Source organism: Pseudogulbenkiania sp. FW507-F1, from assembly GCF_058781125.1.
Genome location: NZ_JBYSWM010000001.1, coordinates 1 through 223958 on the forward strand (window position 1 = coordinate 1; position 223958 = coordinate 223958).

Consider the following 223958-nt stretch of genomic DNA (forward strand, 5'->3'; position numbering starts at 1 on the left):
TATTCTGTTTGTTAAAGAGCGGTGCTGACTGCGTCGTTTCCGTCGCTGCGTCAGCTGAGGAGGCGAACTATACGCCCCGACCCCCGCCCCGTCAACGCCTTTTTGCAGAAAAATCACGAAAAATCGGCACGAAGGCCACAAGCCATTGATGCACAAGCAAAACCCATACAAAAACAAAAAGGGTTGGCCGAAGCCAACCCTGCTTTTCTACATCAGTGGACCGCTCATGCACGGTGCTGCAGTCGATAACAGACGTGGATTTTCTTATTGCGGAAGTCTTCCGGTACCGACTGGGCGCTGATATCGCGCACGTCGTAACTCTCGGCCAGCCGTGGATCGAGTGCGAACGAGCGCAGGTTGTTGGAGAAGTACAGCGTACCCCCCGGCGCGAGCAGCGCCATGGCATCGTCGATCAGCCGCACGTGGTCGCGCTGGACGTCGAGGATGTCGAGCATCTTCTTGGAGTTGGAGAAGGTCGGCGGGTCCATGACGATAAGGTCGAACTGTTTGCGCTGGTAGATGGCGTCGTCGAGGTACTGGAACACGTCGGCACGCACGAGCTGGTGACGGTTGAGATCCAGGCCGTTGAGTTCGAAGTTGCGGCGTGACCAGTCCTGGTAGGTATTGGACAGGTCGACCGTTTCCGAACTGATCGCACCGCCGGCACCGGCGTAGACGGTGAAGCTGCCGGTGTAGGCGAACAGGTTGAGGAAACGCTTACCGGCGGCTTCTTCGCGCACACGCTTGCGGGTGTTGCGATGGTCGATGAACAGGCCGGTGTCGAGATAGGCCTCGAGATTGACGATGAAACGTTGGCCGAACTCTTCGATTATGAAGTCGTCGCCCAACTCGCCGAGCTTTTCGTACTGGCTTTCACCCTTTTGACGACGACGGGTCTTGAGCGCGATGTGCTCACGCGCCACGCCGGTGACCTGCCGGATGGCGTCCAGGCAGGCGTCGAGCCAGACTTCGCGCTCGCTGTCGTCCATTTCCCAGCCGGTATCGTATTCCTGCACGTGGACACGCAGGCCGTAGATGTCCACCGCCAGCGGGAACTGCGGCACGTCGCGGTCATAAGCGCGCCAGGCTTCGATACCCTGGCGGCGAGCCCATTTGGCGTAATGCTTGAAATTCTTGCCGAGTCGATTGGCGAACGGTGTCACATCCACCATGGCGCTATCCTTCTTCTGACCGGCTTGAGCCGGAGTCCATCAAAAAAGCAAAACGCGCCAGTTTCGGACTCTGACGCGCGGGGTGTTTCGGCCAGGCGGATGGCCGAGCGGGAGATATTATGACTCGTTATGGCTTGTGGTGCATTTCCACCAGCTTGAGACAGACCGGTTCCGGCAGGTATTGGCGGATGACCAGTTCCCAGCCTTGCGGCCCGACCAGTCCCTTGACCATGGTGGAGGAGACTTCGGCGTATTCACGCGGCGGCAGCAGGAAGATGGTGGTGATGTCCGGGTGCAGGTCGGTATTGATGTAGCGCATGGTGCGCTCGTACTCGTAGTCGCTGGCGGTACGGATGCCGCGGATGATGTAGTTCGCGCCGACCGACTGAGCGTAATTGACCAGAAACTGGTTCTCGAAGACTTCGACGCGCAGATTGGGAAATTCCTGCGTGACGGCCAGCAGCATCTCGAGGCGTTCTTCGACACTGAAGCTGCAGTGCTTGTCCGGATTGACGCCAATGGCGACGATCACTTCGTCAAACAGCTCGACGGCCTTGCGAATGATCCACAGATGTCCATTGGTGACCGGGTCGAAACTCCCGGCGTACACGGCTCGCTTCAATTTGCGCTTTCCTGTTTTAATCGTCTGCACCATGGTCGAATCTATCCTGCAAAACGGGCAAGGTAAAGTTATTTTTGCTGCATAGCAAAAAACCCCGCCTCAAGCGGGGTTTCAGGCCGGGCGCTGGTTTCAGTCTATCAAACGTTGATTTCCTCCGCGCGATGACACGCCACCAGATGACCTTCCACCGGGCGCAATGGCGGCACCTCGCTGCGGCAGCGTTCGACGGCGTGCGGACAGCGCTTGTGGAAGGCGCAGCCGGTCGGCGGATTGAGCGGGCTCGGCAGCTCGCCGACGATCTTGATCTTGGCGTGCCGATCTTCCGGGCGGATCGACGGCGTGGCCGACAACAGCGCCTGGGTGTACGGGTGCAGCGGCCGCGAGTAGATCTGCTCCTTGCTGCCGCTTTCCACCGCGCGCCCGAGGTACATCACCATCACGTCGTCGGCGACGTGCTCGACCACGGCGAGGTTGTGCGAGACGAACACGTAGGCAGTCTTGAACTCGTCCTGCAGGTCCATGAACAGGTTAAGCACCTGCGCCTGGATCGACACGTCGAGCGCCGAGGTCGGCTCGTCGGCGATGACGATCCTGGGGTTGAGCATCATCGCGCGGGCGATGGCGATACGCTGGCGCTGGCCGCCGGAGAACATGTGCGGGTAGCGGTAATAGTGCTCCGGGCGCAGGCCGACCTTGGCCATCATGGCGCGCACCTTGGCCTGGCGCTCGGCCGCCGACAACGCGGTATTGATCAGCAACGGTTCGGCCAACTGGTCGCCGATTTTCTGGCGCGGGTTGAGCGAGGCGTACGGGTTCTGGAACACCATCTGCACCCGGGTGCGCATGGTTTTCAGGGTGGCACGGTCGGCCTTGGCGGCATCGACGCCGTCAAGCAGCAGCGAACCGGAGGTCGGCGGCTCGATCAGGGTCAGCTGGCGCGCCAGCGTGGACTTGCCGCAGCCGGACTCGCCCACTACGGCCAGCGTCTTGCCCGCCTGGAGAGAGAACGAGACGCCGTTGAGCGCCTTGACGGTGGCGGCGGGTTTGAGGAAGCCCTGCGACACGTCGTAATAGCGGGTCAGCTCCCGCGCTTCGAGAACGGTAGTCATCGGGACTCCTTGTCATACAGCGGAAAATGGCAACGCACGGCGCCCTGAGGCATCGAGGTCAACGCCGGCCGCTCGACGCGGCAACGCTCCTGCACGTACGGGCAGCGCGGCGACAGCAGACAGCCCGACGGCCGGTCGTACTGGCCCGGCACGATGCCCGGCAGCGTGGAGAGGCGGTGCGCGCCCTTGCTGTGTTCCGGGATCGACTTCAGCAGCGCTTCGGTATACGGATGGGAGGGGTGACGGAAAATGTTCGGCACCTGGCCCATTTCCGCCACCTGGCCGGCGTACATCACTGCCAGACGCTGCGCCACCTCGGCCACCACGGCCAGGTCGTGGGTGATGAGGATCAGCGCCATGTTCTGGCTTTGCTGCAGGCTGACCAGCAGCTCCATGATCTGCGCCTGGATGGTGACGTCGAGCGCGGTGGTCGGTTCGTCGGCGATCAGCAGCTTGGGATTGCAGGCGATGGCCATGGCGATGGCCACGCGCTGGCTCATGCCACCGGAGAGCTGGTGCGGATAGGCGGAAAGGCGGCTCGCCGCCGCCGGGATTTCCACCATTTCCATCAGTTCCAGGGCACGCGCCTTGAGCGCCGCCCCGCGCAGCCCCTGGTGCAGCTTGAGCACCTCCATGATCTGGTAGCCGACGGTGAAGCTCGGGTTGAGCGCCGTCATCGGGTCCTGGAAGATCATCGAGATGTCCTTGCCGACGATCTTGCGCCGTGCGCGCGCGCTGATGGTGAGCAGGTTCTTGCCGTCGAACTGCAGCTGGTCGGCGACGATGCGGCCCTGTCCTTCCAGGAGGCCCATCATCGCCATCATCGTCACCGACTTGCCCGAACCGGATTCGCCGACGATGCCCACGATCTCGCCCTGATCGACGGTGAGATCCAGCCCTTCCACGGCGCGGAAGGGGTTCTTGTCCGAACCGAACTCGACCGAGAGGTTCTTGATTTGCAACAGACTCATGTATTTCCCCTTACGCGGCGCGCTTCAGTTTCGGATCGAGCGCATCGCGCAGGCCGTCGCCCATCAGGTTGATGGCCAGGACCGACAGCAGGATGGTGAGGCCCGGCAGGGTCACCACCCACCAGGCGCGTTCGATGTAGTCGCGCGCCGAGGCCAGCATGGTGCCCCACTCCGGGGTCGGCGGCTGCACGCCGAGACCGAGGAAGCCCAGCGCGGCGGCTTCGAGAATGGCCGAGGAGAAGCTCATGGTGGCGTGCACGATCAGTGGCGCCATGCAGTTGGGCAACACGCAGACGAACATCAGCCGGACCAGGCCGGCACCAGCCACACGCGAGGCGGTGACGTAGTCGCGGTTGAGTTCGGTCATCGCCGAGGCGCGGGTGAGGCGGACATAGGCCGGCAGCGCCACGATGGCGATGGCGATCATGGTGTTGATCAGGCCCGGGCCGAGGATGGCGACAATGGCCACCGCCAGCAGCAGGGCCGGCAGCGCCATCATGATGTCCATCAGGCGCATGATCAGGCTGCCCAGCACCTTGGGGAAGAAGGCGGCGATCAGGCCGAGGATCACCCCGGGTACCATCGCCATCACCACCGAAGTCAGGCCGATCAGCAGCGACAGGCGCGCGCCGTGGATCAGCCGCGACAGCAAGTCGCGCCCCAGTTCGTCGGTGCCGAACAGGAAGCGGCTGGACCCGCCATCCATCCAGGCCGGCGGCGCGAGGATGGCGTCGCGGTACTGTTCGATCGGGTTGTACGGCGCGAGCCAGGGTGCCAAGAGCGCGCTGAGCGTGATCGCGAGCATGAACACCAGCCCAGCCACGGCGCCCTTGTTATGGGAGAAGCCCTGCCAGAATTCTTTCAATGGCGAGGGGTACGACAGCGCCACATCGTCGGCGGCGGTCGCAACGGGAGAAGCTTGTACGTTGGCCATGACGGCTCCTGTGCGGTTACTTGGCATGACGGATGCGCGGGTTGGCGATGCCGTAGAGGATGTCCACGATGAAGTTCACCAGGATCACCAGCGTGGCGACCATGAGGATGCCGTTTTGCACCACCGGGTAGTCACGCCGGCTGATGGCGTCGATCAACCACTTGCCGATGCCGGGCCAGGAGAAGATGGTTTCGGTCAGGACCGCGCCGCCCATCAGCGTCCCCACCTGCAGCCCCATCACCGTCAGCACCGGGATCATGGCGTTGCGCAGGGTATGGATGAAGATCACCCGCGCCGGCGACAACCCCTTGGCGCGTGCGGTGCGGACATAGTCCTCGCGCAGCACTTCCAGCATCGAGGAGCGGGTCATGCGCGCGATCACCGCGAGCGGGATGGTGCCCAGCACGATGGCGGGCAGGATCAGGTGCTTCAGCGCATCCTTGAAGGCGCCGGCGTTGAGCGAAGGGTCGGCGGCTTCGGCCAACCAGGCGTCGATCAGCATGAAGCCGGTGCGCGGCGCGATGTCGAAAGCCAGGTCGAGCCGGCCCGACACCGGCGTCCAGCCGAGCTTGACCGAGAAGAACATGATGAGGATCAGGCCCCACCAGAAGATCGGCATCGAGAAACCGGTCAGGGCAAGCCCCATGACGCCGTGATCGAAGATCGAGCCGCGCTTGATGGCGGCGATCACGCCGGCCAAGAGGCCGAACACGGCGGCGAACAGCATGGCCATCACGGCCAGTTCCAGCGTGGCCGGAAACAGCGTGGTGAACTCCTTCCACACGCTGTCCTTGGTCACCAGCGACTCGCCCAGGTGGCCGGTCGCCAGGTTATGCAGGTAATCGACGTATTGCAGGTAGATCGGCTTGTCGAGGCCCAGGCGATGCATGGCGTCGGCATGCATCTGCGGGTCGAGGGTACGCTCGCCCACCATGACTTCCACCGGATCACCGGGGATCAGGCGGATCAGGCCGAAGGTAATCAGCGTGATGCCGAAAAACGTCGGCAGCAGCAGACCCAGGCGCCTCAGAATGAATGAAAACATAGTGAAACATCTCCCACGCTCAGTGCACGCAGCGATAAGGCGCACTGTTGGTCGACCCCGGGTAAGGGATCATGCCAAGCGAAAGATGGAGGAAGAACCGCGGGAGAAGAGAGAAGGAGGCGCCGGACGATAACGTTGCAACTGAACCACCCACCCACATCAGCTACTCGTTACCGTCACGGCAAGAGAACGATAACATCGCGCTGGCGCGAGGGTATTGATATAGGTCAAGAAGCGACGAAGATGCATCCGGCCGCGGTCATTTTCCCGGCCCCAGTCGGCCTTTCCACCATCCGCTCAACGGCTCCGATCTGCTGCGGGTCATGCCCTTTGCATGGTCGGAACCGTTGTAATGGATCGGGGGCCGCAGCCCCCGAAAATCAGCCATCAGACAGGCGCAGTGCCGTCCTTACTTGACGCTGACGCCGTAGAAGGAATTCAGGCCGAACGGGCTGACCTTGAAGCCTTCCACTTCCTTGCGCATCGGCTGGTTCACCGTGGAGTGCGCGATGGTGGTGAGCGGCACCTGCTGCTTCACGATTTCCTGCGCCTTCATGTAGAGCTTGGTGCGCTCGCCGACGTTGGCGGTGGTCTTGCCCTTCTGGATCAGGTCTTCGAACGGCTTGTAGCACCACTTGGAGAAGTTGTTGCCGTTCATCGCTTCACAGCCGAACAGCACGCCCAGCCAGTTGTCCGGATCGCCGTTGTCGCCGGTCCAGCCGATCAGCATGGAATCGTGCTCGCCGGCCTTGGCGCGCTTGAGGTACTCGCCCCACTCGTAGGACTGGATCTTGGCCTTGACGCCGATCTTGGCCCAGTCGGACTGGATCATTTCGGCCATCACCTTGGCGTTCGGGTTATACGGGCGCTGCACCGGCATGGCCCACAGGCTGAGTTCGAAGCCGTTCGGGAAGCCGGCCTTCTTCAGCAGCTCCTTGGCCTTTTCCGGGCTGTACGGCGCGTCCTTCAGCGACTTGTTGTACGACCACTGGGTCGGCGGCATCGGGTTGGTGGCCGATTGGCCGGCGCCCTGGTACACGGCGTCGATGATGGCTTTCTTGTTGATCGCCATGTCCAGCGCCTGGCGCACTTCGAGCTTCTCCAGCGGCTTGTGCTTGACGTTGTAGGCGACGTAGCCGAGGTTGAAGCCGGACTGCGACATCACCTTGAGTTTCGGGTCGGCCTTCATCGCCGGCACGTCGGCCGGGCGCGGGAAGGTGGTGACCTGGCATTCGCCGGCTTTCAGCTTCTGGAAGCGCACCGACGGATCGGTGGTGATGGCGAACACCAGGTTGTCGAGCTTCACCTCACCCTTGTTCCAGTATTCCTTGTTGCCGACGAAGCGGATCTGGGCGTCTTTCTGGTAGCGCTTGAAGATGAACGGGCCGGTGCCGACCGGCTGCTGGTTGATCAGCTGCGGCTTGCCTTCCTTCAACAGCTTGTCGGCGTATTCGGCCGACTGGATCGAGGCGAAGCTCATCGCCAGATCCTGCACGAAGGCGGCGTCGATCTTCTTGAGGGTGAACTTGACGGTGTACGGGTCGATCTTCTCGACGTGGGCGATGTTCGCATCCATGCCCATGTCGGTGAAGTACGGGAATTCGGTCGGGTAGGCCTTGCGGAACGGGTGGTTCTTGTCGAGCATGCGCTGGAAGGTGAACAGCACGTCGTCGGCGTTGAATTCGCGGCTCGGCTTGAAGTAGTCGGTGGTGTGGAACTTGACGCCCTTGCGCAGATGGAAGGTGTAGTTCAGGCCATCCGGCGAGACCTCCCACTTTTCGGCCAGGCCGGGAATCACCTTGGTACCGCCGCGTTCGAATTGCACCAGGCGGTTGAACACGGTTTCTGCCGAGGCGTCGAAATCGGTGCCGGTGGTGTACTGGCCCGGATCGAAGCCGGCCGGGCTCCCTTCGGAACAGTAGATCAAGGTACCGGCGGCCTGCGCCATGGACGCGCCGGCGAGCAGGCCAGCGGTGAGCAGCAAATGCTTGGCAATTTTCATAGTTTCCCTATTCCCTGCTTGTATTTAAGGTTTCAGCTTTTACAGTCCGCCAGCGCCCGGATAGGGTGCAGGCGGTATCGTCACTACAATCACGCCCTGCCCTTTCTCCCCCCTGATGTCGCCCGGAACGGGTCCGAAGGGAGATCGTGCGGCCAACACTCGGCGGTTATCAGGCTCCGAGACGACTTCTGCTGGTGCGCGCCGAGTATTCCACACTTCAACTATCACATCCATTCGCAAACAATGATAGCCAATGCGGTTTTGTTATAATGTCGCCTGTGCCAGCCATTCAAGAAAGCTTTCCCCATGATCCGTTTCCGCCAAGTCGAGGCCTTCCGTTGTCTGATGGTGACCGGCACCAGCGTCGGTGCCGCGCGTCGCATGCACATCACCCAGCCGGGGATCAGCCGGCTGATCGCCGATCTCGAGGCGGACCTGGGCTTTCGCCTCTTCAACCGCACCAAGGGGCGGCTCGAACCGACCATGGCGGCGGTGCGCTTCTACCGCGCCGTGGAAGAAAACTTCCTCGGCTTGGAACGCCTCAGGCAGGCGGCCGATACCATTCGGCAGGAGGCTTCCGAAGGCCTGACCATAGCGTGTCTGCCGGTACTGTCCACCGCCCTGCTGCCGCCGATCCTGCGCGAATTCTTCAAGAGAAAACCGGGCATGCCGGTGAAGGTCGACTCCGCCAATAGCCCGGAAATCCTGGTGCGGCTGCAGGATCTCAAGGTCGACATTGCAGTGTGCCAAGCCTTTCCCCCCATTGCCGGCATCGAGATGGAGCCGCTGCTGGAGGGCAACGTGCTGTGCGCCATGCCGGCCACGCACCCGCTGGCCAGGAAGGAGGTGATCGTGCCGGAGGACCTGCACGAGCAGGATGTCATCGGCTGGCTGCCGGACGGCCTACTGTCGCGCGGCATGGAGGAGGCCTATCTGCCCGACCCGGCCATCCGCCCGCGCTACACCATCCGCACCTATACCTCGCACACCCGCTATGCCATGGTGGCCAACGGCTTCGGCGTCTCCATCGTCGAGCCCTTCGCCGCCCCGCTGTGGGAACCGCACGGCGTGGTGGTACGGCCGTTCCAGACCGAGATTCGCCACCAGTACGTGCTGGCCTACCCGAGCACCGGCATCCGCTCCGACATCGCCCACGATTTCCGCGAGGCCGCGCTGGCCGTGGCGCGCGAACACGACTTCGGCCACGTCACACGCAAGGATTAGGCACAGCCCACCTGAGGCCTGGCGGCGGGTGGCCTGAGCCGGCATGGCTCAGGCTTGCTTCAGTACCACGCTGCCGACCGAGTAACCCGCCCCGAACGAGCAGATCACGCCCATATCATTAGTTCGTAGCCGATCTTTATGCAAATGGAAAGCGATGATCGAGCCAGCCGAGCTGGTATTGCCGTAGCGGTCCAGGATCACCGGCGCCTCGTCGGGACCGGCCTCGCGGCCGAGCACGCGCCGCGCGATCAGCTGGTTCATCGCCAGATTGGCCTGGTGCAGCCAGAAGCAGCGCACGTCGTCGGGCCGGATCGCCAGTTGCCCCAGATGGGCGACGATGTGTTCGCCCACCATCGGGCAGACTTCCTTGAACACCTTGCGCCCCTGCTGCACGAACAGTTTGTCCGGCCGGCCGATGCCGCTTTCGTCGCAACGGTTGAGAAAGCCGAAGTTGTTGCGGATGTTGTTGGAAAAGGCGGTAGCCAGGCGCGTCCCCAGCACTTCGTAGACGTTGGCCGAAGCCGCCAGGTCGGCACGCTCCAGCAGCACCGCGGTGCAGGCATCGCCGAAGATGAAGTGGCTGTCGCGGTCGCGGAAGTTGAGGTGGGCCGAGCAGATTTCCGGGTTCACCATCAGCACCGCGCGCGCCTGCCCGCACTGGATGGCATTGACCGCGCTGTGGATGCCGAACGTCGCCGAGGAGCAGGCCACGTTCATGTCGAAGGCGTAGCCCTGGATGCCGAGCGCCCGCTGCACCTCGATCGCCAGCGCCGGGTAGGGCCGCGGCAGGTTGGAGCAGGCGGCGATCACCAGGTCCACGTCTTCGGCCAACCTTCCGGCCTGGGCCAGCGCCTCGCGTGCGGCGGCGAGCGCCATCTCGGCCTGCAGCGACAGGGTCTCGTCGTCCCGCTCGGGCAGGCGCGGCGCCATGCGCGCCGGGTCGAGCACCCCCGCCGCGTCCATCAGGAAGCGCTGGCGGATGCCCGAGGCCTTCTCGATGAACTCGGCGCTCGACGCCGCCAGCGGTTCGACCTCGCCGGCGGCAATGGCCTCGGCCTGCTCGGCGTTGAAATGGGCGGCGTACTGGTTGAAGGCCGCGACCAGCTGTTCGTTACCGACCGCATGGGGCGGGGTAAACAGGCCCGTGCCGCTGATGACCACCTTGTGCATTGCTCACTCCCAGCCGGCGGCAGTGGCCGGCGCATCAAAATCAAACAAATGTTCGACTGATGATACACCAAGCGGCCACGGGTCATTAAGAAACACATGCCAGCCACGCTAAAACCAAGTAAAATAGTCAAGTTATAGCCGGTGTCGACGAAACGGCTTCTGCCGGTGCCTCAATGCAGATGAGCAAACTTGGCCGACCAGTAGTTGACTAAATTACTCGGAAATTAGGTATAATCCGGATAACCATTCCCAACGGAAACTGAGATCATGCGTTTGACCACCAAGGGACGCTTCGCCGTCACCGCCATGCTGGATCTGGCCTTGCGCCATGGCAACGGCCCCGTCACGCTGGCGGGGATCAGCGAACGGCAGAGCATCTCGCTTTCCTATCTGGAACAGCTGTTCGGCAAGCTGCGCCGCGCCGAACTGGTGGAAAGCGTGCGCGGTCCGGGCGGTGGCTACACCCTGGCCAAGAGCGCCGAACAGATTTCGGTGGCGGACATCATCACCGCCGTGGACGAGCCGGTGGACGCCACCCAGTGCGGCGGTCGCGAGAACTGTCACGACAACCATCGCTGCATGACCCACGACTTGTGGACCAACCTCAACGCCACCATTTTCGATTACCTGTCCAAGGTGACGCTGTTCAGCCTGGTAGCCGAGCAGCACGCCAAGGATGTCAACGTCATGCAGGACAAGCGCGAAGCCACGCCACAGCGGGCTCGCGTCACGCCGACCGGCGCCATGTGAACCGGACGCCTTTTGTGGAGATATTAAGAATGAGTCAGCTCAAGCTTCCGATCTACCTCGACTATTCCGCCACTACGCCGGTCGACCCGCGCGTGGCGGAACAGATGGTGGTCTACCTGACCGAGAAATTCGGCAACCCGGCGTCGCGCAGCCACAGCTTCGGCTGGGAAGCGGAAGCCGCGGTGGAACAAGCCCGTGCTGACGTGGCCGCGCTGGTGAACTGCGACCCCAAGGAAATCATCTGGACCTCCGGCGCCACCGAGTCCGACAACCTGGCGATCAAGGGCGCCGCCCAGTTCTACAAGAGCAAGGGTAAGCACATCATCACCGTCAAGACCGAACACAAGGCCGTGCTCGACACCTGTCGCGAACTGGAACGCCAGGGCTTCGAGGTGACCTACCTCGGCGTCAAGGACAACGGCCTGATCGACCTCGACGACTTCAAGGCGGCGCTGCGCCCGGACACCATTCTGGTATCCGTGATGTACGTCAATAACGAGGTCGGCGTAATCCAGGATATTCCACAGATCGGCGAGATCTGCCGTGAGAAAGGCATCGTGTTCCATGTCGACGCCGCCCAGGCAACCGGCAAGGTCGATATCGACCTGAGCCAGCTCAAGGTCGACCTGATGAGCTTCTCCGCCCACAAGACCTATGGCCCGAAAGGCATCGGCGCGCTGTACGTGCGCCGCAAGCCGCGCGTGCGCCTGGAAGCGCAGATGCACGGCGGCGGCCACGAGCGCGGTTTCCGCTCCGGCACGCTGGCGCCGCACCAGATCGTCGGCATGGGCCAGGCCTTCCGCATCGCCCGTGAAGAGATGGCGACCGAGAACGAGCGCATCCGCATGCTGCGCGACCGCCTGTGGAACGGCATCAAGGATATGGAAGAGGTCTACATCAACGGCGACATCGACGCCCGCGTGCCGCACAACCTCAACGTCAGCTTCAACTTCGTTGAAGGCGAATCGCTGATCATGGCGGTGAGGGACCTGGCGGTATCGTCCGGCTCGGCCTGCACCTCGGCCAGCCTGGAGCCGTCCTACGTGCTGCGCGCACTGGGCCGCAACGACGAACTGGCGCACAGCTCGATCCGCTTCACCATCGGCCGCTTCACCACCGAGGAAGAGATCGACTACACCATCAAGCTGATGCGCGAGAAGATCGGCAAGCTGCGCGAACTGTCCCCGCTGTGGGAAATGTTCAAGGACGGCGTCGACCTCAACAGCATCGAGTGGGCAGCCCACTAAGAACCCGTTCACGATCTGTCGCGAGCGGCCCTCAGCGGGGTGAAGAGCAGCGCAGAAACCGGAATGTACTGGAGTACATGTGGATTTCGAGCAGCACATGAGCCCCGATCAGGGATGCGCAGCAAGATCGTGAGCAGGTTCTAAACCAGATTACCGGCGGGAGGCAGTCCCTCCCGCACGCAAGGAGAACTACACCATGGCATACAGTGAACAGGTCCTGGACCATTACGAGAACCCGCGCAACGTCGGCTCCTTCGACAAGGGCGACGACAGCGTCGGCACCGGCATGGTCGGCGCCCCGGCCTGTGGCGACGTGATGAAGCTGCAGATCAAGGTCAACGAGAACGGCGTGATCGAAGACGCCAAGTTCAAGACCTACGGCTGCGGCTCGGCGATCGCCTCGTCCTCGCTGGTGACCGAGTGGGTCAAGGGCAAGACGCTGGACGAAGCCATGTCGATCAAGAACACCGAGATCGCCGAAGAGCTGGCGCTGCCCCCGGTGAAAATCCACTGCTCCATCCTGGCCGAAGACGCCATCAAGGCAGCAGTGAGCGACTACAAACAGAAACACGGCAAGTAAGCGGATGGCAGGCTCCGCCTGCCCTCTGCCCCATCGGCAGGAACGACTATGGCAATCACTCTTTCCGAACGTGCGGCCGACCATGTCCGCAACTTCATCGCCAAGCGCGGCAAGGGTCTGGGCATCCGCCTCGGCGTGAAAACATCGGGCTGCTCGGGCATGGCCTACAAGCTGGAGTTCGTCGACGTCGCCAGCGACGAGGACGTGACCTTCCAGAGCCATGGCGTGACGGTGTTTACCGACGCCAAGAGCCTGGCCTACCTCGACGGCACCGAACTCGACTACGCCAAGGAGGGCCTCAACGAGGGCTTCCAGTTCAACAACCCGAACGTCAAGAACGAGTGCGGTTGCGGCGAGAGCTTCAACGTCTGAGTCACCTTGAGAGCCATGCTGCCGGAACCGACCTTCGTGGTCGGTTTTGTCTGAAAAGCAGGGCGCTGTTTGCGAGATGCCATGAACTTCGACTTCAAGCAGGACCATTTCAGCCTGTTCGGGCTGCCGCGCCGCTTCGCGCTGGACGCGGGCCAGCTCGATAGCGCCTGGCGCACCGTGGCAGCGCAGGTCCATCCCGACCGTTACGCCAGCGCCGGCGACGCCGAGAAGCGCGCCGCCCTGATGATGGCGACCCACGCCAACGAAGCCTACCGCACCCTGAAATCGCCGCTGGCGCGCGCCCGCTACCTGCTGCAACTGGCCGGCGTCGACACCCAGGAAGACACCAATACCAGCATGCCGGCCGATTTCCTGATGGCGCAGATGGAATGGCGCGAGGCGATCGGCGAGGCCAAGGACGAGCACGACGTGGCGGCGCTGGAGAAGCTGGCGCGGGAACTGCAACGCGACGCCGCCGCCCTGCAGCAGCAGCTCGGCGTGGTTCTGGACGACACCGGCGATCTGGACGTCGCCGCCGTCCTGGTTAGAAAATTGCGCTTTCTGGAAAAACTCGAACAGGAAATCGGCGACGCCATCGAAACCCTGCTGTTCTGACCCCACAGGTTGGCCGAAGCCGCCTCTACAACACGATTGACCACCATGGCCCTCTTGCAAATTGCCGAACCCGGCCTCTCCGCCGCACCCCATCAACACCGCCTCGCCGTCGGCATCGACCTCGGCACCACCAACTCGCTGGTGGCCACCGTGCGCAGCGGCGCGGCCGGCGTGCTGCCGGATGAGCACGGCCGCAGCCTGCTGCCCTCGGTGGTGCGCTATCTCGACGGCGGCGACGTGGCGGTGGGCTTTGCCGCGCAGGCCGAGCAGAGCCGCGACCCGCACAACACCATCGTGTCGGTGAAACGCTTCATGGGACGCGGCCTGGCCGACATCAGCGAAGCCGCCGCCCAGCCCTACCGCTTCGTCGACGCGCCCGGCATGGTGCAGCTGATCACCCGCGCCGGCCCGAAGAGCCCGGTGGAGATCTCCGCCGACATCCTGCGCGCGCTCAAGCAACGCGCCGAAGATTCGCTCGGCGGCGAACTGGTGGGCGCGGTGATCACCGTACCGGCCTACTTCGACGACGCCCAGCGCCAAGCCACCAAGGACGCCGCCCGCCTGGCCGGACTCAACGTGCTGCGCCTGTTGAACGAACCGACCGCCGCCGCCATCGCCTACGGTCTCGACAACAGCTCCGAGGGCGTCTACGTGGTGTACGACCTCGGCGGCGGCACCTTCGACGTTTCCATCCTCAAGCTCACCCAGGGAGTGTTCGAAGTGCTCTCCACCAGCGGCGACTCGGCCCTCGGCGGCGACGACTTCGACCATCGCGTGTACTGCTGGACGCTGGCGCAGGCCGGCCTGTCCGGCCTCAATGCGCACGACTCGCGCCTGTTGCTGACCTGCGCGCGCGAAGCCAAGGAAGCGCTCACCGAGCACGCCAGCACCCGGCTGACCGCGCTGTTGTCCGACGGCCAGGCCATCGACCTGACGCTCGACCAGGACACCTTCCGCGACATCACCAAGACCCTGGTCGACAAGACCCTGCTGCCGGTGCGCAAGGCGCTGCGCGACGCCCGCATCGGCGTCGACGACGTCAAGGGCGTGGTAATGGTGGGCGGCGCCACGCGCATGCCGCACATCCAGAAGGCGGTGGGCGACCTGTTCGGCCAGACCCCGCTGACAAACCTCGACCCGGACAAGGTGGTGGCGCTGGGCGCCGCGATGCAGGCCAACGTGCTGGCCGGCAACAAGCAGGACGACGACTGGCTGCTGCTCGACGTGATCCCGCTGTCGCTCGGCATTGAGACCATGGGCGGGCTCACCGAGAAGATCATCCCGCGCAACAGCACGCTGCCGATCGCGCGCGCCCAGGAATTCACCACCTTCAAGGACGGCCAGACCGCGATGTCGATCCACGTGCTGCAGGGCGAGCGCGAACTGGTGAGCGACTGCCGTTCGCTGGCGCAGTTCGTGCTGCGCGGCATTCCGCCGATGGTGGCGGGGGCGGCGCGCATCCGCATCACCTTCCAGGTGGACGCCGACGGCCTGTTGGCGGTGTCGGCACGCGAACTGACCTCGGGGGTGGAAGCCCACATCGAGGTCAAGCCGTCCTACGGCCTGTCCGACGAGGACATCACGCGCATGCTGACCGACTCGCTGGCGCACGTGCAGGACGACATCGAGGCGCGCAAACTGCGCGAAGCCATCGTCGACGCCGAAAGCCTGGCCGACGCCACCCGCGCCGCCATCGCCGCCGACGGCGACCTGCTCAGCGCCGACGAGCTGGCCGGCATCGAAGCCGGCATCGGCGCGGTGGCCGACGCCATCGCCGGCAACCGCACCGTGGCGATCAACGAAGCCGCCCACCAGCTCAACCGTCTCACCGAAACCTTTGCCGCCCGCCGCATGGACCGCAACGTGCAGCGCGCGCTCAAGGGTCACAACATCGCCGAATTGTAAGGATCACCCATGCCAAGAATCATCGTGCTGCCCCACGTCGACCTGTGCCCGGAAGGCGCCGTGATCGAGGATGCCGAGAGCGGCAAGAGCATCTGCGACGTGCTGCTCGAAAACCACATCGAAATCGAGCACGCCTGCGAAATGTCCTGTGCCTGCACCACCTGCCACGTGGTGGTGCGCGAGGGCATGGGGTCGCTGAACGAGGCCGACGAGCTGGAAGAAGACATGCTGGACAAGGCGTGGGGGCTGGAAGCCAACTCGCGCCTGTCCTGCCAGGCCATCGTCAGCGACGAGGACCTGGTGGTGGAGATTCCGCGCTATACCATCAACCTCGCCCGCGAGAACCACTGAACGCTTGTGAATAAATCTGCTGCGCCTCCCTGATCGGGACTCATGCCCACTGAGGGCCGCGCGCGACGATTTCTTTTACAAGCTCTGAGGAGAGCCGAACCATGAAATGGACCGACATCCACGACATCGCCATCGAACTGGCCGACGCCCACCCGGAAGTCGACCCGACCGCGATCCGTTTCACCGACCTGCACAACTGGGTGGTCGAGCTGCCGGAGTTTGACGATGACCATCAGCGCGGCGGCGAGAAGGTGCTGGAAGCGATCCAGCAAGCCTGGATCGACGAAGTGGCCTGATAGCTTGTGAATACATCCGCTGCGCTCCCCGATCCCAGTCCTGTCATGCTCGCCGTACCGCTTGTACGGCGGCGCTTCTCGCACTGGCCTCATGGCGCGGCGATGACCGCAGGGAATCCCTGTGGGACGATTTCGTTCACCAGCCCTGAACTTTCCCCAAACGCCCTGCCTTGCCGCGGGGCGTTTTTGTTTCCACAATGAGGAGTGCACCTGTCATGAAAGAGACTCCCATGTTCACCCTGGTCATTGGCAACAAAAACTCCTCCTCCTGGTCGCTACGCCCCTGGCTGGTGCTGAAGATGCTGGACGAGCCGTTCAATGAACAGCTGATTCCCTTGTTTCAGCCCGATACCAAGAGCCGCATCCTGGCCGCCAACCCGGCCGGCAAGGTGCCGGTGCTGCTGGACGGCCAGTTGCGGGTGTGGGATTCGCTGGCGATCTGCGAATACCTGGCCGAATGCTTTCCGGCGGCCCGGCTGTGGCCGGAGAACCTGGCCGAGCGCGCCCTGGCCCGCTCGGTCGCGGCCGAGATGCACTCCGGCTTCGCCGCGCTGCGCCAGCACCTGCCGATGGACATCGTCTCGCGCCACAGCGGTTTCGCCGTGCCCGAGGAGGCGGCGGCCGACATTCGCCGTATCGTCGAGATGTGGGAGGAGCTGCTGCACCGTCACCAGGACAACGGGCCGTTCCTGTTCGGCCATTTCACCATCGCCGACGCCATGTACGCGCCGGTGGTGACGCGCTTCGTCAGCTACGACGTGGAGCTGCCGTCGCGCTCCCAAGCCTACGCCGACCACATCCTGGAGCTGCCGGCGATGCAGCAATGGTACGACGATGCCGAAGCGGAAGTGGGAACGCCGCTCGCCTGACGCCGCCCCTGCTCCGTCCGCCGGGACCTCGCCAGCGGCGGCACCCGGCCGTGACCGGACGCCTCGCAGGCTCTAGAATGGCGCGTATTTGCCTGACGGGACGCGCGCCATGAGCCCAGCCCCACTTCCCCCTTTCATCATCGGTATTGCCGGCGGCAGCGGCAGCGGCAAGAGCACCGTGACGCGCCGCCTGGTCGAGGCCATCGGTCGCGAGCACGTGGCCCTGCTGGTGCAAGACAACTACTACCGCGACCAGCCGAAGCTCTCGGCAGAGCAGCGCGCCCAGACCAACTACGACCATCCCGACGCGTTCGACTGGGCGCTGCTACGCGCGCATCTCGCCGCGCTGGGCCAAGGCCGTCCGGTCGCCATGCCGCACTACGACTTCGCCAGCCATCGCCGCGCCGAGCGCAGCCAGGCTGTCGCCGCGGCGCCGGTGATCGTGCTGGAGGGCATCCTGGCCTTGCACGACGCCGTACTGCGCGAGTGCATGGCGCTCAAGCTGTTCGTCGATACCGAGGACGACATCCGTTTCATCCGCCGCCTGGAACGCGACATCGCCGAGCGCGGTCGAACCCTGCAGCAGGTCATCGCGCAGTACCTGGCCACGGTGCGGCCGATGCATCGGCAGTTCGTCGAGCCGACCCGGCGCTTTGCCGACGTCATCCTGCCGCACGGCGCCAACGACCCGGCGCTCGAACTGATCGCCGCGCGCGTCGCCACCGTGCGACGATGAGCCACCGTGCCTCCCGGATCATGGAGAAACCGATGCCCCGTTTCCTGTTGCTTGCGCTGACGGTCCTGCTCGCCGGTTGCGCTACGCTCAACGAGCAGGAGTGCCGCAGCAAGCCCGCCAGCCAGCTCGGGCTGGAGGACGGTCGCCAGGGCTACGGACTGTGGCGGCTGGACAAGCACGTCGAGGCCTGCGCCCGCTTCGGCCTCGGCATCGACCGCCAGGCCTACCTGGCGGCACGCGAGCAAGGCTTGCGCGAGTACTGCACGCCGGACAACGGCGAGCGCGTCGGCCGCCGCGGCGAGCGCTACGAGAACGTCTGCCCGGCGGAGCTGGAAGCCGCTTTCCTCAAACGCTACTACCCGGCCTATCTGGAGTACCGCCTGGATTACCGCGACGATTTCTGGCCGGGCTTCCCCTGGCACCGCCATCCGCGCTGGTGAGACCCGCGCATCGGCCTGGCGCCATGCCCGTGACGCGCCGCCCCCGACTCACGTGCCATCCGGTGTACAGGGCTGGATCGCGCGCGGCGGGATCGGCACCGACAACACGATCGAGGTGCGCGTCTCGCCGAAGTGGTTGATGCGACCGATGAAGGCCTCGAGGTGGCGGGTGTCGCGCGTCACCACCTTGATGATGTAGGAGTCGCTGCCGGTGACGTGGCAGCATTCCAGCACCTCCGGTGCGGCGCGCAGCGTGTCGAGCAGGCGGTTCTTGTAGGGTTGGGCGCAGTTGATGCCGATCAGCGCGGAGAGTCCGTAACCGACCTGCTGCGGCGCCACGTCGGCGTGGTAGCCGGTGATCACGCCGGCCTCTTCCAGGCGCTTGACGCGTTCGGTGACCGCCGGCACCGACAGCGCGACGCGGCGCGCCAGCTCGGTCAGGGTGAGTCGGGCATCCTGCTGCAGGGCCTCTAGGATGGCCCAGTTTTTCCGGTCCAGTTCCATGACGATTTTCTCCCCCTTTTCATTTTAGCCTTATTTTTTCAGGCAGCCATTGCTAACTTCCTGTGTTTCGCCATGTTAGCGCGGCGCTGCCGCGGGCACACTGGGGCGTATCAGAAACTCGGGAGGAGACATCCATGGAGAGCAGTTGGGGCTTGGCCGCCAAGGCGGTGCTGATGGGGCTGGCGATTGCCGCACCGGTGGGGCCGATCGGCCTGCTGTGCATCCAGCGCACCTTGCAGCACGGTCGGCTGGCGGGCTTCGTCAGCGGGCTGGGCGCGGCCTGCGCCGACGGGCTGTACGGTGCGCTGGGCGCCTTCGGCCTCGCTGTGCTGTCGGCTTATCTGAACGGTCTGCAGCAGTGGCTGAGCCTGCCCGGCGCGGTGTTCCTGGGCTGGCTCGGCTGGCGCACCTTGCAAAGCGGAGCGGCTGCCACCAGCGCCGCCGCGCTGCCGGGAGGGCGGCTGCCACGGCTGTTCCTCTCCACCTTCGCGCTGACGCTAGCCAACCCGATGACCATCGTCGCCTTCAGCGGGGTGTTCGCGGCGCTGGCGGCAAGCCGCAGCGCGCTGTCGGCGACAGACGCCTGGAGCATGATCGCCGGGGTCTTTACCGGCTCGGCACTGTGGTGGGGGCTACTGGCCCTGGTCACGGGGCGGCTCGGAGAGCGGCTCGGCACGCCGCAGCGGCGCTTGATCAGCCGGCTGGCCGGGGTCTTGCTGCTCGGCATGGCGGCGTGGCAGCTGCTGCGCTGGCTGGGCGGGTTGCGCTGAACTGTATGCCTGACAGCGGGCGCCACTGTGCCTTGCCAAGTGGAGGCCGCGTCCCCACTCTGTAGGGTTCATCACCCGCATTCAGGAGAGATCATGCAGGAAGCCTTCTACCGCGATCCATACCAGACCCGGCTGGAGACCCGGGTGCGCCGCCACGACGAACATGGCGTGGTGCTGGAAGAGACACTGTGCTACCCGCTGGGCGGCGGCCAGCCGGGCGACTGCGCCACGCTGAGCACGGCGGACGGGAAGGTGCTGACGGTGCTGGACACACGCCGCGACAAGGCCACGCGCGACATCGTGCACCTGGTGGCGGTCGATGCCCCAAGGTTGGCCGAAGGCACCCAAGTGACGCTGGAGCTGGACTGGGCACGGCGCCACCGCCACATGCGCGTGCATACCTGCCTGCATCTGCTGTCGGTGGTGATCAAGGCCGGCGTCACCGGCGGCAACCTGACCACCGAGTCGGGCCGGCTCGACTTCGACCTGCCGGAAGGGATGGTGCTGGATCGCGACGAAATCGAACGCGAACTGAACCGACTGATCGCCGAGGACCGCGCGGTGAAGGTCGTGATGACCTCGGGCGAGGCGCTCAAGGCGCAGCCGGAGCTGATCAAGACCATGTCGGTCACGCCCCCGCTGGAACTGCCGGAGATCCGCCTGATCGAGGTCGATGGCGTCGACCTGCAACCGTGTGGCGGCACCCACGTGGCCCGCACCGGCGAGATCGGCCCGGTCGTGATCAAGAAGATCGAGAGCAAGGGGGCACGCAACAAGCGTGTGGTGGTGGCGCTGGCGGAGTGAAGCACCCAGCCCGCCGCGAGGGCGGCCAGACGGCGCCCTCCCGGCTCAGGCCTGCCGCTGTTGAGCCCCGCCGCCCTGCCGGGCACTCACGGCATCCAGCAAGGCGTCGAGCTCGGCCAGCCCCTCCTCCCACTGGTGATGGCCGGACGCCACGTTGATGTGGCCGCCATGGCGCAGCCACACTAGCGGCGCCTGCCACAGGCTGGCGAGGCGTGCTGAGCGCAACGGCAGGCAGAACGGATCGCTGTCGCTGGCGACGATGCGCGCGGCAAACGGCAGCGCCGCTTCGGGCAACGGCGCAAAGGGTAGCAGTGCCGGCGGGGCGCTGGCGCGTTCGACGTCCGCCGGGGCCACCAGCAACGCGCCGGCCAGCTTGTGCGGGTGGCGCAGGGCGTAGTGGGCCACGGTGACGCAGCCCAGGCTGTGCGCGATCACCACCACCGGGCGGCGGCTCGCCTCGACGGCGCGGTCGAGCCCCTCCAGCCAGTCCTCCAGCCGCGGCGTGTTCCACTCCTCATTGTCGACGCGGCGCGCGCCGAGGCTGTGCTGCCAGTGGCTTTGCCAGTGCTCGGGAGCGGAGTTGTTCCAGCCGGGCTGGATGATGAAGTCGAAGTCGGCGTAGTCGTGGCGCATGGTGCGGCCCCGGGGAGGAAAGGCGATGAGGCGACTATATCGCAGTCACTATATTTCTAAAAATAATGATTTTTTGTTTTTTAATAATAAATAGGTATTAAAATTTTCGACCACCCTCCTTCTCGTCGCCACATGGGCTGGAAGCTGTTCGCCGGCTACCAGTTCAACCGGTATTTCGCGGTGGAAGGCGGTTATCTGGACCTCGGCCGCTTCGATGCCCACACCACGGTGACGGCGGTTGATGGCACCCCCATTACTCCGACCTCGGTCAGCGCCAGCGTGAAGGTGAAGGATGGGCTGTTCATCGACGCGGTCGGCATCCTGCCGATCACCGAACAGTTCTCGGCATTCGGCAAGCTCGGCGTCTACAGCCTGAAGACCGAAATCTCGGCCTCGGCAGGAGGTCGTTCGGCCAGCGACAGCGCGCGTAACAGCGATCTGACCTACGGCCTCGGGGTAAACTACGCCTTCACCAAGGAATTGGCGTTACGCGCGGAGTGGGAGCGCTTCCACAAGGTTGGCGACTCCGACAAGACCGGCCAATCCGATGTTGACCTGCTGTCGCTCGGGCTGACCTACCGCTTCTATTGAGCCCCCTCGGGCGTAAAAAGGCCGGGCTTAGCCCGGCCTTTTTACGCCCATGCCCTGCGTTACGACACCCGCTCCACCTTCCCGCCGCGCTTGCCGCCCATAAGCCGCCGCACCCGCTCGCGCAGGCCGTCGAGGTAGGTGTACACCACCGGCAGCACCAGCAGCGTCAGTAGCGTCGAGGTCACCATGCCACCGATGATGGCGTGCGCCATCGGCGCGCGCGACTCCGAGCCCTCGCCCGCGCCCAGCGCCAGGGGCAGCATGCCGCAGATCATCGCCAGGCTGGTCATCATGATCGGGCGCAGCCGCACCCGTCCGGCCTCGACGATGGCGTCCTCACGCGTCATGCCCTCGCGCCGCGACTGGTTGATGAAGTCGACCAGCAGAATGCCGTTCTTGGCGGCGAGCCCCATCAGCATGACGATGCCGATCACCGAGAACATGTTGAGCGTGGAGCCGAAGGCGAGCAGCCCCAGGAACACGCCGACGAAGGCCAGCGGCAGCGCCACCATGATCGACAGCGGCAGCGAGAAGCTGCGGAACTGCGCCACCAGGATCATGTAGATGAAGATCACCCCCATCGCCAGCGCCTGCACCGCAAAGCCCAGCGATTCCTGCATGTCCTGGCGCTCGCCCTGCTGCGCCAGCGTCACCCCCGGCGGCAGCTTGAGCGACGCCGTGAGCTTGCCGATGTCGGCGAACACCGAGCCGGTGTCGCGGCCGGAGACGTTGGCGGTCAGCGTCACCTCACGCAGCAGGTCGACGCGGTCGATCTGGCGCGGGCTCTCGGCGTTGCGGGTGGCGGAGACGGTGGAAAGCGGCACCATCGGCTTGTGGCCCTGGGCATCGGCGGGACCGGCCACGGTCAGCACGTCGAGCAGGCCCTCGCGGCGCTGCTCCTTGGGCACCTGCAGGCGCACGTCGTAATTCTCGCCGTCCGGCGCCTCCCAGGTGGTGACGACGTTGCCGGCCAAGAGCGTGGACAGGCTCTCGCCGACGGCGGCGAGGTCGATGCCGAGGCTGGCGGCGGCGTCGCGCCGTACTTCGACGTTGAGCGCCGGGTCGGCCTCGCTCAGGCTGGACTCGATGTCACTGACGCCGGGAATGGCGACGAGCCGGCGTTGCAGGTCGGCAGCGGCCTGCTCGAGCTGGGCGAGGTCGCTGCCGCGCAGGCCGATGTTGACCGGCTTGCCGCCACCGCCCTTCTTGCCCAGTTCCTCGATCGACAGGATCTGTACCCCGGCGAGCCGGCCGCTCTCGCGCCGCGCCGCGTCCATCAGCGCGAACAGGTCGCGCTGACGCTGCTTCTTGCTGCCGACGTTGACGATGAGCCGCCCCTCGTTCTTGCTGGCCCCGAAGCGGCCGCCGCCGACGGTGATGTTGACCGACCTCACCTCGGGCAGGCGGCGCAGCGTACGCTCCAGTTCGCGCGCCTTGCCCTCGGTGTAGGCCAGCGAGGAGCCGGGGGCGGTCTTGAAGCTCAGCGCGAACTCGCCCTTGTCCTCGCGCGGCAGGAACTCGCCGCCGATCACCGGCACCAGCGCGAAGCTGCCGACGGTGAGCGCCAGCGCCGCCGCCAGCACCGTCTTGCGGTGGCCCAGCGCCCAGCGGATCACCCCCACATAGCCTTCGGCCAACCTGTCGAGCGAGTTCTCGAAACCGTCGAGCAGGCGTCCGAGCGGGCCCTTGTGGCGGTCGCCGTGGTGGTGCGGGTCGTGCCAGAGCGAGGACAGCATCGGGTCGAGGGTGAAGCTGACCAGCATCGAGATCAGCACCGCCACGGTGACGGTGAGGCCGAATTCGTGGAAGAACTTGCCGATGATGCCGCCCATGAAGCCGACCGGCAGGAACACCGCCACCACGGTCAGCGTGGTGGCGAGTACCGCCAGGCCGATCTCCTCGGTGCCCTGCAGCGCCGCCTGGAAATGGCCCTTGCCCATGTTGGCGTGGCGCACGATGTTCTCGCGCACCACGATGGCGTCGTCGATCAACAGCCCGATCGACAGCGACAGCGCCATCAGCGTCATCAGGTTGAGGGTGAAGCCCAGCGCCTGCACCGCGAACAGCGTGCCGATCAGCGACACCGGCAGGGTCAGCCCGGTGATCACCGTGCTGCGCCAGCTGCCGAGGAACAGGAACACGATCAACACCGTCAGCGCCGCCCCCTCGATCAGCGTGGCGCGCACGTCGGCCAGCGAATTCTTCACGTCCTGCGACTTGTCGTAGGTGTAGGTGACCACCGTCCCCGGCGGCATCTGGCCGCGCTCGGCGGCGATGACCCGCTTCACGCCGTCCGCCACCTCGACCACGTTGGCGCCGCGCGCGGCGCGGATTTCCAGCCCGACCGCGGGCTTGCCGTCGATCAGCGACACGCTGGAGGGTTCGGCCTCGGCATCGCTGACCTCGGCCACGTCGGCGAGCCGCACCGGGTTGCCGTTCTTCCAGGCCAGCGGTAGCGCGGCGAAGTCGGCCGGCGACTTGAGCTTGCCGGCCACCCGCACCGACAGCTCGCGGCTGCTGGTGCCGACGTCGCCGGCCGGGTAGTCCTGGTTGGCCTGGCGCAGCACCGCCGCCACCTCGGGCAGCGACAGCCCGGCTGCCTCGAGCCGGTAGGGGTCGAGGTCGATGCGCAGTTCGCGCTTGGCGCCGCCCACCAGCTTGGCCTCGCCGACGCCGGACACGGTCTGCAGCCGCTTCTTCAGCACGTTGTCGACCCAGGTGGTCAGGGTGCGCGGGCTGACCTCGGGCGAGCTCAGCGTGATCGACAGCAGGGGCTGGTCGTTGGGGTTGAACTGCGACACCGTCGGCGTGGAGATTTCGCGCCGGAAACGCCCCTGCACCGAGCCCACACGGTCACGCACGTCCTGCACCGCGACGTTGGGATCGGTGGAGAGCTCGAACTCGACCACGATGGTGGAGCTGCCTTCGAAGGAATAGGAGCGGATGTGCTTGATGCCGCTGATGGTGTTGATCGCCTCTTCCAGCGGCCGGCTCACCTCGCTCTCCACCACCTCCGGCGAGGCGCCGCTGTAGGTGGTGCTGACCACCGCCACCGGAAAGCGGATGTCGGGAAACTCCTCCACCGGCAGACGCCAGGCGGCGAACAGTCCCAGTACCAGCAGTGCCAGCATCAGCACCGTGGCGAAGTAGGGGTTGCGGATACTGACGCGGGTCAACCACATGGCGGCGTCCTCAGCGTGCGCCGGCGAGCGTCACCGCATCGCCCGGATTGACGCCCAGCAGGTTGGCGGCCAACAGCGTCTCGCCCGGCTTGACGCCGGTGACGGCGACGCGCCCGGCGCCCTCGGCCAGCAAGCGCACGCTGACCGGGCGCTTGACGATGCGACCGTGCTCCAGCAGCAGCACCCAGGGCTTGCCGCCCAGGTCGTGCAGCGCCGCCAGCGGCAGGCTGACGGCGTCCGCGACCTCGTTGAGCACGATGCCGCCCTTGGCGAACTGGCCGGCGCTGAGCCGGCCGTCGCGGTTGGCCACGCGCAGGTAGACGGTGAAGCTGCGCGTACCGCCCGCCGCGACCGGGTTGAGCCGCACCAATTCGGCGTCGAATTCTTCGGCCAACCCTTCGACGCTGAAACGGGCATGCTGGCCGACGTGCAGCTTGCCGACCAGCCGCGCCGGCACGCTGGCCGCCAGTTCCAGCACCGACAGGTCGGCGATGCGGAACAGCGGCGTATTGCGCTGCGCCAGCTCCCCCGGGTTGATGGCGCGCTGGTACACCACGCCGTCGATCGGTGCGCTGAGGCGGGTATCGCCCAGCGATTTGCGCGCGCGCGCCAGCTGCGCCTCCTGGGCTTTCAGCTCGCCGACGCGCACCTGGAAATCGCTCTCCACTTCCTCGAACGCCAGGCGCGAGATGAAGCCCCGGTCGTACAGCTCGCGCTGCTTGTCGCGCTTGACGCGCGCCAAGCCCAGCCGTGCCCGGCTGTTGGCGAGTTGCGCCTCCTGCTCGGCCACGCTCTGCGCCAGGGTCTCGTTGTCGAGCCGCGCCAGCAACTGGCCGCGCCGCACCCGTTCGCCCTCGCGCACCGCCACCTCGCGCACCACCGCCTCCACCTCGGCGGCGACGGTGCTGCTGTCGAGCGCGTTGAGGGTGCCGGTGAAGGCCAGGGAGTCGGCCAGCGGTGCCACCTTGGCGACCAGCACGTCGCCCGCGGCCAGTTCGCGTGCCGGCGGCGCCTTGGTCCCCTCCTCCTTGGCGGCGGAGGACGAGGACTCGTTGCAGGCGGTCAGCGCCAGCAAGGACAGGATGAGGAGGAACGGGGTTGGTTTCATGGTCGGGTCCGGATCAGATGGCCTGGCTCGGCTTCATGCCCTTGGGCAGCAGGATCCACAGGCTGCCCGGCTGTTTCATGCGCCCGGCGTACATGCCGGCCTCGGTGCCGAAGCCCCAGAAGAAGTCGGCGCGGATCGCCCCGCGGATCGCCCCGCCGGTGTCCTGCGCGTGCACCAGCCGCACCAGCGGCTGGTTCGACAGCGGCCAAGTGGTGGACAGGTAGACCGGTGCGCCGAGCGGGATGTAGCGCGGGTCGACGGCGATGCTGTAGCCGTCGGTGAGCGGCACGCCCAGGGTGCCGAGCGGCCCGCCGTCGGCGTGCGCCAGCGGCTTGAAGAACACGTAGCTCGGGTTGACGTTGAACAGCTCCTGCTGGCGCCCCGGATGCGCCTTGATCCAGTCCTGGATGCCCTGCATCGAGGCGTCGGCCAGCGTCAGCTCGCCGCGGTCCACCAGCCAGCGGCCGATCGACTGGTAGGCGTAGCCGTTCTGCTCGGCGTAGCCGACGCGCAGGAAGCTGCCATCCTCGAGCTGGATGCGCCCCGAGCCCTGCACCTGCAGGAAGAACAGCTCGACCGGGTTTTCCACCCAGGCCAGCACCGGGGCGCTGGCGACGCCCTGGCCCTGCTCGATCTCGGCGCGGGTGTAGTAGGGCCGCAGGCGCTGGCCCTCGAGGCGGCCGCGCAGCTTGTTGGTACGGCCGTCGCTGGGGAAGTCGGCCGGCCGCACCTCCACCTCGCCGGGACCGGCCACGGTCGCGCCGGCACGCAGCGTCAGCTTGTTGCCCGGCCCGCGCCGCGCCACCAGCACGCTCTTGGCGCGCTCGGCGGGCGGCACGTCCAGCGTCAAGAGATCGGCCGGCACGCCGTACAGCGGGTACGGGGTACGCGCCGTCTTGACGCGGCTGCCGTTGAGCAGCGGCTCGTAGTAGCCGGTGATGAGCCCGCTGTCGCGCTCGCCGTCGCGCAGCTTCCAGGCCTGGAAATGGGTCTCGAAGAAACGGCGCACGGCGGCGGCGTCGTTGGCCGGAACGGCGGCGGCGGTACGGCACACGCCGCTCCATTCCGGCTTTTTCGCCACCGCCTTGCAGCTTTGCTGCAACGCCGTCAGCGACTCGGCCGCGGCTTGCTGCTGCCACTGCGGTAGTTCGGCCACGCTGGCCGTTTCGAAACGAACCGAGGTATCCGCCGGGCGCGGCGCCACGGCGCACGCCGCCAGCAGCAGTACCGGCAACAACAGACTGAGTTTTCTGGAAATCACGCTTGCGACTCGATGAATGCCGGCCGACCACCACCTTAGCCGGGGCGGGCGGCTCGTAATAAAGGGAACACGTCGACCCCGATTGTAACCGTCCCGGGGCGCCATGAGCAGGAGGGAGGGTAGACCCGCGGCGGGGGCGGCGAGTTCAGGCCGCTGGCCGAGCGTCGTCCGGCGCGCCAAAACACGGCTTGCAGTACGGATAACTTCAGCTAGAACAGATGTTAGAAGTATCCATCCAATGCCATAAGAATAATTCGTTTGCCATGGCGCCGGTCCTCCGGCCGCCATTCCTTCCATCCAAGGGGGCAGCATGCGCAAGAACCTTCCGGTCACCGAGCAGGAGTTGTTTCTCGACCCGCGCCGGCCGATCGTCACCAAGACCGATCTCAAGGGCCGCATCACCTACGCCAACCCTGCCTTCGTCGAGATCAGCGGCTTTGCCGAGGCGGAGCTGATCGGCCAGCCGCACAACGTGGTGCGCCACCCCGACATGCCGCCGGCGGCGTTCCAGGACCTGTGGGACACCATCAAGGACGGCCATCCCTGGCAGGGTCTGGTGAAGAACCGCGCCGAGGGCGGCGGCTTCTACTGGGTCGATGCCTACGTCACCCCGCTCACCGAGCACGGCCGGCACGTCGGCTACATGTCGGTGCGCGCGGCCCCGGCACGCGACAAGGTGAACGAAGCCGAGCGGCTGTACCGCGAGATCAACGCCGGCCGCGCCACCTTTCCGGCCACCCGGCGCCAGCACCATGCCTCCTGGCTGACATGGCAGCTGGCGATCCTCGCCGCGACGGTGCTGCTGGGCGCGGCCTGCGCCTGGCCCGCCTCCCCCCTGCTGCGCGAGGGCGGGCTGTTGCTGGTGCTGCTGGCCAGCGGCACGGCGACGCTGCTGCTGCAGCAACGGGTACGCGCCACGCTGCGGCGCGCCGACGCGGCGCTGACCGATTTCGGCGAAGGCAACTTCAAGGCCCCGATCGCCGAGCAGGGGCCGCGCGAGTGCGCCATGCTGCTGCAGCGTCTGGAAACCACCCGCATCAACCTGCGCGCCATCCTCGCCGACGTGGTGTCGGCCACCGAGCGTATCGGCCAGGACGCCCAGCGCATCGGCGAGCAGGCCGAGACGCTACGCGCGCGCGCCAAGGACGAGAGCAACGACATCGCCCAGGTGGCCGCCGCGCTGGAGCAGCTCACCGTCTCGGTCAACGAGATCGCCGACTCCACCCGCCTCGGCTCCGAGCACGCCGCCACCGCGCGCCAGTTGGTCCAGGCGGGCAACGAGCGCATGCAGCACTCGCTGCAACGCACCGACGACCTGCGCGGCGTCATCGCCCAGGCACGCGACACCATCGCCACCCTGCACGAGGCCGTGGCGCGCATCGGCTCGGTCACCGAGCTGATCCGGGACGTCGCCGACCAGACCAATATGCTGGCACTCAACGCGGCGATCGAGGCGGCGCGGGCCGGCGAGCAGGGACGCGGCTTCGCCGTGGTGGCGGACGAGGTCAGAAAGTTGGCCGAACGCACCAGCAACAGCACCGCCGAGATCAGCGCCTCGATCGGTCAGGTGCAACTGCACGCCCACGGCGCCCTGTCCTCGATCGATAGCGCCAGCCAGGTCACCGGCCAGGCCAGCGCGCTGATCGGCGAGACCTCGGCCAGCCTGGGCCAGATCGAGCAGGCCAGCCTCGGGGTCGCCGACAGCGCCCGCGACATCGCGGCGATGCTGAACCAGCAGTCGCAGGCCTCCAACGAGGTGGCGCACAACATGGAGAAAGTCAGCGCCATCACCGAAAGCAACGCGCACAGCGTGGAACAGGCGGCGGACGCGGTGGGCAAGCTGTTTGACACCACCAAGGCACTGAAGAGCCTGGTGGCGCATTTCGAGAAGTCGCTCTAAGAACCTGCTCGCGATCTGTCGCGAGCAACCCTCAGCGGGGTGAAGAGCAGCGCAGGGACCCTCATGGACTGGGGAGCGCATGAGGATTCCCGATCGCGGAGCGAATCTCTGCACGCAGGGCACATGAGCCCTGATCAGGGCTGCGCAGCAAGATCGGGAACGGGTTCCAAGGGAATGGCTCCGGCCAGAACGGTGCCGGCGCGGCGCGTCACATGCGCAGCAAGGCGCCGACCTTGATCACCGCCTGGGTACGGCTGGAGACCTTGAGCTTGCGCAGGATGGCCGAGACGTGGGCCTTGACGGTGCTCTCGGCGATGTTGAGTTCGATCGCCACCACCTTGTTCGACTTGCCGCCGACGATGTAGTCGAGCACGCAGCGCTCCTGCTTGGTAAGCAGCGCGAGACGGCTGGCCAGGTCCTGCAACTGTTCGGGACTGCTGCCAGGCACCCCGGTGTCGCGGTCGGCCAGCGACGGCGGCAGGTAGATGTCGCCGCCCAGCACCGCGTTTACCGCCTCGGTCATGCTGTCGCGCGAGAAGGACTTGGGAATGAAGCCGGAGGCGCCCACCGACATCGCCGCCTCCACGGTGCTGTGGCGCTCGTCGGCCGAGACCACGATCACCGGCAGCGTCGGCGCCTGCTGGCGCAGCCGGGCGAGCCCGGCCAGGCCGTCCATGCCCGGCATGTTGATGTCGATCATCGCCAGCTCGATGGCCGGGTTGCGGCGCACCGCGTCGAGTGCCGCGTCGAGCGACTCGCACTCGACGATCTCGCTGCCCTCGCCCAACGCGGACGACACCACCAGTCGCATGGCCTCGCGAAACAGCGGATGGTCGTCCGCAATCAGCACCGTGGCTTCCATCTTGAACGGCTCCTGGAGCCCTCGGCCTTCCGCGCGGGGGCGGCGCGCGGCGTGGCGACGGGCTCGAAAACAAACCGGCGGGGCGTGATGCCCAGCCGGCTCGGAATCATTTCAGACTCAGAATCCATTCGACGATGTGATGGATATCCTCGTCTTTGAGCTGGGCTTGCGGTGGCATGCCGGCGCTGCCCCAGACACCGCTGCCCCCTTCCTTGACCTTGAGGGCCAGCTTGTCGGCTGCGCCCTTCTCGCCATCATAACGCTCGGCCACGTCCTTGTAAGCAGGACCGATCACTTTTCGCTGGACGCTGTGACAGGCGAAGCAGCCACTTTTCTTGGCCAGCGATTCCCCGGCGGAGGGCTCGGCCGAGGCCAGAGCGGGCAACAGGACCAGGCCCGCCACGACGATATGCAATGCTTTCAACATGATTCTCTCCTGCCGGCGGCACGCCACGGCGCGCCGCCGGCGACTACTCGATTACTGGCTCAGCTTGAATACCCACAGGCTGCCGCCCTGGGTGATGGTATTGATCTTCTTGGCCACTTCGCCGCCCCACAGCGGTACCGCGCCACCCCAGCCGGAGACGACGGCAACGTACTGCTGGCCGTCCATTTCCCAGGTGATCGGGCTGCCGACGATGCCGGAGCCGGTCTGGAACTTCCACAGCTCCTTGCCGGTTTGTGCATCGAACGCCTTGAGGAAACCTTCCGGCGTGCCGGTGAACACCAGGTTGCCGGCGGTGGTCATCACGCCGCCCCACAACGGAGCCGGGTTCTTGTATTCCCACTTGATCTTGCCGGTCTTGGGATCCATGGCGCGCAGCACGCCGATGTGGTCTTCATAGAGCGGCTTGATGGTGAAGCCGGCGCCGAGGTAGGCCGCGCCCTTCTTGTAGGTGATCGGCTCGTTCCAGATGTCCATGCCCCACTCGTTGCTGGGCACGTAGAACATCTCGGTCTTCGGACTGTAGGCCATCGGCATCCAGTTCTTGCCGCCCAGGAAGGACGGTGCGGAGAACACCGGCTTGCCCTTGCCGTCAGCGCCCTGCGAGGCGGGGTCGAACGGGTTGCCCGGACGGCCTTCGTCGTTGTAGATCGGGCGCTTGGTCTTCAGGTCGAAGCCCTTGGCCCAGGTGATCTTGGAGACGAAGGGGTAGGCGCCCAGCAGGTCGCCGTTGGTGCGGTCGGCCACGAAGAAGAAGCCGTTGCGGTCGGCCTTGGCGCCGGCCTTGATCACCTTGCCGTCCTTCTTCAGGTCGAACGGGATGAATTCGTTCACGCCGTCGAAGTCCCAGCCGTCGTGCGGGGTGGTCTGCAGGTGCCACTTGATCTCGCCGGTGTCCGGGTTGAGCGCCAGGGTGGAGGCGGTGTAGAGGTTGTCGCCCTTGCGCGTCCACGAGTTCCACGGCGCCGGGTTGCCGGTGCCCATGAAGATGGTGTCGGTTTCCGGATCGTAGGTGCCGCCGAGCCAGGTGGCGCCGCCGCCCTGCTTCCACTGATCGCCTTCCCAGGTGGCGTTCAGCTTGCCGGTCATGGTGCTTTCCTTGCCGTTGAGCGTGCCCATGTGGCCTTCGATCACCGGACGCGACCACACCAGCTCGCCGGTCAGCGCATCGCGCGCCTCGACCTTGCCGACGATGCCGAATTCGCCGCCGGAGACGCCGGTGATGAGCTTGCCCTTCACGACCATCGGCGCGGCGGTGTAGGAATAGCCTTCCTTGTATTCGCCGACTTTCTTGGTCCACACCACCTTGCCGGTGTGGCGGTCCAGCGCCACCAGGCGCGCATCCAGCGTGCCGAAGTACACCAGATCGCCGTAGATGGCCATGCCGCGGTTGATGACGTCACAGCACGGCATGATGCCGTCCGGCAGGCGGGCGTTGTATTCCCACAGTTTCTTGCCGGTACGGGCATCGACGGCGTAGGCGCGGGAATACGAGGCGGTGGTATAGATCACGCCGTCGTACACCAGCGGCTGGGCTTCCTGGCCGCGCTGCTTCTCGCCGCCAAAGGAAAAGCTCCAGGCCGGCACCAGCTTCTTCACCGTCTTGGCGTTGATCTGGGTGAGCGGACTGAAGCGCTGCGCCTGCGGGCCCATGCCATAGGACACCACGTCCTGCGTGGTCTTGCTGTCGTTGAGGATGTCCTTGTCGCTGACAGCGGCCGTGGCGAGCGGCGCCAGCATGGCCGAAGCCAGCAAGGTGGAAAGGGTGGTCAGACGCCACGTGCGCGTCGGCATGCTGTTTCTCATCTGGCTCTCCGATTTTGTAGTGGTTGCCGGGTCTGAAAGCGCTCCGGTCCCCCTGAATTCTCGGCAGCACCTCCCTGATCGCCAATTCAACTTAAGTCGCAGAAACGCCCCCGGGGCATGCGACTTAAGTCGAATGGACGCCCGGCAACGGCCGGGCCAATCTTCAAGCACCCCTCCCACCCGTTGAAGAAACCGCCATGCCCGCGCTCCCCGTCCGCCTTGCATTCTGCCTTGCCGCCGGCCTGCTGGCCCTGCCGGCGGCGGCCCAGACCACGATCCGCCTCACCTACCTGGAAGAGGCCCGCGTTGCGACCAATCCGCTGGCCAACATCGAACCGGTACCCGACGACCTGGGACGCGCCGGCGCCGAGCTGGCGATCAGCGACAACAACACCACCGGCAAATTCCTGCAGCAGCGCTTCGAGCTCGCGCGCATCGCGGTGCCGACCGGCGCTAGCGGCGCCGACATGCTGGCCAAGGTGCAAAAGAGCGGCGCCGGCTTCGTGGTGCTCAATGTCAGCGCCGGCGCCATCGACCGCCTGATGGCGCAGCCCGCCGCAGGGCGCTACCTGTGGTTCAACGCCGGCGCCCCGGACGACCGCCTGCGCCAGAGCCAGTGCCGCGCCAACCTGCTGCACACGCTGCCGGGGCGCGCGATGCAGGCCGACGCCCTGGCGCAGTACCTGGCGACGCGGCGCTGGAACAAGTGGTTCCTGGTGAGCGGGCCGCGCCCGGAAGACCAGCTCTACGCCGCGGCGGTGCGCCGCGCCGCCAAGCGCTTTGGCGGCCGCATCGTCGGCGAGAAGGTGTGGAAGTACGGCCACGACGCGCGCCGCACCGCGCAGGGCGAGGTGCCGGTATTCACCCAGGTGGGCGACTACGACGTGCTGATCGTGGCCGACGAGAGCGGCGACTTCGGCGACTACCTGTCTTACCGCACCTGGCTGCCGCGCCCGGTGGCCGGCACCCAGGGGCTGGTGGCCGGCGGCTGGCATGCCGCCGCCGAGCAGTGGGGCGCGGTGCAGTTGCAGAACCGTTTCCGCCAGCAGAGCCACCGCCCGATGCAGCCGGTCGATTACGCCGCCTGGGCGGCAGTGCGCAGCGTCGGCGAAGCGGCCAGCCGCACCGCCAGCAGCGAGACCGCCAAACTCTCCGCCTACATCCGCGGGCCTGAGTTCCAGCTCGCCGGCTTCAAGGGCCGCACCCTGTCGTATCGGCCGTGGAACGGCGAACTGCGCCAGCCGATGATGGTGGCGCAGCCGCGTTCCTTGGTGAGCCTGTCGCCGCAGGACGGCTTCCTGCACCCGCGCACCGACCTCGACACCCTGGGTTTCGACGCCCCGGAAGTGAAATGCCCGGGCCATTGAGCTGCCCCGCCACCCAAGGAACCGCCATGCCCCACCCTCTTTCCCGTCTCGCCGCCCTGCTCCTGGCCTCGTTCGCCGCGTCGCAGGCCATGGCCGCCAACGTCTACGTCTCCAACGAGAAGGACCATACCCTGTCGGTGATCGACAGCAGCACGCTGCAGGTGGTGAAAACCCTGAAGGTGGGCAAGCGCCCGCGCGGCATCACCTTGTCGAAGGACGGCAAGTCGCTGTTCATCTGCGCCAGCGACGACAACACGGTGCAGGTGATGGATCTGGCCAGCGGCAAGATCACCCACAACCTGCCTTCGGGCGAGGACCCGGAGCAGTTCGCGCTGGCGCCGGACGGCAAGTCGTTGTACATCGCCAACGAGAACAGCAACGTGGTGACCATCATCGACGTGGCGAGCCGCCGCGTCACCGGCCAGGTGGACGTCGGCGTGGAGCCGGAGGGCATGGCGGTGAGCCCGGACGGGCGCTGGGCGGTGAACACCTCGGAAACCACCAATATGGTGCACTGGATCGATACCGCCACGCGCAAGCTGGTGGACAGCACCTTGGTCGACCAGCGCCCGCGCTACGCGCGCTTCTCCGCCGACGGCAAGCTGCTGTGGGTGAGCGCCGAGGTCGGCGGCACGGTATCGGTGATCGACGTCGCCAGCCGCAAGCGCATCAAGACCATTTCCTTCGCCATCACCGGCATTCCCAAGGACCGCATCCAGCCGGTCGGCATCCGCCTCACCCGCGACGGCCGGTACGCCTTCGTGCCGCTGGGACCGGCCAACCACGTGGCGGTGATCGACGCCAAGACCTTCCAGCCGGTGAAGTACCTGCTGGTGGGGCGGCGCGTGTGGCATGCCGAACTGTCGGCCGACGAGAAGCAGCTGTGGGTCACCAACGGCATCAGCAACGACGTCTCGGTGATCGACACCGCCGCGCTCAAGGTGCTCAAGTCGATCCCGGTGGGACGCTACCCCTGGGGGGTGGCGGTGAGCGGATCATGAGCGCCGCGCTCGCCATCGAGGCGCTCAGCCACCGCTACGGCGAGCGGCTGGCGCTCGACCAGATCAGCCTGACGGTGGAGGCCGGCCAGTGCTGCATCCTGCTGGGCCCCAACGGCGCCGGCAAGAGCACGCTGTTCGGCCTGCTCTCGAGGTTGCTGGCGGTGAAATCGGGCCGCATCACGGTGTTCGGCCAACCTTTGCAGGCCGCGGCGCTGTCGCGCGTCGGCGTGGTGTTCCAGCAGTCGACGCTGGACCTCGACCTGAGCGTCGAGCAGAACCTGAGCTACTTCGGCGCGCTGCACGGCATGCACGGCAAGGCGCTGGCCCAGCGCATCGGCGAGGAGCTGGAACGGCTCGACCTCGCCGCGCGCCGGCGCGACCGCGTGCGCGACCTCAACGGCGGCCATCGCCGCCGCGTGGAGATCGCGCGCGCCCTGCTGCATCGCCCGGCGCTGCTGCTGCTCGACGAGCCCACCGTGGGACTCGACCTGCCCTCGCGCCAGTTCCTGATCGGCCACCTGCACCGGCTGGTGCGAGACGAGGGGCTGGCGCTGTTGTGGGCCACCCACCTGATCGACGAAATCGACGCGCAGCACGACCACGTCGCGCTGCTGCACCGCGGCCGCCTGCTCGCCAGCGGCGCGGTGGCGCCGCTGCTGGGCGCGTCCGGCTGCGACAACCTGGCGAGCTGGTTCGACCTACGTACCGGAGCGGTGTCATGAAGACCAAGTGGATCGTGTTGTGGGCCATCATCGTGCGCGAGCTGCGCCGCTTCCTGCAGCAGCGCTCGCGCTTCTTCGGCGCGCTGGTGCGGCCGCTGATCTGGCTGATGGTGTTCGCCGCCGGCTTCCGCGCCGCGCTCGGCATCGCCATCACCCCGCCTTACGAGACCTACATCACCTACGACGTCTACATCGTGCCGGGGCTGGTGGGCATGGTGCAGCTGTTCAACGGCATGCAGAACTCACTGTCGATGGTGTACGACCGCGAGATGGGCAGCATGCGCGTGCTCTTGACCTGCCCCGAGCCGCTGCCCTTCCTGCTGTTTGCGCGGCTGTTCGCCGGCATGTGCGTGTCGCTGGTGCAGGTGTACGCCTTCTTGCTGATCGCGCGCCTGTCCGGGGTGGACCTGCCGTGGAGCGGCTTTGCCAGCGTACTGCCGGCGCTGGTGCTGACCGGGCTGATGCTGGGGGCGGCCGGCATGGTGCTGTCGTCGCAGGTGCGCCAGATCGAGAACTTCGCTGGGGTGATGAATTTCGTGGTGTTTCCGGTGTTCTTCCTGTCCTCGGCGCTGTATCCGCTGTGGAAGATGCAGGAGGCGAGCGAATGGGTGTACCAGCTGTGCCGCTTCAACCCGTTCACCGACGCGGTGGAAATGATCCGCTTCGCGCTGTACGGCCAATGGCAGACCGAGGCGGCCAATCATACCGTGCTCGCCACGGCGGTGTGCCTGACCCTGGCGCTGCTGGGCTACCGCCCGCGCCAACGCGCTTGAGAGCGCTGATGAAAATTTCTACTGCGCGTGGCGATCTCGAGGCGGCGATGCCCGCCGTGACGCCGTCCCGCGCGCCAGGCGATGGCGTCACCCGCGCGGACAGGACGGCAAGTGCGGCAAAACTTTCACAGCGGAGCGGGCACGGCGTCGACCAGCGGCAGGCCGGCTTCCTGCCAACCGTCGCTGCCGTCCGGGTACCAGTACACCGCGCGGTAGCCGTAGCTCAACGCCCGGCGCGCCGCGTTCCACGACATCCAGCAGTCGCGCAGGCAGTAGAACACCAGCGGCCGGTCGAGGTCGCCGCCGGACAGCCGTTCCAGCTGGCGGCGGAAATACTGCTCGATGGCGGGCTCGAGCTCGCCGTAGCCGACGTTGGGCAGCCACACGCTGCCGGGCAGGTCACGACGCGGCGTGGCCGGCACCCAGCGGCTGCCGCCCGCGGCGTCCGGCACCCGGTTGGCGGCCATGACGTCGAGCAACAGCGGGTGGTGTATCGCGATCAGCGCCTGCAGGGTTTGGCTGTCGAGCACCGTGGCGCCTGGCAGCTTGGCCGGGGTCGGGGCGCGGTAGTGCTGCAGGCGGTAGCCGTCCGGCAGCGGCACCGGTTCGGCAGCGACGGCGATGGTGGAGCCCAGCGACAACAGCAGGGCAACGCTGAGACGGGACAGGCTCATGGCAGCTCTCCGGCAGACGGTACACTGCAGCATGGCGCGGCGCGCGCGCGCGCGCTATTCGACTTTCGTTTTACGCGGCGAAGGTTCAAGATGAGGTGCGAACGTCCGCAGAGACGTCATCACGACTACAAAGCAGAGTGGAGACAAATGGGTTTCAATCCGCCTTCCCGGGTGCGACGCGGCCATGGTTACAGCGCCGACCCCGATCAGGTCGCCGACGAACTCTACCAGCAGCTGTGGCAGCCCGACTGCTCGCTGGTGCTGCTGTTCGTCGCCCCCGACTACCAGCTCGACAAACTGGCCGCCGCGCTGACGCGCCGCTTCGGCGACATCCCGGTGGTGGGCTGTACCACCGCCGGCGAGATCAGCCCGGACGGCTATCGCTGCCACTCCATCGTCGGCGTGAGCTTTGCCGAACCGGATTTCTTCGTCGAGGTGCAGGCCATCGGCGACCTGCCCCGCTTCGACCTGTCCGACGCGCTGGGCACGGTGATGAGCGCGCGCTATTCGCTCGGCCAGAAAGCCGGCTTTCCGCTGGAGCGCCATGCCTTCGCCCTGCTGCTGGTGGACGGCCTGTCGGCGCGCGAGGAACAGCTCGCCGGACGGCTGGCGCGCGCGCTGGGCGACATTCCGATCTGCGGCGGCTCGGCCGGCGACAACATGCGCTTCGAGCGCACCCACATCCTGGTGGACGGCCAGTTCGTCAGCGACAGCGCGGCGCTGGTGCTGATCGCCACGCCGCACCCGTTCGAGGTGTTCAAGTCGGAGCACGCCATCCGCAGCGGCGAGCGCGTGGTGGTGACCGAGGCCGACGCCGAAACGCGCCTGGTGACCGAGATCAATGCCGAGCCGGCCGCCGCCGAATACGCGCGGCTGTTGGGCGTGTCGCCCGAGCGCCTCACCCCGCTGTCGTTCGCCGCGCACCCCCTGGTGCTCAACGTCGGCGGCGTGCCCTACGTGCGCTCGATCCAGCGTATCAACCCCGATCTGAGCCTGAGCTTCTTCTGCGCCATCGACGAGGGCATCGTGCTGTCCGGCACGCGCGCCACCGACATCGTCGACAACCTGGCGCGCACCTTCCGCGACCTGCGCAGCCGGCTCGGCGAGTTCCAGATCGTGCTGGGCTTCGACTGCATCCTGCGCACCCTGCCGCTGCTGCACTCCGACGCCATCGCCCGTCTCTCCAGCCTGCTCGCGGCGAACTCGGTGGTGGGCTTCTCCACCTACGGCGAACAATACCAGGCGATGCACGTGAACCAGACCTTCACCGGCATCGCCATCGGCTATGGCACGCAACATGAGTGAGATGGCACCGAGGTCCAACGGCGCCGAGCGGCTCTACGCGCTGGAACTGGAAAACGCCAAGTTGCGCAAGATCAACGAGGCGCTGATGCGCCGCGTCGAGCAGGGACTGGCCGACAACGGCAACTCCTTCACCTTCTTCCAGGTCGCCGCCGAGCTGGAGACCCGCATCCAGGAGCGCACCCGCGCCCTGGAGAAGGCCATGGCCGACCTCGAGGCCTCCAACTTCGCGCTGCAGGAGGCCAAGCTCGCCGCCGAGCTGGCCAAGAACCAGCTCAACGTGGCGGTGGAGACCATCGCCGACGGCTTCGCGCTGTGGGACAGCGACAACCGGCTGATCCACTGCAACCGCAAGTTCGGCGAGATGTTCCCGGCGCTGCGCCCGATCATCGCCCCCGGCCTGCCGTTCGAGACCCTGATCCGCGCCGCGGTGGCGGCGCACCTGATCCGCGACGCCGAGGCCGACCCGGAGGACTGGATCGCCCAACGCCTGGCGGTGCAGCAGGCGCCGCAGGACAGCCTGATCCTGGCGATGAGCGACGGCAGCTGGCAGCGCGTCAGCGAGCGCGCCATCGCCGGCGGCGGCCGGGTGGCGATCTACACCGACATCACCGAGATCAAGCGCCAGGAAATGCTGCTGCGCGAGCGCGACCTCGCGGCGCATTCGCAGCTGCTGCACGCCACCATGAACAGCATCCGCCAGGGCTTGGCGGTGTTCGACCGCGACGGCCGCCTGATGGAGTGGAACCCGCGCTTCGTCGAGCTGACCCAGCCGGCGCTGGCGCAGCTCGACGAGGGCGGCGGCGTGCACCTGGCGGAGTGGTCGCGCTGCTGCCCGCTGGGCGGCACGCTGGAATACCGCACACCACAGGGCCTGACGCTGGAAGTGCAGTACAACCCGATGCAGGGCGGCGGCTTCGTGATGAGCTACACCGACATCAGCGAGCGCAAGGCGGCCGAGCAGGCGCTGCGCGACAGCGAAGCCAAGATGCGCCTGATCACCGACGCCATGCCGGCGCTGATCGCCTACGTCGACAACCAGCAGATTTACCGCTTCACCAACAAGGGCTACGAGAGCTGGTTCGGCGTGCCGCAATCCGAGATCAACGGCCGCTCGATGCGTGAAGTGCTGGGCGCCCAGCTGTTCGACGACCGCAAGCATTACGTCGAGCTGGCGCTGTCGGGGCAGGCCTCGGTGTTCGAACTGGAGCTGCCGGCGCCGCGCCAGCACATCGAGTTCGCGCGCGCCACCTTCATCCCGCACTTCGCCAGCGACGGCAGCGTACTGGGGTTCTTCGCGCTGATCCAGGACATCACCGAGAGCCGGCGCGCCGCCGAGGCGCTGCAGCAAGCCAAGGAACAGCTGGAAGTGCGCGTGGCGGAGCGCACCGAGGAACTGTCCGTGGCCAACGGCCGGCTGCGCGAGGCGATCCGCGCCATTGAGGACGCGCAGCAGAGCAAGACGCGCTTCTTTGCCGCCGCCAGTCACGACCTGCTGCAGCCCCTGAACGCGGCGCGGCTGTTCCTCGCCGCGCTGGCCGGGCAGGAGCTGGCGCCGCCGGTGCGTCCGCTGGTGGACAAGACCGGCACGGCGCTGGAATCGGTGGACGACCTGATCAACACCCTGCTGGAAATCTCGCGGCTGGACGCCGGCGCGGTCGAGGCCGAACCACGCCACTTCCCGGTGGCGCAACTGCTGGAACAGGTGGCCGAGGAGTTCGCGCCGCTGGCCGAGGCCAAGTCGCTGCGGCTGCAGCTGCACTCCAGCCCGGCCATCATCCACAGCGACTGGGTGCTGCTCGGCAGGGTGATCCGCAACTTCCTCTCCAACGCCATCCGCTACACCCGCGAGGGCGGCATCTTGCTGGGCTGCCGGCGCCAGCCGGACGGCCTCCTGATCGGGGTGTGGGACCAGGGGCTCGGCATCCCGTCCGACAAGCTCGCCCTGGTGTTCCACGAATTCCAGCGCCTGCCCGAACACCACAGCCTGTGTCCGAAAGGCATGGGCCTCGGGCTCGCCATCGTCAGCCGCCTGGCGCGCCGGCTCGACCACCGCCTGGTGGTGCGCTCGCGCTTCGGACGCGGTTCCTTGTTCGGCGTGGTGGTGCCCTACGGCGAGGCCGACGCGGTCGGCCCGGCGCCGCAGCCGGAGGACCCGCCGCTGGCCCTGGCGGCCCCGGCGCAGCGCCAGGGCGCCACCATCCTGCTGATCGACAACGAAACCAGCATCCTCGAGGGCATGAGCACGCTGCTCGCCGACTGGCGCTACCGTCCGCTGGCGGCGGCCTCGGCGAGCGAGGCGATCGAGCTGCTCAAACGCGAAGCGGTGCAACCGGACGCGATCCTCGCCGACTACCATCTCGACCACGGCGCCACCGGCATCGAGGCGATCCGCGCCGTATGCCAGCACTTGGGCCGCGCGGTGCCGGCGGCGCTGATCACGGCCGACCGCAGCGACGAGGTGCGGCAGGAGGCGGAAGCCGGCGGCTGGGCCTGGCTGGGCAAGCCGGTGCGTCCGGCGCGCTTGAGGACCTTGCTGGCGCATCTGACGCAGCCAGCGGGGGAGTGAGGGGGGCGGTGCTGTCTGATAGGGCAGCATGCGGCTTTGGCGATCCGGCGGATTCCTTCGATGTCACTGGAGCGGGAGTGGGGTTTGCCGGTTCCGCCCGGCGGACGGGAAGGGGGAGTTTGGCGACGCAAACTCCCCCTTCACCCCCAAAGGCGACCCCCACCGCCGTGTGATCCCGCCGGGGCCCGGTCATGGCAAGGCGCAGCTGGAACTAGCCGGGCGCTAACGTCGCCCGGCGTCGAACAGCCAGCCGCTTAAGACCTTGCCATGCCCACCCATCGGCACGGCAGAAGGGGGGGGCCCGCTACTGATGTATTGGCCGGGTTGATTCGGCTTGCTGAAAAGACAAACAGGGCAGCTACCCATCAAGGTTGGCCGAAGAGCTACAAACAATGATTTCGACCACGCCGCAGGGGACATCCCGTCTCCCCTTTGCCTGTTTTCTTCAAATCCAAGACATGACCGATGTCCCCATCCGCCCCTCCTGCCGCGCCGGCGGGATGGGGGATGGCGAGGTTTTAAGCCCTGCGCTGTCTGAGCCGTTCGCCGTTAGCGAACGGCGAGTTTGCACGGCGCCTCGCCATCCTCCAGCCCGACGGAAACCAGCGGCGGGGGGCTCGCCTTGGGAGCGTCGAGGGGCTTGGCGAGACAAGCCCCTCGACCCGCCTGCCGGGCGGGACCGGCAAACCCCACACCTCCACCAACCCAAACAGGCAAGCCACAACCCAGGCAAAGAGGCCGGGTGGAAACGACCCCCGCCACCGCCAGTTTCACCCAGCCCCCAAACATGACCGACGCGCCCCATCCGCCCTTCCGCCGCGTCGGCTGGATGGCGGATGGCGAGGTTTTAAGCCGTACGCTGTCTGAGCCGTTCGTCGTTAGCGAACGGCGAGTTTGCACGGCGCCTCGCCAGCCTCCAGTCAGACAGACACCAGCGGCGGTGAGCTCGCCTTGGGAGCGTCAAGGGCTTGGCGACGCAAGCCCCTCGACCCGCCCGGCAGGCGGGACCGGCCAACCCCACGCCTCCAACTACCCGCACGGGCAGTGCGACGTCCACGCGAAGAGATCGGCAAACACAACAGGTTGGCCGAAGCCGCTTTTCCAGGCTTGGCTCCAGTGCCATACACCACGGCCCATCTCGCCCCCTCCCCCTCTGCGACCAAAGTCGAATGGCTGAATGCCCCTCCGATTCGCACAATGAAACCACTGCTAGGCTGTACACCCAACAGACCAGCGTCTCACCAAACCGGAGGAACGTCATGTTGCAACAGACCCTGAACTCGATCCAGAACACCATCCCGCTGCGCAGCCAATACGACAACTTCATCAACGGCAAGTGGGTCGCCCCGGTGCGTGGCCAGTACTTCACCAACCTGAGCCCGATCACCGGCCAGCCGCTGTGCGAAGTCGCCCGCTCCACCGCCGAAGACGTCGAACTCGCACTCGACGCCGCCCACGCCGCCTTCGACCGCTGGGCCCGCACCTCCCCGACCGAACGCTCCAACACCCTGCTGCGCATCGCCGACCGCATGGAGCAGTACCAGTCCTTCATCGCCGCCGTGGAAACCGCCGACAACGGCAAGCCGCTGCGTGAAACCAACGCCGCCGACATCCCGCTCGCCGTCGACCACTTCCGCTACTTCGCCGGCTGCGTCCGTGCCCAGGAAGGCTCGATCGGCGAGATCGACGACAACACCGTCGCCTACCACTTCCACGAGCCGCTCGGCGTCGTGGGCCAGATCATCCCGTGGAACTTCCCGCTCTTGATGGCGGCCTGGAAACTCGCCCCGGCGCTGGCCGCCGGCAACTGCGTGGTACTGAAGCCGGCCGAGCAGACCCCGATGGCGATCATGGTGCTGATGGACCTGATCGGCGACCTCTTGCCGCCGGGCGTGCTCAACGTCGTCAACGGTTTCGGCCTGGAAGCCGGCAAGCCGCTCGCCACCAACACCCGCATCAACAAGGTGGCCTTCACCGGTGAAACCAGCACCGGCCGCCTGATCATGCAGTACGCCTCCGAGAACATCATTCCGGTGACGCTGGAACTGGGCGGCAAGTCCCCCAACATCTTCTTCGAAGACGTGATGAGCGCCGACGACGCCTTCTTCGACAAGGCGCTGGAAGGCTTCGCCATGTTCGCCCTGAACCAGGGTGAAGTGTGCACCTGCCCGAGCCGCGCCCTGATCCAGGAATCGATCTACGACGCCTTCATCGAGCGCGCCGTGGCCCGCGTCAAGGCCATCAAGCAGGGCAACCCGTACGACATGAGCACCATGATCGGTGCCCAGGCTTCGTCCGAGCAGCTCGACAAGATCCTGTCCTACATCGACATCGGCCGCCAGGAAGGCGCCCAGGTGCTGGCCGGCGGCCAGCGTGCCCAGCTGGGCGGCGATCTGGCCGGCGGCTACTACGTCGAGCCGACCATCCTCGCCGGCCACAACAAGATGCGAGTGTTCCAGGAAGAAATCTTCGGCCCGGTGGTCGCGGTCACCACCTTCAAGAACAAGGAAGAAGCGCTGCAGATCGCCAACGACACCTCCTTCGGCCTGGGCGCCGGGGTGTGGACGCGCGACGGCTCGCTGGCCTACCGCATGGGTCGCGAGATCAAGGCCGGCCGCGTCTGGACCAACTGCTACCACCTGTACCCGGCGCACGCCGCGTTCGGCGGCTACAAGAAGTCCGGCATCGGTCGTGAAACCCACAAGATGATGCTCGACCACTACCAGCAAACCAAGAACCTGTTGGTGAGCTACAGCCCGAACGCACTGGGCTTCTTCTGAGAATAGGGCATCTTCCTGCATGGCAGTCCGATCTCGACGTGGCGGTGCTCGCGGCCACCCTCTCCGCGCAGCTTCCCGCTTCGACCTCGGCCTGCCCATGACGGGGATTCCTCTTCTTGGGCATCAAACCTGCGGGGCGGCAGCCATGCCGCCCAGCGCGAGGAATACCATGGTCAATCGCGTTGACATCACCCCCGCCGCGGCCGCCATGGTCAGCAAACTGACCGAGCGGCACGGCCCCCTGCTGTTCCACCAGTCCGGTGGCTGCTGCGACGGCAGCGCCCCGATGTGCTACCCGCAGGGCGATTTTCATCTCGGCGCCCAGGACGTCCACCTCGGCGAGATCGCCGGCGTGCCGTTCTACATGAGCGCTTTTCAGTACGAGTACTGGCAGCACACTCACCTGACCATCGACCTGGTTCCCGGTCGCGGCTCGAGTTTTTCGGTGGAGGCACCCGAAGGGGTACGTTTCATCACCCGCTCGCGCCTGTTCAGCGAGGCCGAATTGGCCGAGCTGGCGAATAGTTCTTCACCACCAGAGCAAGGAAGCACGACATGAAACCCGCCACCCTCCGCATGCTGACGCTGGCCCTCGCCGGTAGTCTCACCCTCCTCGGTACCGCTTACGGTCACGGCAACGTCACCCCGCAACCGGTGGATACCGGCAATCTGAAGAAGCTCGGCAGCGAATGGCTGGACAGCAACCCCTACCGCGGTGATGCCGACGCCATCCGCATCGGGCATTCCGCCTTCGCCCAGAACTGCGCACGCTGCCACGGCATCGACGCCATCTCCGGCGGCATCGCGCCGGACCTGCGCCAGCTGCCCGCCGGCGAAGAAGGCGACGCGGTGTTCCAGGGCCGCATCCGCCACGGCTCGATCCGCAACGGCGTGACCTACATGCCGCCGTTCGAGGGCATCCTGTCGCAGGAAGCCGCTTGGGCCATCCGCTCCTGGCTCGATACCGTGCATCAGGAATGACATCATGAACCGCCGCCATTTTCTGACCGCTCTGCTCGTGGCCCCGCTGCTGCTGACGCAGCAGGCCCGCGCCGCCAATCTGGACGATATCCGCGCGGGCGGAGTGCTCAGGGTGGCGGTGTACCGCGACTTCCCGCCGTTCTCCTTCGTCAAGGACGGCGAACTCACCGGCATCGACGTCGACCTCGCGCGCGCCATCGGCAAGAAGCTCGGCCTGGCGGTCAACTTCATGCCGATCACCCCGGCCGACGACGTCGACGGCGACCTGCGCAACGCTGTCTGGAAGGGCCACTACCTCGGCGGCGGCACCGCCGACCTGATGCTGCACGTGCCGTTCGACCGCGAACTGGCGCGCCGCAACGACAACGCCTACCTGTTCAGCGCCTACTACAGCGAAAACCTCGCCTGGGCCGGCGGCAACGTCCCCGGTTCCACCCTGCAGATCGGCCAGGACAGCATCGCGGTGGAAAACGACAGCCTGGCCGACCTCTACCTGTCTTCGTTGCAGGGCGGCCGGCTACGCAGCCAGCTGCAGCACTACCCGAGCGCCCAGGGCGCGGTGGCGGCGCTGCGCGAGGACAAGGCCGGCGCGGTGTACGGCACCCAGAGCGAACTGGAATGGGGATTGCCGCGCGGCGAGTGGCGCCTCGGCCAGCCGCAGGCGCCCGGCCTGATCAAGGCGCGCTGGGAGGTCGGCATGGCCACCAAGGAAAGCCTGCGCGACCTAGCCTGGGCGACGAGCGACATCGTCACCGAGCTGCGCCAGTCGGGCGAGCTGGCCCGGCTGTTCGCCCGCTACCAGGTCAGCTACCGCGCGCCCGACGAGCACTGAGCCCCGGACCCCGCCATGCCGCCCCTTGCCCGCCACCTCCCCGCCCTGCTCGTCCTGCTGGGCACCAGCCTGCCGCTGCACGCCGCACCGCAGGCCGACCCGCTGCATTCGGTGATGTGGGACGTGATGCACAAGACCGTGCTGGGCGACCAGCCGGCGGTGTTCGACGAGCGCGTCAAGGTGACGCTGCCGCAGCAGGTCGAAGACGGCCAGCGCGTGCCGGTCAGCGTCGACGCCAGCGCGCTCGGCCGGGTCGAGGAGATCGTGCTGTTCGCCGACTACAACCCCTTGCCGCTGGCGCTGCGCTTCCAGCCGCTGCGGCTGCAGCCGGTCTTCGCCGTCGCCATGCGCGTCAACCAGGCCACGCCGATCCGCGCCGCGGCGCGCGATGCCCAGGGGGTCTGGCACGTCGGCGGGCAGCTGGTCGACGCCCCGGGCGGCGGCTGCGCCCTGCCCACCCCGACCCGCGCCAGCACCGACTGGGCCAACCTGCTGGGCAAGATGTACGGCCGGGTCTGGCGCGAGGGCGCCACCCACCGCATCCGCCTGCGCGTGATGCACCCGATGGACACCGGGCTGGTCGGCAATACGCCGACGTTCCACCTGACGCAGCTGCGGCTCAGCGACAGCGCGGGCCAGCCTCTGGCGCATCTCAGCCTCGACGCGCCGCTCGCCGAGAACCCGCTGTTCACCTTCCAGCTCGCCCGGCTCGACGGCGACAGTCTGCGGATCGACGCCCAGGACAGCGACGGCAACGCCTTCGGCGGCCGCCTGCCGGTGCTGCCATGATGACGCGCCGCCTGCGCCTGCTCGCCGCGCTGCTGGCCGGACTCGGCGCCGTGACCGGCGCCCGCGCCGCCGAGTATCCGATCACGCCGCAGGCGGTCGCCCCCGACAGCTGGGCGGTGATCGCCGACACCGGCTACTTCACGCCGCAGAACGGCGGCTTCCTGGTCAACACCGCCTTCATCGCCACCGCCGAGGGCGTGGTGGTGATCGGCAGCGGGCCGTCTCGCGCCTTCGGCCAACAGTACCGCCGCGTCATCGAGCGCACCGCCGGCAAGTCGGTGCGCGAACTGGTCATCACCCACAAGCACCCCGACCACTTCCTCGGCAACCAGGCCTTCAGCGACGTGCCGATCCGCGCCGACGAAAAAACCACGGCCATGCTCAGGAACGAAGCCGAAGGGTTGGCCGAAAACCTCTACCGCCTGGTCGGCGACCGCATGCAGGGCACCGAACCGTTGCTGCCCAACGCCCCGCTCACGCCCGGCGTGCGCGAAATCGGCGGGCACACGCTCGAATTCATCGCGGTGCCGGGCCACACCCAGTCCGACATCGCGGTGTTCGACCACACCAGCGGCGTGCTGTACGCCATCGACCAGGTGTTCAACGGCCGCACCCCGACCCTGCCCAACGCCAGCCTGCCCGACTGGCTGGCCACGCTCGACCGCCTGGAAGCGCTGCCGTTCAAGACCCTGGTGCCCGGCCACGGCGCGGTGACACACGACGCCGCGCCGATCCGCGCCACGCGCCGCTACCTGCAGTGGCTCGACGCTACCCTCAAGGACGCCGCGCGGCATGGCCTGACGCCGACCGAGGCAATGGCGCTACCGATCCCGGCCGAGTTCGCCGGCTGGGCCGAGGCGCGCGCCGAATGGCGCCGCAGCGTCGGCTTCCTCTACGCCCGCTACGAACTGGCCGAACTCCCCGCGCTGGCCGTCCCCGACCAGCCTACCGATTGACTCCTCCTGCCCGTGCATTGTCATTCAGGGCATTCGACCCGCCACCTGGCGGGTCTTTTTTTGCCGGCCCGCGCCGTAGGATGGGTGGAGGCGCTCGCACCGCACCCCATCGAGCCACGCCCCCGATGCGACAAGGAATGCTACGGAACCCCCGTCCGACTAAAGTCGCATTCTCATGCGGCTCCCGTCCTCCTTATAGTGAAGTGGCCATCCGGCAATTCAGTTCTCAATTTGGAGGATTCACCATGCGTACCTGGACCACCCCGAAAGTGATCGAAGTCTCCCTCGGCTGCGAGATCAACTGCTACATGTGCGCCGAGCGCTGAGACAAGGACCCGACCCCATGTTGCGCGTCATCATTCTCGGTGCCGCGGCCGGCGGTGGCCTGCCGCAATGGAACTGCGCCTGCGACGTCTGCCAGGCGGCCCGTCTCGGCCACCGCGCCACGCCGCAGACGCAATCATCGATCGCGGTATCCGCCGATGGCGCGCACTGGGTCCTGATCAACGCCTCGCCCGACATCCGCCAGCAGTTCGCCGCGGCCCCGGCGCTGCAGCCGCAGAGCTTCCCGCGCTCGAGCCCCTTGAGCGCGGTGCTGCTCACCAACGCCGACGTCGACCACATCGCCGGCCTGCTGTCGCTGCGCGAGAGCCAGGCCTTCCCGGTGTACGCCAGCGGCCGCGTGCAGCGCGTGCTGGAAGCCAACGCCGTGTTCAACGTGCTCGACCGCCAGCAGGTGGCGCACCGCACCCTGACGCTGGATCAGCCGCAGCCGGTGCTCGACGCCAACGGCGCCGACACCGGGGTGCGCGTCGAACCCTTCACCATCCCCGGCAAGGTCGCGCTGTGGCTGGAAGACCCGCACGCTGCCAACTTCGGCAGCGTGCCGGAAGACACCATCGGCCTCGCCCTGAGCGCGGTGGGCTCGCGCAGCCGGCTGTTCTACCTGCCCGGCTGCGCCGCGCTGCCCGACGACATCAAGGCGCGCCTGCGCCCCGAGGACAGCCTGCTGTTCGACGGCACCACCTTCACCGAGGACGAGATGATCACCTGCGGTGTCGGCTACAAGACCGCCTCGCGCATGGGTCACCTGCCGATGAGCGGCGAGGGCGGCGCGATCGCGCTGTGGCAGGACGTGCCGCTGGCACGCAAGCTGTTCATCCACATCAACAATACCAACCCCGTCCTGCTTGCCGACAGCCCGGAGCGCGCCGCCATCGTCGCCGCCGGCTGGCAACTGGCCCGTGACGGCATGGAGTTCTGCGTTGAATAAGCCCCTTACTGCCGTGCTGTCGCCGGCCGAACTGGAAGATGCGCTGCGCACCATCGGTCACGAGCGCTATCACAACCGCCATCCCTTCCACCACCTGCTGCACGGCGGCAAGCTGAATTTCGGCCAGGTGCAGGCCTGGGCGCTCAACCGCTACTGCTACCAGGCGGCGATTCCGCGCAAGGACGCCGCGCTGATCAGCCGCATCCACGACCGCGAACTGCGCCGCGAGTGGGTGCAGCGCATCCTCGACCACGACGGCTACGGCGACGAGGAAGGCGGCATCGAACGCTGGCTGGTGCTCACCGACGGCCTCGGCCTGTCGCGCGACTACGTCATCTCGCGCCAGGGCGCGCTGCCCGCCACGGTGTTCGCGGTGGAAGCCTACGTCGACTTCGTGGCGCGCCACCCGCCGGTGGTCGCCGTCGCCTCCTGCCTCACCGAACTGTTCGCCCCGGCCATCCACAAGGAGCGCATCGTCGGCCTCCTGGAAAACTACGACTTCATCGACGACAAGGTGCTGGCCTACTTCCGCCGCCGCCTCTCCCAGGCGCCGCGCGACGCCGACTTCGCGCTCGACTACGTCAAGCGCCACGCCACCACGTTGGCCGAACAACAGGGCGTGCTCGACGCGCTGACCTTCAAGTGCAACGTGCTGTGGGCGCAGCTCGACGCGCTCTACGCCGCCTACGTCGCGCCGGGCATGATCCCGCCGGGCGCCTTCGACCCGAGCCGGCCGCCATGCTGACCCTTGAGAGCACCGTGCGGCTCGCCCCCGGCACCCGGCTGCAGCACGACAAGGTGCGCGAACGCTGGGTGCTGCTCGGGCCGGAACGCATGCTGATCGTCGACGACATGGCGCGGCTGATCCTGGAACGCAACCGCGGCCAGAGCATCGGCGCGCTGTGCGCGAGCCTGGCCGCTGAATACGCCGCGCCGCTCGACACCGTGCAGCAAGACGTGCTGGCCCTGTTCACCACCATGAGCGAGAAAGGGTTCCTGCGCCATGACTGATACCGCCCTGACCCCGCCGCTGGCCGTCCTGCTGGAACTCACCCACCGCTGCCCGCTGCGCTGTGCCTACTGCTCCAACCCGCTGGCGCTGACCCCGGCCAGCGCCGAGCTCAGCACCGCCGAGTGGTGCGCCATCCTCGACGAAGCCGCCGAGATGGGCATGCTGCAGGTGCATTTCTCCGGCGGCGAGCCGATGGCGCGCGCCGACCTGCCCGAGCTAGTGGCGCACGCCAGCCGGCTCGGCCTCTACAGCAACCTGATCACCTCCGGCGTGCTGCTGAACGAAGCCAAGCTCGCGGTGCTGGCCGAGGCCGGCTTGAACCACGTCCAGCTCAGCTTCCAGGGGCTGGACGAAGCCGTGGCCGAGCCGCTCTCCGGCTTCAAGGGCGGCGTCGCCAAGAAGCAGGCCGCACTGGACCTGGTGCAGGCCGCCGGCCTGGCGCTGACGCTGAACTTCGTCATCACCCGGCAGAACGCCCACGAACTCGACGCCATGCTCAGCTACGCCGAAGCGCGCGGCATCGCCCGCGTCGAGGTCGCCAACACCCAGTACTACGGCTGGGGGCTGCAGAACCGCGCCGCGCTGATCCCGAGCGAAGCCCAGCTCGACACCATGACGGCGCTGGTGACCGAATGGCGCGAGCGGGTCAAGGGCCGCATGGTGATCGACTACGTCATCCCCGACTACTACGCGCGCCGCCCCAAGGCCTGCATGGGCGGCTGGGCGCAACGCTTCCTCAACGTCATGCCGGACGGCACGCTGCTGCCCTGCCACGCCGCGCAGACCCTCACCCACCTCGACTTCCCGCGCTTCCCGGCCAGCACGTTGGCCGAAGCCTGGTTCGACTCGCCCGCCTTCGCCGCCTACCGCGGCACCGCCTGGATGCCGGAGCCGTGCAGCGGCTGCGACAACAAGGAAAAGGACTGGGGCGGCTGCCGCTGCCAGGCGCTGGCGCTGGCCGGCGACGCCAACACCCTCGACCCGGTGTGCGAACGCTCGCCCAAGCACGAGCAGGTGGTCACGCTGGCGCGCCGCGAAGCCCAGTTGGGTGACGTGCCGCTGCAACTGCGGCGCTTCTCGTACGCCATGACCGAGGCCTAAACCGGCACGCCCTCCTCGGCGCAAACAGCGACAGCCCGGCTTTCTCGGAAGCGGGGCTGTCGCCATTCCGCGTCACCCTCACCGACCGCTTCGGCCAGCCTATTGAGCATTCCTCGCGCCCCAGACGAAGCCACGCCGCCACATGCCGCCAAACCGCGATGCGCGGTTGGCACACCTCCGCCCCCGGCCTACGCTGAAGCTATCCGGCTCGACCTGAGCCCATACCAGACCGCCAGCGAAGGGACATACGCGTGACCAAACAGCCTTACCCCCTGGCCCAGGTGTATGGGCTGCTCGAACCCGGCCCGGTGGTCCTGGTCAGCACCGGCGACGCCCGCCACGCCGACATCATGGCGATGTCGTGGCACACCATGCTGGAGTTCGAGCCGCCCCTAGTCGGGTGCGTGATCAGCCGCCGCAATGCCAGCCACGCCCTGCTGACGGCGAGCGGACAATGCGCCATCAACATTCCCACCGTCGATCTTGCGGAGCAGGTGGTCGCCTGCGGCAATAGCTCCGGGCGGACGATCGACAAGTTCGCCACCCTGCCCCTGACGCCGGCCCCCGCCTCGCGCATCGCCCCGCCGCTGATCGCGGAGTGCTACGCCAACCTCGAGTGCCAGGTCGTGGATACCACCCTGGTGGAGAAATACGACTTCTTCGTCCTCGAGGTGCTGGCTGCCTGGATCGACCCGACGCGCCCCACGCCGCAGACGCTGCACCACCGTGGCTACGGGAGCTTCATGGTGGCCGGCGAAGTCATCCAGCTGCCGTCTAAAATGAGGTGACAGGCACCGCTGCTCCCCGGCGCTGGCCTATGCTCGCTACAGCAGCTCGCCAGCACCGCCCAGCCCAGACGAATCGCGTTTGCGACGTTATCATCGAGGCCAGACGGCTGCGCCCCTCCCCATCGGCACGGTTTCCCGGACAATCCCCGCATGACTCACCTCGAAACTCTGAACCAGGCCCTGTTCCTCACCCTCAATGGGGCTCCCGATAGCCCGTGGTGGCGTATCGCCGCCGCCACCGCCCTCGCCGACGACCTGATCCTGCTGATCCCGCTGCTCCTGCTTGGCCTGTGGTTCTGGGGTAACGATGCGCGCCGCAACGTCGCCCTCAAAGCCTGTCTGGTCGCCTTGCTGGCCCTCGGCTTCAATCAGCTGATCGGGCTGATCTGGCCGCATCCCCGTCCCTTCGCCCTGGGGCTGGGGCACACCTTCATACCCCACGCCGCAGACTCGTCGTTTCCCAGCGATCACATGACGGTATTCGCCAGCATCGGCATCGCCTTGTTCCTGGGCCGGGAAAAACCGCTGGGTGGACTGGTCCTGCTGGCCAGCCTGGCCGTGGCCTGGGCACGCATTTACCTTGGCGTGCATTTTCCACTCGACATGCTCGGCGCCGTCGCGGTGAGCGGCATCAGCCAGGCCGTGGTGACCCCGTTCTGGGCCTGGGCCGGCGATCAGATCACCCGGCTCGCCCTGCGGCTCTACCGCACGCTCTTCGCCTGGCCCATTGCCACGGGCTGGATCCGGCGCTGACACCGGCGGCAGCACATCAGACAGAACGCACAAGGAGAGGGAGTGAAAGGACAGTCATTCGATAAGCGGCTGGGTTACGCACTGCGCGGACTGGTGCTGGCCGTCGGGCGGGAAAAAAGCCTGCGCACCCAGTTGCTGGCCGCCGTCGTCGTCCTGATCGTGCTGCTGCTGGTGCGCCCGGCGGCGCTGTGGTGGGCCATTCTGGCCTTGGCGGTAGGCTTGGTGCTGGTGGCGGAGCTGGCCAATACCGCGCTGGAGACGTTGACCGACCACCTGCACCCCGAGCGGCACCCGGAAATCGGCGTGGCCAAGGATATCGCCGCCGGCGCCGTGCTGCTGGCCAGCCTCATGGCGCTGCTGGTCGGGATCGCCTTCTTGCTGAGCTGCCTGGGCGCCTGATGGCGTCCCTCCGCATCTCCCGCTAAGGCAGGTCACGCCCCGGCCCAGCCAACAACGATGCCGTCGGCTGGGTCGGGCAGGCCTCGCTTAGCGGGCCGCCTCGCCGACGAAGATTTCGACACGGCGGTTCTTGGCACGGCCCGCTGCGGTGCTGTTGCTCGCGATCGGTTCGCTCGAACCACGGCCGTCGATGCTGATGCGGTTCATCGCCACGCCGTGCGCCACCAGGTAGCTCCGCGTCGCGCTGGCGCGGTTCACCGACAGCGGACCATTGATGGCATCCGAACCGGTGCTGTCGGTATGGCCGATGATCTTCACCGTGGTCACCGGGTTCTGATTCAGGGTGGTGGCGAAACGGTCTAGGATCGGGCGCATATTGGACTTGATGTCGTAACGGCCGGAATCAAACGACACGTCGCTCGGTATATCGAGCTTGAGCTGGTTGTCAGCGGTCTGGCTCACGCTCACGCCGGTCCCCTTGGTCGCCTGCTCCATCGCCGCCTTCTGCTCCTGCATGTGCTTCGACCACAGATAGCCCCCGCCCGCCCCCAGCGCCGCGCCGACGGCGGCACCGGTCGCCGCGCTGCGGCCGGTATGCCCCCCCGCCGTCAAACCGCCAATCACCGCCCCGGCGGCCGCGCCGATGGCGGCACCGGTGCCGGTATCGCGTTGGGTGTCGTTCATGTTGGCGCAGCCGGAAAGAGCGCTGACACCGAATGCGACAGCCGTAAGGGTAACGATGATCTTCTTCATATGAGGCCCTCCATTGAGTCTTGCAGAATGTTCAGTCGAGAAAGTACCGCCGAGTAACATCGGTTTGATGCGAGCAGGAGCGGGTGGTTCGCCCGTCTGTGTCTGTAATCATAGTACGGCTGCAAGACATTGCTCTGTCATGGCAGACTCCGCGCCCATGCGACCGAGCCGCCACACGCCGCCCATGACAGGCGGTGGGCACCGGGCGTCCCACCCTCAGCGCACACAACTCCCTCTGCCAGGCCCTCGGTTGCGACAGAAAACAATGCGTCGCCAGCCGCCCTCACGCCGACCAGACCCGGGGGCAAAACGCATTGCCAATATCGCCGCATCGCCGGTACGCTTGCCATGAAGCGTGCCCTCCTGCCCCTCCGTCCCTTGGGCGAGTAGGCTACAGTCAGGATACGACCCGACCCGACGGCAACGAAGACAGCAGGCCTCCGAGGCCGGATTCGGGCGGATGCGGGAACAACGAGGATGTCATGCGACAGGAGTTGCACTGCGCGATGAATACGAGAATGGAACATCGAAGGCACTGGCCGCTGTTCGCGCGCCGCAGCCTGCTGGTCGCGGCGCTTGGCGGCGTGCTGGCGGCGCTGGCCAACCCGTTCTGGGGCAACCCGGTGGCTCAGGTGCTGGTGGGCTGGAATGCCGCTTCGCTGATCTGGCTGCTCGCCGTGGGCTGGCTGATCGGTCACGCCGGGCCGCAGGACGTGCGCCACCACGCGGCCGAGCTCGACCCCAGCTGGATGATCTCGCTGGGGATGGCCATCGCCGCCCTCACCGCCAGCGTCGGGGCGATCTTCTTCCTGCTCGCCGGCGTAAAGGGGCTACCCGGGGGCGGGCGTCTGCCGCACGCCCTGGCGGCCATGATCACCATCGCCACCGCCTGGGTCAGCCTGCACACGCTCTATGCGCTGCATTACGCCCATCTCTACTACGCCCACAGCGGCGACCGCACACCCGGCAGCGGCATCGACTTCCCCGGCACGCGGCAGCCCACCTTCGGCGACTTCTTCTATTTCTCGTTCACCATCGGCGCCACCTCGCAGACCTCCGACATTGCGATTACGGCTTCGCGCGTGCGCAAGAGCGTCCTCATTCACGCCTGCCTCAGCTTTGCCTTCAACACCACCTTGCTGGCCCTGACCATCAACCTAGCGGCAGCATTGTTCTAAGCACCCCGCCCATCGCGCCATGCAACCGCGCCCCGTGCACCATCCCGGAGGATGGCAACCACGACCTTGAGCCACCTTTCGCCCCCATCACGCCACGCCAGAACGGCAAAGAAAAAGGACCTATCGCTTTCGCGATAGGTCCTTTCCGATATGCCTTGGTGGGCCCTGCGGGGCTCGAACCCGCGACCAAAGGATTATGAGTCCTCTGCTCTAACCGACTGAGCTAAAGGCCCTGTGGGGGCGCATTATAGCAGAATATCGGTTACTGGTTGCCCGGCTCGTTGTCGAGGAAACTGCGCAGGCGCTCCGAGCGGGTCGGGTGGCGCAGCTTGCGCAGCGCCTTGGCTTCGATCTGACGAATACGCTCGCGCGTCACGTCGAACTGCTTGCCCACCTCTTCCAGCGTGTGGTCGGTGTTCATGTCGATACCGAAGCGCATGCGCAGCACCTTGGCCTCGCGCGGGGTCAGCGTTTCCAGCACTTCCTTGGTGGCGTCCTTGAGACTGGAGTACATCGCCGCGTCGGACGGTGCCAGGTTGTTCTGATCCTCGATGAAGTCGCCCAGGTGCGAATCGTCGTCGTCGCCGATCGGGGTTTCCATGGAGATCGGCTCCTTGGAAATCTTCATGATCTTGCGGATCTTGTCTTCCGGCATTTCCATGCGCTCGGCCAGTTCCGCCGGATCCGGCTCGTGCCCGGTCTCCTGCAGGATCTGGCGGCTGATGCGATTCATCTTGTTGATGGTCTCGATCATGTGCACCGGAATGCGGATGGTGCGCGCCTGGTCCGCGATGGAGCGGGTAATCGCCTGACGGATCCACCAGGTGGCGTAGGTCGAGAACTTGTAGCCACGGCGGTATTCGAACTTGTCCACCGCCTTCATCAGGCCGATGTTGCCTTCCTGGATCAGATCGAGGAACTGCAGACCGCGGTTGGTGTACTTCTTGGCGATGGAAATCACCAGACGCAGGTTGGCCTCGATCATTTCCTTCTTGGCGCGGCGCGCCTTGGACTCGCCCGCCGACATCTGGCGGTTGATTTCCTTCAGGTCCTTGATCGACAGCATGGCGCGGTCCTGCAGTTCGGCCAGCTTGGTCTGCTTCTCGATGATGGCGTACTTGAAACGGGTCAGCGCCTCCGACCACGGCTTGCCCGAGCTGATCTCGTCTTCCACCCAGTCGGTGTTGATCTCGTTGCCGGGGAAGTACTTGATGAAGTGGGCGCGATCCATGCGCACGCGGGTCACGCAGATGTCCTGGATATCACGCTCGTAGGAGCGGATCTCGTTGACACGGCTGCGCAGCGACTCGCACAGGCTTTCGATCTGGCGCGTGGCGAAGCGCACCTTCATGAACGACTCGGTGATCGCACCTTGCAGCTGGCGATACTCTTCGCTCTGGTTGCCCTGCTTGCGCAGCACTACCACCAGTTCCTCGAACAGCGCGCGCACCAGCGCGAAGTGCTCCAGCGACTGCAGCTTGAGTTCTTCCAGGTTGGCGTTGGAGATGGCTTCGGCGTCTTCTTCCTCGGCTTCCTCCTCTTCCTCTTCCTCGTCCAACACCTCGTCGGGGTCGACCGGCTCGGCGAACGGCACTTCTTCCTCGACCTCGGCGTTCGGATCGATGAAACCGTCCACTACTTCGTCGACACGGATGTCGCCGGCTTCGACACGCTCGAGCAGGGCCAGCACTTCGGAGATGGTTCCCGGGCAGGCCGAGATCGCCTCGATCATGTGCTTGAGGCCGTCTTCGATGCGCTTGGCGATTTCGATCTCGCCTTCGCGCGTCAAGAGTTCGACCGAGCCCATTTCACGCATGTACATGCGCACCGGGTCGGTGGTGCGACCGAACTCGGAGTCGACCGAGGACAGCGCCGCTTCCGCTTCTTCCACCGCATCTTCGTCGGCAACCGCCGGCGTGGCGTCGGACATCAGCAGCGTATCGGCATCCGGCGCCTCGTCGTAGACCTGAATGCCCAGACCGGTGATCATCGTGACGATGTTCTCGATCTGTTCGGTATCCGACACGTCTTCCGGAAGATGGTCGTTGATCTCGGCGTAGGTAAGGTAGCCGCGCTCCTTGCCCAGCGCGATCAGCAAACGCAGGCGTTTGCGCTGATCCTCAAGACTCATCGATTCCTGCTCGTTGTCTTGCATATCTTTCTGATTTTCGGGAGAGGCCGCCATTTCGCTTCCTGCTTGAAAAAAGCCGAAAAAAAACAGTTAAGTTTACCATAACCCCGTGACGAGCCCCAGCACCACTAGCCTTGCCGGGTCAGCAAGGCGCGCAGCAACTGGGTTTCCTCAGGTGTTAGACCTTCATTCCTTGACTTTTGTTTTAGCCTTTCCAGTTCGGCCTCACGCAACAATTTAAGCAGTTTGACGTTGCCGTCCTGAAACTGCTGGCGTGCCTCCTCGCCGGTGTCGGCAAACTCGTCGGGGTCTTGCATGGCCTGCTGCAATACGCTGTCCACCAGCCCTTCGAAAGGGGTGCCGCGAATGCTTTCCACCAGCCGGGCCGTATTGGGCTCCTGCGGCATCTCGTGCACTCGTTCGGCCAACATGGCAAAACAGGCCAATTCGTCGGACAGCGCCACGCTGTCGGAGAGCGTCACATCCTCCGCCCAGCGCGGGTTCATCAGCAGCCACTTGATCTGCTTGCGCACGATCGGCGTATTGATGTAGCGGTTCGACTCGTTGGGCAGACGGTATTCGCGCCTGCCCTTGCGCTCCGGCTTTTTCAGCCCCATCAGCATGTCGAATTCGTCGACGTCCACGCCGGCCAGTTCGGCCAACCTTTTCTTGATGATGAGCGCCAGCGCCGGTGCGGCAATCTGGTTCAGGAGCGGCATGGCCTGACGGATCAGGTCGGCCTTGCCCTCCGGGGTATTCATGTCGGCGCGCCCGGTCAGCTCACGGGTGAGATAGACCGACAGCGGCAGACTTTGCTGCTCCAGGCATTCCTCGAACGCCTCGCGCCCAAACTCGCGGATGTAGCTGTCCGGGTCGTGCTCCTGCGGCAGAAACAGGAAGTTCAGCGCCTTGCCGTCGACCAGCTGCGGCAGGCTGTTTTCCAGCGCACGCCACGCCGCCTTCTGCCCGGCCTTGTCGCCGTCGAAGCAGAAGTACACCTGGTCGGCATGGCGCAGCAGTTTCCGCACATGCTCGCCGGTAGTGGCGGTGCCGAGCGTCGCCACCGCGTATTCGACGCCGTACTGCGCCAGCGCCACCACGTCCATATAGCCTTCGACCACCAGAACGCGGTTTTTCTCCCGGATCGCCTGGCGCGCCTCGTACAGGCCGTACAGCTCGCGCCCCTTCTCGAACAGCGGCGTCTCCGGCGAGTTGAGGTACTTCGGCTCGCCCTTGCCCAGCACCCGCCCGCCGAAGCCGATGATGCCGCCGCGCTGGTTGCGGATCGGAAACATCACGCGGTCGCGGAAGCGGTCGTAGCGCTTGCCCTCGTCGCCCGCGATCACCAGCCCGCTCTCCACCAGCTTCTCGTCCTGGTAGTCAGTGAAAATCGCCTGCAGGTTCTGCCATTCGCCCGGCGCGTAGCCGAGTCCGAAGCGCGCGGCGATCTCGCCGGTCAGGCCCCGCCCCTTGAAGTAGCCGATGGCGGCGGGCGACGACTTAAGCTGTTGCTTGTAGTACGCCGCCGCGCGCTGCAACAGGTCTTCCAGCGTCACCTTGCGCTCGCGTGCCTCGCGGCTGGCCTGCGGGTTGGCCGAACGCTCTTCCGGCACCGGCATGCCGAGCCCTTCGGCCAACAGCCGGATGGCATCGACGAAGCTCAGTCCCTGGTACTCCATGACGAAGCCGATGGCCGAGCCGTGGGCGCCGCAGCCGAAGCAGTGATAGAACTGCTTGCTCGGGCTAACGGTGAACGAAGGGCTTTTTTCCTTGTGGAAGGGGCAGCAGGCGAGGAAGTTCTGGCCGGCCTTCTTGAGCGGGACGTAACGATCCACCACGTCGACGATGTCGACGCGGGACAGCAGCTGATCGATGAAATCCTGCGGGATCAACGACAGGTTCTCGCGTCAGTCAGGCAGCACCACCGAACAGCTTGCGAACAGAGCACGCGTGCGGGCACCTCAGCCGGCCAGCTTGGCTTTGATGCGGGCGGAGACCACGGCCATGTCGGCACGGCCGGCCATCTGCGGGCGCAACAGCCCCATGACCTTGCCCATGTCCTGCATCGAGGCGGCACCGCTCTGCACCACGGCGGCGTCGATCAGCGCATCGATTTCGGCTTCGGTGAGCGGCTGCGGCAGGTAGCCGGTCAGCACGTCCATTTCCGCCTTTTCCTTGTCCGCCAGGTCCTGGCGGCCCGCAGCCTCGTACTGGGTGACCGAATCACGGCGCTGCTTGAGCATCTTGTCGACCACAGAGATGATGCCGGCGTCGTCGAGTTCGACGCGCTCGTCCACTTCCTTCTGCTTGATCGCCGCCATCAGCAGGCGGATGGTGCCGAGACGCTCGGCGTCCTTGGCCTTCATGGCCGTTTTCATGTCGTCACTGATGCGCAGTTTGAGGCTCATGTCTTGCTCGCGGAAAAAGACGAAACCATCGGCATGGCAGATGGCTGAAATTCGTGAAGTACAAATGGCAAAACCGCAGGCGTTGCCTGCGGTCCTGCATTCTTGCCGTGCTACGAAGCGATTAGTACAGCTTCGGCGGCAGCATCTGGCTGCGCAGACGCTTGTAGTGACGCTTCACGGCAGCGGCTTGCTTGCGCTTGCGCTCTGCAGTCGGCTTCTCGTAGAACTCGCGGGCGCGCAGTTCGGTCAGCAGACCGGTTTTTTCTACAGCGCGCTTGAAGCGGCGCATGGCGACTTCGAACGGCTCGTTCTCTTTGACGCGGATATTCGGCATTACCTTAGTGTCCTTAAATTCTGGAAGCTAAATGCTTGAAGAAAACAAATATTTTAACAACGTTCAGGGTTTTGTAAAAGCCTGACGCGACTCAAGCAAGTGTTTTGTGCGCTTTACGCATCACTACTTGCGAGCGGAAATCACCCCCTCACTCGGAGAACTTGGTGTTGCACTATAAAAACGCTTGGGCATGCGACCCGCGCGATACGCGGCACGCCCCGCTTCCACGGCCAACTTCATGGCCCGGGCCATCAGCACCGGGTCATCCGCCGCGGCAATGGCGGTATTCATCAGGATGCCGTCGCAGCCCAGTTCCATGGCGATGGCGGCATCCGAGGCCGTTCCGACGCCGGCATCGACCAGCACCGGCACCTTGGCCTCTTCGATAATCAGTTTCAGGTTCCACGGATTCAGGATGCCCATGCCGGAGCCGATCAGGCTCGCCAGCGGCATGATGGCGCAACAGCCGATGTCGGCCAGCTCGCGCGCCACGATGGGGTCATCCGAAGTGTAGACCATCACGTCGAAACCTTCCTTGACCAGCACTTCGGCGGCCTTGAGCGTCTCGCGCACGTTGGGGAACAGCGTGTGCGGATCACCCAGCACCTCGAGCTTGACCAGGCGATGGTCGTCCAGCAGTTCACGCGCCAGGCGCAAAGTGCGCACGGCGTCGTCGGCGGAATAGCAACCCGCCGTATTGGGCAGCAGTGTATACCGGTTTTTCGGCAGAAAGTCGAGCAAATTCGGCTCGTCGGCGTTCTGGCCGAGGTTGACACGGCGAATCGCCACGGTGACGATTTCGGCGCCAGAGGCGTCCAGCGCCTCGGCGGTCTGGGCAAAATCACGGTATTTGCCGGTGCCCACCAACAGGCGCGACGCATAGGCCTTACCGGCGATGACAAGCTGATCCTGCGACATCATTCCCTCGTACCTTCTTCAACCGCCGCCAACGGCGACGACAATTTCCAGTTCATCCCCATCGGACAAACATTCTTCCCCATGGCGGCTGCGCGGCACGATCTCGCCGTTCTTCTCGATGGCGACGCGCTTGCCGGCCAGTTCCAGTACGGCGATCAGATCGGCCAGCGTGGCAACACCGTCCAGCACCTGCTCCTCGCCGTTGACACGAATCTTCATGCGGGATTATCTCCGTTCCGCCTGCTGTACCACGTCGATCTGCTGCACCTCGTTCAGCACCTTGCCGAGGTGGGCCAGGCTCTCGACCTGCAGGCGGAAATGAATGTGGATGAAACCGTCGCCAACGTGGGTATCCTGGGTGTCGACGCTCTCGATGTTGGCCGAAGCCTGCGAAATCGCGGTGGCGATCTCCGCCAGCGCCCCGCGCTCGTTGCGCGCCAGGATGCTGATGTTGACGCCGAACATGCGCTCCTTCGTGCTATCCCAGGTGACGTCGAGCAGCTTGTCGTGATCAACGCGCTTGGTATTGGGGCACACCACACGGTGCACCAGCAGCCCCTGCCCCTTGGTGATCACCCCTAGGATGTCATCACCCGGGATGGGGTGGCAGCAGGTGGCCAGCTGCACCGCGCCGCCCTCGTTGCCGCGGATGGTGACCGGCCCGATATGCACGTTCTCGCCGGTGCGCTCCCCGGCCAGCTCGGCCAGCCGGCGCGCCACCACGATCGGCAGCAGTTTGCCGACGCCGATGTCGGCCAGCACATCGTCGAACGGCTGGTCCTTCTCGCCATACTGCGTGAGGTAAGCGGCATGCAGCGCGTCGTCCAGCGTCAGCGGCGTGGAGGCCAGCGCGCTGACCGCCTGCTTGAGCAGGCGCTCGCCCAACTGGGCGGCCTCCTCGTGCTGCAGGCTCTTCAGGTAATTGCGGATGCAGGAGCGGGCGCGGCCGCTCTGCACGAAGCTCAGCCACGACGGGTTGGGCTTGGACTGGGTGGAGGTGATGACCTCCACCGTGTCGCCGTTGCGCAGCACGGTGCGCAGCGGCATCAGCGAATGATTGACGCGCGCCGCGATGCAGCGGTGGCCGATATCGGTGTGCACGGCGTAGGCGAAGTCCACCGGCGTCGAACCCTGCGGCAGCACGATGATCTTGCCTTTGGGCGTGAAGACGTAGACCTCGTCGGGGAAGAGGTCGATCTTGATGTGCTCGAAGAACTCGACGGCGTCGTCGCTCTCGGCCTGGATGTCGAGAATGCTCTGCAGCCACTGGTGCGTGCGCTGGTGCGCGGCGTCGAGCGAGGCGTCGCCGCTCTTGTACATCCAGTGCGAGGCCACGCCGGCCTCGGCCACGCTGTTCATCTCGCGGGTGCGAATCTGCATTTCCACCGGCGTCCCGTACGGGCCGAACAGCGTGGTGTGCAGACTCTGGTAGCCGTTCCCCTTGGGGATGGCGATGTAATCCTTGAACTTGCCCGGAATGGGCTTGTACAGGCTGTGCAGCGCGCCCAGCGCCAGGTAGCAGCTGGGCACATCGTTGACGATCACGCGGAAGCCATAGATATCCAGCACTTCCGAAAACGACAGGTGTTTTTCCTGCATCTTCTTGTAGATGCTGAACAGGTTCTTCTCGCGGCCCTTGATCGTCGCCTCGATATTGCACTCGACCAGCTTCTGGCTCACCGAGTGCAGAATCTTGCTCACCACCTCGCGCCGGTTGCCGCGCGCAGCGCGCACCGCCTTCGACAGCACGTGGTAACGGTGCGGATGCAGATGCTTGAACGCCAGGTCCTGCAACTCACGGTAGACCTTGTTCAAGCCGATGCGGTTGGCGATCGGGGCATAGATTTCCAGCGTTTCCAGCGCGATGCGCTGGCGCTTGTCCTCGCGCATCGCATCCAGCGTGCGCATATTGTGCAAGCGGTCGGCCAGCTTGACGATGATGACGCGAATATCGCGCGCCATCGCCAGCACCATCTTGCGGAAGTTCTCGGCCTGGGCCGTTTCCTTGGTCTGGTACTCCAGCCGCTCCAGCTTGGAGAGGCCGTCGACCAGGTCGGCGATGGTGCGACCGAACTTCTCCACCAGCGTCGGCTTGGTGACGCCGGTATCTTCCAGTACGTCGTGCAGCAGTGCCGCCGCCAGACCCTGCACGTCCAGCCGCCACTCGGTGAGCATGGTGGCGACCGCCAGCGGATGGGTGATGTAGGGCTCGCCGCTCTTGCGCGTCTGCCCCTCGTGCGCCGCGCGACTGAGCTCGAAGGCCTGCCGCAGCAGCTGCACGTCCTCCGGTCTCAGGTAACGGGCGGCAGCCTCGAGAAAGGCTGCCGCGTCGGCGTCGATCATCGCCTCATAGTCGATGATCGCGGAGAGGTCTGCGCTCATGGAGCCTTCCATCGGACGCCGGCTCAGCCCTTGTTGCGATGCAGGATTTCGGTGCCGACGTGGCCGGCGGAAATTTCACGCAGCGCCACCACGGTCGGCTTGTCGCGGCCGGCCTCGACGAAGGGGGCGGAACCCGACGCAACCTGACGGGCGCGGTAGGCCGCGGCCAGGGTCAGGTCGAAACGGTTCTGGATACGATCCAGGCAATCATCAACGGTAATGCGGGCCATAATGTCCTCGGCTAATCAATCGTTTTCAAGACTATATAGTGTTTCGGGCACGGGACCAACGGGGTCAGCCCTGGCTGCCCATGCGACTCAGCGCGTCGCGGTAGCGCAGCATCTGCTTGGTGGCGTGCAGCCGCTCGGCACGGATGATGCTTATCAGATCCTGCTTGGCGCGTTCGATATCGTCGTTGACGACGATGTAGTCGTACAGCGCCGCGCGGTCCACCTCGGAGCGCGCCTCCGCCAGACGGCGCTGGATGACCTCCTCGCTGTCGGTGGCACGGCCGCGCAGGCGGCGCTCCAGCTCGTTGATCGAGGGCGGCGCGATGAAGATGGTGATCACCCCGTCGAACAGGCGGCGCACCTGCTCGGCGCCCTGCCAGTCGATCTCGAGCAGGATGTCGCGGCCTTCGGCCAACTTCTCGCGCAGCCAGGCGGCGCTGGTGCCGTAGTAGTTGCCGTACACCTCGGCATGCTCGAGGAAATCACCGGCCTCGATCATGGCAAGAAACTGCTCCTTGCCCACAAAATGGTAGTGCGTCCCCTCCACCTCGCCTTCGCGCGGCGCGCGCGTGGTGTAGGAAACGGACAGCTGCACCGCGGGGTCGACCGCCAGCAAGGCCGACACCAGCGTGGTCTTGCCGGCACCCGAAGGGGCAATAACGATGTAAATGTTACCGCTGGGCTGAACCATGTTAAGCGTACATCCTGCGCCAAAAGATAATTTTTCAGGATACCACAAGCACTTCAAGCGGTTAAGACGTTCACCAAGCGGCCTAGTCCTGGCGAAGGACTAGCCAGTCCCCTGCCACTATTGCAAAATGCGCAGCTTAATCAAACCAATATGCCATTTTCGAGGGGTTTTCCATGTCACTGCTGGATAGCTTTTTCAAACTCAAGGAACACGGCACCTCGGTCCGAACCGAGGTCATCGCCGGCGTCACCACCTTCCTGACCATGGCCTACATCATCCTGGTCAACCCGCTGATCCTGTCGGGCACCGGCATGAACCTGGACGCCGTGTTCGTTGCCACCTGCCTCGCCGCCGCGCTGGGCACCGGGATCATGGCGCTGGTCGCCAACTATCCGATCGCGCTGGCGCCGGGCATGGGGCTCAATGCCTACTTCACCTTTACCGTGGTGGGCGGCATGGGTGTGCCGTGGCAGGCCGCGCTGGGCGCGGTATTCATCTCCGGCGTGGTGTTCCTGGCGGTGAGCCTGTTCAAGGTACGCGAAGCCATCGTCAACGCCATCCCGCGCTCGCTGAAATTCGCCATTTCCGCCGGCGTCGGCATGTTCCTCGCGATCATCGCGCTGAAGAACGCCGGCGTCATCAAGGCCCATCCAGCCACCTACCTGACCCTGGGCGACATCCATAACCCGACCACGCTGCTGGCTATCCTGGGCTTCTTCGTCATCGTGGCCCTGGAGTACCGCAAGGTGCCGGGCTCGATCATCCTCGGCATCCTGGCGGTGACCGCGCTGTCGATCACGTTTGGCCTGTCCAAATTCAACGGCGTCGCTGCACCCGTGCCCAGCATGGCGCCGACCTTCATGCAGATGGACCTGCACGGCGCGCTCAACGCCGGCCTGCTCGGGGTGATCTTCGTATTCTTCTTCGTTGACCTGTTCGACACCACCGGCACGCTGATCGGGGTGTCGCACCGCGCCGGCCTCCTGGACCAGGACGGCAAGCTGCCGCGCCTGAAGCGCGCCCTGCTGGCCGACTCGATCGCCATCACCGCCGGTGCGGTGATGGGCACCTCGTCCACCACGGCCTATATCGAGAGTGCGGCGGGCACCGCCGTCGGCGGCCGTACCGGGCTGACCTCGCTGGTGGTCGCCATCCTGTTCCTGGCGTGTCTGTGGCTGTCGCCGCTCGCCAAGACCGTGCCGGCCTACGCCACCGCGCCGGCACTGTGCTACGTTGCCGTGCTGATGTGCCGTGGCCTGGCCGAAATCGAGTGGGACGACCTCACCGAGTCGGCTCCGGCCGTCATGACCGCGCTGGCAATGCCGTTCACCTTCTCCATCGCTGACGGTATCGCCTTCGGCTTCATCAGCTACGCCGCCCTCAAGCTCTTGAGCGGTCGCTTCGCCGAGCTCAAGCCGGCGGTGCTGGTGATCGCGGCACTGTGGGTCTTCAAACTGGCATTCTTCGCCTGAGGTAGAGCAGCCGTATGGAAAACCTGAGCAATCTCGACTACTCCAGTTACCTCAAGGGCAGGATCCGCACCGTACCGGACTGGCCGCAGCAGGGCGTCATGTTTCGCGACATCACGCCGCTGCTGCAGAACCCCAAGACCTTCCGCATGCTGATCGACATCTTTGTCTATCGCTACATGGAGGAAAAGGTCGACCTGATCGCGGGCCTGGACGCACGTGGCTTCATCATCGGCTCGGTGCTGGCCTACGAACTCAACGTCGGCTTCGTCCCGATCCGCAAGAAGGGCAAGCTGCCGTTCAAGACCGTGTCGGAGGAGTATGAGCTGGAGTACGGCAACGCCACGGTGGAAATGCACACCGACGCCTGCAAACCAGGAGACCGGGTGGTGCTGATCGACGACCTGGTCGCCACCGGCGGCACCATGCTGGCTGGAGCCAAGCTGCTGAAGAAACTCGGAGCCGAAGTGCTGGAGGCGGCGGCCATCATCGACCTGCCGGAACTGGGTGGCAGCCAGCTGGTGCGCGATAGCGGACTGGAGCTGTTTACCGTGTGCTCCTACGACGGTCACTGAGGGCGGAACACACTACTGGAAACGCAAACGGGCCTCACGGCCCGTTTTTATTGGTTCAGCTAGCGCACAAAAAAAGAGGATACGGCGAGTCACCGTATCCGTCCAAGCACACACACATAAACCCAAGGAAGTAACGCAGAAAGCGCTCGCCCGCTCAGTGCTTGCGCGACTCGTTCTTCACATTGCGGATGAACAGCGTCACGCAAACGCCCACGACGAGGCTGGCGACCACGATGGTGATCAGGCTCAAGAGCCCGACGTCGTCGGATAACAGTTGTTTCCAGAGTTCCATTTTGCCCTCCTGTGGCGGCTGTGCTCGCCTTGATGACTTTGACTGCCAACCATCATACCCATGACAGGATGTCGGGAATTGACGTAGGTCAAAGGCATGTTTTTCTGCACTAGGCGGGCACAAAGGGCGAAAAAAATGGCCCCGGTTCGATTCCGGGGCCATGTCTTTTGTCACTATTCGACAGCGTTTTACTTGCTGGCGCTCATGTCCTTGGAGAGGAAGAAAGCATCCGAGAAGAACTCGTCCTCAGGCAGCCCGAGCTCACGGGTAAAGCTGCGGTGCGCGGCCTCCACCATGACAGGGGCGCCGCAGGCGTATACCTGATGGCCGGAAAGATCGTCGAAATCGTCCAGCACCGCCTGGTGAACGAAGCCGGTGCGGCCGGTCCAATTATCCTCGGGCAACGCCTCGGACAGCACCGGAATGTAGGTGAAGTTGGCGTTGGACGCCTGCCACTGTTCCGCCAAGTCGGCCATGTACAGGTCAGCCTTGGTGCGCGCCCCCCAGTAGAACACCATGGGACGGGTAATGCCGCTGTGCAGAGCATGCTCGACGATGCCCTTGATCGGGGCAAAACCGGTGCCGCTGGCCACGAACACGATGGGTTTGTCCGAATCCTCGCGCAGGAAGAAAGTGCCCAACGGTCCCTTGAAGCGCATGATCTCGCGCTCTTTCATCTGGGTGAACACGTACTCGGAAAACGAGCCGCCGGGCTGGTGGCGAATGTGCAGCTCGAGGAAGGCATCGTCGTGCGGCGCGTTGGCGATCGAGAAGCTGCGCTTCTTGCCATCCTTCATCAGGATGTCGATATATTGGCCGGCGTGGAACTGCAGGCGCTCTGAAACCGGCAGCTTCAGCTTCAGCACCGCGACGTCGTGCAGCTTCTCGATTTTCTCGACGCGGCACGGCAGGGTCTTGACCGGAATGTCGCCGATGCCGGTGACTTCGCGCACCTCGATGGTCAGATCGCCTTGCGGCTTGGCGCAGCAGAACAGGGCGTAGCCTTGCACCCGCTCCTGCTCCGGCAGGGCCTTCTCCTGGTAGCCATCCTGGCACACCTCTCCTTCCAGTACCTTGCCCTTGCAGGCGCCACAGGCGCCATCGCGGCAGCCGTACGGCAGGCCAACACCATGACGCAGGGCCGCCTCGAGAATGGTTTCGTGGTCGTCGACCTGGAAGGTGTGTCCACTCGGGAGCACTTTGACTTGAGCAGTCATCTCGTTACTCTACCTTAAGCTCGCTAAAATGCGGTGTATGCGTACTCTATTGATTGCAGGCTTCGGCGACGTGGCGCGCCGGGCCGTTCCTTTCCTGGCGCCGAGCTGGCGGCTGCTGGCGCTGGTGCGCCAGCCGAAACAGATAGCCGAAGCCCGCAGCCTGGGCGTCCTGCCGGTGCTAGCCGACCTCGATGACAAACGGAGCCTGACACGTCTGGCCGGACTGGCCGACGCCCTGCTCTATACCGCCCCGCCGCCGGAACGCGGTGAAAGCGACCCGCGCCTCGGCACGTTGCTGTGCGCGCTGGCAAAGGGGAAAAGTCTACCACAGCAGATAGCCTATATCAGCACCAGTGGGGTCTACGGCGATGCCGGCGGTGCCTGGCTGGACGAAACCGCCTCCCTGCATCCACAAAGCGCGCGCGCCAAGCGGCGCGTCGACGCCGAACGCCGCCTGCGCGCCTTCGCCCGGACTCATGGCGCCACCGTGACGATCCTGCGCGCTCCAGGCATCTACGCCGCCGAGCGCCTGCCAACGACACGGCTAATCAACGGCACACCGTTGATCGCGGCGGACGAAGACAGCTACGGCAACCACATTCACGCCGACGATCTGGCACGGATTTGTGTTGCCGCACTGCGTCGCGAGGGTGGTATCCGTGTCTACAACGCCTGCGACGCCGAACCGTTGATGGTGGGCGAATGGTATGACCGCCTGGCGGACGCGCTGGGCATGCCGCACGCCCCCCGCCTACCTCGGGTCGAAGTGCAGGCCGCCGTCTCCCCTGCCCTGTGGTCGTTCCTGGCCGAGTCGCGGCGGCTGGATAACGGCCGATTGCGGCGGGAATTGGGCGTCCGCTTGCGCTACCCGACCGTGGCGAGCTTTCTCGCCACCCTGCCAGGCCCGACAACGTGATGTCGGTTCCGGTCACGCCAGGATCACGGTGACCGACATCACTCACGCCAGGAAGGGAATGTCTCGCCACCTCGCGCCAGATTCGGTAACATCGCGCTTTTTTTGACTTTTCCAACGAAGACCGCCATGGAAAACCCGGCTTTTCAGCGACACATCAAGAGCTTTGTGCTGCGTCAGGGCCACCTGACGCCGTCCCAGAAGCGCGCCATGGACGAAGGCATGCCGCGCTGGGGTATCGAGTACCGCCCCGAGCCCCTCGACCTCGGGCAGGCATTCGGCCGCCAGGCACCGAAAATCTTGGAAATCGGCTTCGGCATGGGGACCGCCACGGCGGAAATCGCCGCCAACAATCCGCAACAGGACTACCTGGGCGTCGAAGTGCATTCGCCGGGCGTGGGCAACCTGCTCAAGCTGATTGCCGAGCAGGATATTTCCAACCTGCGCCTGATCCGCCATGACGCCGTCGAGGTCATCGACCACATGCTGGCCGACGCCTCGCTCGACGGCATTCACATTTTCTTCCCGGACCCATGGCACAAAAAACGCCACAACAAGCGCCGGCTGATCCAGAGCCCGCTGGTGGCGAAGCTGGTGAAGAAACTGAAGCCGGGCGGCTACCTGCACGCCGCCACCGACTGGGAAGATTACGCGATCCAGATCCTGGAGGTCTTTTCGGCCAACCCCGAGCTCGCCAACAGCGCCGACGGCTACGCCCCGCGCCCGGGCTACCGCCCGCTCACCAAGTTCGAGCAGCGCGGCATCCGCCTCGGCCACGGGGTGTGGGACATCATCTTCCGGCGTAACTGAGCCGGAGATCTCGATGCCTAGGCCCGCTCGACGGCAAGCCTGAGCGCGTGCCTCACCCGCCCAACAAACGATCGATATCGTCGAGCAGCTCATGCGGCTGCACCGCCGGCTCATAGCGCTTGACCAGCCGCCCCCTGCCGTCGATCAGGAACTTGGTGAAGTTCCATTTCACCGGCTGGGGATGATCGGTGTCGGCGCGAGTCAGCCAACGCCACAAGGGATGTGCCTCGTCGCCGTTGACAGCGACCTTGGCGTAAAGCGGAAACGTCACCCCGAAACGACTCTGGCAGAACGCAACGATGCTGTCCTCGGCTCCCGGCTCCTGCCCGCCGAACTGGTTGCAGGGAAAGCCAAGCACGGCGAACTCCTCGCCGGCGAAGTACACCGCCAGCTCCTGCAAGCCGGTGTATTGCGGCGTGAAGCCGCATTCACTGGCGGTATTGACCACCAGTACCACCATGCCGGCGTAGCGCGACAGGGATTCGGGACTGCCGTCGATACGGCAGGCGGAAAAGTCATGGAGCGTGGTCATGGTGGGTCTCCGTCTCGTATAATCGGCACTGCTAAGCACAGGAGCCGCCGCGCGCAGCATCCTCCGTTTTTCTCCTCAGGTAGATCGCCATGTTCAATCCCAGCCGCCAGGATGCACGCCGTTTCTTTTTCGACACCTGGGCCAAACACCAGCGCAACGAGCCGCTGAGCGATCTGGAGAAAATCACGCTGACCATCCTGCTGGAGCATCCGGAATACCATGCCATCGTCGGCCAGCCCGAGCGCTACCTGGAACAGGAATGGACGCCGGACATGGGAGAATCCAACCCCTTCCTGCACCTGAGCCTGCACATGGCGATCGAGGAGCAACGTTCCATCGACCAACCCTTCGGCATCCGCTCGCTCTACGCCCAGCTCGCCCTGCGTCTGGGCGACGAGCATGCCGCCCAGCACCAGATGATGGAATGTCTTGGCGAAATGATCTGGCACGCCCAACGCTATGGCGGTGGCCCGGACGTCAATCGCTACATTTCCTGCGTACGCGGCCGGCTGGGCATGGGCGAAGAAGAAACTCCACGCATCAACCCCAATGATGTCGGCGACTGACAAGGCGCTTCCGGCTCTTTAGGTGATAGCCCAAGTTGGCGACGGCCACAAACCCGGAAATAGCAAGCGAGGCAAATCGATGCCAAGCCTGCCCAACACGCCCATAGTCACGCTCTAGAGGAAAAAAAGGCACCCATGCATAGCACGGGTGCCTATCCCTCGTTTTATTCGCCTTAGACGATGCGACGCAGCCTGCGCCCCTCGATGAAGGCTTCGATATTTTCGACCAGTTGCCCGGCCAGCCGGCTCATCGCCTCGTGGCTGGCCCAGCCAACGTGCGGGGTAACGATCAGATGCGGCAGCCACGCCTTGAGCAGTGGATTCCCCTCGTTCGGCGGCTCGACCGTCAACACATCGAACCCGGCCCCACCCAACTGACCATACTTGAGCGCCGCCACCAGCGCCTCCTCGTCGACCAGCCCGCCACGTGCGGTATTGATCAGCACGGCTCCCGGTTTCATACGCTGCAGTTCCTCAGCGCCGATCATATTGCGGGTTTGCTCGGTCAACAGGCAATGCAGCGACAGCACGTCCGAGCGGGTCAGCAGGGTATCGAAATCGACGTAGCCCTCGCGCACGCTGGCCGCCCCCTTGCGCTCGCCAAACAGCACGGTCATGCCGAAGGCACGTGCACGCGACGCCAACGCCTGACCAATGCCACCAGAGCCAATGATGCCCAGTGTGGCGCCCTGCAGGTCGCGAATCGGCGCGCCGAAATGGCAGAACTGCGGCGCGTTCTGCCACACGCCAGCCGCCACGTCGCGCTGGTAGGCAGGCAGGTTGCGGAACAGCGCCAGCATCATCATGAAGGCGTGCTCGGCCACCGTGTCGTCGCCGTAATGCTGGATGTTCGCCACGGCCACGCCACGTTCGCGGCAAGCCTCGAGGTCGATATGGTTCACCCCGGTCGCCGCCACCGCCAGCAGCTTCAGCGCCGGCAGGGACTCAAGTGTGGCACGGTTGAACGGCACCTTGTTGGTGATGACGATCTCGGCCCCTTCGGCATGGCTGACGATCTGCTCTCGCGTGGAGGCCGGGAATTCATGGTAATGATGGGGGAAGGCAAAAACAGGAACCGGGACAGGCAAGCTGTCCCGGTCCAGAAACGCGATGGAATGGGTCATGTAGTCGTCGTCAGCGCTCAAAGGTGATCAAATCGCGGTAGGCATGCCAGGTGGCCAAGCCGATCACCGGCATGATCACGATCAGGCCGACGAAGTAGGTGACAAAGCCCACCACGGTGAGGGCAACAATCATAGCCGCCCACACCAGCATCGTCAGCAGGTTCTTATACACCGCCTGCAGGCTGGCCACCATGGCGGTGACGGTATCCACCTCCTTGTCGAGCAACATCGGCAACGATACCGCGCTGACCGCGAACACCAGTGCCGCGAAGAAGAATCCGATGCCAAAATACGCGACCAGGAAGCCCACGTTCTCGGGCTTGAAGGCGTTGGTCACCACCATGTTCAGCGTTGGCAGGGTTGCCGTGTCGTAGAACAGCGCAAACATCAACAGCGACATGCGGAACCAGCCGAACACCAGCACCGCCAGCAGCACGGCGTACAGTGCAAAGCTGTGCATGTTGACCCGCCAAGCCATCATGCTGTGGACCAGCGTGACGCGACCACGGCCATCGAATGCCTCCATCTGCTTGGCGATGTCGTAAAGACCGATCGCCAGGAACGGTCCGGCCAGCAGGAAAATGGTCGACAGGGTTATGACGATCTCCGGCGCCTGCTCGAAGTAAGTCGTCAACAAGTATCCCATCAATACGAAGACGGCGCCGTAAAACAGCGAGTCGGCCGGAGCCCGCTGCAAATCCTTGAACCCCTGACGCAGCCATTTGGCTGGGTACGACACGTTGACATGCTTGACGACCGGGTGCTCGTTTGACGGATGGTGTGCGATATCCATGATGTATCCCCTTTGCAGCAAGTGTGTGTGGCGGACAAACCCGGCATTAGTTTTTTTATAAGCCATAACCACGGAAACACAACCTGGGAGGGACCGCCAACGGGACGACGCCGCCGGGCGTCGCTGCTACAATGAATAGCTTGGATGACTCTAACGAAAGGACTGGGCTGATGGCGTCCGAACTGATCATTGAAGAACTGCAACTAGGCGACGGTGCCGAAGCCACCGTCGGCCAGGAAGTCACCGTGCACTACACCGGCTGGCTCACCGACGGCACCAAGTTCGACTCGAGCAAGGACCGCTTCCAGCCGTTTTCCTTCCCGCTGGGCGCAGGTTACGTAATCAAGGGCTGGGATCAAGGCGTAGCCGGTATGAAAGTCGGCGGCAAGCGCAAACTGACCATCCCGGCAGAGCTGGGCTACGGCGCACGCGGCGCCGGTGGGGTCATCCCGCCTAATGCCACACTGATCTTCGAAGTGGAACTGCTGCAGGTGGGCTGAATATCAACCACTGTTGCAACAAAAAAGGCCATCGCATGCGATGGCCTTTTTTGTTGCAACAGGGCGATTCATTTCTTGGGCGTCAACGGCGCAGGATGGCCGTTCTTTTTCTTGCGGTAACAAGCCATCGCCACTCCCACCAGCAACAGCGCCGCCACGATCAGAATCCCGGCCTGGCCGCGGTGCACCCAGGTCATCAGCCAGTCACGGTTGGCAGCCCCCAGATAGCCCAGATACACCCACACCGGCACCGAAATGAGCGCAGCAAAACCATCCATCAGCAAAAAACGCCAATAGGGCACACGCCGGGTCATCCCGGCGGTGATAAAGATCGGCGAACGCAAACCAGGTAGAAAGCGCGCCACGAACAACACCCAGTTGCCGTACTTGTCGAATTTTTCCTGCACCGCGGCAAAACGCTCCTGGGTGAGGATGCGGGCAATCGGCTTGAAGCGCAGCACGCGATGGCCGTAGTGATGGCCAAGCGCAAACATCAAGCCATCACCGAACAGCACACCGGCCATGCCTACCAAGACCATCCAGTCGACGTTGGCAAACCCCAAACCGGAAATAATGCCGCCCGCCACCAGCGTGATGTCTTCCGGGATGGGCACGCCACAACCACAGGCCAACAACACCAGGAACACGGCGAGATAGCCATACCCGGTAAAGAAATCGAGAAGAATCTGCAGAATATCCATGTAGGCCCGTCTGTCCATCCCCCTGCGCCAGGCAGAGTTGGTGCCCCGTTTTCAGAGCGGGGACGTATCGTGGAGCATCATGATAACACAGCCCATCGTTGCAATTTCTTGATACCGAACAGCCTTCTCCATCGCATCACGGAATCGCCCCCAGCGCCCCGAATAGCAAAAAAACCCACGGCCAGATAGCTGTGGGTTTTTGCAGGAAGTGGACCAAACAGGCTCAGCCAGCGGAACTTTCGATCACGGCCGCGATTTCCCGTGCCCACTTCTCCGACAAGGCATGATCGTCCGCCTCCACCATCACGCGCACCACCGGTTCCGTGCCACTGGGGCGCAGGACAACCCGGCCGCGCCCCTGCAAGGCAGTCTCGGCCGCTGTCAACACGTCGGCGGAGGCGGCTTTCCAGTCCTGCCCCTTGAGCCGCACATTGATCAGCGTCTGCGGGAAGGGCTGCCAATCGCGGCAGACACTGGCCAGATCCTGCCCCAGCTCAGCCAGGGCGGTCAGCACCTGGAGACAGGAAATGATGCCGTCTCCGGTGTTATGTTTATCGAGGCACAGCACATGGCCGGAAGCCTCCCCCCCCACCAGCCAGCCATTGTTGTGCAGCATCTCGAGGACGTAGCGGTCGCCCACCTTGGCCCGACCGAACGGCACCGCCATCTTCTGCAAGGCCAGTTCCATGCCCATATTCGTCATCACGGTGCCGACCACGCCGCCCTTCAGCTCACCCTTGGTGGCACGCGCCTTGGCGATGACATAGATCAGCTGGTCGCCATCATAGACCTGGCCTTTGCGGTCCACCATCATCAGCCTGTCGCCATCACCATCCAGTGCCACGCCATAATCGGCCTCGTGCTGCAGCACCGCCGCCTGAAGGGTCTTGGTATAGGTGGCACCGACCTTGTCGTTGATGTTGTAGCCGGTCGGCTCGCCGCCAATCGTCACCACCTCGGCCCCCAACTCGTGGAACACCTTGGGAGCGATGTGATAGGTGGCGCCGTGAGCGCAATCGACCACCAGCTTCAAGCCCTTGAGATCACGGTCGTTGGGGAAGGTGCTCTTGCAGAACTCGATGTAGCGCTCGGCCGCGCCATCGATGCGGCGCGCCCGCCCCAACTCGCGGGAAGGCCGGGTCTCCATCGGCTGCTCGAGCATTGCCTCGATTTCCAGCTCGATGGCATCATCCAGCTTCTTGCCGCCTTCGGCGAAGAACTTGATGCCGTTATCGTGATAGGGATTGTGCGAGGCCGAGATCATGACCCCTGCCGACAGGCGCAAGGCACGCGTCAGATAGGCGATACCCGGGGTCGGCAGCGGCCCGGTGAGCAGCACGTTGACCCCGGCGGCGGTCAAACCCGCCTGCAAGGCGGCCTCCAGCATATAGCCGGAAATTCGCGTGTCCTTGCCGATCAGCACGGTCGGATGCGAGTCGTTCTCGTGGTTGACCAACACCCGCCCGGCGGCGTAACCCAGTTTGAGCACGAATTCGGGGGTGATGGGAAATTGGCCGACTTCGCCGCGGACGCCATCGGTACCAAAGTATTTGCGAGCCATATTATGTTGTATCCCTGAAAAACGGCACGACATTGTACTGCCAGCCGACATGAGGTGTCAGTGATGAGCCCGTTCCAGCGCGGCCAGCAACTGCAGCGCCTGACGGGTAGCCTTGACGTCGTGCACCCGGACCACTTTGGCGCCGCGCCGCGCCGCTTCCAGCGCAGCCGCCACACTGGCCCCCAGTCGCTCGGCCGGTACCTCTTCACCGGTCACCGCGCCGAGCATCGACTTGCGCGACATGCCGACCAGGAGCGGGACGCCGGCCAGTTGTTCGACGTCGGACAGGCGTTGCAACAGCTGCAGGTTATGCTCCTGCGTCTTACCAAAACCAAACCCAGGGTCGCCCAACAGCCGCGCGTGCTCGATACCATGTTCCAGGCACAAGGCCACGCGCCGGCCAAGATAGGACCCGACTTCATCAACCACATCGCGATAGTGCGGATTGTGCTGCATGGAGTCCGGATTGCCTTGCTTGTGCATCAGGCAGATACCGGCCCGGCTCTCCGCCACCACGGCCAGCGCCCCCTCGTCCTCCAGAGCCGAAACGTCGTTGATCAGATCGACCACGCCGGCCTCCAGCGCGGCACGCATCACCGAGGCACGTCGCGTATCGAGCGACAGCGGTACATTCAATGAAGCCAAACGTTCGAGCACCGGCAACACCCGCGCCTCCTCCTCTTCCGGGCTGACGTAGGGGGCGCCGGGGCGGGTCGATTCACCGCCGATGTCGAGGATATCCGCCCCCTCCTCCAGAAGCCTCTCGGCATGAGCCAGGGCAGTATCGAGCCGGTTGAAGCGGCCGCCGTCTGAAAAGGAATCGGGGGTAACGTTGAGAATGCCCATCAACAGCGGGCGATCCAACGCGAGCGAAAAGCGTCCGCACACGAAGTCGGTCATGGTATTGCCTGTAGAGAGGTCGCAAAAAAGGCGGCAGCACGATGCTGCCGCCTTGGGTAAGGATGAAACGGCTCAGTGTTCTTGCGCCGGGGTCGCACTAGGTTCCGGCGCCGTACCGGTCGGCTTGTCGCCGCCACCGCTACCTGCCGTGCTGCGGTCGGGACGCGGCGGACGCGGCGGACGACCGGCCATGATGTCGTCGATCTGCTCGGCATCGATGGTCTCCCACTCGAGCAGCGCCGCGGTCATCGCTTCGACCTTGTCGCGGTGCTCTTCGAGCAGGCGGCGCGCCAGCCCGTACTGTTCGTCGATGATGCGGCGGATTTCCGTGTCCACCTGCTGCATGGTCGCTTCCGACATGTTCTTGTGGGTCGTGACCGAGCGGCCGAGGAACACTTCGCCCTCGTTCTCGCCGTACACCATCGGCCCCAGCTTGTCGGACATACCGTAGCGGGTCACCATGTCGCGCGCCATCTGGGTGGCCCGCTCGAAGTCGTTCGAGGCGCCGGTGGTCATCTGGTTCATGAACAGCTCTTCGGCAATACGGCCGCCGAACAGGATGGCGATACGGTCCATCAGGTAGCCGCGGTCGTAGGCGTAGCGGTCCTCTTCGGGCAACTGCATGGTCAAGCCCAGCGCGCGGCCACGCGGAATGATGGTGACCTTATGCACTGGATCGGACTTGGGCAGCAGCTTGGCGACCACGGCGTGGCCGGATTCGTGATAGGCGGTATTGCGCTTCTCTTCTTCCGACATCACCATGGACTTGCGCTCGGCGCCCATCATGATTTTGTCCTTGGCGGCCTCGAAGTCGTCCATGTCGACCAGGCGCTTGTTGCGGCGCGCAGCGAACAGCGCCGCCTCGTTCACCAGGTTGGCGAGATCTGCGCCGGAGAAACCCGGCGTGCCGCGCGCGATGACTGATGCCTCGACATCGGCGGCAATCGGCACCTTGCGCATGTGCACCGAGAGAATCTGTTCGCGACCACGGATATCCGGCAGCGGCACCACCACTTGGCGGTCGAAACGGCCGGGACGCTGCAGCGCCGGATCCAGCACGTCAGGGCGGTTGGTGGCGGCGATCACGATCACCGTGGTATTGGTTTCAAAGCCATCCATCTCGACCAGCAACTGGTTGAGGGTTTGCTCGCGCTCGTCGTTGCCACCGCCGAGACCGGCACCGCGCTGGCGACCGACCGCGTCGATTTCATCGATGAAGATGATGCATGGGGAATTTTTCTTGGCCTGCTCGAACATGTCGCGCACGCGTGCCGCACCGACACCGACGAACATTTCGACGAAGTCGGAACCGGAGATGCTGAAGAACGGCACCTTGGCTTCACCGGCAATGGCCTTGGCCAGCAGCGTTTTACCGGTACCCGGGCTGCCGCACAGCAGGATACCGCGCGGAATGCGGCCACCCAGGCTCTGGTAGCGCGAGGGATCGCGCAGGTAGTCGACGATCTCCTTGACCTCTTCCTTGGCCTCATCGCAGCCAGCGACGTCCTGGAAGGTCACCGTGTTGGTGTCCTGGTCGAGCATGCGCGCCTTGCTCTTGCCGAACGAGAACGCCCCGCCCTTGCCGCCACCCTGCATCTGGCGCATGAAGAAAATCCACACACCGATCAGGAGCAACATCGGGAACCAGCTGATGAACAGACTCATCAGCATGCTGGGCTCCTCTTCCGGCTTGGCCGAGAAGCGCACGTTGTTCTTGATCAGATCATCGACCAGTTGCGGGTCGTAGGGAGCGTAGGTCATGAAGGAGGAGCCGTCGGCTCGCTTGCCTTTCAGCCACTGCCCGCGCAACGGATGCCCTTCGATGCTCAACGACTGCACCTTACCCGACTCGACATCGCTGATGAACTGCGAATACTCGATCTGGTTCTGGGTATCCTGACGCTTGTTGAACTGATTGAACACCGTCATCAGTACCAGACCGATGATCACCCAAATGGCGATGTTTTTGCCGATATTGTTCACTAGAGCGGACTCCTCTGTGCCCTGACTTAGCTGGTTGCCCGTATTGATACGGATTGTAACCCCCGTAGGGGTGGATGTCAGCGACGACCTTTGCCCAACAGGTAAATTTCCGTGGAGCGGTCACGCGAAGCCTTGGGCTTGCGGCTGACCACCTCGTTGAACAGTTCCCGCATGGACTTGAGGTAAGGCTGGAAGTCGCTACCCTGAAAAACTTTGACGAGAAAGCTCCCGCCCGGTTTCAGATGGTCGCGGACAAATTCCAGCGCCAGCTCGCACAAGTGAAAACTGCGCGCCTGATCAATGGCGCTCATACCTGAGATATTGGGGGCCATGTCGGATATTACAAGATCAAGTTCGCGCCCACCGAGCAACGCGACGAACTGGTCGAGGACTTCCTGCTCGCGAAAATCGCCCTGAATGAACTCCACGTCAGCAATCGGGTTCATCGGCAGGATGTCGAGCGCATACACTTTACCCTTGTCGCCGACCAGCCGCGCCGCCACCTGCGACCAGCTGCCCGGTGCCGAGCCCAGGTCGGCGAGCACCGTGCCGGGGCGGATCAGCTTGTCCTTGTCGTTGATTTCCAAGAGCTTGTACGCGGCACGGGCACGGTAGCCGTCCTTTTGCGCCATGTGCACGTAGTGATCGTGCACATGCTCGCGCAGCCAGTCGTTGCTGGATTTACTTCTAGCCATTGATGTCCTGCTCAGTCGTCTTGAAAACAGCCCCACCCCGCTCGTGCTGGCGGGAGGCCGTGCAGCCAGGCTGCCATTTTTTAAAGGTACCCCAGGCAGCGCCACCCGCAAAGTCCGTGCCGGCCCCGGCCGCATGCTATCGGACGGCTGCCGCCAAATGAGAGCGAGTACACCGAGGTCACGCCATGGGCATTCCCACCTAGAGGGATAACGCATGTCTCTGTTTTCAGCCGCTATTTCCACCAGAAGCGGGGGCGGAATTTGGGGTAAAGGCCGAAAGTTTAGTAGAATCTCGTTTTATTCAGGAAGCTCATGCCCATGAAAATCGAACTTGCTCCCTTCGAGCGCCAATACCTGAAAGGACTCGCCCACGATATCAAGCCGGTGGTGATGATCGGCAACCACGGCCTGACCGAGGCAGTGGTTCGGGAAATCGCCATCAACCTCGATGCGCACGAACTGATCAAGATCCGGGTGCAGGGCGACGACCGCGATGCCCGCGTGGCGCTGTACGACAAGATCTGCGACGAACTGGGCGCCGCCCAGGTCCAGCACATCGGCAAGCTCCTGGTGCTGTGGCGTCCGTCCGACAAGCAGCGCGTGGTGCTGCCGAAGAGCAAGAAGGCGCTCAAGGCGCAGCCCTGATTTAACCCAGGGAACACGAAAAAAAGCGGTGGCCGGACCACCGCTTTTTTTTCGCCCCGCCCCCGGCTGCCGGCAGCGACACGGGAATGAGCCTGCCACTCGGCGGCGTCAGCTGTCCCGGCGCAGGATATAGGCCAGCGCCATCAGGCTCTGCAGCAGATAGATCAGGCTCGAGATCGCGTGCCAAGTGGCAAAGCCCCCGCCAAACAAGCCCTCGGCCGCCTGGTTCATCTGCAGCTTGAGATTGGCGATGATCGGCGACACGGCAAAATGGTTGATCAGGGTGCATGACAGCATGCCGATGATCAGCCAGAACGTGGCGGACTTGACGCCACGCAGGCCATCGCGCCAGATGAAATCCACCAGCAGGAACACCCCGCACACCAGCCCGACCCAGGCGATGGCAGAAAACAGCTTGCCGGCGACCATGCCGGCGGTGCCGCGGTCGAGCACCGAGAACAATACCGGGGTGACGATGATGCCGATGATCCACATGCCACCGATCCAGAAGGTGCGGGTAATCGCCCTCAATCCATCCATGCGCAGTCCCCTTTATCCAAACCTGCCAGGCGCGGCCCCACCGTGCCGCAAGCCGCTCAGATGTATTTGACGTCCAGGATTTCGTACTCGCGGATGCCGCCCGGGGCCATCACTTCGGCCACATCGCCGGCTTCCTTGCCGATCAAGGCGCGGGCGATCGGCGAGTTCACCGACACCTTGGCGAACTTGATGTCCGCTTCGTCGTCGCCGACGATCTGGTAAGTGACCTCGTCCTCGGTCTCCAGATCCATCAGTTCGACCGTGGTGCCGAACACGATGCGGCCTTCCGCATCCAGTTCGCTCGGATTGATGATCTGGGCATTGGAGAGCTTGCCCTCCAGCTCCGCGATGCGGCCTTCGACAAACGCCTGACGCTCCTTGGCCGCGTCGTATTCGGCGTTCTCCGACAGATCGCCATGGGAGCGGGCTTCGGCAATGGCCTCGATCACCGCCGGACGTTCCACGCTCTTGAGCCGCTGCAGTTCTTCTTTCAGCAGTTCTGCGCCACGCAGGGTCAACGGGACTTTGTTCATTCGACTTCTCTCCGCAGGCGGGATACCCGCCATCATGAAAAAGCACAAGCCGCCGTACGGGACGGCGGCTTGGCTGCTAGTAGCTTGCTGGCTGAATTGTAACGGCAAACGGCGCGGGGTTCAAAGGTTGGCCGAAACCCGCACCGTCCGTGTCGTCAGCCGTTTCGGACCATGGCGTGCAGGTCCTGCACGCTGTACACGTCGAACTCCTCGGCATGCGCCATGCCGACACACACGGCCTTGGCACCGGCCAGGGTGGTGTACTGCGGCACGCGCATCTGCAGCGCGGAGCGGCGGATCGAGTGGCTATCCTGGATGGCCTGACGCTTTTCATCCACGGTGTTGAACACCAGGCTGATCTCGCCGTTCTTGATCATGTCGACGATGTGCGGGCGGCCTTCGTTGACCTTGTTGATCAGCTGCACCGGGATGCCGGCTTCCTGGATGCCGCGCGCGGTGCCACGGGTGGCCACCACCTCGAAGCCCAGACGCACCATCTCACGCGCCACTTCGACGGAGCCGGCCTTGTCGCTGTTGCGCACCGACAGGAACACCTTGCCCGTCTTCGGCAGGCGGTCGCCCGCAGCGAGTTCCGCCTTGATGAAGGCTTCGGCGAAGCTGCGGCCGACCCCCATCACCTCGCCGGTGGACTTCATTTCCGGACCGAGGATGGTATCCACGCCAGGGAACTTGATGAACGGGAACACCGCTTCCTTGACCGCGTAGTACGGCGGCACCACTTCCTTGGTGAAGCCCTGCTCGGTGAGGCTGATGCCGGCCATGCAACGTGCGGCGATCTTGGCCAGCGGTGCGCCGGTGACCTTGGAGACGAACGGCACGGTACGCGAGGCACGCGGGTTCACTTCCAGCACGTAGATGGTGTCGCCCTGGATGGCGAACTGCACGTTCATCAGGCCGACCACGTTCAGCGCCTTGGCCATGGCCACGGTCTGGCGGCGGATTTCGTCCTGCACCGCGGGGAACAGGCTGTACGGCGGCAGCGAGCAGGCCGAGTCGCCGGAGTGCACGCCGGCTTGCTCGACGTGCTGCATGATGCCGCCGATCACCACCAGCTCACCGTCGGATACCGCGTCGACGTCGACTTCGATGGCATCGTTGAGAAAGCGGTCGAGCAGCACCGGGCTGTCGTTCGACACCTTCACCGCCTCGCGCATGTAGCGCTCGAGGTCGGCCGGCTCGTGGACGATTTCCATGGCACGGCCGCCCAGCACGTAGGACGGGCGCACCACCAGCGGGTAGCCGATTTCTTCGGCCAACCTCATGGCGTCGGCCGGGGTGCGCGCGGTGCGGTTCGGCGGCTGCTTCAAGCCGAGCTCCTGCAGCATCTTCTGGAAACGCTCGCGGTCTTCGGCGCAGTCGATCATGTCCGGCGTGGTCCCGATGATGGGCACGCCGTTGGCCTCGAGCGCACGCGCCAGCTTCAGCGGGGTCTGGCCGCCGTACTGCACGATGACGCCGAACGGTTTCTCGACGTGGCAGATCTCCAGCACGTCTTCCAGCGTCAGCGGCTCGAAGTACAGGCGGTCGGAGGTGTCGTAGTCGGTCGAGACGGTTTCCGGGTTGCAGTTGACCATGATGGTCTCGAAACCGGACTCGCGCAGCGCCAGCGCGGCGTGCACGCAGCAGTAGTCGAACTCGATGCCCTGGCCGATGCGGTTCGGACCGCCGCCCAGCACCATGATCTTCTTGCGGTCGGTCGGCCGCGATTCGCACTCTTCCTCGTAGCTCGAGTACATGTAGGCGGTATTGGTGGCGAACTCGGCAGCGCAGGTATCGACGCGCTTGTACACCGGGCGCAGGTTGAGCGCCCAGCGGCGCGCGCGCACCGCCCCCTGGTCGACGCCGAGCAGCGCGCCCAGACGGCGGTCGGAGAAGCCCTTGCGCTTGAGGCGACGCAGTTCGGCGTAGTCGAGCTCGTCGAGCTTGCGACCGGCCAGCGCCTTTTCCTCGCCGACGATGTCCTCGATCTGGGCCAGGAACCACGGATCGATCTTGCTGATGGCGAAGATGTCGTCACGGCTCAGGCCGGCGCGGAAGGCGTCGGCGACGTAGAGGATGCGCTCCGGGCCCGGCGTGCCGATCTCGTGACGGATCTGTTCCAGGTCGGAGGTCACCGGGTCGAAACCGGCCAGGCCGGTTTCCAGCCCGCGCAGCGCCTTCTGCATCGACTCCTGCAGGGTCCGGCCCATCGCCATCACTTCTCCCACCGACTTCATCTGGGTGGTCAGGCGGTCGTCGGCCTGCGGGAACTTCTCGAAGGCGAAGCGCGGGATCTTGGTGACGACGTAGTCGATCGACGGCTCGAACGAGGCCGGGGTGGCGCCACCGGTGATGTCGTTCTTCAGTTCGTCGAGGGTGAAACCGACCGCCAGCTTGGCGGCGATCTTGGCGATCGGGAAGCCGGTGGCCTTGGACGCCAGCGCGGACGAACGCGAGACGCGCGGGTTCATCTCGATGACGATCATCTCGCCGGTGTCGGGATTGGTGGCGAACTGTACGTTGGAGCCGCCGGTATCGACACCGATCTCACGCAGTACCGCCAGCGAGGCGTTACGCATGATCTGGTATTCCTTGTCGGTCAGCGTCTGCGCCGGCGCGACGGTGATCGAGTCGCCGGTGTGCACGCCCATCGGGTCGAAGTTCTCGATCGAGCAGATGATGATGCAGTTGTCATTGCGGTCGCGCACGACTTCCATCTCGTACTCTTTCCAGCCGAGTACCGATTGCTCGATCAGCAGTTCGTGGGTCGGCGAGGCCTCGAAGCCGCGCTCGCAGATCGCCAGGAACTCTTCCTTGTTGTAGGCGATGCCGCCACCCGAGCCGCCCATGGTGAACGACGGGCGGATCAGCGTCGGGAAGCCCACCTTGGCCTGGGCCGCCAGCGACTCTTCCATGGTGTGGCAGACGAAGGACAGCGGGCAGGACAGGCCGATCTTGGCCATGGCTTCCTTGAAACGACCGCGGTCTTCCGCTTTGTCGATGGCGTCTTCGGTGGCGCCGATCAGCTCGACCTTGTACTTCTCCAGCACGCCGTTGCGCGCGAGGTCGAGCGCGCAGTTCAGCGCGGTCTGGCCGCCCATGGTCGGCAGGATCGCGTCCGGACGCTCCTTGGCGATGATTTTTTCCACCACCTGCCAGTTGATCGGCTCGATATAGGTGACGTCGGCCATGTCCGGGTCGGTCATGATGGTCGCCGGGTTGGAGTTCACCAGGATGACCTTGTAACCCTCTTCACGCAGCGCCTTGCAGGCCTGGGCGCCGGAGTAGTCGAATTCACACGCCTGGCCGATCACGATGGGACCGGCGCCGATGATGAGAATGCTCTTTAAGTCAGTACGTTTTGGCATCGTTTTGGCTCAATTTGGATCATTTATTCAGTTCAGGCTCGCCGCGGCCAGCTTGGCGCCGAAGCCCAGGAACAGCGCGCCGGTACCGCCGGTGGCGGCGCTCGCCAGCCGGCGCCGGGCGCGGAAGGCTTCGGCCAGGCGGCTGCCGGCCAGGATCAGCGCCGTCAGGTAGCTAATGCTGCACACCTGCAGCATGCCCCCCAGGGCGACGAAGGTCAGCACCGGGTAAGGGTAGGCCGGATCGACGAATTGCACGAAGAACGAGAGGAAGAACAGGATGGCCTTGGGGTTCATCAGGCTCAGGGTCAGCGCCCGCCGGAACGGATCGCGATTACCCAAGGTCACCGGCACGCTCAGCGCTGCCGGCGCCGGAGCAGACCAGCGTCGCAGCGCGGCGCGCAGCATGTTGATACCCATCCACGCCAGGTAGGCGGCACCGATATACTTGACCACCCAGAACAGCGCCGGATAGCTCTTCAGCAACGACGCGGCTCCGGCGGCGGTGGCCACCATCAGCAGCGTATCGCCCACCAGTACCCCGCCGGCGGCCTTGAAGCCCGGACGCACCCCGCGCTGCGCCCCGACCGACAGCACGTAGAGCGAGTTCGGCCCCGGCAGCAGGATGATGAAGATGGTGCCTATCAGGTAGGTCAACGGATCGGTAATTCCCAGCATGCTCTGACTCCCGTCACGGGGTGGCGCAGTCGTAACGCACCACCCACGTCATGCGGCCTCTCAGCCGCGTTCGTCCATCGCCTTGATGAACTTGTCGAACAGGTACGCCACGTCGTTCGGACCGGGGCTCGCTTCCGGGTGGCCCTGGAAGCTGAAGGCCGGGCGGTCGGTCAGGGCGATGCCCTGCACCGTGCCGTCGAACAGCGAGCGATGGGTAACGCGCACGTTGGCGGGCAGGCTGTTCTCGTCGACCTGGAAGCCGTGGTTCTGGCTGGTGATCATGACGCGGCCGGTATCCAGATCCTGCACCGGATGGTTGGCGCCGTGATGGCCGAACTTCATCTTGGAGGTCTTGCCGCCGACCGCCAGGCCGAGCAGTTGGTGCCCCAGGCAGATGCCGAACACCGGCAGCTTGGTGTCGAGGATTTCCTTGATCGCGTCGATGGCGTAGTCGCACGGTTCCGGATCCCCCGGGCCGTTGGACAGGAACACGCCGTCCGGCTTGAGCGCCAGCACGTCCTTGGCCGGGGTCTGCGCCGGCACCACGGTCAGCTTGCAGCCGCGTTCGGCCAGCATGCGCAGGATGTTGTGCTTGACGCCGAAGTCGTACGCCACCACGTGGTATTTCGGTTCGGCCTGCGCGCCATAGCCTTCGCCCAGACGCCACTCGCGGGTATCCCACTGGTAGATCGAATCGCAACTGACCACCTTGGCCAGATCCTGCCCGGCCATGGTGCCGAAGCCGCGCGCCAGTTCCAGTGCGCGCGCTTCGTCGATCTCGCCCGCCATGATGCAGCCCGGCTGGGCGCCCTTTTCGCGCAGGATGCGGGTCAGCTTGCGGGTGTCGATGTCGGCGATCGCCACCACGTTGTTGGCCTTGAGATAGCCCGACAGCGACGCCTCGGCGCGGAAGTTGCTGTGCAGCAGGGGCAGATCGCGCACGATCAGGCCAGCGGCGAACACGGCGCGCGACTCGGTGTCTTCCGCGTTGGCACCGACGTTGCCGATATGCGGATAGGTCAGGGTGACAATCTGCTTGGTGTAAGAAGGGTCCGTCAAGATTTCCTGGTAGCCGGTGATGGCGGTATTGAATACCACTTCGCCGACCGTATGGCCGGCGGCACCGATGGCACTGCCCTTGAAGAGGGTTCCGTCAGCCAAGACAAGAATCGCGGGTACGGATGACACTGACTGGCTCCTGTTCCGTTTGCTCTGTTTTCGAAGCTTTTATGTGAAGAACGGGACACCGCGTCGTAACGCTTGTCCCGTTTTGTTAAACCTTAACAGTATAATTTTTTTAGCTATTTCTGGCAAGGCGACATCGCCCCTCCGCAATGCAGCACCGAGCAAGCGCTTGTCTTCCTGCCGCTACCGGCGTTGCCGACGGGGCTCAGAACTGGCCATCGTCGAGTTCCAGCACGCTGTCGGCCCCGTGCAGGATCGTTGCCGCCAGGCCACTCACCTGGGGCAGCAGGTGCTCGCCGAAAAAGCGCGCGGTCACCTGCTTGGCGCGCAGGAAATCGACATCGGCATCTTCCTCGCCCATGCGCTCGCGGGCGATCAGGGCGGCGCGCCCGAGCTGCCAGCCGCCCAGCAGGATGCCCATCAGCTTGAGGAACGGCACCGAACCGGCGGCAGCACGCTGCGGTGCGGCGGCGAACGATTCCAGAATGAACGCCACGCAGCGCTCGGCGTCGGCCGCCGCGTTCTTCAGGTTGGCCGAAAGGCTGGCAAAACCGGCTGTCGCCAGCTTGTCGGCCGTGGCCTGCACCTCGGCCAGCAGCGCACGCGCGGTGGCCCCCTCTTCCGCCGCAGTCTTGCGGCCGATCAGGTCGAGCGCCTGGATGCCGGTGGTTCCCTCGTAGATGGCGGTGATGCGGGCGTCGCGATAGTACTGCGCCACGCCGGTTTCCTCGATATAGCCCATGCCGCCGTGCACCTGCAGCGCCAGCGAGGTGATTTCGTTGGCCTGCTCGGTATTCCAGCCCTTGACGATGGGGATCAGGAAGTTGACCAGCGCCTGGTTGCGCGCCTTTTCCTGCGGATGTGGATGACGCGCCGCGCGGTCCAGCGCGGCGGCCGCGACGAAGGCCAAGGCACGCTGCGCCTCGATCTGCGCCTTCATCGTCATCAGCATGCGACGCACGTCCGGATGCTTGATGATCGCCACCCCGGCCGCGTCGGGAGAACCGACGGCACGGCTCTGCACGCGTTCGCGGGCGTATGCCACGGCCTGCTGGTAGGCGCGCTCGGACACCGCCATGCCCTCGACGCCGACGCCGAGGCGGGCGTGGTTCATCATGGTGAACATGTAGCCCAGGCCCTTGTTGGCTTCGCCCACCAGGTAACCGGCGGCGCCGCCCTGATCGCCGAAACTCATCACGCAGGTGGGCGAGCCATGGATACCGAGCTTGTGCTCCAGCGACACGCAGCGCAGGTCGTTGCGCACACCGGGCGTACCGTCGGCGCCCGGCAGGAACTTGGGCACGACGAACAGCGAGATGCCCTTCACCCCGGCGGGGGCATCGGGCAGGCGCGCCAAGACCAGGTGCACGATGTTTTCGGCCAGGTCGTGCTCACCCCAGGTGATGAAGATCTTCTGGCCGCTGATGCGGTAGCTGCCGTCGTCTTGCGGCACGGCGCGGGTGCGCACCTGCGCCAGGTCGGAGCCGGCCTGCGGTTCGGTCAGGTTCATGGTGCCGGTCCACTCGCCGCTCGCCATCTTCGGCAGGTAGAGCGCCTTGAGCTCGTCCGAAGCGTGGTGGTTGAGTGCCTCGATCGCCCCCAGCGTCAACAGCGGCGCCAGCGAGAAGGCCAGGTTGGCTGAACACCACATTTCCTCGGCGGCGATCGCCACCAGGGCCGGCAGGCCTTGCCCGCCGAATTCGTAAGGCGCGCGCAGACCGACCCAGCCGGCATCGACGTATTGCTGCCAAGCATTCTTGAAGCCCGGCGCGGCGGTGACAGCGTCGCCGTCCAGCCGCGCCCCCTGGTCACCCTGCTTGTTGATCGGCGCCAGCACTTCTTCGGCGAAGCGGGCTCCTTCGTCCAGGATGGCGTCGACCAGTTCCACGCTGGCGTCTTCGTAGCCCGGCAGGGAGCAGACCGCCGGCAGTTCCGCCAGCTCGTTGAGGGCGAAACGGATATCTTTCAGGGGAGCTTGGTAGGTCATGTCAGCACCTCGGTTCTCGTGTTTTCTCTTGATGTAAAAAAAGGCCGGTCTGACGCCGGCCTTGATGAGCACTGCTCGCGATCCTGCCCTTACTTGGACAGTTCGGCCATCAGTTCCGGCACCACGGTGAACAGGTCACCGACGATGCCGTAGTCCGCCACCTGGAAGATCGGCGCTTCTTCGTCCTTGTTGATCGCCACGATCACCTTGGAGTCCTTCATGCCGGCCAGGTGCTGGATCGCGCCGGAAATGCCGACGGCGAGGTACAGCTGCGGCGCCACCACCTTGCCGGTCTGGCCGACCTGGTAGTCGTTCGGGGCGTAGCCGGCGTCCACGGCGGCACGCGAGGCGCCAACGGCGGCACCCAGCTTGTCGGCCAGCGGCTCGATGATGGCCTTGAACTGTTCTTCCGAACCCAGCGCACGACCGCCGGAGACGATCACCTTGGCGGCGCCCAGTTCCGGACGGTCGGACTTGGTCAGCTCCTGGCTGATGAAGCTCGACAGCTGCGCCTCGGCGCCGGCCGACACGCTTTCCACGTTGGCCGAACCACCCTGCGCCGCAGCCTCGAAGGCGGTGGTGCGCACGGTGATGACCTTGATGGAATCGACGGACTGCACCGTGGCCAGCACGTTGCCGGCGTAGACCGGACGCACGAAGGTGTCGGCCGACTCGACGGCGACGATGTCGGAGATCTGCGCCACGTCGAGCAGCGCGGCGACGCGCGGCAGGAAGTTCTTGCCCGAGGTGCCGGCCGGCGACAGCACGTGGCTGTAGTTCTTGGCCAGATCGACCACCAGCGCGGCCAGGTTCTCAGCCAGGCCGTGGGCGTATTGGGCAGCGTCGGCCACCAGCACCTTGGCGACACCGGCCACGGACTTGGCCGCGTCGGCGACCGCGCCGCAGTTGTGGCCCGCCACCAGCAGGTGCACCTCGCCACCGATCTTGGCGGCGGCGGTAACGGTATTTAGGGTGCCTGCCTTCAGGCTCTGGTTGTCGTGTTCAGCGATAACGAGAATGGCCATGATCACAGCACCTTTGCTTCATTCTTGAGTTTGGCGACCAGTTCGGCGGCGTTGGCCACCTTGATGCCGGCGGAACGCTTGGCGGGCTCGGCCACCTTGAGGGTCTTCAGACGCGGGGTCACGTCGACGCCCAGCGCCTCCACCGTCAGCTTGTCGAGCGGCTTTTTCTTGGCGGCCATGATGTTCGGCAGCTTGACGTAGCGCGGCTCGTTCAGGCGCAGGTCGGTGGTCACCACCGCAGGCAGGCGCAGCTTGACGGTTTCCAGGCCGCCGTCCACCTCGCGGGTGACGTCGACGGTTTCCGCCGCCAGGTCGACCTTGGAGGCGAACGTGCCCTGACCCCAGCCCAGCAGGGCGGCGACCATCTGGCCGGTCTGGTTGGCGTCGTCGTCGATGGCCTGCTTGCCCAGGATCATCAGCTGCGGCTGTTCCTTCTCGGCCACGGCCTTGAGCAGCTTGGCCACGGCCAGGGGCTGCAGCTCGGCGTCGGTCTCGACGTGGATGGCGCGGTCGGCCCCCATCGCCAGCGCGGTGCGCAGGGTCTCTTCGCACTGCTTGACACCCAGCGATACCGCCACCACTTCGCTGACCTTGCCGGCTTCCTTGAGGCGCACCGCCTCTTCCACGGCGATTTCGTCGAACGGGTTCATCGACATCTTGACATTGGCGATATCCACATCGGAGCCATCGGCCTTGACCCGGACCTTCACGTTGTAATCGACAACGCGTTTCACAGCGACTAGAACTTTCATATTCCTCCAGCAAGTGTCGTCTGTCTGGTATTTGGACGGCATGCCCAAGCATGCGTGACATGCAGTTGCGTCGATTATGCACGCCCGCCAAAATAAAACGAGCGTTTGGTCGAGAAAAGATATGTGGACCGTCTCAAAAACGCAACTGGACTCGAAATACTACCTTGTTTCCGCTCGATTTGCATGCCGTGGAAAGTATGACAAGATGCACTGCAACATCTCCATGACAAACGCAGGAGCGACCGCATGCCCACGATCTATTTTGAGGATATCGAGATCGGCCAGAGTGCCGAATACGCCAAGACCATCACCGAGGCCGACATCCTGATGTTTGCCGCGGTCTCGGGCGACAACAATCCGGTGCACCTCAATCAGGAATATGCCGAGCAGACCCCGTTCGGCACGCGCATCGCTCATGGCATGCTCACCGCCGGGCTGATTTCCACCGTGGTCGGCACCCGGCTGCCGGGTGAAGGCACCATCTACCTGTCGCAATCCACCCGCTTCAAGGCTCCGGTGAAGATCGGCGACACCGTGACCGCTCGCGCCACCGCCACGGAGCTCGACCCGGCCAAGAAACGCGTCAAGTTTCTGACCCAATGCCTGGTCGGCGGCAAGGTCGTGCTGGAAGGCGAATCGCTGGTGATCGCGCCGTCGCGACCGGCGCTGTAAACGGCGGCACCCTCTCCATCCGAAACAAAGGGCCCATCTCATGGGCCCTTTTGCCTGGCTTCGGCCAACCTTCGCGGTTCAGCCCAGCTTCACCATCTCCAGGTCGCGGATGCTGCGCCCGAGAAAGCGCTCGCCGATGGTCTGGAACTTGAGCGGGATGTCGGTGACGTAATAGCGGTACTCGGGAGCGCCGCGCTGCGGGTTGAGCAGGTTGAGCCCCGCCAACACCTCGGCCGTGGCTTCCGCCGTGGTCAGCGCCGAATCGACCAGTTCGACGCGGCCGCCCGTCACCTCGGTCAGCAGCGGCTTGATCAACGGGTAATGGGTGCAGCCCAGCACCAGTGTATCGACATGCTCCTCCAGCACCGTCTTGAGATACTCCTCGGCGGTGAGGCGGGTCACCGGGTGGTCGACCCAGCCCTCTTCGACCAGCGGCACGAACAGCGGGCAGGCCTGCGAATACACCCGGGCATCCGGCATCAGGCGATGGATCTCGCGCGCATAGGCGTTGCTGTTGATGGTGGTCGAGGTGGCAATCACGCCGATCTCGTGATTTTTGCTGACCTTGACCGCCGCCTGGGCGCCGGCCTCGATCACGCCGATCACCGGAATGTCGCCCGCCAGCTCCCGCACCTGCTCCAGCGCCACCGCCGAAATGGTGTTGCACGCCACCACCAGCGCCTTGACCTCGTGCTGCAGCAAGAACTCGACGATCTGCCGGGAAAAGGCACGGATGGTCGCCACCGACTTCACGCCGTAGGGTACCCGCGCGGTGTCGCCGAAATAGATGATGTCCTCGAACGGCAGGCGGTCCATCAGCGCCCGCACCACGGTCAGCCCTCCCACACCGGAATCGAACACCCCGATGGGACGGCGAGCTTTGGCTGTCATGACGTTTCCTCAAGCAGAGAAGGCGCGCATCTTAGCATGCCGCAACGGTGCCGCCAGGGTAAGCGAGCGAGCCAAAGCAGGTTGAGTGCTGCCAGCGCACAGGAACCGGAATGGACACATAGTCCATGAGGATTCCGCGCACTGCCCGCACTCAAGATGCAAAGGCACAGCCGCTTACCGAGCGGCCCGCCCCGCATGCTGCGCCAGCGCCCACTGCACATGCTCGCGCACCAGCTCGGACGGATCGTCGGCGCGCGCCGTGAGCGCCGCCAACACCGCCGGAGAGCTCGGGGCGTTGCCGAGCCCGACCGCCAGGTTGCGCGACCAGCGCTCGTAGCCGCTGCGGTAGATCGGGCTGCCCGCCATGCGCGAAGCGAAATCCGCCGCGCTCCAGCCGAACAGCTCGGCCAGCGTCACGTCGTCGAGCCCGTGTCGCACCGCAAAATCGGCCTCCTCGGTCGGCACGGCGAAACGATTCCACGGACACGCCAACTGGCAATCGTCGCAGCCGTACACGCGGTTGCCGATCAGTGGCCGCAACGCCGGCGGAATCGCCCCGGCCAATTCGATGGTGAGGTAGGAGATGCAACGGCGCGCATCGACCTTGTACGGCTCGACGATGGCCCGCGTCGGACAGACGTCGAGGCAGCGTGTGCAGCGGCCACAATGCCCCTCTTCCGCGGCGTCGGGAGGCAGGGGCAGATCGGTGAACAGCTCGCCGAGAAAGAATAGCGAACCATGCTGGCGGTTGAGCAGCAGCGTGTGCTTGCCGCGCCAGCCGAGTCCTGCCTGCGACGCCAGCGCCACCTCCGCCACCGGCGCACTGTCAGTGAACACACGATGGCCGAACTCGCCCACCTCGGACTGAACTCTTTCGGCCAACCTTTGCAAGCGATTGCGCAACACCTTGTGATAATCCCGCCCCAGCGCGTAACGCGACAGGTAGGCGCGCTCGCCATCGGCCAGCACCTCGTCGGCCCCACGCGAGGCACCCGGCCAGTAGTGCATGCGCAGCGACACCACCGACAAGGTGCCGGGCACCAACTCCGCAGGTCGCAGCCGCAGCACACCATGGCGCGCCATGTACTCCATCTCGCCGTGACAGCCTTCAGCCAGCCACGCCGACAGCTTCTGCTCGGCCTCAGGCGGCAGCTGCGGACGGGTGATGCGCGCATCGGCAAAACCCAATTCGCGCGCCCATGCTTTGATTTGGCGCGCCAATTCGGGATAATTCGGTTTTTGTAAGGACTTCTCGGTCATGGAGATGGATGATACCAGTGTTCGCCAGGGTAGCCTGCCGGATGAAGCCGCCACGCTGGCGCTAGGCGGTGCATTGGCACGCGCCGTCACCGCCGGCACCGTCATCTACCTGTGGGGCGACCTCGGGGCCGGCAAGACCACGCTCAGCCGCGGCCTGCTCGCCGCGCTCGGCCACCACGGCCGGGTCAAGAGCCCCACCTACACGCTGGTAGAAAGCTATCCGCTCGCCTCTCTCACGGTACACCATTTCGACCTATACCGCTTCGCCGACCCCGAGGAATGGGAAGACGCCGGCTTTCGCGACTATTTCGGCCCCGACACGCTATGCTTGGTAGAGTGGCCTGACAAGGCCGAGGGCCTGCTGCCCCGCGCCGACCTGGTCGTGGAACTGGCCGTCGCCGGCAGCGGTCGGAGCTACCGAATCACCGCCCAAACCGACATTGGACAGTCATGCCTCACCCGACTTTCGACCCCACCCGCCGCACCTTGATCACGGCGGCGGCCGCGACCTTCCTGCTGACGGTCAGCCGCGTTGGCCTGGCCGCCTCGAGCCAACTCGTCGCCCTGCGCGTCTGGCCGTCGTCCACCTACACCCGCATCACGCTGGAAGCCAGCGAGGCGCTCAAGTACAAGTATTTCAACATCGCCAACCCCGAGCGCCTGGTGATCGATATCGAGGGCGTGCAGCTCAACGCCGTGCTCAAGGACATCGGCAGCCAGATCAGCGCCGCCGACCCCTTCATCCAGACCGCGCGCGCCGGGCAGTTCACCCCGGACACGGTACGTATCGTGCTCGACCTGAAGTCCGACATCAAACCGCAAGTGTTTACGTTGGCCCCGGTAGCGGAATACCAGCACCGGCTGGTGATCGACCTCTACCCGACGGCGCAGCAGGACGACCCGCTACTGGCATTGCTCGAAGACTACAACAAGGGCAAGTTGGAGCAGCCGCCACTGAAGTCCAAGAATAAATCCGACAAGAGCCGCCCGATCCTGATCATGCTCGACCCCGGGCACGGCGGCGAAGACCCGGGCGCGATCGGCCCTTCCGGTACGCGGGAAAAGGACGTGGTGCTGAAGATTGCCAAGCACCTCAAGCGCATGATCGACGCCGAGCGCAACATGAAAGCCTACATGACGCGCGACGAGGACGTGTTCATTCCGCTTGGCGTGCGCGTGGCCAAGGCGCGCAAGCTGAATGCCGACCTGTTCATCTCGATCCACGCCGATGCCTTCCTCAACCCGAGTGCACGCGGCTCGTCGGTGTTCGCGCTCTCGGAACAAGGCGCCACCAGTACCGCCGCTCGCTACCTGGCCAAGACCCAGAACGACGCCGACCTGATCGGCGGGGTGAAGATCACCAGCAAGGATCGCTATCTGGCGCATACCCTGTTCGACCTCACCCAGACCGCCACCATCAACGACAGCCTCAAGCTCGGCAAGAGCGTGCTGGGCAAGATGGGCGAACTCAACCGGCTACACAAGGATGAGGTAGAACAGGCCGGCTTCGCCGTGCTGAAGGCACCGGACATCCCGTCCATCCTGGTCGAAACCGCCTTTATCAGCAATCCGGAAGAAGAGCACCGGCTGATGGATGCCTCCTTCCAGCAGAAAGTGGCGGAAAGCATCTTCGGCGGGGTACGCGGCTACTTCGCCCAGGGGGCCGCACTGGCCAGGACCTGAAGCAACACCAGGCCGGCAACAAAAAATGGCCCGCATTTGGCGGGCCATTTTCGTTGCCATCGGGATTCAGCGTGACTCCCCGGGCGCCTCGCTATCCGGATGCTCCTCTTCGGCCGGCACGCGGTAGCTCTCATCCGCCCACTGCCCCAGGTCGATCAACTTGCAGCGCTCGCTGCAAAAGGGCCGATAACGACTTTGCGGCTCCCAGCGCACGGCGGCACCACAGGTTGGACAGGCGACGATTCGTACCTTCTCGCTCATAACACGGCTCAAAACTTGCAATGGGTCAGGGTGAATTCGACATCGGCCTCGGTCGGCTTGGGCCGGCTCTCGCCGGTGGCCGCATTGATGAAGCGGATATTCAGGGCGTACTTGTTGGCCGAGAGTTCCGGCAGGGCGCCGAGCGACTCGTCGAAGCCGATACGGATCAGCTGCACCACCTTGCCGCCGGACATCTGCTGGAACACGCCGCGTCGCGCCACATACTGGTGCGACTTGCCGCTGTTGCGCAGCAGCTTGAGCAGAATGCGCGAGGCTTCGGCGGTCGGCATCAGCGGCCCCGCCCAGCGCTGCAGATCGAGGCGGCGCTCCTCCGGCGGCTTGAGCTGCCACAGGTAGTACGACGGCAGGTCGAACTGGCAGGTCCCACCGGGGATGCCGGCACGCTGCTTGATCGCCATCAGCCACTCGTTCTCGCGCAGGTGCTGGCCGAACTTGCCGGTCAGGTCCAGCAGATTCGCCGCCGTGCCCTCGATTTCCTCGATGACGCCTTCCAGCATGTCTTCCGAGACGTTGGGATTGTCGCGCAGGGCCTCGAGAATCTGCTTCTGCCGTTCCAGCTCCTGCAGCAGTTCGGCCTTGAGATCGGCTCGGGAGGCCGTTTCCATCAGCTCGAACAGCGTCAGGATGGCGGAATGGTGTTCGAACGGATGATCTTGGGAAATGAAGAAGGCCAGGCGTGTGTACAACTGCTCCAAACGCAGCAGCATCCGAGTTTTCTCGGTAACGGGGAATTCAAAACTGATCACGGCACCACGGCCCTTCTAGATGGCTTTTATTGGAGTAGTTGTATCGCGCCGGTCATGGGGCACCGCAGAAGAGGAACGCGGCTTCATCACTGGCTCCGAGCCCTGGCGAGGCTCGACAGATAATAACGATGTTTGGCTTCGACTTGAAGCGCAAGTTCACTCAGCGAGCCGCTATTGTCAATAATATCGTCCGCGAGCCTGCGCTTGTCCTCGCGCGGCATCTGCGTCGCCATGATGGCACGCACCTGCGGCTCGCTCAAACCACTACGTTGCATCACCCGCGCCACCTGCACTTCCTCGTCGCAATCGATCAGCAGGGTGCGGTCGACCACATCCCGATAGGCCTGGCTTTCGAACAGCAAGGGCACCACCAGCACCGCGTACGGCCCCTGAGCCCCTGCCAGCGCGGCCAGGCTGTCTTCCAGAATCATCGGGTGCAGGATGGCTTCCAGTTCGCGCCGCGCCGACGGCTGCCGGAACACCAGCTCACGCATGCGCTGGCGATCGAGCGCCCCGTCCGCGCGCTGAAAGTCGGGGCCGAACCTTGCCACGAGCGTCGGCATCGCCCGCCCACCGGGGGCTGTCAACGCATGCGACAGCTCGTCGGTATCGACCACCGCCACACCCTGCGCGGCAAAACAACGGGCCGCAGCCGTTTTCCCCGAGCCGATGCCACCAGTGAGTCCAACGACCTTAACGCCCGCCAAGATAGCACCCGACGATCTGCTCGCCCCAGAGCAGGGCAATCCAGCCAGCCAGCGCCAGATAGGGGCCGAACGGCAGATGCTGGCCCCGTCCCAGTCGCGCCATCAGGATCATGGTAATACCGAACACGGCCCCGACCAGCGACGACAGCAGGATCACCAAAGGCAGCATCTTCCAGCCCAGCCAGGCCCCCAGTGCCGCCAGCAGCTTGAAGTCGCCGTACCCCATGCCCTCCTTGCCCGTCGCCAGCTTGAACAACCAGAAAATCACCCACAGCGAGACGTAACCGAGCATGGCACCGATCACTGCCTCGTCCAGCGGCACCCGCCCGCCCAGCAGGCTGAACAGCAACCCTCCCCACAGCAAGGGCAAGGTCAACGAATCGGGCAGCAGCTGGGTGTCGGCATCGATGAACGCCAGTGCAATCAGCGTCGCCGTCAGAGCGGCGTATCCCAGCAAATCGAGTGTCCAGCCGAAGCGGTAAGCCAACGCCGCGAACATCACGCCACACATCAGCTCGACCAGCGGGTAACGACGCGCGATCGTGGCCTTGCAACTGTGGCAACGGCCGCGCAGCAGCAGGAAACTGAGCACTGGGATGTTGTGCCAGGCACGCACCGGCGCCTGGCAGGAAGGGCAATGCGATGCCGGCGTCAGCAGGTTGAAACGCGGCATCTCCTGCGCGGGCTGTCCGCTCAACAGAGCGCACTCCAGCTGCCACTCCTGCTCCAGCATCTTGGGCAGGCGATGGATCACCACGTTCAGGAAACTCCCCACCAGCAAGCCCAGCAGCGCCACCACCCCGATCATCAGCGGAAGGTTGGCCGAAAGAACTGCATCCATCTCCGTCATCATCAGCCGACCACCTGCCCCATCTTGAAGATCGGCATGTACATGGCGACCACCAGGCCGCCGATCAGCACCCCGAGGACGATCATGATGACCGGTTCCAACAGACTGGACATCGCCGCCACCGCGTTATCGACCTCTTCCTCGTAGAAGTCGGCCACCTTGTCGAGCATGTGGTCAAGCGAGCCCGACTCCTCTCCGATCGCCGTCATCTGCATCACCATATTGGGGAACAGATTGGTACGTTGCATGGCGAAACTCAGGCTGGAACCAGTGCTCACTTCTGCCTGGATGCGCTTGGTGGCCTCGGCATAAACCTGGTTGCCGGAAGCCCCGCCGACTGAATCCAGGGCCTCCACCAGCGGCACCCCGGCGGTAAACATGGTAGCCAGGGTGCGCGACCAGCGCGCGATGGTCGCCTTCTGCACCACCTCGCCCAGCACCGGCAGCTTGAGCAGCAAGCGATCGACCTGTTCCTGGAACTTGGGGGAGCGTTTGAAGAAGAACATGGTGCCAAAAATGGCGCCGAAGATGATGCCGAAGACCAACCACCAGAACTTCACAAAGGCGTCCGATAGCCAGATCACGAGCAGCGTCGGCGCCGGCAGATCGGCCCCGAAACTGGAAAACAGGTCCTTGAACGCCGGAATCACGTACAGCATGATGATGGTGGTGATGATGAAAGCAGTGGCGAGGATGGCGGAAGGATAGATCATCGCCGACTTGATCTTGCCCTTGATCGCCATGATCTTTTCGCGGTAGGTTGCCAGCTTGTCCAGCAGCGAATCCAGCACGCCACCGGTTTCACCGGCTGCGATCAGGTTGCAGAACAGCTTGTCAAAATAGAGAGGGCGCTTGCGGAAGGCTTCGGCCAGCGACATGCCGGTCTCCACGTCGGCCCGGACTTCCAGCAGCATCTTGGTCACGGCAGGATTGCTATGCCCCTTGGCCGAGATATCGAAGGACTGCAGCAGTGGAACACCGGCCTTCATCATGGTGGCCAGCTGCCGGGTAAATAGGGTAATGTCGCGTTCGCTGATACTCCGGCCAAAACCAGCCTTGCGCCTCTTCAGTTTCTGGACCGTGATGCCCTGCCGCCGCAACTGGGTCTTGGCAACGATTTCGGACTCTGCACGCATCTCGCCCCGCACCACCTTGCCGGTACGGTCCTTGCCTTCCCACTCCCAGATGTGGGCTGCCGTCGTCGGCAGTTTCTTTGCCAGAGTAGCCATGGCCTCTTGTTTCCCTGCGCTGGTTATTCGTTGGTGGCGGCTTCGATTTCCGCCAGCGAGGTGATGCCCTGCTTCACCTTGAGCAAGCCGGCACGACGCAGATCGACCATCCCCTCCTGCCGAGCCAGATCAGCGATGTCCACCGCTGTGCCGTTTTTCATGATAAGACGAGTCATGGCATCGGTGATGGGCATGACCTCATAAATCCCCACCCGCCCGCGGTAGCCCGAATCGCGGCATTCACGGCACCCGACGGGTCCGTAAGGCTGCCAACTGCCGTCCAGCTCCACCTCACGGTAGCCCGCCCGTAGCAGCGCCTCTTTCGGAATATCCATCGGCTTCTTGCAATTGTTGCACAAGCGTCTGGCCAGGCGCTGCGCCATGATCAGCAGCACGGAACTGGCGACGTTGAACGGCGCTACCCCCATGTTCAGCAAACGTGTCAGCGTGGCGGGAGCATTATTGGTATGCAGCGTGGAAAAGACCATATGGCCGGTCTGCGCCGCCTTGATGGCGATGTCGGCGGTTTCAAAGTCGCGGATTTCCCCCACCATGATCACGTCCGGATCCTGGCGCAAAAAGGCCTTCAGCGCCGACGAAAAGGTCAGCCCGGCACGCTCGTTGACGTTCACTTGGTTGATCCCCGGCAGGTTGATTTCGACCGGATCTTCTGCCGTGGAAATATTGGTGTCAGGCTTGTTCAAGATGTTCAGGCAGGTATAGAGCGACACCGTCTTCCCGCTGCCGGTCGGGCCGGTCACCAGCACCATGCCATAGGGACGGCTGATGGCCTCGAGCAGCATCGCCTTCTGCTCCGGCTCAAAACCCAGCTGCTCGATATTCAGCGTGGCCGCCGATTGGTCGAGAATACGCATCACGATCTTCTCGCCAAACAGCGTCGGCAGGGTGCTGACCCGGAAATCGATGGCACGCGTCTTGGACAACACCAGCTTCAAGCGGCCGTCCTGCGGCACGCGCTTCTCGGAAATGTCCAGCCGCGATATCACCTTGATGCGCGAGGCGATCTTCTCCTTCAGCAAGAGGGGCGGCTGGGCGACTTCCTTGAGCACGCCATCCACCCGGTAGCGGATGCGGTAATACTTTTCATAAGGCTCGAAATGGACGTCCGATGCTCCGCCGTTGATTGCATCCAGCAACACCTTGTGGATGAACTTGACCACGGGCGCATCGTCGACTTCAGTCTGGGCAACGGTTTTTTCCGGCTCGGCATCCGGGTCGGCAAACTCGAGGTCGCCAAAATCCTCGTCCACCAGAGCCTTGATCGCTTCGGCCCCACCCGCCTGGTAGCTGCCGATCAGCTTGCCGAGCTTGTCGTCCTCCACCACCACGACTTCGACCGACAGGCTAGTCTTGAACGTAATGGCGTGGAAGGCCGAGGTCTGGGTGGGGTCGGAGGTGCCGATGAACAGCCGGCTGCCCCGCTTGTACAAGGGCAACAGGCGGCGCGAGCTGATCAGGTCCTCGTCCACCAGCCCCTGCGGCAGTTGCTCCGGCTCGATGGCGGCAAGATCCAGCAAGGGAAAGCCGAACACCTGTGAAGCGAACGTCGCCACTTCCAGCGAGCTCATTTTCTTGCTGAGAATAAGCTGCTCGACAAAGCTGATCGACGAACTCTGCGCCTGGCGCTGAATAGCCTCGGCATCCTGCAACAGCAGGCTGTTGTGTTGCACCAGGGCACGGCCGAGGCCGGAAACGCCTGCGGAAACTTCCATAACGTCCCTCGTTAGAACGGAGCGATCATCCAGCCAGCCATCAGTGCCGAATAGCGGCAGGCCATGACAGCGGCACACACCGGACTTTAGCGTAAATCTTGGTTACCCGCATGCACTCTACTGCACAAGGGTGGCCATGCTGCAAGTACTTGGCCAAGACCGGTCAGCACTACCCCAGCCCGGCACACTGTAGTGAATAAAAAAAGGACTGCCAAGGCAGTCCTTTTTACCAATCAGACGAAGTCTCTGATTAGAACTTGTGCTTCACGCCGACAGCCACAGTACGTTCGGTTTCCAGAGCGTCGTCGCTGTGGTGAGCGTAACCCAGGGAAGCGTAGGTGGTGGTGCGCTTGGACAGGGCGTAGTCAACACCAACGATGTACTGGTTGATCTTCTCGTCCTGCTTTTCGCCGTCGATCTTCAGGTTCCACAGGCGGCCGTAGCTGAATTTCGGGGTCAGGGCGCCGATGGTGTAGCCCACGGTCACGCCGGCTTCGCGGTATTTCAGCTCTTCGTTGCCAGTCAGAGTAGCATCATTAAGAGCAACGCCCATCACGCTAGTAGCGCCGGCAACACCGGAGTACAGCTTGCCTTGGCCATAGTAGCCAGCCAGGAACAGGTTGTTGGCGTTGTAGCCGCCTTCCAGGCGCCAGTAGTTGCCGTTCTTGTCGCCGGCGGTGTTCTGGTCTTGGAGGCCAACGTAGCCGAAGTCGGCGAAGTAGCCGGCGTTCTGGTAACCCAGGCCCAGGTTCCAGGTGGCCTTGTTGGTGCGGTTGCCGTTAACGTAAGCGCGGGACTCATCCACACCGTACAGGGCGGAAGCGCGGAAACCAGCGAATTCCGGGCTGTCGTAGCGGATGGCGTTCTTGACACGGCCGTCCAGGATGTTGATCGAGCTGTAGTACAGACCGTTCACGCCCTTGCCATAGATCCAGTTATCCGGATTGCCCATGTCGGAGTTGTTGTAGGTGCTCAGCTTACCGATGCGCACCTTACCGAAATCGCCCTGCAGGCCGACGAAGGAATCGCGGGTGGCGAAGGTGTTGTCGTAGCCGTTGCCGGAAGCGGAACCGGTGGTGCCGTCGATGTTCAGGCCTTGCTCAACCTGCCAGATGGCTTTCAGGCCGTTACCCAGATCTTCCGAGCCCTTGAAGCCGATCAGGGAGCCGGTGTCGTCGATGCGGGTGCCGGACTTCAGCTTGCCGCCATCTTTGGCGAAATCGTAGCTGTAGGTCTTACCGTTTTCGATACCGGCTTCGATGGTACCGTACAGGGTCACGTCGGCCATGGCGGCTGCCGGCAGGGCGGCCAGAGCAACAGCGATCAGCTTTTTGTTCATCGCGTTCTTCCTTTTAAGTCAGTTGGGTTTGTCCGGCTGCTAGCCAGGCTAAACAAGGCCAGCCCGAACATTTCTGCACCACCGATAACTTCCGGCGATTTCTGTCGAGACTATAAATCTGGCGTTGCGAAAATACAAAACCGCGTGGTCGGCACGCTGGACAGGCTTCAACCAAGTTGCAACACGATCCGATAAATCATTGTTTTATATGGAAATATAAACAAACAAGAGATGTTGCCAATTTGAGACACAACAACCCGATATGACAAAAACTGTTGCAAAAAAGTCACTCCATGCATTCCCGAGCGGGTTGTCACTCCATGCCTCACGGCCTAAAACACCGCAAAATAAGGCCACTCCCTGACTCGAACCCGACCATGACCACGACTGCCCTCTGCTGGTTCCGCCGCGACCTGCGACTTGACGATCACGCGGCACTGCATGCCGCCTTGCGCCATAGCGAACGCGTCGTCTGCGTGTTCGTGTTCGACCGGGATATCCTGAAGCACCTCCCCGCGCAGGACCGCCGCGTCGATTTCATCTGGCACTCTCTGGTGGAGCTGAAAGAGCATTTGCGTGCCCTCGGCAGTGACCTGGTCGTCGTATCCGGCCGGCCAGTGGATTGCATCCCGGCGTTGGCGCAGGAACACGGAGCCGGCACGGTCTGGGCCAGCCGCGACTATGAGCCGGCCGCCTGCTGGCGTGATGCGGCAGTGGCCGAGCAGCTATCTCGACACGGCACGCGGCTGAAAACGGTCAAGGACCAGGTGATCTTCGAGCAGAACGAAGTGCTGACCGTAACCGGTAAGCCCTATACCGTATTCACCCCCTACCGCAATGCCTGGCTGAAAAAGCTCACCCCCTTTTTTCTGCAGGCCTACCCAAGCACGCGTTACCTCGACAGGTTGGCAAGGTTGGCCGAAACCCCGCTCCCCAGCCTGGCCGAGCTGGGCTTTACCGATACCGGGCTCGGTCGACTGGGCATTCGCGCCGGCATGGCGGGCGCCGCAGCCGTGTTCGCCGATTTCGGCCAACGTATCGAACACTACCAACAATGGCGCGACTTCCCCGCTGCCAAGGGAGTGTCGTACCTGTCGGTTCACCTGCGCTTTGGCACCATCTCGATTCGTCAATTGGCACAGTTTGCCTGGCAGCAAGGCAGCGCAGGGGCGACGACCTGGTTGAACGAGCTGATCTGGCGTGAGTTCTATCAGCAATTGCTGTGGCACTACCCGCACGTCGTGGAGGAAAGCTTCAAACCGGAGTACAGGCAGCTCGGTTTCCCCAACGACGAAACCCTGTTCGCCGCCTGGTGCGCCGGACGCACCGGCTACCCGCTGGTCGATGCCGCCATGCGGCAGCTCGCGTACAGCGGCTACATGCACAACCGGCTGCGCATGGTGACGGCGAGCTTCCTGGTCAAGGATCTGCTGGTGGACTGGCGTTGGGGGGAGCGCTATTTCGCCAAAAAGCTGATCGACTACGATCTGGCCGCCAACAATGGCGGTTGGCAGTGGGCCGCATCGACCGGTTGCGATGCCCAGCCCTGGTTCCGCATTTTCAATCCGGTAACGCAGTCGCAGAAATTCGACCCTGAAGGCAAGTTCATCCGCCGGTATGTGCCGGAACTGGCCGCACTCGATAACAAGGCTATCCACGCCCCGTGGCAGGCCAAGACGCTGCCCGGCGGATTTCTATTGGGACGCGATTATCCTCGGCCCATCGTCGATCATGCCGAGCAGCGGGCACAGGCCCTGGCGCTGTTCGGGCACCGCCAAAAAGCATAAACGCCCCAAACGGGGCGTCTATGCGTGAAGTCAGCGAACGATTACGGCTTGGCCGGTGCGGCCGGCTTGGCGACCGGCTTGGTCGGCACGACGGGGCTGCTGCCGGCTTTGGCCGGAGCCGCCGGTTTCGCCGTCGGCGCGGCACTCTTGCCCGACACAGCGATGTCCTTGCGCAGTTTTTCCAGCGTCTTGTCGCCGATGCCTGGCACGTTCTTCAGTTCGTCGACAGTCTTGAACGGCCCTTGTTTGGTCCGATAATCCATGATCGCCTTGGCCTTGGCCGGGCCGATACCGTTGAGCGATTCGAGTTCCTGCTGCGTTGCAGTATTAAGGTTGATGGCCGCCATGGCGGAGGAACAGAACGCCAGCACACTGGCGAGGATCAGCAGCAATTTTTTCATATCGACTCCTTACTAGAGTGAACAAATGCGAAGCCCGCCCCATCAATATGACAAATAATTAACCGCGATGCAAAACCAGTTCGAGCACCACCTTACTGCCGACGTAGGCGAACATCAGCGCCACAAAGCCAATCAGCGTCCAGCGCACTGCCAACTTGCCGCGCCAGCCATACAACTTGCGCCCCACCAGCAATGCGCCAAACAGGCCCCACGCCATGATCGAAAACACGATCTTGTGCGACCAGGCCGCCGGCTTGCCAAACACCTCCTCGGAGAACACCACGCCGCTGAACAGGCTCGCCGTCAGTAGCAAAAACCCCACACCCAGCACCTGGAACATCATGGTTTCCAGCGACAGCAACGGGGGCAGCTGACGCACCAACGTGATCCAGCGTTTGTCATGCAGCGCCTTGTCCAACGCCAACATCAACAACGCCACCAGGGCGCCGATAGCGAGCAGGCTGTAGGCCAGCATCGACACCAAAATATGCAACAGCAAGGCCGGATTGCTCAGATCGCCCAGCAGATGCTCCCCCGGAAACAGCAGGCTGAAAGCCAGCGTGGCCACCGCCAGCGGCATCATGAACAGCTGCAGCCCTTCCACACGGTAGAAAAAACCGCAGGTCCAGTAGATCAGCAGCATCAGCCACACCAGCACCGACAACGCCCGTCCGACCCCGAGCGACAACAACGCTCCCTCGCGTAGCGGCCCCATCACCGCCATGGCGTGCAGCAACAACAGCACCCCCAGCAGCAGGTGCTCGCGACGCGGATGGCGCGGCAGTATCCCGACACCGCGCCAGTGCCCGATGAAATGCCAGGAAAACGCACCGTAGGCCAGAATCAGAAGCAGGGTGATGACGAGCAGAAAACTGGTCATGAGGTAATTGCACTCGTGAACCGGGCGCAAGCCCGGTGGGTCGTGTAAAATAGACAATTTGAAAGTCTACACCAAGCTGCCCATCGTTGGCAGGCAGAAGGACGCCCCATGCTTGATAACCTTACCAACCGCCTGTCCGGCGTCATCAAGAACCTGCGCGGCCAGGCACGCCTGACCGACGCCAACATCCAGGATGCGATGCGCGAAGTGCGTATGGCCTTGCTGGAGGCCGACGTTGCCCTGCCGGTGGTGAAAACCTTCATCAACCATGTCAAGGAGCGGGCACTCGGCCAGGAGGTCATGGGCAGTCTGACCCCCGGGCAGGCGCTGGTCGGCGTGGTCAACGAAGAGCTGACCAAGCTCATGGGCGAAAAGAACGACGCGCTGAACCTGGCCGCCGTCCCGCCCGCCATCGTCCTGATGGCCGGCCTGCAAGGCGCCGGTAAAACCACCACCGTCGGCAAGCTCGCCAAACTGCTAAAGGAAACGCAGAAGAAGAAAGTCCTGGTGGTCTCCGCCGACGTGTACCGTCCGGCGGCGATCGAGCAGCTCAAGACCTTGGCCGGGCAGATCGGCGTGGAGTGGTTCCCCTCCGACGGCACGCAGAAGCCGGTAGAGATCGCCCGTGCCGCGGTCGACCACGCCAAGCGCCACTTCTTCGACGTGCTGATGGTGGATACCGCCGGTCGCCTCGCGATCGACGATGCCATGATGCAGGAGATCAAGGCCCTGCACGCCTCGCTCAATCCGATCGAAACCCTGTTCGTGGTCGACGCCATGCAGGGCCAGGATGCGGTCAACACCGCGCAGGCCTTCAACGAGGCGCTGCCGCTGACCGGCGTGATCCTGACCAAGATGGACGGCGACGCCCGCGGCGGTGCCGCCCTCTCGGTACGCCACGTCACCGGCAAACCGATCAAGTTCATCGGCGTCGGCGAAAAGCTCACCGGCCTCGAGCCCTTCCACCCCGAGCGTATGGCCAGCCGTATTCTCGGCATGGGCGACGTGCTGAGCCTGATCGAGGAAGTCCAGAAAGGCATCGATCAGGACGAAGCCGCCAAGATGGCCAAGAAGCTCAAGTCGGGCAAGGGTTTCGACCTCGAGGACTTCAAGGCGCAGATGCAGCAGATGAAGAACATGGGCGGCATGGCCAACCTGCTGGAAAAAATGCCCGGCCAGCTCGGCCAGATGGCCAAGGGCGTGCAGGGCGCCGAAGCCGAAAAATCGATGCGCCGCATCGAGGGCATCATCAACTCGATGACCCCGGAAGAGCGCCGCAAGCCGGAGTTGCTCAAGGCGAGCCGCAAGCGTCGTATCGCCGCAGGCTCCGGTGTCACGGTGCAGGAAGTCAACCGCCTGCTGAACCAGTTCGAGCAGACCCAGAAGATGATGAAGCAGTTCTCCTCCAAGGGCGGCCTGATGAAAATGATGCGCGGCATGAAGGGCATGCTGCCCGGTGGCATGTAAACGCCGCAGAACATGGAACCCACCATGCATTACGACGTTGTCGTTCTGACCGAAAGCCGCTACCTCGCCCCCAACGAGGCCGACTGGTACACCCGTCAGGTACACACCGAAGACAATCTGCTGCTGCATGCTCTGGAACGGCAGGGCCTCGCCGTCGCCCGCCACGACTGGGCCGACTCCGCCATGGACTGGACGCAGACGCGTTCCGCCCTGCTGCGCACCACCTGGGACTACTTCGATCGCTACGCCGAATTCAGCGCCTGGCTTTCACGTGCCAGCGCCCAGACCCGGCTGTTCAACGAGGCCGGCCTGATCCGCTGGAACATCGACAAGCACTACCTCGGCACACTGGCAGAAAAAGACATCAACATCGTCCCGACGCTCTACATTGAAAAGGGCGATAGACGTTCCCTGCTCAGCGTTGTCGAGAGCAGCGGCTGGGACGAGCTGATCCTTAAACCGGTGATCTCGGGGGCAGCCCGGCATACTTATCGTTTCCGCCATACCAACACCCCGGCGCTGGAATGCAGCTACGGGGAGCTGATCGAGCAGGAAGCGATGATGCTGCAGCCGTTCCAGCGCAACGTGCTGGAACAGGGGGAAACCTCGCTGATGATCATCGATGGCCGCTTTACCCACGCCATCCGCAAGACGCCCAAGAGCGGCGACTTCCGGGTACAGGACGACCATGGCGGCCAGGTGCACGACTACACGCCGAGCCAGGAGGAAATTACCTTCGCCGAAGCGGCCGTCGCCGCGGTGCCGTTCGACGTGCTCTATGCCCGCGTCGACCTCATCCGTGATAACGACGGCCAACTGGCCGTGATGGAACTGGAAATGATCGAGCCGGAGCTGTTCTTCCGTTTTCACCCGGAAGCCGCCGACCGGCTGGCTGAAGGCGTGGCACGCCGCCTGCGCGCCTGACCTTCGGCCAACCTTTTACTTTTGTACTGAAACCGCCGGGCAACCGGCACATACGTTTGGAAATACCTCGTCATGAATCTGACCACGTTGACCGCCCTGAGCCCCCTGGATGGCCGCTACGCCAATCAGGCAGAACCGCTGCGCTCCCTGTTCTCCGAGTACGGCCTGATGAAATTCCGCATCAAGGTGGAGCTTGAGTGGCTGAAAATGCTGGCCGCCGAACCGGGCATCGAGGAGGTCAAGCCGTTCTCCGACGCCACCCTGCGCGAAATCGACGACGTTATCGCCAACTTCAATGTCGAGCACGGCGAAGAGATCAAGGCCATCGAGGCTCGCACCAACCATGACGTCAAGGCCATCGAATACTGGCTGAAAGAGCGCCTGTCGGGCAACCCGGAAGTGATGGCCGCCAGCGAGTTCATCCACTTCGCCTGCACCTCGGAAGACATCAACAACCTGTCGCACGCCCTGATGCTGAAGACGGCGCGCAACACCGTGGTGCTGCCGGCCCTCGACAGCGTCATCCAGCGCCTGCAGAACCTGGCCCACGAACTGGCCGCCGTGCCGATGATGAGCCGCACCCACGGTCAGCCGGCCACACCGTCGACCATGGGTAAAGAACTGGCCAACGTGGTCTATCGTCTGAGCCGCCAACGCGAACAACTGGTCAAGCAGGAAATCCTGGGCAAGATCAACGGCGCCGTCGGCAACTACAACGCCCACCAGGTGGCCTATCCTAACGTCGACTGGGAAAGCGTGTGCGGTCGCTTCGTGACCGGCCTCGGCCTCACCTTCAACCCCTACACGATCCAGATCGAGCCGCACGACTACATGGCCGAGCTCTATCAGACCATGGGCCGTGTCAACACCATTCTGATCGACCTCAACCGCGACGTCTGGGGCTACATCTCGCTGGGCTTCTTCAAGCAGAAGGTCAAGAAGGACGAAGTGGGCAGCTCGACCATGCCGCACAAGGTCAACCCGATCGACTTCGAAAACGCCGAAGGCAACCTCGGCATGGCCAACGCCGTACTCGGCTTTATGGCCGAGAAGCTGCCCATCTCGCGCTGGCAGCGCGACCTGACGGACTCCACGGTCCTGCGCAATATGGGCGTCGGCTTCGGCTACACCCTGCTCGGCTTCAACGCCTGCCTGCGCGGCCTGAACAAGCTGGAAATCAACCCGGCCGCACTGGCCGCCGACCTCGACTCCAGCTGGGAACTGCTGGCTGAACCGATTCAGACCGTAATGCGCCGCTATGGCATCGCCAATCCGTACGAGCAGCTCAAGGAGCTGACGCGCGGCAAGGACGGCATCACCCGCGACACCCTGTCCGCCTTCATCAAGGGCTTGGATATCCCCGAGCAGGAGAAAACCCGCCTGCTGGAACTGACCCCGGCCAGCTATATCGGCAAGGCAGTGGAACTGGCCAAGCGCATCTAAATCGCCCGCCCCCAAAAAAAACACGTCACTCTTCGGGTGACGTGTTTTTTTATGCGCAAGCACCCGCGCTGGCTAAATTGAAAAGCCAAGCCGGCGGAGGGACCCACAAAAATTCAGGAGGCGTCGTGACGGGAATCGTACGTTATACGGAGTACACCGATATGGTGCACGTTGAATAGCAAAAAGCCAGAACATGATGTTCTGGCTTTTCTAAACTTGGTTGCGGGGGCAGGATTTGAACCTACGACCTTCGGGTTATGAGCCCGACGAGCTACCAGACTGCTCCACCCCGCGTCTGAAGAAATGCATCTTACCGTCTCGCCGAACCAGCGTCAAGCTTTTATGAGCAAAAAAGGCATGATTTACGCTGCCCAGTCCACCCAACCCATTTTCCAGGTCAGCAGGATCAGCACACCGAAGCCAATACGGTACCAGGCGAAAGCATTGAAGTTATGACCCGAGACATAGCGGATCAGCCCGCGTACAGCCAGAAACGCACTGAAGAAGGCCGCCACAAAACCTACGGCAAAGACCGGGGCATCACTCAAGGCGAACAGCGCACGATGTTTGTACACATCGTAAATAGTTGCCGCGAACATGGTCGGAACCGCCAGAAAGAAGGAAAACTCGGTGGCCACTTTCCGGTCGAGGCCAAACAACATACCACCAATGATGGTGGCGCCAGAACGCGAGGTTCCCGGAATCAGGGCAAACACCTGAGCCAGCCCCACCTTGAGGGCATCTCTCCCCGTCATAGCATCGACGCTATGCACCTGGGCACGACGATCCTTGCGCTCGACCAACAAGATCACCAGGCCACCAATAATAAACGCCAACGCCACGCTCACCGCGTTGAACAGGTAGAGCTTGATGACCTTGATAAACAGAAAGCCAATGATGGCGGCGGGCAGAAAGGCCAACAGCAAATTGAACGCAAAGCGTTGGGCCGAGGCGTCACGCCCCAGATTTTCCGCCACACCAATGAAACGAGCCCGGTATTCCCAGACCACAGCCAAAATCGCCGCCAACTGGATCACCACCTCGAAGACCGCACTGGTCTCGCTATGGAAATTGATCAGGTCACCCGCCACGATCAGGTGGCCGGTACTCGAAATCGGCAGAAACTCCGTCAGGCCTTCGACGACCCCCATTAGTAAAGCCTTGGCTAGCAGCAGCACATCCACGGTACAACCTTTCCATTGTCGTTATCAGGCAAAAACAAAGGCAGCCAGGCTGCCTTTGTTCGATTAATGCAAACTTAACTACCTTATTTCTTCGCTTCCCGCTGCGCCTTGACGATCAACTCATCCACCACCTGCAGCAAGCGGGCCGGCTCGGCCGCCATGGTCGCGTACTTGCCGGCCACCACGATGGTCGGCGTCCCTTCAATGCCGTAGTCACGGGTGATCTTGCTGGCTCGCGCCACCTGGGCATTGATGCCGAAGGACTTATACGTTGCCATGAAAGTCTTGGTGTCGATACCTGGTTGGGTCGCCAGCCACTTGCTCATCTCCGTCTCGTCGGCCAGGTTGATCTTTTTCTCCACCATGGCGCTCAACGCCGGGGCATGCAGCCTGTCCAGTGTCCGGGTGGCATTGAAGGTAGCGAACAAACGGGCCAGACCCTCCATCTGCTTGTTCCAGACAATCTGCTCACGACGGAAGCTGACGTTGGTCGGCAGCTTCTTGCTCCACGCCGTCAAAGCCGGGTCAAGATGAAAACAATGGATGCAGTGGTAGGAAAAGAACTCGATGACCTCCACCTTGCCCGGCGTTGCCACTGGCTGCGGATTGGCCAATACCGTGTAATCCTTGCCCTGCTCAATCGCCGCATTGGCCCAGGCACTAAACAGCATCAGCCCGGCAAGCAACCACTTTTTCATATCATCCCCTTGTCGAAATCAATTACCGCCCTTGACCACAGCTCCGGTCAGGCCATCCTGCTTGAGTTGAGCACGCACCCGGTCCAGATCTTCTTGGCGTGTAAACGGACCGACGCGAACACGGTGCACCAGACCTTTGTCGGGCAGATTGACCGACTGTATCGAGGCTTCGACACCCAGCATGGCCAAGCGGGCCTTCAGGTTATCCGCCTCATCTTCATTCTGGAATGCACCTACTTGCAAATAAGACTTAGGAACAGCTGCAGAAGCGGAAGGTTCCCCGCCCTTGGCGTGCTTTCCCCCCTCACCCGGAACGGCATCAAGCTGCCCCGGCAGAATCTTGTAAAAATCGAAACGTTGCTCATCCTGGCTTTTGGCCGGGGCAACGGGCTTGGCGGCCGGCGGGGCCACAGGAGCTGGGGGAGCCGCCGGCATCGCCGGTGCGGTAGCCGGTGTCGCGGGCACCGATGACGGTGCGACAGGCAACTCGGCTATCTTGCTTCCAGGCGACAGCAAGGTCGGCTCGGGCACCTGGGCGGTAGGCTTCGGTGTCGACTTCGTTGCCGTAGCGAAAGGCGTCGCTGAACGATTGAGATACATGGCCAAGCCGATGGCGACGGCCACCCCGACGATCAGTCCAATGACGATACCCGCCATCAGACCACCACCACCACTGCGCGCGGCTCCCGACGAGTTGCGGCGCGAAGAGGAAGAACGTGAAGAATGTTTCAAATCAATATTACCCATGGGCGCTAGCTTGCATCATGCAATCGCCACATTATCCAATAATTAAGACGGACCGGGGAAAAGCTCAGCTATTTGGCAGCCCGGCACGTCGCAGTTGTACCGCCTGCAACACTTCCTGGCGCGAGATCGGTTCTGCCCCCTTCAAGTCGGCAATGGTTCGGGCCACGCGCAGAATGCGATGATAGCTGCGGGCAGAAAGGTGCAGCCGCTCGACCGCCTGGAGCAGTGTCTGCTGCGCCGACGCTTCGACCAACCCATGCCGATCCAGCTCGGCCCCGGAAAGGTCGGCATTCGCCTTCCCCTGCCGCGCCAACTGAATCCGGCGCGCCGAAATCACCCTCTCACGCACCGCCTCACTCGTTTCGCCTGGCCCCTGGCCCGATAGCTCGTCCGGCAACAGGGTCGGCATCTCGATATGCATGTCGATCCGGTCCAGCAAAGGGCCGGAGATTTTACCGCGATAACGTGCAACCTGCTCCGGCGTGCACTGGCAGCGCCCGGAACGATGCCCGAGGTAGCCACAAGGGCAAGGATTCATCGCCGCGACGAGTTGAAAACGGGCAGGAAACGTCGCTTGGCGGGCTGCACGGGAGATATGGATCACGCCATTCTCCAAAGGTTCACGCAGCACCTCCAGCACGCGACGATCAAACTCCGGCAGTTCGTCCAGGAATAGCACACCACGGTGCGCCAGGCTGACCTCTCCCGGACGTGGCTCGGAGCCGCCTCCCACTATGGCCACGGCCGAAGCGGTATGGTGAGGTGCTCTGAATGGCCTGGCGCGCCAGGCCTCGGCAGAGAACCCTTGCGATCCGAGTGACTGCACCGCCGCCGCCTCCAGTGCCTCGTCATCCTGCATCGGCGGCAGCAGCCCGGGCAAACGGCTGGCCAGCATCGACTTCCCTGTTCCCGGAGGACCAATCAGCAGCAAGCTGTGGCCGCCCGCGGCGGCGATCTCCAGCGCCCCGCGCGCCGCCCCCTGTCCTTTGACATCGGCCAGATCGGGATAGCAGATAGTGGTACGGGCACTCTCCGCCTGCGCGCGTGGCAAGAGCTGCAAGCCATTGAGATGGGCACAAACCTCCAGCAGCGTCGCCGCCGAATACACCGTGGCATCGGCCACCAAGGCGGCCTCGGCGGCACTTTGCGGCGGCAATACAAAAGCGCGCCCGGCACGCCTGGCATGGCAGGTCATGGCCAAGCCACCACGGATGGCTCGCAGTTGGCCACTCAACGCCAGCTCCCCCGCGAATTCATAGCGGGTGAGAGCGTCCCCCTTCACCTGCCCGGACGCCACCAGAATGCCCAGTGCGATCGGCAAATCGAAGCGCCCCGAATCTTTGGGCAAATCGGCGGGAGCCAGATTCACTGTGATCTTCCGCGCCGGGAAGGTAAACCCCGAGGTCAGGATCGCGGCCCGGACCCGGTCGCGACTTTCCTTTACCTCGGTGTCGGGCAGACCCACGATGGCGAACGCTGGCAGACCATTGGCCATGTGCACCTCCACAGAGACCTCGGAAGCCTCCATACCGGACAGGGCCCGGCTATGAACGATGGCCAACGTCATCTTAGAAAAATCAGGAATGCCCCAGGGTGGCCTGGGTATCGACCTGCTCTGCCGCCTTGTCGGGGAACACAGCGGCTTCAAGGGCTGCCATGCGGGCCTCCAGTCGCTCCAGCTTTTCTCGAGTACGCAGCAACACTTCCTGCTGGACGTCGAATTCTTCGCGGGTGACCAAGTCCAGGCGCGAGAAAGTCGACGCCATCATGGCTTTGACATTCTTCTCGACATCCTTCACCGGGCTGGCTGCGATGGTGTCACTGATCTTGGTGGTGATTTCTTCAAACAACTTCTGGCTCAGCATCTGGGGCCTCCTTGACTTCGTCATGTTGCACAGGCTTGAGTGTAGCAAAAAGGATTTGCCGCTGCAGCGCCGGGCAGCCGCACAGCATTGGTGCAGTCGCCGCACGCCAATCGCGCCAAGACGGTGCCAAGGCGTAGCGGATGCCCGCTTTCAGTCCGTGACGGTGCCGTCATTGCGCTATATGAGGCGAACGACATGCTCTGGCACGAAACCTGCTTAATCACAGCACAGAAGTGAAAAACGATTCGGATCCGTCAGAAAGGAATGCACATGAAACTGGTCACAGCGATTATCAAGCCGTTCAAGCTTGACGAAGTGCGTGAAGGCCTCTCGTCCATCGGTGTTCAAGGCATTACCGTGACCGAGGTGAAAGGCTTCGGACGCCAGAAAGGCCATACCGAGCTGTATCGCGGCGCAGAGTACGTCGTTGACTTCTTGCCTAAAGTGAAACTGGAAATCGCCATTGACGATGCCCTGCTGGACCAGGTGGTGGAAGCCATCGAAAAGTCCGCCCGGACCGGCAAGATCGGCGATGGCAAGATCTTCGTGTTCGACCTGCAGCAAGTCGTCCGCATTCGTACCGGCGAAACCGGTGCCGATGCCGTCTAAATTCCATAACGGGAACTGAAGGGGAATGCCAATGAAAAGGAATATGGCCACACTGGGCGCTCTCGCCCTCGTCTCCTCCCTGCCGGCACTGGCCGCAGGCGAACCGACCCTGGTTGCTGCCTCCACCATCAGTGGTGGCGATACGGCCTGGATGATGACCTCGACGGCACTGGTGCTGTTCATGACCATCCCGGGGCTTGCCCTGTTCTATGGCGGCATGGTCCGCAAGAAGAACGTACTGGCGACGCTGATGCAAAGCTTTGCAATCTGCGCCCTGATGACCGTGCTGTGGACCGTCATTGGCTACAGCCTGACTTTCTCTCCCGGCAATTCCCTGATCGGCGGTTTTGATCGTGTGCTGATGGAAGGCCTGACTTATCTGAAGGATGGCGGCAAACTGACCGTCCACCCGCTGGCCCCGACCATTCCAGAACCGGTCTTCATGATGTTCCAGATGACCTTCTTCATCATCACTCCGGCCCTGATTACCGGTGCCTTTGCTGAACGGATGAAGTTTTCCGCCATGATGGTGTTCATGGCCCTGTGGTCGCTGCTGGTCTACGTACCGGTTGCACACTGGGTTTGGGCACCGGGCGGCTGGATGGCCGATAAAGGCGTCCTCGACTTTGCCGGCGGCACCGTAGTGCACATCAACGCCGGTGTTGCCGGCCTAGTGGCAGCCCTGGTTCTGGGCAAGCGCGTCGGCTTCGGCAAGGAAGCGATGGCCCCGCATAACCTGGTGCTGACCCTGATTGGCGCCTCCATGCTGTGGGTGGGCTGGTTCGGCTTCAACGCCGGCTCCGCCGCCGCAGCCGATGGCCGCGCCGGCATGGCGATGATGGTGACCCAGATCGCGACCGGCATGGCGGCACTGGCCTGGATGGGCGCCGAGTGGATTGCCAAGGGCAAGCCGTCGGTGCTGGGTATCGCCTCCGGCGCCGTGGCCGGCCTGGTGGCCATCACCCCGGCCGCAGGCTTCGTGGATGCCAAGGGCGCTCTGGCCATCGGCCTCATCGCCGGCCTCGTGTGCTACTGGGGCGCAACCGGCCTGAAGCACGCCCTGAAATATGACGACTCGCTCGATGCCTTCGGCGTACACGGTGTTGGCGGTATCGTCGGCGCCCTGCTCACCGGCGTGTTCGCGGTGAAGGATATCGGCGGCGTTGATGGCAGCCTCGCCACCCAGGCGCTCGGCGTGGTGGTCACCGCGGCCTACTGTAGCGTCGCCAGCTTCGTGCTGCTGAAGCTTATCGACGTGGTCATCGGTCTGCGAGTCACCGATGAAGAAGAACGCGAAGGGCTGGATGTGGTGCTCCACGGCGAACGGGTGGAGTAACACAAGAGATCATTAAGTTGTCTTGTTGTGGTAAGGGACTTGGGGGCGCTTCGGCGCCCCATTTTTTTGCCGGCATTCTGCCGCGCCGAAGAAACGACCAAACAAAAAGCCAGCATCGAGCTGGCTTTGGGCTTGGGGAGAGACACCCTACTTGACGACACGCAGGCTGGGGCGGCCGGACGGACGTGGAGCCGGCTCGGCCTCCGATCCTGCCCCTTCCCCCTGTCCTTCGACCGGTTTCAAGGCAGGAGCCGATTCGGACACCGCTTCCTCCGCCGGAGGAGCTTCGACTTCGAACCCCATCCCCTCCCCGGTTTCCCGGGCAAAGATGGACATGACGTTGGCGACCGGAATCCATATCTCACGTGCAACACCGCCAAAGCGAGCCGAGAACGAGATCCAGTCGTTGTCGATCTTGAGCGCCTGGCAAGCGGTCGGGGAGATATTGAGCACGATTTCGTTATTCTTGACGAATTCGCGCGGCACCGAGGTCTGGTCGGTGACCCACACCACGATATACGGTGTGTGACCATTATCGGTGCACCACTCGTGCAGGGCCCGGATCAGGTAAGGCTTGGTAGACGAACTCATCACTGCCCTTACTTGCGCATGGCCTTTTCGGACGGGGTCAGCGAGTCGATGAAGGACTGGCGCTGGAAGATCCGTTCGGCGTACTTGAGAATCGGCGCAGCGCTCTTGCCGAGGTCGATATTGTAGTGTTCAAGGCGCCACATCAACGGAGCGATGGCCACGTCGATCATCGAGAACTCGTCGCCCAGCATAAACTTCTGCTTGGCGAAGATCGGTGCGATCATGATCAGGCCGTCGCGAATCGCCTCGCGCGCCTTGGTCGCTTCTTTACCGGTGGCACCGGCTTCCAGCGTCTTGACGTGGCAGAACAGCTCCTGCTCGAAGCGGAACAGGAACAGGCGAGCACGCGCGCGCATCACCGGATCAGCCGGCATCAGTTGCGGGTGCGGGAAGCGCTCGTCAATGTATTCGTTGATGATGTTCGATTCGTGCAGGATCAGATCACGCTCGACCAGTACCGGCACCTCGTTGTACGGGTTCATCACCGCGAGATCTTCGGGTTTGTTGTGGACGTCCACATCGATGATCTCGAAATCCATCCCTTTTTCATACAATACGATGCGGCAACGCTGGCTGAACGGGCAGGTGATACCGGAGTACAAGGTCATCATGGCTAAAAGCGCATCCTTCTGATTGGCAACAATAGTGAAGTTTACCATTTTGCCGCCACGCTTTTCCAGTTTTAGCCATTAAGCCCCTGTTTGAAAAAGAAAAAGGGCGGGATTTACCCGCCCTTGTCTTCGGCCAACCTTCAGACTCAGTGAATGTCTTTCCAGTATTCCTTCTTCAGGAAGTAGGCCAGTGGCAGCAGCAGCAGGCCCAGGAACATCAGCACGACGTAGCCGATCTGGTGGCGCTTCACCTGGGCCGGTTCGCCCATGTACACCAGATAGTTGGTCAGATCGGCCATGCGGCGGTCGAATTCGACGGTATTGGCCTTGCCGTTTTCCAGCTTGGTCATGGTACCGGCCTTGACCAGCTCGAGCTGATGCTCTTCGTGGCCGCCTTCACCCTTGACCGTCTTCAGCACCTGATCACCCTGCCACTGCCAGAACACATGCGGCATGCCGACTTTGTCGAATACCAGGTTGTTCCAGCCGGTGGGACGCGTGTCGTCACGGTAGAAACCGCGCAGGTAGGCGTACAGGTAGTCGGCACCGCGCGAGCGTGCGATCACCGACAGGTCCGGCGGCGCGGCGCCGAGCCAGACCTTGGCATCCTTCTTGCCCATGGCGATGCTCATGGTGTCACCCACCTTGGCGTCCGGCGGCAGCAGGTTTTCCTTGATCTGGTCTTCGGTCAGACCGATATCCGCCAGACGGTTGTAACGCATGGCGTTGGCCGAATGGCAGGACAAGCAGTAGTTGGTAAAGAGCTGCGCGCCGCGCTGCAGCGACTCGGTATCATGGATATCGATCGGAGCCTTTTCCAGCGCAGGGCCCCCTTCGGAGGCCACGGCAGCCCCCAGCGGCAGCATGAACGCAGCAGCGGCGATCAGATGACGGATTTTGGTTTTCATATTGTCCATCCCCCTCGTTACACGTTCATGGCAAACAGCGCTGCACCGACAACGGTCACGGCAACCAGCACCAGGAAACGAAGCTGACGCTTGGTGTTGGTCTCGGTAACGCGGCTCGGAACCGGCTCACTGCCGACATCGTTCTTGGTGTAGATCGGCATGCCCAGGAAGAAAGCGAAGTAGATCGCAGACAGGATCTGGGCGATCACGGTGCGGGTATTGGTGGACGGCATGGCCCCCAGGATACCCAGGCCGATAAAGGCGATGATGAACAGGACCAGCATGAACTTGAACTTCGGACCGCGATAGCGGATCGATTTCACCGGCGACTTGTCCAGCCACGGCAAGAAGGCGATCAGCACCACAGCCGCGCCCATGCCCAGCACGCCCCACACCTGGGTGCCCAGGAAGGACGGAATGGCGCGCAGAATGGCGTAGAACGGCGTGAAGTACCATACCGGTGCGATGTGCGGCGGGGTCTTCAGCGGGTCGGCCGGGTCGAAGTTCGGGTGCTCGAGGAAGAAGCCACCCATTTCCGGCATGAAGAACACGATGGCCGAGAACACGATCAGGAACACGGCAACGCCCAGTACGTCCTTGACGGTGTAGTACGGGTGGAACGGAATGCCGTCGAGCGGAATGCCGGTCTTCGGGTCCTTGTTCTTCTTGATTTCGACGCCATCAGGGTTGTTGGAACCCACTTCGTGCAGCGCCACCAGGTGGGCCACCACTAGTGCCAGCAGCACCAGCGGAACCGCGATCACGTGCAGCGCGAAGAAGCGGTTCAGGGTCGCGTCGGACACCACGTAGTCACCACGGATCCATACCGACAGATCCGGGCCGATGACCGGGATCGAACCGAACAGGTTCACGATCACCTGAGCGCCCCAGAACGACATCTGGCCCCACGGCAGCAGGTAACCCATGAAGGCTTCGGCCATCAGGCACAGGAAGATCAGGGTACCAAACACCCAGATCAGTTCACGCGGTTGCTTGTACGAACCGTAGATCAGACCGCGGAACATGTGCAGGTAGACCACGATGAAGAACATCGAGGCGCCGGTGGAGTGCATGTAGCGGATGATCCAGCCCCCGGCCACGTCGCGCATGATGTACTCGACGGACAGGAAGGCAGTCGCGGCATCCGGCTTGTAGTTCATGGTGAGGAAGATGCCGGTGACGATCTGGATCACCAGTACCAGCATCGCCAGGCTGCCGAAGAAGTACCAGAAGTTGAAGTTCTTGGGCGCGTAGTACTCGGTGATGTGCGCCTTCATGGTGGATGACAGCGGGAAGCGCTCGTCGATCCAGTTCAGGATGCTTTGTCCTTTGCTCATTTTTCGCCCTCAGCTTATTTGTCGGCGCCAATCAATAGGCGGCTATCGGACAGATACTTGTGCGGCGGGATTTCCAGGTTCTTCGGTGCCGGCACCCCTTTGAAAACCCGTGCCGCCAGGTCGAACTTCGAGCCATGACAGGGGCAATAGAAACCGCCAAGCCATTCCGGGCCGAGGTCGGCCGGGGCGAGGTCGGGACGGAACGTCGGCGAACAGCCCAGGTGGGTACAGATGCCCACCGCCACCAAGAGTTCCGGCTTGATCGAACGGTATTCGTTCTTGCAGTATTCCGGCTGCTGCTCGACTTCCGACTTGGGATCGACCAGCTTGTCGTCGTTCTTGGCGAGGTTCTTCACCATCTCCGGAGTACGCGACAACACCCACACCGGCTTACCGCGCCATTCGACGTTGATCTTCTGGCCCGGCTCCAGCTTGCCGATCTCGACCTCGACCGGCGCACCGGCAGCCTTGGCCCTCTCGGACGGGAAGAAACTCATCAGAAACGGCGTTGCCACCCCGGCTACCGCCACACCACCAACCGCGCTGGTTGCTACCGTCAGGAAACGACGGCGCCCCGCATCGACGTGTTGCTCACTCATTACAGTCATCCTCAAACGTGGAAACCGAGCTCAAATCCTGCCGATTTTACCCGAATACCCACATGGACTTGAAGGGCGGATGCAAATTAATTACCGAAGTTCCCTTTGACCTAGATCAGACAGGATTAGGGATATCGGCAAAAACCACACTAACTTCATGATTATTGGAGAGCCACGCTCCCAGAGCCTGGATGCCATAACGCTCCGTCGCGTGATGTCCCGCGGCAACAAACGCTACGCCATATTCGAGCGCCATATGATGCTGCTGCTCCGACACCTCTCCAGTGACGAAAACGTCCACTCCCAGCGCAATGGCATCGGCGAAATACCCCTGCGCCCCCCCCGTGCACCAGGCCACCTGCCGCACCTCTTTATCCGGGCTCCCCAGCAGCAACGCCTCACGCCCCAGGTGCGTACCGATAGCACGGGCAAAATCGTCGGCCCGCTGCGGCTGCGGCACGGCACCGAACCACAGCAGGCCCTGATCACCGGACTGGCCCTCAACCTGCCAACCCAGCTCCTTGGCGAGCTGTGCGTTATTGCCCAGTTCCAGATGGGCATCGAGCGGCAAGTGGTAGGCCAACAGGCTGATATCGTGTGCCAGCAGGGTCTGCAGCCGGCGCTTCTTGATGCCGACCAGACGCGGGTCTTCGTTCTTCCAGAAATAGCCGTGATGCACCAGGATGGCGTCGGCCTGCTGCGAGATGGCCACATCGAGCAGCGCCTGCGACGCGGTCACGCCGGTGACGATGGTACGCACCTCGGCCCTGCCCTCCACCTGTAGCCCGTTGGGGGCATAGTCCTTGAAACGCCAGGGCTCCAGTTGCGCGTCGAGTACGCGCTGCAATTCGCTCAGTTGCATGAGTCTCTCCCGATGATCGATGGGCGGATTGTGCCAGAAAGCGGGCGCCCAGATGACCTTCGGCCAACCTTGCCAAGGTTGGCCGAAGAAAAAGAAAAACCCCGCAAAGTTTGCGGGGTTTTTCGGCAGGTCGGCACAATGCGCTTCACAGCGATTGCGCCCTAACCTGGTTGGCTTACATCATGCCGTCCATGCCCATGCCGCCCATGCCGCCCATCGGAGCAGCCGGCTTGTCTTCCGGCAGTTCGGCGATCATGCAGTCGGTGGTCAGCATCAGACCGGAAACCGAAGCCGCGTGTTGCAGAGCGGTACGGGTCACCTTAGCCGGATCCAACACACCCATCTCGATCATGTCGCCGTACTCGCCGCTGGCAGCGTTGTAACCGAAGTTACCCTTGCCTTCCAGCACCTTGTTCACAACAACCGACGGCTCGTCGCCGGCGTTCTGAACGATCTGGCGCAGCGGGGCTTCGATGGCCTTCAGCACGATCTTGACGCCGGCGTCCTGATCGACATTGTCGGTCACCAGCGACTCCAGGGTAGCGCGAGCGCGCAGGATGGCCACGCCACCGCCAGGCACCACGCCTTCTTCCACGGCAGCACGGGTCGCATGCAGCGCGTCTTCGACACGGGCCTTCTTCTCTTTCATTTCCACTTCGGTAGCGGCACCAACCTTGATCACGGCAACGCCGCCGGCCAGCTTGGCCACGCGCTCTTGCAGTTTTTCACGGTCATAGTCGGAAGTGGCTTCTTCGATCTGGCGGCGGATTTCGCCAACGCGAGCCTGGATGGCAGCGTGCTCGCCGACACCGTCGATGATGATGGTGTTTTCCTTGCCCACTTCGATACGCTTGGCTTGGCCCAGCATGTCGAGGGTGACTTTCTCCAGGGTCAGACCCACTTCTTCGGCGATCACGGTACCGCCGGTCAGAGTAGCGATGTCCTGCAGCATGGCCTTGCGGCGATCGCCGAAGCCCGGAGCCTTGACTGCCACCACTTTCAGGATGCCGCGGATGGTGTTCACCACCAGCGTGGCCAGCGCTTCGCCTTCGACGTCTTCGGCAATGATCAGCAGCGGGCGGCTGGCCTTGGCGACTTGCTCCAGCACCGGCAGCAGATCACGGATGTTGGAGATTTTCTTGTCGAACAGCAGCACGAACGGGTTGTCCAGTGCGGCGATCTGCTTTTCCTGGTTGTTGATGAAGTACGGGGACAGGTAGCCGCGGTCGAACTGCATGCCTTCCACCACGTCCAGCTCGTTGCTCAGCGACTTGCCGTCTTCAACGGTGATCACGCCTTCCTTGCCCACTTTTTCCATGGCGTCGGCGATGATCTGGCCGATATCCAGGTCGGAGTTGGCGGAGATCGAACCCACCTGGGCGATTTCCTTGGAGGTGGTGCACGGCTTGGCGATCTTGGCCAGTTCACCCACCAGGGCCACCACGGCCTTGTCGATGCCGCGCTTCAGGTCCATCGGGTTCATGCCGGCGGCAACAAACTTCATGCCTTCCTGCACGATGGCTTGCGCCAGCACGGTTGCGGTGGTGGTACCGTCACCGGCCACGTCGGAGGTCTTGGAAGCCACTTCCTTGACCATCTGGGCGCCCATGTTCTCGAACTTGTCCTTCAGTTCGATTTCCTTGGCCACGGACACACCGTCCTTGGTGATGGTCGGCGCGCCGAAGGAGCGATCCAGCACCACGTTGCGGCCTTTCGGGCCCAGGGTCACTTTAACGGCGTCGGCCAGAATGTTGACACCGTTGACCATCTTGGCACGAGCGGAATCACCGAATTTTACGTCTTTAGCAGCCATTCTTTACTTCTCCAGAATCTGATTCAGTCGGTTGTGGGGACGGATTACTCAACGATGCCCATAACGTCTTCCTCGCGCATCACGAGGACTTCATCGCCATCGACCTTGACGGTCTGGCCGGAGTACTTGCCGAAGATCACTTTGTCGCCGACCTTCAGCTCCAGCGGACGGCGCTCGCCGTTTTCCAGAATCTTGCCGTTGCCCACGGCGATCACTTCGCCCATGTCCGGCTTCTCGGCAGCCGCACCCGGCAGAACGATACCGGAAGCCGTCTTTTCTTCCGCCTCGAGGCGCTTGATTACAACACGGTCGTGCAAAGGACGAATTGCCATTGTTCTCTCCTGTTAGCAGTGGCTGGTGAGAATGAAAAATCAATCAAATCAGCAAATTGGCCCGGCGCATTAGCACTCGGGGCTTGCGAGTGCTAATGATAGGGACGGGGCAAGAGGTTTTCAAGAGAGGGGACCGTCAAAAAATTTTCTATCGATTCTGCTTATACGATAGCGCCGCCGACCTCTCCTTACCGAGTGCGGGGCGGTAAAGCACCATCCAGCGCGGAGACCTGAACCGGATGATCATGCGATACAGGTACAGGTACGTCAGCACAAACACACCCACACACACCATCAAGACCGTGGTGTTGTTCCAGAACAGCATCGCAGGTGCGACCGACAAGGACGACAATGCCCACAGATAGGGAGAAGTCATGCTGTTTCGACGGGTCAGATGGCGCGCCTCCTTCGAACCCACCATCCAACGTACCAAGCGTTTGTAGATCATCTGATGCAAGTGCAAGGCATCGGGGTAGCCTACCGAGCGCCCCTGCAGGAATTTCCGGCGATAGATCGAGAAAACTGTTTCGAATACGGGGTAAATTACCAGCAGCAGCGGAAACCACGGCGAGACTTCCGTGTGCCTAGCCACCAGCAACACTGATAGCTCCGCGATCAGAAAGCCAATCAGGTACGCCCCCCCATCGCCGGCAAAGAGCAACCCTCGCGGGAAGTTCCATACCAAAAAGCCCAGCACCGCCCCCGTCGCAGCAAAACACAGCCCCATGATCTGCGGGTCGCGAACCTTGAACGCCACATAGGCTAAAGCCATGAAAATGAACACCGACACCATCCCAGCAAGACCGTTGTAGCCATCGATGATATTGATGGCATGGGCCACACCACCAACGGCAAACATAGTGAACAGCAGCGAAATGGCCCAGTGGTAACGCAAAAGCTGATCCACACCAAGCACATCCAGCCGCAACAAGCCGGCATTCAGCAACCAGAACCCCATGCCTGCCGCCACGAACGTAGCCAGCAGTCGAGGCAGCGGGCCAACCCTCTTGGTCAAATCTTCGGCCAGCCCAGCCGCAAAGGCAGGCAGCGCAGCGACAATAAGTACAAGGCTTAGATACTCTCCCGTCGATAAGGCAAGAATCAGTGCTCCTACCCCCAGTCCAGCCATGACAGGCACTCCGCCTATGCGGGGAACGGGGGTCGCATGGAATTTCTGTACCCCGCCAAGGTCATGATCAGAGGAAAAACGATCATGCAGATGACGAAAGCGGACCAACAATACAGCGACAATAAAGGAGCAAAACAGCGCCCCAAGAAGAATGAGAAGCATGCCAGATTCGATCAGGTAAGGGATTTGGATAACCCAAAGGCCCTGGATGGCTACGGACAGGAAAAACAGATTGTACCAACCAGGCTGCTACCGTAACAACGCTAGTCTCGCTCAAACCCATTCAAACCACATCATGCAATGATCCTAATTTAAGGGGTAGAGCATCACTATCGTTACATGCGAAAATCTCAAATCATTCTGTGCTGACAGTCTGCAAACAAGCGACCACCTTTTGTTTACTGCAGCTAACCATATTGGCATAGCAATACCAAACCAACTTCAAGAATGCAGCATTCATGATCCTTGTTACTGGCGGCGCCGGTTTTATCGGTGGTAACTTCGTACTCGACTGGCTCGCAGGCACCCAAGAGCCAGTGATCAACCTCGACAAGCTGACCTATGCCGGCAATCTCGACACCCTGGTACTGCTCAAGGGAGATCCACGCCATCTGTTCGTACATGGCGATATCAGCGACCGAGAACTCGTCACACGGCTACTGACAGAACACTGCCCTCGTGCCGTGATCAATTTTGCTGCCGAATCGCACGTCGACCGCTCTATCAGTGGGCCAGGAGAGTTCATCCAGACCAACGTAGTCGGCACGTTCAACCTGCTTGAGACCGTCCGTGGCTACTGGAACGATCTGACTACTGCGGATAAGCAATCGTTCCGATTCCTGCATGTCTCCACTGACGAAGTCTATGGCACCCTACAGCCTGACGATCCACCGTTCGCCGAAACCAACGCCTTTGAGCCGAACAGCCCATATTCCGCGAGCAAGGCCGCCAGCGACCACTTGGTCCGGGCCTGGCACCATACCTATGGTTTGCCGGTACTGACGACCAACTGCAGCAACAACTATGGCCCATACCACTTTCCGGAAAAGCTGATCCCGCTGGTCATCCTCAACGCCTTGGCCGGCAAGCCACTGCCGATCTACGGCGACGGGCAGCAGGTACGCGATTGGCTGTATGTCAAAGACCATTGCAGCGCCATCCGCCGCGTACTAGAAGCCGGCATCCCTGGCAAAACGTACAACGTCGGCGGCTGGAACGAGAAGCCAAATCTGGGCGTCATCCATACCATTTGCGCAATCTTGGATGAACTGCAGCCGCGCGCCGATGGTGAGTCGTACACGGGTCAGGCTATCTTCGTACAGGATCGCCCCGGGCACGACCGCCGCTACGCCATTGACGCCCGGAAACTGGAACGTGAACTAGGCTGGAAGCCGGCTGAGACCTTCGAAACCGGCATACGCAAGACGGTGCAGTGGTATCTGGACAACCAGGCTTGGGTCCACAATGTAACCAGTGGCGCTTATCGCGACTGGGTCGCGCAGCAGTATGGAGCGAACGCATGAGCCGGATATTGGTTACCGGCGCCAACGGTCAGGTGGGTTTCGAGTTGAAACGTGCGCTGGCGCCCCTGGGAGAAATCATTGCCCTAACCCGGCAAGAGATAGACTTGGCCAACCCTGCCAGTATTGTGGCGGCACTGAATCGTTACCAACCCGCCATCATTGTCAACCCGGCCGCCTACACAGCGGTCGACAAGGCCGAGACCGACGTCGAGCTGGCCATGGCCGTCAATGCCTATGCACCAAGGGTCATGGCCGAGTGGGCCGAACAGAATGATGCCTTGCTGATTCATTACTCGACCGACTACGTGTTCGATGGCAGCAAGGACGGCGCCTATTGCGAAGAGGACGCGGCCAACCCGCAGTCCGTCTACGGACGCAGCAAGTGGGAGGGGGAGGAAGCCATCCGCGCTTGCACCTCCCATCACCTGATCCTGCGCACCAGTTGGGTAGTCGGTGCTCATGGCAGCAATTTCCTCAAAACGATCCTGAGACTGGCCCACGAGCGGGACAGCCTCAACGTGGTGGCGGACCAGATCGGAGCCCCCACCCCAGCGGCGTTGATTGCCGACGTCACGGCACAGCTCATCAGCCGCTATCGACTGCCAACCCATGAGTTTGAGTACGGCACCTACCACCTGACCGCCAGCGGCGAGACCAGTTGGTTTGACTATGCGCGCTTCGTGGTGCGTCTGGCCGAGCAACAGCGCTATCCGCCTCGGCTCTTGCCGAGTGCCATCCAACCGATCCCGACGTCCGCCTACCCACTGCCGGCGCCGCGCCCGGCCAACTCGCGACTGAACTGCAGTAAGCTGTCCCGTCACTTCGGCTTGGCGTTACCGCACTGGCAACAAGGCGTCGTCCACGTGGTCTCACAGCTTTACAAATAAGTCGAAAGTAGCACAGCATGAAACGCAAAGGCATTATCCTCGCCGGCGGTTCCGGCACTCGCCTGTACCCCGCCACCCTGGCGGTCAGCAAACAGCTCTTGCCGATCTACGACAAGCCGATGATTTACTACTCGCTCAGCACTCTGATGCTGGCGGGCATCCGCGACATCCTGATTATCTCCACCCCGCAGGATACCCCACGCTTCGAACAACTGCTCGGCGATGGCAGCCAGTGGGGCATCAACCTGCAATACACCGTACAACCCAGCCCGGATGGCTTGGCCCAGGCATTCATCCTGGGCAAATCGTTCATCGGCGGCGATCACTCGGCGTTGGTATTAGGCGATAACATCTTCTACGGCCATGACTTTGCCAAACTGCTGCAGGATGCCGCCAGGAAGGAAACCGGGGCCAGTGTCTTCGCCTACCATGTCCATGACCCGGAACGCTACGGCGTGGTCGAATTCGATAGAGCCGGCAAGGCGATCAGCATCGAAGAGAAGCCCACACAGCCGAAGTCGAATTACGCCGTAACCGGCCTGTACTTCTACGACCAGCAGGTGGTCGACATCGCCAAATCCATCAAGCCTTCGGCGCGCGGCGAGTTGGAAATCACCGACGTGAATGCTGTGTACCTGAAGGAAGAGCTGCTGGATGTACAAACCATGGGCCGTGGCTATGCCTGGCTCGACACCGGCACTCATGAATCGATGCTGGAAGCTAGCCAGTTCATTGCCACTATCGAAGCTCGCCAAGGACTGAAAGTGGCTTGTCTGGAAGAAATCGCCTATCGCCTCGGCTATATCGATGTTGCACAATTGGAAAGACTGGCTGCACCGCTGAAAAAGAACGGATATGGTCAGTACCTGCTCAACTTACTCAAGGAAAAGGTGTTCTGATGAAGGTGATCGATACCGCCATCCCCGACGTCAAAATCATCGAACCCCGTGTATTCGGCGATGAGCGCGGCTTTTTTTACGAGAGCTTCAACCATAAGCAATTCGAGGAAGACATCGGTCGCCAGGTGAACTTCGTACAGGACAACCATTCGCGCTCGGTCAAAGGGGTGCTGCGCGGGCTGCATTACCAGTTGCCACCGCATGCGCAGGGCAAGTTGGTACGCTGTGTGCTTGGCGAAGTGTTTGACGTGGCAGTGGACATCCGCAAATCGTCGCCGACCTTTGGCCAATGGGTGGGTATGAATCTGTCGGCGGAGAACAAGCGCCAGTTGTGGATTCCGGAAGGATTCGCGCATGGGTTTTTGACACTGAGCGAACATGCCGAGTTTTTGTACAAGACCACCAACTATTACGCTCCAGAAAATGAGCGCAGCATTATTTGGAATGCTGAGGATCTGAAGATTAAATGGCCTATTGCCGGGCAACCCTCACTATCAGCCAAGGATTTGCAGGCTAGCTTTTTTACGACAGCACGATTTTTTGATTGAGTCACAAGAGTGAAAGAAAAAATAGCCGTCTTGGTCGGTGACCTAGGCACCCACCTCTGGGCCATTACGACAGAAAATAGCCACACGATAGCAAGGGGAGTGAAATCCAATCCATGAACCATATTGTTCCTGTCATTCTTTGTGGCGGCTCCGGTACGCGCCTCTGGCCTCTCTCGCGCACGGGGTTCCCCAAACAGTTCCTTGTGCTGTCTGGCACCAATAGTCTTTTCCAGCAAGCAGTAGAGCGCATCAACGGAATCGGCACCGACGACATTACGGTGGGCGAAACCCTTGTCGCCACGAATGAAGAACACCGTTTCCTGGCGCTGGGCCAACTTCACGAACTCAAATCTGTTTCGGCAACGCTGTTACTTGAGCCCGCTGGTCGTAACACGGCACCTGCACTCACGTTGGCGGCCCTGCATGCCACGGCAAACGGCGATGATCCAATCCTCGTCGTTACCCCGGCCGACCAAACTGTCTCTGATAGCGCGGCCTTCACAGCAGCTTTGCAAAAAAGCGTACGTGTGGCCGCTACGGGAGCCATCGTGATCCTTGGCATCACACCAGACAGGCCAGAGACGGGGTACGGTTATATCCGGCACAAGGGCGAAGCAGGCCCAAATGATGAATATGCCGTCACCCAGTTTGCTGAGAAACCGAGCCACGAAACCGCCCAGGCCTATCTGGCCAGTGGCGAATATGCCTGGAACAGCGGTATGTTTGTACTCAAAGCCAGTATTTGGCTAAAAGCACTCCAAAAGTTTCGGCCAGATATTGGGGAAGATACCCTTCATGCTTGGGAAGCTAGATCTTGCGACTGCCCCTTTATACGCCCAGATAAAATAATTTTTTCTGAGATAGCAGGCGAATCAGTTGATTACGCCGTAATGGAAAAGTGCGTTGGCTCAGACTTCTCTATCCAGATGGTACCCTTGGCGGCTGGTTGGAACGACCTCGGCTCGTGGGATGCTATCTGGCAAGTCGGTGAGCAAGACGAAAACGGCAATGTCGCCCAAGGTGACACACTCCTTGCTGACACGCAAAACACCCTAATCCATGCAACCAGCCGACTCGTCAGCACGGTGGGGGTGAACAACCTCGTAATCGTCGAAACAGCAGATGCCGTTTTGGTTGCCGACCGTAACCAAAGCCAGCACGTTAAAAAACTGGTGTCCGCACTCGAGCAACAAAAGCGGGAAGAGCACACGCTGCACCGCAAGGTACACCGTCCGTGGGGGTGGTATGACAGTATTGATATGGGTGAACGTTTCAAAGTGAAACGTATTCAGGTCGAGCCGAAGGCCAGCCTAAGTTTGCAAAAACATCACCACCGTGCTGAGCACTGGATTGTAGTGAAAGGGACTGCAGAAGTGACCTGCAGTGGCAAAACCATCCTGCTGTCCGAGAACCAGTCCACCTACATTCCACTCGGCGAAATCCACCGCCTGGCCAACCCGGGCACGATTCCTCTGGAAATCATCGAAGTGCAATCTGGCAGCTACCTCGGAGAGGATGACATCGTGCGGTTTGAGGACACCTATGGAAGGCACTGAAGTCTCAATGAAGAACGAAAGAGCCAGGAAACACCCCAGACCCTACGTATAGGAAATAAAATGAAGCGTTTAGTTATTGATCTTGATGACACAATCTGTCGGACAGAAGACGGCAATTATGCTGACTCCAAACCAATTCCTGAAGTCATCGAACGCTTGCGGGAATACCGGGAGGCAGGCTTTGAGATCATAATTCACACGAGCCGAAACGTGCGGACCTACAAGGGCAATATTGGAAAAATTACAGCCCACACTCTGCCTATCATTATTGAATGGCTTTGCAAAAACGATGTGCCCTATGATGAGATTTACGTCGGAAAACCTTGGTGCGGTCATGAAGGTTTCTATGTCGATGATCGGGCAATCCGGCCGTCTGAGTTCTTGGCTCATGACCATGAAGAGATCACCACTTTGCTTAGGCGAGAAAAGTGATACTGATCGCGTCTGCAGCCTATGTAAACTCAGAGTTCCAGATTGAATTCGGCCGCTTGCCACCCGCCTTTCTACCCGTTGGCAATCGCCGCCTGTTCGAACATCAAGTCACGACTCTGCGCCGGTATTTTCCTAAGCAAAATATATTTTTGTCGTTACCAGCGTCATACTCGCTGGCGCAAAAGGATCAACTCTACCTTGATCAGCAAAGCGTAAGTGTGGTCTACAACGATGAAGGACTGAGCCTGGCAGCGTCCGTTGCAGAAGCAATCACACAAGCCGGAGCAGACAATGAAGAACTGTATCTGCTTCATGGCGACACCTGGCTAGCAAGTCTTCCAGACGGCCTAGATGTAATCGGCATTGTAAAAACCAGTGAAGACTATCAATGGGAAGTTGAACAAACCGGCCTCTCATCGGAATCAGTATGGTGCGGCTACTTCGCTTTCCAGCATGCCGGGCGCTTCCGTGATAGTCTGTTGTCGTCCACGGGCAGCTTTACACAAGCAGTGCGCCTCTACGACAGAAATACGCCTATGGCTCGAGTGCACATCGACAATTGGCACGACTTTGGCCATGTCAACACATATTTCCATAGCCGCGCACGAATGACAACCGAGCGCGCGTTTAACTCCTTAACCATCAAAGATGGATGCGTCAGAAAAACGGGACATCCATTCACCAAAATTGCGGCCGAAAGCCAGTGGTTTGCCAGCCTGCCGGCGTCATTTCGGCTATTTTGCCCCCAACTTATCGACCATGGAAACGACCCAGCCGGTCAGCCTTACTACGTTCTTGAATACCTTCCACTACCGCCACTGAACGAAGTATTTGTACACGGCAAGAATCCCGTCTTCTACTGGGACAAAGTGTTCCGGCTATGTTCAGATTTTTTGCAACGTTGCAGCGCTCATCCTGTCGATATTGAGACGGCTCAACAGATCGAGAAAGAAGCAGTCGAGCTTGCCGCTCACAAAACTTGGCAACGGCTCGAAGAGTTCATCCAGCAATCGGGACATCCGGGGCTCGACGTCCCCCACAGAATCAACGGACATGATGCACCACCGATCAGAAAAATTGTGCAGTACTGCCTAGGTCGGTTAGACAATACCGTACTGCTACCAGGCGTCTTGCACGGCGACTTCTGCCTCAGCAACATCCTTTTCGATTCACGTAGTGATCGCATCAAGGTGGTTGATCCTCGAGGATTAAGCGCCTCTGGGCACCCAAGCATTCTTGGAGATTTGCGCTATGATCTCGCAAAGCTTACTCATTCGGTCATCGGTCTATATGACCATATCATGGCCGGAGCCTTCGAGGTGCAATACCTGCCACAACCACAACTGTGCTCGTTATCACTAGAGATCCATGTTGATGAACGTATCAAATCGATCCAGCAGGCGTTCATCAACCGCACATTCGTTGGCGACCTAAAACCAAGCAGCGTACTACCACTTACCATTTTACTTTTTTTTGCCATGCTGCCTCTCCATGCCGATGATCCAAATCGGCAAACGGCCTTGTTAGCAAATGCATTACGCCTGTACGCTGGTCTTGTAGCCAAAGAGAACTCATCAAAATGATCATTATCCCCATGCTTGGCCGCAGTAGCCGCTTCTTCAATGCGGGGTATTCTGTACCGAAATATCAGTTGCCACTAGGCGGAGAGACCGTATTCTCACGCTCTCTCCGCTCCTTCGAACGGCAATTCCGCTCGACCCCTTTTCTGTTCTTGGTCCGTGCGGACCACAATGCCATGAACTTTGTTTCAAGTGAGGTTCAGCGACTTGGCATCAGGGACTACCGTCTCATAGAGTTTTCGGAAGAAACCCGTGGACAAGCAGAATCCGTGGCCCTAGGAATCGCTGACTACAATGACGATATACCACTGCTGATTTTTAACATCGACACTATTCGCCACGAATTTCAGTGGCCAGCACCTGATCAGTGTGGAGACGGGTTTCTAGAAGTTTTCCGAGCCGAAGGAGATAGCTGGTCATTCATAGAGCCCGCAGTAGAAGGCAAGGTTGCCCGTACAACCGAGAAACAGCGCATATCCGATCTCTGTAGCAACGGCCTTTACAGCTTCGCGCGTGCGGGAGACTTCCGCGAGGCGTTCCATGCCTATATCAAGACTGGCATGAACGTCAATGGCGAACTCTATATTGCCCCTTTATATAACATACTCATCGAGCGCGGGCGTGACATCCGTTACCGCCTCATTGAAGCAACGGCTATTGATCACTGCGGCATCCCAAGCGATTACGAACAGCTCAAACACCAGTTGGGGGAGTAAAGCCGTACATGAAATGGGTGACCCCTTCCTCAAACCGGTGGTTTACGTATTCCATAACTTTCGGTGCTGGCGCACTGCAGATCATTTCTGCAGTCATTCTTTCTCGAGTTGCTTTTCAGAGCCTTGTTGAACGTGATTTGAAGCTGTGGTTCGTCATGATGGCGGCAATGCCCTTCGTATCTTTGTTCGAACTGGGCGCCAATGTCGTGCTCCCCCACCGATTCGCACAAGCCTCCTATAAACCGGACGCCATCAGCACACTCATGGCCAGCTTCATAGCAGCGGTTACCTTGGTTCTTTTCAGTGTTCTTACACTTGGGATCCTTGCCTGCATCGCAACCATCTGGCTAGAGCTCATTGATCCCACGTTGGCACCGCTACTCATCGCCTTGGCATTAGCAGCAATGCTGCGGGTCTTGGGCAACGTACTGCAGGGTGGATTGTATGCGATGGACGACAACAATTATGAGAAGATCATCCGCATTGGCAGCGTCGCGGCAATGTTTGTCACTGGTGCAACCGGACTGACACTTGGATGTGGGCTCTACAGTATGCCCATCGCTTGGGCTTCAGCGGCGCTGGTCTCAATCACACTGAGTCTCTCTCGCCTACGCAAGCACTGGCGGCTTCAAGTCCAAGGAATTCAGCTTCATTGGACTACCGTGAAAGAGATGCTGGCAAGTTCCAGCCGATATATTGCTATAGCAGTGCCTGGACAGTTCGTTTTCAATGCGACGCCATTCATCATTGCCGCCCAACTACCCGCCTCGTTCTCTATAAGCTATGGACTTACCCAGCAACTTATCGCGGGAATAGCACTCGTCGCGGGGTTACCGATAACCATAATCGTCCCGCGACTTGCAGCCCAATATCGAAACTCGGTGACAGCGGCCTCATCAACCCTGCTGAACACTACACGCAATGCGGCCCTCATTGCCGCCTGTTGCCTTGTCATCGTTGGCCTCAACCGCTTCGAGATACTATCCATCTGGGTAGGCCGCCCTGTTCACATTGATTCGGCCTTTATCGCCATCTACTTCTTTGCCATGTTTATCGAATGGCAGCAGACAGCGCTCACAACTGCCGCCATGGCCACAGGCAATTTCCGCTTCGTGCTCGTCACTACCGCCTCAGCGGCACTCGTACTGGGTACGATGCCCGTGTTTATCAGCTGGTTCGGCTTTACCGGCGTACCACTGGCCATCCTCACGGCGCAAAGCCTCACCTGCCACCCACATAACTACGCTCTCGCGCTGCGCATTTATCGCATCAGCTTCCTACACTACCTCGGGACTTTGCGTTCCGCATCAGTCGCCGCAGCGCTAATTGCAGCAGGCTACGTGCTGCTGGACAAGGCAGGGATCACAGGCCTCTGGAAGTTAACTGCGATGATGCTCACCGGTATTGCTATTGCTGCGTCGTTGCATGCTCTGTCCGCATACATAATCAAAAGAGAAATACGATAATGAACAAAGCCAAGATTCGAAAGTGGCTGCTTCATGCCTTTCGATTCGCGTCACGGGACTTCTCTGGCGAGGGCAAGTTCCTGAACCTGTTACTGTTGGCATTAAACGAGCGTTCTCGTTCAAGTTTTTACACATTCCACCACCGTCCCAAGCAATCGGCAGGCCTTCACCTTGACGGGCAGACTCGCCTGCCTTGCAAGGCACCATCGGTAGCCATAGTAATTCAAGGGCCCATTCAACGCCGAGACAATTTTACTATCGAGTCTGCTTACATTTATCGCAGATTGATACCCGAAGCACATATTATTATCTCGACTTGGGAGTCTGAACGTGACAGCAAACTCGATGCATTAGCCGAGGAAGGAATCCGGGTCGTATATTCGACACCCCCTAAAAAAAGCGGGGCAAACAATATTAATTTTCAAATAATTTCGACACAAATCGGCATAGCAGCCGCAGCAGAATTAGGGTGTCAATACGTTTTAAAATCACGCAGCGACCAGCGATTTTATGCACCCAATCTACTGCCATATTTCCTGTCATTGTTACAAGAATACCCTCCGACACATCCGAAACGGCAACGACAGCGCATTATTGAACTCAGTATAAACATCTGCCGGTTTAGGCCATACTCGATGTGTGATATGTTTCAATTTGGCCATATAGATGATCTACACCGCATGTGGAATCTGGAGCTTGACCCACGCAGCATCTCTGTCGCTGAGTATTCTAGTCAGTCACTAACCCCGCGTCAGATATCAGAGGATAGGATTGCAGAAATCTATGTTCATCGTGCTTATTTAGAATCGCTGGGTGATGAAGCAGCAGTCGACCTAGCGACTTACTACCGTATCCTGTCCGAATATTTCATCATAATTGACAAAGAAGTCGTTGATCTATTCTGGAATAAATATCACGCCCGCGAGTACCAATTGGCTGAGAACCCGATGTATGGGGCGGAGCGCGTAAAGGCACGCTTCTTCCACCGTGATTGGATGGCTGTGAGGCACTTTGGCCCCCAAGCGCTTGACTTGGACCCTTCACTAATGGACAAACCGGAGGCCTAATGGCAGCTCAACTCGCACGCACAATCGACCGTGCCTTCACCTTGTTGAGGCTATTGTGCCATGTATGGAGACAGTTCATCTCTGGAATCACCTCGTATAGGTTACGCAATGCCGGTCCCGGTTTCTATTTAGAGCGCCCACTCTCTCTCGTGGGGTTGCGGTATGTCACAGTCGGCCATAGCTTTAACTGTGGTCACCACCTTCGGCTAGAGGTTTTTGATTTTCATAATGGAACTCACTTTGAACCCACTGTCTTCTTTGGAGATAATGTCAGTCTTAATGATCGATGCCATATTGCGGCTATTCACCGCATAGAAATAGGAAATGACGTACTAATTGGGAGTGACGTCTATATCAGCGACCATGCACACGGCCAAACAGAAGAAATTGAGTCATCGTTACCACCAGGGCGGCGCATCCTTCACTCCAAAGGCCCGGTGTCTATTGGCGACCGCGTCTGGATTGGCTCCAAAGTGAGCATCCTTCCAGGGGTACGCATTGGTACTGGAGCCATCATAGGCGCTGGGTCGGTCGTCACCAGGGATGTCCCGGCATTCAGCGTCGTTGGAGGAGTTCCTGCCTCGATTATTCGCGCTCCGGCATCCCAAGTATCGCCCGAAGAAACAGACTATCGGAAATAAAAATGATTCATGTTTTTACCATTACAGCCAGAAACTACCTGAGCCTTGCTATAACCCTTGGCAATTCTGTATCAAGCTATCACCCTGAGGCCCGCTTCTCAATCTTCGTGGCAGACGGCTTGGAAAGCATCGATGTAGAGCATATCCCGTACAATTTGGTTGATGTGCCAAAAATGCTAGGCCAGCCACTAGCTGATGATCTCACATTCAAATACAACATCACTGAGTTTTGCACCTCGGTCAAACCCGCCATATTTCAACATCTCTTCAAAAAAGAAGAAGACGTAGAATTAATCTATTATCTAGATCCTGATACATGCCTTTATAATCGTTTGGATGTCATCACTGACACGACACCAGACAAGACACTCTATCTTGCCCCTCATCTTATCGACTGCAGAATTGAGGATGACCACCCATATCCAGAGTACAAGCACCTCTGGGAAGGAATTTTTAATCTGGGATTTTGTGCGATCCGCCGCACCAATGCAGCAGGGCCGATTTTGCGCTGGTGGAACGAGCGCCTGATGACCCATTGCTATGCCGACTTCTTCGATGGTTTACATACTGATCAGAAGTGGATGGACTACGCTCCAGTTTTTTTCCACCACGACCTAGAGATTGTTACCAACTACGGAGTCAATGTAGCACACTGGAACCTCGCTGAACGGACTATCACCGAATCTGATGGCAAACTATTTGCCAACAACGATTTGCTAGTGCTTTTCCATTTTTCAGGCTTTGATTTCAAGGGCCGATTGTTGTCCAAGCACACCGCAACAGATTTACAGGAACGTTTCCTAAAAGGAACCCTTCTGAAGCTAGCAAATGTTTACCGTGAGCAAGTGATGGCAAACGGCTATGCTAAATTTATTAAGATTCCCTATGCCTATGCAATATTTGCCAATAAAAAACCCGTAACGTCATTGCATCGCCGTCTCTATCGAGTTATATCTCGCGACGAATCTATGCCATCCCCTTTCTCCAGCACACACCCATTCTACCTCAAGCTGAAAGACGCTGGTCTGCTCGACGAAAGCAAAGGGGCTTTGGGCAATTACTCTGCAGCAACTGTGCCAAACCTTGGCCGCATAATCAGCGTTGTCGAATGGCTGCTTGGCGGGTTTCGCAAGCTGTTTGGTGTCTCACGCTATGTACAACTGATCAAATTTTTCTCACGCTATTCACGCTACGAAAGCCATGCATTTCTTGTCAAGAGGAAAGACTGATGCAGATGGTCACACGCCTCTCCGGGCAACAACAAAGCCATGTACTAGTCGATGCAAGGCCACTTAATGGCAGCCATAACGGATTAGCCCGCTTCGTCGAACAAATGATACGCGAATGGCCCAATGTGAGTCATGCAAAAATAACTCTAATATCAAACCGCCCGATTGTTACAGCCCAGCCTCTTCCGACTGAAATTGGCGTCTATGTGGATCGTAGCCTATGGCGCCGTATTCCAGGATCCATATGGCTCACCCTGAGGGCGGGCGCAATAACCAAGCGGTTACATGGGACTCATTTTCTTGGAACCCAACATGTACTCCCTTTATTTGGAGTCAAAAGAATCTGTCGCGCGGTTATCGTTCACGACCTGGTTTTTCGTAAGTTTCCGCATACGATGCTTTGGAGTAACCGCATCCTCAGTACCCTGCTCGTCCCTCGCTCGATAACAACTGCCGACTCAATTTTTTGTGTATCGGACACGACTCGGCATGACCTTTTGGCAGAATTTGCCATCGAGAATGGCCATGTCCAGGTCGCGTATCCCGGGGGAACCTTTGACTCGACCGATACCGCCCAAGCAGTACAGGAAAAGGCGGTTATCAAGCTGTTGGTAGTTGGCTCAATTGAGCCACGGAAAAACCTTGCAAAGTTTCTGCGCGCATTTCTTATTTTAGTAAAAACAAAAAGCGCACAGGTAGAGTTAGATATAGTGAGTGGGGGTGGCTGGGGTGATGCGCTGCCAATAGATCTTCGTACTGCCATTGAAACCACCCCCTATATTCGCACCCATCGCAGAGTTGACGACGAGCTTCTACGCTCACTGTATCGGAATGCCGATTTTCTGGTCTTCCCGAGCATTTACGAGGGTTTTGGCTTACCAATGCTCGAAGCTGTCGGAAAATGTGCGGTTATTGCCAATGATATCCCCGTGTTTCGTGAGATCGCTAGCCACCTTGAGGGGGTCAGTTTCGTCGATTTTGGTTCTACTGACGAAATGATTGCCCAAGAACTCACTCAGAAACTCTCCCCAATGCCCGCTGCACAGTTCCGAAAGAAGGAAGATATCGAGCTGTTTTCTTGGCGCCACTGTGCTCAAGTCATATCAACGGGAATGAAACTTTAATTGCAGCACCCAGCACACAAAAATAAAACGCATAATCATGATCAGAGATGGCATCGAGAATAGAGTCCGTCCATGGTTGTACTATTTATGTTGATTTGGTTTGCACTATGTCAAACCTGCATCCTGAAAGAGGTGCACGTTGAAAACCCTCTATATCAACGGTAAATTCTTACTACAGCGAATGACCGGCGTCCAACGCTTCGCCCATAGCCTAATCATGGCTTTGGACAACGATTTACTTCTGCGCCCTACAGCAACCCGTGTGGTTCTTCTCAAACCAGAGGGTGCGCCATCGCTACCATTGCAGGTGATTGAGCAGAAGACATGTGGCTATAAGCTAGGCTCGACAACACTATGGGAACAGATTGCATTACCTATGGCGTCCCGTGATGGAGCACTATTATGTCTATCTGGCTCTGCTCCGATGCTAGGAGGCACCTGTATTCCAACCATTCATGACGCTGCAGTCTATCTCTATCCTCATGCCTATTCTTGGCGATTTGTAGCTTGGTACCGGATGCTTTTCCGCGTCATAACGCGAGCGGCCCCCTTGCAACTTACGGTCTCTGCCCGTTCGGCCAATGAGCTGGCTCAGCAATTGACCGGTCGTGAATTCAAGGTTGTACCTAATTCTGCGGAGCATATTCTGGCCACTCCATCGGACGTATCCGTCCTTAGAACCCTTGGGATTTCAGAGGGGCGATATCTTCTTGCTGTTGGAAGCCTAAATCCCACAAAAAATCTCTCGGCTCTCATTGCAGGCTATGCTACGGCCAATCTGGCTACCGAGCTGCCGCTTGTAATCGTGGGGGCATCCAATGCGAGTGTATTTGCGACGGCCTCGACCGTTGGCGCCAATACACCGGGGGTTCTTTTCGCAGGCTCTGTTTCGGATGCCGCCCTCAGGGCACTTTACGAACACGCATCCGCCTTTGTTTTCCCCTCTCTATATGAAGGCTTCGGCATTCCTCCGCTGGAAGCGATGACTTGCGGCTGCCCGGTTGTCGCTTCCCACGCATCCTCCATTCCAGAAGTCTGTGCTGATGCCGCAATGTACTTCGATGCCACAAACGTACCGGACATTGCCAGAGCCTTAAGAACCATCACGAACGATCCCGCATTACAGGCGGACCTCGCAGCGCGGGGTCGAGCCAGATGCATGGACTTTACTTGGTCAAAATCAGCCATACTTTTACGCAACCACCTGCAATGTGCAGGCCTTCTTGAAGATACTCCAGCATGAAGATTCTCCAAATCTCGAAGTTCTATGCTCCCGTCGAAGGGGGCATCGAGTCGGTGGTGCGCGAGCTTGTTGAAGGCCTAAATGATGCTGGCGTTCAAGCCGATGTTTTATGTGCCAACACGACATCACGTACAGACGTCTCACGCACCCCAAGTGGCTACACGGTCATTCGAGCCAGTTCTCTGGGAAAAGTCCTGTCGACATCCCTTTCCCCAGCTTTGATAGCCCACACCCAGCGACTGGCTCGACACTATGATGTCATCCATGTTCACCTTCCCGATCCGATGGCGAATCTGGCACTGGCATTCACCCGCCCTACGTGCAAGCTAGTGGTACATTGGCATAGTGACATTGTGAGCCAGCGTACCGCCCTAAAACTGTATGCCCCTCTGCAGCAATTATTACTGAAACGTGCAGATGCAATTATTGCGACCTCACCCCCCTATGCCGAGTCATCACCATGGTTAAGAGACTTTGCTGAGAAAGTCGCTGTTATTCCTATCGGAATTCAGGACCCTTACAGTTCGACAGCGACAACGCCAGAAAAGGTAAGCTCCATCCGGAACCAGTATGGTAACCGGCGTATCATCTTCTCTCTCGGCCGCATGACTTATTACAAGGGATTTGACACATTGATTAGTGCTGCAGCGCACTTGCCGTCAGACACCGTGATCCTAATTGGAGGAGCGGGCGAATTGCTTGAGTCATACCGCCAGCAAGTTGTAGAGAATGGCCTTCAAGAGAAGATCCATTTCCTCGGCCGAGTCAGCGATGATCTGCTCCCCTCTCTTTTTGCTGCAAGCGATGTATTTTGCCTGCCATCAACTGTTCGATCAGAGGCTTTTGGAGTTGTTCTGCTCGAAGCAATGGCAGCGGCCAAGCCGATCGTTGCTTGCGACATTCCTGGCTCTGGTGTGCCATGGGTTAATCGGCATGGAGAAACTGGTTTTAATGTCCCTCCTGGAGATGCCGCATCACTCGCAACACACCTGAAGCAAATACTTGGCGATTCCACCCTTGCAGAGACGTTGGGAAGGGAGGGTAGACGGCGCTATAAGGAGGCATTCACTAGTGAGACAATGGTCCACGAGACTCTTTTGCTCTACCAAGACCTGCTGCACATTCGCACCACTAGCAGTAACAATCGGCCGAAAAAGGTTCTTCATGGAAGTGAGGGGATGATCAAGCCAGACGCGAGAACGGCGATGTAAAGGTGCCGAAGTGTTGCGACTTGGCCCGCGGGAAACATCCAGCACGCGGCCGCAACACTTGGCACAGTTACAGGAGCAAGCATAGTGCTATTTTTATCCACAAGACGCGAGTAATCTTATACACGTCAGGTCAAGCAGTGCGTACCAAATACTCTGGAAAAGAATGCCAGTCAGCTTAACTGACTGGCATTAGCCTCATTGCGGGTTGTAAGCTGGTCGAACAATTCGTTCTTACCAGACCTTCAGGTATTCCAGCATGCCTTCGGCAGCCTGACGGCCTTCGTAGACGGCGCGGACCACAAGGTCGGCGCCGCGGACCTGGTCGCCGCCGGCAAAGACCTTGGCGTTGCTGGTCTGGTACTTGTATTTGGCGCGACCCGAGGCCAGGGTGCGGCCGCGCTCGTCCACGGAGATGGAGTGGCGCTCGAACCAGTCGGCTGCTTCGGCCTGGAAGCCGAAGGCGATGACGACGTGGTCGCACTCCAGCACTTCTTCGCTGCCCGGCACGAGCTCGGCACTGCGGCGGCCCTTGGCGTCCGGGGCGCCGAGGCGGGTTTCGGCCAACTTGAGCCGCAGGCTGCCATCGACCGCTTGCTCGATGCCCAGCGGCTGGCGGTTCCACAGGAATTCGACGCCCTCTTCCTTGGCGTTGCCAACTTCGCGCTTGGAGCCCGGCATGTTGGCTTCGTCACGGCGATAGGCGCAGATCACCCGCTCGGCGCCCTGGCGGATGGAGGTACGATTACAGTCCATAGCGGTATCGCCACCGCCCAGCACCACCACGCGCTTGCCCTTCATCGAGAGAGGAGTTTCGTCGGCCGGCAGGGTGCCCAGGTGCTGACGCACGTTGTTGACCAGGAACGGCAGCGCTTCCAGCACGCCAGGCAGGCTTTCGCCATCGAAGCCGCCCTTCATGTACTTGTAGGCGCCCATGCCCATGAACACGGCGTCGTACTGTTCCAGCAGTTCTTCGATCTGGACGTCGCGGCCGATCTCGGTGTTGAGACGGAACTCGACGCCCATACCTTCCATGATCTCGCGGCGACGCTTGACCACACTCTTTTCCAGCTTGAATTCGGGGATGCCGAAGGTCAGCAGGCCGCCGATTTCTTCGTACAGGTCGAACACCACCGGCTTGACGCCGTTGCGTACCAGCACGTCGGCACAGCCGAGGCCGGCCGGGCCGGCACCGATAACCGCGACTTTCTTGTCGGTCCACACCACCTTGGACATGTCTGGGCGCCAGCCCGCCTTGTAGGCTTCGTCGGTGATGTACTTCTCGATGGAGCCGATGCTCACGGCGCCGAAACCGCCTTGTTCGAGGGTGCAGGCGCCTTCGCACAGGCGGTCCTGCGGACAGACGCGGCCGCAGATTTCCGGCAGGCTGTTGGTCTTGTGGGACAGTTCCGCCGCTTCGAACAGGCGGCCTTCGTTGACCATCTTCAGCCAGTTGGGAATGAAATTGTGTACCGGGCATTCCCATTCGCAATAGGGGTTGCCGCAGGACAGGCAGCGCCCGGCCTGTTCGGCTGCATCGGCGCTGTTCAGCGGCCGGTAGATTTCCTTGAATTCGATCTTGCGCACCGCCGCCTCGACCTTGTCGCCGGGGTTGCGCGGGAGCGTCATGAATTGGAATACGTCACCCATGGTGGCTTCCTCTTGCCGGGGCAAGGCGTGCTTCTGCACGCCGCCCACTAACTATCATATCTGTGTGATTCAGAGCTGGAGCCGAAGGGATGGGGCATCGGCCCCATCCATGATCAATCATCAATCCTTCAGCAGGCTATCGAGCTTGGCGGCCTTGGGCTTCACCAGCCAGAAGTAGTCGACGAAGTCGTCGAAGTTTTCCAGCATGTTGCGGCCGATATCGGAACCGGTGAATTCGACGTGCTTGGCCAGCTTGTCCAGCAGGAAGGCACGGTACATACCCATGGCTTCGCCGTTGATCAGGTGGATGTCCACCAGCTCGTTGTTGTAGCGGTAGGCGAAGCGTTCGTTCGGGTCGTAGACGAAGGCGAAGCCCCCGGTCATGCCGGCGCCGAAGTTGTAGCCGGTTTCGCCCAGCGAGATCACGCAGCCGCCGGTCATGTATTCGCAGCAGTGGTCGCCCGCGCCTTCGATCACCGCCAGCGCGCCGGAGTTGCGCACCCCGAAGCGCTCGCCGGCGACGCCGGACGCGTAGAGCTGGCCGCCGGTGGCACCGTACAGGCAGGTGTTGCCGATGATGATCGACTCGTGCGACTTATATGCCGCGCCTTTCGGCGGGTAGACCACCACGCGGCCACCGGCCATGCCTTTGCCGACGTAGTCGTTGGCGTCGCCTTCGACTTCCAGGTGCAGGCCGGGCGCGTTCCAGACGCCAAAGCTCTGACCGGCCGAGCCGGTGAACTTGACGGTCAGACAGCCTTCCGGCAGACCGGCCGCGCCGTGCGCCTTGGCGATTTCCCCGGACAGACGGGCGCCGATGGAGCGGTGGATGTTCTCGATCGGGTACTCCAGGCGCAGCATCTGCTTGGCCTGGATCGCCGGCAGGGCATCCTTGACGATGGCTTCGGCCAACTCGCCCTTGTCAAACGACGGGTTGCGGTCATCGACGCAGAAGCGCGGTTCGCTGTCCGGAATGGAGCCCTGGTTCAGCAGCGGAGACAGGTCGAGACGCTGCTGGCGCTCGCTCTGGCCCTGCAACAGACCCATCAGGTCCATGCGGCCGATCAGTTCTTCCATGGTGCGCACACCGAGCTTGGCCATCCACTCGCGGGTTTCACGGGCGATGAACAGGAAGTAGTTCATCACCATTTCCGGCAGGCCGATGAAGTACTTGGAGCGCAGCTTCATTTCCTGCGTGGCGACGCCGGTTGCGCAGTTGTTGAGGTGGCAGATCCGCAGGTACTTGCAACCCAGCGCCACCATCGGGCCGGTACCGAAACCGAACGATTCGGCACCGAGGATGGCAGCCTTGACCACGTCGAGACCGGTCTTCAGGCCACCGTCGGTCTGCACCCGCACGCGGCCGCGCAGGCCGTTGGCGCGCAGCACCTGCTGGGCTTCGGAGAGGCCCAGTTCCCACGGCGTGCCGGCGTACTTGACCGAGGTCAGCGGGCTGGCGCCAGTACCGCCGTCGTAGCCGGAGATGGTGATCAGGTCGGCGTAGGCCTTGGCCACGCCGGCAGCGATGGTGCCGACGCCCGGTTCGGCTACCAGTTTCACCGACACCAGCGCGTCGGGGTTGACCTGCTTCAGGTCGAAGATCAGCTGGGCCAAGTCTTCGATCGAGTAGATGTCGTGGTGTGGCGGCGGCGAAATCAGGCTGATGCCCGGCTTAGAGTGACGCAGCTTGGCGATCAGCGGCGACACCTTATCGCCCGGCAGCTGGCCGCCCTCGCCCGGCTTGGCGCCCTGGGCGACCTTGATCTGCAGCACTTCGGCGTTGACCAGGTAATGCGGGGTGACGCCGAAGCGGCCAGAGGCGACCTGCTTGATCTTCGACATCTTCTCGGTGCCGTAGCGCGCCTGGTCTTCGCCACCCTCACCGGAGTTGGAGCGGCCGCCGAGGCGGTTCATGGCTGTGGCCAGCGCCTCGTGCGCTTCCGGCGACAGCGCACCCAGCGACATGCCGGCGGAGTCGAAACGTTTGACGATGGACTCGACCGACTCGACTTCGTCGAGCGGGATCGGGTTGTCGGCCAGCTTGAGCTGCATCAGGTCGCGGATCATCGCCACCGGACGCTCGTTGACCAGCTCGGCATACTTCAGGTAGGCGTTGTAATCGTCGTTCTGCACTGCCTTCTGCAGCTGCATCACCACGTCGGGGTTGTAGGCGTGGTATTCCTCGCCGTGCACGTACTTCAGCAGGCCACCCTGGGTGATCGAACGCATCGGGTTGAAGGCGAGGCGAACCAGCTTCTGCTGGTCGTCTTCGAAGTCCTCGAAATTGGCGCCGGAGACGCGGCTCACGGTGCCTTTCAGGCACAGCTCGACGACTTCCTCGTGGATGCCGACGGCTTCGAACAGCTGCGCGCCACGGTAGGAGGCAACGGTCGAAATCCCCATCTTCGACAGCACCTTCAAGAGGCCCTTGTTGATGCCCTTGCGGTAGTGCTGCAGCGCTTCGTTGGTCTTCAGCTCGACCTCGCCCGACTGCACCAGTTCGGCGATGATCTGGTAGGCGAGGTAGGGGTAGACGGCGGTCGCGCCATAGCCCAGCAGACACGCAATCTGGTGTGCGTCACGCGCGGTGCCGGTTTCCACCACGATATTGCTCTTGCAGCGCAGGCCGGCATCGATCAGGGCGTGGTGCACGGCACCGGTGGCGAACAGCGCATGGATCGGCAGGCGGCCGTCACCGAGGGTGCGGTCGGACAGCACCACCACCACGGTGCCCTCGCGCACGGCGTCCACCACGTGCTGACACAGGCGCTCGATGGCAGCCTTCAGGCCTCCCTCGGACGGGTCGTAGCACAGGTCGAAGGAGGTCGACTTGAGGTAGCTTTCCGGACGCGTGGTGACACGCACGAACTTTTCGTGAGACAGCACCGGCGAGCGCACTTCGAGACGCTTGGCGTGCTCGGCGCTCTCTTCGAACATGTTGCGCTCGGGACCGAACACGGTGTTGAGCGACATCACCACCGCTTCGCGGATCGGGTCGATCGGCGGGTTGGTGACCTGGGCGAACTGCTGGCGCAGGAAATCGAACGGCGAGCGGACCTTTTGCGACAGCACGGCCATCGGGGTGTCGTCACCCATGGAACCAATGGCTTCCTGGCCGTCATCGGCCAGTACGCGCAGCACCTGATCGCGCTCTTCGAAGCTGACGTTGAACAGCTTCTGATACTTGAGCAGCTCGTCCTTCGGCATCGCTTCGAGGGAGGAGTCATCCTCAATCGACAGCTCGAGATACTTGCCGCTGTCCTTGATCCACTGACGGTATGGCTTGGCACTCTTCAGCTGGGCATCGATGTCTTCCGGCATCAACAGTTCGCCGGTGGTGAGGTCGGCGGCGAACAGTTGGCCCGGCTTGACGCGGCCCTTGCGCACGACTTCTTCCGGCTTGTAGTCCCATACACCCACTTCGGAGGCGATGGTGAGGATATTGTCGCGGGTCAGCACCCAGCGCGCCGGGCGCAAGCCGTTGCGGTCGAGCAGACAGGCGGCGTAGCGGCCGTCGGTCAGCACGATGCCGGCCGGACCGTCCCACGGCTCCATGTGCATCGAGTTGAATTCGTAGAAGGCGCGCAGGTCCTTGTCGGTGGAGTCGACGTTCTGCCAGGCCGGCGGCACTAGGAGGCGCAGCGCGCGGAACAGCGGAATGCCGCCCATCAGCAGGCCTTCGAGCATGTTGTCGAGGCTCATCGAGTCGGAGCCGTCGGTCTGCACGATCGGGCGGATGGCGTCCATGTCGAGGTGCGGCGTCGACATGATGCGCTCGCGCGCCTTGGACCAGTAGCGGTTGCCCTGCACCGTGTTGATCTCGCCGTTATGGGCGAGGAAGCGGAATGGCTGAGCCAGCTTCCACTGCGGCCAGGTGTTAGTGGAGAAACGCTGGTGGAACACCGCCAGGCTGGCCTCGAAACGCTCGTCCTGCAGATCGAGGAAGAACTTCGGCAGGTTTTCCGGCGTGACCAGGCCCTTGTAGGACAGCGTGTGCGGCGACAGGGTCGGCAGGTAGAAATAACCGTCTTCGGCCTTGTTGGCCTTCTCGGCTTGGCGGCGCGCCATGTACAGGCGGCGCTGGAAGCTGGCGTCGTCCATGCCGAACGGACAGTTCACGAACACCTGCACCATGGAGGGCAGGGTCTTGATGGCGTATTCGCCACAAGCCGAGACGTCCACCGGCACGGTGCGGAAGCCGGCCACTTCGAGTTCCTGCGCTTCGAGGAACTCTTTCAGGCGACGCAGGCTGCGCTGGCCCTGCTCCTGCTCTGGATGGTGGAACACCAGACCGGCGGCGTAGCTCGCCTTGAGGGCAATGCCGGCCTCGTGGGCGACTTCACGCAGGAAGCCGTCGGGTTTGCGGAACAACAGGCCGCAACCGTCGCCCGATTTGCCGTCGGCAGCCACCGCACCGCGATGGGTCAGTTTGGCGAGCGAGGAAATTGCGGTCTGCACCAGCCAATGACTCGGTTTGTCCTCCAGTTGGGCGATCAAACCAAAGCCACAGCTATCCTGCTCGAAATCCGGGCGGTACAAGGTGCCCTGCAGCCATTGCTGTCTTTCCATACCATCTACCTGATTATAATGTGAAGCGAATGTCTTTGATTCTAAGGTCAAGGCGCGCCCTCCTGCAACCGCTTTTTGTGCGGCGCATAATTGCTTTTAAATCAAAGCATTACGCTGTTTTTTTTGACAAAAAAATTGGGAAATCCGGATTTTTTCAAAGAATTATTTTTCATCTTTGTGACACGGATTTTCATATAAACGACACAAAAAGCACCATTTTGGTGCCATGCGTGGTGCACATGCATCACCTTGGTTCACGCCATGTCTGACAATATACAATCTGGCCATGCCCAGCTCTAAACCCTCCCCCGCCGCCCTGGATTTCGTCCGGCAGCTGGCCGACCAGGCATTCGCCCGATCGGCGGGCGCGCCGCTGATCAATGGCAATACCATTGACCTGCTTTTCGACAGCTGCGAGAACTTCCCGGCCTGGGAGGCGGCGCTGTCGGGAGCCTGCGATTCGATCCTGATCGAAATCTATATCTTCGCCGACGACAGCTTCGGCCAACGTATCCGGGAAATCCTGATCGAGCAAGCCACCAAGGGGGTGCAGGTGCGCTTGCTGGTGGACTGGCTGGGCAGCTGGAAGGCGCACTTGCGCGGCTTCTTCAAGCCCCTGCTGGCCGCCGGCGCCGAGGTGCGGACCTACAACCGGCCGAGCCTGTCGGGCGGCAGCAGTCCGCTGGGGCGCAACCATCGCAAGCTGATCATCGTCGACGGGGCGGAGGCGTTCATCTCCGGACTGGGCATCAGCTCGCGCTGGGAGGGCAAACCGGACAAGGGGGGGGAGCCGTGGCGCGATACTGGTGCACGGCTCAGCGGCCCGGTACTGCAGGATGCCATCGACGCCTTCGCCGACAGCTGGGCCAGTTGCGGCGAAGCGCTGGACGAGTCGCTGCGCCAGGCGAGCCGCAGCATGATCGGCGGCAGCGTGGCGGCGCGGCTGATCGCCACCACCCCGGCCACCGCCAACCTGATGCGGCTGGACCTCTTGATCGCCAGCTTCGCGCGCCGCTCGCTGTGGCTGACCGATGCCTATTTCATGGGCACCAGCACCTACCTGACGGCATTGCAGAACGCGGCCAAGGATGGCGTCGACGTGCGCCTGCTGGTGCCGCGCTCGAGCGACATCGGCTGGATCGCCACGGTGTCGCGCACGCTGTACCGGCCGCTGCTGGAAGCCGGGGTGCGGGTGTTCGAGTGGGACGGACCGATGATCCACGCCAAGACGGCGGTGGCGGACGGACGCTGGGCGCGCCTGGGCTCGTCCAACCTGAACCTGTCGAGCTGGCTTGCCAACCGCGAAATCGATGTGGCCGTGGAGGACGAGGAGATCGCCGGCAAGCTCGCCGACAAGTTTCTCGACGACCTGGAGCACGCCACCGAGGTGCGACTCTCGGCGCACCGCCACCGCCCGGTACTGAGCCGGCCGCGCCAGCGCGATTACCAGAGCCTGCTGTTGCCCAAGCCGGGCGCTGCGGCGTTAGGTGCCTCGGCGGCCGCGCGCCAGGCGGCGCGCATCGGCGATGCGCTGGGGGCGGCGGTACGCGGTACGCGCACCGTGGAAGCCAGCGAAGCCAGCTCCTTCCTGACCATCGGCGCCGCGCTGCTACTGCTGGCCCTGATCAGCGCCCTGTTTCCCTACCTGATCGCCGGGCCGCTGGCGCTCTTGCTGTTGCTCTCGGGCGGGGCGGTGGTGCTGAAGGCGTTGGGGCTGTACCGGGCGCGGTGGAAAAAAAAGCGACAGCCGCCGGGCACCTTGGAGCCTCATCCGGAGTCTGACGATAAACCGCCCCCGGAGGGCTGAAAGGCCCGTTAAACGGTCGATTCCGCCCCCCCTGCCAACCCGGTGCGGAGGGTCTTGGCCAGCGTGATCCGGCGTGGCGGCGAGGCGCGTAAAAACACGCTTTCCGTAGTGCAACATTGTTCACGATTATCCGCTACACTACGCGCTTTTCTTTCGGGTTGACCTAAGCCGGCTGGCGAAACGATTGCCAAAGGGCGGGTTTAGCGTCGTGCGTCCGCAGTGACAAAACGACGGTGAACACGCCCTACCAATCCCATGCGTACCGCGGTGCTAAGCGCCCTTTATCCCAGCGTGCCGGTGACGTTCCGGTACGCCGTGTATGAGGACACAGGCATGCGTTTCCATTTCCCCATCGTCATCATCGACGAAGACTTCCGTTCCGAAAACACCAGCGGCTCCGGCATCCGCGAGCTGGCCGCTGCGATGGAGAAGGAAGGCATGGAAGTCGTGGGTTATACCAGCTACGGCGATCTGACGTCGTTTGCCCAGCAACAGAGCCGCGCCGCCGGCTTCATCCTGTCGATCGACGACGAGGAGTTTGGCTCCGGCACGCCGGAAGAGGCGCTGGATGCGCTGGCCAACCTGCGCAACTTCGTGGCCGAGATTCGCCGCCGCAACCCGGATATCCCACTTTACCTGTACGGCGAGACGCGCACGGCACGCCACATTCCGAACGACATCCTGCGCGAGCTGCATGGTTTCATCCACATGCACGAGGACACCCCGGAGTTCGTGGCGCGTCACATCATCCGTGAAGCCAAATCGTATCTGGACACGCTGGCACCGCCGTTCTTCCGCGCCCTGGTGCATTACGCCCACGACGGTTCCTACTCCTGGCACTGCCCGGGCCACTCCGGCGGCGTGGCGTTCCTGAAGAGCCCGGTGGGCCAGATGTTCCACCAGTTCTTCGGTGAGAACATGCTGCGTGCCGACGTGTGCAACGCGGTGGACGAGCTGGGCCAGCTGCTGGATCACACCGGCCCGGTGGCCGCCTCCGAGCGCAACGCCGCGCGCATCTTCAGCGCCGACCACCTGTTCTTCGTCACCAACGGCACCTCGACCTCGAACAAGATCGTCTGGCACTCCACCGTCGCCGCCGGCGACATCGTGCTGGTGGACCGCAACTGCCACAAGTCGAACCTGCACGCCATCATGATGACCGGGGCGATTCCGGTGTTCCTGATGCCGACGCGCAACCATTACGGCATCATCGGCCCGATTCCGAAGTCCGAATTCCAGCTCGACAACATCAAGAAAAAGATTCTGGCCAACCCGTTCGCGCGCGAGGCGCTGGAAAAGAACCCGGGCGCCAAGCCGCGCATCCTGACCATCACCCAGTCCACCTACGACGGCATCCTGTACAACGTCGAGGAGATCAAGAGCATGCTGGACGGCGAGGTCGACACCCTGCACTTCGATGAAGCCTGGCTGCCGCACGCGAGCTTCCACGACTTCTACGGCGACTTCCACGCCATCGGCGAGGGCCGTCCGCGCTGCAAGGACTCGATGATCTTCTCCACCCAGTCCACCCACAAGCTGTTGGCCGGCATCTCGCAGGCCTCGCAGATCCTGGTGCAGGACCCGCAGAACCGCCAGCTCGACACCGCCTGGTTCAACGAGGCCTACCTGATGCACACCTCGACCAGCCCGCAGTACGCGATCATCGCCAGCTGCGACGTGGCGGCGGCGATGATGGAGCAGCCGGGCGGCCAGGCGCTGGTGGAGGAATCGCTGGTGGAGGCGCTGGACTTCCGCCGCGCCATGCGCAAGGTGGACGAGGAGTACGGCCACGACTGGTGGTTCAAGGTGTGGGGGCCGAACGAACTGTCCGACGACGGCATCTGCGACCCGGCCGACTGGGAACTGGAGCCGGACGAGCGCTGGCACGGCTTTGCCGGCATCGAGGAAGGCTTCAACCTGCTCGACCCGATCAAGGCCACCATCCTCACCCCGGGCCTGGACGTGGACGGCAGCTTCGAAGAGATGGGCATCCCGGCCGCCATCGTCACCAAGTACCTGACGGAGCACGGCGTGGTGGTGGAGAAGACCGGCCTGTACAGCTTCTTCATCATGTTCACCATCGGCATCACCAAGGGCCGCTGGAACACGCTGATCTCGCTGCTGCAGCAGTTCAAGGACGATTTCGACAAGAACCAGCCGATGTGGCGCATCATGCCGGAGTTCGTCGCCAAGTACCCGCAGTACGAGCGCGTCGGCCTGCGCGAGCTGTGCCAGCGCATTCACCAGCTGTACAGCAAGCACGACATCGCGCGCCTGACCACCGAGATCTACCTGTCCGAGATGGAGCCGGCAATGCGTCCGGCCGACGCCTTCGCCAAGATGGCGCACCGCGAGATCGAGCGCGTGCCGGTGGAGGAACTGGAAGGCCGTGTCACCTCGGTGCTGCTGACGCCGTACCCGCCGGGTATCCCGCTGCTGATCCCGGGCGAACGCTTCAACCGCACCATCGTCGACTACCTGCGCTTCGCCCAGGAGTTCAACGGCGAGCTGCCGGGCTTCGAGACCGACGTGCACGGCCTGGTGGCGATGGAAAAGAACGGCAAGAAGGTGTACTGCGTGGATTGCGTCAAGCAGTAAGCCGCCGCACTCACGGAAAACCAACGGCCTCCCCCTGCGGGAGGCCGTTTTGTTTTATGCCGGCCGGGACGGATACGGCATCGCGCCGGAACGCTGGCGAACCGCCCGGCGCTTACCAGCCATTCTCCAGCGCCAGTTGGGCCGGGGCCGACAGCCGGCTCAAGGCATAGCCCATGCCCTTGAGCTGGCGATGGGTGTCTTCGACCATCTGCGGACTGCCGCAGATCATGAGGCGCGAGCGCTCGGGCAACAGCGTCACGCCGGCGGCGCGCTCCAGGGTGCCGTCGGCCAGCATCGCCGGAATGCGTTGCGACAGGGTGCCGGGGAGCGTTTCGCGCGTCACCACCGGCAGGTACTGCAGCTTGTGGCCGTGCTCGGCCCACAGCGGGTGCCGCCGCAGCGCCGCGATCTCGGCCTGGTAGCTCAGCTCCGCCGCCTCGCGCACGCTGTGCACCAGCACGATGTGACGGAAGCGCTGCCATACCGCGGTCTCGTGCAGGATGGACAGATAGGGCCCGAGTGCGGTGCCGGTGGCGAGCAGCCACAGGTCTTCGCCGTCGGGGAAGCGGTCGGTGGTGAAAAAGCCGTTCGGGGTCTTGTCGACCAGGATCTGGTCGCCGACCTCGAGACGCGCCAGGCGCGGCGTGAACTCCCCTTCTGGCACCACGATGGAATAGAACTCGAGGTAGTCGTCCCAGCTTGCCGAGACGATGGAATAGGCGCGCCAGACGAAACCGGTCTCGGAGATCTGCAGGCCGAGCCGGGCAAACTGTCCGGGGGTGAAGCGGAAGGCGGGATCGCGACTGAGGCGGAAGCTGATCAAGCGGTCGGTCCAGTGATGTTTCCACAGGATACGCTCGGCGGTGTACTTCGCGGCGGGAGCTGGCATGGCGGTTCTCCGTAATATCCGACTATTTTACTCGGATATTACCGCAAGCCCCTACTTTATGCCAGCGAGGTTGGCCGAAGAGACGCGCAAGACTCAGTCGGCCAGCAGCTCGAGCAGTTGCGGCAGCGCCGCGATCGCCGGCACGCCGGGCGGCGGCGCTGCACCAGCGGCATTGAGCCAGATGGCGGTGAGACCGGCGGCCCGGGCCGAGTGCACGTCGTTGGCGAGCGAGTCGCCGACCATCCACAGCTGCGGCGGCGCCACCCCCAGCTCGGCCGCGATGCGGCGATAGAACGCCGGGTCGGATTTGGCCAGGCCCAGCTCGCGGCGGCAGAACACCCGCCCGACCAGGTCGTCCAGACCGACCCGCGCCAGCGCGAGGCGCACGTCGTCGGCGCCCGACTCGGCCGCGTTGGTGGCGACGTGGCACGGCAAGCGCCCGGCCAGCGTCGCCAGCGTATCGTACGCGCCGGGCATGGCGCGCACCTCGGGCCAGCGCCACATGCTGCCCGCCTGCCCCGGCAGGTCGGCCATCAGCGTGTCGCCCCAGTCGAACAGTAGATGGAGGGGACGGTTCATCGCCCACTCCGCTCGCGCGCAGGTTGGCCGAAGAGCCCGGCACGGGCGCAGCCGGGCCGACTCGCACCGCGCGTCCGTTCCCTGGCCGGCATCACCCGGACCGGAGTGCGGTGCCGTGCGGATCGGCTCATCCGCGTCAGGCCAGCGCCTGGGCCAGGTCGGCCAGCAGGTCGTCGATGTCCTCGATGCCGACCGAGAAACGCAGCTGACCCTCGCGGATGCCCAAGGCGGCCTTCTGTTCCGGCGGCATACCGCCGTGCGACATGGTGTAGGAATGATTGACCAGCGACTCCACCCCGCCCAGCGATTCGGCCAGCAGGAAGTACTGCAGGCGCTCGGCCACGCGGCTGGCGGCGGCACGGCTGTCGTCCTTGAGGTAGACCGTGACGACGCCGCCGAAACGCCGCATCTGGCGCCGCGCCAGCTCGTGTTGTGGGTGATCGGCGAGGCCGGGGTAGAACACTTTCTCGATGGCCGGGTGCGAGGCCAGGAAGGCGGCCACGCGCTCGGCGTTGTCGCAGTGACGCTCCATGCGCAGGTGCAGCGTCTTGATGCCGCGCAGCGTCAGGAAGCAGTCCTGCGGACCCGGCACGCCGCCGGTGGCGTTCTGGATGAACTTGATCGACTTGGCCAGTTCGGCGTCTTTCACCGCCACCAGCCCGAGCAGCACATCGGAGTGGCCGCCCAGATACTTGGTGGCGGAGTGCATCACGATGTCGGCCCCCAGATCGAGCGGGTTCTGCAGATAGGGCGTGGCGAAGGTGTTGTCGACCGCCACCTTGACGCCGTGCCGGTGGGCGATGGCTGCCAGCGCGGCGATATCGACCAGGTTGAGCAGCGGGTTGGTCGGCGACTCCAGCCACAGCAGCTTGGTGGCCGGGGTGAGCGCGCCGGCCAGGCTGGCCGGGTCGGTGAGGTCGGCAAAGCGCACCGTGATGCCGGCCGGCGCCATCACCTTGGTGAGCAGGCGGTAGGCGCCGCCGTACAGGTCGGCCACCGCCAGCACCTCGTCGCCCGGCTGCAAGGTGGCGCGCAGTACGGCGTCGATAGCGGCCATGCCGCTGCCGAAGGCGAAGCCGTGCGTGGCGTTTTCCAGCGCCGCAAAGCAGGCTTCCAGCGCCGCGCGCGTCGGCGTGCCGGTGCGCGCGTAGCCGAACTCCAGCGCCTCGCCGACGTGGTCGTGGGCGAAGGCCGAGGTCTGGTACACCGGCGGCATCAGCGCGCGGTTGTGCTGGTGGTGGTCGTAGCCGCTGTGGATGGTCTTGGTGGCGAATTTCATGGAGAGCCTGCGCGTATCGCGTCCCGTGATTCAGAGATGGCCGTGAGCTTACCACCGTACGCCGGCGCGCTTCGCCGGCGACGGCGGGGAAGCCCCGGCGTCGGTTTGTTTAACTCAGCAAAGCGTGCTCAGCGACGGTAGGCATGCGCCAGGCGCAGCTCCAGGCGCTTCTGCACCTGTTCGAACAGCGCGCTCATCGCCCAGTAGATGGCCGCCGCCATCAGGTACAGCGGCAAGGGCTGGAAGGTCTGCGCGATCACGTCCTTGGTCGCCATCATCAGCTCGGACACGGTGATCACCGAGACCAGCGAGGTGTCCTTGATCAGCGAAATCAGGCTGTTGGCCAGGCTGGGCACCGCCAGCCGCAGCGCCTGGGGGGCCACCACGAAACGCATGGCCTGCCACCAGTTCAGCCCCAGCGACTGCGCCGCGTCCCACTGCCCGCGCTCGACCCCGGCAATCGCGCCGCGCAGGCTTTCCGACAGGTAGGCCGCCACGTTCAGCGTCAGCGACAGCACCCCGGCGGTGACCGGCTCGAACTCGATGCCGACCGACGGCAGACCGTAATAGATCACGAAGATCTGCACCAGCAGCGGCGTGCCGCGCATCACGCTGACGTAGAGCGCCAGCAGCGGCGCCAACAGCGGCACGCGGGCGATGCGCACCAGCGCCACGACAAAGCCCAGCAGCAGGCCCAGCACCATGGTGCTGAGCGCAAAAAACACGGTGTACCCCGTCCCCTTGATCAGTACCGGCAGCGCCTGCCGCGCCAGTTCAAGCCATTCCATCGCTCATCCTCAAAAACAGCGACGCCCCCGCAAGCCGCGGGGGCGTCCAGTTCGACCGTCCGGCAGACGGCCGCGGCCTCAGCCCGGCGTCACGCCGCGCCTCAGCGCCCGCCCGGGGCCTTCGACACGTCGATCCCGAACCACTTCACCGAGATTTTCTTGAAGGTACCGTCCTTGTGCAAGGAGGTCAGCGCGCCGTCGATGGCGGCCTTGAACTTCGGGTTGCCCTTGGCGAACGGGATGCCCATCTGCGTGGTCGTGCCCACCGCGGCGCCGGCCTTCAGCGGCAGCTTGGCTTCCTTGATGGCGAACGGGATCAGCAGGCTGTCGTTGATCGCGGCGTCGATGCGGCCGGAGGCCAGATCCTGGAAGATTTCCGCCGCCGACGGGTAGAACTTGGACTCGATGCCGCCCTGCGCCTTGACCATGTCGGCGTAGTTGCTGCCCTGGGTCACGCCCATCTTCTTGCCCTTCAGATCATCCAGGCTCTTGAAGCTGCGGGTTTCGTTCTTGCGCACGATCAACTGGGCGCTGGAGATGGTGTACGGCTGCGAGAAGTCGAACACTTCCTTGCGCTTGTCGGTGATCGACACCTGGTTCATCACCACGTCGAACTTGCCGCCCTGCAGACCGGCCAGGAGGCCGCTCCACTCGCCGGTGGTGAATTCCGGCTTCACCTTGAGCTTCTGCGCCAGCGCGGTGCCGAGGTCGACCTCGAAGCCGGCCAGTTTCTGGTCCTTGTCCTTGAAGTTGAACGGCGGGTAGGTGCCTTCCAGCGCGATCTTGAGCGTGCCGCGCTGTTGTACGGTGTCGAGCAGGTCGGCGGCGAAGGCGTGCGAGGTGGCACCGATCAGGGCCAGCAGAGCGATCAGTTTCTTCATTTTAATATAACCTTTAGTTTCAAATTAAAGAAACAACATAACACACGGAACTATAACAATCCCCAACGGCATTGCCTAGCCCGCGCCAAGAAAAAAACCGCCACCCGAGGGGATGACGGTCTTCGGCGCAGGCGGGCGGCCGCCTCAGACGTTGAACAGGAAGTTCATCACGTCGCCGTCCTTCACCACGTACTCCTTGCCTTCGGAGCGCATCTTGCCGGCTTCCTTGGCCTTGGCTTCGCCGCCGCAGGCGATGAAGTCGTCGTAGGAGATGGTCTGGGCGCGGATGAAGCCGCGTTCGAAGTCGGTGTGGATCACCCCGGCCGCTTGCGGCGCGGTGTCGCCGACGTGGATGGTCCAGGCGCGCACTTCCTTCACCCCGGCGGTGAAGTAGGTCTGCAGGCCCAGCAGCTTGTAGGCGGCGCGGATTAGGCGGTTCAGGCCCGGCTCTTCCAGCCCCATCTCGGCCAGGAACTCGGCCTTGTCGGCGTCGTCGAGCTCGACGATTTCCGATTCGATCGCCGCGCACAGCGCCACCACCGGAGCGCCCTCCTTGTCGGCCAGCGCCTTGAGCTTGTCGAGGTGCGGGTTGTTGTCGAAACCGTCCTCGGCCACGTTGGCGACGTACATCGCCGGCTTGATGGTCAGCAGGCAGAACGGCTTCAACAGCGCCTGCTCTTCGGCGTCGAGGCCGAGCGAGCGCGCCGGCAGGCCCTGGTCGAGGTGCGCGCGCACCTTCTCCAGTACCGCGATCAGGCGGATCGCGTCCTTGTCGCCCGACTTGGCCTTCTTGCCATCGCGCTGGATCGCCTTTTCCACCGTGGTCAGATCGGCCAGCGCCAGTTCGGTGCCGATGGTTTCGATGTCGGAGATCGGGTCGACCTTGCCGGCGACGTGCACCACGTTGTCGTCGTCGAAGCAGCGCACCACGTTGACGATGGCGTCGGTCTCACGAATGTTGGCCAGGAACTGGTTGCCCAGCCCTTCGCCCTTGGAGGCGCCTGCCACCAGGCCGGCGATGTCGACGAACTCGACGATGGCCGGCTGGATCTTCTGCGGGTTGATGATCTTGGCCAGCTCGGCCAGACGCGGGTCCGGCACCTCGACGATGCCGACGTTGGGCTCGATGGTGCAGAACGGATAGTTGGCCGCTTCGATGCCGGCCTTGGTCAGCGCATTGAAGAGGGTCGACTTGCCGACGTTGGGCAGACCGACGATGCCGCACTGGAGACTCATGACTGCGTTCCTCTCGAAAATCTTTGCAAAGGTTGGCCGAAGCAGGCTTGCGGCCGGAAAATTACTTGGCGGCGGTATGCAGGGTTTTCATCGCGCCCGGCATGTCGCCGGCAATGGCCTGCGGCAATACCCGGAGCGCCGCCGCCATGGCGTCCTCGATGGCGCCCTGTTCTTCGCTGCGCGGCTTCTTCAGCACGAAACCGACCACCTCGCTGCGCTCGCCGGGGTGGCCGATGCCCAGCCGCAGGCGCCAGAAGTTCGGCGTGCCGAGGCGGGCGATGATGTCCTTCAGGCCGTTGTGGCCGCCGTGCCCGCCGCCCTGCTTGAAGCGGGCGGTGCCCGGCTGCAGGTCGAGCTCGTCGTGCACCACCAGGATTTCCTCCGGGGCGATCTTGTAGAAGCGCGCCAGCGCCGCCACCGCCTGGCCGGACAGGTTCATGAAGGTCATCGGCTTCAACAGCCACAGGTCGCTGCCGCCCGGCTGCGGCGCGCGCGCCACTTCGCCGAAGAACTTGCCTTCGCCTCTCAGCGCCGCCTTGTGCTGCCAGGCCAGTTCGTCGACCAGCCAGAAACCGGCATTATGACGGGTTTTCTCGTACTCCGGGCCGGGGTTGCCCAGCCCGACGATCAATCGAATCCCGGACATGATTGCATTCCAATAAAAAAGCCCGTTGCGAGGCCGTCAGGCAACGCAACGAGCTTGATCGTGCACGACCGCGGAATTACTCGGCGGCAGCGGCACCGCTGGCGGAGGCCACAGCCTGGTCACCACCGCGCACCAGGGCGGTGATTTCCACGCCTTCCGGCAGCTTCAGGTCGGACAGGTGAATGGTCTGGCCAGCCTGGATGGCGGACAGGTCCACTTCGATGAAGGACGGCAGTTGGGCCGGCAGAGCGCGCACGTCGACTTCGGTCAGCACGTGCGAGATCTTGGCGCCTTGCAGCTTGACGGCTTCGGAAGCATCGGCGCCGACGAAGTGCAGCGGTACCTTGACGTGCATCTTTTCGTTCAGGTCGACGCGCTGGAAGTCCATGTGCAGTACCAGTTGCTTGTACGGGTGCATCTGGTAGTCACGCAGCAGCACGGCCTGCTTCTCGCCGTCGATCACCAGGTTCAGGATGCCGGTGTGGAAGCCTTCTTCCTTCAGCGCGTAGTAAACCGGGTTGTGTTCCAGCACCACGGAAACCGCTTCGGTGTTGGCGCCGTATACCACGGCCGGCAGTTTGCCAGCGTGACGCAGGCGGCGGCTCGCACTCGTACCCAGCTGTTCGCGCTTGGCAGCAATCAGTTCGTAAGACATGAGTAAAACTCCAGTTCAAGTGAATGGCACCGCAGCGGCCGCGACCAGCCGCCGCGATGTTTACGGCAGGCAGGCGCCCGTCGAAACCAGGTCCTCGTTGAAGAGGTAGGACACCGACTCTTCGTTGTTGATGCGGCGCAGCGTCTCGGCCAGCAGGCCGCCGATGGAGGCCACGCGAATGTTCGGGCAGGCCTTGGCTTGCGCCGACAACGGGATGGTGTCAGTCACCACCACCATGTCGATGTCGGAATTGGCAATGCGATCGATGGCCTGGCCCGAGAAGATGGCGTGGGTGGCGTAGGCCAGCACGCGCTGGGCGCCGCGCTCTTTCAGCGCGGAAGCGGCCTTGCACAGGGTATTGGCGGTATCGATCATGTCGTCGACGATCAGGCAGGTACGGCCCTGGACGTCGCCGATGATGTTCATGACTTCGGCCACGTTGGCCTTGGGACGGCGCTTGTCGATGATCGCGAGGTCGGTGTTCAGCGCCTTGGCCATGGCGCGCGCACGCACCACGCCGCCGACGTCCGGGCTCACCACGATCAGGTCTTCGATGCGCTGCGAGCGGACGTCCTTCAGCAGCACCGGGGTGGCGTAGACGTTATCCACCGGGATGTCGAAGAAGCCCTGGATCTGGTCGGCGTGCAGGTCGACGGTCAGCACGCGGTCGATGCCAGCCGAAGTCAGCATGTTGGCGACCAGTTTGGCGGAGATCGGCACGCGCGCGGAACGCGGACGGCGATCTTGGCGGGCGTAGCCGAAGTACGGGATTGCGGCGGTGATACGACCGGCGGAGGCGCGCTTGAGCGCGTCGGCCATGGTCAGGATTTCCATCAGGTTGTCGTTGGTCGGGTTGCAGGTGGACTGCAGGATGAACACGTCGCGACCGCGCACGTTTTCGAGCAGCTCCACTGCCACCTCGCCATCGCTGAACTTGCCCACGTCGGCGCGGCCGAGCGAGATGTCCAGATGCTTGACCACGTTCTGGGCGAGTTCCGGGTTAGCGGTCCCGGTGAAAACCATCAAACTGTCGTATGCCGCCATAACTCGTTATGCCTTAGCTGAATAAAGAAAAAGCGTGTAAGGGAAACTTACACGCTTTTTTTCTCGTTCTCTATATTGTAGAGATTCTTGGCTGGGGAGGTAGGGATCGAACCTACGAATGCCGGAATCAAAATCCGGTGCCTTACCACTTGGCGACTCCCCAGTAACTGGGCTAGATACTGCCGAACAACGGGTGAACCGAAAGGCCTTTTGCGACAAATCCGTTGTACTTCTGCGACAGCGTCTTATAAACTTTATCGGCTTCGATTTCCGAATCGCACTCCAGAAAAACACAACTTCCGGAGCCTGTCATCAGCGGCGAACCGTATTTCTCAAGCTCGCTTAACGCTTCGTTTACCGCTGGATACTTACTCGTTACAACCCGCTGCAAGTCGTTTCGTCGTTGCTGCGTTGTTTCGAGGATTCGCATTATGCTGATACCGGAATCCCTTGTCAACAGTTCTGACGAAAAAATTTCAGCAGTCGGCACATGCACCCCCGGATGCAACACCACGTACCACTTTTCGGGCAGCTCCAGCTCGGTCAGTTCCTCGCCGATACCGGTGGCAAAGGCGTTGCGGCCGAAGATGAAGACCGGCACATCGGCCCCCAGCTTCAGGCCCAGCTGCATCAGGGTTTCGCGCGGCACAGCGGTCTGCCACAGCGCGTTGAGCGCCAGCAGCACGGTGGCGGCGTCGGAACTGCCGCCGCCCAGACCACCGCCCATCGGAATGCGCTTGGTGAGGCGGATCGAGGCGCCGAGCGAGGTGCCGCTGTGCTGTTGCAGCAGGCGTGCCGCGCGCACCGTCAGGTCGCGCTCGGCCGGCACGCCGTCGATCGGGTTCAGCAGCTCGATCACGCCGTCGTCGCGCACGGCCAGCTCGACGGTGTCGCTGTAGTCGATGAAGCGGAACACGGTTTCCAGCAGGTGGTAGCCGTCGGCGCGGCGCCCCACCACCTTGAGCATCAGATTGAGTTTGGCCGGAGCCGGATAGGCATGGAAGACGGCGGTCATGTCGGAAGAACTCGAAAAACGGGATGTGGAGAAAACTCAGAACCGGTTCAGGGCCGGTCGCGCGCCACCCTCTAGTGGGCGATCAACGGCGCTGGCACCGGAATGGGCATGGAATACCGGAAGATCATGGCGGCGCGAATCGCCACCGGAACCGCGCCCGCGCAGAGCGGCACCTAAGCCCCGGGGAGTACGCGACAAGACCATGGAGCGATCCTCAGCGCCAGGCGTGCACGACCAGGCGGATCGACAGCCGGTCGCGCTCCATTTCGACCCGCTTCGGGTACGGGCCGGGCTGATCGGCGTCGCTGACGAAACGAATGGACCAGCCCTGCTGGTGCAGCACACCGTCAGCGGAGACGTTCTGCGGCCAGTCCGGCGCCGCCTGGCCGCGAATCCACCAGGCGAGGTTGGAGAGCGGCAAGGGCCAGCCCAGCGCCTCTTGTGTCAGGCTTTCCACGTCCGCCGCCTGGTAGGTCTTGCCGTCGGCCTGCAGCGTCACGCCGTTCTCGTCGCGCTCGACGCGCGCCACGGTCGAGCCGATCGGGCTGTTGATCGACAGCTGGTCGCGCACGGCATCGTGATTCCAGTCGAAGTTGGCGACCTGCCCCTTGCCGTCGGCCTTGACCGACAGCCGGCCGGAGATCGAAAACGGGGTATCGCGCGGCCGGGTCGCCTCGGCTTGCGGCCGGAACGCGACGTCGCGCGTGGCGCAGCCGGTCAAGAGCAGGCCGCACAGGCCCAGTGCCAGCCAGCGGCTCATGGCTGCTCCAGGCGGTGCACGGTGTTCTTCAGCATTTCCAGGCCGGATTCGCTACCGGTGGCCTTCTGCCACACCGCGCGCGCTTCGTCGCGGCGGTTGAGCTGCCACAGCACCTCGCCATAATGCGCCGCGATCTCGGCGTCCGGCGACACCGCGAAGGCACGCTCGAGGTGCTCGCGCGCCGGCTCGAGACGGCCCAGCTTGAACAACACCCAGCCCATGCTGTCGAGCACCATCGGGTTGTCCGGCTCGGCCTGCAGGGCTTTCTGGATCAGGCCCAAGGCTTCCTGATAGCGCGTGGTGCGGTTGGCCAAGGTATAGCCGAGGGCGTTGAGTCCCTGCGGGTCGTCGGGCTTCTCCTTGAGATAGGCGCGCAGGTCGCTCTCGGCGCCTTCAACGTTGCCCATCAGATCGGCCACCAGCGCCCGTTCGTAGAGCAGCTCCGGGGTGCCCGGGGCTTCTTGCAACGCCTGGCTCAACAGGGCGTGCGCCAGGTCGTAACGCTTGGCCTCGCGGGCGATCTGCGACTGCGCCAGCACCACCTGGACGCGGCCCGTGCCGCCGATCTCCAGCTTCTGCAGCCGGGCGATGCCGGCTTCGGGGTTGCCGGCGGCGGCGTCCAGCTCGGCCAGACGCCCCTGCGCCGGCAGGTACTGCGCGCCCTGCCCCACCGCTTCGTACCAGCGCCGGGCGCCGGCGACATCGTCCTGCTCTTCGGCCAACTGGCCGAGGGTGTAACGGATGAAGTCGCTTTCGGGGTGTTTTTCCGCCAGCGCCGCTTCCAGATGCCGCTTGGCCACGGGCAGGTCACGCTGCTGCAACGCCAGCAGGCCGGCACCGTACAGCAACTCGGCGTTCTTGGGCTGGGTCTGGAGCAGTGCCTCGAAGGCGCGGCGCGCTTCGTCGAAACGCTTGGCGCCGACCAGCAGGCGCGGATACGCCATCTTCAGCTCCAGCCCGGCGTCGGGGCGCCGGTCCAGCTCTTTTTTCAGGAAAGCAATCGCGGCGTTGAGGTCGCTGCGGCGCAGCCGGTCGGTCTGCCAGGCCACCGGCAGATCCCATTTGGGGGCGATGCGCGCCAGGCGGTCGAGTTCCTGCTCGGCTACGCTCTCGTTGCCGACCTCCGCCGCCACCGCGAGCACCGCAAAGCGTGCTTCCGGCAGATCGGGGTAACGCTCCGCCAGTTGCTGGATCAGCTGGTAGGCCCCCTGCTTGTCGCCCTGCAGCGCGGTGAGCCGCGCCAGCTGCACGAAGACGGCGCCGGCGCGTGCCGGCTCGCGCTTGAGCAGCTCTTCCACCAGGGGCCGGCTTTCGGCCAGCTTGCCGGAGCGCAGCAGGGTGATCAGCAGCTGTTCGCGCGCGATGTCGGAGTCGGGGTCGAGCTCGACCCACAGCGTCAGCGCCTCGGAGGCGACCTTGAGCTGGCCGGAAAACAGCGCGAACTCGGCGGCACGCTGCGCCAGGCGCGGGTCGCGGGTCTGCCGTGCGAGGTCGAGATAGGTGACCGCCGACGCCCCCGCCGCGCCGCGCTGGGCGGCGATCTCGCCGGCCAGCACGCCAAACAGGATGTGGCTGTCGAGTTCGACCTTGGGCAGCCTGGCGTCGGCCGCGGTGGCTTCGGCCTTGGCGGCGTCGGCACCGTCGTCGTCGGGCGCGTTGTCCGTCGCCTCCGCCTGGGGGGTGGCCGGCGCCGCGCTGCGTTCAGGCGGACGAGTCACCGCGCAGGCGGACAGCAGCAGCACCAGGAGGAGGGGAAGGGTTCGGTTTAACGGTTTCATGTGCATGGAATCTTGACCCGGCGAAAGCGTAGAATACCACGCTCATTGATATTATTGATGGCCGTGGAGCGTGGAATAACATGCCAGAATTACCTGAAGTGGAAACCACCCGGCGCGGGGTCGAGCCACACCTCACCGGCGCCACCATCACCGACGTCGTGGTACGTGAGGGACGCCTGCGCTGGCCGGTGCCACCGGCACTGGCCGCGACCCTCAGCGGCCTGCCGGTACTGGCGGTACGCCGCCGCGCCAAATACCTGCTGCTGGAGTTCGCCAGCGGCACGCTGCTGGTGCATCTTGGCATGTCCGGCAGCCTGCGGCTGGTGGCGGCCGACACGCCGCCGCAAAAACACGACCATATCGATCTCATCCTGGACGGGCGCACCGCGCTGCGCTATCGCGACCCGCGCCGCTTCGGCGCCATGCTGTGGCACGTCGGGCCGGTGGAGTTCCACCCGCTGCTGGCGGCGCTGGGACCGGAGCCGCTCGGCGACGCGTTCGACGCCGACACGCTGTACCGCGCCAGCCGCGGGCGCACGATGTCGATCAAGCAGTTGCTGATGGACAATCATGTGGTGGTGGGGGTGGGTAACATCTACGCCAACGAGTCCCTGTTCCAGGCCGGCATCCGTCCGGGGCGTGCCGCACGCCGCCTGACCCATGCCGACTGCGAGCGCCTGGCCGCGGCCATCAAGAGCATCCTGGCACGCGCCATCGAGGCCGGCGGCAGCACGCTGCGCGACTTCGTCGGTGCCAGCGGCAAGCCCGGTTACTTCCAGCAGACTTACGCGGTGTACGGTCGCGCCGAGGAGCCCTGCCACACCTGCGGCTCATTGATACGTCAGATTCGCCAGGGGCAGCGGAGTTCCTACTACTGTCCGCATTGCCAGCCATGGTAGAGTCGGGGCATCGCCTTCCTTCCCCATCCTCGCCGTTGCCGATGCGCCCGACCCGCCCTACTTCGCTGCCCACCCGCTGTTTCCGTCTGGCCCGCATGGGATGGCACATCGCCATCGGCCTGATCATCGTCGCCACCCGCTTCCCACGCCTGGCCTACGCCGAGCGCGCCGTGGTGACGCAGCGCTGGTCGCGCAAGCTGTTGCAGATTCTGGGGGTGACGGTGGAGGTGTCCGGCGACTCGCCCGGGTTCTACCCGAACAACACCTTGCTGGTGGCCAACCACGTGTCGTGGCTGGATATCTTCGTGCTGAACAGCTCGACGGTGTCGCGCTTCGTCGCCAAGCGGGAGATCCAGCGCTGGCCGGTGGCGGGCTGGCTGGTGGCCAGCGCCGGCACGGTGTTCATCGACCGCAACAACCGGCGCGATGCCAGCCGCGTCAACCAGCACCTGGCGCAGGCGCTGGAGAACGGCGGCTGCATGGCGGTGTTTCCCGAGGCGACCACCTCGGACGGCAGCGTGCTGCTGCCGTTCAAGGCCTCGCTGTTCGAATCGGTGCGCCAGTCGCGCGGCACGGTGCAGCCGGTGGCGCTGAGCTACCGCACGCCGCACGACACGCCGTGCACCGCCGCCGCCTACGCCGGCGAAACCACCTTCATGGAAAGCCTGCGCAGCATCCTGGCCACCCCGGCGATGCGGGTGGAGCTGCGTTACGGCAGCCGCATCAGCGCCGCCGGCACCAGCCGCGAGCCGACCCGCTTCGAGCTGGCCGAGGCGGCACGCGACGAGATCGTGCGTGGGCTCAGGATAACGCCTGCTCGGCCGGACACGGCAGCGAGAACACCTGCCGATCCTCCAGCCTGAGCGCGGTAAGGCTGCCGCCCCACAGGCAGCCGGTATCGATGGAGAGGATGTCTTCGGTGACGTAGAGGCCGAGCGCCGACCAGTGGCCGCAGATGATCGGGGTGCCGGCGCTGCGCCGCCCCGGCGCGTCGAACCACGGCAGCAGGTTGGCGGGCGCCTTGTCGAGTTCGCCCTTGAACGCCAGGTCCAGCTCGCCGTCGCGCGTCACCAGGCGCATGCGCGTCATGGCGTTGACCACCAGCCGCAGGCGCTCGATGCCCTTGAGCTCGTCGCTCCAGCGCGTCGGCTTGTTGCCGTAGAGACGCGACAGGAAGTCGCGGTAACGCGGCCCGGACAGGCAGTCTTCCACTTCTTCGGCCAACCCCATGGCACGGTCGACGGTCCATTCCGGCAGCAGGCCGGCGTGCACCATGGCGTAGCCCTGCTGTTCGATCATCAAGGGCTGGCAGCGCAGCCAGTCGAGCAGCAGCTTGCCGTCGCCGGCGTTGAGGATGTCGAGCAGGGTGTCGTCGGAGCGCACCTTGCCGAAGCCCTCGGCCACCGCCAACAGGTGCAGGTCGTGGTTGCCCAGCACGATCTGCACCTTGTCGCTGTGGCGGAACACCCAGCGCAGCACTTCGAGCGACTCGGGGCCGCGATTGACCAGGTCGCCGGTGAGCCAGAGCGTATCGCGCCCGGGGTTGAATTCGATCTGGCGCAGGAGTTGCTGGAACGGGCCGAAACAGCCCTGAATGTCGCCGATTGCGTAGGTTGCCATGGTTAATTGTCCTCGATTGGCAGACCGGCAGAAAAGGGCCGTCCGCACTAGCGCGATGATACCGCATGCTACAATGCCCGGCCTGCATTACCGATTTGCGACGCGCCCCCTCCGGCGCGTCGCCTCCCACCGGAAACGCCATGTCAGCACCCCAGCTCAATCCGCCGCAACGCGCGGCCATCCATTACCTCGACGGCCCGCTACTGGTGCTGGCCGGCGCCGGCTCCGGCAAGACCCGGGTGATCACCTTCAAGATCATGCACCTGATCCGCGAAGCGAAGATGGATGCGCGCAACATCGCGGCCATCACCTTCACCAACAAGGCGGCGCGCGAGATGCTGGAGCGCGTCACCAAGCTGATGACGCCGGCCGAGGTGCGCGGGCTGACGGTGTCGACCTTCCACTCGCTGGGCATGCAAATCCTGCGCCAGGAAGCGCCGCACCTGGGCTACAAGCCGCAGTTCTCGATCCTCGACGCCTACGACGCCGGCAAGATCATCTCCGACCTGCTGCGCACCACCGCCAAGGACGAGGTGCGCAAGGTGCAAAGCCAGATCTCGCTGTGGAAGAACGACTTCAAGAGCGCCGAGGAGGCGCTCACGTTGGCCGAAAACGAGTGGGAACGCATCTGCGCCACCACCTACCTCGCCTACCAGGACACCCTCACCGCCTACCAGGCGATGGACTTCGACGACCTGATCCGGCTGCCGGTGGAGCTGTTCCGCAACAACGAGGAGGTGCTGCAGAAGTGGCAGCACAAGCTGCGCTACCTGCTGCTCGACGAATACCAGGACACCAATACCTGCCAGTACCAGCTGGTGAAGCTGCTGACCGGGGTGCGCGGCATGTTCACCGCGGTGGGCGACGACGACCAGAGCATCTACGCCTGGCGCGGCGCCAACATGGAGAACCTGCGCCTGTTGCAGCAGGATTTCCCCAAGCTCAAGATCATCAAGCTGGAGCAGAACTACCGCTCCACCGCGCGCATCCTGCGCGCCGCCAACTCGGTGATCTCGAACAACCCCAAGCTGTTCGAGAAACAGCTGTGGAGCGAACTGGGCCTGGGCGAGCCGATCCACGTCATCCGCTGCAAGGACGAGGAGCACGAGGCCGAGGTGGTGGTGCAGCGCCTCTTGGCGCACAAGTTCGAATGCCGCACCGAGTTCAAGGACTACGCCATCCTCTACCGTGGCAACTACCAGGCGCGCATCTTCGAGCAGGCGCTGCGCAACCAGCGCATCCCCTACCAGATGTCCGGCGGGCAGAGCTTCTTCGACAAGGCCGAGGTCAAGGACGTGATCGCCTACATGCGGCTGATCACCAACCCGGACGACGACCCGGCCTTCATCCGCGCCCTGACCACGCCCAAGCGCGGCGTCGGCGCCGGCACGCTGGAGAAGCTCGGCGCCTGGGCCGGCGAGCGCAAGAAGAGCCTGTTTGCCGCGGCGTACGAGGAAGGCTTCCGGCTGCAGGTGCAGCACGCCCAGCTGGAGCCGCTGACGCAATTCTGCGACTTCATCAATCATCTGCAGTACCGCGCGCTGCGCGAGCCGGCCGGGGAGCTGGCGCAGGAGATGCTCAAGGCGATCGGCTACGAGACCTGGCTGTACGACAGCGAGGACAGCCCGCGCGCCGCCGAGACCAAGTGGAAGAACGTGCAGGAGATGGTGGCCTGGCTCGCCAGGAAGGGCGAGGCCGACAACAAGAACCTGATCGAGCTGACCCAGCTGATCGCGCTGATCACCATGCTGGAGGGGCGCGACGAGGGCGAGCTGGACGCGGTGCACATGTCGACGCTGCACGCCTCCAAGGGCCTGGAGTACCCGCACGTGTTCTTGGTGGGCTGCGAGGAAGGCATCCTGCCGCACAGCGAATCGGTGGAAAACGGCATGATCGAGGAGGAGCGGCGGCTGATGTACGTCGGCATCACCCGTGCCCAGAGGAGCCTGACGCTGACCCACTGCGTCAAGCGCAGGCGCGCCGGCGAGTGGCAGTTCGTCGACCCGTCGCGCTTCATCGACGAGATCAACGGCGACGACCTGCGCCACTTCGGCAAGCCGGGCGCCGAGCCGGTGGTCAGCAAGAGCGAAGGCAAGTCGCGGTTGGCGAGCCTGAGTGCGATGCTGGAAGGCAAGAAGGGCAAGGGCGGCGTCGAGTAGCGTGCCGCCATCGACCTGGACGGAGAACGTGTTTCAGCCGGGGCGAGACCGCCCGGACAGCGTGACCGCCGCAGGCGCCAGGAAACCGTAGCATCCGCGGCGTACCCGAGGATCAGGGCGGAGCGAGTCTCTCGCAGAGCCTCGCTCGCGCAGAAGGCCACCGACGCTCACGGGGCGAAGCGCGGCCACCGGATGAAAGCGGCGCTCACCAGCGCGCCGGCAGATGCTCGCGGATGGCCGCGGCATCGAGATGGGTCAGTTCCTGCGACACCTTGAGCGCCACCATGCGCTCGACCTCTTTGGGCAGGCACTCGCCCAACTGGCCGAGGAAGTGCGGCGGCGCCACCAGCACCAGCCGCTCGAAACTGCCGTCGGCGCGTCCCTGGGTCAGGGCGTTCGCCAGCTTGCGGGCGAACGCGGCGGCATCGTGCTCCTGCGGGTCGCTGCGCGTCACCATGGTCCGGTGCCCGCCGCGCGGCGGCTCGGCATGGTTGCCGCCCGCGGCGGCCTCCCCCTCCTCCGCACTGATTTCCGCCGTTTCCGTCAGCTTGTGCCCACCGGCCTCGGGCTGGAAAATCCGTGCGCGCCGGCTGTCGGCGACGACAATCCATGAAACGTCCATATCGCTCACTCCACTCAAGTTGGCGGTCTTGGCGCCCCTTGTCGCCTGGCCGCAGCCAATCGTCCGGGTTCGCCGCTGGCCGCCGTGCGCTCCCGACACGCTGCCACGGCACGGCAAAACAGCGGCTGTTTCTAGGGTTATAGTGCATACATGTCGCGCGCCCCGAAGTCCCTCAAGCACTGCGAATTCCGCTTCTACGAGGAGCTGAACGATTTTTTGCCGCCCGCCCGGCGCAAGGTCAGTTTTCGCCATGCCTTCAGCGGCAGCCCCACTGTCAAGGACCGCATCCAGGCGCTGGGGGTGCCGCACACCGAGGTCGACCTGATCCTGGTGGACGGCGTGTCGGTGGATTTCCAGCACCATCTGCACGGCGGCGAACGGGTGGCGGTCTACCCGACCTTCGAGCGCTTCGACCTCGCCGAGCTGAACCGGCTGCGCCCGGCGCCGCTACGCCACCCCTGCTTCGTGCTCGATGTCCATCTTGGCCGGCTGGCGCGCTACCTGCGCCTGCTCGGGCTCGATACGCTGTACCGCAACGACTGGCCGGACGAGGAACTGGCGCAGGTCGCGCTGGCCGAGCACCGCATCCTGCTCACGCGCGACGTCGGACTGCTGAAGCGCAATGCCGTGACGCACGGCGCCTTCCTGCGTGCCATCATGCCGCGCGAGCAGCTGCTCGAGGTGCTGGAGCGCTTCGATCTGTGGCGTCAGCTGCGCCTGTTCAGCCGCTGTGCCCGCTGCAACGGCGCCATCGAAGCGGTGACGCGCGCCAGTGTCGCCGCCGAGACACCGCCGCGCGTCTACGCCTACCAGCGCCACTTCTACCGTTGCCAGAGCTGCCGCAAGCTGTACTGGGAGGGAAAGCATTGCGACCGACTGCGCCACTGGCTGGAGCCGCTGCTGCGGGAACACGGCCTGAGCTGGCCCGAGTCGGAGCAGGCACCACGCGACTGAGGCGGCTCACGCCGGTGCCGGAAGGTTTCGGGCCGTGGCGGCGGGGCACAAAAAAACGCGCCCGAGGGCGCGTTTCTGGTATCTGGAAAGCCTAGGCAGGCTTACTTGGAGTTGTTCACCATGTATTCGACGGCGGCCTTGAATTCTTCGTCGCTGCCGGTGAAGCCACCCTTAGGCGGCATGGCGTTCAGGCCCTTGGTGGCGATCTTCACCACTTCGTCCAGGCCCGGCTTCAGACGCGGTGCCCAGGCGGCCTTGTCGCCGAACTTCGGCGCACCGGCGGCGCCGGTGGAATGGCAGGCGGTACAAACGCTGTCGAAGATCTTCTTGCCGGCCACGTTCGGGTCGAGCGCCGCACCGCCTTCGCCGCCGACTTTCGGTTCGGTGAACTTGGCACCGCCGGCATTGGCCATGTAGGCCACGGCGCGCTTCACTTCGTCGTCGCTCAGGTCGGCAGCGCCGCCCTTGGCCGGCATGGCGTTGAAGCCGCCCAGCGCGTGCTGTACCAGGGTGTCGAAGCCCTTGGCGATACGCGGCGCCCAGGCGCCGGCGTCGCCGAACTTGGGCGAGCCGGCCAGGCCGGTACCGTGACAGGAAATACAGATGGCCTTGAACACCTGTTCACCGTTGCGCATGCCCGGGGGCGCGTCGCTGGCGACGGATTCGCCGACCGGTTTCAGGCGAGCGGCTACCGCTTCCTTGGTCATGACTTCGGCATCCACGTTGAAACCACTGGTTGCCAGCTTGGCCAGCAGCCAGATCGCCACGACCAGAAAGACAACGACGCCGATCAGGACCTTGACAACCTGTCCCGGGGCCATCCCGTTCCCATTACTCATTCCGAGCCTCGCCTGAAATATTAATGACAATGAAGAAATCAGGGGGATTATACGAGAACCCTCTCGGCATGGCAAAAGCCCCTCACTGGACGCGCCGGGGCAGTTAAGCTATCATCCGCCTGCTCTGCAAAGCACCCGTAGCTCAGTTGGATAGAGTGTCAGCCTCCGAAGCTGAAGGTCGTTGGTTCGATTCCAATCGGGTGCGCCAAGAATTCAAAGGGTTAGCGACATCTTTTCGCTAACCCTTTTTGCTTTCCTGCCGTCCGTTTTTGTCCCCGGCGCCCTTTCGCGGCAACCCTGCCTCCGGGGGACACACGGCTCCCCCTGTCGTCACCGCGTCACTGTCGTCGTCGGCCATGGGCGCGGTGAACACGCGCTCAGGCCAGCGGCAGCTCGATGTTGACCATCAGCCCGCCTTCGGCGGCATTGGCGGCGGCGATGCGCCCGCCGCTGGCGACGATCACCCGCTTGGCGATGGCCAGCCCCAGCCCGTAGCCCTGGTTGTCGCTGCCGCTGCTGCGGAAGAACGGCTCGAAGATCGTCGCCAGCTCGGCTTCCGGTACGCCGGGGCCGTGGTCGTGGATGGCGAGGCGCACCTGCCCGCAATCCGGCAGCGGCGTCACCCGGATCTGCACCACGCTGTGCGGCGGGCTGTAGCGGATGGCGTTGCGCAGCACGTTTTCCACGGCGCGGCGCAAGAGGTCCGGGCGGGCGGCGACACGGCCGTCGTGCTCGATCTGCATTTCCACGCGGCAGCCCGACAGGCCGGCCTCAAACTGGGCGTCGGCCACCAGGGCGACGAGGAAGTCGCGCAGCGACAGCGTTTCGCCGCCGGCGGCGCCCTCGGCGTCGAGCCGGGCGATCGCCAATAGCTCTCCCACCAGCTGGTCCATTCGCCCGGCCTCGCGCTCGATGCGCTCGAGCCAGGTGTCGAGTTTTTCCGGCTGCTGGCGTGCCAGGTCGACGGCGGCGCTGAGCCGCGCCAGCGGGGAGCGCAGTTCGTGCGAGACGTCGTGCAGCAAGCGCTTCTTGTCGTCGATCAGCCCCTGCAGCCGCTGCGCCACCAGGTCGAAGTCGCGCCCGAGGTCGGCCAGTTCGTCCTGGCGCCGTCCCAGTTGCTGGGCCAGGTTGACCTTGAGATTGCCCTCGGCCACGGCATCGAAGGCGCCGCGCATCAGACGGATCGGCTTGGACAGGTAGCGCGCCAGCAGCGCGCCGAAGATCAGGCTCGCCACCAAGCCCACCAGCAGCGGCTCCGGCGGCACCGGGCCGTGCCGGGGAGGCGGCGGCGGCCGCTGCGCCGGGTCCTGCCGCGCCAGTACGGCGGCACGCGGGGATTCGAACTGATGGCGCAGGCTGAAGGCGACGCCGACCCCGAGCGCGGTGGTGATCTGGGCCAGCCACAGGATCAGGAACAGTTTCCAGAACAGGCGTCCCATGGGTCAGGCCTTGATGAACTGGTAGCCGCGACGGATCACGGTCTGGATGCAGGAGCGGCCGTCGGGCAAGGGGCCGAGCTTCTGGCGGATGCTGCTCATGTGGACGTCGATGCTGCGGTCGAAGCGCGCCAGCGGACGGCCCAGCGCGCGTTCCGACAGCTCGCCCTTGCTGACCGGGTGCCCGGCCTGGCGCACCAGCTCCGCCAGCAGGCTGAATTCGGTGCTGGTCAGCTCCAGCGGACGGCTGTCCCACTCGGCGCGGCGCTCGCGCGGCCACATCGCCAGCGCGCCCTCGCGCAACACGTCGCTCTCGGCCTGGCGCACCTCGCGCAGGGCGCCGCGGCGCAGGATGGCGCGGATGCGCGCCAGCAGTTCGCGCGGGGTGCATGGCTTGGGCACGTAGTCGTCCGCGCCCAGCTCCAGCCCGAGCACGCGGTCGAGATCGTCGCCCTTGGCGGTCAGCATCAGCACCGGCAGCGCGCTCTGCTGGCGCAGCCGACGCAGTACCTCGATGCCGTTGATGCCGGGCATCATGACGTCGAGCACCAGCAGGTGATAGTCCCCGCTCAGGGCGAGCGCCAGGCCGTCGCTGCCGTTGGCGGCGAGCGCGACCATGCAGCCTTCGCGCTCGAGGTAGTCGCGCAGCATCTCCGCCAGTTCGACGTCGTCGTCGACCAGCAGCACCCTGGGTCCGTCCTGCGGCGTCAGGACCGCTCGGCTATTCGCCATCGTTCACTCCATCCCTCGCAGCCGGGCCACGCTTGACCCGGCTTGACACGTGTTGCCCGCATTCTAGCGCAGGGGCGCGCGCGCCGAGCACGGCCGGGCACGCCAGGGCAAAAGGTTGGCCGAAGAGGGAGAGGGCTCCGTCTTCGGCCAACCTGGCAGGGGAGGAATACACCGGGCCCGGCGCCACGCCGCCCGGAACGTCAGATATAGGTATCGATGGTCTTGCCCAGCGTGGTGAATTCGTCCACCACGCTGCCGACGCCGGATGAAATGGCCGAGCCCAGCGACGACAGCCCGGAGCCGATGGCGTTGCCGACCGACTCCACCTCGCTCCCGACCTCCTTCAGGCCATCGTTCACGGCCTTGCGCACCGCTGGCATGGCGTACAGGCTGGCGGCGCTGGCGGCGATCGATTCGATGCTGCTCATGGCGGTTCTCCTCAACAAGGCGGGGCAAGGCCTGCCACTGGCGCCCCGCGGGGTTGGTATTGATGGGTACGCCCTCTATTTACCATGTCCCGCCGTCCGCTACGGCCGCCACGCCGTTTATTTACACTTCTTTACCCTGGCGCCGTCTTTACCTGTTTTTACCCGGGCTAACCCCGATTCACACCCCTCCCCCGCATACTGGCCGCCCGTTTTCCTCACCCCGGCGCCGCCCGGCGCGCGCCGCGCTCATCGCCCATGACCCTCGTTCCGAAAACCTGGCAACGCCGCGCGCTGCTGGCGGCCACCGTGCTCGCCGCCGCCGTCGGCGCCAAGCTGCTGTTGTTTCCCGCGCCGGCGTCGCCGGCCTACCTCACCGCGCCGGTGACGCGCGCCGACCTCGAGGACAGCGTGCTGGCCAGCGGCGCCGTCAAGGCGTTCAAGCAGGTCAGCGTCGGCGCCCAGGTGTCCGGCGAGGTGAAATCGCTCAAGGTCAGCCTGGGGCAGCAGGTGAAGCAGGGCGAGCTGGTGGCGGAGATCGACCCGCGCAGCCAGCAGAACACCCTGCTCGATGCCGAGGCGGCGCTGGCCAGCAAACAGGCCCAGCTGCGCGTCAAGCAGGCGGCGCTGACCAAGGCGCTGCTCGACGCCCGGCGCCAGACCAGCATGTTGGCCGAAGAAGCCACCGCGCGCGAGAACGTCGACAGCGCCCGGGCCACGCTCGCCACCGCGCGCGCCGAAGTGGCGCAGCTTCAGGCCGAGATCCAACAGGCGCGCATCACGCTCAACACCGCCCGCCTCAACCTCGGCTACACCCGAATCGTGGCGCCGATCGGCGGCGTGGTGGTGGCGCTGCCGGTGGAGGAAGGCCAGACCGTCAACGCCAGCCAGTCGGCGCCGACCATCGCCAAGATCGCCCAGCTCGATACCGTCACCGTCAAGGCGGAGATTTCCGAGGGCGACGTCACCCGCGTCAGGCCGGGCCTGCCGGTGTATTTCACCATCCTCGGCGCTCCCGAGCGGCGCTACCGCGCCACGCTGCGCGCCATCGACCCCGGCCCGCAGTCGCTCAGCGACGCCGCCGATAGCAGCACCAGCAGCAGCACGTCCTCGTCGAGTTCGAGCAGCTCGTCGAGCAGCAGCAGCGCCATCTATTACTACGGCCTGTTCGACGTGCCCAACCCGGAACACCAGCTGCGCATCTCGATGACCACGCAGGTATCGATCGTGCTGGCCGAGGCCCGGAACGCGCTGACCATCCCCGCCACCGCGCTGGGCGAGCGCGCCAAGGACGGGGCGTACACGGTCACGGTGCTGGACCAGGACGGCCGCCCGAGCACGCGCCGCGTCCAGATCGGCCTCAACAACAACGTCAGCGCCCAGGTGCTGTCCGGCCTCAAGCAAGGCGAGCGCGTGGTGGTGGGACAGGCTTCAACCACGGCCAGCACCACGAGCAGCAGCGAACGCCGCGGCCCGCCGCCGATGGGGATGTAAGCGATGGCCACTCCCCTGCTCGAAGTCAGCGGCTTGTACCGCGAATTCCCCGCCGGCGACGACACCGTGGCGGTGCTGCGCGACGTCGACCTGCAGATCATGGCCGGCGAGATGGTGGCCATCGTCGGCGCCTCCGGCTCCGGCAAGTCGACGCTGATGAACATCCTGGGCTGCCTCGACCGCCCCAGCCGCGGCGGCTACCGCGTCAACGGCCGGGAGACCGGGGCGATGGCGCCGGACGAGCTGGCGCGGCTGCGGCGCGAGCACTTCGGCTTCATCTTCCAGCGCTATCACCTGCTGCCCGACCTGAGCGCGCTGGGCAACGTCGAGATTCCGGCGATCTACGCCGGCAAGGCGCCGGCGACGCGCCACGAACGCGCGCACGCGCTGCTCACCCGGCTCGGCCTGCGCCGGCGCACCGCGCACCGCCCCGGCCAGCTCTCCGGCGGCCAGCAGCAGCGCGTCAGCATCGCCCGCGCGCTGATGAACGGCGGCGACGTGATCCTGGCCGACGAGCCGACCGGCGCGCTCGACCGTCACAGCGGCCAGGAGGTGATGGTGATCCTGCGCGAGCTGCACGCCGAAGGGCACACCGTGATCATCGTCACCCACGACGCCAAGGTGGCGGAGCACGCCGACCGCGTGATCGAGATCAGCGACGGCCAGATCGTTGCCGACCGCCGCAACGTCACGGCCAGGACGGCCGCTGCCCTGCCCTCGCACGGCCACGCCGGTACGGCGGGCACGCCATGGCGCGCCGCCGCCGGACGCTTCGGCGAAGCCTTCACCATGGCCTGGCGCGCGCTCACCGCGCACCGCCTGCGCTCGTTCCTGACCATGCTCGGCATCATCATCGGCATCGCCTCGGTGGTGTCGGTGGTGGCGCTGGGCGAGGGCTCGCGCCAGCGCATCCTGAAGGACATCAGTTCGATGGGCACCAACACCATCGACATCTTCCCCGGCGCCGGCTTCGGCGACCGCAAGGCGGACGCCATCCACACCCTGACCGCGCGCGACGCCGAGGTGCTGGCGCAGCAGGGCTTCGTCGACAGCGTGACGCCCGGCGTCAGCAGCGCGGTGACGCTGCGCTACCGCAACGTGGCGGTGAGCGCGCAGGTGAAGGGCGTCGGCGAGCAGTATTTCCGCGTCAAGGGCGTGGAGATGGACCAGGGCAAGGCTTTCGACGCCGGCGCGGTGCGGCGCCAGGCGCAGGAGGTGGTGATCGACCCCAACACGCGCCAGGCGCTGTTCGGCGCCAACGTCGACCCGGTCGGCCGGGTGATCCTGGTGGGCAGCGTGCCGGCGCGGGTGATCGGCGTCAGCAAGCAGCAGAACAGCGCCTTCGGCAACGACGAGAACCTCAACCTGTGGCTGCCCTACAGCACGGTGATGAGCCGCCTGCTGGGCCAGGACTATCTCAAGAGCGTCACCGTGCGCATCGGCGACAGCGTCTCGAGCAGCGCCGCCGAGGCCGGCATCGTCAAGCTGATGACGCGCCGCCACGGCAAGCAGGACTTCTACGTGATGAACACCGACAGCATCCGCCAGACCATCGAGAAGACCACCGCCACCATGACGCTCTTGGTGTCGATGATCGCGGTGATCTCGCTGGTGGTGGGCGGCATCGGCGTGATGAACATCATGCTGGTGTCGGTCACCGAGCGCACCCAGGAGATCGGCGTGCGCATGGCGGTGGGCGCGCGCCAGGGCGACATCCTGCAGCAGTTCCTGATCGAGGCGGTGCTGGTGTGCCTGATGGGCGGCGTGCTCGGCGTCGGGCTGTCGCTGTTGGTCGGCGCGGCGTTCGACCACCTCAGCAGCCACTTCAGCATGGTCTACTCCGCCGGCTCGATCGTCGCGGCGTTCGCCTGCTCCACCCTGATCGGTGTGCTGTTCGGCTTTTTGCCGGCACGCAACGCCGCGCGGCTCGACCCGGTGGTCGCGCTGGCGCGGGAGTGAAGGATATGACGATGAAACCCCTGCTGGCCGCCGTACTGCTCGGCCTCGCGCTGAGCGGCTGCGCCGCCCTGAACGATACCCCCTACAGCACGCCCCGACTGAAACTGCCCTCGGCGTGGGAACACGCCCAAGCCGGCAGCGCCGCCACGGCGTCTTCGGCCAACCTCGAGCGCTGGTGGCAGCGCTTCGGCGACGCCGAGCTCGACACCCTGATCGAGCTGATGCTGGAGCGCAACAACGACCTCGCCGCCGCCACGCTGAAGGTGCGCCGCGCCCGGCTCGCCGCCGACCTCGCCGACGACGCGCTCAGCCCCAGCCTCGCGGCCAGCGCCGACAGCAGCGCCAGCCGCTCGCTGAAGCACGGCGGCGGCACCACGCAAAGCCACGCCGTCAGCGCCAGCGTCAGCTACGAGCTCGACCTGTGGGGCAAGCTCGCCCGCCAGCGCGACGCCAAGGTCTGGGAAGCCAAGGCCACCGAGCAGGACAAGCAGAGCACGCGGCTGTCGCTGATCGGCACCACCGCCACGCTGTACTGGAAGATCGGCTACCTCAAGCAGCGCCGCGCGCTGAGCCAGGACAGCATCGCCTACGCCGAGCGGACGCGGCAGCTGGTGCGGGCGCAGAAAGCCGCCGGCGCCGCCTCGCAGCTCGACCTGCTCAACGCCGAACAGACGCTGGCGAGCCAGCAGGCGAGCCACACCGAACTCATGCAGCAACTGGCCGAGGCGCGCAACGCGTTGTCGCTGCTGTTCGACGGCCCGCCGGGCAGCCGCTTCCAGGAGCTGGAACGCTTGCCGCAGCGCGCCCTGCCCGCGATCGCCGCCGGCGTGCCGGCCCAGTTGCTCGCGCGCCGTCCCGACCTCGCCGCCGCCGAGCTGCGCCTGCGCGCAACGCTGGCCAGCGGCGACGCCACGCGCGCCAGCTACTACCCCGACATCAGCCTGACCGGCAGCCTGGGTTCGAGCAGCACGGCGCTGTCCCAGGCGCTGAGCAACCCGGTCGCCACGCTGGGCGCCGGGCTGACGCTGCCCTTCCTGAAATGGCGCGAAATGCAGCTCAACCGCAAGGTGTCCGAGGCCGAGTACCAGCAGGCCGTGGTCGAATTCCGCCAGACCCTGTACCAGGCGCTGGCCGATGTCGAAAACGCGCTGTCGGCGCGCCGCCAGTACCAGGCGCAGGGGGAAAAGCTGGAAGCCTCGCTCTCCGCCGCGCGCCAGGCGGAACGGCTGTACGAGGTGCGCTACCGCGCCGGCGCCGCCGCGCTCAAGGACTGGCTGGAAGCTCAGGAAACGCACCGCCAGGCCGACATCGCGCTGCTGCAGAACCGCTACAACCAGCTGGCCAACCAGGTCACCGTGTACCAGGCGCTGGGCGGCGGCGTGGCGGGTAAAGATGGGTAAATGGGGACCGGGCGGGCGCTGTCCGCCGCTATCATGACCGTCGCGTTCATCCGTCACAGGTAGTGCCCGTGGTGTACAAATCCGCCCTTGCCATGCTGTCCCTGCTGGCCTTGCCGGGTTGCGTCGTGATGCAGCCCGACCCGACCCTGGAAGCGATCAAGCTGATCAGCGTCGCCATCACCGGCGTCGCCTCGATGACTCCCGGCCCGACGCAGAACACCATTCTCCACCCCCACGCCCCGGTCAAAAACCTCTGCATCGAGTGGAACCGCGGCGTGGCGCTGCCCGACTTCGTGCCGGCGCTGCAGAGCGAACTGCAGCGCCACGCCGTCGAGAGCCGGGTGTACGAGGCCGGCATGCAGCCCTCCGGCTGCGGCGCCGAACTCGCCTACACCGCCTTCCTGCAGTGGGAAAAGCGCTCCTTCGGCGACGACTACGCGCCGTACCTGAGCTACGCCGCGCTGACGCTGCGCCAGAACGGCACGGTACTGGCCAGCGCCAACTACGAGATGGGGGTAATGGGCTACGACAAATGGACGCCGACGCGCAAGAAGCTCGCCCCGCTGGTCGACGCGGTGCTGGCGGGCAACTGACATGACCGGCCCGGCGCTTAGAACCGGTTTACGATCTCGCGAGCCAGAGCGAGACAAGGCAAAAACGGCTGAGGAAGCGGCATTTACACGGGGTAAATGAGCATTCCGAAGACGTTTTTAACACGGTATCGCCGACGCGCAGCAGATCGGAAACAGGTTCTTACCAGAACGACAAGGTATCCACCAGGAACTGCTGCATCCAGCTGCGGCTGTTGCTGTCGGCCACCAGGCCGCGCCCGCCCAGCTCGAAGCGGGCGTCGGCGACATTGTCGGACGACACCAGGTTGCCGTTGGGCAGGATGTTGATCACCGAGGCCGCCAGCTTGCCCTTCAGCACGTTGCTGTTGGTGTTCTCCCCCTTGCCGCTGAAGCTGTCGCTGCCCGAGGCGTCGACGTCGATGTCGAAGATCCACTTCAACAGGCCGGTCATCGACGAGCCGGCGCCCGGTCCCGCCACCTTCAGCGCGTTCTTGCGGCTGCCGCTGGTGCCCGACTTGTTGCTGCCGGACAAGCTCTCGGCAATCTCGATCTTGACGATGTCGCCGATGTAACGCGCGCTCTGCTGCTCGAACAGCAGGTGCGCGCTGCCGGCGCGGAAAATCCCGCCCTGGTTGCGGTTTTCCAGGTTGGCCAGCGCGTAGCCGGGCCGCACCGTGGTCGGCCCGCTGACCGCTGTAGGGGAAACGCTGCTGCATGCACCGAGCAGGCACGCCAGCGCCGTGCCGCCCATCACTCGCCGGAACATCGGACTATCACCTCGCAGAAAGGGGTTGAGCTGTACAGGGCGAAGGCGTGGCCGGCAACCGCCGGGCCACGCCTCGCGACAGGGCATGCTGGGGCAAACGACGGTTAACGGGCGTTAACCGAAGGCAAAGTCCGGTAAAGATTTTTGACTTGGGTAAATCCAGGTAAAGCTGCGTGGTGCCACCGCAAGCGGCTGCTATGATCGTGCCCTCCCCGCGCCCCAGAGACCCTCGCCCATGACCCACGTGCTGCTTGTCGACGACGATATCGAGTTGAGCGCCATGCTCGCCGATTATCTGGGGCAGGAGGGGTTCCGGGTCAGCCGCGCCGCGGACGGCGAGAGCGGCCTGCGTGAAGCGCTGTCCGGGCGCTACGCCATCGTGGTGCTCGACGTCATGATGCCGCGGCTGAATGGCATCGAGGTGCTGCGCCGCCTGCGCCAGCACAGCCAGATGCCGGTACTGATGCTCACCGCGCGCGGCGACGACATCGACTGCATCATGGGGCTGGAGCTGGGCGCCGACGACTACGTCACCAAGCCCTGCGCCATGCGCACCCTGGTGGCGCGGCTCAAGGCGCTGCTGCGGCGCGCCCCCTCAGCGGCAGCGCCCTCCGTGGGTGGCCCGCTCGCGGCGGGCCCGCTCACGCTGTGGCCGACGCGCCGCCACGCCGAATGCGATGGCCGGGCGCTGGAGATGACCGGCACCGAGTTCAACCTGCTGGAAGTGCTGGTGCGCCACGCCGGGCGCATCGTCAGCAAGCACGAGCTGTCGCAGCAGGCGCTGCGCCGGCCGCTGGCACGCTTCGACCGCAGCATCGACGTGCACGTCTGCAGCATCCGCCAGAAACTGCCGCCGCGCCCCGACAGCCTGTCGTGGATCCAGACCGTGCGCGGCATGGGCTACCTGTTCCTGGCGGAGTGAGCGCCGTCCCCTCCCCGGCCCCGCCCATTCACCCCGGATACGCGAAACGCGCCGCGCGGCGGAACAGATCGCCCGGCGCCGGCCCTGCTGGCCCAAGCGCTCCCGGCGCATAGCCGGCCATCTCCTTGAGCGGGCCCGCCCGGAGGCCTTGATCGCGCCGGCCGGATCGCCTCACACGGACTGCTGCGGGCAACCCGGCTGGCTGCCGGCGGGCGCCAAGAACGGCACGGCATCGGGCGCGCTGGCGGGAAAGTGCTGGGCGAGCACCTCGGCCAGCGGCAGCGGTCTGGCCACGCCGTAGCCCTGGGCGTAATCGACCCCCATGCGTTTGAGCGCCTCCAGGATGCCCGGGTGTTCGGCGAACTCGGCGATGGTCTGCTTGCCCATGACGTGACCGATGTGGTTGATCACCTCGACCATGGCGTGGTCGACGGGGTCGTCCAGCATGTCCTTGACGAAGCCGCCATCGATCTTCAGGAAATCCACCGGCAGGTGCTTGAGGTAGCCGAACGACGACATGCCGGCGCCGAAATCGTCGAGCGAAAAGCGGCAGCCCAGCTGGCGCAGTTCGCGCATGAATTCGGTGGCGCAGGCCAGGTTGGCGATGGCGCTGGTCTCGGTCACCTCGAAACACAGATGCGCCGGATCGATGCCGCTGCCGGACAGCTCGGCGCGCAGGAAACCGAGAAAATCGTCGTCGCACAGCGAGGCGCCGGAAAGGTTGATGGCACAGGTCCACTCGCTGCCCGGCGAGGTCCGCGCCGCCAGCATGGCCAGCGCCGTGCTCACCACCCAGCGATCGATGGTCGCCATCAGGTTGTAGCGTTCGGCGGCAGGGATGAAGGCGCTCGGCGGCACCAGCATGCCGTACTCGTCGAGCAGCCGCAGCAGCAGCTCGAAATGCGGTGCGGCCGAGCCGTCGCCGAGCGGGGCGATAGTCTGCGCGTAGAGGCGGAAACGATCGTCTTCCAGCGCGCGGTGCAGGCGTTGCACCCACTCCATTTCACCGTAGCGGACGGTCAGTTCGGCGTCGTCCGCGGCGTACAGCTGCGCCCGGTTGCGCCCCTTTTCCTTGGCCATGTAGCAGGCCACGTCGGCGGCGCGCATCACCTCCTTGAGCGTGGTCGGCACCCCGGAAATGTGCACCACTCCGATGCTGGCGCTGATCGCGAACGGCTGGCCATTCCAGCTGAAGTGCAGGTCGCACACGGTCTGACGCAGCTTCTCGGCGACCGGCAGCGCCGCTTCGGGCGGACAGTTCTGCAACAGCACGCCGAATTCATCGCCGCCCAGGCGCGCCAGGGTATCGCCCTCGCGCAGCTGCTGGGACAAGAGCACGCACACCTGGCGCAGCAGCTCGTCACCGGCGGCATGGCCGCAGGTGTCGTTGACCACCTTGAACTGGTCGAGGTCGAGGTACATCAGCACGTGGTACTGCTGGCGCCCGACGGTGGCCTCCAGCAGCCGCGTCAGGCGGCGCTCGAATTCGTGGCGGTTGGTGAGCCCGGTGAGGGCGTCGTGGCTGGCCTGCCAGGACAGGCTTTCGATATACAGGCGTTCGCGCGTCATGTCGTGGAACACCAGCACCTTGCCGGACATCCCGCCCTGGCTGTCGAAGATCGGGGCGCTCACCATGCACACCGAGACGCGCGAGCCGTCGTGCCGCTCCAGCAGCAGGTTGCGCCCGGCGCCGGGTGGCGCCGCCTCGTTGAGCAGCGGCTCGAGACGGACCGGCCGCTCCGGCGACAGCCCCTCCTCGAACAGGCAGCACAAGGCCCCCAGGCGACGGCCATGCGCCTGTGCCAGCGGGTGGCCGATCAGTTGCTCGGCCACCGGATTGAGGTAGTCGACCTGGCCGCCGCCGTCGAGGGTAATCACGGCGTCGCCGATCGAGGCCAGGGTGACCTGGGCACGTTCCTGCTCGGCGTGCAGGGCGCCTTCGGCCAACTTGCGGTCGGTGATGTCGAAGATCGAGCCCGACATGCGCACCGCCCGCCCGGCGGCGTCGCGCAGGGCCTGGCCGCGCGCCCGGAACCAGCGATAGCCGCCGTTGCGGGTGCGCAGGCGGTACTCGACGTCGTAGCCGCCCTCGCCCGCCAGATGCCGCTCCAGGCTGTCCCGCGTCGGCACCGTGTCGTCCGGGTGCAGATGCGCCCAGAACGCACCGACGGAGCCCTCCAGCTCATGCTCGGCCAGGCCCAGCATGGCTTTGAAACGCGGCGAATAATAGACACTGCCCTCGGCGATGTTCCAGTCCCAGATGCCGTAGTCGCTGCCACTGACCGCGAGGGCGAGGCGCTCCTCGCTCTCGCCCAGAGCCTGCTCGAACAGCTCGCTCTGGCGGATCAGCTGGCGCGTGCGCAGCAAGGCGAACAGGATCAGGACGGTGGCGCTGACCAGGTTGACGGCGGCCAGCAGGCGCTGGATGACGCGCCCTCCCTCCGCCAGCACGTTGGAGAAGGCGTGCTCCAGCGGCGTGACCTCCCGGTTGATCTCCTGGATCTGGAGCTTGAGCTCGGCCGCCTGCGCCGCGCTCAGGGCGCCGCTCGCCCGGCCCTGGCGCAAGCGCCGGGCCACCTGATCGAGCTCGCCCAGCAGGCGATCACCCTCAGCCCAGTAGACGATGGCCTGATCGAGATAACTGACGCGGCGAAAGCGCAGGAACAGCCAGATCAGCTCGGGGATGTCGTCCGGGTCGTTGGCCCCCTGCAGGAACCCCACGGCGGCGGCGGCGGTGTCGGGATCGGGACGGTCCAGCGCCCGGCGCGCCTTGCTGTCGGCCAGCGGCACGCGGATGGCGTCGCGGTATTGCTGGTAGGCCAGCTCGGAACCGGTCTCGGCGTAGCGTTCGAGGTAGTACACCGCATCCTTCTGGCCCTTCGACCACAGGCTCTCGCCGGCGATGTAGGCGCGCACCGCCGACAGCACGTTCTGGCTCAACCCGCCCAGCAGCACCAAAAGCACCACGGCCACGACGAATGGCCAGGCGAAACTCAGCAGGCGGCGGTTGGTACTGACGCGGGGTGGTTGCATGCCTGTTTTCCAGGGTGGATGGAGAAAAAGCGCTGCTGGCGAAAGCAATCAGGGGAAGGCGGGCAAAACGGGGCCGAACCCGTTTCATCAGCGTGCCATGCAGCCTCCTTGTTTGGCCTGTACGCCGGAGATCCGCACCTGCGCGCATGAAGATTCCGGACGTCATCGTCGAAATCCTGCCACAGCGTCAATGCCATACAAACGGAAATCCCCATGGCATGCCGCATGAAGAAGATATAGTCACTGCCAACCAAAATGCATAGACGACGTGGCTGCACCGAGGGGACGGCACGCGTGGAGCTTTGCCCGAGGGCGCTCGCCGCTAGGTTGGCCGAAAGGGTGTGCGTGGCACGCCTCTAAGGAGGCGCGCGGCAAGGAGCTCGATCTCGCTCTGGAACGGGAGCCGCCCGATCTCGACGCCATCCTGCCCGGCAACGAGGTGCTGCTGGAAGAGCTGCTGACCAACCTGGTCGACAACGCCATCCGCCACACCCCGGAGGGCGGCACCGTGACGCTGCGGCTGCGTCAGGAAACGTGCCGCCACCGATCCTGCGCAGTGAACGCAAAAAAGGCAGGCTCACGAGCCTGCCTGTCGGGTCGAAACGCGCGGGGAATCAGAGCGGATAGCGCAGTTCGGCCAGCGCGGCCTCGACGCGGGCACCCTGCTCGCCCCAGTAGCCCAGCCGGCTCAGGCAGTCGATTGTCACCAGCGCGGCGTCGATCATGAAGCGCTGGTCAACGATCAGCTGCTCCACCTCGGCGAGCTCGAGCAGCACGTGCTCGGCCACCTCGCCGTCCTGGTTGCAGGGGATTTCGCCTTCGTTCAGCCACAGGTCGAAGGTGTACAGCCATTCGCGGTGCAGGCCGCGCTGCACCGGGCGCTCGGCCAGGAGACGGGTGGCGGGGCGCAGCAGTTCCAGGCGGTCGGCCGGGATGCCGGCCTCTTCCCAGCCCTCGCGCTCCAGCGCCAGCGCGATCGACTCGCCGGCGGCGATGCCGCCGCCCATCAGGTTGTCCATGCGGTTGGGGTCGACCGCCTTGTCCGGGCTGCGCCGGCCGATCCACATGCGGAGCGTGCCGTCGGTGCCTCGCACCAGGCCGTTGAGATGGACCGCGCGGCTGGTGAGACCGAGCGGGCGGAAGGCGGCGCGCTCCAGTTCGAACAGCGGGGTGCCGTCGAGGCGGAACGCGGTGAAGTTCTCGTTGCGCCAGCCGTTGAGCCAGCCGGCCTGCTGCCAGCGCTGCGCCGCGGCGGCGAGCTCGCGGCTGAAGTGGGCGTAGTCGCCCGCCAGGGTACAGGACAGGCCGCGCTCGCTGGCGACGAACAGCGCCGCTTCGCTGGCGAGCAGGCGTTCGCACCAAGCGGCGTTGACGCTGCCCAGCACCTCGCCGTCGATGGCGAGTTCGGTAAAGGCCGATCGGTCGTAGCGGGTGACGCCGGACAGGTAGTCCAGCACGGCTTCCACTTGCATGGGTCCTCCATGACGCTGTTGTGGTCGAAACAGCCCGCCATGTTACGGAAGTTTCAAGCAGTTGGCTCGAATTTCTGCACGGTTCGACGCGGCACGGCGCCAACCCGATGTCCCGCCCCTCCCCTTGCCACATCGCCACCCGCTGGGGGTGCGTCGCGGGAGGACGCGCGTACCATTACGGCCGCGCCATGGCGCCCCTCTTCCGCCATGGCCGGCCTCAGCCCTCGGCGAGCCGCTCGGCCAAGCCAGAGGCGCGTTCGGGAGCGCGCTCCAGGGCGGCGCTCCACACCGCGGCGCTGCCCTGCACCGCGAACTCGCGGCGCGCGCGCGTGATCGCGGTGTAGACCAGGGCGCGGTTGAGGTTGGCCGAAGCCGCCTCGGGCAGCGCCAGCCAGACGCGCTCGAACTCCGAGCCCTGGCTCTTGTGCACGGTCATGGCGAACACCGTCTGGTGCGCCGGCAGCCGCCCCGGCGCGATCTCGCGCCAGCCGCCGTCGGCGCTGGGAAAAGCCACGCGCAGGCCGTCGGCGCGCTGCACCGTGAAGCCGATGTCGCCGTTGAACAGGCCGATGCCGTAGTCGTTCTCGGTGATCATCAGCGGCCGGCCGGGGTAGTTGTCGCGCTCCGGCGACTTGCGCCCGGCGGCTTCCAGCCGCGCCTCGACGGCGCGGTTGCAGGCGTCGACCTGGCGCCGCTCCGCCGCCAGCACCATGAAGCGGCCGAACTCGCGCTGCAGCTCATCCGGCGCGGCGCCGGCGGCGACCGCGGCGAAGTAGCCCTGGCGCGCCTGCCACAGCCCCTCGGCCAGATCGCCGGGCTGCCAGGCGACGTCGGGACAGGCGGCGTCGTCGAGCACGGCGAGCGCCCGGGCGGCGTCGCCGGCATTGACCGCGCGCGCCAGCGCGCCGATGCCGCTGTCGGCGGCGAAGCGGTGGCTGTGCGTCAGCAGCACCACGCTGTCGGCCAGCGCATGCGGCACGGTGGCGAGCCCTTCCGGCAGCACGCCGCACGCCTGGGCGAGCCAGGCCAGCGTGTCCGGGCGGTAGCTCACCGTCTGGCACAGTTCACCCAGCACCGCGCCGGGGTCGACCGAGGCGAGCTGGTCGCGGTCGCCGAGTAAAATCAATCGCGCGTGCGGCGGCAGCGCGTCGAGCGTCTTGGCCATCAGCGCGAGGTCGATCATCGACGCCTCGTCCACCACCAGCACGTCGAGCGGCAGCGGATGGCCGGCGTGGTGGCGCGGCGTGGCGAGCCCGGGGCGCAGGCCCAGCAGGCGGTGCAGCGTCTGCGCACTGTCGGGCAACTGGCGCCGCACCGCGGCGTTGAGCGCGAGCTGCGCGCTGGCCCCCTGCACCGATTCGGTCAGGCGCGCCGCCGCCTTGCCGGTGGGGGCCGCCATCGCCATCGCCAGCGGGCGCGGCGACAGTTCGGCCAGCGCCGCCAAGAGGCGCACCACGGTGGTGGTCTTGCCGGTGCCGGGGCCGCCGGAGATCACCACCAGGCGTTGCCGCAGCGCCAGCGCCGCGGCCAGCTTCTGGCGGTCCGGCCGCGCCGGGTCGGCGGCCGGGAACAGCCGCGCCAGCACGGCAGCGAGGCGCGCCGCGTCGACGTCGAAGGGGGCGGCCGCGAGCGCGGCGAGACGGCGCGCCAGGCGCTCCTCGTCGTGCCAGTGGCGCGCGAAATAGAGCCGGCCGGCCCGGTCGAGGATCAGCGGCGCGTAGTCGCCGGGCCGCCCCACCAGCGGCGAGGCCGGCAGGCGGGCGGCGCGCGCACCGAGCGGCAGGCAGACGTGGCCGGCCTGGTTGGCGGCGGCGAGCTGCTCCACCAGCGCCGCCAGCTCGGCGCCGGCGGCGGGGTCGAGCCGGGCGAACAGCGGCAGCAGCTGGGCGGCAAGCGGATTGTCGGGCGGAGTCGGGGTCATGGGGCGTCAGTCGTGCTCGGGTTTGTCGTTGCCGTTCTTGTGCTCGCCGTTCTTGCCGCCGCCCTTGCCCTGCTTGCCGTTTTCCAGACGCGCTTCCAGCGCGTCGCACACGGTACGCAGCACCTTCAGGCGGGCGAAGTACTTGTTGTTGGCCTCCACCAGCGTCCACGGCGCCTGGCTGGTGCTGGTGCGGTCGATCATGTCGCACACCGCGTGCTTGTAGTCGTCCCAGCGCTGGCGGTTGCGCCAGTCCTCGTCGGTGATCTTGAAGCGCTTGAAGCCGGTTTCCTCGCGCGCCTGGAAGCGCTTGAGCTGCTCCTCCGGGCTGATGGCGAGCCAGAACTTGAGCACGATGGCGCCGTTTTCGGCCAACTGGTGCTCGAAGTCGTTGATCTCGTAGTAGGCGCGCATCCAGTCGGCTTCGGCGGCGAAGCCCTCGACCCGTTCCACCAGCACGCGGCCGTACCAGCTGCGGTCGAAGATGGTGCTGCGGCCCTTGCCCGGCACGTGGCGCCAGAAACGCCACAGCCAGGGCTGGGCGCGTTCTTCCTCGGTGGGCGCGGCCACCGGCACCACGCGGTAGCGGCGCGCGTCGAGCGCCTGGGTGATGCGGCGGATGCTGCCGCCCTTGCCCGCCGCGTCGTTGCCCTCGAACACCAGCACCAGCGAGTGGTGGGCAAAGCGCGGATGGCGCGTCAGGCGGTTGAGGCGGCCCTGCAGCTCTTCCAGCTTCACCAGGTACTCGTCCTTGGACAGCGCCTGGTCGAGCGCCAGCGTCTCCAGCAGCAGCTTGTTGTCGAGCGGCGGCACGATCGGCGCGCTCTCGCTGCGCGCCAGGTAGGGGTGGTCGAGCTGCAGGCGCTGGCGCAGCGCGGCCAGTAGCACCTGGCCCACGGTGAGGCTGCGGTAATTGGCATCCTGGCCGTCGATCATCACCCACGGCGCGTAGGCGGTGTTGGACAGCCGGATCATGTGCTCGGCGCTCTTCCTGATCTCCGCGTACTGCTCGTAGTGCTGCCAGTCGCCGGGGCTGACGCGCCAGGCGGTGGCCGGGTCTTTCTCCAGCGTCTTCAGCCGCTTCTTCTGCTGCTCGCGCGTCAGGTGGAACCAGAACTTGATGATCAGCGTGCCGTCGTTGGCGAGCATGTGCTCGAGGCGCTGCACCTCGGAGATCTGGCGGTCGAAGCGGTCCTTGCTGCTGTTGCCGTCGAGATAGTCGAACATCGCGTCCGAGTAGTAGGAGCCGAAGAAGATGCCGAGCCGCCCCTTGGGCGGCAGCTCGCGCCAGTAACGCCACATCCACGGCCGCGCGCGCGCCTCGTCGTTGGGCTGGTCGAAGGCCACGGTGTCGATCAGGCGCGGATCGAGCCACTCGTTGAGCAGGTTGAGCGTCTCGCCGCGCCCGGCGCCGTCGATGCCGTGGATCAGCACCAGCACCGGGAAGTCGCCCTTTTCCTTGAGTTCGTACTGCACGTCGAGCAGCGCCTCGCGCAGGGCCGGCAGCGCCGCCTTGTAGCTGTCCTTGTCGATGCTGTGGCCGATTTCCGCCGATTCGAACATGTGATGGTTTTCCTTTTCTTCCTATGCGCTCAGGCGAACAGCGCGTCCAGTCGTTCTATCAGCCGCTCGCCCGGCAGATCGCGCCACACCCCGCCGCCCTCCGCGGTGAGCCCGCGCAGGTAGAGGTAGCGCACGCCGCCGAAACATTGACCGAAATCGAGGCCGCGCACCGCGAGGTAGCGCCTGAGCGCCACGCAGTAGAGCAGGTATTGCAGGTAATAGTGTTCGCGCGCCACCGAGGCCAGCAAGGCCTCGCGGTGGTAGGCGGCGGCGTCGTGGCCGAGGTGGTTGGACTTGTAATCGACCAGGTACCAGCGCCCGTTCGCCTCGCACACCAGATCGATGAAGCCCTTGAGGTAGCCGACCACGCGGTAGAAGTCGAGCGCGGCGGCGGCGTCGCGCAGGGGGGCGGCGAGGCCGTTGGCCGGGTCGGTCAGCACGCCGACCAGCGCCGCGACGTCGAGGCGCTCCACCGGCAGGGTGAATTCCAGCTCCACCAGGCGCCGTCCTGCCGGCACGTCGGCGAGGCGCACGCCGTCGTCCAGCGGCACCGCGAGCGTGCGGCGCAGCATGTCGAGCGCGGCGTCCTGCCAGTGCAGGGCGAAGCCGGCGCGTTCCAGTTGCTCGACGGCGGCGGCGCGCAGCGTGTCGTCGTCCGCGGCGAAATCGACACGTTCCAGCATGGCATGCAGGCAGGTGCCGGCGCGCGCGCCACGCGGGAAGGCGAAGCGGTCGAGGCGCGCCGCGTCTTCTTCGGCCAACGTCAGCGCGCCGCGGTCGTGGTCGGGCGCCTCGGCCTGGGGCGGCGCGGCGTGCGCCGCGGCGGTGAGCGAAGTGAAGCTGGCGACGCGCCACGGCGTGTAGAGCTTGCGCGTGAAGGGCTGCGCGGCGAGCGCGGCCTCGGCATGTTCCGGCGGCGCCAGGCGCAGCGTGAGCGGGCTGGCGTCGAGGCGGCCGATCTCGCCGGCGTGCGCGGCGAGCAGCGTCGCCAGGTCGGCCTCCAGCGTGGCCGGGTTGAGGGCGAGCTGCTCCAGCTCGGGCAGGGTGCGGCTGTCGCGGCCGTGCAGCAGCCACGACAGCGCCGCGGTGGCCATGCCCTGCACCCAGCCCCAGGCCAGGTACTGGCGGTACTGGGCGCGCGTCAGCGCCACGTACAGCAGGCGCAGCTTTTCCGCCAGGGTTTCGCTGCGGGCGAGCAGGCGCACGTCGTCGCCGGCGACGCTGTCGGGCGCCAGCCACGAGGCGCCGTCGCGGCGGAAGCGCCAGAACGCGGGGTCCTTGGCGTCGAGCTTGCCGTCCCACAGGAAGGGGCAGAACACCACCGGGTATTGCAGGCCCTTGGAGGTGTGGATGGTGACGATCTTGACCAGTGCGGCGTCGCTCTCCAGGCGCAGCAGCGCCTCCTCGCCGCCGGGCGGATCGGCCACGCGGCCCTCGAACCAGGCCAGCAGCGGCGCCATACCCTGACGCTCTTCACTCTCGCGCTGCAGCAGCTCGGCGAGGTGCGCGAGGTTGGTGAGGCGGCGCTCGCCGTCGGGCAGCGGCAGCAGCCTTTCGGCCAACCTTTCGCGCCCGAAGAAGCCGCGCCAGGCCGCCATGAAGCCGTGTTCGCGCCAGCGCCGGTGGTCCTCGGCGTTGGCGGCGAGCTGCGCTTCCCAGGCCGGTTCGTCGTCGACGCGCGCCAGCAGCCGGGCGGCGTCGAGCCCGAACAGCTCGCTGGCGAGCGCGCTGCGCAAGCGTCCCTCGCTGGCCGGCTCGGCCCAGGCGCGCAGCAGCGCCAGCAGGTCCTGCGCCTCGGCGCTGGCGAACACGCTCTCCTGCGTCAGCGCCACGCTGGGCACGCCGCGCTCGGACAATGCCTGGCGCACGCGCTCGCCCTGGCGGTGGGTGGCGACCAGCACCGCGATGTCGCCGCCGACCAGAGCACGCTCGCGGTTCTCGCCGACCAGTTGCGCCCGCCCCTGCCCGGCCAGCGTCAGCAGGCGCACGATCTCGTCGGCGCCGGCCTCGGCCGCCGCGTCCATCGCCACCTGCTTGCTGGCGCCCTTGCTGGTGGCGTCGAAGTCCAGCCACTGGAAGGTGAGCGGCGCGCGGCCGTCGTCCACCTCCAGGCGCCAGCCGGAGGACGGCGCGGCGCGCACCGCCGGGTAGTCGATGTCGGCCAGCACGAAGGGTTGCTCGCGCGCGAACAGCGCGTTCACCGCCGCCACCAGCGGTTCGGCCGAGCGGCGGTTGGTGTCGAGGGTGTAGTGGGAGGCGGCGTCGTCGCGCGCGCTGAGGTAGGCGAAGATGTCGGCGCCGCGGAAGCTGTAGATCGCCTGCTTGGGGTCGCCGACCAGGAACAGCGGGCAGTCGCGGCCGACGAAGCAGGCGCGGAAGATGCTGTACTGCACCGGGTCGGTGTCCTGGAATTCGTCGATCAGCGCCACCTTGAAGCTGCGCGCCACGTGCTCGGCCAGCAACGGGCCGCTGTCCGGGTGTTCCAGCGCGGCGGCGAGGTCGGTCAGCAGGTCGTCGAAGCTGCGCGTGCGTTCGCTGGCGCGACGCCGCGCCAGTTCGGCGTCGACCCAGGCGATCAGCTCCAGCTTGAGCGCGGCGACGTGCGCGGCGACGTTGGCCAGGTGCGCGTCCCAGGCGACGAGCCAGGCGGCCACGGCGTCGAACAAGGGGTGCGACGGCGCGGCAAAGCCCTTCTTCATGCCCTTGGCCAGCGCGGGCGGGGTGAGCTTGTCGAGGCGCTTGCGGTCGTCGCTCGACAGCAGCGGCAGGCCGCTGTCGGCGGTCCATTGCCGCAACCGCCGCACCAGGGTCTGCTGCTGCGCCGGACCGTAGATATTGGCCTTGAAGCCCTCGGTGGCGGCGAGCAGCTCGAGGCCGCCCCGCACCAGCTCGGCGTCACCGGCCAGGCGCTGCCAAGCGGCGTCGGCCGCGGCGAGCGAGTCGGCCAGCGGCGTCAGCGCCGGCGCCAGGTTGCGCAGGTAGGGCTTGGCAAGGAAGGGGCGCACTTGGGCGAGCCAGCTGTCCGGCGTCTCGCCGGCCTCGGCCAGCACCCGCGCCAGGAGCGCGTCGGCCACCACGCGGCGGCGCCAGAAGTCGTCCACCACCTCGGTCAGGCGTTCGGCGTCGTCGGCGATCAGCTCGGCGGTGAAAGTCTGGCCGCTCTCGAAGGCGGCATCGGTCAGCACGCGCTGGCAGAAGCCGTGGATGGTATAGATGGCGGCGGCGTCGAAGCCGGTGATGGCGGCGCCGAGGCGCTGGCGCGCCAGGTCGCGCGCGGCCGGCTCGGCGAAGCGCTGCGCCATGGCCAGCAGGAAGCCGTCGCGCGTCGGCGCGCCGTCGAGCACCGCGGCCAGTTCCGCCAGGCGATGGCGCAGCCGCTCGCGCAACTCGGCGGTGGCGGCCTTGGTGTAGGTCACCACCAGGATCTGTTCGATGTTCGGCGGCGGCGCGCCGTCACGCTCTTCCAGCAGCAGGCGGGTATACAGCGCGGCGATGGTCCAGGTCTTGCCGGTGCCGGCCGAGGCTTCGATCAGGTTGACGCCGGAGAGCGCGCAGTGCAGCGCGTCGAGGGGCTGGGCGATCATGCTTGGTCTCCTTCCGCCGCGCCCAGCAGGCGTTCGGCCAGCGGCAGCAGCAGGGTGTCGGCCAGCTGCGCGAACAGCGGCTCGGCCAGCGGGTCGAGATGGCGGAAGGCGAGACGGATCGCCGCCTCGTCCTTCTGCGGGGTCTTGCCGTCGTAGGCCGGGTCCCACTCCGCCAGCGCCTTGGCCAGCGCCGTCTCGGGCTGGTCCGGTTTCTCGGCCAGGCTCCTGGCGTAGGCCCAGCTGGTGCGGGCGAAGAACGGCAGCGGCTGGCGCTGGCCCTGCTGCCAGCGCGCCAGCCACGGCCGCAGCAGCTCGGCGGCGTCGGGCTCGTCGCAGAGTTCGTGCACCCCTTCCTCGTCGTACAAGGCCGAGTACGGCGCCACCCCGGCCGGGCGTGCCGCACACAATACCAGATGGCTCAGCCACAGCTCGATCAGCTCGCCGGCGTAGGCCTTGCGCGCCACCACGCGCAGCAGGCCGGCGTCGCGCAGGCCGGATAGTTCGCCCACCAGCGTCACGCCGTCCAGCGTCAGCTCGACGCTCTCCGGCGCGCGCAGCGGCTGCGCCAGTTCCGGCGGCAGGCGCCGCGCGAAGCGCACGCTGGCGGTGGTTTCCTCGGCGAGCCAGGCCTGCCCCAGCGCCGCCGGCGGCAGCAGGCCGGCGCCGACCAGCTTGTCCTTGACCGGGGCCAGCGGACGCGAGGCCAGCAGCGCGCCGACCAGCTCGCGCCGCAGCGTTTCGCGCGTGTCGCGCTCGAGGGTGAACGGCTCGCGCACCGGCACGTCCTCGGCGCTGCCGGCGAGCTTGACGCCGAGCCGGTCGGCCAGCCAGGCGCGCGCCGGGTGGCGCCAGAAGCGCAGCAGCTCGTCGAGGCGCAGCACCGTGGCGTCGCCGCCCGGCAGCGCCACCGCGAACGGCGCCGGCTCGTGGCGCGGGGCGGCGAGCGCGGCGGCGTAGCTCGGCTCGAAGCTGTGGCGGCGCGAGTCGCTGCCGTCGAAGGCGGCGCGCGCGAACGGCTGCAGCGGGTGCTGCACCACCTCGACGGCGCAGCCGGCCATCCTGGCCAGGGTGTCGAGCAGCTCGGCCACCAGCGGCGACGGCGGCAGCGGCTCGTCGGTGCGCACCGAGCGCCCGACCCAGGACAGGTACAGCGCCTCGCGCGCCGACAGCAGCGCCTCGAGGAACAGGTAGCGGTCGTCGAAACGGCGCGAGCGGTCGCCACGGCGCGGGTGGCGCGCTACCAGGTCGAAACTGACCGGGCGCTCGTCGCGCGGGTAGGCGCCGTCGTTCATGCCGATCAGGCACAGCACGCGGAACGGGATCGAGCGCATCGGCACCATAGCGCAGAACGTGACGCCGCCGGCGAGAAAGCCGGAGGGGGCCGACAGCGTCAGGCGCCGCGTCAGCCAGTCGCGCACCACCGCGAGCCCGATCGGGGCGTCGAAGGCGGCGAGTTGGGCGTCCTCGGCAAGCTCGGCCAGGGCGTCGAACAGCAGCGTCAGCGCCGCCTCGCCGGCCTCGTCCACGGCGAACAGCGCCTCCACCGCCCCTTGCAGCCGCGTGCGCCAGGCGGCGGGGCTGGCCGGCTCGGCCCAGGCGCGCGCGCAGCCGTCGAGCACGTCGAACAGTTGGCCGAAGCGCGCCAGCGTCTCGGCCAGTTGCCCTTCCGCCCCGGCCGCCGGCAGCAGGCCGCCGAACAAGGGCGAGGCGTCGCCCGCCAGCGCAGGCGGCAGCACCGTGCCCAGCAGCAGGCGGTCGAGCCCCCAGCGCCAGGTGTAGAGCGGATCGGCCGGCAGCCCGAGCGCCGCCTTGTGGGCGGCGTCGCGCCCCCAGCGGATGCCGGATTCGCGCACCCATTGCTGCAGCAGCGGCACCTCGGCGTCGGCAAGGCCGAAGCGTGCCAGCAGCGCGTCGCAGTCCAACAGCGCCAGCACCGCGTCGGCGCCGAAACGCGAGTCGGCCAGCCGCAGCACCGCGGCGAAGGTGGCCAACAGCGGCTCCTCGCGCTCGATGCGGCGGTCCGCGATGGTGTAGGGGATGTTGGGCGCGTCGTCACGTTGGCCGAACACCGCGTCGATGTAGGGCGCGTAGGCGTTGATGTCCGGCGTCAGCACCGCGACGTCGGCCGGGGTCAGCGTCGGGTCGGCGGCGAAGCGCGCCAACAGGCGGTCCTTCAGCACCTCCAGCTCGCGCATCGGGCTGTGCACGGCGTTGAGTTCGATCGAACGGTCGTCGTCCGCCGCCGGTTCTGGTGCAGTTCCCGGAGGGGTCAGCGTCAGGATGTCGCGCTGCAGCCGCGCGAGCAGGGTGTCGCCGTGCGGTTCGAGGAACAGCGGGTGGCCCTCGGGCATCTCCTCGGCGATCTGGTCGAAGAAGTCCCGTCCCTGCTTGCCGAGCGAGGCCAGCAGCGGGTGGTCGTCGTGCGCCGCCATGCCCTGCTGGAACAGCTTGAGCTGGCCGCGCGCGTCGACGATGTCGCCCCAGTAGGCCTCGCACGGGTTGAGCAGGAACACGCAGACGTCGGTCAGCGCCGCCAGGCGCTTGATCATGGCCAGGTACATCGGCGCCAGGCTGGCGATGCCGAACAGGCTGACGCGCTCCGGCAGGTGCTCCGGGCGCAGGCCGCCGAGGAAGTCGTCGAGCAGGCGCACGCGGTGGCGCCCCGGGTCGGCTTCGGCCAACCTTTGCCACAGCGCCGCCTGCCACGCCTCGTCCTCGCCCAAGTCCAGGAGCTCGCCGCGCTCCCAGGCGCGGATCCAGTCCGGGCGGAACACCAGGTACTGGTCGAAGATGTCGGCGATCTTGCCGGCCAGCTCGAAGCCGGCCGCCTCGCCGCCCTCCAGATAGCGCTCGAGCGGCGTGAACGGCGCGCCGTGCAAGGTCGGCAGCAGTTCCAGCAGCCGCCACTGCAGCACCTCGGGCGCGAACGACGACTTGCGCGGCAGCCCCGGCAGCACCGCCTGCATCAGGCGCCAGGCGAAGGCCGCCGGCAGCACGAAGTCGAGGTTGGCGGCGATGCCGGCGCGCCCCGCCAGCTCCAGCGTCAGCCAGCGCCCCATGCCGCGGCTCTGCACCAGCACCGTCTCCGGCTGGAACGGGTCGGACAGGGGCATGGCACGGCTCATGCCGGTGAACAGTTCCCCCAGCGCTTCGAGACGGTTGGACTGGTAGAGGTGCAGCATGGCGATGACGGATGCTTGGAAAAGAAGGTATTCAGTGTACCATCCGGGAACCGCCGCTCCGTCACTGCGTCACAACGCAGTCACCAGAACCTCATTCCAGTAGGCGAGCGAGCCAAAGCCGCTTGAGTGCCGCCGACGCACAGGAACCGGAATGGACACCGAGTCCATGAGGATTCCTGATCGCTGAGCAAATCGCTACGATGGATTTGCGCGCAGTACCGCCAACACTCAAGATGCCAGGGCAGCGCCGCCTCATGCGGGAAAAAACATGCCGACCTACACCCTCATCAAGCACGCCCACATGGGCTGCGCCTACCTCTCCATCCTGCTGTTCACCGTGCGCGGCGGGCTGATGCTGGCCGATTCACCGCTGCTGCGCGCCAAGCCGCTGCGCATCCTGCCGCACGTGGTCGACACCCTGCTGCTGACGCTGGGCATCACGCTCGCCGTACTCGCCCACTTCCTGCCCACCCAGCAGGACTGGCTGATGGCCAAGATCGTGCTGCTGCTGGTCTACATCGGGCTCGGCACCGTGGCGCTCAAGCGCGGCCGCACCAAGGCCATCCGCACCACGGCCTTCGCCGCCGCGCTCGCCACCGTGCTGTGGATCGTGCTGATCGCCAAGACCAAGATGATCTGGCCGCTATAACTCCCCCCGCTTCGGCCGACCCAAGTCAAACTCGGTAAAGGCTAGAACCTGTGCCAGTAGGTGAGCGAGCCAAAGCAGGTTGAGTGTCGCCAGCGCACAGGAACCGGAATGTACACAAAGTACATGAGGATTCCGCGCACTGCCGGCGCTCAAGATGCAAAGGCGCAGCCGCCTGATGGGACAGGTTCTTGGCCGAAGCTTGACCCAGAGCAATGGCCCCGCCGCCCTGCTCTGCTACTGTCCCCCGGTTTACGTTTCCTGGCGTTAACCGATCATGACCCTGCCCGAACTGGTGTGCCCCGCCGGCAGTCTCCCCGCCCTCAAGGCGGCGGTCGACAACGGCGCCGATACCGTCTACTTCGGCCTGAAGAACGACACCAACGCCCGCAACTTCGCCGGGCTCAACTTCGACGACAAGAGCGCCCGCGCCGGCATCGACTACGCCCGCGCGCGCGGTCGCAAGGTGCTGATGGCGATCAACACCTACGCCCAGGGCGGCAACGTGTCGCGCTGGCACCGCGCCATCGACGAGGCCGCCGACCTCGACGTCGACGCCGTGATCCTGGCCGACCTCGGCCTGATGGACTACGCCGTGCGCCGCCACCCCGAGCTGCGCCTGCACCTGTCGGTGCAGGGCTCGGCCACCAACTACGAAGCCGTCAACCTGGCGCGCGAGCTGTTCGGCATCCGCCGCGCCGTGCTGCCGCGCGTGCTGACGCTCGACCAGGTGCGCCACGTCATCGAGCACACCGACGTCGAGATCGAGGTGTTCGGCTTCGGCAGCCTGTGCGTGATGGTGGAAGGCCGCTGCCTGCTGTCGTCCTACGCCACCGGCGAATCCCCCAACACCCACGGTGTGTGCTCGCCCGCCAAGCACGTGCGCTGGGAGCACGGCGAGACCTCGCTCGACGCCCGCCTGGGCGGCGTGCTGATCGACCAGTACGGCAAGGACGAACCGGCCGGCTACCCGACGCTGTGCAAGGGCCGCTTCGCGGTGCAGGGCGACACCTACTACGCGCTGGAAGAGCCCACCAGCCTCAACGTGATGGCCATGCTGCCGCAGATCATCGACATCGGCGTGGCGGCGATCAAGGTCGAAGGCCGCCAGCGCAGCCCCGCCTACGTCAGCCAGGTGACGCGCACGCTGCGCGCCGCGCTCGACGCCGCCGGACGCGAAGCGCAACGCTTCAGCGTGCGTCCGGCCTGGCAACAGGAACTGGGCCGGCTGTCGGAAGGCCAGCAGCAGACGCTGGGCGCCTACAACCGCCCGTGGAAATGATGGAACCGACGACCATGACCTCCCTGAATCTCAAGCTCACCCTCGGACCGGTACTGTTCTTCTGGTCGCGCGACGAAATCTTCAACTTCTACAGCGAGGCCGCGGCCTGGCCGGTCGACACCATCTACCTGGGCGAAGTGGTGTGCTCGCGCCGCCAGCAGCTGCGCACCCAGGACTGGATCGGCCTGGCGCACGACCTGGCCGACGCCGGCAAGGAAGCCGTGCTGTCGAGCCAGGCGCTCCTGGAGAGCGAATCCGACCTCAAGCGCCTCAGGAAGCTGATCGACAACGGCCGCGTGCGCATCGAGGCCAACGACCTCGGCGCGGCACGGCTGGCGCGCGAGCAGCGCCTGCCCTTCGTCGCCGGCCCGCACCTCAACATCTATAACGGCGAGACGCTGGCGCTGATGCAGCGCCTCGGCGCCTACCGCTGGCTGCCGCCGGTGGAAATGGACCGCGCCACGCTGGCCGAGGTGCTGCAACACGCCCCGGCGATCGAGACCGAAGTGTTCGCCTGGGGCAAGCTGCCGCTGGCGTTCTCGGCGCGCTGCTTCACCGCGCGCCATTACAACCTCAACAAGGACGACTGCCAGTTCCGCTGCCTCGACCACCCGGATGGCCTCACGCTGACCACGCGCGACGGTCAGGATTTCCTCACCATCAACGGCATCCAGACCATGTCGGCCGGCTGCCAGTCGCTGCTGCCGCACCTGGCGGGCATGGCCGCCGCCGGCGTCACCGCGGTGCGCGTCAGCCCGCAGGCACAGCACTGCGCCGAGGTGGTGCAGGCGTTCCGTGCCGTCATCGACGGCCAGAGCGCCGCCAGCGAGCTGCTCTCCGGACTCGCGGCAAAGAGCCGTGACCCGCTGGTCGACGGTTACTGGCTGGGCCAGCCCGGCATCGTCAACACCCAGGGAGCCGATCATGCGCGTGCCTGAACTGACCGTCCCCACCCGTCTCGCCCGCCTGCTGGGCCGGCTTCCGGCCACCCCGCCGGCCTGGCTTCTGGTAACCAGCCTCAACCAGCTGGTCAAGCGCGGCGTGCTGCCCGCCGACATGGAACTCCTGGCCGAGCGTCGCTTCGAGGTGCGCCTCGTCGACGCCGGCGTGAGCCTGCGCTTCGCCGCCGACAGCCGCCGCTTCCTCCTCGACCGCCAGCCCGGCGAGCCCGACCTGCGCCTGTCGGCCAACGTCGCCGACTTCGCGCGCATGATGCTGCGCGAGGAAGACCCGGACACGCTGTTCTTCAACCGCAAGCTGAGCATCGAAGGCGACACCGAGCTCGGCCTCATCGTCAAGAACCTGCTCGACAGCGTCGACTGGCACGAAACCCCGCTCGCGCGCTTCATGGCGAGCTGAGCCTGGCCCATCTCCCCCGGAGACGCCGCTGACGGCGGCGTCTCGCACCCTCCCGCGCACACGCCAGAGAAACAATCACTGGTTAAAATGCCTCGCCTTGCTATGCTCAAAGCATGCCCGGCTCGCGAGGGGGACGTATCTCCGTGCCCCCTCTCCCGGATCCGACCACGGCCAACGGCGCAGCGGACACTGCGCGGCCCGGACACGAGGTGCGCCATGCCTTTTCCGAAGCGACTCACCGGCCTGCTGCCCGACCCGGGAATGCTGCGCGGCATCCTGCTCCCCGTTGCCCTGCTGTTCTTCCTGACGGCCGGCAGCTCGCTGCTGGTCGCCAACCTGATCGCCCATCAGGACGACAACCTCGCCCGCCAGCGTTTCGATCACCAGGCCGGCCAAGTCGAAGCCGCCATCAACGAGCGCATGCAGTCCTACCACCTGGTGCTGCACGGTGTGGTCGGCCTGTTCCAGGCCAGCGGCGACGTCAGCCGGCAAGAATTCAACGACTATCTCGCCACGCTGCAGCTGAGCCAGCACTACCCCGGCCTGGCGTCCCTCGGCTACGTGGACCGGCTCGCCCCGGCCGAACTGCCGTCCTACCTGAGCCGCATGCAGCAGGAGCGGCCGGATTTCCGTCTGCATCCGGACTCTCCGCGCGCCGGCTACACCGCCATCCGCTACCTCTATCCCCCGACGCCGCGCAACGAAACCGCGCTGGGCCTCGACATGTACACCGAAACGACGCGACGTAACGCCATGGTCCAGGCGCTCGACAGCGGCGCACCGGCCGTGACCGGCAAGGTCGCGCCGCTGCTGCAGAGTACCTCGAAAGATACCAACGTCTTCTTGATGTACTGGCCGGTGTACCGCAAGGGTGCCGCGCAGGGCAGCGTCGAGGCGCGCCGCGCCGCATTGCAGGGCTGGGTATTCGCCACCTTCCGCATGGGCGACCTGATGCTGGGCATTTTCGGCGATGGCACTCCCCAGCTGAACCTGCGCATCTACGACGGCAACGAGGCCACCCCCGCCAGCCTGATGTACAGCACCGGACGCCAGAACACCGGCCGCTACCATGTGCAACGCCACTACCGACTGGGTGGCCGCCCCTGGCTGCTCGACATCGCCAGTGCCCCCGAACTCGACCGCAGCGTGGCCAGCACGCGCTACCTATGGGTGATGGGCCTGGGCCTCTTGGCCAGCCTGCTGCTGAGCGTATTCATCGGCAGCATCCTGTTCGCCCGCCGCCGCGAAGCCGCCATCAGCGACGCCAGTGCCGCCGCCGCCAAGAAACGTGAAGAACACTTCCGCGCCGTGATTCAGTCGGCGCCCAACGCCATGCTGGCGGTGGACCAGCAGGGCTTCATCACCATGAGCAACCCCGCCGCCGTGCGCTATTTCGGCTACTCGCCGGAAGAGCTGCAGGGCAAGAGCATCGAGATGCTGCTGCCGGAACGCTTCCGCAAGCATCACCCGATGCTGCGCCAGGCCTTCAAGGCCGACTCCAAGCCGCGCCAGATGGGCGAAGGGCGCGAGCTGTTCGCGCTGTGCAAGGATGGGAGGGAAATCCCGGTCGAGATCGGGCTCTCCACCATGCTCACCGAGGAAGGCGTGCAGACGGTGTGCTCCATCATCGACATCTCCGAACGCAAGCTCTCCGAGCTGCGCCTGCGCGAACAGGCCGAGCAGATCTCGCGCGCCAACCGCTACAAGACCGAATTCCTGGCCACCATGTCGCACGAGCTGCGCACCCCGCTCAACAGCATCCTGATCCTCGCCGACCAACTGGCGGAAAACCGCCAGGGCAACCTCACCGCCAAGCAGGTGGAGCACGCCACCATCATCAACCGCTCCGGCAAGGACCTGCTGGCGCTGATCAACGACATTCTCGACCTGTCCAAGATCGAAGCCGGACGCATGACGCTCAACCGCGAAAAGGTGCTGGTGAACGACCTGATCACCACGCTGCGCCAGAATTTCCTGCCGGTGGCGGAAAACCGCCAGCTGACGTTCCAGACCACCAAGGAAGACAGTGCCGGCGACGTGTTGATCACCGACGCCACACGGCTGTTCCAGATCCTGAAAAACCTGCTGTCCAATGCCTTCAAGTTCACCGACCATGGCTCGGTGCACCTGCGCGTCTACCAGCCGCAGAGCGTGCCGCCCGGCATGGACAGCCTGCCGCAACACACCCTGGCCATCGCCGTGACCGATACCGGCTGCGGCATGCCGTCCGACAAGCTGGACCGCATCTTCGAGGCCTTCGAACAGCTCGAACAGGGCAGCAAACGCCAATTCGGCGGCAGCGGCCTCGGGCTCAGCATCTCGCGCCAGCTGGCCCACCTCCTGGGCGGCACGATCGACGTGCGCAGCGAACTCGGGCTCGGCAGCACCTTCGTGCTGTACCTGCCGGTGCATCCAGCCGGCGGTGGCGTGAAGGAAGTCACGCTGCCGCCGGAACCGCATGTCGTGTTCCCCCCGGCCAAGGCCAGCAGCCGCAGCGACGTGTTGGTGGTGGAAGACGACCAGCAATTTGCACGCATCATCATGAACAAGGCGATGGAGTCGGGCTTCAAGACGCGCATCGCCAGCACCGGCATCGAGGCCTTGCAGGAAATGCGCCAGCACCCGCCGGCCGCCTTCATCCTCGACATCCTGCTGCCCGACATGAACGGCTGGGAGCTGCTGCGCCAGGTGCGGGGCACCCCCGCCACGCGGCATGCCCCGGTCCACATCATCTCCTGTCTCGACCGCAGCGAGCTGCACGAGCAGCTCGACATCCAGGACTACCTGGTCAAGCCGGTTGACCAGAGCACCCTGGCACGGGTGTTCCGCGAACTGCACGCCGAACTCGGCCACCGTCCGGGACAGGTGCTGCTGGTCGAAGACAACCTGGTGGAACGGGAGCACTACCAGGCCCTGATCGAGCAGCTGGGCGGTACGCCGCAGTGCTGCGGCAACGTGCTCGAGGCCAAGAACCTGCTGCTGCAGCAGACGTTCGCCTGCGCCGTGATCGATCTCAACCTGCCCGGCGGCAGCGGCTTCGAGCTGCTGCAGTGGATCAGCAGCCAGCCCGGCCTCAGCCAGCTGCGCATCATCATCAACACCGGCATGGATCTCGACCGCGACACCCTGCAGGCGATGAACGAATACAGCGCCGTGGTGCTCACCAAGGGCGCCGCCAACGAACTCAAGCTGTCGTACGCCATCCGCACCTTCCTCGATCAGGTGTCCGATCCGGCAGGCAAGGCCGCGGCGGGCAACGCCGCAAACCGGGAGCGCGCCACGCTGCTGCTGGTGGACGACGACATCCGCAACATCTACGCCATGAGCAGCGTACTGGAAGAGCGCCAGTTCAACGTGCTGACGGCCATCAACGGCGAAGAAGCCCTGGCCCAGATCGAACAGAACCCGGGCATTCAGCTCGTGCTGATGGACATGGCGATGCCGGTGCTGGACGGCTATGAAACCACCCGCCGCCTGCGCAACGAACTGCGTTTCGAGCGGCCGATCATCGCGGTCACCGCCTACGCGATGAAGGACGACAAGGCCAAATGCCTGCAAGCCGGCACCAACGACTACCTGCCCAAGCCGGTAGACAGCAAGGAACTGCTTAGGATGATCGACCAATGGCTCACGCAGACCTGATCGCCCTCCGCCACGATACCGGAACCCCCGCCGCCGCCAAGTCGGAACGACTGCCGGTCGTGCTGTCGATCGATGACAAGGCGGTCAATCTGCGTGTCATCGAAGTGGTACTGGAGCCCCTGCCCTGCCAGGTGGTGTCACTCGGCTCGGGAGAGGAGGCACTCAAGTACCTGCTCACCCAGCCGGTATCGGTCATCCTGCTCGACGTCTCGATGCCCGGCATGGACGGCTACGAAGTGGCGATGCTGATCCGCGGCCGGCGCCAGACCCGCAGCACCCCGATCCTGTTCATCACGGCGGCGATGTGCGAAGAACAGGACATCCAGCGCGGCTACAGCTGCGGCGCCATCGACTACCTGGTCAAGCCGTTCGATCCGCTGACGCTGCGCAGCAAGGTGCGCCTCCTGCTGGAGTACGACCAGCAGAAACGGCAGCTGCTGAGCGCCTACCAGCGGCTCGATGAACAGCGCGACTACTACCAATCGCTGCTGAGCTCCGCCGGCGAGGGCGTCATCGGCGTCAGCCCCGATGGTATCGTCCGCTTCGCCAACCCCGCCACCCAGAACCTGCTCGGCATGTCGGCCGAACACCTGGTCGGCTACCCGATACAGCAGCTGTTCCACGAGAGCGACCGGGCAACCGACTGGGACAGCAGCCCGTTCGCCATCGCCTGCCGCGACAATGTCGAAGTGCTGCACGAGGAAACCACGCTGTACCCGCCGGGCCGGCCGCCGCTGCCGGTATCGCTGCGCTGCTCGCCGATGGGCGGGCAGCAACAGGGACTGGTGGTGATCTTCCGCGACATCCGCCAGCAGCTGGAAACCGAGAGCCAGTTGCGCCAGCAAGCCCTGACCGACTATCTGACCGGGCTGCTCAACCGCAACGGTTTCACCATCATGCTGGAAAAAGTGCTGAGCCACGCCGAGCGCTCGCACCAGGGGCTGGGACTGCTGTTTCTCGACCTCGACCGCTTCAAGGAAATCAACGACCGTCTCGGCCACAAGGTCGGCGACATCGTGCTGCAGCAGGTGGCCGAGCGGCTGCGCGGTTGTCTGCGCCGCGAGGACCACATCGCCCGGCTCGGCGGCGATGAGTTCATCATCATCCTGGAGCAGCTGGAAAGCCCCGATCGCGCCGCCTACAGCGCCCAGCGCATCATTGCGGCACTGGAGCCGCCGCTGCAAATCGACGACGACGCCATCACGGTCCGGGCCAGCATCGGCATTGCCACCTACCCTGACTGCGGCCGCACCGTCACCAGCCTGATCGAGGCCGCCGACGTGGCGATGTACCGCGCCAAAGAGGACGGGCATCACCTCTACCACTTCTTCACCACGGAAATGAACCAGCGCGTCCAGGAACGGCTGCGCCGCGAGCAGCAGCTGCGGCAGGCCCTCGTCGAGCAGCAGCTGTTCCTGCTCTACCAGCCACAACAGGACCTGCACAACGGGCGGCTGGTCGGGATCGAAGCGCTGCTGCGCTGGCAGCCACCGGGCCAGCCGGTGCAGCCAGCGGGGGCCTTCCTGCCGCTGCTCGAAGAAAGCGGCCTGATCATGGCGTTTGGCGAGCGCAGTATCGAACTGGCCTGTCGCCAGCGGGCGGCCTGGCTGGTGGAGGGCTGGCTCGACAGCGCCTGCCCGCTCTCGATCAACCTGTCGGCCCGCCAGCTGGCCGACGACAAGCTGCCCGGCAAACTGGACTACATGCTGAAACACTACGGCATTCCGCCGGCGCTGATCGAGCTGGAGTTCCACGAAGCGGCGCTCGACCAGCACAACACCAAGGTCATCGAAAACCTGCACTGCCTGGGCATGATGGGACTACGGCTGGCGCTGGACGACTTCGGCAGCGAACTGGGCGAACTCGCCATCCTGCGCCGCTTCCCGATCAGCACGCTGAAGATCGGACAGGCGCTGGTCAAGACCCTGGCCGACTCGCCGCGCGATCAGGCCATCATCACGGCCACCGCGCAGCTCACGCGGGCGCTGGGCATCCGGCTCCTGGCCGCCGGCGTCGAGACACCGGCCCAGCGCGAGCTGCTGCAGAAGCTGGGCATCCCGGCGGCGCAGGGCCACTCCATCGCCAAGCCGATGACACCAGGGGAGTTGGCGGCACGTTTCGACCGGCGCTGACGACCTACCCCAGGGCTTCGTAAGGACCTGTCCGCGCCTCAGGGGTTCGGCGGCCTGCCATGCCGCGCGCCACACGGCTCGCACAGGCCTGGCCGCGTGCCGGGCAGGCCGCGGCAGCGCGGCAGGACGGCGTCACATCCCGAGCCGGTCGCGCAGGCTGTAATACCATGCCCCCATCGTCAGCATCGGCACGCGGAACAGCCGCCCACCGGGGAAGGGGTAATGCGGCAGACGGGCGAAGGCGTCGAAGCGTTCGCTCTGGCCGCGAATCGCCTCCGACAGCAGGCGGCCGGCGAGATGGGTGTAGGTCACGCCGTGGCCGCTGCAGCCCTGCGAGTAGTAGATGTTGTTGCCGAGGCGGCCGGCCTGCGGCAGGCGCGACAGCGTCAGCGAGAAGTTGCCGGTCCAGCCGAACTCGATCTTGACGTCTTCCAGCTGCGGGAAAGTCTTGAGCATCTTGGGGCGGATCAGGCGCACGATCTCGCCCGGGTCGCGTGCGCCGTACACCGTGCCGCCGCCGTACAGCAGACGCTTGTCGGCGGTCAGGCGGTAGTAATCCAGCAGGAAATTGCAGTCCTCGACGCAGTGGTCGCCCGGCAACAGCGCACGCGCCAGCTCGGCCGGCAGCGGCTCGGTGGTGATCACCTGGGTGCCGCACGGCAGTGTCTTTTCGGCCAACTCGGGCAGCAGGTTGCCGAGGTAGGCGTTGCCCGCCACGATCACGAAACGCGCGCTCACCTGGCCTTCGGCGGTACGCACCACGGCTGGCTCCGCACGCTCCACGCTCAGCACCGCCGACTGCTCGAAAATCTGCCCGCCCAGCGACTCCAGCGCCGCCGCCTCGCCCAAGGCCAGGTTGAGCGGGTGGAGGTGGCCGCCCCAGTTGTCGAGCAGCGCGCCGACGTACTGCGCGGTGCCGACGATATCCTTCATGCCGGCCTGATCGATGAGCCGCAGTCCGGTGTGGCCGAAGCGCTCCCACAAACGCTGCTTGGCCTCCAGTTCATCGAGCTGCTTGCCGGTCAAGGCGGCGAACACATTACCCTGCTTCAGGTCGCACCGGATGCCGTACTTGGCGACCCGCTCGCGGATGATGCTGCCGCCCTCGAACGCCATGCTCCCCAGCGCGGCGGCGGCGGCCTTGCCGTGGCGGCGCTCGATCACGTCCAGGTCGCGGCTGTAGCTGTTGACGATCTGCCCGCCATTGCGTCCGGAGGCGCCCCAGCCGACCCGCGCCGCCTCCAGTACCATGACCCGGTAGCCGTACTCGGCCAGGTGCAACGCCGCCGACAGGCCGGTGTAGCCGGCCCCGATCACGCACACGTCGCAGTGATGCGCGCCGCGCAGTACGGGATGATCCGGCGCCGGGTTGCGTGAGGCGGCGTAGTAGGAGTGGGGGTGTTCGAGAGGACGGTCCATGGTGCACCTGTTGCAATCGTTTTCCGGACGGGCCGAGGAAGGGGCACCCGCCTGTCATCACGATACACGCGTCGAAAATACTCGACAATGCGGGCTTGGCCGTTGGCCACAGGCAGAAAAAAGCCCGGCCAGGCCGGGCGTGCGATCGGGCTGGCGCGTCGGCTCAGTGCTGCGCCGCCTCGCGCTTGGCAGTCAGGTCCAGACCGGGGAGATCGGCGACGATGTCGGGATGTTCGGCCAGTTTCTCCGCCACATAGTCGACGAAGACCCGGGTGCGCGGGGCGATGTGCTCGCGGTGCGGGAAGCAGATGTAGATCGAACGTTCCAGCGAGATGAAGTCGGTCAGCACCGCCTCCAGTTCGCCGCTGCGCAGATAGGGCATTGCCTCATGACCCGGCACCTGCGCCACGCCGAAGCCCAGGCGTGCCATTTCGCACACCGCCTCGATGTCGTTCAGGGTATAGATGCCGTTGACCTCGAGCGGGATACGCTCGCCGTCGCGCTCGAACTCCCACTTGCACAGTCGACCGGAGGTCGGGAATTGGTAGTTGATACAGTTGTGGTTGGCCAGGTCGTCGGGTTTCTGCGGACGGCCGTTCTTGCTCCAGTATTCGGGCGCCGCCACGGTGTAGAGCGGCAGTTGCGCCAGGTGGCGCGCCGACAGGCGCGAGTCCGGCATCATGCCGACGCGCACGCCGACGTCGTAGCCGTCCTCGATCAGATCGCTAAAATGGTCGTCAAGGCCGAAGAACACGCGAATCTTGGGGTGACGCTGGCAAAACTCGCCCATCAGCGGCAGGATGAAGTGCCGGCCGAAGGAGTTGGGCAGGCTGATACGCAGGTGCCCGGCCGGCTCGTCGCGGCTCGCCTTGAGCTGGTTGATGGCCGCGTCCAGATTGTTCACCGGGCCGCGACATTGCGCGTAGAAGCGCCGGCCGTCCTCGGTCAGCGTCAGCTGGCGCGTGGTGCGGTTGAACAGGCGGACTTCCAGTTCCTGTTCGAGCCGGGCGATACTCTGGCTGATGGCGGCGGGAGAGACGCCGAGCTTGCGCGCCGCGTCGGAGAAACTGCCGTTTTCGGCGGTGGTCATAAAGACCATCAGTGCCTTCAAGGTATCCATGCGCTACGGATTCCATGGTAGGGCCGGCCCCTGCGGGCCCCGGGCGGGATCGTCCGGCGTCGAGCTGAGGGGCTGACGAAAATTGATTGGGTATTTCTTTAAAAAGGTTACACCATTCTTTGAAAACAATGAAGATTGAAATGATTTGTGCCAGCTCAAGCCCGGCACACCTCACCTGCGCTACGATTACCGCATGAACTTCCTCCGCCCCTTGCTGCTGCTGGTGCTGACCGTGTGGCTGGCCTTGCCGCTCTCCACCCTGGCGCAAAGCGTACCGCCAGAAGCATGCCATGGCAGCACCGCCGCACCCTGCATGGCAGCGGCTGACGCCGGCTGCCGCCACCGGGCGCTGCCATCCGATGCGCCAGCGTGCTGTCATTTTTACGCAACAGCTGCCCATGCCGATGTCGGAGAAGTACGGCGGGTCTCGCCCGGGGCGGTGCAGGTGGGACACGAACGCGGCGGGGAGGCGCAGTTCATCCCGCCGGTGGCCACCCGCCCCCCGGTCGCCTGAGCAGGCAAGCGAATCCCGCACGCGGCGGCCCGCCACCGGGCCGCCAGGTTCTCCCTCTCAGGACAGCTATCGACCATGAATACTCCGCAACGACTCGCCGTGATCGGCGCACTGATCTTCTCCGGCCACGCTCTGGCCGTCCAGGGCACGCTGTACAAGGACCCCAACTGCGGCTGCTGCACGGCCTGGGCCGAGCACCTGCAAGGCAAGGGCATCACGCTGCAGGTGGAGCCGAGCCGCGAACTCGCCAGCGTGCGTTCGCGCTTCGGCGTCCCCTCCGACATGGGCGCCTGCCATACCGCGCGCATCGGCGGCTACACCTTCGAAGGCCACGTGCCGGCCGACCTGGTGCAGAAGGTGCTGCACGACAAGCCGAAGAACCTCGTCGGCCTCGCCGTGCCCGGCATGCCACCGGGCAGCCCGGGCATGGAGGGCATGGAGGGCATGGGCAAGGTGGCGTACAAGGTGTACGCCTTCGACAAGACGGGGAAACGCTTCGTCTATGCCGAGCGCTGAAGCCCCGTTTCATTAGGCGGCTACGCCTTAAGAGTGCCGGCAGTACTGCGTGCGAATCTCCCTCAGAGATTCGCTCAGCGATACGGAATCCCCATGGACTACATGTCCATGCCGCGTCCTTTGCGCTGGTGGCACTCAACCGGCTTTGGCTCGCTCGCCTACTAAAATGGGTCTCCTCCACATTTCCTGGCTGTCGGATGGGTGAAGGTATTCTTCCTTCGCAACGCTGCGCGACCTTGTGCAGTCAATGCCGGACCCCATCGACTCGCCTGGGCGGCGATGGCTTGCGCTCCGCGCCACCCGTCCTGCCGGTCACACCCCAAAAGGCACAGCATGCTGTGCCTTTTTCATTTCTCAGACACAACATGATGCGGTTTACCGCTTGATCCACGTCAAGGGATTCCCGCATCGCGCACCCGAGCGTCATTCCACCATTTATAGTGCACCTCAACGAAACAAACACCATATGTTGAGCCATGACTGAAGCAGCCCGCCTTTCTGACCACCCCGTCGCCCCGGTCGACGCCGTCGCCGCCATCGACGAATACCTGAGCCGCGCCGACTGGCGCGTGCAAGCCAACGCCAACCAGGGCTATAGCTTGGGCGGGCTGATTCTCAACGTGGCCGGCAAGGTGACCGCCAACTACTGGCTCGCCAAGGTATTCAGCGCCGAGGCCGCCCGCGCGCACCGCGAGGGCGACTTCCACATCCACGACCTGGACATGCTGTCGGGCTACTGCGCCGGCTGGTCGCTGCGCACCTTGCTGCAGATGGGTTTCAACGGCGTGCCGGGCAAGGTGGAGTCGCAGCCGCCGCGCCACCTGTCGTCGGCCTGCGGCCAGATCGTCAATTTCCTCGGCACGCTGCAGAACGAATGGGCCGGAGCGCAGGCGTTCAGCTCCTTTGACACCTACCTGGCGCCGTTCGTGAAAAAGGACGGTCTCTCCTACGAGCAGGTCAAGCAGTGCATCCAGGAGCTGATCTACAACCTCAACGTGCCGAGCCGCTGGGGCACGCAGACGCCGTTCACCAACCTGACCTTCGACTGGCTGTGTCCGGAAGACCTGCGCGAGCAGATCCCGCTGATCGGAGGCGAGGAGATGCCGTTCACCTACGGCGACTGCGCGCGCGAGATGGCGCTGATCAACCGCGCCTACATCGAGGTGATGCTGGAGGGCGACGCCAAGGGGCGGGTGTTCACCTTCCCGATTCCGACCTACAACATCACCAAGGATTTCGACTGGTACGGCGAGAACACCGATCTGCTGTTCGCGATGACCGCCAAGTACGGCCTGCCCTACTTCCAGAACTTCGTGAACTCCGACCTTGAGCCGCACATGGTGCGCAGCATGTGCTGCCGCCTGCAGCTCGACCTGCGCGAACTGTTGAAGCGCGGCAACGGCCTGTTCGGCAGCGCCGAGCAGACCGGCTCGGTGGGCGTGGTGACGCTCAACTGCGCGCGCCTGGGCTACCGCTTCAAGGACGACCTGCCCGGCCTGCTGGCGGAAACCGACCGCCTGATGGCGCTGGCGCGCGACACACTGGAGGAGAAGCGCCGCGTGGTGCAGGGCCTGATCGACGAGGGCCTCTACCCCTACACCAAGCGCTTCCTGGGCTCGCTGCGCAACCACTTCAGCACGGTGGGGGTGAACGGCATCAACGAGATGATCCGCAACTTCACCGCCGACCGTGACGACATCACCAGCGCCTGGGGGCACGATTTCGCCTGCCGCTACCTCGACCACATCCGCGAGCAGATGCTGGCGTTCCAGGAACAGACCGGCCATCTCTACAACCTGGAGGCGACGCCGGCGGAAGGCACCACCTACCGCTTCGCCAAGGAAGACCGCAAACGCTTTGCCGACATCCTGCAGGCCGGCACGGCCGAGCAGCCCTACTACACCAACTCCAGCCAGCTACCGGTGGGCTTCACCGACGACCCGTTCGAAGCGCTGACGCGCCAGGAGGCGCTGCAGCGCAAGTACACCGGCGGCACCGTGCTGCACCTCTACATGAGCGAGGCGGTGTCGAGCCCGGAGGCCTGCCGCCAACTGGTGAAACGGGCGCTGGCGGGGTTCCGCCTGCCCTACATCACCATCACGCCGACCTTCTCGATCTGCCCGAAACACGGCTACCTGTCGGGCCACCACGAGTTCTGCCCGCGCTGCGACGCGGAGCTGCTGGCGGAGAAGCGGCGCAGGCAGGGTTAAAGCACCATGCCCCCGGCTTCGGCCAACCTTTTGACTCTTTTAGAAAGGCAACACCATGAGCAATCTGTCCGAACAACGCCATCTCGACACCGTGCTGGACAACAGCGAACGCACCCGTTGTGAAGTGTGGACCCGCGTGATGGGCTACCACCGTCCGGTGGCGGCGTTCAACATCGGCAAGCAGGGCGAGTTCAACGAACGCCTGCACTTCGATGAGCGTGAAGCCGGCTGAGGCGGCGCGCATCGGCGGACTGGAACCGTTCTCGTCCTGCGACTGGCCGGGCAAGCTCACGGCGGTGGTGTTCCTCGCCGGCTGCCCCTGGCGCTGCGGCTACTGCCACAACCCGCAGCTATGGCGGCGCCGCGACGGCAAGACCGACTGGCCGGCGCTGCGCGAGTGGCTGGCGAGCCGCCGCGGCCTGCTCGACGGCGTGGTGTTCTCGGGCGGCGAGCCGCTGGCCGAGGCGGCGCTGCCGGCGCTGCTGGCCGAGGTGCGCGCACTCGGCTTCGCCACCGGGCTGCACAGCGGCGGGGCGTATCCGGCCAGGTTGGCCGAAGCGCTGCCGCTGCTCGACTGGGTCGGCTTCGACGTGAAAACGGAGTGGGCCGGCTACGATGCGCTCACCGGCGTGCCCGGCAGCGGCCGCGCCGCGCGCCGCAGCCTCGAGCTGCTGCTGGCCAGCGGCGTCGCCTACGAGTGCCGCACCTCGATCCACCCGCACTGGCACGATGAAACGGTGCTGGCCCGGCTCGCCGACGAGCTGGCGACGCACGGCGTGCGCCACTACCGTTGGCAGGCGATCCGCCCGCCCGCGCCGCTGCCGACACCATGGCCCGCCGGCTGGCCCGGCAATCACCATGACATCGCGCTGCGCTTTGCCGATTTCACCTTCCGCCAGCATTGAAACCGGGGAGAACACGGCGGGGCCGGGTCTTCCTTGACTCCGATCAAAGCCCTGCCACCCCGCCTCCCTACAATGTGAGCCTTTCCCCGCAGCCAGAACCCACCCACCATGACCCACCCGTTTTCCCCCCTCGTGATCCGCGGCCGTAGCCTCCTGCCCATCGTGCAGGGCGGCATGGGTGTCGGCGTCTCGGCCAAGAGCCTGGCCGGCGCCGTGGCCCGTGCCGGCGGCGTCGGCACCATCGCCAGCGTCGACCTGCGCCACCTGCACCCCGACCTGATGGCACAGAGCGAACGCGCCGGCGGCGCCGACGAACTCAACCGCCTCAACCTGATCGCGCTCGACCGCGAGGTGAAGGGCGCCCTGGCCAACGCCGACGGCCAGGGCCTGGTCGCCGTCAACGTGATGAAGGCGGTCGACGCCCATGCCGACTACGTGCGCCAGGCTTGCGAGTCGGGTGCGCACGCGGTGGTGATGGGCGCCGGCCTGCCGCTCGATCTGCCGGAGATGACCGCCGCGCATCCGGACGTGGCGCTGATCCCGATCCTGTCCGAGGCACGCGGCATCGGCATCGTGCTCAAGCGCTGGATGAAGAAGAACCGCCTGCCCGACGCCATCGTCATCGAACATCCCAAACATGCCGGCGGCCACCTCGGCGCGGCGCGTCTCGACGACATCGCCGACGCCAAGTTCGACTTCAAGCGGGTGCTGGACGAGACCTTCGCGCTGTTCCAGTCGCTGGGACTTGAGCGCGAGCAGATTCCGCTCATCGTCGCCGGCGGCGTCAACAGCCACGAGAAGGTACAGACCTACCTCAACGACTACGGCGCCGCAGCGGTGCAGATCGGCACCGCCTTCGCCGTGACCGAGGAAGGCGACGCCCACCCGCAGTTCAAGCAGACCCTGGCCGGCGCCCGCGCCGAGGACATCGTCGAATTCGTCAGCGTGGCCGGGCTGCCGGCGCGCGGGGTGCTGACGCCGTGGCTGAAGAGCTACCTCAAGCGCCTCGACAAGTTGCAGGCCAACGCCAAGGCCGACCCGCGCCGCTGCACCCAGGCGCTCAACTGCCTGTCGGTGTGCGGCCTGCGCGACGGGCTCGCCAAGGTCGGGCAGTTCTGCATCGACCTCAAGCTCGCCGCCGCCTTCCGCGGCGAGGTGAGCAAGGGGCTGTTCTTCCGCGGCGCCGAGCCGCTGCCGTTCGGCGACGCCATCAAGAGCGTGCAGGAGACCATCCATTACTTCCTGCACGGCGAGAAGCCGGCCGGTCTGGCGCCGGCCTGAGAACCTGTTCAGGATCTGTCGCGAGCGGCCCTCAGCGGGATGAAGAGCAGCACAGGAACCGGAATGGACATGGAGTCCATGAGGATTCCCGATCGCTGAGCGAATCCCTGCGTGCCAATCTTCGATTGGCTCAGCGATAGATTCGCACGCAGAGCGCATGAGTCCCGATCAGGGATCGCGCAGCAAGATCATGGCCAGGTTCTGAACGTCCGCGTCGCCTGCGACCAAAGCCCCGGCTGCCCTCGGCCGGGGCTTTTTGTTACAGTGATGTTCACTATCGCGTTTTCTGCCCTGCCATGACAGCCTTTACCAGTTGCAACCCCGCCAACGGCGAGGTGGTGTTCACCCGTCCCGCCTGGCCCGAAGACAAACTCGCCGACGCCGTCGCCCGGCTCAAGCGCGCGCAGCACCCCTGGGCACGCCTCAGCGTCGCCCAGCGCGCCGAATGGCTGCTGAAGCTGGCCGACGCCCTCACCGCCGAGCGCGTGGCGCTGGCCGACCTGGTGACGCTGGAAGTCGGCAAGCTCACCGCCGAATGCCTGGCCGAAATCGACAAATCGGTGCAGCTGATCCGCTACTACGCCGAGCTGGCGCCGGGGCTGTTGGCCGCCAAGACCATCCCGACCCAGGCCAGCCACAGCGGCGTGGCGTTCGAGCCCTTGGGCCTGGTGCTGGCGGTGATGCCGTGGAACTACCCGATCTGGCAGGTGCTGCGCTTCGCCGTGCCGGCGCTGATGGCCGGCAACGCCTGCCTGGTGAAGCCGGCGCCGTCGGTGCCGCAAAGCACGCAGAAGCTGCTCGACATCGTCGCTTCGGCCAACCTCGCCGTGCTGGACGCGGCCTGGATCGAGCACGACCAGGTCGAGGACGCCATCAAGGCCGCCGACGCGGTGGCGTTCACCGGGTCCACCAATACCGGCCGCGTCATCGCCAGCCTGGCCGGGCGCCACCTCAAGAAGACCGTGCTGGAGCTGGGCGGCAGCAACCCCTTCATCGTGCTGGCCGACGCCGACATCGAGACCGCGGCGCGCGAAGCCTGCCACTCGCGCTTCCGCGACGCCGGCCAGAGCTGCAACGCCGCCAAGCGCATGATCGTGGTGCCCGAGATCGCCGACGCCTTCGTCGACGCCTTCCTCGCCGAAGCCGGCCGCCAGATTCCCGGCGACCCGCGCCATCGGGCCACCACGCTGGCGCCGCTGACGCGCGCCGACCTGCGCGAGGCGCTGCACGCCCAGGTGCTGGACGCCACCGCCAACGGCGCCACCCTGCTCTGCGGCGGCCAGATGCCGCACGGCGCCGGCTTCTACTACCCGGCCACCGTGCTCGACCACGTCAACCCGGCCTGCCGCGTCTACCACGAGGAAGTGTTCGGCCCGGTGGCCAGCCTCCTGCGCGCGCGCGACGAGGCCGACGCCATCCGCTTGGCCAACGACACCCCGTTCGGCCTCGGCGCCTCGATCTACACCGCCGACACCGAACGCGGCTGGGCGCTGGCGCGCGACATCGAGGCCGGCAGCGTCTACCTCAACCGCCACACCAGCTCCGACCTGCGGCTGCCGTTCGGCGGCGTCAAGGCCTCCGGCTACGGCCGCGAGCTGTCGGAATTCGGGCTCTACGAGTTCGTCAACGTCAAGACCTACTGGCAGAAGTGACGCCGGCGGGCACGTCATCCACCCACCGCACGGCGAACACCCCGCCGCCCTTTCGAACGGACCCCGATGAGCACCCTTACCCTGTACGGCAACCGCTTTTCCGGCCATAGCTACAAAGTCCGCCTGGCACTGATGCTGGGCGACGTCTCGCACGAATACCGCCACGTCGACCTGGCCGCGTCGCGCGCCGAGCGGCCGGACGACTTCCGCGCCGCCAGCCGCTGGGACGAGGTGCCGGCGCTGGTAGTGGACGGGGTGCCGATGGTGCAGTCCAACGCCATCCTGCAATGGCTGGCCGAGAGCGAGGGCGTGCTGGCCGGCCGCCCCGGCGAGCGCCAGAGCATCCGCGAATGGCTGGGCTGGGAAGCCAACCGCATCGGCCTGTCGGTACCCAACCTGCGCTATTACCGCCGCTTCGCCAGCGTCCCGGCCGAGGTGGAAGCCTGGCTGGAACTGCGCGCCTGCGCCGATCTCGCGGTACTGGACGCCCAGCTCGCCCAGCAGCCTTTCCTGCTGGAGAGCGGCGTCACCATCGCCGACCTCAGCGCCAGCGCCTACCTGTGGTGGCTGGACGAGGCCGGGCTCAGCGTCCGCGATTGGCCGCACGTCGCCGCCTGGCTCGAGCGCCTCGCCGCGCTGCCCGGCTGGCAGCATCCGGACCAACTGATGGCGCCGGATATCCCCGGCTGAGGCACCCGCCATGAACGACTTCCTCGCCCGGCTGGCCGGCGTCATCGGTTCGGCCAACCTGCTCACCGCCGATACCGACTGTGCGCGCTACACCACCGACCAGCGCGGCCGCTACCACGGCCGACCGCTGGCGGTGGCGCGCCCCGGCTCCAGCGCCGAGGTAGCCGCCCTGGTGCGGCTGGCGCGCCAACACCGGGTCGCCATCGTGCCGCAGGGCGGCAACACCTCCACCTGTGGCGGCGCCACGCCGGACAGCTCCGGCCGCCAGTTGCTGGTGGCGCTGGAGCGCCTCAACCGCGTGCGCGCGCTCGACGCCGCCAACCACAGTCTCACCGTCGAGGCCGGCATGACGCTGGCGGCGGTGCAGCAGGCGGCAGCCGACGCCGACCGGCTGTTCCCGCTATCGCTGGCCTCGGAAGGCAGCTGCCAGATCGGCGGCAACCTTTCCACCAACGCCGGCGGTCTGGCGGTGCTGCGCTACGGCACCATGCGCGAGCTGACGCTGGGGCTGGAAGTGGTGCTGCCGGACGGGCAGCTCCTCAACGCCCTGTCGGGACTGCGGAAGGACACCAGCGGGCTGGATGTGAAGCAGCTGTTCATCGGCGCCGAAGGCCAGCTCGGCCTGATCACCGCCGCCACGCTCAAGCTGTTCGCCCGCCCCACGGCGCACGCCACCGCGCTGGTCGGGGTCCGGGACGCCGCCAGCGCCATCGCCTGGCTCAACGCACTGAAGGACGCCTTCGGCGACCGCCTCACTACCTTCGAGATCCTATCCGAGGTGTGCCAGAACCTGCTGGCCAAGTATCACCCCGGCCAGCTGCCGTTCACCGCGCCGTGGGCGCTGTTGATCGAACTCTCCGACAGCGGCGACTCGGCCGAGCTGAGCGAGCGGCTGGTGGCCTGGCTCGCGGAACAGGACATGCTGGACGGCGTGGTGGCGCAGAGCGAGACGGAACGCCAGAAGCTGTGGCAGCTGCGCGAGGCGATGTCCGAGACGCAGAAGCGCGACGGCCCCAGCATCAAGCACGACATCGGCGTGCCGAGCTCGGCCATCCCGGCCTTCCTCGACGAGGCCGGCGCCGCGCTGGCGGCGGCCTTCCCCGGCGTGCGCGTGGTCGCCTTCGGCCACGCCGGCGACGGCAACCTGCACTACAACGTCAGCTACACCCGCCCCGGCAACGCCGAGCTGTTCGCCGACGAGCCGCGCGTCAACGAGATCGTCTACGACCTGGTCTACCGCCACGCCGGCACCCTGGCCGCCGAACACGGCATCGGCCAGCTCAAGCCGCACTGGCTGGCGCGCTACAAGGACCCGGTGGCGCTCGCCCTGATGAAGACCATCAAGCAGGCGCTCGATCCCGCCGGCCTGATGAATCCGGGGCGCTGGCTGTAGCACGTGCACCGCTTGTCGTATCGTCTAGCATGAAAACGGATGATACCCCGCCAGGCAGACACCGACAGGAGCCGCCGATGCACCGCCACCGCATCAACGCCTACGTCTTGCTACTCGGCCTGCAGGCCGGCGCCGGCCCCCTGCACGCCGCCGAGCTGGTGATCAACTTCGATGCCGGCAGCCCGCCCACCATGTACGCTGGCCCCCACGGCGAAGCGCGAGGCATCTATCCCGCCATCCTGCGCCGCGCCTTCGAGCGCATGGGCGAGAAGGTCGCCATCCGGGCTCGCCCTTTCAACCGGCTCATGGCCGAGTTCCTGGACGGCCACGCCGCCGCCGGCAGCCTGGTGCACTCGCCCAGCCGCGACCTCAGCGGCGATTTCAGCAGCCCCTACTTCACCGAGAACGTCGCGGTCTATTACGATGCCGGCCGCTGGAGCGGCTTTCGCTACGACGGCCCGGCGAGCCTGAAAGGCTACCGTGTCGGCGTGATACGCGGCTGGTCGTACGGCGCGGCGTTCGACCAACTGCGCCACGAGGGCAGCGTCGAGGTGGAAGAGGTGGAGTCCGACGCGCAAAACTTCAGCAAGCTGGCGTGCGGGCGGCTGGATTTCGTGCTGGCGCCGGAACTGGCCGGCAAGAAGCTGCTCGATCAGCCGCGCTATGCCGGCATCGTCGCGGCGCCGAACTACCTGGTCTCGGTCGGCATCAATCTGGCCATCAACAAGCAGGCAGGCCAGCGCGAGCTGCTCAGGCGCTTCGACAGCGCCATCGCCGAGATGCGCCAGCGCCGGGAAATCGAGTCGATCGTCGCGGCGGAGCTGCAGCGCGCGCCGCTGGCGAACGAACGGCCGTCCTGCGTCAAACCGCAATGAACCCTGCCGGCGTCAGCGCGCCGCCGGCTTTCTCAGCACGATCTTGAATTCCGCCTCGTACGGCGGCACATGGCATTCCACGATGTCGGGCGGGGCCACCTGCAAGTGCAGGCCCACCACGTCGGCATGGAGCGGCAGGCGCGTGACGTGGCGGTCGGCCAGCATGGCGGCATAGATCGCCGCCGGTTGCTTGCGCGCCAGGTACTCGACGGCGCGCAGCAGCGAGTGGCCGGTGTAGAGCACATCGTCCACCACCAGCAGCGCGTAGCCCGCCAGGTCCAGGCTGGCGTGCGCGGCGTTCTCGGTGAACTGCGTTTCCGGATGCAGCAGCGTCAGGTCGTCGGCGTAGCGCTTGATCGACAGATCGAGCCGCAGCGGCGGCGCCAGCCGGTACTGCGTCACCAGCGCGGCGGTGAGGCGCTCGGCCAGCGGCGCGCCGCGCCGCAGCACCCCGATCACCGCCACCCGCTCGTGACCGGACAGCAGCAGCGCCGCCCGGCGCGCCATGTCGGCGACCACCAGCTCCAGTTGCGCGCTGTCGTACAGGCAGGGGTCGGGGAGCGTTGCGGATTCCATGCGGGGTTTCCTTGTGCGGGTCCGAGGGGGCGGCGCGGGTGCCAAGCGGTACGACGGGACATGCCCGGCGCCCAGGTGCTGTTACCGGTATAGCAAGTGGGCGAGCACGCGGCGGCCGGCTTCGGCCAACCTTTGCCGCCCCGCCCGTTGCCAGGCGCGGCATTTCTTGCTGTGATGGCGCACGCAACCCTGGCCGTGGCTCAGCGGTCGAATTCAAAAGCAAGGGCCGGAGTGCGGCGCGGTGCCCGCGCCGCTAGCATCACGGTCATCCCCTGCCTTGTCGAAAGGAGCGCGTCGTGAACGCCGCAACCAAAAACGCCGAACTCGCCGCCGCCACCGAGCGCGACCCGCGCTGGGCCGCGGTGCTGGCGCGCGACCCGCAGGCCGACGGCACCTTCTACTACGCGGTCCGGACCACCGGCGTGTACTGCCGCCCGTCCTGCGCGGCGCGCCGGGCGCGGCCGGAGAACGTGTGCTTTTACGCCCGCCGCGAAGACGCCGAACGCGCCGGCTTCCGTCCCTGCCGGCGCTGCCAGCCCGACCAGCCGAGCCGCGCCGAACAGCACGCGGCCAAGGTCACCGCGGCCTGCCGCCTGCTCGACGCCGCGGACGACGCGCCGAACCTGGCGCAACTCGCGCAGCGCGTCGGCCTCAGCGCCTACCACTTCCACCGCGTGTTCAAGCAGATCACCGGCCTCACGCCCAAGCAGTACGCCGCGGCGCAGCGCGAACGGCGCGTGCGCGAGCAGCTGGCCACCAGCGGCACGGTGACCGACGCCATCTACGACGCCGGCTACCACGCCAACAGCCGCTTCTACGAAACCGCCGACGCGGTGCTCGGCATGACGCCGAGCGCCTACCGCGCAGGCGGCGCCAACGCCCGCATCCGCTTCGCCATCGCCCAGTGCTCGCTCGGCGCCATCCTGGTGGCGCAGAGCGAACGCGGCGTGTGCGCCATCCTGCTGGGCGACGACCCCGACGCCCTGGCGCGCGACCTGCAGGACCGCTTCCCTCGCGCCGAGCTGATCGGCGGCGACGCCGGCTTCGAACAGCTGGTGGCCCGGGTGGTGGGCTTCGTCGAAGCCCCCGCGCTCGGCCTCGACCTGCCGCTCGACCTGCGCGGCACCGCGTTCCAGCGCCGCGTCTGGCAGGCGCTGCGCGAGATTCCCCCCGGCAGCACCGCCAGCTACACCGAGATCGCGCAGCGCATCGGCGCGCCCAAGGCGGTGCGCGCCGTGGCCGGCGCCTGCGCCGCCAACGCGCTGGCGGTCGCCATCCCCTGCCACCGCGTGGTGCGCACCGACGGCAGCCTGTCCGGCTACCGCTGGGGCGTAGAGCGCAAGCGCGCGCTGCTGGAGCGCGAAGCACAGCAACGGAGTAGCGGCGGGGAGGAGCGCTCCGAGCCATGACTTTCGACCTGTTCGGCGACGAGCCCCCGCGCTGGCGCGAGGAACTGGCGCCGGGCGCTGTGGTGTTGCGCGGCTTCGCCCTGCCCCATGTCGATGCCCTGCTCGCCGCGCTGGGCGACGTCACCGCCGTGGCGCCGTTCCGCCAGATGATCACCCCGGGCGGCTATCGCATGTCGGTGACGATGAGCGGCTGCGGCCGCTACGGCTGGGTCAGCGACCGCAGCGGCTACCGCTACGACCCGCTCGACCCCACCACCAGCCAGCCCTGGCCGGCCATGCCGGAGAGCTTCCGCCTGCTCGCCCGCGACGCCGCCGCCGAGGCCGGCTTCCCCGGCTACGAGCCGGATGCCTGCCTGATCAACCGCTACGTCCCCGGTTCGCGCTTGTCTTTACACCAGGACAAGGACGAGCGCGACCAGATCGCCCCCATCGTCTCGGTCTCGCTCGGCCTGCCGGCGCTGTTCCTGTTCGGCGGCCTACGACGGCGCGAGGAAAAGACGCAGCGCATCCCGCTGGCGCACGGCGACGTGGTGGTGTGGGGCGGCCCGGCGCGGCTGCGCTACCACGGAGTGCTGCCGCTCAAGGAGGGCGTCCATCCCTTGCTGGGGGCGCAACGCATCAATCTGACGTTTCGGAAGGTAAGGTAGCGGGAAGAGTTGTTCGGCCAACGTTGGGGGAGGAAACCGACCGACAGGGGACAAGGTACGCCCAGCGTGTATTCGCGGGCCATCACAAAAACGCTTTTGTCATAAATGCCGTTATGGCAAGCTTTCCGCCAGGGATACTGCCGCCTACGTTGAGGTGGCAACACCCTTGATCAGGTCTTTTCCGGCGGCCAACCCGCCGTTGGAGCCCGCCTGCCATCGCCCATCGCTTCCATTTCCCTCAAGAAGTAGCGCCATGCAAGAAACCACCGCCCTGCTCGGCATCGCCACGACCCTTGCCATCGGAGCGGCCAGTCCAGGCCCGAGCTTCGTCATGGTCGCTCGCACCGCCGTTTCTTCGTCACGAGCTGACGGCATCGGCGCCGCCCTCGGAATGGGCATCGGCGGACTCGCCTTTGCCTCGGCCGCTTTGCTTGGGCTGCACGGCCTGCTGCTTGCGGTTCCGTCACTGTATGAGATTCTCAAGGTGGCCGGGGGGCTGTACCTTGCCTACCTCGGGCTCCGTATCTGGCTTGGCGCCCGGAAGCCCCTCATCAGCGGCACCATCGACTCGACCGCCCGCACCACCACCGTGCGCTCCTTTGTTCTGGGACTCACCACACAGGTGAGCAACCCCAAGACAGCCATAGTGTACGCCAGCGTCTTTGCCGCCTTCCTTCCCGCCGCCTCATCACGGGCATTCGATCTCGGCGTGGCGGGCCTCGTCTTTATCATCGAGGCCGGCTGGTACACCCTGGTCGCCCTGGCCCTCTCCTCGGCACGGCCGCGCAGCATCTACTTGCGCTACAAGGCTTGGCTCGACCGAGCCACCGGCGGCGTCATGGTTGCACTGGGCAGCAAGCTCATTTCCTCAGTGCCGCGTGCATGAGTCAACAGGCATGGCCTCAGCCGCAAAAAAAAATCCCCCGGGGATCGCTCCGCAGGGGCCAACACGAGGAAGAAACACCTCGCCAGAGCTTATCCGGCGGCGATGTTTCGAGGGGCTAACACACAAAAGCCTGAGCTCTTAGGTGCGCGGAATAATCTAGCGTAAAAGCTCTAGTTCGTCCAATGTTTAATCAGTCTAAACATATGCCGGCAAGCTGGAGCCAGGGCGCGGCGCGCGCCGTGCCGGCTCGTAAAGGAGGGGGGATGCGCCGGCCCCGGGCGGGAACTCGGCGCTGGATCGATTGCGCCGGCTAGTTCTTCACTGGCTTCTTGGCCAGCATGCGCTGCAGCGTGCGGCGGTGCATGTTGAGGGCGCGCGCGGTGGCCGAGACGTTACCGTCGTGCTCGGCCAGCACGCGCTGCAGGTGCTCCCAGGTGACGCGCTTGAGCGACATCGGCTGCGGCGCGAGCGGCAGTTCGGGGTTGGCCGAGACCTGCTCGAAGGCGGCGAGGATGTCGTCCACCGTGGCCGGCTTGGCGAGGTACTGCACCGCGCCGAGCTTGGTGGCCTCGACCGCGGTGGCGATGCTGGCGTAGCCGGTCAGCACCACCACGGCGGCGGCCGGCCAGCGCTGGCGCAACAGCGGCAACAGGCGCAGGCCGCTGTCGCCGCCCAGGTTGAGGTCGAGCACGATGCGCGTGGGCGGGGCGTCCGCCACGGCCAGCGCCGCCTCGGCCGAGTGCGCCACCGCCACGACGTGGCCGCGCCGCGTCAGCGAGCGCGCCAGCACCGCGCTGAAGGCCTCGTCGTCGTCGATCAGCAAGATGGCTTCGTTCATATCCCCTCCTTCGCCCGCTGCAGCGGCAGCGTCACCCGCGCGTGCACCCCGCCCTGGGCGCGGTTGGTCAGTTCCAGCGAGCCCGACAGGCGCGCCAGCGTGGCGTGCGACAGCAACATGCCGATGCCGAGCCCGGCCGGCTTGTCGGAGTCGAGCGGCGTCAGCCCGGCACGGCGAAGTTGCGCGGCGCTGAGGCAGCCCTGGCGGTTGACGATGTCGAGCTGCAGCGCCTCGCCCTGCAGCCGCGCGCTCACCGTCACCTCGCCGCCGCCGGCCTCGGCGGCGTTGTTGATCAGGTTGAAGAAGGCCGGCCAGAACACCGGCTCCAGCAGCACGAGCGGGTCGTCGCCGGGCGGCGGCTGCCAGTCGAGACGCACGTCGGGACGCAGGCTGCGCCAGCCGTCGAGGCGCTCGGCCAGGGTGGCGAACAAGGGCTGCGCGGCGGGGGCGGGTTCGGCACCGAGCTTGAGGCGCGCCAGCGCGTCGCGGCACACCGCCAATTGGCGGCGCATCAGCGTCAGGTCGTCGGCCAGCTCGGCGTTGCCACCGTGGCTCGCGGCCAGCTCGTCCACCAGCAGCGTCAGGGTGTTGAGCGGGGTGGACAGCGAGTGCGCGGCGCCGGCCGCCTGCATGCCGACCGCCACCAGCTGCTCGTCGCGCAACTGGGTCTCGCGCGCGGCGTCGAGCTCGGCCTCGCGCTCGGCCAACAGCCGCGACAGGTAGGAGACGTAGGCGGTGATGAGGCAGGCCGACACCGCGAAGGTGAGCCACATGCCGATGATGTGCAGGTTGAAGACGATGGCGGGCTCGCCGAAGTCGGGCAGCGGCAGGTGCCAGAAGATCAACAGGCCGTAGAGCAGCATCGCCAGCGCGGCCAGCAGCCAGGCGAACGCGCCGGGAGCGATCAGCGCGGCGAACAGCACCGGCGGCAGGAACAGCGAGGCAAGCGGGTTGGCGGCGCCGCCGGTGAGCGCCAACAGCGCCGCGAGCACCAGCACGTCGGCGCCGAGCCCGAGCTGGAGGATCAGCGCGGTACTGCCGCCGCGCCCCAGCCAGTGATCCAGCGCCAGGTTGGCCGCGAACAGCCCGCCCAGCCCCAGCCCGAGCGGCAGCCAGGGCAGTGCCACGCCGGCCAGCGCCGCGCCCAGCACGGCCAGGAACGCACTCAGCAGCATCACGCGCCGCACCAGCGAGAGGCGCCGCACGGCACGCGGCAGGTCGGGGGTAAGCAGGGTACGGGGCAGGCGCGGGGCGTTCATGCGCGCCACTTTACCACCTGGCACCGCCCTCCGGCTGCGGCCGATTGCCGCGGCGCCCGCCCCGCTCCGGCTTCGGTTATCTCAGATCAAGTCGCTCCCAAGCCCCAGCTTCTATCATGCCGTCATCCTGCCCACCCGGCTGGCCGAGCGTCGCCTCGGCACGACCGGATGGCAACATCCGCGAAAGTCCACAATCATGAAAGCCCTGCTCCGCCTCGCCGCCCTGTATTGCGGCCTGCTGCTGGCGACGGCCGCCGAGGCCGGATCCGGCTCCTACGAAGCCAAGCTGCCCCCCGAACTGTCCGATTCCCCGCGGCTGTGCGACTACGCGCCGTGCCGCGACGTGCTGCCCGGCGCCGACAGCTTCTCCGAGCGCCAAGGCAAGCCGCCCTTCGTCGAGGGCTACCATACCGTCAACGGCCGGCGCGAGCGCGTCGGCTTCGTGTTCCTGTCCACCGATATCGTCGACATCCCGGCCTACTCCGGCAAGCCGGTGGTGACGCTGATCGGCATGGACAACGCCGGGCGCTACACCGGCTCGAAAATCCTCAAACACAGCGAGCCGATCCTGCTGTTGGGCATCCCCGAGGGCGAGCTCACCCGCTTCACGCGCCAGTACCTCGGCCACCACGTCACCGACAAGCTGGAGATCGGCAAGGGCAGCGACGCCGGCAACGCCGGCCTGGACGGCATCACCGGCGCCACGGTGACGGTGATCTCGCAGAACCAGGTGATGATGAAGTCGGCGATGAACGTGGCGCGCCAGGTCGGCATCGTCAAGTCGAAGCCGAAGCCGGCGGCGCGCTTCCTCGACCCGGCCGACAAGCCCGACTGGGCCAGGTTGGCCGAAGAAGGCGCGGTGCAGCACCTCGCCGTCAGCCGCAAGCAAGTCGGCCTGCCCGACGACGCCCGTCCCTATCTCGACCTGTGGTTCGGCTACCTCAACCAGCCGACGGTCGGCCGTGCCGTGCTCGGCGACTCGGCCTGGCAGAGCCTGATGGCGCGCCTGCAGCCGGGCGAACACGCGCTGTTCATCGTCAACGACGGCAGCGAGTCGTTCAAGGGCTCGGGTTATGTACGCGGCGGCATCTACGACCGCATCCAGGTGCAGCAGGACCTCGACAGCTACACCTTCCGCGACCTCGACTACCTCAACCTGTACGACATCGCCGCGCGCGGCGCGCCGGCCTTCCACGAGTCGGGCATCTTCATCGTACGCCACGCCCCGAACTTCTCCGCCGCCTACCCGTGGCAACTGGTGTTCCTCGGCAACAAGATCGACCAGCAGACCGCGCAGAAAACCTTCGCCGCCTTCGAACGCGAGTACTGGCTGCCGGCGCGCTACCTGCAGGGCGGCCGTCCGCACGTCGAGCGCCCCGATCCGACCTGGCTCAAGGTGTGGAAGGAGAAGCGCTGGCAGATCGCCGGCTTCGTCGCCTTCCTGCTGACGGTGAGCCTGACCTACGCCCTGCGCGACAAGCTGGTGCGCCGCTCCTCGCGCAAGGACAAGCGCTGGGTCAGCATCCCGAAATACACCGCCTGGGCGATCAGCGTCGGCTTCGTCGGCTTCGGCGCCATGGCGCAGCCGTCGGTGACGCAGGTGCTGACCTGGGTGCACGCGCTCGTCGGCGAATGGCGCTGGGAGCTGTTCCTGTCCGACCCGCTGATCTTCATCTTCTGGTGGTTCATCCTGATCACCGTGCTGCTGTGGGGGCGCGGGCTGTTCTGCGGCTGGCTGTGCCCGTTCGGCTCGCTCACCGAGGGGCTGTACAAGATCGTCGCCGCCACCCCGCTCAAGCGCTTCCAGCGTAAGCCCAACGCGCGCCTGCACGCGCGCCTCAAGTGGCTCAAGTACGGCGTGTTCCTGGGCCTGCTGGGGGTGTCGCTGTACTCGATGACGCTGGCCGAGCAGTTGGCCGAAGTCGAGCCGTTCAAGACCACCTTCCTGGTCGGGGTGCTGCACCGCAGCTGGCCGTTCGTGTTGTTCTGGACCCTGATCGTCGGCGTGTCGCTGTTCGTCGAGCGGCCGTTCTGCAAGTACCTGTGCCCGCTCGGCGCCAGCCTCGCCATCCCGTCGCGCTTCCGCCTGTTCGGCCTCAAGCGCAAGGCCGAGTGCGGCCCGTGCGCCGCCTGTGCGGTGGGCTGCGGTTCGCTCGCCATCGACGACAAGGGCCGCATCGACCAGAAGGAATGCCTGCTCTGCCTCGACTGCATGGTGATGTACTACGACGACCACGCCTGCCCGCCGCTGGCGCAGGAGCGCAAGCGCCGCACCAAGGCCGGCCAGGCGCTGACGCCGATCGGCAAGGACGGCTACTTCATCCCGATCACCCCGCTGCCGGCCGAGCCCAAGCCGGCCCGGCCGCAGCCCAAGAAGGAAACGGCGTGAACCCGGGCCGGTACAAGGTTGGCCGAAGCGCGCTGCTGCTGGCGCTGCTGGCGGGCCCGGTATCGGCCGCAGTGCTGACGGTGGCGCCGGGGGCGTCGATCCAGGCCGCGCTCGATCGCGCCGCCCCCGGCGACACGGTCGAGGTGGCGCGCGGTTTCTACCGCGAAAACCTGCGCCTCGCCAAGCCGCTGACGCTGCGCGGCGTCGGACGGCCGACGCTGTCCGGCGGCAACCGTGGCGACACCATCCGCATCGCCGCGCCGGACGTGCGCGTGGAAGGCTTCATCGTACGCGACAGCGGCGACGACCTGGGGGCGCAGAACGCCTGCGTCTACCTCGAGCCGGGCGCCGACCGCGCCACCGTGCGCGGCAACGACCTCAGCTACTGCCTGTTCGGGCTGTGGATCGAGAAGGTGCGCGACGCGCGCGTCGAGAACAACCTCATCACCGGCAAGCGCGACTACGCCTCGGTCAACCGCGGCAACGGCATCCAGCTCTACAACACCGAGGGCGCCGCCATCGTCGGCAACCGCATCAGCTTCGTGCGCGACGGCATCTACGTCGACGTCTCGCACCACGCGCTGTTTCGCGGCAACACCATCCACGACGCGCGCTACGGCACGCACTACATGAACTCCTACTACAACCGCTGGGAAGGCAACGAGGTCTACCACAACCGTGGCGGACTGGCGCTGATGGAGGCGCGCAACCAGGTGGTGGTGAACAACCACGTGTGGGGCAATTCCGACCACGGCATCATGCTGCGCACGCTGCAGGACTCCGTGGTGGCCGACAACGTGGTGGCCGGCAACGCGCGCGGCCTGTTCGTCTACGACGCCGAGTACAACACGCTGCGCGGCAACCTGGTGATCGGCAACCAGGTCGGCGTGCACCTGTCGGCCGGCTCGGTGCGCAACGTGGTGACCGACAACGACTTCATCGCCAACCGCGAGCAGGTGCGCTACGTCGGCTCGCGCGACGAGGAATGGGGCCCGCCGCGCGGCAACCACTGGAGCGACTACCTGGGCTGGGACCGCGACGGCGACGGCCGCGGCGACGTGCCCTACCAGGCCAACGACCTGGTCGACCGCCTGCTGTGGCGCTATCCCGCCGCCAAGCTGCTGCTCAACAGCCCGGCGGTGCAGAGCCTGCGCCTGATCGCGCGCCAGTTCCCGCTGCTGCGCGCCCCCAGCGTGCTCGACCCGCATCCGGCGATGCGCCCGAACCACCCCGGCTGGACGGCGTGGAGCGCGCCGCGCTACCGCTTTACTTCGCAGTGAATCCGCCATGAACCCACCCGTGATAGAACTCCACCAGGTCGAACGCCGCTTCGGCACGCTCGCCGCCGTCGACGGCGTCAGCTTCCGCGTCGAACGCGGCGAGCTGTTCGGCCTCACCGGCCACAACGGCGCCGGCAAGAGCACGCTGTTCAAGATGATGCTGGGGCTGCTCGAACCCAGCGCCGGCAGCGTGCGCGTGCTGGGCGCGCCTACCCGCGGCGCGACGTTCCGCGCCGTGCGCCGCCGCATCGGCTACCTGCCGGAACAGCTGGCGCTGTACGACAACCTGAGCGGCGCGGAGACGCTGGCCTACTTCGCCCGCCTCAAGGGCGCCAAACTACAGCAGGTCGTGCCGCTGCTGGACAAGGTCGGCCTGGCGCACGCCGCCCAGCGCCGCGTCGGCACCTACTCCAAGGGCATGCGCCAGCGTCTGGGCCTGGCGCAGGCGCTCTTGGGCGACCCGCAGCTGCTGTTCCTCGACGAGCCGACCAACGGCCTCGACCCCGAGGCGATCCACGCCTTCTACCAGTTGCTCGCCGAGCTGCGCGCGCAGGGGGTGAGCATGATCCTGACCTCGCACATCCTGGCCGAGATCCAGCAGCGCGTGGACCGCGTCGCCATCCTCAAGGCCGGCAAGCTCGCCGCGCTCGGCACCGTGCAAAGCTTGCGCGAGGCGGCGGCGCTGCCGCTCGGCGTCACGCTCAGCACCAGCCGGCCGCTCACCGCGGACGAACTGGCCCGGCTCGACCGCCACGCCCCGTTGCGGCAGGCGGCGGACGCCGGCCAGCTGCAGCTCGCCTGCCCGCCCCTGGCCAAGATGGCACTGCTGGCGGAAGTGGCGGCGCTGGGCGCGGCGGTGCGCGACGTGCGCCTGGCCGAGCCGTCGCTGGAAGACGTGATCCTGGGCTACGCGGGAGTGACGCCATGATCGACCTCGTCGCCATCCGTACCGTCGCCGCCAAGGAATTCCGCGACCGCCTGCGCAACCGCTGGGTGCTGGCGGTGAGCGCGGTGTTCACCCTGTTCGCGCTGGTGATCGCCTACTTCGGCGCCGCCCAGCAGGGCGAAGTGGGCCTGCGCGGCATCGAAGTCACCATCGCCAGCCTGGTCAGCCTGGTGATCTACCTGATCCCGCTGATCGCCCTGCTGCTCGGCTTCGACGCCATCGTCGGCGAGCGCGAACGCGGCTCGCTGGAACTGTTGCTGTCGCTGCCGATCAGCCGCGCCGAACTGCTGCTGGGCAAGTACAGCGGCCTCGCCGCCGCGCTGAGCATGGCCACGCTGGCGGGCTTCGGCGTCGCCGGCGTGCTGCTCGCCACGCGCCTGCCCTTCGCCGCGCTCTACCACTACGCCGGCTTCATGCTCTCGGCGCTGCTCTTGGGGCTCGCCTTCCTGTCGCTGGCGCTGCTGGTCTCGGTGCTCTGCGGCGACCGCACCCGCGCCTCCGGCGCCGCCATCGCGCTGTGGTTCTTCTTCGTGCTGGTATTCGACCTGTTGCTGCTGGGGCTGCTGGTGATCCAGGGCGACGGCCCCGCCGGCTCCCTGCTGCCCTGGCTGATGCTGCT

The 223958-nt window shown here is 64.6% G+C and carries 204 protein-coding genes, 4 tRNA genes and 1 pseudogene (1 of these 209 running past the window's edge); 104 read left to right on the forward strand and 105 right to left on the reverse strand.

Annotation, left to right across the window (positions count from 1 at the left end; genetic code table 11):
- Window positions 1–224 precede the first annotated feature (224 nt).
- The 7 genes from AC3WG5_RS00005 to AC3WG5_RS00035 form a co-directional block, all read right to left on the reverse strand.
- Window positions 225–1172, reverse strand: coding sequence for a class I SAM-dependent methyltransferase (locus AC3WG5_RS00005; RefSeq protein WP_492567359.1), 948 nt, complete (start codon window positions 1170–1172; stop codon window positions 225–227).
- 127 nt (window positions 1173–1299) lie between these two features.
- Window positions 1300–1827, reverse strand: coding sequence for a pantetheine-phosphate adenylyltransferase (coaD, locus tag AC3WG5_RS00010; protein ID WP_014088282.1), 528 nt, complete (start codon window positions 1825–1827; stop codon window positions 1300–1302).
- A gap of 104 nt (window positions 1828–1931) precedes the next feature.
- Complete coding sequence (locus tag AC3WG5_RS00015) at window positions 1932–2903, reverse strand: peptide ABC transporter ATP-binding protein (RefSeq protein ID WP_482584155.1); 972 nt, start codon at window positions 2901–2903, stop codon at window positions 1932–1934.
- Window positions 2900–3874: an ABC transporter ATP-binding protein gene (locus AC3WG5_RS00020; protein WP_492567360.1), complete on the reverse strand. Its 975-nt coding sequence runs from the start codon at window positions 3872–3874 to the stop codon at window positions 2900–2902. The genes AC3WG5_RS00015 and AC3WG5_RS00020 overlap by 4 nt, the downstream gene beginning before the upstream one ends.
- 10 nt (window positions 3875–3884) lie before the next feature.
- Window positions 3885–4808 (reverse strand): ABC transporter permease subunit, encoded by a 924-nt coding sequence (locus tag AC3WG5_RS00025; protein ID WP_492567361.1) that lies wholly within the window; start codon window positions 4806–4808, stop codon window positions 3885–3887.
- A 16-nt stretch (window positions 4809–4824) separates the two neighbouring features.
- Complete coding sequence (locus tag AC3WG5_RS00030) at window positions 4825–5853, reverse strand: ABC transporter permease subunit (RefSeq protein ID WP_008952572.1); 1029 nt, start codon at window positions 5851–5853, stop codon at window positions 4825–4827.
- A gap of 409 nt (window positions 5854–6262) precedes the next feature.
- Window positions 6263–7855: an ABC transporter substrate-binding protein gene (locus AC3WG5_RS00035; RefSeq protein WP_008952571.1), complete on the reverse strand. Its 1593-nt coding sequence runs from the start codon at window positions 7853–7855 to the stop codon at window positions 6263–6265.
- 306 nt (window positions 7856–8161) lie between these two features.
- On the opposite strand from AC3WG5_RS00035, the gene AC3WG5_RS00040 reads away from it, so the two are divergent.
- Window positions 8162–9079 carry a LysR substrate-binding domain-containing protein gene (locus tag AC3WG5_RS00040; protein WP_492567362.1) on the forward strand — a complete coding sequence of 306 codons (918 nt, stop codon included), beginning with the start codon at window positions 8162–8164 and terminating at the stop codon, window positions 9077–9079.
- Between the two features lie 48 nt (window positions 9080–9127).
- On the opposite strand, the gene AC3WG5_RS00045 is transcribed toward AC3WG5_RS00040, so the two are convergent.
- Window positions 9128–10249: a beta-ketoacyl-ACP synthase III gene (locus tag AC3WG5_RS00045; RefSeq protein WP_492567363.1), complete on the reverse strand. Its 1122-nt coding sequence runs from the start codon at window positions 10247–10249 to the stop codon at window positions 9128–9130.
- 267 nt (window positions 10250–10516) lie between these two features.
- Between AC3WG5_RS00045 and iscR the strand changes: the two genes are divergently transcribed.
- The 11 genes from iscR (at window position 10517) to AC3WG5_RS00100 (ending at window position 18410) form a co-directional block, all read left to right on the forward strand.
- Window positions 10517–10999, forward strand: coding sequence for a Fe-S cluster assembly transcriptional regulator IscR (gene iscR, locus AC3WG5_RS00050; protein WP_008952568.1), 483 nt, complete (start codon window positions 10517–10519; stop codon window positions 10997–10999).
- Window positions 11000–11028: 29 nt separating this feature from the next.
- The gene (locus AC3WG5_RS00055; protein ID WP_008952567.1) at window positions 11029–12246 is read left to right on the forward strand and encodes an IscS subfamily cysteine desulfurase; all 1218 of its coding nucleotides are present in this window, start codon (window positions 11029–11031) and stop codon (window positions 12244–12246) included.
- Between the two features lie 196 nt (window positions 12247–12442).
- Complete coding sequence (gene iscU / locus AC3WG5_RS00060; RefSeq protein ID WP_008952566.1) at window positions 12443–12826, forward strand: Fe-S cluster assembly scaffold IscU; 384 nt, start codon at window positions 12443–12445, stop codon at window positions 12824–12826.
- Between the two features lie 48 nt (window positions 12827–12874).
- Complete coding sequence (gene iscA, locus AC3WG5_RS00065; protein ID WP_008952565.1) at window positions 12875–13198, forward strand: iron-sulfur cluster assembly protein IscA; 324 nt, start codon at window positions 12875–12877, stop codon at window positions 13196–13198.
- An 81-nt stretch (window positions 13199–13279) separates the two neighbouring features.
- Complete coding sequence (gene hscB, locus AC3WG5_RS00070) at window positions 13280–13813, forward strand: Fe-S protein assembly co-chaperone HscB (RefSeq protein ID WP_492567364.1); 534 nt, start codon at window positions 13280–13282, stop codon at window positions 13811–13813.
- 45 nt (window positions 13814–13858) lie between these two features.
- Complete coding sequence (gene hscA, locus AC3WG5_RS00075; protein WP_492567365.1) at window positions 13859–15718, forward strand: Fe-S protein assembly chaperone HscA; 1860 nt, start codon at window positions 13859–13861, stop codon at window positions 15716–15718.
- Between the two features lie 9 nt (window positions 15719–15727).
- Window positions 15728–16069, forward strand: coding sequence for an ISC system 2Fe-2S type ferredoxin (gene fdx / locus AC3WG5_RS00080; RefSeq protein WP_008952562.1), 342 nt, complete (start codon window positions 15728–15730; stop codon window positions 16067–16069).
- A 101-nt stretch (window positions 16070–16170) separates the two neighbouring features.
- A complete protein-coding gene (iscX, locus tag AC3WG5_RS00085) occupies window positions 16171–16365 on the forward strand; it encodes a Fe-S cluster assembly protein IscX (RefSeq protein WP_008952561.1) in 195 nt (64 codons plus the stop codon).
- A 215-nt stretch (window positions 16366–16580) separates the two neighbouring features.
- Window positions 16581–17234: a glutathione S-transferase family protein gene (locus tag AC3WG5_RS00090; RefSeq protein ID WP_492567366.1), complete on the forward strand. Its 654-nt coding sequence runs from the start codon at window positions 16581–16583 to the stop codon at window positions 17232–17234.
- 109 nt (window positions 17235–17343) lie between these two features.
- The gene (udk, locus tag AC3WG5_RS00095) at window positions 17344–17970 is read left to right on the forward strand and encodes a uridine kinase (RefSeq protein WP_492567367.1); all 627 of its coding nucleotides are present in this window, start codon (window positions 17344–17346) and stop codon (window positions 17968–17970) included.
- Window positions 17971–18002: 32 nt separating this feature from the next.
- Window positions 18003–18410, forward strand: coding sequence for a DUF2799 domain-containing protein (locus AC3WG5_RS00100; RefSeq protein ID WP_492567368.1), 408 nt, complete (start codon window positions 18003–18005; stop codon window positions 18408–18410).
- Window positions 18411–18458: 48 nt separating this feature from the next.
- On the opposite strand, the gene AC3WG5_RS00105 is transcribed toward AC3WG5_RS00100, so the two are convergent.
- Window positions 18459–18914: an Lrp/AsnC family transcriptional regulator gene (locus AC3WG5_RS00105; protein WP_008952557.1), complete on the reverse strand. Its 456-nt coding sequence runs from the start codon at window positions 18912–18914 to the stop codon at window positions 18459–18461.
- 134 nt (window positions 18915–19048) lie between these two features.
- Between AC3WG5_RS00105 and AC3WG5_RS00110 the strand changes: the two genes are divergently transcribed.
- Both AC3WG5_RS00110 and AC3WG5_RS00115 read left to right on the forward strand, forming a co-directional pair.
- Entirely contained in the window at window positions 19049–19684 is a 636-nt protein-coding gene (locus AC3WG5_RS00110; protein WP_482584146.1) for a LysE family translocator, read from the forward strand.
- Window positions 19685–19777: 93 nt separating this feature from the next.
- A complete protein-coding gene (locus AC3WG5_RS00115) occupies window positions 19778–20488 on the forward strand; it encodes an alanyl-tRNA editing protein (protein ID WP_492567369.1) in 711 nt (236 codons plus the stop codon).
- A gap of 45 nt (window positions 20489–20533) precedes the next feature.
- Here AC3WG5_RS00115 and AC3WG5_RS00120 read toward each other — a convergent pair whose 3' ends face one another.
- On the reverse strand, window positions 20534–21121 hold the full coding sequence (locus AC3WG5_RS00120; RefSeq protein WP_492567370.1) for an RBBP9/YdeN family alpha/beta hydrolase: 588 nt from the start codon (window positions 21119–21121) through the stop codon (window positions 20534–20536).
- A 132-nt stretch (window positions 21122–21253) separates the two neighbouring features.
- Between AC3WG5_RS00120 and AC3WG5_RS00125 the strand changes: the two genes are divergently transcribed.
- Window positions 21254–21712: an outer membrane beta-barrel protein gene (locus tag AC3WG5_RS00125; protein WP_492567371.1), complete on the forward strand. Its 459-nt coding sequence runs from the start codon at window positions 21254–21256 to the stop codon at window positions 21710–21712.
- A gap of 59 nt (window positions 21713–21771) precedes the next feature.
- On the opposite strand, the gene AC3WG5_RS00130 is transcribed toward AC3WG5_RS00125, so the two are convergent.
- The 3 genes from AC3WG5_RS00130 to mltA are packed head-to-tail and all read right to left on the reverse strand — an operon-like array spanning window position 21772 to window position 27263.
- Window positions 21772–24894, reverse strand: a complete 3123-nt coding sequence (locus tag AC3WG5_RS00130; RefSeq protein ID WP_492567372.1) for an efflux RND transporter permease subunit — start codon at window positions 24892–24894, stop codon at window positions 21772–21774.
- A gap of 10 nt (window positions 24895–24904) precedes the next feature.
- The gene (locus tag AC3WG5_RS00135) at window positions 24905–26002 is read right to left on the reverse strand and encodes an efflux RND transporter periplasmic adaptor subunit (protein ID WP_492567373.1); all 1098 of its coding nucleotides are present in this window, start codon (window positions 26000–26002) and stop codon (window positions 24905–24907) included.
- Between the two features lie 13 nt (window positions 26003–26015).
- On the reverse strand, window positions 26016–27263 hold the full coding sequence (gene mltA, locus AC3WG5_RS00140) for a murein transglycosylase A (protein ID WP_482584140.1): 1248 nt from the start codon (window positions 27261–27263) through the stop codon (window positions 26016–26018).
- Between the two features lie 310 nt (window positions 27264–27573).
- On the opposite strand from mltA, the gene AC3WG5_RS00145 reads away from it, so the two are divergent.
- Entirely contained in the window at window positions 27574–29163 is a 1590-nt protein-coding gene (locus AC3WG5_RS00145; RefSeq protein ID WP_492567374.1) for a methyl-accepting chemotaxis protein, read from the forward strand.
- 208 nt (window positions 29164–29371) lie between these two features.
- Here the strand turns inward: AC3WG5_RS00145 and AC3WG5_RS00150 are convergent, their stop codons facing one another.
- From AC3WG5_RS00150 to AC3WG5_RS00160, 3 genes are all read right to left on the reverse strand, one after another.
- Window positions 29372–30025, reverse strand: a complete 654-nt coding sequence (locus AC3WG5_RS00150; RefSeq protein WP_008952548.1) for a response regulator transcription factor — start codon at window positions 30023–30025, stop codon at window positions 29372–29374.
- Between the two features lie 106 nt (window positions 30026–30131).
- Window positions 30132–30452 (reverse strand): c-type cytochrome, encoded by a 321-nt coding sequence (locus AC3WG5_RS00155; protein ID WP_008952547.1) that lies wholly within the window; start codon window positions 30450–30452, stop codon window positions 30132–30134.
- Window positions 30453–30503: 51 nt separating this feature from the next.
- The gene (locus AC3WG5_RS00160) at window positions 30504–32264 is read right to left on the reverse strand and encodes a PQQ-dependent methanol/ethanol family dehydrogenase (RefSeq protein ID WP_482584137.1); all 1761 of its coding nucleotides are present in this window, start codon (window positions 32262–32264) and stop codon (window positions 30504–30506) included.
- A 209-nt stretch (window positions 32265–32473) separates the two neighbouring features.
- Here AC3WG5_RS00160 and AC3WG5_RS00165 point away from each other — a divergent pair, with 209 nt between their 5' ends.
- From AC3WG5_RS00165 to AC3WG5_RS00180, 4 genes are read left to right on the forward strand one after another with little or no spacing between them, the layout of a single operon-like run.
- A complete protein-coding gene (locus AC3WG5_RS00165; RefSeq protein ID WP_492567375.1) occupies window positions 32474–33643 on the forward strand; it encodes an ABC transporter substrate-binding protein in 1170 nt (389 codons plus the stop codon).
- A 26-nt stretch (window positions 33644–33669) separates the two neighbouring features.
- Window positions 33670–34644 (forward strand): YVTN family beta-propeller repeat protein, encoded by a 975-nt coding sequence (locus AC3WG5_RS00170; protein ID WP_008952544.1) that lies wholly within the window; start codon window positions 33670–33672, stop codon window positions 34642–34644.
- Window positions 34641–35366: an ATP-binding cassette domain-containing protein gene (locus AC3WG5_RS00175; RefSeq protein ID WP_008952543.1), complete on the forward strand. Its 726-nt coding sequence runs from the start codon at window positions 34641–34643 to the stop codon at window positions 35364–35366. The genes AC3WG5_RS00170 and AC3WG5_RS00175 overlap by 4 nt, the downstream gene beginning before the upstream one ends.
- Window positions 35363–36139: an ABC transporter permease gene (locus AC3WG5_RS00180; RefSeq protein WP_492567376.1), complete on the forward strand. Its 777-nt coding sequence runs from the start codon at window positions 35363–35365 to the stop codon at window positions 36137–36139. Before AC3WG5_RS00175 ends, AC3WG5_RS00180 begins: the two co-directional genes overlap by 4 nt.
- A gap of 125 nt (window positions 36140–36264) precedes the next feature.
- On the opposite strand, the gene AC3WG5_RS00185 is transcribed toward AC3WG5_RS00180, so the two are convergent.
- Window positions 36265–36813, reverse strand: coding sequence for a PQQ-dependent catabolism-associated CXXCW motif protein (locus AC3WG5_RS00185; protein WP_008952541.1), 549 nt, complete (start codon window positions 36811–36813; stop codon window positions 36265–36267).
- A 147-nt stretch (window positions 36814–36960) separates the two neighbouring features.
- Between AC3WG5_RS00185 and nosP the strand changes: the two genes are divergently transcribed.
- The 16 genes from nosP to AC3WG5_RS00265 all read left to right on the forward strand — a co-directional run bounded on the left by nosP (window position 36961) and on the right by AC3WG5_RS00265 (window position 52348).
- Window positions 36961–38118, forward strand: a complete 1158-nt coding sequence (nosP, locus tag AC3WG5_RS00190) for a nitric oxide-sensing protein NosP (RefSeq protein WP_294867623.1) — start codon at window positions 36961–36963, stop codon at window positions 38116–38118.
- Window positions 38111–40684: a hybrid sensor histidine kinase/response regulator gene (locus AC3WG5_RS00195; protein ID WP_492567377.1), complete on the forward strand. Its 2574-nt coding sequence runs from the start codon at window positions 38111–38113 to the stop codon at window positions 40682–40684. The genes nosP and AC3WG5_RS00195 overlap by 8 nt, the downstream gene beginning before the upstream one ends.
- 1259 nt (window positions 40685–41943) lie before the next feature.
- Entirely contained in the window at window positions 41944–43464 is a 1521-nt protein-coding gene (gene adh / locus AC3WG5_RS00200; RefSeq protein ID WP_008952538.1) for an aldehyde dehydrogenase, read from the forward strand.
- A 169-nt stretch (window positions 43465–43633) separates the two neighbouring features.
- Window positions 43634–44023, forward strand: coding sequence for a DUF779 domain-containing protein (locus AC3WG5_RS00205; RefSeq protein ID WP_008952537.1), 390 nt, complete (start codon window positions 43634–43636; stop codon window positions 44021–44023).
- Window positions 44020–44445 carry a cytochrome c-550 PedF gene (gene pedF / locus AC3WG5_RS00210; RefSeq protein ID WP_008952536.1) on the forward strand — a complete coding sequence of 142 codons (426 nt, stop codon included), beginning with the start codon at window positions 44020–44022 and terminating at the stop codon, window positions 44443–44445. Before AC3WG5_RS00205 ends, pedF begins: the two co-directional genes overlap by 4 nt.
- Window positions 44446–44449: 4 nt before the next feature.
- Window positions 44450–45277, forward strand: coding sequence for a substrate-binding periplasmic protein (locus AC3WG5_RS00215; protein WP_014088309.1), 828 nt, complete (start codon window positions 44450–44452; stop codon window positions 45275–45277).
- Between the two features lie 15 nt (window positions 45278–45292).
- Complete coding sequence (locus AC3WG5_RS00220; RefSeq protein ID WP_482584131.1) at window positions 45293–46066, forward strand: quinoprotein dehydrogenase-associated SoxYZ-like carrier; 774 nt, start codon at window positions 45293–45295, stop codon at window positions 46064–46066.
- Complete coding sequence (locus AC3WG5_RS00225; protein WP_492567378.1) at window positions 46063–47022, forward strand: quinoprotein relay system zinc metallohydrolase 1; 960 nt, start codon at window positions 46063–46065, stop codon at window positions 47020–47022. Before AC3WG5_RS00220 ends, AC3WG5_RS00225 begins: the two co-directional genes overlap by 4 nt.
- Window positions 47023–47267: 245 nt before the next feature.
- The gene (gene pqqA, locus AC3WG5_RS00230; protein ID WP_036986317.1) at window positions 47268–47348 is read left to right on the forward strand and encodes a pyrroloquinoline quinone precursor peptide PqqA; all 81 of its coding nucleotides are present in this window, start codon (window positions 47268–47270) and stop codon (window positions 47346–47348) included.
- A 17-nt stretch (window positions 47349–47365) separates the two neighbouring features.
- Entirely contained in the window at window positions 47366–48295 is a 930-nt protein-coding gene (gene pqqB, locus AC3WG5_RS00235; protein ID WP_492567379.1) for a pyrroloquinoline quinone biosynthesis protein PqqB, read from the forward strand.
- Window positions 48288–49040 (forward strand): pyrroloquinoline-quinone synthase PqqC, encoded by a 753-nt coding sequence (gene pqqC, locus AC3WG5_RS00240; RefSeq protein ID WP_008952531.1) that lies wholly within the window; start codon window positions 48288–48290, stop codon window positions 49038–49040. Before pqqB ends, pqqC begins: the two co-directional genes overlap by 8 nt.
- Window positions 49034–49306 carry a pyrroloquinoline quinone biosynthesis peptide chaperone PqqD gene (gene pqqD, locus AC3WG5_RS00245; RefSeq protein ID WP_014088314.1) on the forward strand — a complete coding sequence of 91 codons (273 nt, stop codon included), beginning with the start codon at window positions 49034–49036 and terminating at the stop codon, window positions 49304–49306. The genes pqqC and pqqD overlap by 7 nt, the downstream gene beginning before the upstream one ends.
- Window positions 49299–50408, forward strand: a complete 1110-nt coding sequence (pqqE, locus tag AC3WG5_RS00250) for a pyrroloquinoline quinone biosynthesis protein PqqE (RefSeq protein WP_008952529.1) — start codon at window positions 49299–49301, stop codon at window positions 50406–50408. The genes pqqD and pqqE overlap by 8 nt, the downstream gene beginning before the upstream one ends.
- A gap of 251 nt (window positions 50409–50659) precedes the next feature.
- Window positions 50660–51196, forward strand: a complete 537-nt coding sequence (locus AC3WG5_RS00255; protein ID WP_492567380.1) for a flavin reductase family protein — start codon at window positions 50660–50662, stop codon at window positions 51194–51196.
- A 150-nt stretch (window positions 51197–51346) separates the two neighbouring features.
- Window positions 51347–51949, forward strand: coding sequence for a phosphatase PAP2 family protein (locus tag AC3WG5_RS00260; protein ID WP_492567381.1), 603 nt, complete (start codon window positions 51347–51349; stop codon window positions 51947–51949).
- A gap of 42 nt (window positions 51950–51991) precedes the next feature.
- The gene (locus tag AC3WG5_RS00265) at window positions 51992–52348 is read left to right on the forward strand and encodes a diacylglycerol kinase (RefSeq protein WP_014088318.1); all 357 of its coding nucleotides are present in this window, start codon (window positions 51992–51994) and stop codon (window positions 52346–52348) included.
- 87 nt (window positions 52349–52435) lie between these two features.
- Here AC3WG5_RS00265 and AC3WG5_RS00270 read toward each other — a convergent pair whose 3' ends face one another.
- Window positions 52436–53101: a YiaD family glycine zipper/OmpA-like lipoprotein gene (locus tag AC3WG5_RS00270; protein ID WP_492567382.1), complete on the reverse strand. Its 666-nt coding sequence runs from the start codon at window positions 53099–53101 to the stop codon at window positions 52436–52438.
- A 518-nt stretch (window positions 53102–53619) separates the two neighbouring features.
- On the opposite strand from AC3WG5_RS00270, the gene AC3WG5_RS00275 reads away from it, so the two are divergent.
- Window positions 53620–54279 carry a DUF1345 domain-containing protein gene (locus tag AC3WG5_RS00275; RefSeq protein WP_492567383.1) on the forward strand — a complete coding sequence of 220 codons (660 nt, stop codon included), beginning with the start codon at window positions 53620–53622 and terminating at the stop codon, window positions 54277–54279.
- Window positions 54280–54435: 156 nt separating this feature from the next.
- Here the strand turns inward: AC3WG5_RS00275 and AC3WG5_RS00280 are convergent.
- The 10 genes from AC3WG5_RS00280 to gmk form a co-directional block, all read right to left on the reverse strand.
- Window positions 54436–54512 (reverse strand) — tRNA-Ile (locus AC3WG5_RS00280).
- A 29-nt stretch (window positions 54513–54541) separates the two neighbouring features.
- On the reverse strand, window positions 54542–56464 hold the full coding sequence (rpoD, locus tag AC3WG5_RS00285; RefSeq protein WP_008952519.1) for an RNA polymerase sigma factor RpoD: 1923 nt from the start codon (window positions 56462–56464) through the stop codon (window positions 54542–54544).
- A 74-nt stretch (window positions 56465–56538) separates the two neighbouring features.
- Complete coding sequence (gene dnaG / locus AC3WG5_RS00290) at window positions 56539–58302, reverse strand: DNA primase (RefSeq protein ID WP_014088322.1); 1764 nt, start codon at window positions 58300–58302, stop codon at window positions 56539–56541.
- A gap of 69 nt (window positions 58303–58371) precedes the next feature.
- Window positions 58372–58818 carry a GatB/YqeY domain-containing protein gene (locus AC3WG5_RS00295; protein WP_014088323.1) on the reverse strand — a complete coding sequence of 149 codons (447 nt, stop codon included), beginning with the start codon at window positions 58816–58818 and terminating at the stop codon, window positions 58372–58374.
- Window positions 58819–58939: 121 nt separating this feature from the next.
- Window positions 58940–59152 (reverse strand): 30S ribosomal protein S21, encoded by a 213-nt coding sequence (gene rpsU, locus AC3WG5_RS00300; RefSeq protein ID WP_008952516.1) that lies wholly within the window; start codon window positions 59150–59152, stop codon window positions 58940–58942.
- Window positions 59153–59275: 123 nt separating this feature from the next.
- Window positions 59276–60073 (reverse strand): thiazole synthase, encoded by a 798-nt coding sequence (locus AC3WG5_RS00305; RefSeq protein ID WP_014088324.1) that lies wholly within the window; start codon window positions 60071–60073, stop codon window positions 59276–59278.
- 15 nt (window positions 60074–60088) lie between these two features.
- Entirely contained in the window at window positions 60089–60289 is a 201-nt protein-coding gene (gene thiS / locus AC3WG5_RS00310; RefSeq protein ID WP_014088325.1) for a sulfur carrier protein ThiS, read from the reverse strand.
- 6 nt (window positions 60290–60295) lie between these two features.
- The gene (locus AC3WG5_RS00315) at window positions 60296–62452 is read right to left on the reverse strand and encodes a RelA/SpoT family protein (RefSeq protein ID WP_040652186.1); all 2157 of its coding nucleotides are present in this window, start codon (window positions 62450–62452) and stop codon (window positions 60296–60298) included.
- A gap of 23 nt (window positions 62453–62475) precedes the next feature.
- Window positions 62476–62682 carry a DNA-directed RNA polymerase subunit omega gene (gene rpoZ / locus AC3WG5_RS00320; RefSeq protein ID WP_008952512.1) on the reverse strand — a complete coding sequence of 69 codons (207 nt, stop codon included), beginning with the start codon at window positions 62680–62682 and terminating at the stop codon, window positions 62476–62478.
- 64 nt (window positions 62683–62746) lie between these two features.
- Complete coding sequence (gene gmk, locus AC3WG5_RS00325) at window positions 62747–63373, reverse strand: guanylate kinase (RefSeq protein WP_492567384.1); 627 nt, start codon at window positions 63371–63373, stop codon at window positions 62747–62749.
- Between the two features lie 173 nt (window positions 63374–63546).
- On the opposite strand from gmk, the gene AC3WG5_RS00330 reads away from it, so the two are divergent.
- Window positions 63547–64845, forward strand: coding sequence for an NCS2 family permease (locus AC3WG5_RS00330; protein WP_492567385.1), 1299 nt, complete (start codon window positions 63547–63549; stop codon window positions 64843–64845).
- A 14-nt stretch (window positions 64846–64859) separates the two neighbouring features.
- A complete protein-coding gene (locus AC3WG5_RS00335) occupies window positions 64860–65417 on the forward strand; it encodes an adenine phosphoribosyltransferase (RefSeq protein ID WP_492567386.1) in 558 nt (185 codons plus the stop codon).
- A gap of 154 nt (window positions 65418–65571) precedes the next feature.
- On the opposite strand, the gene AC3WG5_RS00340 is transcribed toward AC3WG5_RS00335, so the two are convergent.
- Both AC3WG5_RS00340 and AC3WG5_RS00345 read right to left on the reverse strand, forming a co-directional pair.
- A complete protein-coding gene (locus tag AC3WG5_RS00340) occupies window positions 65572–65709 on the reverse strand; it encodes a DUF3149 domain-containing protein (protein ID WP_008952508.1) in 138 nt (45 codons plus the stop codon).
- Between the two features lie 188 nt (window positions 65710–65897).
- Window positions 65898–66926 (reverse strand): CDP-6-deoxy-delta-3,4-glucoseen reductase, encoded by a 1029-nt coding sequence (locus tag AC3WG5_RS00345; protein WP_014088329.1) that lies wholly within the window; start codon window positions 66924–66926, stop codon window positions 65898–65900.
- A 37-nt stretch (window positions 66927–66963) separates the two neighbouring features.
- On the opposite strand from AC3WG5_RS00345, the gene AC3WG5_RS00350 reads away from it, so the two are divergent.
- The gene (locus AC3WG5_RS00350; protein ID WP_492567387.1) at window positions 66964–67842 is read left to right on the forward strand and encodes an SDR family oxidoreductase; all 879 of its coding nucleotides are present in this window, start codon (window positions 66964–66966) and stop codon (window positions 67840–67842) included.
- A gap of 126 nt (window positions 67843–67968) precedes the next feature.
- Window positions 67969–68649 (forward strand): tRNA (guanosine(46)-N7)-methyltransferase TrmB, encoded by a 681-nt coding sequence (gene trmB / locus AC3WG5_RS00355; protein WP_492567388.1) that lies wholly within the window; start codon window positions 67969–67971, stop codon window positions 68647–68649.
- Between the two features lie 52 nt (window positions 68650–68701).
- Here the strand turns inward: trmB and AC3WG5_RS00360 are convergent, their stop codons facing one another.
- On the reverse strand, window positions 68702–69181 hold the full coding sequence (locus AC3WG5_RS00360; protein WP_482584113.1) for a glutathione peroxidase: 480 nt from the start codon (window positions 69179–69181) through the stop codon (window positions 68702–68704).
- An 89-nt stretch (window positions 69182–69270) separates the two neighbouring features.
- Here AC3WG5_RS00360 and AC3WG5_RS00365 point away from each other — a divergent pair, with 89 nt between their 5' ends.
- The gene (locus AC3WG5_RS00365; RefSeq protein ID WP_492567389.1) at window positions 69271–69747 is read left to right on the forward strand and encodes a DUF1841 family protein; all 477 of its coding nucleotides are present in this window, start codon (window positions 69271–69273) and stop codon (window positions 69745–69747) included.
- 173 nt (window positions 69748–69920) lie between these two features.
- Here the strand turns inward: AC3WG5_RS00365 and AC3WG5_RS00370 are convergent, their stop codons facing one another.
- Both AC3WG5_RS00370 and AC3WG5_RS00375 read right to left on the reverse strand, forming a co-directional pair.
- On the reverse strand, window positions 69921–70871 hold the full coding sequence (locus AC3WG5_RS00370; RefSeq protein ID WP_492567390.1) for a D-2-hydroxyacid dehydrogenase: 951 nt from the start codon (window positions 70869–70871) through the stop codon (window positions 69921–69923).
- A gap of 10 nt (window positions 70872–70881) precedes the next feature.
- Window positions 70882–71664 (reverse strand): DUF2189 domain-containing protein, encoded by a 783-nt coding sequence (locus tag AC3WG5_RS00375; RefSeq protein WP_008952501.1) that lies wholly within the window; start codon window positions 71662–71664, stop codon window positions 70882–70884.
- 170 nt (window positions 71665–71834) lie between these two features.
- Between AC3WG5_RS00375 and AC3WG5_RS00380 the strand changes: the two genes are divergently transcribed.
- On the forward strand, window positions 71835–72164 hold the full coding sequence (locus AC3WG5_RS00380) for an FKBP-type peptidyl-prolyl cis-trans isomerase (RefSeq protein ID WP_008952500.1): 330 nt from the start codon (window positions 71835–71837) through the stop codon (window positions 72162–72164).
- Window positions 72165–72232: 68 nt separating this feature from the next.
- On the opposite strand, the gene AC3WG5_RS00385 is transcribed toward AC3WG5_RS00380, so the two are convergent.
- The 5 genes from AC3WG5_RS00385 to rlmE all read right to left on the reverse strand — a co-directional run bounded on the left by AC3WG5_RS00385 (window position 72233) and on the right by rlmE (window position 78004).
- On the reverse strand, window positions 72233–72865 hold the full coding sequence (locus tag AC3WG5_RS00385; RefSeq protein ID WP_482584110.1) for a DedA family protein: 633 nt from the start codon (window positions 72863–72865) through the stop codon (window positions 72233–72235).
- A gap of 223 nt (window positions 72866–73088) precedes the next feature.
- Complete coding sequence (gene glmM, locus AC3WG5_RS00390) at window positions 73089–74426, reverse strand: phosphoglucosamine mutase (RefSeq protein WP_492567391.1); 1338 nt, start codon at window positions 74424–74426, stop codon at window positions 73089–73091.
- Between the two features lie 57 nt (window positions 74427–74483).
- Window positions 74484–75326: a dihydropteroate synthase gene (gene folP / locus AC3WG5_RS00395; protein WP_492567392.1), complete on the reverse strand. Its 843-nt coding sequence runs from the start codon at window positions 75324–75326 to the stop codon at window positions 74484–74486.
- 72 nt (window positions 75327–75398) lie between these two features.
- The gene (gene ftsH, locus AC3WG5_RS00400; RefSeq protein WP_008952496.1) at window positions 75399–77309 is read right to left on the reverse strand and encodes an ATP-dependent zinc metalloprotease FtsH; all 1911 of its coding nucleotides are present in this window, start codon (window positions 77307–77309) and stop codon (window positions 75399–75401) included.
- 77 nt (window positions 77310–77386) lie between these two features.
- Window positions 77387–78004 (reverse strand): 23S rRNA (uridine(2552)-2'-O)-methyltransferase RlmE, encoded by a 618-nt coding sequence (rlmE, locus tag AC3WG5_RS00405; RefSeq protein WP_492567393.1) that lies wholly within the window; start codon window positions 78002–78004, stop codon window positions 77387–77389.
- Window positions 78005–78322: 318 nt separating this feature from the next.
- Here rlmE and AC3WG5_RS00410 point away from each other — a divergent pair, with 318 nt between their 5' ends.
- A complete protein-coding gene (locus AC3WG5_RS00410; protein WP_014088336.1) occupies window positions 78323–78649 on the forward strand; it encodes a YhbY family RNA-binding protein in 327 nt (108 codons plus the stop codon).
- 108 nt (window positions 78650–78757) lie between these two features.
- On the opposite strand, the gene AC3WG5_RS00415 is transcribed toward AC3WG5_RS00410, so the two are convergent.
- The 8 genes from AC3WG5_RS00415 to AC3WG5_RS00450 all read right to left on the reverse strand — a co-directional run bounded on the left by AC3WG5_RS00415 (window position 78758) and on the right by AC3WG5_RS00450 (window position 88714).
- On the reverse strand, window positions 78758–79189 hold the full coding sequence (locus tag AC3WG5_RS00415; RefSeq protein ID WP_008952493.1) for a DUF4149 domain-containing protein: 432 nt from the start codon (window positions 79187–79189) through the stop codon (window positions 78758–78760).
- 56 nt (window positions 79190–79245) lie between these two features.
- Window positions 79246–79722 carry a transcription elongation factor GreA gene (gene greA / locus AC3WG5_RS00420; RefSeq protein ID WP_008952492.1) on the reverse strand — a complete coding sequence of 159 codons (477 nt, stop codon included), beginning with the start codon at window positions 79720–79722 and terminating at the stop codon, window positions 79246–79248.
- A gap of 155 nt (window positions 79723–79877) precedes the next feature.
- A complete protein-coding gene (gene carB, locus AC3WG5_RS00425; RefSeq protein WP_492567394.1) occupies window positions 79878–83090 on the reverse strand; it encodes a carbamoyl-phosphate synthase large subunit in 3213 nt (1070 codons plus the stop codon).
- 27 nt (window positions 83091–83117) lie between these two features.
- On the reverse strand, window positions 83118–83765 hold the full coding sequence (gene leuE / locus AC3WG5_RS00430; protein WP_492567395.1) for a leucine efflux protein LeuE: 648 nt from the start codon (window positions 83763–83765) through the stop codon (window positions 83118–83120).
- Window positions 83766–83825: 60 nt separating this feature from the next.
- Complete coding sequence (gene carA, locus AC3WG5_RS00435; RefSeq protein ID WP_014088339.1) at window positions 83826–84953, reverse strand: glutamine-hydrolyzing carbamoyl-phosphate synthase small subunit; 1128 nt, start codon at window positions 84951–84953, stop codon at window positions 83826–83828.
- A 202-nt stretch (window positions 84954–85155) separates the two neighbouring features.
- Window positions 85156–86937, reverse strand: a complete 1782-nt coding sequence (locus AC3WG5_RS00440) for an acyl-CoA dehydrogenase (protein ID WP_492567396.1) — start codon at window positions 86935–86937, stop codon at window positions 85156–85158.
- 89 nt (window positions 86938–87026) lie between these two features.
- Complete coding sequence (locus AC3WG5_RS00445) at window positions 87027–87962, reverse strand: electron transfer flavoprotein subunit alpha/FixB family protein (RefSeq protein ID WP_492567397.1); 936 nt, start codon at window positions 87960–87962, stop codon at window positions 87027–87029.
- 2 nt (window positions 87963–87964) lie between these two features.
- Complete coding sequence (locus tag AC3WG5_RS00450) at window positions 87965–88714, reverse strand: electron transfer flavoprotein subunit beta/FixA family protein (RefSeq protein ID WP_008952486.1); 750 nt, start codon at window positions 88712–88714, stop codon at window positions 87965–87967.
- 246 nt (window positions 88715–88960) lie between these two features.
- On the opposite strand from AC3WG5_RS00450, the gene AC3WG5_RS00455 reads away from it, so the two are divergent.
- Window positions 88961–89386 (forward strand): MaoC family dehydratase, encoded by a 426-nt coding sequence (locus tag AC3WG5_RS00455; RefSeq protein WP_008952485.1) that lies wholly within the window; start codon window positions 88961–88963, stop codon window positions 89384–89386.
- A gap of 78 nt (window positions 89387–89464) precedes the next feature.
- Here AC3WG5_RS00455 and murI read toward each other — a convergent pair whose 3' ends face one another.
- Together murI and queG are read right to left on the reverse strand one after the other, a co-directional pair.
- Window positions 89465–90277: a glutamate racemase gene (murI, locus tag AC3WG5_RS00460; protein WP_008952484.1), complete on the reverse strand. Its 813-nt coding sequence runs from the start codon at window positions 90275–90277 to the stop codon at window positions 89465–89467.
- A 174-nt stretch (window positions 90278–90451) separates the two neighbouring features.
- Window positions 90452–91537: a tRNA epoxyqueuosine(34) reductase QueG gene (gene queG / locus AC3WG5_RS00465; protein ID WP_492567398.1), complete on the reverse strand. Its 1086-nt coding sequence runs from the start codon at window positions 91535–91537 to the stop codon at window positions 90452–90454.
- Between queG and tsaE the strand changes: the two genes are divergently transcribed.
- Together tsaE and AC3WG5_RS00475 are read left to right on the forward strand one after the other, a co-directional pair.
- Entirely contained in the window at window positions 91536–92027 is a 492-nt protein-coding gene (gene tsaE / locus AC3WG5_RS00470) for a tRNA (adenosine(37)-N6)-threonylcarbamoyltransferase complex ATPase subunit type 1 TsaE (protein WP_492567399.1), read from the forward strand. The genes queG and tsaE overlap by 2 nt on opposite strands.
- Window positions 91988–93220, forward strand: a complete 1233-nt coding sequence (locus AC3WG5_RS00475; protein ID WP_492567400.1) for an N-acetylmuramoyl-L-alanine amidase — start codon at window positions 91988–91990, stop codon at window positions 93218–93220. Before tsaE ends, AC3WG5_RS00475 begins: the two co-directional genes overlap by 40 nt.
- Before the next feature lie 66 nt (window positions 93221–93286).
- Here AC3WG5_RS00475 and yacG read toward each other — a convergent pair whose 3' ends face one another.
- The 7 genes from yacG to AC3WG5_RS00510 form a co-directional block, all read right to left on the reverse strand.
- Complete coding sequence (gene yacG / locus AC3WG5_RS00480) at window positions 93287–93481, reverse strand: DNA gyrase inhibitor YacG (RefSeq protein ID WP_294866128.1); 195 nt, start codon at window positions 93479–93481, stop codon at window positions 93287–93289.
- Window positions 93482–93489: 8 nt separating this feature from the next.
- Window positions 93490–94248 carry a cell division protein ZapD gene (gene zapD / locus AC3WG5_RS00485; RefSeq protein ID WP_040652180.1) on the reverse strand — a complete coding sequence of 253 codons (759 nt, stop codon included), beginning with the start codon at window positions 94246–94248 and terminating at the stop codon, window positions 93490–93492.
- 86 nt (window positions 94249–94334) lie between these two features.
- Entirely contained in the window at window positions 94335–94955 is a 621-nt protein-coding gene (gene coaE, locus AC3WG5_RS00490; RefSeq protein ID WP_492567401.1) for a dephospho-CoA kinase, read from the reverse strand.
- Window positions 94942–95808, reverse strand: a complete 867-nt coding sequence (locus AC3WG5_RS00495) for a prepilin peptidase (RefSeq protein WP_492567402.1) — start codon at window positions 95806–95808, stop codon at window positions 94942–94944. Before AC3WG5_RS00495 ends, coaE begins: the two co-directional genes overlap by 14 nt.
- Window positions 95808–97034 carry a type II secretion system F family protein gene (locus tag AC3WG5_RS00500; RefSeq protein ID WP_482584098.1) on the reverse strand — a complete coding sequence of 409 codons (1227 nt, stop codon included), beginning with the start codon at window positions 97032–97034 and terminating at the stop codon, window positions 95808–95810. Before AC3WG5_RS00500 ends, AC3WG5_RS00495 begins: the two co-directional genes overlap by 1 nt.
- Window positions 97035–97057: 23 nt before the next feature.
- Window positions 97058–98767 (reverse strand): type IV-A pilus assembly ATPase PilB, encoded by a 1710-nt coding sequence (pilB, locus tag AC3WG5_RS00505; RefSeq protein ID WP_492567403.1) that lies wholly within the window; start codon window positions 98765–98767, stop codon window positions 97058–97060.
- 250 nt (window positions 98768–99017) lie between these two features.
- On the reverse strand, window positions 99018–100106 hold the full coding sequence (locus tag AC3WG5_RS00510; protein ID WP_492567404.1) for a porin: 1089 nt from the start codon (window positions 100104–100106) through the stop codon (window positions 99018–99020).
- Between the two features lie 377 nt (window positions 100107–100483).
- Here AC3WG5_RS00510 and AC3WG5_RS00515 point away from each other — a divergent pair, with 377 nt between their 5' ends.
- Window positions 100484–101893 carry a cryptochrome/photolyase family protein gene (locus AC3WG5_RS00515; protein WP_492567405.1) on the forward strand — a complete coding sequence of 470 codons (1410 nt, stop codon included), beginning with the start codon at window positions 100484–100486 and terminating at the stop codon, window positions 101891–101893.
- A 41-nt stretch (window positions 101894–101934) separates the two neighbouring features.
- Here AC3WG5_RS00515 and AC3WG5_RS00520 read toward each other — a convergent pair whose 3' ends face one another.
- Window positions 101935–102294 carry a ComEA family DNA-binding protein gene (locus AC3WG5_RS00520; RefSeq protein ID WP_492567406.1) on the reverse strand — a complete coding sequence of 120 codons (360 nt, stop codon included), beginning with the start codon at window positions 102292–102294 and terminating at the stop codon, window positions 101935–101937.
- A 58-nt stretch (window positions 102295–102352) separates the two neighbouring features.
- Entirely contained in the window at window positions 102353–103174 is an 822-nt protein-coding gene (locus tag AC3WG5_RS00525; RefSeq protein WP_008952471.1) for a cytochrome C assembly family protein, read from the reverse strand.
- A 108-nt stretch (window positions 103175–103282) separates the two neighbouring features.
- On the opposite strand from AC3WG5_RS00525, the gene ffh reads away from it, so the two are divergent.
- The 3 genes from ffh (at window position 103283) to purB (ending at window position 107008) form a co-directional block, all read left to right on the forward strand.
- Window positions 103283–104641 carry a signal recognition particle protein gene (gene ffh / locus AC3WG5_RS00530; protein ID WP_014088356.1) on the forward strand — a complete coding sequence of 453 codons (1359 nt, stop codon included), beginning with the start codon at window positions 103283–103285 and terminating at the stop codon, window positions 104639–104641.
- 24 nt (window positions 104642–104665) lie between these two features.
- Window positions 104666–105565 (forward strand): ATP-grasp domain-containing protein, encoded by a 900-nt coding sequence (locus AC3WG5_RS00535; RefSeq protein WP_492567407.1) that lies wholly within the window; start codon window positions 104666–104668, stop codon window positions 105563–105565.
- A gap of 72 nt (window positions 105566–105637) precedes the next feature.
- Window positions 105638–107008 carry an adenylosuccinate lyase gene (gene purB / locus AC3WG5_RS00540; RefSeq protein ID WP_482584093.1) on the forward strand — a complete coding sequence of 457 codons (1371 nt, stop codon included), beginning with the start codon at window positions 105638–105640 and terminating at the stop codon, window positions 107006–107008.
- 217 nt (window positions 107009–107225) lie between these two features.
- Here the strand turns inward: purB and AC3WG5_RS00545 are convergent.
- The 6 genes from AC3WG5_RS00545 to AC3WG5_RS00570 all read right to left on the reverse strand — a co-directional run bounded on the left by AC3WG5_RS00545 (window position 107226) and on the right by AC3WG5_RS00570 (window position 111502).
- Window positions 107226–107302, reverse strand: a tRNA-Met gene (locus AC3WG5_RS00545).
- A 68-nt stretch (window positions 107303–107370) separates the two neighbouring features.
- Window positions 107371–108192 carry an undecaprenyl-diphosphate phosphatase gene (locus AC3WG5_RS00550; RefSeq protein WP_492567408.1) on the reverse strand — a complete coding sequence of 274 codons (822 nt, stop codon included), beginning with the start codon at window positions 108190–108192 and terminating at the stop codon, window positions 107371–107373.
- An 83-nt stretch (window positions 108193–108275) separates the two neighbouring features.
- Entirely contained in the window at window positions 108276–108890 is a 615-nt protein-coding gene (locus tag AC3WG5_RS00555; RefSeq protein ID WP_492567409.1) for a thiol:disulfide interchange protein DsbA/DsbL, read from the reverse strand.
- An 18-nt stretch (window positions 108891–108908) separates the two neighbouring features.
- A complete protein-coding gene (locus tag AC3WG5_RS00560; protein WP_492567410.1) occupies window positions 108909–109637 on the reverse strand; it encodes an SPOR domain-containing protein in 729 nt (242 codons plus the stop codon).
- 64 nt (window positions 109638–109701) lie between these two features.
- Window positions 109702–111204 carry a YifB family Mg chelatase-like AAA ATPase gene (locus tag AC3WG5_RS00565; protein WP_492567411.1) on the reverse strand — a complete coding sequence of 501 codons (1503 nt, stop codon included), beginning with the start codon at window positions 111202–111204 and terminating at the stop codon, window positions 109702–109704.
- Between the two features lie 10 nt (window positions 111205–111214).
- On the reverse strand, window positions 111215–111502 hold the full coding sequence (locus tag AC3WG5_RS00570) for an accessory factor UbiK family protein (protein WP_492567412.1): 288 nt from the start codon (window positions 111500–111502) through the stop codon (window positions 111215–111217).
- 270 nt (window positions 111503–111772) lie between these two features.
- Here AC3WG5_RS00570 and glnK point away from each other — a divergent pair, with 270 nt between their 5' ends.
- Both glnK and AC3WG5_RS00580 read left to right on the forward strand, forming a co-directional pair.
- Window positions 111773–112111, forward strand: a complete 339-nt coding sequence (gene glnK / locus AC3WG5_RS00575) for a P-II family nitrogen regulator (protein ID WP_008952462.1) — start codon at window positions 111773–111775, stop codon at window positions 112109–112111.
- Window positions 112112–112142: 31 nt separating this feature from the next.
- Window positions 112143–113447 (forward strand): ammonium transporter, encoded by a 1305-nt coding sequence (locus AC3WG5_RS00580; protein WP_492567413.1) that lies wholly within the window; start codon window positions 112143–112145, stop codon window positions 113445–113447.
- A gap of 147 nt (window positions 113448–113594) precedes the next feature.
- Here the strand turns inward: AC3WG5_RS00580 and AC3WG5_RS00585 are convergent, their stop codons facing one another.
- The 9 genes from AC3WG5_RS00585 to AC3WG5_RS00625 all read right to left on the reverse strand — a co-directional run bounded on the left by AC3WG5_RS00585 (window position 113595) and on the right by AC3WG5_RS00625 (window position 121629).
- Complete coding sequence (locus AC3WG5_RS00585) at window positions 113595–114038, reverse strand: ClpXP protease specificity-enhancing factor (protein WP_492567414.1); 444 nt, start codon at window positions 114036–114038, stop codon at window positions 113595–113597.
- A gap of 8 nt (window positions 114039–114046) precedes the next feature.
- The gene (locus tag AC3WG5_RS00590) at window positions 114047–114649 is read right to left on the reverse strand and encodes a glutathione S-transferase N-terminal domain-containing protein (RefSeq protein WP_040652169.1); all 603 of its coding nucleotides are present in this window, start codon (window positions 114647–114649) and stop codon (window positions 114047–114049) included.
- Between the two features lie 146 nt (window positions 114650–114795).
- Window positions 114796–115557: a cytochrome c1 gene (locus tag AC3WG5_RS00595; protein ID WP_008952458.1), complete on the reverse strand. Its 762-nt coding sequence runs from the start codon at window positions 115555–115557 to the stop codon at window positions 114796–114798.
- Window positions 115558–115574: 17 nt separating this feature from the next.
- The gene (locus tag AC3WG5_RS00600) at window positions 115575–116894 is read right to left on the reverse strand and encodes a cytochrome b (protein ID WP_492567415.1); all 1320 of its coding nucleotides are present in this window, start codon (window positions 116892–116894) and stop codon (window positions 115575–115577) included.
- A gap of 14 nt (window positions 116895–116908) precedes the next feature.
- Window positions 116909–117493 carry a ubiquinol-cytochrome c reductase iron-sulfur subunit gene (gene petA / locus AC3WG5_RS00605; protein WP_008952456.1) on the reverse strand — a complete coding sequence of 195 codons (585 nt, stop codon included), beginning with the start codon at window positions 117491–117493 and terminating at the stop codon, window positions 116909–116911.
- Between the two features lie 115 nt (window positions 117494–117608).
- Complete coding sequence (locus tag AC3WG5_RS00610) at window positions 117609–118355, reverse strand: Nif3-like dinuclear metal center hexameric protein (RefSeq protein WP_492567416.1); 747 nt, start codon at window positions 118353–118355, stop codon at window positions 117609–117611.
- A gap of 175 nt (window positions 118356–118530) precedes the next feature.
- The gene (gene groL, locus AC3WG5_RS00615) at window positions 118531–120168 is read right to left on the reverse strand and encodes a chaperonin GroEL (RefSeq protein ID WP_014088369.1); all 1638 of its coding nucleotides are present in this window, start codon (window positions 120166–120168) and stop codon (window positions 118531–118533) included.
- 44 nt (window positions 120169–120212) lie between these two features.
- On the reverse strand, window positions 120213–120500 hold the full coding sequence (gene groES / locus AC3WG5_RS00620) for a co-chaperone GroES (RefSeq protein WP_008952453.1): 288 nt from the start codon (window positions 120498–120500) through the stop codon (window positions 120213–120215).
- Window positions 120501–120648: 148 nt separating this feature from the next.
- Window positions 120649–121629 carry an MraY family glycosyltransferase gene (locus AC3WG5_RS00625; RefSeq protein WP_492567417.1) on the reverse strand — a complete coding sequence of 327 codons (981 nt, stop codon included), beginning with the start codon at window positions 121627–121629 and terminating at the stop codon, window positions 120649–120651.
- Window positions 121630–121665: 36 nt separating this feature from the next.
- Between AC3WG5_RS00625 and AC3WG5_RS00630 the strand changes: the two genes are divergently transcribed.
- From AC3WG5_RS00630 to AC3WG5_RS00705, 16 genes and pseudogenes are all read left to right on the forward strand, one after another.
- The gene (locus tag AC3WG5_RS00630) at window positions 121666–121887 is read left to right on the forward strand and encodes a hypothetical protein (RefSeq protein ID WP_492567418.1); all 222 of its coding nucleotides are present in this window, start codon (window positions 121666–121668) and stop codon (window positions 121885–121887) included.
- A gap of 200 nt (window positions 121888–122087) precedes the next feature.
- Complete coding sequence (gene rfbB / locus AC3WG5_RS00635) at window positions 122088–123152, forward strand: dTDP-glucose 4,6-dehydratase (protein ID WP_492567419.1); 1065 nt, start codon at window positions 122088–122090, stop codon at window positions 123150–123152.
- The gene (gene rfbD, locus AC3WG5_RS00640; protein ID WP_492567420.1) at window positions 123149–124039 is read left to right on the forward strand and encodes a dTDP-4-dehydrorhamnose reductase; all 891 of its coding nucleotides are present in this window, start codon (window positions 123149–123151) and stop codon (window positions 124037–124039) included. Before rfbB ends, rfbD begins: the two co-directional genes overlap by 4 nt.
- A 17-nt stretch (window positions 124040–124056) precedes the next feature.
- Complete coding sequence (gene rfbA / locus AC3WG5_RS00645) at window positions 124057–124938, forward strand: glucose-1-phosphate thymidylyltransferase RfbA (protein WP_492567421.1); 882 nt, start codon at window positions 124057–124059, stop codon at window positions 124936–124938.
- On the forward strand, window positions 124938–125486 hold the full coding sequence (gene rfbC / locus AC3WG5_RS00650) for a dTDP-4-dehydrorhamnose 3,5-epimerase (RefSeq protein ID WP_492567422.1): 549 nt from the start codon (window positions 124938–124940) through the stop codon (window positions 125484–125486). The genes rfbA and rfbC overlap by 1 nt, the downstream gene beginning before the upstream one ends.
- 113 nt (window positions 125487–125599) lie before the next feature.
- Window positions 125600–127042, forward strand: coding sequence for a mannose-1-phosphate guanylyltransferase/mannose-6-phosphate isomerase (locus AC3WG5_RS00655; protein ID WP_492567423.1), 1443 nt, complete (start codon window positions 125600–125602; stop codon window positions 127040–127042).
- 60 nt (window positions 127043–127102) lie between these two features.
- Entirely contained in the window at window positions 127103–127474 is a 372-nt protein-coding gene (locus tag AC3WG5_RS00660; protein ID WP_492567424.1) for an HAD-IIIC family phosphatase, read from the forward strand.
- Window positions 127471–129057 (forward strand): phosphotransferase, encoded by a 1587-nt coding sequence (locus AC3WG5_RS00665; protein WP_492567425.1) that lies wholly within the window; start codon window positions 127471–127473, stop codon window positions 129055–129057. Before AC3WG5_RS00660 ends, AC3WG5_RS00665 begins: the two co-directional genes overlap by 4 nt.
- Window positions 129054–129770, forward strand: coding sequence for a glycosyltransferase family 2 protein (locus AC3WG5_RS00670; protein ID WP_492567426.1), 717 nt, complete (start codon window positions 129054–129056; stop codon window positions 129768–129770). Before AC3WG5_RS00665 ends, AC3WG5_RS00670 begins: the two co-directional genes overlap by 4 nt.
- A gap of 8 nt (window positions 129771–129778) precedes the next feature.
- Window positions 129779–131236 (forward strand): hypothetical protein, encoded by a 1458-nt coding sequence (locus AC3WG5_RS00675; protein WP_492567427.1) that lies wholly within the window; start codon window positions 129779–129781, stop codon window positions 131234–131236.
- Window positions 131236–132303 carry a WavE lipopolysaccharide synthesis family protein gene (locus tag AC3WG5_RS00680; RefSeq protein WP_492567428.1) on the forward strand — a complete coding sequence of 356 codons (1068 nt, stop codon included), beginning with the start codon at window positions 131236–131238 and terminating at the stop codon, window positions 132301–132303. The genes AC3WG5_RS00675 and AC3WG5_RS00680 overlap by 1 nt, the downstream gene beginning before the upstream one ends.
- A gap of 446 nt (window positions 132304–132749) precedes the next feature.
- Window positions 132750–132896 (forward strand): annotated as a pseudogene (locus AC3WG5_RS00685) (DapH/DapD/GlmU-related protein); the annotation flags it as partial.
- A gap of 50 nt (window positions 132897–132946) precedes the next feature.
- Complete coding sequence (locus AC3WG5_RS00690; protein ID WP_492567429.1) at window positions 132947–134173, forward strand: hypothetical protein; 1227 nt, start codon at window positions 132947–132949, stop codon at window positions 134171–134173.
- Window positions 134173–135297 carry a glycosyltransferase family 4 protein gene (locus AC3WG5_RS00695; RefSeq protein ID WP_492567430.1) on the forward strand — a complete coding sequence of 375 codons (1125 nt, stop codon included), beginning with the start codon at window positions 134173–134175 and terminating at the stop codon, window positions 135295–135297. Before AC3WG5_RS00690 ends, AC3WG5_RS00695 begins: the two co-directional genes overlap by 1 nt.
- 139 nt (window positions 135298–135436) lie before the next feature.
- Window positions 135437–136540: a glycosyltransferase family 4 protein gene (locus tag AC3WG5_RS00700; RefSeq protein ID WP_492567431.1), complete on the forward strand. Its 1104-nt coding sequence runs from the start codon at window positions 135437–135439 to the stop codon at window positions 136538–136540.
- The gene (locus AC3WG5_RS00705; RefSeq protein WP_492567432.1) at window positions 136537–137751 is read left to right on the forward strand and encodes a glycosyltransferase; all 1215 of its coding nucleotides are present in this window, start codon (window positions 136537–136539) and stop codon (window positions 137749–137751) included. The genes AC3WG5_RS00700 and AC3WG5_RS00705 overlap by 4 nt, the downstream gene beginning before the upstream one ends.
- 231 nt (window positions 137752–137982) lie before the next feature.
- Here AC3WG5_RS00705 and AC3WG5_RS00710 read toward each other — a convergent pair whose 3' ends face one another.
- Window positions 137983–139398, reverse strand: coding sequence for an FAD-dependent oxidoreductase (locus AC3WG5_RS00710; protein WP_492567433.1), 1416 nt, complete (start codon window positions 139396–139398; stop codon window positions 137983–137985).
- A 120-nt stretch (window positions 139399–139518) separates the two neighbouring features.
- Entirely contained in the window at window positions 139519–143967 is a 4449-nt protein-coding gene (gltB, locus tag AC3WG5_RS00715; protein WP_008952434.1) for a glutamate synthase large subunit, read from the reverse strand.
- A 286-nt stretch (window positions 143968–144253) separates the two neighbouring features.
- On the opposite strand from gltB, the gene AC3WG5_RS00720 reads away from it, so the two are divergent.
- Window positions 144254–145774 (forward strand): phospholipase D-like domain-containing protein, encoded by a 1521-nt coding sequence (locus AC3WG5_RS00720; protein ID WP_492567434.1) that lies wholly within the window; start codon window positions 144254–144256, stop codon window positions 145772–145774.
- A gap of 333 nt (window positions 145775–146107) precedes the next feature.
- A complete protein-coding gene (locus tag AC3WG5_RS00725; protein ID WP_014088400.1) occupies window positions 146108–148372 on the forward strand; it encodes an arginine/lysine/ornithine decarboxylase in 2265 nt (754 codons plus the stop codon).
- Between the two features lie 112 nt (window positions 148373–148484).
- On the opposite strand, the gene AC3WG5_RS00730 is transcribed toward AC3WG5_RS00725, so the two are convergent.
- The 13 genes from AC3WG5_RS00730 to AC3WG5_RS00790 all read right to left on the reverse strand — a co-directional run bounded on the left by AC3WG5_RS00730 (window position 148485) and on the right by AC3WG5_RS00790 (window position 159922).
- Window positions 148485–149261 carry a ferredoxin--NADP reductase gene (locus AC3WG5_RS00730; RefSeq protein WP_492567435.1) on the reverse strand — a complete coding sequence of 259 codons (777 nt, stop codon included), beginning with the start codon at window positions 149259–149261 and terminating at the stop codon, window positions 148485–148487.
- Window positions 149262–149354: 93 nt separating this feature from the next.
- Window positions 149355–149840, reverse strand: a complete 486-nt coding sequence (locus AC3WG5_RS00735) for an HAD family hydrolase (RefSeq protein WP_492567436.1) — start codon at window positions 149838–149840, stop codon at window positions 149355–149357.
- 136 nt (window positions 149841–149976) lie between these two features.
- On the reverse strand, window positions 149977–151119 hold the full coding sequence (locus AC3WG5_RS00740; protein WP_492567437.1) for a trans-sulfuration enzyme family protein: 1143 nt from the start codon (window positions 151117–151119) through the stop codon (window positions 149977–149979).
- Window positions 151120–151247: 128 nt separating this feature from the next.
- Entirely contained in the window at window positions 151248–151907 is a 660-nt protein-coding gene (locus tag AC3WG5_RS00745) for an amino acid ABC transporter permease (RefSeq protein ID WP_482584069.1), read from the reverse strand.
- A 101-nt stretch (window positions 151908–152008) separates the two neighbouring features.
- Complete coding sequence (locus AC3WG5_RS00750; protein WP_014088405.1) at window positions 152009–152788, reverse strand: transporter substrate-binding domain-containing protein; 780 nt, start codon at window positions 152786–152788, stop codon at window positions 152009–152011.
- A gap of 144 nt (window positions 152789–152932) precedes the next feature.
- Window positions 152933–154024, reverse strand: coding sequence for a redox-regulated ATPase YchF (gene ychF / locus AC3WG5_RS00755; RefSeq protein WP_008952426.1), 1092 nt, complete (start codon window positions 154022–154024; stop codon window positions 152933–152935).
- 61 nt (window positions 154025–154085) lie between these two features.
- Entirely contained in the window at window positions 154086–154670 is a 585-nt protein-coding gene (gene pth, locus AC3WG5_RS00760) for an aminoacyl-tRNA hydrolase (RefSeq protein WP_008952425.1), read from the reverse strand.
- Between the two features lie 76 nt (window positions 154671–154746).
- Complete coding sequence (locus AC3WG5_RS00765) at window positions 154747–155325, reverse strand: 50S ribosomal protein L25/general stress protein Ctc (protein WP_014088407.1); 579 nt, start codon at window positions 155323–155325, stop codon at window positions 154747–154749.
- A gap of 60 nt (window positions 155326–155385) precedes the next feature.
- Window positions 155386–156369: a ribose-phosphate pyrophosphokinase gene (locus AC3WG5_RS00770; RefSeq protein WP_008952423.1), complete on the reverse strand. Its 984-nt coding sequence runs from the start codon at window positions 156367–156369 to the stop codon at window positions 155386–155388.
- 88 nt (window positions 156370–156457) lie between these two features.
- Window positions 156458–156532, reverse strand: a tRNA-Gln gene (locus AC3WG5_RS00775).
- 9 nt (window positions 156533–156541) lie between these two features.
- On the reverse strand, window positions 156542–157384 hold the full coding sequence (gene ispE / locus AC3WG5_RS00780; protein WP_492567438.1) for a 4-(cytidine 5'-diphospho)-2-C-methyl-D-erythritol kinase: 843 nt from the start codon (window positions 157382–157384) through the stop codon (window positions 156542–156544).
- Between the two features lie 214 nt (window positions 157385–157598).
- Window positions 157599–158144 (reverse strand): lipoprotein insertase outer membrane protein LolB, encoded by a 546-nt coding sequence (lolB, locus tag AC3WG5_RS00785; protein WP_008952421.1) that lies wholly within the window; start codon window positions 158142–158144, stop codon window positions 157599–157601.
- Window positions 158141–159922 carry a tetratricopeptide repeat protein gene (locus AC3WG5_RS00790; RefSeq protein WP_492567439.1) on the reverse strand — a complete coding sequence of 594 codons (1782 nt, stop codon included), beginning with the start codon at window positions 159920–159922 and terminating at the stop codon, window positions 158141–158143. The genes lolB and AC3WG5_RS00790 overlap by 4 nt, the downstream gene beginning before the upstream one ends.
- An 80-nt stretch (window positions 159923–160002) precedes the next feature.
- Between AC3WG5_RS00790 and mutM the strand changes: the two genes are divergently transcribed.
- Both mutM and AC3WG5_RS00800 read left to right on the forward strand, forming a co-directional pair.
- Window positions 160003–160821 carry a bifunctional DNA-formamidopyrimidine glycosylase/DNA-(apurinic or apyrimidinic site) lyase gene (mutM, locus tag AC3WG5_RS00795; RefSeq protein ID WP_492567440.1) on the forward strand — a complete coding sequence of 273 codons (819 nt, stop codon included), beginning with the start codon at window positions 160003–160005 and terminating at the stop codon, window positions 160819–160821.
- A 41-nt stretch (window positions 160822–160862) separates the two neighbouring features.
- Window positions 160863–161684, forward strand: coding sequence for a lysophospholipid acyltransferase family protein (locus AC3WG5_RS00800; protein WP_492567441.1), 822 nt, complete (start codon window positions 160863–160865; stop codon window positions 161682–161684).
- Here the strand turns inward: AC3WG5_RS00800 and AC3WG5_RS00805 are convergent.
- Window positions 161623–162441, reverse strand: a complete 819-nt coding sequence (locus tag AC3WG5_RS00805) for a symmetrical bis(5'-nucleosyl)-tetraphosphatase (protein ID WP_008952417.1) — start codon at window positions 162439–162441, stop codon at window positions 161623–161625. The two genes, AC3WG5_RS00800 and AC3WG5_RS00805, sit on opposite strands and share 62 nt — an antisense overlap.
- 140 nt (window positions 162442–162581) lie before the next feature.
- Between AC3WG5_RS00805 and AC3WG5_RS00810 the strand changes: the two genes are divergently transcribed.
- Window positions 162582–164600 (forward strand): UvrD-helicase domain-containing protein, encoded by a 2019-nt coding sequence (locus tag AC3WG5_RS00810; protein WP_492567442.1) that lies wholly within the window; start codon window positions 162582–162584, stop codon window positions 164598–164600.
- 205 nt (window positions 164601–164805) lie between these two features.
- Here AC3WG5_RS00810 and AC3WG5_RS00815 read toward each other — a convergent pair whose 3' ends face one another.
- On the reverse strand, window positions 164806–165222 hold the full coding sequence (locus AC3WG5_RS00815) for a host attachment protein (protein ID WP_014088414.1): 417 nt from the start codon (window positions 165220–165222) through the stop codon (window positions 164806–164808).
- Between the two features lie 150 nt (window positions 165223–165372).
- On the opposite strand from AC3WG5_RS00815, the gene AC3WG5_RS00820 reads away from it, so the two are divergent.
- Window positions 165373–166176, forward strand: a complete 804-nt coding sequence (locus tag AC3WG5_RS00820; RefSeq protein ID WP_492567443.1) for a Mut7-C RNAse domain-containing protein — start codon at window positions 165373–165375, stop codon at window positions 166174–166176.
- 101 nt (window positions 166177–166277) lie between these two features.
- Here the strand turns inward: AC3WG5_RS00820 and AC3WG5_RS00825 are convergent, their stop codons facing one another.
- On the reverse strand, window positions 166278–167015 hold the full coding sequence (locus AC3WG5_RS00825) for a c-type cytochrome (RefSeq protein WP_008952413.1): 738 nt from the start codon (window positions 167013–167015) through the stop codon (window positions 166278–166280).
- A 131-nt stretch (window positions 167016–167146) separates the two neighbouring features.
- Between AC3WG5_RS00825 and AC3WG5_RS00830 the strand changes: the two genes are divergently transcribed.
- A tRNA-Arg gene (locus AC3WG5_RS00830) sits at window positions 167147–167223 on the forward strand.
- A gap of 169 nt (window positions 167224–167392) precedes the next feature.
- On the opposite strand, the gene AC3WG5_RS00835 is transcribed toward AC3WG5_RS00830, so the two are convergent.
- The 3 genes from AC3WG5_RS00835 to AC3WG5_RS00845 all read right to left on the reverse strand — a co-directional run bounded on the left by AC3WG5_RS00835 (window position 167393) and on the right by AC3WG5_RS00845 (window position 169611).
- Window positions 167393–168454: a sensor histidine kinase gene (locus AC3WG5_RS00835; protein WP_492567444.1), complete on the reverse strand. Its 1062-nt coding sequence runs from the start codon at window positions 168452–168454 to the stop codon at window positions 167393–167395.
- Window positions 168455–168457: 3 nt separating this feature from the next.
- Window positions 168458–169183, reverse strand: coding sequence for a response regulator transcription factor (locus AC3WG5_RS00840; protein WP_492567445.1), 726 nt, complete (start codon window positions 169181–169183; stop codon window positions 168458–168460).
- A 200-nt stretch (window positions 169184–169383) separates the two neighbouring features.
- Window positions 169384–169611: a hypothetical protein gene (locus tag AC3WG5_RS00845; protein WP_014088419.1), complete on the reverse strand. Its 228-nt coding sequence runs from the start codon at window positions 169609–169611 to the stop codon at window positions 169384–169386.
- Window positions 169612–169866: 255 nt separating this feature from the next.
- On the opposite strand from AC3WG5_RS00845, the gene AC3WG5_RS00850 reads away from it, so the two are divergent.
- The 4 genes from AC3WG5_RS00850 (at window position 169867) to AC3WG5_RS00865 (ending at window position 175054) form a co-directional block, all read left to right on the forward strand.
- Window positions 169867–171102: an efflux RND transporter periplasmic adaptor subunit gene (locus AC3WG5_RS00850; RefSeq protein WP_492567446.1), complete on the forward strand. Its 1236-nt coding sequence runs from the start codon at window positions 169867–169869 to the stop codon at window positions 171100–171102.
- Between the two features lie 3 nt (window positions 171103–171105).
- Window positions 171106–173061 carry a MacB family efflux pump subunit gene (locus AC3WG5_RS00855; RefSeq protein WP_492567447.1) on the forward strand — a complete coding sequence of 652 codons (1956 nt, stop codon included), beginning with the start codon at window positions 171106–171108 and terminating at the stop codon, window positions 173059–173061.
- 11 nt (window positions 173062–173072) lie between these two features.
- On the forward strand, window positions 173073–174461 hold the full coding sequence (locus AC3WG5_RS00860; protein WP_492567448.1) for an efflux transporter outer membrane subunit: 1389 nt from the start codon (window positions 173073–173075) through the stop codon (window positions 174459–174461).
- A gap of 68 nt (window positions 174462–174529) precedes the next feature.
- Entirely contained in the window at window positions 174530–175054 is a 525-nt protein-coding gene (locus AC3WG5_RS00865) for a cell division protein FtsI (RefSeq protein WP_492567449.1), read from the forward strand.
- Between the two features lie 160 nt (window positions 175055–175214).
- Here the strand turns inward: AC3WG5_RS00865 and AC3WG5_RS00870 are convergent, their stop codons facing one another.
- The gene (locus tag AC3WG5_RS00870) at window positions 175215–175799 is read right to left on the reverse strand and encodes a flagellar basal body L-ring protein FlgH (RefSeq protein WP_492567450.1); all 585 of its coding nucleotides are present in this window, start codon (window positions 175797–175799) and stop codon (window positions 175215–175217) included.
- A 235-nt stretch (window positions 175800–176034) separates the two neighbouring features.
- Here AC3WG5_RS00870 and AC3WG5_RS00875 point away from each other — a divergent pair, with 235 nt between their 5' ends.
- Entirely contained in the window at window positions 176035–176721 is a 687-nt protein-coding gene (locus tag AC3WG5_RS00875) for a response regulator (RefSeq protein WP_492567451.1), read from the forward strand.
- Window positions 176722–176892: 171 nt separating this feature from the next.
- Here the strand turns inward: AC3WG5_RS00875 and AC3WG5_RS00880 are convergent, their stop codons facing one another.
- The 6 genes from AC3WG5_RS00880 to recC all read right to left on the reverse strand — a co-directional run bounded on the left by AC3WG5_RS00880 (window position 176893) and on the right by recC (window position 191473).
- A complete protein-coding gene (locus tag AC3WG5_RS00880) occupies window positions 176893–179754 on the reverse strand; it encodes an EAL domain-containing protein (RefSeq protein ID WP_492567452.1) in 2862 nt (953 codons plus the stop codon).
- A 614-nt stretch (window positions 179755–180368) separates the two neighbouring features.
- A complete protein-coding gene (locus AC3WG5_RS00885; RefSeq protein ID WP_492567453.1) occupies window positions 180369–181226 on the reverse strand; it encodes an NUDIX hydrolase in 858 nt (285 codons plus the stop codon).
- Between the two features lie 217 nt (window positions 181227–181443).
- Window positions 181444–183147 carry an exodeoxyribonuclease V subunit alpha gene (recD, locus tag AC3WG5_RS00890; protein WP_492567454.1) on the reverse strand — a complete coding sequence of 568 codons (1704 nt, stop codon included), beginning with the start codon at window positions 183145–183147 and terminating at the stop codon, window positions 181444–181446.
- Between the two features lie 6 nt (window positions 183148–183153).
- The gene (pap, locus tag AC3WG5_RS00895) at window positions 183154–184707 is read right to left on the reverse strand and encodes a polyphosphate:AMP phosphotransferase (protein WP_492567455.1); all 1554 of its coding nucleotides are present in this window, start codon (window positions 184705–184707) and stop codon (window positions 183154–183156) included.
- Window positions 184708–184736: 29 nt separating this feature from the next.
- Entirely contained in the window at window positions 184737–188291 is a 3555-nt protein-coding gene (recB, locus tag AC3WG5_RS00900; RefSeq protein ID WP_492567456.1) for an exodeoxyribonuclease V subunit beta, read from the reverse strand.
- A complete protein-coding gene (gene recC, locus AC3WG5_RS00905) occupies window positions 188288–191473 on the reverse strand; it encodes an exodeoxyribonuclease V subunit gamma (RefSeq protein ID WP_492567457.1) in 3186 nt (1061 codons plus the stop codon). The genes recB and recC overlap by 4 nt, the downstream gene beginning before the upstream one ends.
- Window positions 191474–191741: 268 nt before the next feature.
- Between recC and AC3WG5_RS00910 the strand changes: the two genes are divergently transcribed.
- From AC3WG5_RS00910 to AC3WG5_RS00935, 6 genes are all read left to right on the forward strand, one after another.
- Window positions 191742–192122, forward strand: a complete 381-nt coding sequence (locus AC3WG5_RS00910; protein ID WP_014088432.1) for a SirB2 family protein — start codon at window positions 191742–191744, stop codon at window positions 192120–192122.
- Window positions 192123–192393: 271 nt separating this feature from the next.
- Entirely contained in the window at window positions 192394–193401 is a 1008-nt protein-coding gene (ubiU, locus tag AC3WG5_RS00915) for a ubiquinone anaerobic biosynthesis protein UbiU (protein WP_148282999.1), read from the forward strand.
- A 14-nt stretch (window positions 193402–193415) separates the two neighbouring features.
- Window positions 193416–194339: a U32 family peptidase gene (locus AC3WG5_RS00920; protein WP_492567458.1), complete on the forward strand. Its 924-nt coding sequence runs from the start codon at window positions 193416–193418 to the stop codon at window positions 194337–194339.
- A complete protein-coding gene (gene ubiT, locus AC3WG5_RS00925; protein ID WP_008952385.1) occupies window positions 194326–194760 on the forward strand; it encodes a ubiquinone anaerobic biosynthesis accessory factor UbiT in 435 nt (144 codons plus the stop codon). The genes AC3WG5_RS00920 and ubiT overlap by 14 nt, the downstream gene beginning before the upstream one ends.
- 216 nt (window positions 194761–194976) lie before the next feature.
- Entirely contained in the window at window positions 194977–198402 is a 3426-nt protein-coding gene (locus AC3WG5_RS00930; RefSeq protein ID WP_492567459.1) for a CHASE domain-containing protein, read from the forward strand.
- The gene (locus AC3WG5_RS00935; protein WP_492567460.1) at window positions 198384–200534 is read left to right on the forward strand and encodes a GGDEF/EAL domain-containing response regulator; all 2151 of its coding nucleotides are present in this window, start codon (window positions 198384–198386) and stop codon (window positions 200532–200534) included. The genes AC3WG5_RS00930 and AC3WG5_RS00935 overlap by 19 nt, the downstream gene beginning before the upstream one ends.
- A 132-nt stretch (window positions 200535–200666) precedes the next feature.
- Here AC3WG5_RS00935 and AC3WG5_RS00940 read toward each other — a convergent pair whose 3' ends face one another.
- Entirely contained in the window at window positions 200667–201953 is a 1287-nt protein-coding gene (locus AC3WG5_RS00940) for an NAD(P)/FAD-dependent oxidoreductase (RefSeq protein ID WP_492567461.1), read from the reverse strand.
- 163 nt (window positions 201954–202116) lie between these two features.
- Window positions 202117–203073, reverse strand: coding sequence for a LysR family transcriptional regulator (locus tag AC3WG5_RS00945; RefSeq protein ID WP_008952381.1), 957 nt, complete (start codon window positions 203071–203073; stop codon window positions 202117–202119).
- A 193-nt stretch (window positions 203074–203266) separates the two neighbouring features.
- On the opposite strand from AC3WG5_RS00945, the gene AC3WG5_RS00950 reads away from it, so the two are divergent.
- The 10 genes from AC3WG5_RS00950 (at window position 203267) to AC3WG5_RS00995 (ending at window position 213109) form a co-directional block, all read left to right on the forward strand.
- A complete protein-coding gene (locus tag AC3WG5_RS00950) occupies window positions 203267–203587 on the forward strand; it encodes a hypothetical protein (protein ID WP_148283000.1) in 321 nt (106 codons plus the stop codon).
- A gap of 75 nt (window positions 203588–203662) precedes the next feature.
- Window positions 203663–204103 carry a DUF411 domain-containing protein gene (locus AC3WG5_RS00955; RefSeq protein ID WP_492567462.1) on the forward strand — a complete coding sequence of 147 codons (441 nt, stop codon included), beginning with the start codon at window positions 203663–203665 and terminating at the stop codon, window positions 204101–204103.
- Window positions 204104–204579: 476 nt separating this feature from the next.
- Window positions 204580–206313, forward strand: a complete 1734-nt coding sequence (locus AC3WG5_RS00960) for a ribonucleoside triphosphate reductase (RefSeq protein WP_492567463.1) — start codon at window positions 204580–204582, stop codon at window positions 206311–206313.
- Window positions 206314–206368: 55 nt separating this feature from the next.
- Complete coding sequence (nrdD, locus tag AC3WG5_RS00965) at window positions 206369–206545, forward strand: anaerobic ribonucleoside-triphosphate reductase (RefSeq protein ID WP_294864012.1); 177 nt, start codon at window positions 206369–206371, stop codon at window positions 206543–206545.
- Complete coding sequence (locus AC3WG5_RS00970; RefSeq protein WP_008952377.1) at window positions 206526–207218, forward strand: anaerobic ribonucleoside-triphosphate reductase activating protein; 693 nt, start codon at window positions 206526–206528, stop codon at window positions 207216–207218. Before nrdD ends, AC3WG5_RS00970 begins: the two co-directional genes overlap by 20 nt.
- Before the next feature lie 108 nt (window positions 207219–207326).
- Complete coding sequence (locus AC3WG5_RS00975; RefSeq protein WP_492567464.1) at window positions 207327–208499, forward strand: NAD(P)H-dependent flavin oxidoreductase; 1173 nt, start codon at window positions 207327–207329, stop codon at window positions 208497–208499.
- A 296-nt stretch (window positions 208500–208795) separates the two neighbouring features.
- A complete protein-coding gene (locus AC3WG5_RS00980; protein WP_492567465.1) occupies window positions 208796–210151 on the forward strand; it encodes an aldehyde dehydrogenase family protein in 1356 nt (451 codons plus the stop codon).
- A 66-nt stretch (window positions 210152–210217) separates the two neighbouring features.
- Entirely contained in the window at window positions 210218–210841 is a 624-nt protein-coding gene (locus AC3WG5_RS00985) for a glutathione S-transferase family protein (protein WP_492567466.1), read from the forward strand.
- A gap of 10 nt (window positions 210842–210851) precedes the next feature.
- Window positions 210852–212234, forward strand: coding sequence for an FAD-binding oxidoreductase (locus tag AC3WG5_RS00990; RefSeq protein WP_492567467.1), 1383 nt, complete (start codon window positions 210852–210854; stop codon window positions 212232–212234).
- A 77-nt stretch (window positions 212235–212311) separates the two neighbouring features.
- Entirely contained in the window at window positions 212312–213109 is a 798-nt protein-coding gene (locus tag AC3WG5_RS00995) for a substrate-binding periplasmic protein (RefSeq protein WP_492567468.1), read from the forward strand.
- 12 nt (window positions 213110–213121) lie between these two features.
- Here the strand turns inward: AC3WG5_RS00995 and AC3WG5_RS01000 are convergent, their stop codons facing one another.
- Window positions 213122–213685 carry a bifunctional pyr operon transcriptional regulator/uracil phosphoribosyltransferase PyrR gene (locus tag AC3WG5_RS01000; protein ID WP_482584050.1) on the reverse strand — a complete coding sequence of 188 codons (564 nt, stop codon included), beginning with the start codon at window positions 213683–213685 and terminating at the stop codon, window positions 213122–213124.
- A 296-nt stretch (window positions 213686–213981) separates the two neighbouring features.
- On the opposite strand from AC3WG5_RS01000, the gene ada reads away from it, so the two are divergent.
- The 3 genes from ada to AC3WG5_RS01015 all read left to right on the forward strand — a co-directional run bounded on the left by ada (window position 213982) and on the right by AC3WG5_RS01015 (window position 216627).
- Window positions 213982–215094 (forward strand): bifunctional DNA-binding transcriptional regulator/O6-methylguanine-DNA methyltransferase Ada, encoded by a 1113-nt coding sequence (gene ada / locus AC3WG5_RS01005; protein ID WP_482584049.1) that lies wholly within the window; start codon window positions 213982–213984, stop codon window positions 215092–215094.
- Complete coding sequence (gene alkB, locus AC3WG5_RS01010) at window positions 215091–215741, forward strand: DNA oxidative demethylase AlkB (protein WP_492567469.1); 651 nt, start codon at window positions 215091–215093, stop codon at window positions 215739–215741. Before ada ends, alkB begins: the two co-directional genes overlap by 4 nt.
- Window positions 215742–215994: 253 nt before the next feature.
- Window positions 215995–216627 carry a LysE family translocator gene (locus tag AC3WG5_RS01015; RefSeq protein WP_482584047.1) on the forward strand — a complete coding sequence of 211 codons (633 nt, stop codon included), beginning with the start codon at window positions 215995–215997 and terminating at the stop codon, window positions 216625–216627.
- 310 nt (window positions 216628–216937) lie between these two features.
- Here AC3WG5_RS01015 and AC3WG5_RS01020 read toward each other — a convergent pair whose 3' ends face one another.
- Together AC3WG5_RS01020 and AC3WG5_RS01025 are read right to left on the reverse strand one after the other, a co-directional pair.
- On the reverse strand, window positions 216938–217465 hold the full coding sequence (locus AC3WG5_RS01020; RefSeq protein ID WP_008952368.1) for a response regulator transcription factor: 528 nt from the start codon (window positions 217463–217465) through the stop codon (window positions 216938–216940).
- A complete protein-coding gene (locus AC3WG5_RS01025) occupies window positions 217462–218724 on the reverse strand; it encodes an ATP-binding protein (protein WP_008952367.1) in 1263 nt (420 codons plus the stop codon). Before AC3WG5_RS01025 ends, AC3WG5_RS01020 begins: the two co-directional genes overlap by 4 nt.
- Window positions 218725–218920: 196 nt before the next feature.
- Here AC3WG5_RS01025 and AC3WG5_RS01030 point away from each other — a divergent pair, with 196 nt between their 5' ends.
- The 4 genes in view from AC3WG5_RS01030 to AC3WG5_RS01045 are tightly spaced (at most 19 nt apart) and all read left to right on the forward strand, a layout consistent with a single transcriptional unit that may run on beyond the window.
- The gene (locus AC3WG5_RS01030) at window positions 218921–221113 is read left to right on the forward strand and encodes a 4Fe-4S binding protein (RefSeq protein ID WP_492567470.1); all 2193 of its coding nucleotides are present in this window, start codon (window positions 218921–218923) and stop codon (window positions 221111–221113) included.
- On the forward strand, window positions 221110–222393 hold the full coding sequence (locus AC3WG5_RS01035; RefSeq protein WP_492567471.1) for a nitrous oxide reductase family maturation protein NosD: 1284 nt from the start codon (window positions 221110–221112) through the stop codon (window positions 222391–222393). The genes AC3WG5_RS01030 and AC3WG5_RS01035 overlap by 4 nt, the downstream gene beginning before the upstream one ends.
- Window positions 222394–222412: 19 nt before the next feature.
- On the forward strand, window positions 222413–223321 hold the full coding sequence (locus AC3WG5_RS01040; RefSeq protein ID WP_482584044.1) for an ABC transporter ATP-binding protein: 909 nt from the start codon (window positions 222413–222415) through the stop codon (window positions 223319–223321).
- Window positions 223318–223958: the 5' portion of an ABC transporter permease subunit gene (locus tag AC3WG5_RS01045; protein WP_200810867.1), read on the forward strand. The gene runs 175 nt beyond the window's last position; only the first 641 of its 816 coding nucleotides appear in the window; its start codon is at window positions 223318–223320; its stop codon lies off the right edge, out of view. The genes AC3WG5_RS01040 and AC3WG5_RS01045 overlap by 4 nt, the downstream gene beginning before the upstream one ends.

Excerpts from the sequence above, each read along its gene's own strand:
- AC3WG5_RS00100 (WP_492567368.1), top strand. The coding sequence starts at position 18,003 with ATGCCCCGTTTCCTGTTGCTTGCGCTGACGGTCCTGCTCGCCGGTTGC.
- pedF (WP_008952536.1), top strand. The coding sequence starts at position 44,020 with ATGAAACCCGCCACCCTCCGCATGCTGACGCTGGCCCTCGCCGGTAGT.
- AC3WG5_RS00805 (WP_008952417.1), bottom strand. The coding sequence starts at position 162,441 with ATGGCAACCTACGCAATCGGCGACATTCAGGGCTGTTTCGGCCCGTTC.
- AC3WG5_RS00595 (WP_008952458.1), bottom strand. The coding sequence starts at position 115,557 with ATGAAAACCAAAATCCGTCATCTGATCGCCGCTGCTGCGTTCATGCTG.
- AC3WG5_RS00820 (WP_492567443.1), top strand. The coding sequence starts at position 165,373 with ATGTCGCGCGCCCCGAAGTCCCTCAAGCACTGCGAATTCCGCTTCTAC.
- rfbD (WP_492567420.1), top strand. The coding sequence starts at position 123,149 with ATGAGCCGGATATTGGTTACCGGCGCCAACGGTCAGGTGGGTTTCGAG.
- groES (WP_008952453.1), bottom strand. The coding sequence starts at position 120,500 with ATGGCAATTCGTCCTTTGCACGACCGTGTTGTAATCAAGCGCCTCGAG.
- AC3WG5_RS00035 (WP_008952571.1), bottom strand. The coding sequence starts at position 7,855 with ATGAAAATTGCCAAGCATTTGCTGCTCACCGCTGGCCTGCTCGCCGGC.
- AC3WG5_RS00835 (WP_492567444.1), bottom strand. The coding sequence starts at position 168,454 with ATGGGACGCCTGTTCTGGAAACTGTTCCTGATCCTGTGGCTGGCCCAG.
- AC3WG5_RS00920 (WP_492567458.1), top strand. The coding sequence starts at position 193,416 with ATGACCTCCCTGAATCTCAAGCTCACCCTCGGACCGGTACTGTTCTTC.
- AC3WG5_RS00305 (WP_014088324.1), bottom strand. The coding sequence starts at position 60,073 with ATGATGTCGCAGGATCAGCTTGTCATCGCCGGTAAGGCCTATGCGTCG.
- AC3WG5_RS00125 (WP_492567371.1), top strand. The coding sequence starts at position 21,254 with ATGGGCTGGAAGCTGTTCGCCGGCTACCAGTTCAACCGGTATTTCGCG.
- AC3WG5_RS00410 (WP_014088336.1), top strand. The coding sequence starts at position 78,323 with ATGAAAATCGAACTTGCTCCCTTCGAGCGCCAATACCTGAAAGGACTC.
- AC3WG5_RS00145 (WP_492567374.1), top strand. The coding sequence starts at position 27,574 with ATGCGCAAGAACCTTCCGGTCACCGAGCAGGAGTTGTTTCTCGACCCG.
- AC3WG5_RS00995 (WP_492567468.1), top strand. The coding sequence starts at position 212,312 with ATGCACCGCCACCGCATCAACGCCTACGTCTTGCTACTCGGCCTGCAG.
- AC3WG5_RS00610 (WP_492567416.1), bottom strand. The coding sequence starts at position 118,355 with ATGCAACTGAGCGAATTGCAGCGCGTACTCGACGCGCAACTGGAGCCC.
- AC3WG5_RS00985 (WP_492567466.1), top strand. The coding sequence starts at position 210,218 with ATGAGCACCCTTACCCTGTACGGCAACCGCTTTTCCGGCCATAGCTAC.
- AC3WG5_RS00130 (WP_492567372.1), bottom strand. The coding sequence starts at position 24,894 with ATGTGGTTGACCCGCGTCAGTATCCGCAACCCCTACTTCGCCACGGTG.
- AC3WG5_RS00455 (WP_008952485.1), top strand. The coding sequence starts at position 88,961 with ATGCCCACGATCTATTTTGAGGATATCGAGATCGGCCAGAGTGCCGAA.
- AC3WG5_RS01015 (WP_482584047.1), top strand. The coding sequence starts at position 215,995 with ATGCAAGAAACCACCGCCCTGCTCGGCATCGCCACGACCCTTGCCATC.
- iscX (WP_008952561.1), top strand. The coding sequence starts at position 16,171 with ATGAAATGGACCGACATCCACGACATCGCCATCGAACTGGCCGACGCC.
- AC3WG5_RS00180 (WP_492567376.1), top strand. The coding sequence starts at position 35,363 with ATGAAGACCAAGTGGATCGTGTTGTGGGCCATCATCGTGCGCGAGCTG.
- AC3WG5_RS00495 (WP_492567402.1), bottom strand. The coding sequence starts at position 95,808 with ATGATGACGGAGATGGATGCAGTTCTTTCGGCCAACCTTCCGCTGATG.
- lolB (WP_008952421.1), bottom strand. The coding sequence starts at position 158,144 with ATGAGCCGCTGGCTGGCACTGGGCCTGTGCGGCCTGCTCTTGACCGGC.
- AC3WG5_RS00580 (WP_492567413.1), top strand. The coding sequence starts at position 112,143 with ATGAAAAGGAATATGGCCACACTGGGCGCTCTCGCCCTCGTCTCCTCC.
- AC3WG5_RS00535 (WP_492567407.1), top strand. The coding sequence starts at position 104,666 with ATGCATTACGACGTTGTCGTTCTGACCGAAAGCCGCTACCTCGCCCCC.
- AC3WG5_RS00825 (WP_008952413.1), bottom strand. The coding sequence starts at position 167,015 with ATGAGTAATGGGAACGGGATGGCCCCGGGACAGGTTGTCAAGGTCCTG.
- AC3WG5_RS00560 (WP_492567410.1), bottom strand. The coding sequence starts at position 109,637 with ATGGGTAATATTGATTTGAAACATTCTTCACGTTCTTCCTCTTCGCGC.
- AC3WG5_RS00570 (WP_492567412.1), bottom strand. The coding sequence starts at position 111,502 with ATGCTGAGCCAGAAGTTGTTTGAAGAAATCACCACCAAGATCAGTGAC.
- AC3WG5_RS00475 (WP_492567400.1), top strand. The coding sequence starts at position 91,988 with ATGCCTCACCCGACTTTCGACCCCACCCGCCGCACCTTGATCACGGCG.
- AC3WG5_RS00030 (WP_008952572.1), bottom strand. The coding sequence starts at position 5,853 with ATGTTTTCATTCATTCTGAGGCGCCTGGGTCTGCTGCTGCCGACGTTT.
- AC3WG5_RS00860 (WP_492567448.1), top strand. The coding sequence starts at position 173,073 with ATGAAACCCCTGCTGGCCGCCGTACTGCTCGGCCTCGCGCTGAGCGGC.
- AC3WG5_RS00350 (WP_492567387.1), top strand. The coding sequence starts at position 66,964 with ATGCGTACTCTATTGATTGCAGGCTTCGGCGACGTGGCGCGCCGGGCC.
- AC3WG5_RS00555 (WP_492567409.1), bottom strand. The coding sequence starts at position 108,890 with ATGAAAAAGTGGTTGCTTGCCGGGCTGATGCTGTTTAGTGCCTGGGCC.
- AC3WG5_RS00630 (WP_492567418.1), top strand. The coding sequence starts at position 121,666 with ATGGAATTTCTGTACCCCGCCAAGGTCATGATCAGAGGAAAAACGATC.
- AC3WG5_RS00345 (WP_014088329.1), bottom strand. The coding sequence starts at position 66,926 with ATGACTGCTCAAGTCAAAGTGCTCCCGAGTGGACACACCTTCCAGGTC.
- alkB (WP_492567469.1), top strand. The coding sequence starts at position 215,091 with ATGACTTTCGACCTGTTCGGCGACGAGCCCCCGCGCTGGCGCGAGGAA.
- AC3WG5_RS00990 (WP_492567467.1), top strand. The coding sequence starts at position 210,852 with ATGAACGACTTCCTCGCCCGGCTGGCCGGCGTCATCGGTTCGGCCAAC.
- AC3WG5_RS00040 (WP_492567362.1), top strand. The coding sequence starts at position 8,162 with ATGATCCGTTTCCGCCAAGTCGAGGCCTTCCGTTGTCTGATGGTGACC.
- AC3WG5_RS00695 (WP_492567430.1), top strand. The coding sequence starts at position 134,173 with ATGCAGATGGTCACACGCCTCTCCGGGCAACAACAAAGCCATGTACTA.
- AC3WG5_RS00220 (WP_482584131.1), top strand. The coding sequence starts at position 45,293 with ATGCCGCCCCTTGCCCGCCACCTCCCCGCCCTGCTCGTCCTGCTGGGC.
- AC3WG5_RS00980 (WP_492567465.1), top strand. The coding sequence starts at position 208,796 with ATGACAGCCTTTACCAGTTGCAACCCCGCCAACGGCGAGGTGGTGTTC.
- pilB (WP_492567403.1), bottom strand. The coding sequence starts at position 98,767 with ATGGAAGTTTCCGCAGGCGTTTCCGGCCTCGGCCGTGCCCTGGTGCAA.
- AC3WG5_RS00750 (WP_014088405.1), bottom strand. The coding sequence starts at position 152,788 with ATGAAGAAACTGATCGCTCTGCTGGCCCTGATCGGTGCCACCTCGCAC.
- AC3WG5_RS00525 (WP_008952471.1), bottom strand. The coding sequence starts at position 103,174 with ATGACCAGTTTTCTGCTCGTCATCACCCTGCTTCTGATTCTGGCCTAC.
- yacG (WP_294866128.1), bottom strand. The coding sequence starts at position 93,481 with ATGAGCGAGAAGGTACGAATCGTCGCCTGTCCAACCTGTGGTGCCGCC.
- leuE (WP_492567395.1), bottom strand. The coding sequence starts at position 83,765 with ATGCTGGGAATTACCGATCCGTTGACCTACCTGATAGGCACCATCTTC.
- AC3WG5_RS01020 (WP_008952368.1), bottom strand. The coding sequence starts at position 217,465 with ATGAACGAAGCCATCTTGCTGATCGACGACGACGAGGCCTTCAGCGCG.
- groL (WP_014088369.1), bottom strand. The coding sequence starts at position 120,168 with ATGGCTGCTAAAGACGTAAAATTCGGTGATTCCGCTCGTGCCAAGATG.
- petA (WP_008952456.1), bottom strand. The coding sequence starts at position 117,493 with ATGAGTGAGCAACACGTCGATGCGGGGCGCCGTCGTTTCCTGACGGTA.
- AC3WG5_RS00935 (WP_492567460.1), top strand. The coding sequence starts at position 198,384 with ATGGCTCACGCAGACCTGATCGCCCTCCGCCACGATACCGGAACCCCC.
- pqqB (WP_492567379.1), top strand. The coding sequence starts at position 47,366 with ATGTTGCGCGTCATCATTCTCGGTGCCGCGGCCGGCGGTGGCCTGCCG.
- AC3WG5_RS00155 (WP_008952547.1), bottom strand. The coding sequence starts at position 30,452 with ATGTTGAAAGCATTGCATATCGTCGTGGCGGGCCTGGTCCTGTTGCCC.
- AC3WG5_RS00330 (WP_492567385.1), top strand. The coding sequence starts at position 63,547 with ATGTCACTGCTGGATAGCTTTTTCAAACTCAAGGAACACGGCACCTCG.
- AC3WG5_RS00375 (WP_008952501.1), bottom strand. The coding sequence starts at position 71,664 with ATGGATATCGCACACCATCCGTCAAACGAGCACCCGGTCGTCAAGCAT.
- AC3WG5_RS00910 (WP_014088432.1), top strand. The coding sequence starts at position 191,742 with ATGCCGACCTACACCCTCATCAAGCACGCCCACATGGGCTGCGCCTAC.
- hscA (WP_492567365.1), top strand. The coding sequence starts at position 13,859 with ATGGCCCTCTTGCAAATTGCCGAACCCGGCCTCTCCGCCGCACCCCAT.
- AC3WG5_RS00740 (WP_492567437.1), bottom strand. The coding sequence starts at position 151,119 with ATGAAATTCGCCACCAAGACCATCCACAGCGGCTACGACCACCACCAG.
- AC3WG5_RS00340 (WP_008952508.1), bottom strand. The coding sequence starts at position 65,709 with ATGGAACTCTGGAAACAACTGTTATCCGACGACGTCGGGCTCTTGAGC.
- AC3WG5_RS00335 (WP_492567386.1), top strand. The coding sequence starts at position 64,860 with ATGGAAAACCTGAGCAATCTCGACTACTCCAGTTACCTCAAGGGCAGG.
- tsaE (WP_492567399.1), top strand. The coding sequence starts at position 91,536 with ATGGAGATGGATGATACCAGTGTTCGCCAGGGTAGCCTGCCGGATGAA.
- gltB (WP_008952434.1), bottom strand. The coding sequence starts at position 143,967 with ATGGAAAGACAGCAATGGCTGCAGGGCACCTTGTACCGCCCGGATTTC.
- AC3WG5_RS00660 (WP_492567424.1), top strand. The coding sequence starts at position 127,103 with ATGAAGCGTTTAGTTATTGATCTTGATGACACAATCTGTCGGACAGAA.
- pap (WP_492567455.1), bottom strand. The coding sequence starts at position 184,707 with ATGTTCGAATCGGCGGAAATCGGCCACAGCATCGACAAGGACAGCTAC.
- AC3WG5_RS00135 (WP_492567373.1), bottom strand. The coding sequence starts at position 26,002 with ATGAAACCAACCCCGTTCCTCCTCATCCTGTCCTTGCTGGCGCTGACC.
- AC3WG5_RS00870 (WP_492567450.1), bottom strand. The coding sequence starts at position 175,799 with ATGTTCCGGCGAGTGATGGGCGGCACGGCGCTGGCGTGCCTGCTCGGT.
- queG (WP_492567398.1), bottom strand. The coding sequence starts at position 91,537 with ATGACCGAGAAGTCCTTACAAAAACCGAATTATCCCGAATTGGCGCGC.
- AC3WG5_RS00790 (WP_492567439.1), bottom strand. The coding sequence starts at position 159,922 with ATGAAACCGTTAAACCGAACCCTTCCCCTCCTCCTGGTGCTGCTGCTG.
- AC3WG5_RS00690 (WP_492567429.1), top strand. The coding sequence starts at position 132,947 with ATGATTCATGTTTTTACCATTACAGCCAGAAACTACCTGAGCCTTGCT.
- rpoZ (WP_008952512.1), bottom strand. The coding sequence starts at position 62,682 with ATGGCCCGCATTACCGTTGATGATTGCCTGGATCGTATCCAGAACCGT.
- AC3WG5_RS00165 (WP_492567375.1), top strand. The coding sequence starts at position 32,474 with ATGCCCGCGCTCCCCGTCCGCCTTGCATTCTGCCTTGCCGCCGGCCTG.
- AC3WG5_RS00020 (WP_492567360.1), bottom strand. The coding sequence starts at position 3,874 with ATGAGTCTGTTGCAAATCAAGAACCTCTCGGTCGAGTTCGGTTCGGAC.
- iscU (WP_008952566.1), top strand. The coding sequence starts at position 12,443 with ATGGCATACAGTGAACAGGTCCTGGACCATTACGAGAACCCGCGCAAC.
- AC3WG5_RS00150 (WP_008952548.1), bottom strand. The coding sequence starts at position 30,025 with ATGGAAGCCACGGTGCTGATTGCGGACGACCATCCGCTGTTTCGCGAG.
- carB (WP_492567394.1), bottom strand. The coding sequence starts at position 83,090 with ATGCCAAAACGTACTGACTTAAAGAGCATTCTCATCATCGGCGCCGGT.
- AC3WG5_RS00655 (WP_492567423.1), top strand. The coding sequence starts at position 125,600 with ATGAACCATATTGTTCCTGTCATTCTTTGTGGCGGCTCCGGTACGCGC.
- hscB (WP_492567364.1), top strand. The coding sequence starts at position 13,280 with ATGAACTTCGACTTCAAGCAGGACCATTTCAGCCTGTTCGGGCTGCCG.
- fdx (WP_008952562.1), top strand. The coding sequence starts at position 15,728 with ATGCCAAGAATCATCGTGCTGCCCCACGTCGACCTGTGCCCGGAAGGC.
- recB (WP_492567456.1), bottom strand. The coding sequence starts at position 188,291 with ATGATCGCCCAGCCCCTCGACGCGCTGCACTGCGCGCTCTCCGGCGTC.
- AC3WG5_RS01000 (WP_482584050.1), bottom strand. The coding sequence starts at position 213,685 with ATGGAATCCGCAACGCTCCCCGACCCCTGCCTGTACGACAGCGCGCAA.
- AC3WG5_RS00450 (WP_008952486.1), bottom strand. The coding sequence starts at position 88,714 with ATGAAAGTTCTAGTCGCTGTGAAACGCGTTGTCGATTACAACGTGAAG.
- AC3WG5_RS00315 (WP_040652186.1), bottom strand. The coding sequence starts at position 62,452 with ATGAGCGCAGACCTCTCCGCGATCATCGACTATGAGGCGATGATCGAC.
- AC3WG5_RS00840 (WP_492567445.1), bottom strand. The coding sequence starts at position 169,183 with ATGGCGAATAGCCGAGCGGTCCTGACGCCGCAGGACGGACCCAGGGTG.
- gmk (WP_492567384.1), bottom strand. The coding sequence starts at position 63,373 with ATGGTTCAGCCCAGCGGTAACATTTACATCGTTATTGCCCCTTCGGGT.
- AC3WG5_RS00765 (WP_014088407.1), bottom strand. The coding sequence starts at position 155,325 with ATGTCTTACGAACTGATTGCTGCCAAGCGCGAACAGCTGGGTACGAGT.
- rfbA (WP_492567421.1), top strand. The coding sequence starts at position 124,057 with ATGAAACGCAAAGGCATTATCCTCGCCGGCGGTTCCGGCACTCGCCTG.
- AC3WG5_RS00880 (WP_492567452.1), bottom strand. The coding sequence starts at position 179,754 with ATGCAACCACCCCGCGTCAGTACCAACCGCCGCCTGCTGAGTTTCGCC.
- AC3WG5_RS00360 (WP_482584113.1), bottom strand. The coding sequence starts at position 69,181 with ATGACCACGCTCCATGACTTTTCCGCCTGCCGTATCGACGGCAGTCCC.
- AC3WG5_RS00500 (WP_482584098.1), bottom strand. The coding sequence starts at position 97,034 with ATGGCTACTCTGGCAAAGAAACTGCCGACGACGGCAGCCCACATCTGG.
- AC3WG5_RS00875 (WP_492567451.1), top strand. The coding sequence starts at position 176,035 with ATGACCCACGTGCTGCTTGTCGACGACGATATCGAGTTGAGCGCCATG.
- AC3WG5_RS00055 (WP_008952567.1), top strand. The coding sequence starts at position 11,029 with ATGAGTCAGCTCAAGCTTCCGATCTACCTCGACTATTCCGCCACTACG.
- AC3WG5_RS00845 (WP_014088419.1), bottom strand. The coding sequence starts at position 169,611 with ATGAGCAGCATCGAATCGATCGCCGCCAGCGCCGCCAGCCTGTACGCC.
- nrdD (WP_294864012.1), top strand. The coding sequence starts at position 206,369 with ATGAGCAATCTGTCCGAACAACGCCATCTCGACACCGTGCTGGACAAC.
- ychF (WP_008952426.1), bottom strand. The coding sequence starts at position 154,024 with ATGAGTCTCCAGTGCGGCATCGTCGGTCTGCCCAACGTCGGCAAGTCG.
- AC3WG5_RS00510 (WP_492567404.1), bottom strand. The coding sequence starts at position 100,106 with ATGAACAAAAAGCTGATCGCTGTTGCTCTGGCCGCCCTGCCGGCAGCC.
- AC3WG5_RS00105 (WP_008952557.1), bottom strand. The coding sequence starts at position 18,914 with ATGGAACTGGACCGGAAAAACTGGGCCATCCTAGAGGCCCTGCAGCAG.
- AC3WG5_RS00735 (WP_492567436.1), bottom strand. The coding sequence starts at position 149,840 with ATGAACCGTCCCCTCCATCTACTGTTCGACTGGGGCGACACGCTGATG.
- AC3WG5_RS00115 (WP_492567369.1), top strand. The coding sequence starts at position 19,778 with ATGCAGGAAGCCTTCTACCGCGATCCATACCAGACCCGGCTGGAGACC.
- AC3WG5_RS00955 (WP_492567462.1), top strand. The coding sequence starts at position 203,663 with ATGAATACTCCGCAACGACTCGCCGTGATCGGCGCACTGATCTTCTCC.
- AC3WG5_RS00720 (WP_492567434.1), top strand. The coding sequence starts at position 144,254 with ATGCCCAGCTCTAAACCCTCCCCCGCCGCCCTGGATTTCGTCCGGCAG.
- pqqA (WP_036986317.1), top strand. The coding sequence starts at position 47,268 with ATGCGTACCTGGACCACCCCGAAAGTGATCGAAGTCTCCCTCGGCTGC.
- rpoD (WP_008952519.1), bottom strand. The coding sequence starts at position 56,464 with ATGGCGGCCTCTCCCGAAAATCAGAAAGATATGCAAGACAACGAGCAG.
- AC3WG5_RS00045 (WP_492567363.1), bottom strand. The coding sequence starts at position 10,249 with ATGCACAAGGTGGTCATCAGCGGCACGGGCCTGTTTACCCCGCCCCAT.
- rfbB (WP_492567419.1), top strand. The coding sequence starts at position 122,088 with ATGATCCTTGTTACTGGCGGCGCCGGTTTTATCGGTGGTAACTTCGTA.
- AC3WG5_RS00370 (WP_492567390.1), bottom strand. The coding sequence starts at position 70,871 with ATGACCCATTCCATCGCGTTTCTGGACCGGGACAGCTTGCCTGTCCCG.
- AC3WG5_RS00855 (WP_492567447.1), top strand. The coding sequence starts at position 171,106 with ATGGCCACTCCCCTGCTCGAAGTCAGCGGCTTGTACCGCGAATTCCCC.
- AC3WG5_RS00260 (WP_492567381.1), top strand. The coding sequence starts at position 51,347 with ATGACTCACCTCGAAACTCTGAACCAGGCCCTGTTCCTCACCCTCAAT.
- AC3WG5_RS00975 (WP_492567464.1), top strand. The coding sequence starts at position 207,327 with ATGACCCACCCGTTTTCCCCCCTCGTGATCCGCGGCCGTAGCCTCCTG.
- AC3WG5_RS00170 (WP_008952544.1), top strand. The coding sequence starts at position 33,670 with ATGCCCCACCCTCTTTCCCGTCTCGCCGCCCTGCTCCTGGCCTCGTTC.
- ffh (WP_014088356.1), top strand. The coding sequence starts at position 103,283 with ATGCTTGATAACCTTACCAACCGCCTGTCCGGCGTCATCAAGAACCTG.
- pth (WP_008952425.1), bottom strand. The coding sequence starts at position 154,670 with ATGTCCGGGATTCGATTGATCGTCGGGCTGGGCAACCCCGGCCCGGAG.
- AC3WG5_RS00945 (WP_008952381.1), bottom strand. The coding sequence starts at position 203,073 with ATGGATACCTTGAAGGCACTGATGGTCTTTATGACCACCGCCGAAAAC.
- AC3WG5_RS00940 (WP_492567461.1), bottom strand. The coding sequence starts at position 201,953 with ATGGACCGTCCTCTCGAACACCCCCACTCCTACTACGCCGCCTCACGC.
- coaD (WP_014088282.1), bottom strand. The coding sequence starts at position 1,827 with ATGGTGCAGACGATTAAAACAGGAAAGCGCAAATTGAAGCGAGCCGTG.
- AC3WG5_RS00970 (WP_008952377.1), top strand. The coding sequence starts at position 206,526 with ATGAGCGTGAAGCCGGCTGAGGCGGCGCGCATCGGCGGACTGGAACCG.
- AC3WG5_RS00745 (WP_482584069.1), bottom strand. The coding sequence starts at position 151,907 with ATGGAATGGCTTGAACTGGCGCGGCAGGCGCTGCCGGTACTGATCAAG.
- purB (WP_482584093.1), top strand. The coding sequence starts at position 105,638 with ATGAATCTGACCACGTTGACCGCCCTGAGCCCCCTGGATGGCCGCTAC.
- iscA (WP_008952565.1), top strand. The coding sequence starts at position 12,875 with ATGGCAATCACTCTTTCCGAACGTGCGGCCGACCATGTCCGCAACTTC.
- AC3WG5_RS00445 (WP_492567397.1), bottom strand. The coding sequence starts at position 87,962 with ATGGCCATTCTCGTTATCGCTGAACACGACAACCAGAGCCTGAAGGCA.
- AC3WG5_RS01025 (WP_008952367.1), bottom strand. The coding sequence starts at position 218,724 with ATGAACGCCCCGCGCCTGCCCCGTACCCTGCTTACCCCCGACCTGCCG.
- AC3WG5_RS00440 (WP_492567396.1), bottom strand. The coding sequence starts at position 86,937 with ATGACCTACCAAGCTCCCCTGAAAGATATCCGTTTCGCCCTCAACGAG.
- AC3WG5_RS00215 (WP_014088309.1), top strand. The coding sequence starts at position 44,450 with ATGAACCGCCGCCATTTTCTGACCGCTCTGCTCGTGGCCCCGCTGCTG.
- AC3WG5_RS01030 (WP_492567470.1), top strand. The coding sequence starts at position 218,921 with ATGAAAGCCCTGCTCCGCCTCGCCGCCCTGTATTGCGGCCTGCTGCTG.
- AC3WG5_RS00680 (WP_492567428.1), top strand. The coding sequence starts at position 131,236 with ATGAACAAAGCCAAGATTCGAAAGTGGCTGCTTCATGCCTTTCGATTC.
- AC3WG5_RS00005 (WP_492567359.1), bottom strand. The coding sequence starts at position 1,172 with ATGGTGGATGTGACACCGTTCGCCAATCGACTCGGCAAGAATTTCAAG.
- AC3WG5_RS00415 (WP_008952493.1), bottom strand. The coding sequence starts at position 79,189 with ATGGATGGATTGAGGGCGATTACCCGCACCTTCTGGATCGGTGGCATG.
- AC3WG5_RS00025 (WP_492567361.1), bottom strand. The coding sequence starts at position 4,808 with ATGGCCAACGTACAAGCTTCTCCCGTTGCGACCGCCGCCGACGATGTG.
- AC3WG5_RS00225 (WP_492567378.1), top strand. The coding sequence starts at position 46,063 with ATGATGACGCGCCGCCTGCGCCTGCTCGCCGCGCTGCTGGCCGGACTC.
- AC3WG5_RS00810 (WP_492567442.1), top strand. The coding sequence starts at position 162,582 with ATGTCAGCACCCCAGCTCAATCCGCCGCAACGCGCGGCCATCCATTAC.
- AC3WG5_RS00365 (WP_492567389.1), top strand. The coding sequence starts at position 69,271 with ATGTTCAATCCCAGCCGCCAGGATGCACGCCGTTTCTTTTTCGACACC.
- AC3WG5_RS00960 (WP_492567463.1), top strand. The coding sequence starts at position 204,580 with ATGACTGAAGCAGCCCGCCTTTCTGACCACCCCGTCGCCCCGGTCGAC.
- AC3WG5_RS00710 (WP_492567433.1), bottom strand. The coding sequence starts at position 139,398 with ATGGGTGACGTATTCCAATTCATGACGCTCCCGCGCAACCCCGGCGAC.
- AC3WG5_RS00730 (WP_492567435.1), bottom strand. The coding sequence starts at position 149,261 with ATGCCAGCTCCCGCCGCGAAGTACACCGCCGAGCGTATCCTGTGGAAA.
- mutM (WP_492567440.1), top strand. The coding sequence starts at position 160,003 with ATGCCAGAATTACCTGAAGTGGAAACCACCCGGCGCGGGGTCGAGCCA.
- murI (WP_008952484.1), bottom strand. The coding sequence starts at position 90,277 with ATGACAGCCAAAGCTCGCCGTCCCATCGGGGTGTTCGATTCCGGTGTG.
- recC (WP_492567457.1), bottom strand. The coding sequence starts at position 191,473 with ATGCTGCACCTCTACCAGTCCAACCGTCTCGAAGCGCTGGGGGAACTG.
- AC3WG5_RS00195 (WP_492567377.1), top strand. The coding sequence starts at position 38,111 with ATGAGTGAGATGGCACCGAGGTCCAACGGCGCCGAGCGGCTCTACGCG.
- AC3WG5_RS00380 (WP_008952500.1), top strand. The coding sequence starts at position 71,835 with ATGGCGTCCGAACTGATCATTGAAGAACTGCAACTAGGCGACGGTGCC.
- AC3WG5_RS00015 (WP_482584155.1), bottom strand. The coding sequence starts at position 2,903 with ATGACTACCGTTCTCGAAGCGCGGGAGCTGACCCGCTATTACGACGTG.
- greA (WP_008952492.1), bottom strand. The coding sequence starts at position 79,722 with ATGAACAAAGTCCCGTTGACCCTGCGTGGCGCAGAACTGCTGAAAGAA.
- AC3WG5_RS00600 (WP_492567415.1), bottom strand. The coding sequence starts at position 116,894 with ATGAGCAAAGGACAAAGCATCCTGAACTGGATCGACGAGCGCTTCCCG.
- glmM (WP_492567391.1), bottom strand. The coding sequence starts at position 74,426 with ATGGCTCGCAAATACTTTGGTACCGATGGCGTCCGCGGCGAAGTCGGC.
- AC3WG5_RS00590 (WP_040652169.1), bottom strand. The coding sequence starts at position 114,649 with ATGATGACCTTGTACTCCGGTATCACCTGCCCGTTCAGCCAGCGTTGC.
- AC3WG5_RS00625 (WP_492567417.1), bottom strand. The coding sequence starts at position 121,629 with ATGGCTGGACTGGGGGTAGGAGCACTGATTCTTGCCTTATCGACGGGA.
- AC3WG5_RS00205 (WP_008952537.1), top strand. The coding sequence starts at position 43,634 with ATGGTCAATCGCGTTGACATCACCCCCGCCGCGGCCGCCATGGTCAGC.
- AC3WG5_RS00175 (WP_008952543.1), top strand. The coding sequence starts at position 34,641 with ATGAGCGCCGCGCTCGCCATCGAGGCGCTCAGCCACCGCTACGGCGAG.
- AC3WG5_RS00090 (WP_492567366.1), top strand. The coding sequence starts at position 16,581 with ATGAAAGAGACTCCCATGTTCACCCTGGTCATTGGCAACAAAAACTCC.
- AC3WG5_RS00270 (WP_492567382.1), bottom strand. The coding sequence starts at position 53,101 with ATGAAGAAGATCATCGTTACCCTTACGGCTGTCGCATTCGGTGTCAGC.
- glnK (WP_008952462.1), top strand. The coding sequence starts at position 111,773 with ATGAAACTGGTCACAGCGATTATCAAGCCGTTCAAGCTTGACGAAGTG.
- AC3WG5_RS00670 (WP_492567426.1), top strand. The coding sequence starts at position 129,054 with ATGATCATTATCCCCATGCTTGGCCGCAGTAGCCGCTTCTTCAATGCG.
- pqqE (WP_008952529.1), top strand. The coding sequence starts at position 49,299 with ATGACTGATACCGCCCTGACCCCGCCGCTGGCCGTCCTGCTGGAACTC.
- AC3WG5_RS00815 (WP_014088414.1), bottom strand. The coding sequence starts at position 165,222 with ATGGACGTTTCATGGATTGTCGTCGCCGACAGCCGGCGCGCACGGATT.
- udk (WP_492567367.1), top strand. The coding sequence starts at position 17,344 with ATGAGCCCAGCCCCACTTCCCCCTTTCATCATCGGTATTGCCGGCGGC.
- recD (WP_492567454.1), bottom strand. The coding sequence starts at position 183,147 with ATGACCCCGACTCCGCCCGACAATCCGCTTGCCGCCCAGCTGCTGCCG.
- AC3WG5_RS00185 (WP_008952541.1), bottom strand. The coding sequence starts at position 36,813 with ATGAGCCTGTCCCGTCTCAGCGTTGCCCTGCTGTTGTCGCTGGGCTCC.
- AC3WG5_RS00885 (WP_492567453.1), bottom strand. The coding sequence starts at position 181,226 with ATGCAAGTGGAAGCCGTGCTGGACTACCTGTCCGGCGTCACCCGCTAC.
- AC3WG5_RS00770 (WP_008952423.1), bottom strand. The coding sequence starts at position 156,369 with ATGGCGGCATACGACAGTTTGATGGTTTTCACCGGGACCGCTAACCCG.
- nosP (WP_294867623.1), top strand. The coding sequence starts at position 36,961 with ATGGGTTTCAATCCGCCTTCCCGGGTGCGACGCGGCCATGGTTACAGC.
- ispE (WP_492567438.1), bottom strand. The coding sequence starts at position 157,384 with ATGACCGCCGTCTTCCATGCCTATCCGGCTCCGGCCAAACTCAATCTG.
- ubiT (WP_008952385.1), top strand. The coding sequence starts at position 194,326 with ATGCGCGTGCCTGAACTGACCGTCCCCACCCGTCTCGCCCGCCTGCTG.
- AC3WG5_RS00950 (WP_148283000.1), top strand. The coding sequence starts at position 203,267 with ATGAACTTCCTCCGCCCCTTGCTGCTGCTGGTGCTGACCGTGTGGCTG.
- rpsU (WP_008952516.1), bottom strand. The coding sequence starts at position 59,152 with ATGCCGAATATCCGCGTCAAAGAGAACGAGCCGTTCGAAGTCGCCATG.
- folP (WP_492567392.1), bottom strand. The coding sequence starts at position 75,326 with ATGACCGACTTCGTGTGCGGACGCTTTTCGCTCGCGTTGGATCGCCCG.
- AC3WG5_RS00850 (WP_492567446.1), top strand. The coding sequence starts at position 169,867 with ATGACCCTCGTTCCGAAAACCTGGCAACGCCGCGCGCTGCTGGCGGCC.
- AC3WG5_RS00705 (WP_492567432.1), top strand. The coding sequence starts at position 136,537 with ATGAAGATTCTCCAAATCTCGAAGTTCTATGCTCCCGTCGAAGGGGGC.
- AC3WG5_RS00295 (WP_014088323.1), bottom strand. The coding sequence starts at position 58,818 with ATGAGCCTCAAACTGCGCATCAGTGACGACATGAAAACGGCCATGAAG.
- pqqD (WP_014088314.1), top strand. The coding sequence starts at position 49,034 with ATGCTGACCCTTGAGAGCACCGTGCGGCTCGCCCCCGGCACCCGGCTG.
- thiS (WP_014088325.1), bottom strand. The coding sequence starts at position 60,289 with ATGAAGATTCGTGTCAACGGCGAGGAGCAGGTGCTGGACGGTGTTGCC.
- AC3WG5_RS00160 (WP_482584137.1), bottom strand. The coding sequence starts at position 32,264 with ATGCCGACGCGCACGTGGCGTCTGACCACCCTTTCCACCTTGCTGGCT.
- AC3WG5_RS00385 (WP_482584110.1), bottom strand. The coding sequence starts at position 72,865 with ATGGATATTCTGCAGATTCTTCTCGATTTCTTTACCGGGTATGGCTAT.
- trmB (WP_492567388.1), top strand. The coding sequence starts at position 67,969 with ATGGAAAACCCGGCTTTTCAGCGACACATCAAGAGCTTTGTGCTGCGT.
- AC3WG5_RS00930 (WP_492567459.1), top strand. The coding sequence starts at position 194,977 with ATGCCTTTTCCGAAGCGACTCACCGGCCTGCTGCCCGACCCGGGAATG.
- adh (WP_008952538.1), top strand. The coding sequence starts at position 41,944 with ATGTTGCAACAGACCCTGAACTCGATCCAGAACACCATCCCGCTGCGC.
- AC3WG5_RS00110 (WP_482584146.1), top strand. The coding sequence starts at position 19,049 with ATGGAGAGCAGTTGGGGCTTGGCCGCCAAGGCGGTGCTGATGGGGCTG.
- AC3WG5_RS00725 (WP_014088400.1), top strand. The coding sequence starts at position 146,108 with ATGCGTTTCCATTTCCCCATCGTCATCATCGACGAAGACTTCCGTTCC.
- AC3WG5_RS00800 (WP_492567441.1), top strand. The coding sequence starts at position 160,863 with ATGCGCCCGACCCGCCCTACTTCGCTGCCCACCCGCTGTTTCCGTCTG.
- AC3WG5_RS00275 (WP_492567383.1), top strand. The coding sequence starts at position 53,620 with ATGGAACATCGAAGGCACTGGCCGCTGTTCGCGCGCCGCAGCCTGCTG.
- AC3WG5_RS00585 (WP_492567414.1), bottom strand. The coding sequence starts at position 114,038 with ATGAGTTCGTCTACCAAGCCTTACCTGATCCGGGCCCTGCACGAGTGG.
- AC3WG5_RS00120 (WP_492567370.1), bottom strand. The coding sequence starts at position 21,121 with ATGCGCCACGACTACGCCGACTTCGACTTCATCATCCAGCCCGGCTGG.
- rfbC (WP_492567422.1), top strand. The coding sequence starts at position 124,938 with ATGAAGGTGATCGATACCGCCATCCCCGACGTCAAAATCATCGAACCC.
- AC3WG5_RS00565 (WP_492567411.1), bottom strand. The coding sequence starts at position 111,204 with ATGACGTTGGCCATCGTTCATAGCCGGGCCCTGTCCGGTATGGAGGCT.
- rlmE (WP_492567393.1), bottom strand. The coding sequence starts at position 78,004 with ATGGCTAGAAGTAAATCCAGCAACGACTGGCTGCGCGAGCATGTGCAC.
- AC3WG5_RS00515 (WP_492567405.1), top strand. The coding sequence starts at position 100,484 with ATGACCACGACTGCCCTCTGCTGGTTCCGCCGCGACCTGCGACTTGAC.
- iscR (WP_008952568.1), top strand. The coding sequence starts at position 10,517 with ATGCGTTTGACCACCAAGGGACGCTTCGCCGTCACCGCCATGCTGGAT.
- AC3WG5_RS00675 (WP_492567427.1), top strand. The coding sequence starts at position 129,779 with ATGAAATGGGTGACCCCTTCCTCAAACCGGTGGTTTACGTATTCCATA.
- AC3WG5_RS00520 (WP_492567406.1), bottom strand. The coding sequence starts at position 102,294 with ATGAAAAAATTGCTGCTGATCCTCGCCAGTGTGCTGGCGTTCTGTTCC.